Here is a 230,686-nt window from a genome sequence, read left to right on the forward strand (position 1 = left end):
TGCCCGATTGTGTGCGACAAGGGCTTCGCCGGGGCCGGGATCGAGGCCGCTGCGGCGAAGCTGGGCCATCCGCTCATCCGTCCGGTGCGCGGGGACGAGCCCGAACCCGGGGTGGAGGTGTTCCCGTCCTGGCTGCGGCAGCGGATCGAGGCCGTCATCTGGACGTTGAAGAACCAACTCGGTCTGGAACGCCACGCCGCGCGCACCAGCGAGGGGCTGTGGGCCAGGGTGTGCCAGCGTATCTGCGCGCTCAACGCCGCGATCTGGCACAACTGGCTGGTGGGTGCCCCGGTCAAGCGGTCATTGATCGCTTACGACCACTGACCAGGACACCAAACCCCCATCAACGATCTAGTCCGACCACCCATTCACCGACCAATAAAATCGGCGAGGTGAGCTATAGGAATGTCAATGGTTCGGGCACGGCGGCCGATCCGCCGCCCGGCGGGCCGCTCGATCTGCAGCAGTTGAGGACCTTCCTGGCGGTACACCGGTCGGGGTCCTTCACCGCCGCCGCGCAGTTGCTGCGTCTGTCGCAGCCCACGGTCACCACCCAGATCCGTTCCCTGGAGCGGCGGCTCGGACACCCCCTCTTCGAGAGGCTGCCCCGAGGGGTGGCCCCGACCGCCGAGGCCAACGACCTGGCCGCGCGCGTGGCCGGGCCCCTGGACGCGCTGGAGGTGGTCGCCGGGCGCGACGGCGGCGGCGCGTCCGCGTCGCCCGCGCCGCTGCGCGTGGCGGGCCCCGCCGAGGCGCTGCACGCGCTGGTGCTGCCCGCGCTCGCGCCCCTGGTGGAGGGCGGCCTGCGGCTGCGCGTGCGCACCGGCCCGGCCGAGGACCTGCTGGAGGAGCTGCGCCGGGACCGGCACGACCTGGTGGTCTCCGCGGTGCGACCGCGGGGGCGGACCCTGGTCGCCGAACCCCTCGCCGACGAGGAGTTCGTGCTGGTGGCGTCGCCGGCGTGGGCGGACCGGATCGGCCGCGACCGGCTCCTGCGCCAGGGCGCCTCCGCGCTGTGCGCGGTCCCGCTGGTGGCCCACGACGACGAGCTGTCGGTCCTGCGCCGCTACTGGCGGCAGGTGTTCGGGGTGCGGCTGACGTGTGCACCCGCGGTCACCGCGCCCGACCTGCGCGGGGTGGTGTCGGCCGTCACGGCGGGGGCGGGGGTGACGGTGCTGCCGCGCCACCTGTGCCGGGAGACGCTGGCCGAGGGGCGCCTGGTGGAGCTCCTGGCCCCGGAGGAGCCGCCGGTCACCACGCTGTACCTGGTACGGCGCCCGGGGGTGGCGGACAACCCGTGCCTGGAGGAGGTGCACCGGCGCCTGGTGGCGGCCGCCCGCGCCTGTTGAGGGGGCGCCCGGGGGCTCGGTGCCGCCGGGGTCGGATACGTCAGCGCCCCGAACCCCCGCCGCGGTGGTGTAGTCCTAACCCGGTGAAGGGCGGACGGCGGCGTCCGCTCCGGGGAGGACGGCGATGGAACGCGTACAGGCACCGGGAAGCGGCACGGAACCGGCGGGCGGCGGGGCCTCCGGGGTCCCCGGCCGCTCCCCCGCGGTGACCGTCCTGGTCACGCTGGCCGCCGCGGGGTTCGCCGTGTTCGCCCTGCTGCGGGTCCTGGGCCTGGAACGGGGCTGGCCCCTGGTGCCCGCGCTGGCCTTCGCGCCCTACGTGCTGGCCGCCGCGCCCCTGGCGGCGGTGGTGGCCGGACTGCTGCGGCGCTGGGGGTCCATGGCGGTCCTGACCGCGGTGACGTTGGCGCTGGCCGCCGTGGTCGTGCCCCGCGCGGTGCCGTTCGGCGTGACCTCGGCGGGCGGTCCGGTCGTGCGGATCATGACCCTGAACATGCTCGGCGGCGGCGCCGACGCGGCGCGGGTGGTGTCGCTGGTGCGCGACCGGGAGGTGGACGTGCTCGCCCTCCAGGAGGTCACCCCCGACCTGGTGCGCGAGCTGTCCGCCGCCGGGCTGGACGGCCTGCTGCCGCACGCCGTCGACCGCTCCGACCCCCGGGGCGTGCACGGAAGCACCGTCCACTCGGCCTTCCCGCTCACCGACACCGGCGGCGGGGAGGCGGGACACAACACGTTCGCGATGCCGACCGCCGTCGTGCGGCTGCCCGAGGACGGCGACGGGGACGGGGAGGACGACGTGCTGGAGGTGACGTCGGTGCACGTCCCGCCGCCGCTGTCCCCCGCCTACACCGCCTCCTGGCGCGGGGAGCTGGAGGGCCTGGCCGAGGCGGGCGACCCGGACACGATGCGGGTCCTGGCCGGGGACTTCAACGCCACGCTCGACCACGCGGCGCTGCGCGAGGTCCTGGACGCGGGGTACCTGAGCTCGGCCGCGGTCCTGGGCGAGGGGCTGGAGCCCACGTGGCCGGTGGGGCGGGCGGTGCCGGGCCTGGCCATCGACCACGTGCTGGTGCACCCCCGGATGGGCGTCGACGGCCTGGAGGTCGTGGAGGTGACCGGCACCGACCACAGGGCGGTGCTGGTCGAGGTGTCCCTGCCCTCGCCCCGGTAGGCGTTCCGGCGTTCCGGCGTTCCGGCGTTCCGGCGAGGACGGTGCAGGAATATCTGGCCCGTCCTCGCCCTCACACCGGTGGCACCGTCTACCGTCACTCCATGAGCGAGTTGACCGAACCGATCACGGGAACGCCCCTCCAGGTGGTCCTGCCCGACGAGTCCGCGCAGATGTCCCCGAGAACCCTCGTCGAACTGGGGGTTCGCGCCGAGGAGCTGGGCGTGGACGCGGTGTGGCTGCCCGACCACCTGCTGCCGCCCGCGCCGTACGGCCGCACCTTCGGCGGCGTGTACGAGCCGCTGGTGGCCCTGGCCCACCTGGCTGCCCTGACCCGGCGAATCCGGCTGGGCACGTCGGTGCTGGTGGCGCCGATGCGCGACCCGTTCGTGCTGGCGAAGCAGGTGGCGACCCTGGACGCCCTGTCCGAGGGGCGCTTCGTCCTGGGCGTGGGGACCGGCTGGTCGCGAGAGGAGTTCGAGGCCGTGGGGTCGGACTTCGCCACGCGCGGCGCCCGGACCGACGAGACGCTGCGGCTGCTACGGCACCTGTTCGAGGGCGAGGGTCCGTTCGAGGGGCGCTTCCACTCCTACGAACGCGGGGTGTTCGCGCCCCGTCCGGCGCGGCGCGTACCCGTGATGGTGGGCGGCACGTCCGACCGGGCGCTGCGGCGGGCCGCCGAGTGGGCCGACGTGTGGCAGGGCGTGGGACTGGACACGGCGGGGTTCGTGGAGGCCCGGAACCGGCTGCGGGAGCTGACCCCGCGGCCGGTGCGCGCGGGAATGCGGATCGCCTGGTCCGGTGGCGAGGAGGAGTTCGAACGCGCCGTCGGGCTGTTCCGGGAGCTGACCGCCGCCGGAGCGGACGCGGTGGCGGTGTGGTTCGGCGACGCGGAGGGCTTCGGCGAGCGGATGGAGCGGTTCGCGGCGGCACTGCGCTGACAGAGGGCGCCGCGCCGACCGGCGGTGCCGGTCCGGTGCGGCGTTCCTACTCCTGCCCGCCGAAGAGCCCGCGGCCTCCGTACTTCTTGTGGATGGCCTGCTTGGACACGCCGAGCACCCCGGCGATCTCGGCCCAGGTGGAGCCGCGGTTGCGGGCGCGGCGGACGAGGACGGCCTCGACCCGCTCCATCTCCCTGCGCAGTTGGACGGTGGCGTCCAGGCCCACCAGCGGGTCGTCGGCTCCGGTGGTGCGGGCGAGGGCGGTCAGCTGTTCGGCGTCCATGGGTCAACTGTAATTGACATGCCCGTGGTGGCGCACCCGTCTCCAGGCGCGTCCTCGTCGGACGGGCGGAAGACGGCCGGTCGCCGTGCCGGATCCGGCCGGCCCCCGCTCCCGGCGGTCCGGCAGGGGTACCGCCGCCGACGCCCCGGCGGTCGCGGATGGCACCCTGGAGTGCCTGGCGAGAAGCGGACGAGGGAGTGACGTGGGCGGCTACGACGAGGCGACCGTGCTGTTCGACCTGGACGGCGTGCTGGTGGACTCCACGGCGAGCATCCGCGCGGGGCTGACCGCGTGGGCCGTGGAACGCGGCCTGGACGTCGGCGCGGTGCTCGAACACCACCACGGGCGGACCGACGTGGATCTGGCCCGCCTCTTCGCCCCGCACCTGGACCCGTTGGCCGAGGCGCCGCGGATCGAGGACCACGAGGCCGCCGCCGGGGACGGCGTCCGGGGCGTGCCCGGCGCACGCGAACTCCTGACCGAACTCGACGCGCACGGACGCCCATGGGCGATCGTCACGTCCGGGAGCGACCGGATCGCGCGTTCGCGGATCGCGACGGCGGGGCTGCCCCTCCCCCGCGTGCTGGTGACCGCCGACCAGGTGGCCCGGGGCAAGCCCCACCCGGCCCCGTACCTGCTGGGCGCCGAACGCATGGGGGTCTCCCCCGGGCGGTGCGTGGTGGTGGAGGACTCCGTGAGCGGCGTCCGCTCCGGCCTGGACGCGGGCATGCCCGTGGTGGCCGTGGCCTCCACGACCGCCCCCGGGGACCTCGCGCACGCGACCACCGTGGTGGCGGACCTCGAAGCCGTGGCCGCGCTGCTGTTCCCGTAATCCCCCGCCCCGGACCGACCCCGCCCGCGCCGCGGGCGAGCGCTCCGGAGGGCCGGACCCCCGCTCCCCCGGAACCGCTCGGGGCGGGGCCCGGCGACCGCGTCCGGCAGCGCCGGAACGCCTGACGACGAACGGAGCACCCTTGAACGAGGGCATCACCATCGACCGGGCCCGCGCCGAGGACGTGGCGGCGATCGTCGCCATGCTCGCCGACGACGAACTGGGCGCCCGGCGCGAGGATCCCGGGAACCTGGCCCCCTATCTGGCGGCCTTCGAGGTGATCGACGCCGACCCGCACCAGTTCCTGGCGGTGGCCCGCCGCGGGGGCCGGGTGGTGGGAACCCTCCAGCTGACGTTCCTGCCGGGCCTGTCCCACCGGGGCGCGACCCGCGCCCAGGTGGAGGCGGTGCGGGTGCACTCGGACGTGCGCGGCGGCGGCCTGGGCACCGACCTGCTGGCCTGGGCCGAGGAGGAGGCCCGCCGCCGGGGAGCCGCCATGCTCCAGCTGACCTCGGACGCCTCGCGGGAGGACGCCCACCGCTTCTACGAGCGGTTGGGGTACACCGCCTCCCACGTCGGCTTCAAGAAGCGGCTCGGCTGACCGTTACGGAAGCCTGGCCGCATCCACATGAGACGGACAGCATGGGTCTTGGCCGGCACGGGTCGCTGATCGCATCGGGGGCACCAGCGGTTCCTCTCCCTCCGTCCGTCCGGGGGCGTGGCCGTACCTCACCCACCAGCGGAGTCCCACGCTCCTGCGCTCGATAAGGCGCGGTATTCGCTGTGGGGTCGGACCATGTCCGATAGCGGGCTTCCGCTTCCCTCTCCCCGCCAGTTCCACTGCGAGCACACCCAGTCCAGGCATCGGGTGCTCGCCCTCGTCCCAGACGACAACGGCACCGCATACCTCCAGGCGGTTCTGAGGTGCGCAGACGGGAAACTGGCCCGCCGCGCCGCTCCGCTCATGCCCTGAACGCCGCCCTCGGCAAAGGCCCTGGAAGTTCCGTGCACGGCACGTGTGAGGACGTCGCCGCCGAACTCCCCCGCGCGCCCGCCGCTTCGTTGCGCCAAACCGTGTTGGCCTCGGGGACGCCCCTGCGATGTGTCGCCCGAAACCGTGACCTGGAGCAGCCGGACTTCGGCCTTGAGCGGACACCGGTGTGCGGCTACGGCGTCCGGCGGGCCAGGTGGAGCCGCGTGACGTAGGGGACGCGCACGTTCCCGTCGGGGAAGTGCGCGGCGACGAGCTCGGTGAGGGCGGCCCGGGTGCGCTCCTCGCCGATGTTGCGGACCACGGCGGCCATCCTGCTGGAGGACAGCGCGCTCCCGACGAAGCCAGCGGTGTCGAGCTCGCGCGTCCAGGCGGTGGTGAACTCGGTGGCGTTGGAAAGGCCCTCCCGGGCTTCCATCTCGGCGACGGTGTCGTAGGCGCGGTAGTCGCGCCGGTAGTGGTCGCCGTACTCCTCCATCAGGCTCTCGTGGGCGTCGACGAACGCACTGGCCGTCCAGTCGCGGTCGTTGTTGAGGACCGCGACGGTGCCGCCGGGCAGGAGCAGGCGCGCGGCCTCGGCATAGAAGGCCGACCGGTCGAATCAGTGGACGGCCTGTGCGGCCAGCACGAGGGAGGCCGACGCGTCGGGGAAGGGGACCTCCTCGGCACGGCCGTCCACGTACTCGGCCCCGTCGGGTTCCCCGGTGGCGGTGGCCCGCATGGAACGCCCCGGCTCGACGCCGACCACACGAGGATCCGGGCCGAAGACGTGGCGCAGGGCGCGGGTGGAGATGCCCGTCCCCGCGCCGACGTCGAGCAGGAGCCAGGGCTCGGGCCAGGAACTCCGCTCACCGGCGAGGACGTGGGCGCGCAACCGGTCGAGCAGGGAACGGGGGTATCCCGGCCGGAAACGGCGATAACCCTCGCTGAGCTGGTCGAACGCCTGGGTCCTGTCGGTCATCGCGTCCCCCTTCTACCGTGCCCTGGTCCCGGGGTCTCGGGGACACCTACCCAACCACGTGGCTCGGGACCGCGTCAGGCCTCCTACGGCACGCGTTCGGCCCGGGCGGCCCGATACGCGGACGGGCTCGCGCCCGTGTGGTTCTTGAACGCGGAACTGAACGCGAACGCGCTCCCGTAGCCCACCCGGGCGGCCACGGCCTCCAGGCCCAGCCCCGGGCTGGCGGTGAGCAGGTCGCAGGCCACCGTCAGCCGCCAGGTGCGCAGGTAGGTCATCGGAGGGGTACCAACGGCCCGCTGGAAGCGCGCGGCCAGGGTCGCGCGGGAGACCGCGCACTCCCCCGCCAGGGACTCCAGCGTCCAGGGGTCGGCGACGCGCTCGTGGACCAGCTCCAGCGCCCGCGCGACGACGGGGTCGCTGCGGGCGGTGAGCCAGTTGGGCGCGCTGTCGGGGTTGTCCTCCAGCCAGGCGCGCACCGCCATCACCAGCAGGCAGTCCAGGAGCCGGTCGTTGAGGCTGGTCTGGGCGACGTGGCCGGTGGTGATCTCGCGTGCGAGCAGTTCCACCAGCGCGGGGTCGACCCGACCCTCGGAGAGCACCGCCAGCGACGGCAGCGCGGCCAGGGCGAGGCGGCCGACCTCGCTGTCGTCCAGGTAGGCGCCCACGACCATGGTGTCGGTGCCGTCGGGGTCGTTCCCCCAGGTGCCGACGCCGTGGCTCATGGACACGTGGACCTCCGCGCCGTCGCGGGCCACGCACCGCGCACCCGGCAGAGCGGTGACGGTGGGCTCCCGGCCCGGGCTGTCGGCGATCACGTAGGGCTCCGGGCCGCGCACGAGCACCAGGTCGCCGGGACCGGCCTCGGCCTCCTCTCCGCTCGCCGCCACCCAGGCGCGCCCGGAGGTGACCACGACCAGGGTGAGCGCGGCCTCGTCGCGGATGTCGATGCCCCAGGGCGGGCTCATGACGGTGCGCAGGGTGAAGGCGCCGCGCGCGCGTGGTCCGTCCAGGAGGTGCACGAGGGGGTCCACGGCCTCACCCTAGTGACGCGGACGGGGGCTCAGGGCTCTGCCGCCGAACGCGCGGGCTCCTCCGAGGAGGCCGCGTCCGAGGGCAGCGGGGACCGCGCCGGATTCAGACGGACGCTTATGCACACCAGCGTTCTGGCTATGTTCCGTCCAGCCCCCGGCTGGTGGACTGGGGGACATGACCACACAACACGTCCTCGTCACCGGCGGCACCGGCATGACCGGCCGCCGCGTCACCCGCCTGCTGCGCGAGCACGGCGCCGACGTCCGGGTCGGCTCCCGCTCCGGCCGGCCCCGCTTCGACTGGCACGAACCCGCCACATGGGACGCCGTCCTGGAGGGGGTCGCCTCCGTCTACCTGTGCTACCACCCCGACCTGGCCTTTCCCGGGGCCGACGAGGCCGTCGCCGCGTTCGCCTCCCGTGCCGCCCGGAGCGGTGTCCGGCGCGCGGTGCTGCTGTCGGGCCGAGGCGAGGAGGGGGCCGAGCGCGCGGAGCACGCCGTGCGCGGTGTGTTCCCCGACCTGACCGTGCTGCGCTGCTCGGTCTTCGCGCAGGACTTCTCCGAGAGCTTCCTGCTCGGGCCGGTCCTGGAGGGCACTGTGGCCCTGCCGGTGCCGGACGTGCCCGAGCCGTTCGTGGATCTCGACGACGTCGCGGAGATCGCGGCCCGGGCGCTGACGGAGGACGGGCACGCCGGTGAGCTGTACGAGCTGACCGGGCCCCGGGCACTGACGTTCACCGAGGCCACCCGTCTGATCGGTGGGGCCGCCGGGTACCCCGTCGTCTGCCGCCGGGTCCCGCCGGAGGAGTTCGTCGCCGGGGCGGTCGCCGCGGGGCTGCCCGAGGAGGTGGCCCGGGGGCTGACCGAGCTGTTCGGCGAGATCCTGGACGGCCGCAACGCCGAACCCGCCGACGGGGTGGAGAAGGCGCTGGGCCGCCCGGCCTCGGACTTCGCCGAGTACGTCCGCCGGGCCGGGGCCGCCGGGGCCTGGAGCCGCCCGGCGTGAGGGCTCCTGCACGGGGGCGCCCGGCACAGAGGGGAGCAGCGCACCGGAGTCCGGCACGAGGGCGCTGAGCGCGGGGGCGTCGGCGCGGGGCGCCCTCCCGAGTCTTGTCCGCGTTGTGAGCCCACCACCAGAGCGGCCACTCTCCGTTACCACCGGCCGAACCGGAGACCGGCGTCAACGCAGGTCAGGGCACCTTCCGGGCACAGGCGGGCCGACCATCCCCGCCACGTCCCTCACAGGGAGCCACCGGTCCTCGCGAGCACCCGGACACACGAACACCCTCAGTGAAAGGAAATGCGGGGCCATGCCACCGAAAGTGACCAAATGTCAGGTAAACCTTAAGTTTCCCCCTCGTGGGTTGGCCGTTACGCGCCTCGGGCGTGAAGGTTCCTGTGACCCGCTACACAGGACCTGGAGGAGAAGGCCATGCCGAGCCCCGGACGCGCCGCCGCCCCCGGGCAGAGTGCCGACAAGGCACCGCCCAGGCGCAAGAAGCCCATCTACCGTCACCTGTACTTCTGGGTGCTCGTCGGTATCGCGCTCGGCATCGCCGTCGGTCTGCTCTTCCCGACCTGGGCCGCGGACATGCGCTGGCTGGCCGACCTGTTCATCAAGCTCGTCAAGGTCGTCATCGCCCCGACCATCTTCTGCACCGTCGTCGTGGGCATCGCCGGTCTGGGCAACCTGGCCAAGGCGGGCGGGCTGGCCCTGCGCACCCTGGTGTACTTCACCGCGCTGACCGTGATCGCCCTGGCCATCGGCCTGGTCACCGTCAACGTCATGCGTCCGGGCGTGGGCCTGAACGTGTCCTTCGACGAGGCCGACGCCGCGGACACCATCGCCGAGGCCGAGGCGGGCGGAACCGGTTTCTCCGGCTTCATCCTCCACATGATCCCCGACTCGTTCTTCTCCGCGTTCGTGGAGGGCGAGCTGATCCAGGTCCTGGTCCTGGCCATCCTGGTCGCCTGCGCCCTGACCATGCTCGGCAGGCGCGGCGAGCCCGCCGTCCGCGCCCTGGACACGATGTCGCACATCATGTTCGGCGTCATCAAGATCGTCATGTACGCGGCGCCCGTCGGCGCCTTCGGCGGCATGGCCTTCACCATCGGCGAGTACGGCGGCCAGGTGCTCAGCAGCCTCGCCTACTTCATGCTCAGCTTCTACGTCACCTGTGTCCTGTTCATCGTCGTCGTCCTGGGCCTCGTCAGCCGCCTGGCCGGGTTCAGCCTGTTCCGCCTGGTGCGCCTGATCCGCGACGAGCTCCTCATCGTGCTGGGCACCTCCTCCAGCGAGTCGGTGCTGCCGCGCATGATGACCAAGCTGGAGGCCGCGGGCGCCAAGAAGTCCGTGGTGGGCCTGACCATCCCGACCGGGTACTCCTTCAACCTGGACGGTACCGCCATCTACATGACCATGGGCGCCATCTTCATCGCCCAGGCCACCGGTTCGGACATCTCCGTCTGGACCCAGGTCGGACTGCTGCTGTTCATGCTGCTCTCCAGCAAGGGCGCGGCGGGCGTCAGCGGTGCCGGTCTGGTGACCCTGGCCGCCTCGCTGGCCGCGTTCGGCGACGTGATCCCGCTGGCGGGCATCGCGCTCATCGTCGGCATCGACCGCTTCATGTCCGAGGGCCGCGCCCTGACCAACCTCATCGGCAACGCGGTGGGCACCCTGGTCATCGCCCGCTGGACCGGCGGCCTGGACCGCGAGCGCCTCGCCCACACGCTGAGGAACCCGGACAGCATCGACATGGACGCCCTCATGAGCTACGACAAGCCCGCCGAGGGTTCCGGCGGGGCCGCGGAGGCCTCCGGCACAACCGGGGGCGACGGCTCGGAGGCCGAGGAGGCCAGGACGGCCGGCTCCGACACGGCCGCCGGGGAGTCGCGGACCGCCGACGTCTCCGGTGGGGAGGGCGAGGACCGGCACGCCCCCGTGGGCGCACCGCGCGGCTGACCCCGCGCCGCGATATCCGAGCGCGGTCAGCGGCTCGCCGCGGTCGGCGGACGGTCCACCCGGCCGACCGCGGGCCGGACACGCCCAGCCCGTCCCCCGGCCCGTGCCCGGTGTCCGTACGCCTCCCGTCCCTCGTGCGGGCACCGGTTCCCACCGCCCCGGGCGGGCCTCCGGGTCCGTCCGGGGCGGCCCGCGTCCGGGGCCGGTCACTCCTTCGCCGGTCCGCGCCGCAGGTAGCGCACCCAGTTCGCCGCGACACCGCCGACCAGGGCCGGGCACGCCGCGAGGACGAGCGAGGACAGGATCCACTCCCGGGAGCCGTCGGGGCCGTAGACGCGGTTGGCGGCCCCGGCGTCCACGGCCGGGATCCGCACGCCCTCCTCGCAGGTGTCGCGCCCGGCCGCGTGCAGGTAGACCCCGCGCGGCTCCCCTCCCCCCGCACCGGTGAAGGTGCCGTTGCAGGTGCACGACTCGTGCCCCGGGTGCTGGACGCAGGTGATGCTCGTCGCGGTGAACACGCCCGGTACTCCCTCGCCGCGCGCCGCGCGCAGTCCCTGCTCCAGCCCGGCGAACCCCACGTAGGCCACCAGGGCGGCGAGGACCACCAGCACGGCGGAGAACCCTGGTGACGGGCGCCCGGCCCCGCGGGCCGTGCCCGGGTCGACCCCGGCAGCGGCGCCCGCGGGACCCTCGGCGCCGCCCCGGGTTCCGGTGTCCCCCATCGCGCTCACACCCTCCTCCGCTCGTGGTCACGGGCCCCTCCGGGCCCCTCGTCCGCGAGGTCGGAGCCCGTACCGCGCGGCACCCTGAAGGCCAGCATCGCGGCGACGGCGCACAGGGCGGCGCCCGTCAGCCACACCGGCCCGTAGCTTCCGCCCGCGTCGCGGACGAAGCCGCCGAAGACCGCCATGGCCCCCGCGCCGCCCTGGTGGACGGCGTTGACCCACCCGAAGACGATGGCCCCGTCGGCGCCGAAGAGCCGGCGGCACAGCAGGATGGTCGGGGGCACCGTCGCGACGTCGAGCAGGCCGAACACCATGACGAAGGCCGCCATCGCCGCTCCGGCGTCCGGCCCCAGCAGCACGGGCAGCGCGGCCAGGAGCACGCCCCGACCCGCGTAGCAGGCGACCAGGAGCAGGCGCGGGTCCACCCGGTCGGTGAGCCATCCGGACAGGACCGTCCCCGCCAGGGAGAAGACGCCGATCGCCGACACCAGCGCCGCCGCGACCGTGACGGCCATCCCCTGGTCCTGGGCGGCGGGTACGAAATGGGTCCACATGATGCCGTTGGTGGTCGCGCCGCACACCGCGAACGCTCCGCCCAGGAGCCAGAACCGGCGGCTGCGCACCGAGGAGGACAGGACCCGCACGGTCCGGCGCGCCGCGCCCCGGTCCGCCCGGGGCCTGTCCACGAAGACCGGGGAACCGTAGGGGCGCTGCCCCAGGTCGGCCGGGTGGTTCCGCAGCACCAGGGCGACGAGGACGATCATGACGCCCGCCGTCAGCACCAGGGTCACGATGGCCGGACGCCATCCCCGGTGGTCCACGATCCAGGCCAGCGCGGGGAGGAACACCAGCTGGCCGAAGGCGCTGGCCCCGGTCAGGGCGCCGATGACCAGCCCACGGCGTCGGACGAACCAGTTGTCGGCCACCGTGGCGGCGAACGTCATCGCCAGTGACCCCGTGCCCGCGCCGACGAGCAGCCCCCAGTAGAGGGTCAGCTGCCAGGCGGTGGTCATGACGAGGGTCAGTCCGGCCCCCGCCACGACGGCGCCCAGGGCCGTCAGGGCGACCCCGCGGACACCGAACCGGTCCATCAGCGCCGCGGCGAAGGGGGCGATCAGGCCGTAGACGAGCATGTTGACCGAGGCCGCCGCACCGATCGCCCCGCGGGACCACCCGTACTCGGCGTGCAGGGGATCGGTCAGGACTCCGGGCATCGCGGCGAAGGCCGCCGCGGCGACGATGGTCAGGCACGCGACGAGGGCGACCAGCCAGGCGCGGTGGAACGGCGTGCGTGCGGGCTCTTGCGCGGAAGCGGTGTTCTCGGCCATGGCCTCAGGCTCCTGCGCGGGCACCTCCCCCGACAGTGTCCCGAAAGCCAACATGCGCAAGAATCAGGCCATGAGGATTTTCTCGCGGCCCGGCCGCCACCGCGTGGCCGTCCTCGTCCGGCACGGCCTGCTGCCCATCGAGGCGGGCATCGTCCACCGCCTGTTCGGCCAGGCCCGGAGCGCCGACGGGGAGCTGCTCTACGAGGTCGTCACCTGCGCGCTGGAACCGGGGGAGATCAGCACCGACACCGACTTCACGATCAACGTGGCCCACGGACCGGAGGCCCTCGACGAGGCGGACACGGTGATCCTGCCCGCCGCCGACGAGGACTACGGCGAACGCCCGCACGCCCCCCTCGCACCGGCTCTGGCCGCGGCCGTCGCGCGCATCCCGCCGAACGCGCGCGTGGCCTCGATCTGCACCGGCGCGTTCGTGCTCGCCGCGGCCGGGCTCCTGGACGGGTGCCGCGTGACCACCCACTGGAAGTCCGCGGGCTACTTCCGCGCCATGTACCCCGGCATCGACCTGGACCCGGACGTGCTGTACACCGACAACGGGCGTGTACTGACAGCTGCCGGGGTCGCCTCGGGCATCGACCTGGGCCTGCACATGATCCGGCTCGACCACGGCACCGCCGTGGCCAACGAGGTGGCGCGCAGCACCGTCGTCCCGCCCCACCGCGACGGCGGCCAGGCCCAGTACATCCGCCGTCCCGTGCCCGCGCCGGAGCGTGCCGCGACGGGTCGGGCGCGCGCCTGGGCCCTGGAACACCTGCACCTCCAGCCGGGTCTGCGGGAGATGGCCCTCCAGGAGGCCGTGAGCGTGCGTACCCTCACCCGCCGTTTCCGCGACGAGGTGGGGCTCTCGCCCGGTCAGTGGGTCGCCCAGCAGCGCCTGGACCGGGCCCGGCAGCTGTTGGAGGAGTCGGACCTGCCGGTGGACAGGGTCGCGCACGAGGCGGGTTTCGGCACGGCGGCGTCGCTGCGCCAGCACATGCACGCCGAACTGGGCGTGTCCCCCAGCGCCTACCGGCGCACCTTCCGGGGCACACCGGACTCGGCCTGAACCCGTTCGGGGCCCGGAGCCCCTGGCCGGGGACACGGGCGGCGAACCTCCACAACGGGGAGGCGCCCCGCGGGGCTCGCCGGTACGGCACACGGAACCGGGTCCGGGCCTTTCCCGGTGGGGTGGTCGGTGCGGCGTACGGCCCGGAGCGGGACGCGGGCGCGCACGAGCGGGCCACGGGCGCGGAACCCCCGTGGCTGCGCGGTTCGCGGCGTGAGGAGGCTCCGAACGGGTAACGGGGGACCGTGGGTACTCGCCCACGCCCGCCCCTCACCCCGGAAGGCCCCCGTGAAGCTCTACGCCGAGTACCCCGTGCGCGCGTTCCTCCAGTTCGCCTCCGACCTGCTCGCCGCCGCCTGGGTGTACGCGTGGGTCAGCGCGGCGCTGGCGCTGCACGAGACCCTCATGGCCCTCAGCCGCCCCGGCGAACTCATGGTGAGCACGGGCGAGGGCTTCAGCGAGCACATGAACGCCGCCGCCGAGCAGGCCCGGCAGGTGCCCCTGGCCGGGGAGGCCCTGGCCACCCCGTTCACCAGCATGAGCGAGACCGGCGAGTCCCTCACCGCCGCCGGGACCTCCTTCCAGGAGACGGTGGCCTCGCTCGCGCTGACGCTGCCGCTGCTGACCGCCGCGCTCCCGCTGCTGCTGCTCGCCGCCACCTGGCTGCCCCTGCGCGCCCGGTGGGTGCGCCACGCCAGCGCCGCCAGGCGGTTGCGCGGGCTCGCGCCCGAGGCCCGGTCCCGGCTGCTGGCCCTGCGCGCCCTGACCTCGGCGTCCCCTTCCCGGCTGGCCGGTACGCACGAGGACCCGGCGGGCGCCTGGCGCTCCGGTGACCGGGGAACCGTGGAGGCGCTGGCCGCCCTGGAGCTGCGCCGTCTGGGCCTGCGCCGGATCTGAAGCCCACAGCACCCCGCACCCCGCACCCCGCACCCCGCACCCCGCACCCCGCACCCCGCACCCCGCACCCCGCACCCCGCACCGACGAGGGTCGCCCCGGTCGCGTGGCGGCGGGCCCGCACCGAGCCCTGCCGGGGGGCGGGGTCGGACGCGCGGCCCGGAGATGGCCCCATCCGGCCACGCCGGACCGCGCGAACGTCGTCGCCGCTTCCTAGGCTGGAGGGCCACACACCCGACCCCCCGGAGCATGCATGCACCTGTCAGCGCTGTTGGACTTCGACGCCGTCCCCCGGGACACCGACGACGCCGTGTCCGTCCTGGTCGACATCACCGCCCCCGAACGCGAGGAGGACACCGAACGCCCGCCCGCGACCCTCCAGGTCGTGCTGGATCGCAGCGGGTCCATGGGCGGAGGACGCCTGGACGGCGCGGTGCGCGCGCTGCTCTCCCTGGTGGAGCGGCTCGCGCCCTCCGACAACTTCGGACTCGTGTCCTTCAACGACCAGGCCCGGGTCGAGGTGCCCTGCGGGCCGCTGGAGGACAAGGTGCGGGTGCGCCGCCTGATCTCCGGGCTGCACGCGTCGGGCGGCACCGACCTGTCCAGCGGGCTGCTGCGCGGCGTGCAGGAGGCCCGCCGCGCCGGAGCCGGCCGGGGCGGCACGCTGCTGCTGATCTCCGACGGGCACGCCAACCAGGGCGTCACCGACCACGACCTGCTCCGGCAGGTGGCGGCCGACGCCTACGCCCACGGGGTCACCACCACGACCCTGGGGTACGGCCTGGGCTACGACGAGGAGCTGCTGGGCGCGGTGGCCGACGGCGGCGCGGGCAGCGCCCTGTTCGCCGAGGACCCCGACACCGCGGGCGGCCTGATTGCCCGGGAGGCCGAGTACCTGCTGGCCAAGACGGCCCAGGCCGTGTCGCTGCGGGTTCCGTCCGGCCCGCTCCTGCGCTCCGTCTCCGTGGTGGGCGAGATGCCCTCCCACCGGCTCGCGGACGGATCGGTGGTGGTCGAGCTGGGCGACTTCCACTCCGGGGAGCGGCGCCGTCTGCTGCTGCGCATGGAGGTCCGCGGGCTGTCCGCGCCGGGCACCGTCGCCGCGCTGGAGGTCGCCTACGCCGACCCGGCCACGCTGGACACCTGCACCGTGTCCCTGTCCGTCGAACTCGACGTGGTCGCGCGGGACGCGGCCGACGAACGGGTGCCCCGGCCCGAGGTGCGCGCCGAGGAGGTCCTGCAACGGGCGCAGACCGCCAAGAGGAGGGCCAGCGAGGCCATGCGCCGGGGCGACCGCTTCGGCGCCGCGGGTCTGCTGGAGGAGGCGCGGACGGACCTGGCCGGCCACGTGCCGGCGGCGCCCGCCGGGGCGGGTGCGGCGGCTCCGCCGCCGGAGGTGCTCGCGCAGATGGAGGAACTGCGGCGGATGGCGGGGATGACCCGGACCGGCGACGCCTCCCGGGTCTCCAAGTCGCTGTACGCGAGCCAGGCGGGTTACTCGCGCAAGAGCGGCCGTCAGCGTCCGGGGGCCGCGCAGGGCGGCGGGGAGCGGACCGGACGGGACGGGGACCGGGCGGAGCAGGACCGGACCGGCGGCAGCGGGAGCCGGGACGGTGGCTCTGGTCCCGATCAGGGCTCCGGCCCCGAGGTCGGGGGCGGCGGCCCCGGCCGGGGCTCCGGTCGCGGTCGCCGCGGTCGCCTCATCCGGGGCCAGCAGACCGACGGCGGACGACCCACCCCCGACGAAGGCGCTCCTCCCCCGCGGGAGTCCTGAGGCGGACCCGCCCGGGTTCCGGGCGCGGCCGGGGAAGCAGCCAGGGTCGGCACACCAGGAAGATCAACGCGATCTCCACCGGCGCACCGGCGTAGTACATGAGCTGGGCTCCGGCATGGGCCTGTTCGGCGGGCACCCCCGGAGGCGGCACCGCGTAGAGGGACTTGGCCAGGACGTTGTGCGCGGCGACGGCCGCGACCAGGGCGGCGGCCCGCCACGGCGGAGGGAGCCGGTGCGGCGCGGGGTCGGGTCCGCCCAGCACCGCGAAGGTGAACAGGCATCCGGCGGCCAGCACGTGCGCGTGTACCAGGGCGTGCAGGAGCGGGTCGGTGTGCGTCGCGGCGTACAGGCCGGTGCGGTACAGCGCCCACAGGCCTCCGACGCTGAGCAGGCCCGCGACGACCGGATGGGTCACGAACGCGGCGGGCGCCGACCGCAGGACCCGGGAGAGGGTGCGCGCGGCGTCCAGCGGCAGGGTCCGCAAGGCCAGAGTGGCCGGTGCCGCCAGGACCAGCAGGAGCGGGCCCAGCATGCCCAGCAGGACGTGCCCCGCCATGTGGGCGGCGAAGTCGTGGTGGGCCCGCTCGGCCAGGGGGCCCACCAGGGCCGCCCCCACGGCCGCGCACCCCGCCGCCCAGGCCAGGACGCGGATCCAGGGCCAGGCCCCGCCCCGGCGGCTCGGCAGGAGCGCCGCGACCGCGTAGACCGCCAGGGCCGCGCACACCAGCGCCAGGACGGCCCACGCGCCGGGAGCGAGGAGGCCGGGGACCGCGGTGGCGGGTTCGTGCCCGCGGTGGTCCACGGGTCAGGCCCGCCCGGGATCGGCGCCCGACGCCCCGCGTGTCCGCCTCCGGGACAGGGTCCACAGCGCGACGCCCGCGACCAGCAGTGTCCCGGCGAGGATGTTCCAGGTCAGGTCGTAGGGCACCAGGTTCACGCCGTAGCGGATCTGGTGCAGGCCCATGAGTTTGTGCTGGACCAGCCCGTCGTAGAGCTGGAAGGACCCCGCCCCGGTCAGCCAGCCCGCCGTGAAGGCCAGCCCCCGGAAGCGGCGTTCCCGGCGCAGGGAGGCCACCATGAGCAGGGAGGCCACCGTGGCGAACCAGCTGAAGGCGTGGAACAGCCCGTCCGACACCAGGCCGACGCCGGTGGTCGAGAGGTCGTAGAAGTGGTGCCAGTGCAGCAGCTGGTGGAAGACCACCTCGTCCACGAACGCCACCGTGCCCAGCCCGAGCAGGACGCCCGCGGCCGTGTTGCGGCCGTGCGCCGTCGGCGGTCGCGCCCCCGCGTGCGCGGATGCCGTCATGGACGCCTCCCTGGGTGTCTTGGCCTCTTCCCGGGGGTTCCCGAGGGCCCCTGTTCCCGAGGGCCGGTGCGCCGCCGTCGCGAAGGCGGTGTCACCGACCGTGCGGGCTCGCCGTGCCCCCGACCGACCGGACGTACCCCGCGCCCGGGACGGGTCGACCCGCGAGGGCACGGCCCGCCACGCGGACGCCCCGAAGAGGCGCTGCCTCCTCCGGGGCGTCCGGGTGCTGTCACTCGGGGTTCGGCCCGCGGCGCGGTCAGCGCTCGGCGTCGGCCAGGGCGGTGCGCACCGCGCCCGGGAGCTTCTGCTCCAGGAAGCGGGCCATGTCCTCCTCCTGCTGGAGGATGGCGGTCAGCTTGAGGGCGATCTGCTCCTCGCCGAGCGCGCGGGCGCCCTCGATCAGCGCCCGGTAGGAGGCGATCTCGAAGTGCTCGGCGGCGTAGTCGGAGAGGGCGTTCTTGACCATGGTGTCGCCCGCGGGCTTGTTGGCCATGCCCTGCACGGAACCCATCATTCCGGCCAGGGCGCTCTTGACCTTGGACACGCTGCCGCCCAGGGACTCGATACATCCCTTGACCGTCTCGGCCTGCTGACGGGTCTCCTCGATGTGCCGCGTGATGCGGGCGTGGACCTCGGGGTCCTTCTCCGCGTCCTTGGCGTGCCTCTCCAGCGTCTCCTCGAGGGACTTCTCCATCGAGTAGGCGTCGTTGAGCCAGGCGATGAGCTGCTCGCGGCTGTTCACACCGTTCCCCTTCGTTCGTCGTGTCGCTCGACCCTGGGCCCGCGACTACCCCTGGGGTCCGGCGACAAACGTCAGGGCACCTGGTAGGAGGAGTCGCGCACGTCGGTGACCGCCATGTGGCCGGGGGCGTGGCCGATGGCGAACTCCGGGGCGGAGGCCGTCACGGCCGCCTGCGGGGTGACCCCGCACGCCCAGAAGACCGGGATCTCACCGGGGCGCACCTCGACCGCGTCACCGTAGTCGGGCCTGTCCAGGTCCTCGATGCCCAGCGCGGCGGGGTCGCCCACGTGCACCGGGGCGCCGTGGACCGCCGGGTAGCGCGAGGTGATGCGCACCGCGTCGGCCACCCGGTCGGCGGGGATGGGCCGCATGGACACCACCAGCGGACCGCTGAACCGGCCCGCGGGGCGGCACGGCCGGTTGGTGGCGTACATGGCCACGTTGGTGCCCGCCTCGATGTGGCGCACCGGCACACCGGCCTCCAGGAGGGGCGTCTCGAAGGTGAAGCTGCACCCGATGAGGAAGGCCACCAGGTCGTCGCGCCACAGGTCGGTGACCTCGGTGCGCTCCTCGACCAGCTTCCCGTCGCGGTAGACCCGGTAGGCGGGCAGGTCCGTGCGCAGGTCGCCGTCGAAGACGGAGGCGTCCACCCGTCCCGGCTCGGTGACGTCCAGGACCGGGCAGGACTTGGGGTTGCGCTGGGCGAACAGCAGGAAGTCGAAGGCCGCCTCGCGGGGCAGCGCGATGAGGTTGGCCTGCGCGTAGCCCGCGCTGTAGCCGGAGGTGGGGACCCGCAGGCCGTCGCGGAACAGCGCGCGGGCCTGGGACGGGGAGAGGTCGGCCGGAGAGGTCATTCGGTTCTGCCTTTCGTTCCGGGTGGGACGGACGGGCGGTGTTCCCGCGGCTGCCGGACCGCCCGGGAACGCCGTTGTCCCCGGGCGGCGTTCCCGCACCGCACGCGGTGTTCCCGCGCCGCGCGGAACGCTGTGCGCCGTGCGGGGGCTCCCGCGCGGCGCCGCGGCCCGTTCCCCGGTACGGAACCGGGTCCGCGGTCGTGTCCGGACCCCGCCGGAACGGCGGGGCCCGGCCGGTCAGAGGGTGAAGCGCAGGCGGGTGCCGGGGCGTGCCTGGGCAGCCCTGGGCAGGTCCGCCGAACACACGACGGCCACCACCGGGTAGCCGCCGGTCACGGGGTGGTCGGCCAGGAACAGCACGGGCTCCCCGCCCGGCGGGATCTGGAGCGACCCCGCGACCATGCCCTCGCTGGGCAGCTCGCCGGAGCGGGCGCGTTCCAGGACGGGCCCGGACAGGCGGGCGCCGACCCTGTCGCTGCGCGGAGTGACCTCGTAGGCGGACGACAGCAGCGTGCGGACGGCCTCCTCGGTGAACCAGTCCTCGCGCGGGCCCAGAACCACCCGCAGGACCTCCTCGGGTCCGCCGACGGGCGGCACGGGGGCGTGGTCCGCGTTCGGGAAGTCCGCGGGCGCGGGGCCGACCGGCAGCAGCGCTCCGGGCACGGGCAGGTCGGGGCCCAGCCCGGCCAGGACGTCGGTGCTGCGCGAACCCAGGACCGGCGGGACGTCCACCCCGCCGCGTACGCCCAGGTAGGAGCGGAGTCCGCGGTCGGGCACGCCCATGGTCAGCTCCGCGCCGTCGGACAGGTGCAGCACCGTGTTGGCGGCGGCGCCCCGCCCGTCCACCCGCAGCGGGGTTTCGGCCCCGGTGACGGCGACGGTCACCGGCCCGCGGGCCCGCACGCGCAGCCCGCCCAGGGTGGCCTCCAGGGCGGCGGCCCCCGCGGGGTTGGCGAGCAGGCGGTTGGCCAGGGCGTAGGAGTGGGCGTCGGCGGCGCCGGAGCGGCCCACGCCCAGGTCGGCGTGGCCGAAGCGGCCCGCGTCCTGGACCGTGGTCATGGGTCCGGTGGCCACGACCTCCAGGGCCGAACGCCCCCTGGCGGCGGTCGGGGTGCGCGCCGCGGTCCCCTCGCCCCGTTCCGACGCTGTTCCCCGACCCGCCACCGCGTTCCTTCCCCGTTCCCGTCCCTGGTCGCGTTCCCGCCCCTGTTCGCGGTCGGGTCCCGTCCGGGTGGGCCCGACACGCGTACTCATGAGGCCTCCGCGTCGGTGAAGCGCACGCGCACCCCCGGCCGCAGCAGGCCGGGCGGGTCGCGGTCCAGGTCCCAGATCGGGGCCTCGGTGCGGCCCAGCAGCTGCCATCCGCCGGGCGAGCTGCGCGGGTACACCCCCGCGAACTCCCCCGCCAGGGCCACCGAACCGGCGGGCACGCGGGTGCGCGCCTCACCGCGCCGGGGCACGTTCAGGCGCGGGTCGTCGCCGACCATGTAGCCGAACCCGGGGGCGAAGCCGCAGAACGCGACCGTCCAGGTGGCGTTCGTGTGCGCCTCGACCACCCCGCGCCTGGTCAGGCCGGTCAGCCCGGCGACGTCGTCGAGGTCCTCGCCGTCGTAGAACACCGGGATGGTGACGGTGTCCCCGGAGTCCGGTCCGGTCCCGGGGGCCAGCGGCAGTCCGGTGACCGCGGCGGCGACCCCGTCGGGGTCGGTGCCGGGTTCGATCCGCAGCAGCAGCGTGCGGGCGGCCGGAACCACGTCGGTGACCCCGGGAATCGGCCGCGCCCGGAGCGCGGCGCGCAGCGCGATCACCTCGGCGAGGTCGGCGACCTCCACGAGCACACCGCTGTCCGCGCACGTCAGGACACGCACGGCGCCTCCTCGGCGAGGGTCGGGAGCCCCCTCCTCCCGGCAGGGGTCACGCGGCCTCCCCGGTGAACGGCGCGAGGGTGACGCCCTCGGCGCGCAGCCGGTCGGCCACGGCCCGGGCGATGTCCACCGCGCCGGGGCTGTCGCCGTGCACGCACAGGGAGTCGGCCTCGATGACGATCCGGGTGCCGTCCACGGCCTCGACCGGCTCGCCGTGGGCGATGCGCAGGCAGCGCTCGGCGATGGCGGCCGGGTCGTGCAAGACGGCGCCGGGCTCGCGGCGCGAGACCAGCGTGCCCTCCGGGGTGTAGGCGCGGTCGGCGAAGGCCTCGCGGTGCGTGGGCAGCCCGGCCTCCTCGGCCAAGCGCAGGAACTGCGATCCGGGCAGGCCCAGCACGGGCATGGCGGGGTCGAACTCGCGCACCGCGGCGACCACGGCGGCGGCCTGCTTCTCGTGGTGCACGATCGTGTTGTAGAGGGCGCCGTGCGGTTTGACGTAGCGGATCCGGTCCCCGGCCAGGCGGGTGAACGCCGACAGGGCCCCCATCTGGTAGACCACCTCGTCGGTCAGCTCGGCGGGCGGCACGTCGAGGAAGCGGCGGCCGAACCCGGCGAGGTCGCGGTAGCCCACGTGCGCGCCGACGGCCACTCCCCCGGCGGCGGCGTCGAGCGTGGTGCGCCGCAGCACGGACGGGTCACCGGCGTGGAAGCCGCAGGCGACGTTGGCGCTGGTCACGATGGACAGCAGTGCCTTGTCGTCGCCGAGTTCCCAGCGGCCGAAGCTCTCGCCGAGGTCGGAGTTGAGGTCGATGCGCAACGTCGGTGCTCCTCGTTCTTTCGTGTTGCCCCTTGCGGGGTTCCCCTACCCCGCCCGGGTGGCGGTCCGGGCGGGGCGGGGGTGGGGGACGGTGGAAGGGCGCGCCCGGCGGGTTACTGCCAGAGGTCGGCGATGCCGCCCAGGGAGCCGATGGCCATGTACACGGTGAGCGCCCAGGCGGCGACGCCGATGACGATCAGCCAGCGCGGGTAGCGGTACCCGCCCAGCAGGTCGCCGGAGCGGCGGGCCGCGACCCACAGCAGGATGCCGAGGCCCACCGGCAGGATCACGCCGTTGAGGGCTCCGGCCAGGATCAGCAGCGTGTTCGGGGCCTGCCCGGACAGCAGCAGGATCGCCAGCGAGACACCGATGAAGACGGTGACCAGGAGGCCCCGGCGCTTCTCCAGCCACGGGTGGAAGGTCGTGACGAAGGAGATCGAGGTGTAGGAGGCGCCGATGACGGAGCTGACCGCCGCGGCCCACAGGATGACGCCGAACAGGCGCACACCGGCCTCGCCCGCGGCCTGGCGGAAGGCCTCGGCGGAGGGGTTGGCGGACGCCAGGATGTCGGCGCCGCCCGCGACGACGCCGAGGATGGCCAGGAACAGCACCACGCGCATGACGCCGGTGACGATGATGCCGGTCACGGAGGTCTGCGTGATGGCGCGGACGTTCTCGCGTCCGCCCTGACCCGTCTCGACGAGGCGGTGCACGCCCGCGTAGGTGATGTAGCCGCCGACGGTGCCGCCGATGATGGTGACGGTGGCCAGGAAGACGTCCGCGCCGAACCGCTCGGGCAGGACGGCCTGGCGCAGGGCCTCGCCGACCGGGGGCTGGGACACGAAGGCCACGTAGACGGTCAGCGCGATCATGGCCACGCCCAGCACGACCAGGACGCGGTCCAGGGCCACGCCCAGCCTCTTGACGGCCAGGATGACCACGGCCAGGACCGCGGACAGGACGGCGCCGAGCCGGGTGTCGAACCCGACCATGGCGTTCAGGCCCAGGCCGGTGCCCGCGAGGTTGCCGACGTTGAAGATCAGGCCGCCGAAGACGATGAGCGCGGCCAGCAGGTAGCCCGCGCCGGGGACGACCTTGTTGGCCAGGTCCTGGGCACGGGTGTTGGCGACGCCGATGACGCGCCAGATGTTCAGCTGGACCGCGATGTCGACCAGGATCGAGATGAGGATGGCGACCGCGAAGGTCGCGCCCAGCTCAGCGGTGAACGTGGTGGTCTGGGTGATGAAGCCGGGGCCGATGGCGCTGGTGGCCATGAGGAACATCGCACCCAGCAGGCTGCTGCTGATCGCGATCCGCCCGACACGGGGGCGCACCTTCGTGGGTGCGGGGGGTGTGTCACCCATGGGTCACTCCAAGGGGTCCGATGTGGGTCGGTGACGCGATAACCGACCGCGCCATCGTTGGATTGTTGAACGATACTTCAATCCAACGAGACGGGTAAAGATCCGGCATGTAAAAAACCCAGGTCACCTGGGTTGCAGAAGTATCTCTTCGCCCCACCCTGCCCAGGAGCGTCATCGGAGGAACCTCCAGAATGCGCGTCCGCGAGCCCGTGGACGAAGCCGCGCCGGGCCGTGCGCGTCCTCGCCCGAGAACCCCGAGGACCCCAAGGCCCCCGAGGACCCACGGAAGCCGCGCGAAAGGCTCAGCCGCCCGAAAGGCCCCGCGGAAACCGCGCGGAAGCCGCACAGGAATGCGCACTCCTGCCCGGAACTCACTGGACGCGTGGAGGGCTCACCCGCGAGCCGCGCGGGGGCCGGTCAGTGGCGGTGGAGCCGCGCGGTGGCGGGGTGGAGCGGACGCGCCGTGCACGCGAAGCGGTGCGGCGGGAAACCCGTGTGGGAACCCGTTCGGGGACCGCACCACGGTCCACCGGTCCGATGAACCGACTTCTGCGGGCTCCCCGCTCTCCCGGGAGTGCTCCGCGTCGGTGACAATGAAGTAACAGACGCCAGTCCCCTTAAGGAGCACCTGTGACGGCCACGGACGCCCGCACCGACCGGACCAGCGGCCGCACGCGCCTCCTCCCCCCGCTGCCCACGCAGGCCGAGCGGGTCGCGGAACTGCTCCGCGAGTCCCTCATCGACGGCGTGTACCCGCCGGGACAGCGCCTGTCGGAGGAGCGGCTGTGCGAGGAGCTCGGAGTATCCCGCAACACCCTGCGCGAGGCGTTCCGGCTGCTGGTGCGCGAGCGGTTGCTGGTGCACCAGATGCACCGGGGAGTGTTCGTCGGCCTGCCGACCAGTGAGGACGTCCGAGACCTGTTCAAGGCGCGCCGCTCCCTGGAGCTCCCCGCGCTGCGGGGCGCGGTGGCCCCGGACGAGGAGGCGGTCCGGCTGGTCGGGGCGGCCGTGGACGAGGGCGAGGCCGCGCGCGGACGCGAGGACTGGTGGCGGATGGGGACGGCGAACATGCGTTTCCACCAGGCCGTGGCCGGTCTGGCCGGGAGTGCGCGGGTGAACGAGTTCATGAGCCAGGTGCTGGCCGAGACCCGGCTGGTGTTCCACGTGATGGACGCGCCCCGGGAGTTCCACGCTCCGTACCTGGACTGGAACCGCAGGATCCACACCCTGCTGGCCTCCGGGGACGCGTCCGGGGCGGCGGACGAGCTGACGACCTACCTGGAGACCTCCGAGAACCAGCTGGTCACCGCGTTCACCGCCATGGAACAGCAGCGGAACTGACTGCGGGGCGCGCGCCGGGACGGGTCGGGCGGCGGCACAGGCCAGGAGTCGGCACAGGCCAGGGGTCGGGGACGGGTCAGGAGGCGCCGTCCGCCTGGACGGACGTGACCGTGAGCTGGTCGCCGGGCACGTCCGGATCGGCGCAGCCGCGGCCCTGCGCCGCGACGAAGACCGACCCCGTGTTCCGGGGAGGGTAGACGCGCAGTCCCCGGGTGTCGGTGGGGTCGCACTCGTCCTCGTCGTAGTCGGCGGCCCGGGTGAATCCCACGGTGGCCGAGGCGGTGTCTCCCGGTCGGAGGGTCACGGCGGGACCCTGTTCGCCCTCGCGCGCCGCGGCGGCACCGACCTGGTCGCCGTCCTCCTCGGCGACGTAGGAGACGCCGGGGTAGCCCTCGATCACGCACGGGACGTCTGCGGTGTTGGTGAACTCCAGGGGCCGGTAGACCGTCCCGGCCGCTCCCTCGGCCCGCCCGAGAGCGACTTCCAGGTCGCCCGAGCCGCAGACGTTCGCGCTGTCCTCCTCGGCCGTCCCGGTCGCCGCCGGCTCCGGTGCGGAGGTGGGGACCGCCGGGGCGCTCGGGGAGGCGTCGCCCCGGGGTGACGCGGTGCTGGTGGGTTCGGTGGCCGCCCCGCCGCCGCTCGCGCCGCACCCCGCCAGAGCGAGTGTCACGGCGGCTCCCGCCGCGAGCGTGGTGACCGGGTACGCGCGTCCTCGTTGTCCGACCATGGGGCCCGCCCTACCCGGACGGGAGGAACCGACACACGGGTTTCGGGCTTCGGGTTCGGCGAACGCGGAGGACCACAGAACGTCCGGTTCCGTGGTCCCCGTACCCTTCGCGGCGGGTGTTCGGTGTCGGGTTCGGTGCGGTCGCGCCGCATGTGCGACGCGTCTACCCCCTCCTTCCCCTCAGCCGGACGGACCGCGCTCCCGAACAGCGGGAACACCCCTCGCCGACCCTCTGCCGGGGGTGAAAGGCCCGCGCCGGAGGGCCGATCTACCTTGAGGACATGACGAAATACGCGTGGATGTACCGCCTCGGCCTCACTCCCTGGGAGCGCTACGGCGCCGCGGGCGGGGCGGCGCAGCTCGGCGCCCTGCTCGACCGCGAGACGCGGGAGCGTTCGACCGGTCCCGGGCGGGCGCTGGACATCGGCTGCGGTCGCGGTCAGTTCACCCCCGAACTGGCCCGGCGCGGCTGGGAGGCGGTGGGCGTCGACATCGTGCCGGAGGCCGTCGAGGCCGCCCGCCGCAAGGGCCCGGCGGAGGTCGCCTACGTCGTCGGCGACGTGACCGGCCTCGAATCCTCCGGCCTGGGCGCCTTCGACCTCTTCCTCGACATCGGCTGCTTCCAGGGTCTGGACACCGACCAGCGGGCCGCGGAGGGGCGGGGGGTGACGGCCCTGGCCGCGCCGGGGGCCACCCTGCTGATGCTCGCCTTCGGCCCGTCCCGGTACCGGCGGCTCGTCGAGGGCGTCGCGCAGGCGCAGATCGAGGCCGCGTTCCCGGGATGGGAGCTCCTCACGGCCGAGGACGCGCGGACCAGCGGCCTGGGGTGGCCGATGAACCGGACCTCACCGCGGTGGTACCGCTTCCGCCGCACGACCGGCTGACGCGGACCCCGGCGACCGGGCCCCGACCCGACCGGCGCGGTGCGCCCGCCGCCCCGGTTCCGGTGGGGGAAACCCCGATGGCGCGGATCCCCGAATGCCATGATGGACACCTCATGGAACTGAACGGACGCCCCGTCAGCACCGGGGAACTCGCGGGCCTGGCCCTGTACGGCTACGGCCACTTCACCACCATGCTCGTCAACGACCTGCGTGTCCGCGGCCTCAATCTGCACATGGACCGCCTGAGCCGCGACTGCCGCACCCTCTTCGGCGTCGAACTCGACATCCCCCGGGTCCGCGAACTCGCGCGGCGCTCCGCGCGTGCCCACCTCTCCCCCTCGGTGGTCCGCGTGACCGTCTTCGACCCCCACATGGACCTGGGCCACCCCTCCGCACGCCAGCTCCCGCAGATCCTCGTCAGCACCCGTCCCGCCCCGACGGACGCCTCCCCTCCCCCGGTCCGCCTGGGCACGCGCCGCTTCACCCGCGACACCCCGCAGATCAAGAGCACCGGCCTGTTCGGAGCGATCCGCCAGCGCCGCGCCGCCCAGTTGGACGGCTACGACGACGCGCTGTTCATGGGCGTGGACGGCCGCGTCTCGGAGGGCCCCACCTGGAACATCGGCTTCCTGGACGGCGGGGGCCTGGTCTGGCCTCAGGCCCCGTGCCTGCCGGGGGTGACCACGGCGCTGATCAGCCGGGCCGCCGAGAACCTCGGCATCCCGGTGACCACCCGGCCGATCGCCTCGGCGGCCAGCACCCGCACGGCGGGCGCGTTCATCACCAACGCCACCACGGGCGTGCGGCAGGTGGCCGCCATCGACGGCGTCCACCTGCCGCAGGCCGCGCTGGTGCGCAAGTTCGCCGCCGCCTACGCGGAACTGCCGGGAGACCCCCTGTAGGGACCTCCGGAGCGCACACGCTCCGCCGTGCCGCGCGCGCTCGGCGAGCGCGCACGACGAGGCCGGGTCCGGGGGAGTACGAGGCCGACGCCGCGCTAGGCGCGATCGGCGCGATCGGCGGGTTCGTGCTCCTCCGCGCGCCCGGGGGCACGGCCCGCGCGGCCGGGCCACCACACACGGGGCCCGACGTCCAGGGACAGCGCGGGCACCAGCACGGTCCGCACGAGCAGCGCGTCCACCAGCACGCCGAAGGCCACCAGGAACGCCAGCTGGAGCAGGAACAGCAGCGGGATCACCGCCAGCGCCGCGAAGGTCACGGCCAGCACCACCCCGGCGGAGGTGATCACCCCGCCGGTGACGGTGAGCGCGCGCAGCACGCCCTCGCGGTGCCCGTGCAGCAGCGTCTCCTCACGCGCCCGGGACATGAGGAAGATGCTGTAGTCGATCCCCAGCGCCACCAGGAACACGAACGCGAACAGCGGCACCACCGGGTCCGCGCCGGGCAGGCCGAGCACGTGGTCGAACAGCAGCGTTCCCACGCCCAGCGCCGCGGCGAAGGACAGGACGTTCACGGCCATCAGCAGCAGCGGCGCCACCAGGGAGCGCAGCAGCGGGATGAGCACGAGGAAGACCACCACGAGCACCAGCGGCACCACGACCACGAAGTCGCGCTGGGCGGTGTCCAGGGTGTCCAGGTCGGTGGCGCTCACCCCGCCGACCAGGGCGTCGGCGCCCTCGACGGAGCCCAGTTCGGCGCGCAGGTCGCGCACCGCGTCCACCGCCTCGGCCGACTCGGGGCCGACGGTGAGGACCACCTCGACCAGCACCCGGCCGTCCTCCACCAGGGGCGGCAGGTCGGCGCCGGGCGGACCGGGCTCGGTCACCGGCGCGGCCGCGTCCACGACGGGCAGGCGTTCGGCGGCCTGGACCACCTCGTCCAGGTGGTCGGCGTCGGCGACCACCAGGGCGGGGGCCGCGCTGGCGTCGGAGCCGAAGCCCCGGTCGAGCGCCTCCTGGGCCTCGACCGCCTCCACCTCGGTGCGGAAGACCTCGGCCTGGCCGGTGCCCCCGGCGTCGAACTGGGGCGCGAACACGGCCGCGGCGGCCAGGACGGCGGTGGTGACGATCCAGTACAGGCGCGGCCTGCGCGAGACGGTGGTCGCCAGGCGGCCCCAGAACCGGTGGCTGGCCACGACCTCGTCCAGGGTTCCGTCCGTACGGCCGCCGCTGTGCGGCGCCACGGGCCAGAAGGCGGCGCGTCCGCACAGGGCGAGCACGGCGGGCAGGAAGGTCATCGCCGAGAGCAGGGCCGCGACGACGCCGATGGCCACCACGGGACCGAGGCTGCGGGTGGAGGCCAGGTCGGCGGCGAGCAGGCAGAGCAGGCCGAGGATGACGGTTCCGCCGGAGGCCAGGACGGGCCCGGTCACGCCGCGCACGGCGGCCATGACGGCTTCGGGCACGCGGTCGCGGACGGCCAGTTCCTCGCGGTAGCGGGCCACGAGCAGCAGCGCGTAGTCGGTGCAGGCGCCCACGACCAGGATGAACAGGATGCCCTGGCTCTGCCCGTTGAGGCTGACCAGGCCGGTGTCGGCGGCCAGGTAGACCAGCGCTCCGGACAGGCCGAGCGCGAGGAGGCAGGCGAGGATGACCAGCACCGGCAGCAGCGGTGAGCGGTAGACGGCCACGAGGATGATCAGCACCGCGGTGATGGCCACGATCAGCAGCGTGGAGTCGATGCCGCCGAAGGCCGCGGCGAGGTCGGCCGCGAAACCGGCGGGGCCGGTGACCTGGACCTGGAGCCCTGACACGGGGTCGTCGGCCAGCACCGCGCGCAGGTCCTCGACCGCGTCGCCGGTGTCGGCGGCCGGGTCGAGCGGCACCACGAACTGGGCGACGGAGGGGTCCTCGGTCCCGGGGAAGGGGCCGACGACGGTTCCGGAGACCCAGGGCTCGCCGCCCACGCGCTCGGCGACCGCGGCGACGTCTGCGAGTTCGCCCTCTCCGAGCGCCTCGCCCCCGCCGTCCCCGGCGTCCTCGCGCGAGTACACGACGACGGCCGGGACCGCCTCCTCGCGGTCGAACTCCTCGGCGATCTCACTGACCTCGGTGGACTCGGCGCCCACCGGCAGGAACGCGCCCGGGTCGTTGGTCTGCACCTCGCCGAGCCTGCCCAGGAACATGCCCAGGGGCCCGGCGCCCGCCAACCACACCAGGGCGACCAGCAGGGCCGCTCCGATCCACCAGCGCGACCGCCTGGCAGGTGGTCTGCCGTTGTCCTTGTCCACGTTCGGGATCCCTCTCACACCGACAGCTTGCTCGAAATTAAAGCATCTCGCTTTTCAAGTTACTTGCGGGCATGACCCTACCCCAGCCCGCTCCCGCCATGCGTCCGCCCCCGTCCGGCGGCTATGTGTCCCCCGTCACCGTTTCTCCGGTGGCGCGGCCGGGCGCGCTTCCATCCGGACGCGCTTCTGGTCGGGCGCCCCTTGGAAGCCCCCGGTGGCGCGCTCCCAGGCGGGCTCCTGCGGACAGGGCACCCCTCGGCGGCGGTACGGGCGCGAACGCCGTCGGCCCCGGTCCGCGCGGACCGGGGCCGGGAACCGGGCGTCATCGGCGCGCGTGCGCCTCCCGCGGAGCCGTCCGCTCCGAAGCCGCCCGTTCCCGAGCCGCCTGTTCCGCGGCCGCGACGATGTTGCTGGCCATGGCACCGAACACGAACCCGTGGAAGGGGGTGACGGCCTTCCAGTACAGGTGCCCCAGCAGACCGCGCGGGTGGAAGAGCGCGCGCTGGTGGTAGACCGTGCGTCCGCGCACGCGGGCCACGCCCAGTTCGAGCCAGGCCGGTCCGGGCAGGCGCATCTCCGCCCGCAGCCGCAGCAGCCGGCCGGGGACGACCTCCTCCACCCGCCAGAAGTCCAGGGAGTCGCCCACCCGCAGCCGCTCCGGGTCGCGCCGCCCCCTGCGCAGGCCCACCCCGCCCACGGCCAGGTCGATCCAGCCGCGCGCGGCCCAGGCCAGGGGCCAGGAGTACCAGCCGTGTTCGCCGCCGATCCCCTCGACGACCCTCCACACCGCCTCCGTTCCGGCGTCGACGTACCGCGCGCGCACGTCGGTGTAGAGGCTGCCGCCCGCCCAGGCGGGGTCGCTCGGCAGGGGGTCGGACGGGGCGCTCGGCCAGGCGGCCGAGGACCAGCGGGTGTCCACGCGCGACTCGTCGACGCGGCGCAGGGCCAGCTCCACGGCCCGGTCGAAGCCGATCCGCTCGTGGTCGTCCAGCAGTTCGGACAGGTCGTCCTCGCCGACCACCGCGTCGTGGCGCAGCGACTCCACCAGCGGCCGGGCGATCGCGGGCGGTACCGGCGTGACCAGGCCGACCCACAGGCTGGACAGGCCCGGCGAGAGCACGGGGACGGGGATGATCAGCCTCCGGGCGATCCCCGCCGCCCCGGCGAAGCGCTGGATCATCTGGGCGTAGGAGAGCACCTCCGGGCCGCCGATGTCGAAGGTCCGGTTGGTCCCCTCCGGGAGTTCGGCGCACCCCACCAGCAGCCGCAGCACGTCGCGCACCGCGATCGGCTGGACGCGGCTGCGCACCCACCGGGGCGTGGTCATCACCGGCAGGCGCTCGGTGAGGTGGCGCAGCATCTCGAAGGAGGCCGAGCCGGAGCCGAGGATCACCGCGGCGCGCAGCACGGCGGTGGGCACGCCGGACTCCAGCAGGATCCGGCCGACCTCCTCGCGCGAGGCCATGTGCGCCGACAGGCCGTCCCCGTGCGGCGCGAGTCCGCCCAGGTAGACCAGGCGGGCCGTGCCCGCCTCCCGCGCCGCGCGGGCGACGTTACGGGCGGCCCGGGCGTCGGTGCCCGCGAAGTCGCGCCCGCCCGCCATCGAGTGGACCAGGTAGTAGGCGGTGTCGGTACCCGCGAACGCCTCGGCCAGACCCTCGCCGCTCACCACGTCGCCCCGGACCACCTCCACGCGGTCGCGCCAGGGCTGGTCGCGCAGCTTGTCCGGGGTGCGCGCCAGACAGCGGACGCGGTACCCGGCCGCGAGCAGCTCGGGCACCAGACGTCCGCCGATGTAGCCGGTGGCCCCGGTGACCAGGACGGACGGCCTCATCCGGTCGCACCGGCCACGCCGTGGCGGCGCTCGCGCCGCCGCGCGCGCCTGCGGCGGTACGGGTTGTCCTCGGGCAGGCCGCCGCTGACCCGGCCGTACATGCCGAAGGTCATCACCATGATCCCGACGACGAAGCTGAAGATGACGTTGGGCATGGAGAAGGCCAGGATGTTGGGCCCCGCGCCCATCAGGTAGAGGTTCACGAGTCCGCTGGCCACGAAGCCCACCCCCACCACCGTGCAGACGGTGGAGGCGAACGAGCCGCCCAGGACGGAGGCGCCCAGCAGCAGTGAGCCGATCGCGACGGACAGGAAGCTCAGCGCGCCGTTGGTGGACAGGCCCGCGACGACCTCCCCCTGGGTGTCGAAGAGCGGGAGCCTGACCACCAGCCCCGCGATGCCGAAGCCCATGAGTACGAGTCCGGTGAGTCCGGCGCCGGCACGGTGGACCACGCTGAGACGGCGGTCGGCCGGACGCCTGGTGTCCAGATCCATGGTGCTGCCCCTTCCGGTGTTCTCCCAGCTAGAGTTCTACGCGTGTGGTGCGCGACACAAGACGCACCGCTTTCGCAACGCTTGGGGCGCCATGGCCGACGCACTGACCCCGGGGGCGACCGCGCGTCTGCTCGGGGTCTCGCCCTCCACGCTGCGCAGCTGGGACCGGCGCTACGGCGTGGGGCCGCGCGAGCGCAGTCCGGGCGGGCACCGCCGCTACTCGCCCGCCGACGTGGCGCGCCTGCGCGAGCTGTGCCGCCTGGTCGGTGAGGGCCTGTCGCCCGCCTCGGCGGCGGAGTGCGTGCTGGTCCCGGCTCGCGGGGGTCCGGTGTCCGCTCCCGCCCCGCCGCGCGTTCCCCGGCAGCGGGGCGCGGAGGTGTCCCGGGAGGGCGGAGGCGCCGAAGGGGAGGAACCGGGGACCGGGCAGGAGGGCCCGCAGGTCTTCCGGAAGGGCTCGGGAGCCAGCGGGGAGGACGCGGGCAGCGCCCAACCGGACACGAAAGCTCCCAGGAGGGGCGCGCGGCCCCGCTGGCGCCCCGGCGGGGACACCCTGCCGCTGGGTCCGGCCGGGCCCACCCTCCAGGGGATCGCCCGCGCCGCCATGCGCATGGACGCCGAACTCGTGGAGCGCCTGCTGGAGGAGGCCCTGGACGAGTACGGCGTGGTGGCGGCCTGGGAGGACCTGGCGATGCCGCTGCTGTACGGGATGGGCCGCAAGTGGGAGGACACCCGGCGCTACGTGGAGGTGGAGCACCTTCTGTCGTGGTGCGTGTCCTCGGCGCTGCGCCGCGTGGCCGCCCCCGGGGACTCGGACCCGGCGGGCCGCCCCACGGTCCTGGCCTGCGGCCCCGGCCAGATGCACAGTCTCCCGATGGAGGCGCTGGCCGCCGCGCTGCGCGAACGGGGAGTGCCGCGCCGGGTGCTGGGGCCGTGCACGCCCGTGGTGGCGACGGTGCGGGCGGTGCGCCGCACGGGTCCGCGCGCGGTGGTCCTGTGGTCCCACGCCGGAGACGCCGACGACGTCGCGGCGCTGCGGGCGGCGGTGCGCGCGGCGGCGGAGTCGGCGCAGGCCACGGCCGTGTACACGGCCGGGCCGGGCTGGCGGTCGCTGGGCGCGGCGCCGGGACTGGCCGCCGGGCACCTGGGCTCGCTCACCGACGCCGTGCGGGCCCTGGCCCCCGGCTGAGGCTCCTCGCACCGACCCCGCGCAGCGCGTACCACGCCTGGTCCAGGCTGGTCAGCGACATGGCCGCGACCGGTGTGCTCAGGCCCATCGCCAGTTCCCGGGGCAGGCGCGAGCCACCGTCGAGGAAGGCCAGGACGTCCCCGAGGCGGTTGGCCGCGAACAGCCCGGCGAAGAACTCCGCTCCCCGCACCCGCCCCGTGTCCAGGGCCCGCAGCATGACCGCGTCCATCGCCAGGTGGCGGCGCCGGTAGGGCACCGGCGGTACCGGGGTCCGCCCCTGGGCCAGCGCCCGCGCCACGGCGTCCGTCTGGCGCCGCACACCGCTGAACGTGTACCCGGTCGAGGGCCGGGTGGCGCCGCCCGCCGTCCCCACCCGGAACACGCGCCGCCCCGCGCGGGGTCGGAACCGCGCGTCGGTCATCGGGATGACGCCCTGCTCGGCCGCGGTCACCTCCACGTCCCCCAGCCCGAGCAGGCCGCAGTAGTCCTTGAGCGCGCGCTCGTACTCGGGGGTCGTGAGCGCCTCGCGCCCGAACTCGGTGTACTCCACCAGCGCCTCGCGCGGCGACAGCGGCAGCACGTAGCCGAAGGCCACGCCGTTGGCCGGCTGGGGAGGGCGCAGGTCCATGAGCACGGCCGAGGCGGGGTCGAAGGCGTCGTCGGGCGTGCGCACGAACCAGCCGCGGAAGTGCTGGAGCAGGTGCGTGCGCCCGCGCGGGGCGGGCCGGGGCGGACGCGAGTCGAACACCCAGGAAGCGGTCAGCTCCCGCTCCCCTCCCCCCGGTCCTCCGGGGCAGGTGCCCCGCACCACGGCGTGCTCGGCGCCGTCGACGACCTCGGTGACCAGTACCGGAAGCTGGTCCACGTGTTCGCCGGCCGAGGCGCGCACGTGGGCGTCCACGTCGGCCGACCGCAGCATCTTGTACACGTAGGGCGCCGCCGGGGAGTCGTGGACGGCCCCGTCCGGCCCCACCACGGACAGGTCCCTCCAGCGGGCGGCCAGCAGGTGGTCCCACGGCCCGCCGTCGGGCTCCCAGAAGCACCAGGTGCGGGGCGAAGGGGTGTGCGGCCCGGGGGGCGGTTCCACCAGGGCGACCCGCAGCGGTCGGCCACGTCGGTCATTGACCCCGCGAAGCTGGTGGGTCAGGGTGAGCCCAGCGGCTCCCCCTCCGATGATCGCCACGTCGTAGTCGGCCATGCCCCCAGCATGCACGGGAAGGGCCGCGCCCGCACGCGAACACCCCCGGGAGGAGAACGTGGACACCACGACGCACGCCATGAAGGACGGCGCGGTCACCGACGAGTTCGACCACGCCGCCGGAGCCTACGACCGGCTCGTGGCCGCCAACCCCGGCTACCACGCGCACCTGCGGGTCTCCGCCAGGCGGCTGGGCCTGCCCTGGGACGGCACGGGGCTGCGCCTGCTCGACCTCGGGTGCGGCACGGGCGCCTCCACCGCCGCCCTGCTGCGCGCCCTGCCCCGGGCCCGGATCGCGGCCGTGGACGCCTCGCCCGGAATGCTGGAGGCGGCCCGCGCCAAGCGGTGGCCGGAGTCCGTCTCCTTCCACCGGGCCAGGGCCGAGGACCTGACCCCCGAGTGGGCCCGGAGGCATGTGGGGGGTCCGGTGGACGCGGTGTTCGGCGCCTACCTCATCCGCAACTGCCCCGACCCCGACGCCCTGCTCGCGTCCGTGCGCGCGCTGCTCAAACCCGGCGGCCGCGTCGTCCTGCACGAGTACTCCGTGGCCGACTCGGTGTCGGCGCAGGCGGTGTGGTCGGCGGTGTGCTGGGGGGTGGTGATTCCGGCGGGCAAGGCGCTGACCGGCCGGGCGGACCTGTTCCGCTACCTGTGGCGCAGCGTTCTGGAGTTCGACGGCCGGGACGCGCTGCTGGAGCGGATGCGCCGCGCGGGCCTGGAGTCGGTGGCCAGCGCGCCGCTGTCGGGCTGGCAGTACGGGGTCACGCACACGTTCGTGGGACGGCGCCCGAACGGCGCCCCGGTCCACACTCCGGGGGGCCGCGTTGACGAGCGCTGACGGCGGAGGGCGCCCCGGGGCGCGCCTCGCCTCCGACGGGTCCGGCCGTCCCCCCGGCGCCCGCGACCCCCTGGCCGAGGCCGTCCCGCCCGCCCCGCCGACCGGTCCCGCGACCGGCGGGAGACCCCGCGTCGTCGTGGTCGGCGGCGGCATCGCCGGGCTGGCGGCGGCCTGCGCGCTGGCCGAGCGGGACGTGGACGTGACGGTGCTGGAGCGCGAATCCTCACTCGGGGGGCGGCTGCGCGGCTGGGCCACGACGCTCTCCGACGGTTCGCCCGCGACCATGACCCGCGGGTTCCACGCGTTCTTCCGGCAGTACTACAACCTGCGCGCCCTGCTGCGCCGCGGCGACCCCGGGCTCGGCGCGCTGGTACCGCTCACGGACTACCCGCTGGTGCACCGGGACGGGCCGCGCGACCGCTTCTCGGGGCTGCCCGCGACCCCGCCGTGGAACGCGGCCGTCCTGGCGGCGACCAGCCCGAGCTTCCCGGCGCGCGACATGGCGCGGGTCAACCTGCCCGCGGCCCTGCAACTGCTCGACGTGGACGTGCCCGGCGTGTACGAGCGGCTCGACCACCTCAGCGCCCGCGACCTGCTGGACGCGGTGCGCTTCCCGCCCACGGCACGGCACCTGGCCTTCGAGGTGTTCACCCGCAGCTTCTTCGCCGACCCCGGCGTGCTGTCGGCAGCCGAACTCGCGCTGATGTTCCACGTGTACTTCCTCGGCTCGTCCGAGGGTCTGGTGTTCGACGTGCCGGGCTCGCCGTTCCCGCAGGCGCTGTGGGACCCCCTGGAGCGCTACCTGGCCAAGCGCGGGGTCCGGCTGCGGACCGGTGTGCGGGTCGGGGAGGTGGGCCGGGCGCGAGAGGGCGGGGAGACGGAGAGGCGGTTCACGCTGCGCGGGCGCACGGCCGGGGGCGAGGTCTTCGAGGAGGGCGCGGACGCCGTGGTGCTCGCCGCCGACCCCGCCGGAACCCGCGACCTGGTGGCGGCCTCGCCGGAACTGGGCGCACCGGAACCGGGCGGAGCGGACTGGCGCGACCGGATGGCCCGGGTCCGCACGGCTCCCCCGTTCCTGGTGTCGCGCTACTGGCTGGACCGGCCCGTGCGCCCGCACCGGCCCGCCTTCCTGGGCACGGCGGGCTACCCCACCCTGGACAACATCAGCGTGCTGGAACGGTACGAGGACGAGGCCCGCGAGTGGACCCGGCGCACCGGCGGTTCGGTGGTGGAGCTGCACGCCTACGCGCTGGAGGAGGGGTGCGGTCCCGAGCACGAGCGGCACCGGCTCTGGGAACAGGCCGGGGCCGTCTATCCGGAGCTGCGCCGGGCCCGCGCGGTGGACGCCCGGCACGAGCTGCGCGCGGACTGTCCGCTGTTCGCCCCCGGCAGCCACCGGGACCGGTGCGGGGTGACCACGCCCGACCCGTTCGTGACGGTGGCGGGTGACCACGTGCGCACCGACCTGCCCGTGGCCCTCATGGAACGCGCCGCCACCAGCGGCCTGCTCGCGGCCAACGCCCTGCTGTCGCGGTGGGGGCGGCCGGGGCACACGGTGTGGACCGTGCCCCGGCGGGGGCGGTCGGCGCCGTTGCGGACGCTCGCCCGGTGGTCGAGGAGGTCCTAACGGCCCTGGTGGTTCCGGCGGGTCAGCCGGGCCAGCGGCCCGTGCTCCTGAGCAGGTACCGGCGCTCCGCGTAGTCCAGGTCGTCCTTCCACAGGCGCCGGGCGGCCATCCTCATCACGGGGCGCACGACCGGCCCCGCCAGTTTGCGGGCCAGCAGGAAGCCGATCCGCTCCGAGCTGGCCACGGTCGCCTCGATGACCGCCGTGCGCGGCACGCCCTTGTCGTCCACGCCCAGCGGGGTGGCGTGCGTCTCCACCACACTGCCCAGGCCCTCCCCCTCGATGATGCGCATGACCACCGTGCGCGGGTCCGGGCAGCGGAACTCCGCGCGCACCGGCACCCCCCACCGGCCCGCCACCCGGAACCCCACGTCCACCACCATGCGGTCCGGGTCGGGGTCGGCTCCCTTGGGCACCTCGGTCACCTTCAGCCCCACAAACGAGTAGGGGTGGAACCACGAACCGTGCCAGGGGTCCAGCCGGTTGGCCACCACGTCCTCGGGTTCGCACCGCCCCGCCAGGCTCTCCACCGCCACCAGGCTCCCGGGCAGCGCGGGGCGCTCGGGGACCACCGGCTCGTCCAGGGGCTCCTCACCGCCCTCCCGGTCCAGGCGCACCCACACCAGGACGCCGTCGTCGTGCACCGGGTAGGGGTCCCACCCCGGGAAGCCGCCGCCGTCCAGCGACAACCCGTGCCACCGGCACACCAGGCGCCCGGAGTCCACCGCGCCCCGGCACAGCGGCGCGCCCAGGTGCGGGCAGGCGCCCGGCCCCGCGTGCGCGGTCCCGTCCGGGGTGCGCCAGGCCACCAGCTCGGTCCCGGCCACGACGCGCCCGAACGGCCGGTCCGCGCGGACCTCGCTGCTCGCGGCCAGCACGAACCAGTTCCCCGAGGGCCGGGCGAGCGCGCGTTTGAGCGCCGACCCGATGACGGAGGGCGAGCCCTCCCGCCAGGTCGGCTCCTGCTTCTTCCACGTGGTGGCGGGCATGCGGCGCAGGGGAAGCCGCCGCGGTCGCGGGTCGGGCAGTGTCACGGGGTCCTCCAGGTACGTCGGTCGAGGGGTCGGGGACGGACCGCGCCTCCTCAGCCGGTCCGCGGGCGCGGCACCCGGCCGCGCAGGGAGCGCGCGATCAGAGACCGCGCGAGCGCGGGTACGGCGGCGGCCGCCTTACGGGTGTCCGAGACGCGGTGCCGGACGCTCCACACGTCGTAGTCGGCCGCACGCACCTCGTCCAGGATCGCGCGGTAGAGCCGGAAGGCGGTGGCGACACACGGGCGCGCCACGGGGGAGAGCATCGCGATGCCCGGTTCGGCGCGCCGGTAGAAGCCCTGGTTGACCTCCACCAGGTCGGCGAGGGCCTCCCGCACGCGCGGGTGCTGCTCCCGGGCCCGCGCGCACTGCTCCAGCAGCTCGCGGTCCACGCCGTGCGCGGCCAGCGCCTCCTCCGGCAGGTAGACGCGACCGCGCCGCAGGTCCTCGGCCACGTCCCGCAGGAAGTTGGTCAGCTGGAAGGCCTCGCCCAGCGCGGCGGCGTGCGGGGCCGCCTCCTCGCGCGGCGCCACCGTGCCCAGGACCGGCAGCACCTGGAGGCCGATCACCGCGGCCGAGCCGTGCATGTACTCGCGCAGGTGCTCCAGGTCGCGGTAGCCGGTCACGGTCAGGTCCATGCGCATGGAGGCCATGAACGCGGTGAAGTAGGCGTGCGGCAGCGCGTACCTGTGGACCGTGTGCGCCAGGGCGGACAGCACCGGCGCCGCCTCGGGGTCCCGGGCGGGTTCCCCGTCCAGGACCCGGGCCAGGTCGGCGTCGATGACGTCCAGGCGGGCGGTCTGGTCCGCCACCGTGGTGCCCGGCGGCGGCTCGTCGACGATGTCGTCCACCCACCGCGCGAAGCCGTACAGGGCGTGCACCCCGGGCCGGTGCTCGGGCGGCAGCACCCGTGTGGCCGTGTAGTAGGTGCGCCCGTGGCGGGCGTGCAGGGCCCGGCACCTGAGGTAGGCCTCCCGCAGCGGCCCGTCGGTGATCCCGGCCGCGTCGAGTTCGGCGGCTCCCCCGTTCATCCGGCCCCTCCGGTTCTGCGGACCACCTCGGCCGCGGCGAGCTTTCCCGAGATCAGCACGGTCGGCACGCCGACCCCGGGTGTGGTCCCGCATCCGGCCAGGACGGCGTTGGAGGTGCCGGGGACGGTGTTGCGCGGACGGAACGGCCCCGTCTGGGCGAAGGTGTGCGACAGCGAGAAGGGTGTGCCGTGCGCGAGCCCCTGCCGCGCCCAGTCCGCCGGGGTGACCAGGTGCTCGGCCCGCACGGAGGCGTCCAGCCCCTCCAGCCCGCGCTCCTCCAGGGTCCCGACCAGGCGGTCCCGGTAGCGCGGGCCCTCGCGGTCCCAGTCGATGCGGCCCGCCGCCAGGTTGGGCGCGGGGGCGAGCACGTACAGCAGGTGGCGCCCCTCCGGGGCCAGCGACGGGTCGGTCAGGGTGGGCTGGGTGACCAGCAGGGAGGGGTCGCTCATGGTGCGGCCCTCACGGATGATCTCGGTGAACGTGCGCCGCCACGCGGCGCCGAAGGAGATGGTGTGGTGGCCCAGCCGCTCCCAGGTGCGGTCGGTGCCCAGGTGCAGCACGACCGCCGAGGGCGAGTAGCGCGCGGCCACGGGGCGCCGGGGCGTGTGGCCGAGCAGCCGGTGGGCGGCGGGCAGGTCCGCGGTGAGCACCACCTGGTCGCAGGCCAGGCGCTCCCCGTCCGCGGTGACGACGGCGCTGACGCGGTCGCCCGCGCGTTCCAGGCGCGCGACCTCCTGGCCGTAGCGGACGGCTCCCCCGGCCTTGGTGACCGCGCCCGCCAGGGCGTCGCCCAGGGCGCGCATCCCTCCCCTGGGGAAGTACACCCCGGCGACGGTGTCCATGTAGGCGATGACGGCGTAGGCGGCCAGGGCGCTCTCCGGCGCCACCCCCGCGTACAGCGACTGGAAGGAGAAGATCCGGCGCAGCCGCTCGTCGCGCACGTGGCGGCCCACGGCCGGGGCCAGCCTGCCGAAGCCGCCCATCGCGGCCAGCCGGAACAGGTCGGGGCGGACCAGGTCCAGCGGGGACCGGAACCGGGCGTCGATGAACGAGCGCATCTCCACCCGGTACAGCCGGGTGAGCCAGTCGCGCAGCCGCAGGTAGCCGTCGGCCTCGCGCTGCCCGGCCACCCGGGCGACCTCGGCGGCCATCGCCTCGCGCTCGGTGTGCACGTCGATCACCGAGCCGTCGGCGAAGAAGGCGCGGTAGGCGGGGCTGAGGGGCACCAGGTCCAGCCGGTCGGCCACGGTCTCGCCGACCGCCCCCAGGGCCTCGTCCAGGAGTTCGGGCATGGTGAGCACCGTGGGGCCGGTGTCGATCTGGAAGCCGTCCAGGTCGAGCCGCCCCGCGCGACCGCCCGGGTGCGCCTCGCGCTCGACCACGACGACCTCGCGCCCCGCGCCCAGCAGGTGCAGGGCGCAGGCCAGACCGGACAGGCCGGCGCCCACGACGACCACGGGACCGCGTCCGCGCGGCCCGGGTCCGGGCCGGTGCGGAGCCGACGGCTCGGGGATCTCCTCAGGCACGGTGGTGCTCCTCTCCGGTGTTGTGGATGCCTTCCCCGCCTGGCCGGTCACACACGGTCACGCGCGATCCGGGAGGCCAGGCCGCCCAGCCCCTCCAGCACGTGGGCCGGCGCGTCGAGCCCCTCCAGGTGCGCCCGGCCCCGTTCGGCGAGCTCACGGCACCTGGCTCCGACCAGGTCGCGTGCGCCGAGGCGGTCCAGCGTGTCGGCCGCCTCCGCGGGGTCCACGTCCTCGCCGGGCAGACCGATCCGGTCGAGCAGCCGCAGCGCGGCGTCGTCCCCGCGCTCGCGGGCCAGGCGGGTGCCGGTCACGAGCAGCAGCGTGCACTTGCCCTCGCGGATGTCCTCGCCCACGGGTTTGCCGGTCCGGGAGCTGTCCCCGTAGACGCCGAGCAGGTCGTCCCTGAGCTGGAAGGCGATGCCCACGTCCCGGCCGTAGCCGCGCAGGGCCCCCACCGCCGCCGGGTCGGCCCCGGCCATCGCCGCGCCCAGGTGCAGGGGGCGTTCGACGCTGTAGGAGGCCGTCTTGAGCAGGTCCACGCGCAGGGCGGCCTCCTCCGAGCGCTCCCGGCGCGCCTGGGCGCGCACGTCGAGGAACTGCCCGGCCATGATCTCGGTGCGAAGGTCCCGCCACACGGCCCGCGCCCGGACGGGCTCGGGCACGCCCGGCAGGGCCTCGTTGAGCATGTCGTCGGCCCAGACCAGGGCCAGGTCGCCCACGAGGACCGCCAGCGCCTCCCCGTAGCGGCGCGAGTCGCCGACATGGCCGTCCCGCTCGTGTTCTAGGGCGTGCGCGGCGTGCACCGAGGGGCGGCCCCGGCGGGTCGGCGAGCCGTCCATGACGTCGTCGTGGACGAGCGCGCAGGTCTGGACGAGTTCGACCGCGGCGCAGGCCTGGCGGGCGGCGCGGGCCGTCTCCCCCGAGGGGACGCCTCCGCCCGCGAGCCACCCCCACCAGGCGAGCAGGGGCCGCATCCGTTTGCCGCCGTCCAGGGTGAAGCGGACGGTCGTGCCGGCCAGGTCCCGGCCGAACTCTCCGTCGAGGTCCTCCGAGTCGCGGAGCCTGCGCTCCAGGTAGTCCTTGAGGGACGCCTCCAGGGCGGAGCGCTCGTCGGCGTCTTCGGCGTCCGGCGGGCGCGGGTGCCTGTGGGTGTTCAGGATGGGATTGACGGTGTCCTCCCCGGGTAGCATCCGAACAATGCGACTCGGTTTCCATGAATCTTGGCAACCGAAATACTTCCCCCTCTGCGAGGGTCAAACCCTTCGCCGGTGGAGAGGTGCGCCTCCCGGAGAGGGTTCGCGTGTCCCGGTGGCGCTTAGAATTCCAGGAACGGCCGGAGCCACCGGCCACGAGTGCGAGAGAGGAACCATGGACACCGCGTCGGCCGCATCCTCTCCCCCCGACTTCGAGGGGTCCGCGGCCGCGGATCCCGAGGTCAGGTCGCGGGCCGAACTCTACGACGCGTTGCAGACCGACGGGCAGCGACTCGCCGTACGGCTCATCCGCATGCTGCACCGGATGGCGGAGCGCTCGGGGATGAACCCGACCGACTTCCAGTGCTACACGCTGCTGCGCGTGGGCGGTTCCATGACACCGGGCGAGATCGCCGACAGCCTGTGCCTGTCCACCGGTTCGGTGACCGGGGTGATCGACCGGCTGGAGGCGCACGGCCTGGCCGAGCGCACCCGCCACCCCGAGGACCGGCGCAAGGTCGCCGTCCGGCTGACCGGCGCCGCCGCGCGCGTGGGCCCCGCCACCGCGCCCGGGATGCGCGAGGCGATGACGGCCGCGCACGCGGACTACTCGCTGGAGGAGCTGTCCACGATCACGGACTGGCTGGACCGGGTCGGCACGGCTCTGGACCGGCTGTCCGCGAAGACGGAGCCGTGAGGCCGAAGGGGCGGCGGTCGCGGCCGTGAGCATGGCACCCGCAGGGGACGAGCGGAACGAGGGTGACCTCTCCTACCCCGATACGTGCGGACATATGCAGTCATGTGTCCAGACAGGGCCCATGGCACCGCAAGGGATATTTCGCCGCTCGTAGGACAACACTCCACGATTGTGCGGTTGCTTCACGAAAAGGCTTCTGGCACCTACCATCCCACGGGACATGTCCGTGGGCCGGTGCCCTCACCGGTCCGTCATCCCCCGACCAGGGAAAGCGACCCTCCGGGGCTGGGAAGGAGCCAGCATCTCATCCCTACGCGAGTACATCCGAGAACACACCAACCCCACGGTCTTCGGGGTTTCCGGGGTCGTGATCCTCGCCTTCGTCGTCGTCGGCATCGTGGCCACCGAGCCGATGCTCGACGCGGCCACCGCCACGCGCGACTGGATAGGTGAGAAGCTCGGCTGGGTCTACGTCCTGTCCACCACCTTCTTCCTGGTGATGGCGGTCTTCCTCATGCTGAGCCGGTTCGGGAAGATCCGCCTGGGCCCGGCCGACTCCAGGCCCGAGTTCGGGACGCTGGCCTGGTTCGCCATGCTGTTCACCACCGGCATGGGCATCGGCCTGGTGTTCTGGGGGGTGTCGGAGCCCATCCACCACCTGACCTCGCCGCGCTCGGCCGAGTTCGTCACCCCCGAGGGCGAGCCACCCATGCCCGAGGCGGCGAGCGAGGCGCTGGCCCTGAGCTACTTCCACTGGAGCTTCCACCCCTGGGCCATCTACATCGCGCTCGGCCTGTCGCTGGGCTACTTCGCCTTCCGCAAGGGCCTGCCCCTGCGCCCCGCCTCCGCGCTCTACCCCCTCCTGGGCGACCGGGCCTTCGGCTGGCCCGGGAACGTCGTGGACATCCTCGCCATCTTCGGCACGATCTTCGGCCTGGCCACCTCGCTGGGCCTGGGCACCCTCCAGATCAACGGCGGGCTCAACCACGTCTTCGGCATCCCCTCCAACGCCACCGTGCAGTCGGTCATCATCATCCTCATCACCGCGATCGCGCTGGCCAGCGTGCTCTCGGGCATCGACAAGGGCATCCGCCGCCTGTCGATGATCAACCTGTGGCTGGCCTTCCTGCTGCTGGTGACCGTCTTCGCCCTGGGCCCCAAGCTGTGGATCGCCAGCATCATGACCACCGGCACGGGCGAGTACCTGAGCAACATCGTCGAGTGGAGCCTGGCCTTCCCGAGCCCGCTCATCGACGAGACGGCGGCGGCCTGGACCACCGCGTGGCCCATCTTCTACTGGGGCTGGTGGATCTCCTGGGCCCCGTTCGTGGGCATCTTCCTGGCCCGTATCTCCTACGGCCGCACCATCCGCGAGTTCGTCATCGGGGCGCTGTTCGCCCCCGTCGCCGTGTCCATCCTGTGGTTCGGGGTGTTCGGCGGCTCCGGCCTGTACTACGAACTGTTCGGGAACGCCGGACTGAGCGCGCTGAGCGAGGAGGACCGGTCCTTCCGCCTCGTGGAGCTGCTGCCCGGAGGGCCGCTCATCGGCGGCATCATCTCCGTCCTGCTGATCATCGTGGTGGCGGTCTTCTTCATCACCTCCTCCGACTCCGGCTCCCTGGTGGTGGACACGCTAGCCAGCGGCGGGAGCCTCAAGCCGGTCAAGGCCCAGCGCGCCTTCTGGGCGATCAGCGAGGGCGCGGTCACCCTGATCCTGCTGGTACTGGGCGGGGAGAACGCCCTGTCGGCACTCCAGGCCGCGTCGGTGGTCACCGGGCTGCCCTTCGCGATCATCCTGCTGCTCATGCTCTGGGGCCTGATCAAGGGACTGTCGGAGGAACCCAGGCCCGGAGGCCCCAGGGAGCAGCGCGCCGAGGACCGCCCCCGGTCCGGCCGCTCCCCGGAGAAGCAGGCGAGCGACTAGTCTCCCGTCAGTACGAGGAAAGGAGGCCGCCGTGGCGTCGAGGAGGTTCCACAACCCCTTCCACGGTGTGGTGGACATGATCACCGAGATGAACCGCATCTCCGACAGCATGTCCTCGATGGAGACCGGCAACGCCGGTGAACGCGAGCGCGGGCACGCCGACGCGTGGAGCCCGCCCACCGACATCCTCGCCCGGGGCAACGACCTGATCGTCCGCTGCGAGGTCCCCGGGGTCCAGGAGCAGGACGTGGCCGTGAGCCTGAACAACGGCATCCTCACCATCAGCGGCGAGCGCCGCCGGGACGGGGACGATGTCGTCTACTACTCCTCCGAGCGGTTCATGGGCACGTTCCGCCGGGAGATCAGCCTCCCGGAGGCCGTGGACGAGGAGGACATCGAGGCCAGCTACGGCGAGGGGCTGCTGGAGGTGGTGGTGCACGGCGCCGCCAACGCCCGCGGGCCCCGGCGCATCGCCATCCGCAAGCGGACACCGAAGAGGTCCTAGACACCGCCGACGGGGCGGGTCCGGCACGGCCGGGCCCGCCCCGTCGGCGTGCGAGGACCTGATGCGGCGCGGGGCACCCGGACGCCGGGAACCGGACGGCCCCGCGATCCGACCCGTAGGGGGAACGGCCGCGAGAACGCGGCTCGTACCCCCGGAGGGAACATGGACCGCATCCGCACCAGCCGTACCGCATGGGCCGCCTCACTGCTCTGCCTCGGCCTCACCCTCACCGCCTGCGGCGGGGCGCAGGAGCAGGACGCCGCCCCGGCGGAGGAGGCCGCCGACAGCGCGGCGACCGCCGCCGACGCCTTCTCCGTGACCGACCCCTGGATCAAGGCCGTCACCGCCGAGGAGGGGATGACCGGCGTCTTCGGTGTGCTGGCCAACGGCTCCGACGAGGAGATCACCGTCGTCTCGGCCGACTACGACGCGGCCGGAATGGTCGAGCTGCACGAGGTCGTCTCCGAGGGGACCGACGCCACCATGCGCGAGAAGGAGGGCGGGTTCCCCATCCCCGCCGGAGGCAGCGCCACCCTGGAGCCCGGCGGCGACCACATCATGCTCATGGAACTGACCGAGGACCTCCAGCCGGGAGCCGAGGCGACCGTCACCGTGGAGTTCTCCGACGGCTCCACCACCGAGTTCACCGCCGCGGTCAAGGACTACGCCGGGGCCAACGAGGAGTACGAGGGCGGCCACGGCGAGGGGCACGGCGACGGGGGGCACGGCTCCGAGGGAGAGGACGGCGGGGCGCACGGGGACGAAGGGCACGGGGACCACTGATGGGCGGTGAGTCCCGGCTCAGCCGCAGAGGGCTGCTCCTGGGCGGTGCGGCGGCCGGTGTCGGCGCGGCCGGGGGCGCGCTCGCCCACCGGTGGGCCGCGGAACCGGCGGCGGCCCCCCAGGCGTCCCCGCTCAACGGCACGCTGACCGTGCCGTTCCACGGCGTGCGGCAGGCGGGCGTGGAGACCCCGCCGCAGACGCACGGCACCTTCCTCGCGCTGGACCTGGAACCGGGGACGGACGCGGACGGGGTCGGCCGGCTCCTGCGGCTGCTCAGCGACGACGCGGCCCGCCTGTCCCGGGGCGAGCCCGCCCTGGCCGACACCGAGCCCGAACTCGCCCTGGTCCCGGCCCGGCTCACCACCACGTTCGGGTTCGGGCGGGGTCTGGTGGAGCGGGTGGACCCCGACGCGGTACCGGAGTGGCTCGGGCCCCTGCCCGAGTTCGGGCACGACCGGCTCGACCCGGCCTGGGGCGAGGCGGACCTGCTGCTCCAGGTGTGCGCGGACGACCCCGTGACCGTCTCCCACGCGGTGCGGATGATGCTCAAGGACGCGCGGGCCTTCGCGCGGGTGCGGTGGACGCAGAGCGGGTTCCGCCGGGCCCACGGTTCCCAACCCGAGGGCACCAGCATGCGCAACCTGATGGGGCAGGTGGACGGGACCGTCAACCCGGCGCCGGGAACCGGGGACTTCGACCGGCTGGTCTGGGGCGGGAACCCACCGCGGTGGCTCAGGGGAGGCACGAGCCTGGTGCTGCGCCGCATCGCCACCCACCTGGACACCTGGGACGAGCTGGACCGGCCAGCCCGCGAGGCGGTCATCGGCCGCCGCCTGGACAACGGCGCGCCGCTGACCGGTACCGAGGAACACGACGAGGCGGACCTGGAGGCCACGGACGCCTCCGGGCTGACCGTCATCGCGGACTTCGCGCACATCAGGCGGGCCCGCACCGACGACCCGGACCAGCGGATCTTCCGACGCGCCTACAACTACGACGAGCGCGGCTCGGGCGGCGAGGAGGCGGGGCTGCTGTTCGCCTCCTTCCAGGCCGACCCTCTGCGCCAGTTCGTGCCCATCCAGCGGCGCCTGGACGAGCTGGACCTGCTCAACGAGTGGGTGACCGCCGTGGGCTCGGCGGTGTTCGCCGTCCCGCCGGGCTGCGAGGAGGGAGGGTACGTGGGGCAGGCCCTGCTGGAGGGGTGAGCCGCCCCGGGCCGCGGAGAGCGGGATCCGCTGGAGGAAGCCGCCGATGCGGCGGGGAGCGGGAAACCCCGGCCCCGGAGACCGGATCCGGCCTCCGGGGCCACGTGGGGGGCGCCTCCGCTCGGACGACCGCTCGGCCCACCCCCCTGGGCGGGGACCCGGAACGGGTGCGACGATGAACCCATGACGGAGCGGCCACCCCTGCGCGCGGCCCGCGCCGGGGTGTTCGCCTCGGTGTGCTCCGCCGTGTCCGTGGGCGGCCACGCGCTGTCCTCCGAGCACGCCGTCCCACTGGGCGGACTGCTCGTCGGCGCCGCCCTGGTCTACGCCTCCGCCTGGGCCGCGACCGGCCGCGAGCGCGGACTCGGCGCGATCGCCGGATGGATGGCGTGGGGCCAGCTGGCCCTGCACCTGGTCTTCTCCACGGCACAGGCGGCGGGCGCCCACGGCGCCCACGCGGCCGACCCCGCCGCCGTCGAGGCCGCCTCGGGCGGCGCCCGGATGCTCGTCGCCCACCTCGTGGCGGGCGCCGTGTGCGCCTGGTGGCTGCGCCAGGGCGAGGCGGCGCTCTTCGCCTACCTGCGCCTGGCCGCCGCCGCGCTGCTGCCCGTCCTGGTGCTCGCGGTCCCGCGGCTGGTACCCGAACGGGTGCCCTCGGCCCCGCTCCCCGAGCGCCGGACGCCCGCCCCGGCCGCGCCCTACCTCCGACACAGCCTGGTTCTGCGGGGACCGCCCGCGGCGTAGTAGGCCGTGTTCGACCGCACCGCCGACCGCCGCGCGGCGGTCGGCGCCCGCGAACACGCCCGGGCCGCTGACCCGGCCCCTGCCCGCACCCGCACCGCCAGCGCGCCTTCCACCCCGACGGCGGGCTCCGTGGGGACCGGCTCCGAGCCGTCCTCGCGCCGCGCCGTGCCCACGGAGGGAACGGCCGCGCGGTCCCGACTCCGCCCGGGCGGGCGCGGGTGCCCGGGTCAGCGCCCTCACGCCGCGTCCTCCGCACCGCCGCGCCCACGCGCGCACGTCCGGGGAGACGCGTCCGGTCCCCGCGTGCCCAGGACCGGTCCCCCCGTCGGGGACCGGCCGCGCACGCTCCCGTCACCGCGCGCACCACCGCCCGAGGCCACCGGCCGCCGGGCCGCTGGTGCACGCCGGAACCCGGAGCACCGATGCCCACCGACACCGTCTTCCAGGAGCAGCGCCCGGCACGGGCGCGCCGTTCCCACCCCGACCGCCTGTCGTGCCGTCCGCGGCGCGACCACCGCACCGACCCGCCGCCCCCCGCGGCGGTCGAAGCGGACGAGCCCGCTCACGAGGACGGGCCCGCCTCCGCGAAGGGCCCCGCTCTCCCGCAGGGGCACGCCCGTCCGGAGGAACCCGGCCTTCCAGAGGAACCGGTCCGTCCGGAAGGACCCGCCCTCGCGGAGGGACCGGTCCGGTCGGAGGAGCCCCCGCACTCGGAGGAACGCGCGCATGAGCGGGACGGCGAACTCGACCGGCTGGCGCTCGCCGCCCGTGAGGGCTCGGCCGCCGCGCTCGACGCGTTCGTCCGGCGCACCCGTTCCGACGTCGCCCGCTACATCGCCCGCAGGGTCCACCCCGACCGCGTCGAGGAGCTGAGCCAGGAGACCTACCTGCGGGCCCTGCGCGGCCTGCCGCGGTTCGCCGGACGCGCCCCGGCGCGGACCTGGCTGCTGGCCATCGCCCGCAACACCGTCGCCGACCGCTACCGCCACGACGCGGCCCGCCCCGACTGCGTGCACCACGCCGACTGGGACCTGCTGCCCGCCCGGGCCGTCCGGTTCGACGAGCACGTGGCCCTGCTGTGCCTGCTGGACGGCCTCGCGGCCGAACGGCGGCAGGCGTTCGTCCTCACCCAGGTGGAGGGCCTGTCCTACGCCGAGGCCGCCCGGCTGGCCGACGTGCCCGTGGGCACGATCCGCTCGCGGGTGGCCCGGGCCCGCGGCGACCTGGTGCGCGGGCTCACCGCCTGAGGGCGGAACGCGACGGCCCCGGGTCGCTCCGCCCGCGCGGAGCGGCCCGGGGCCGCCTACGTCACATCAGAAGACCCGGTCGGCCGCGTAGGGGCCGATCACGGCCAGCGCGCGCGGCCGCGACAGCAGATCGGCGGCCACCTCGGCCACCTCCGCGCCGGTCACTGCGTCGAACAGCGCCAGGCTCTCGTCGATCGAGTAGTGCCCGGGCCGGTTCAGCTCGTGCGAGAGCAGCCGCCCCATCCGCGCGTTGGTGCCCTCGCTGCCCAGCACCAGCGAGCCCTGGATCTGGCCCTTGGCCCGGGTCAGCTCCTCCTCGGTGATGCCCGAGGCGGCCACCTTCGCCAGCTCCTCGCGGCACACCCCGATGACCTCGTCGGCCTTGTCCGGCAGGCAGCCCGCGTAGATCTGGAAGCTGCCGGTGTCGGCGTAGTCGGCGTTGTAGGCGTGCACCGCGTAGGCCAGGCCGCGCTTCTCGCGCACCTCCTGGAACAGGCGCGAGGACATCCCGCCGCCCAGGGCGGCGCTGAGCAGCCGCAGCGCGTGCCACCGCGGGTCGGTGCGGCAGAGCCCCTCCGACCCCAGGATGATGTGCGCCTGCTCGGTCTCGCGCGACTGCACCACCGTGCCGCCGTAGGTGGCGACCGGCGAGCCGCCGATGCGGGGACGCGCGGGGCGGGCGTCCCCGGCGGCGGCCGAGTGCTCGGCGAACAGCGCGCGGACCTGCTCCACCACCCGGTCGTGGTCCAGGCTGCCCGCCGCGGTCACGATCAGCTCGCCGGGCACGTAGGCGTCGCGGTACTGCTCGGCGATGCGGTCGCGGGAGAGCGCCTCGATGGTGTCGGTGGTGCCCAGGATCGGTCGGCCCAGCGGCGAGTCGCCGAAGAAGTGCGCCGCGAAGACGTCGTCCACCAGGTCGGCGGGCTCGTCCTCGTACATGGCGATCTCCTCCAGGATCACGCCTCGCTCGGTCTCCACCTCGCCCTCGTCGAGCACCGAGTTGGCCACCATGTCACCGATGACGTCGACGGCCAGCGGCAGGTCGCGGTCGAGCACCTTCGCGTAGTAGCAGGTGTGCTCCTTGGTGGTGTAGGCGTTGTGGTCGGCGCCCACACCGTCCAGCAGCGCGGAGATCTCCAGCGCCGAACGCTCCTTGGTCCCCTTGAACAGCAGGTGCTCCAGGAAGTGCGCCGAGCCCGCGTGCGCGGAGTCCTCGTCGCGGGAACCCGTGGTCGCCGAGATCCCGAACGCGGCGGAGCGCACGCCCGGCACGGCCTCGGTGACCACGCGCAGGCCGCCGGGGAGCACCGTGCGGCGCACCAGTCCGGTACCGCCGTCCGGCTCCAGCAGCGTCACGGTCGTGTCCGGGTCCTGCTCGGCGGCGATGGGGACAGAGCTCATGGATCCTTCTTCTTCGTCGGGACGTCGGTGGCCGGTCCACCCGGCGGTTCCGGCCGAGGATACGCGCCGGGGCGGCCGCACCCAAGGTGCGACCGCCCCGGCGTCGGTCAGGATCAGGTGTTCTCCGAACGCCCGCCCGAGCTGCGGCGGCGGCGACGGCGCGGGGCGTCCCCGCCGTTCTTGTCGCCGCCGTCCTCCTCGGCCGGGGAGTCCTCGTCCTCAGCGGCGGAAGCCGCGGGGGCGGCCTGGGCCGACTCGGCCTCCACGACCTCGACCGGGACCAGCGACAGCTTGCCGCGGTCGTCGATCTCGCGGATCTCGACCTGGATCTTCTCGCCGATGCTGATCACGTCGTCGAGGTTCTCGATCCGCTTGCCGCCGTGCAGCTTGCGGATCTGCGAGATGTGCAGCAGGCCGTCCTTGCCGGGCAGCAGCGACACGAACGCGCCGAACGTGGTCGTCTTGACGACGGTGCCCAGGTAGCGGTCGCCGACCTCGGGCATCGTCGGGTTGGCGATCTGGTTGATCGTGTCCCGCGCGGCCTCGGCCGAGGGGCCGTCGGTGGCGCCGATGTAGATCGTGCCGTCGTCCTCGATGGTGATCTCGGCGCCGGTGTCGTCCTGGATCGAGTTGATCATCTTGCCCTTGGGGCCGATGACCTCGCCGATCTTCTCCACCGGGACCTTGACGGTGAGGATGCGCGGAGCGTTCGGGCTCATCTCGGCCGGACGCTCGATGGCCTCCTGCATGACGTCGAGGATGGCCAGGCGGGCGCCGCGGGCCTGCTGGAGCGCGAGCGCCAGCTGCTCGGCGGGGATGCCGTCGAGCTTGGTGTCCAGCTGCAGGGCCGTGATGAGCTCGCGGGTACCGGCGACCTTGAAGTCCATGTCGCCGAACGCGTCCTCGGCGCCCAGGATGTCGGTGAGGGTGACGAACTCGTCGCCCTCGCTGATCAGGCCCATGGCGATGCCCGACACCATCTCCTTGAGGGGCACACCGGCCGCCATCAGGGACATGGTGGAGGCGCAGACCGAACCCATCGAGGTGGAGCCGTTGGAGCCCAGGGCCTCCGACACCTGACGGATGGCGTAGGGGAACTCCTCGCGGGCGGGCAGGACCGGGAGCAGGGCGCGCTCGGCGAGGGCGCCGTGCCCGATCTCGCGCCGCTTGGGCGAGCCCACCCGACCGGTCTCACCGGTGGAGTAGGGCGGGAAGTTGTAGTTGTGCATGTAGCGCTTGGTCTTGTCCGGGTTGAGCGTGTCAACCGTCTGCTCCATGCGCAGCATGTTGAGCGTGGTGACACCCATGATCTGGGTCTCGCCGCGCTCGAAGAGGGCCGAGCCGTGCACCCGCGGCAGGACGCCGACCTCGGCGCTCAGCTGGCGGATGTCCTTGGGGCCGCGGCCGTCGATGCGGATCCCGTCGCGCAGCACGCGCTCGCGCATGAGCTGCTTGCTCAGGGAGCGGAAGGCGGCGCCGATCTCCTTCTCGCGGCCCTCGAAGTCCTCGGCGAGCTTCTCGGCGGCCGAGGCCTTGACGCGGTCCAGCTCGGCCTCGCGGTCCTGCTTGTCCGCGATGGTCAGCGCCTTGGACAGCTCCTCGCGGACGGCGCCCTCGACGGCGGCGTACACGTCGTCCTCGTAGTCGAGGAAGATCGGGAACTCGCCCTGCTCGCGGCTGGTCTGGTCGGCGACGGCCTGCTGGGCCTTGCACAGGACCTTGATGAAGGGCTTGGCGGCCTCCAGGCCCTCGGCGACGGTCTGCTCGTTGGGGCCGACGGCCCCCTCGGCGACCAGCTTGAGGGTGCGGACCGTGGACTCGGCCTCCACCATCATGATGGCGACGTCGCCGTCGGCCAGGACGCGACCGGCGACCACCATGTCGAAGGTGGCGTTCTCCAGCTCGGCGTGGGTCGGGAAGCCCACCCACTGGCCGTCGATGAGGGCGACGCGCACGCCGCCGATCGGGCCGGAGAAGGGCAGCCCGGCGATCTGGGTGGACATCGAGGCCGCGTTGATGGCGACGACGTCGTACAGGTGCTCGGGGTGCAGGGCCAGGACCGTCTCGACGATCTGGATCTCGTTGCGCAGGCCCTTCCTGAACGACGGGCGCAGCGGCCGGTCGATCAGGCGGCAGGTGAGGATGGCGTCCTCGGAGGGACGGCCCTCACGCCGGAAGAAGGAGCCGGGGATGCGGCCCGCGGCGTACATGCGCTCCTCGACGTCCACCGTCAGGGGGAAGAAGTCGAGGTTCTCCTTGGGGCGCTTCGAGGCGGTGGTGGCGGACAGGACGACGGTCTCGTCGTCCAGGTACACCGTGGCCGATCCGGCGGCCTGGCGGGCCAGGCGACCGGTCTCGAAGCGGATGGTGCGGGTGCCGAAGGAGCCGTTGTCGATGACGGCTTCGGCCGAGTACACGCCCTCCATGGGCGACCTCCTACTACACGTGTTCGCGTTCGTGGCGCCCGGCACGCGAGGCGTGCCGGCGCTCGTTGTTCGTCTTCCCGCGTCCGTGCCCCGGAGTTGATGACGGCCGGTCATCGATCGAAGCCCACGGCATGCCCTGAGGGGAATGTCCGGGGACCACTACCGAGGACCGGCCCCGACTCTGCGCCGGGGTGGGGAGCGGGTGGTTCTCACTGTGGAACCGGGGTGGACGGCGGTGCATGACCACCGTCGTGTCACACCTTACTAACAAAGCGGGAGCGGCCGAAGCCACTCCCGCCGACAACCTAGCGGCGCAGACCCAGACGCTCGATGAGCGAGCGGTAACGGGTGATGTCCTGCTTGGCGATGTACTTGAGCAGACGGCGGCGGCGACCGACCATCAGCAGCAGACCGCGGCGGCTGTGGTGGTCGTGCTTGTGGTCCTTGAGGTGCTCGGTCAGCTCGGTGATGCGGTGCGTGAGCAGCGCGACCTGGACCTCGGGGGAACCGGTGTCACCCTCGCCGGTGGCGTACTCGGCGATGATCTTCTCTTTGGTGGCGGTGTCGATCGACACGTCGCTCCTTCACTGGAAAGTCGGTACGCGGTGTGGAACCCGGTGCGCGACCGGGAACAGACGCGGTGACCGCGCGTACGAACAGTCACCGTCGCGTGTGGTGCGCGGCCCGCCGCCGACGGCGTGGGTGCGCCGCGCTCCCCCGGCGACGGTACGCGCGGAGGCGACCGGCCGTGGGCACACGTGGACAACGACCACCCTACCGCAGAGCACGAGGTGGCGGACCGTGGCCGGGCACGGGTGGGGTCTCCCCCGCTCCGCGCCCTCCCTACCCGGCGCGCAGGACCTCGCGGCAGCGGTCGACGTCCCGGCGCATGGCGACGATCAGCTCGTCGATGCTGTCGAAGCGCTCCTGACCGCGGATGTGCACCGTGAAGTCCACCGTCATGCGCAGCCCGTACAGGTCCAGGTCGTCGCGGTCCAGGGCGTAGGCCTCCACGGTGCGCTCGGCGCCGTCGAACGTGGGGTTGCTGCCCACGGAGATGGCGGCGGGCCAGCGCGACTCCTGCCCGGGGGCGGGCTCGGAGCGGTGGAGCCAGCCCGCGTAGACGCCGTCGCCGGGGACGGCGGTGTCGGGGAGCAGGTCCATGTTGGCGGTGGGGAAGCCCAGCAGCTCGCGGCCGCGCGCGGCGCCGTGCACGACCTCGCCCCCGACCCGGTGCGGGCGGCCCAGCAGCTCGGCGGCCCCGGCCACGTCGCCCTCGGCGAGCAGCCCCCGCACGCGCGTGGAGGTGATGGTGTCGCCGTCCGCGACCAGGGCGACCCCGTCGGCGGTGAAGCCGTACTCGGCGCCCAGCGCAGCCAGCGCGGCGACGTCGCCCGAGGCGCGGTGGCCGAAGCGGAAGTCCTCGCCCACGACCACGGCCGCGGCGTGCAGGCGGTCGACCAGGACGCGCTGGACGAACTCCTCCGGGGTCAGGGAGGACAGGTCCTTGGTGAAGGGCAGGACGCACACGGCGTCGGCGCCGTACTCAGTCAGCAGCTCCACCCGCCGTTCCAGGGGGGTGAGCACCGGCGGGGTGGTGCCGCGCAGCACCGTCTGCGGGTGGGGGTCGAAGGTCACCACGGTGACCGGGAGGCCGAGTTCGCGTCCGTGCCCGACCGCGGTCTCCAGGATGGCCTGGTGGCCACGGTGCACTCCGTCGAACACGCCGACCGCCACCACCGAGCGCCCCCACCCGGAGGGAACGCCCTCCAGCCCGTCCCATCGCCGCACGTCCGGCTCCCCTGCTCGTCGCTGCTCGTGGTCCGCGCGGAGCCCGTGGCGCCCAGCGCGCCCGGAACCCGCACGAACCAAGGGTGCCACGTCCGCGGGTCCCCCACCGACACAAGGGGTGTGTGGCCCAGCACACGCCGGGCCACAGCTCCAGCGGATACCGAGGGTCAGCGCCCGCCCGAGTAGTGGTAGGCGTCGGCCCGCCCTCGAATGTCGTAGACGACGATGACGCCCTTGTCGTCGTCTATGCCGAATCGAATCCTGTAAGTGGCACGGCGGGCGACCCAGTCCTGACCGTAGGGGGGATTGAGTCGTTTCCCCACTTTGCGGGGGTTCTCCCTGAGGTCTCCCCGAATCAGCTCCCATGCCGCCGTGGCCACCTTGTCAGGCAACGTCTCGGACAGGGCACGGCGCGCGGTACGGGTCAGGACGACTTCGTACCGGTCACTCACGTTTCCGTCTCCCGGCGCGCACGTTCTCGCATGAGCTCGGCCATCTCGTCACCGGTGACCACGTCCCCCCGTTCGTACTCCTCCTTCGCCCGGGCCAGACTCGCCTGCTCCTCCGGACTGTCCAGAAGGGCGAAGGTCTCCGTCATCGACTCGTAGTCGTCCACGGAGATCACCACGGCACTGGGCCTGCCGTTGCGGGTGATGGTGACGGCGTCGTGTGTTCTCTCCACCTCATCGACGATCTTGGACAGGTTGTTTCTGGCCTCGGCCAGCGGAAGCGTCGTCATGGCGTGAATTCTAGCCAACCGCGTCGCGGGTTGTACATCATTCACGCCAGTCCGCTCTCTTCGTGTGGCGGTCCCGGGAAGTCCCGTCGTCCGGGAGGAACTGGAGGACGCCGGGCTCCGCCGCGACTGAGACCCTGGCGCGCGCCCGGCCGTTCCGCCCGCGGCGGAGCCGGGTTGGCACACGTGCGCGGGGCGGTTACCGTGCACCGATGGCGATGATCGACACGGGTGCGACCCGACTGGCGTACGACGAGGCCGGTTCCGGTCCCGCGATCGTTTTCGTGCACGCCGGTGTGGCCGACCGGCGCATGTGGGACCACCAGTTCACCGAGTTCGCGAAGACCCACCGGGTGGTCCGCTACGACTGGCGCGGCCACGGCGGCTCCGCCGACCACGAGGGCCCCGTCGACCACCACGAGGATCTGATGGCCCTCATGAACGCCCTGGAGATCGACCGGGCGACCCTGGTCGGCGCCTCCTTCGGGGGCGCCTACTGCGTGGACGCGGCGCTGGCCGCCCCGGAGCGGGTGGAGGCACTGGCCCTGGTCTGTCCGGGGATGTCAGGGCACGAGTGGCCGGAGGTCTTCGTGCGCGAGGCGCGCAAGATGGTGCTGGGCGCCGTCCCCCACGAACGCCTGGAGGTGTACCGGGCGGGACGCGCCGACCCCGATCCCGGGGACGTGGCGGCGATGGCCGAGGCCCAGGCCCGGTTCATGGTGCTGGGCCCCGGGCGGGTGCCCGAGGACCTGCCGCCGGAGGCCTGGGACCTGGTGCTGCTCATGCTGCGCGAGATGTTCGCCCGCGAGTGGTCCGGGCCGGTCGCCACCACCCGCTGGCCGGAGCGGCCAGCCAGCGACCGCCTGGGCGAGATCGCCGTGCCGACGCTGGTGGTGAAGGGGATGTCGGAGATCGCCCAGGTACGGGAGGTCGCGGACCTGTACGCCGGTGGCGTGCCCGGGGCGCGGCTGCTGGAGATGCCCGACACCGGCCACCTGCCCTCCGTGGAGCGCCCCGGCGAGCTGACCGCGGCCCTCGCCCGGTTCCTGGGGACCGCCTGAAGGGGCGGGTCCGCGCGGGGTCAGGCGGGTTCGAAGACCACCACGGGCTTCATGTGGTCGCGACGGTTCTCCCCCAGGGCGATGACGCGGCCGTCCTGGGCGAAGAGGCCGACCGGGCCGCTTCCGGACCCGTCCGGCTCGATCCGGTTGCCGTGCCGGATCCGCTGCTCCTCGTCCCCGCTCAGGGCGCGCGCCGGGAAGGCCGCGGCCACGGCCTCGGCCAGCGGGACCTGTGTGAACTCCTCGGCCAGCTCGTCCAGCGTGCGCGCCCGGGACAGGTCGTAGGGGCCCACCCTGGTACGCCGCAGCGCCGTCAGGTGCCCGCCCACGCCCAGGTCGGCGCCCATGTCACGGGCCAGCGCACGGATGTAGGTGCCGCTGGAGCAGGTGACGGAGGCGTCCACGTCCACGAACTCCCCGTCGGCGTCAAGGACCCGGCGCACGTCGGTGACCGTGAACTCCGCGACGGTGACCGTGCGGGCCTTGAGGGCCACCTCCTTGCCCTCGCGCGCCGACTTGTAGGCGCGCTTGCCGTCCACCTTGATCGCGCTGACCTGGGGTGGAACCTGCTGGATCTGCCCGGTGAGCCTGCCGACGGCGGCGCGCACGGCCTCCTCGCCGACCCCGGAGGCGTCCGCGCGCACGAGGGGCTCGCCCTCGGCGTCGTCGGTGTTGGTCGTCAGGCCGAGGCGGATCGTCGCCTCGTAGACCTTCTCCGTCAGGGTCAGGTGGCCCAGGAGCTTGGTGCCCTTCTCGATGCCCAGTACCAGGACCCCGGTGGCCATCGGGTCCAGGGTCCCCGCGTGGCCGACCCTGCGGGTGCGCGCGAGCCCGCGCGTCCTGGCGACCACGTCGTGCGAGGTCCAGTCGGCGGGCTTGTCGACGACCACGACGCCGCTCTCGGCCATGGTGCTCCCTCGGGGTGAAGGGCGGCGGCGCGGTCCGCGCCGCCGCCGGGGGTGTTACTCGTCCTCGTCGCGCTCGTCCTCGCGGGGCGCCCGGTAGGGGTCGGCCTCGCCCGCGGGCTTGGCGCCGCTGGCCCTCTCGGCCAGCTCCGCGTCCGACTGGCGCGCCTTGAGCAGGAGTTCCTCGATGTGCTGGGCGTTCTCCTGCACCTCGTCGACGACGAAGGCCAGGCTCGGCGTGTGCCGGATACCGGTCTGGCGTCCCACCTCGCTGCGGATCACGCCCTTGGCGCTCTCCAGGGCGGCGGCGGAGGCGGCCTTCTCGTCCGGGGTGCCGAACACCGTGTAGTACACCGTGGCGTCCCGCAGGTCGGCGGTGATGCGCGCGTCGGTCACGGTGACGAATCCCAGGCGCGGGTCCTTGATGCGCCGGTCCAGCATCTCGGCGACGATGCGCTGGATGCGGTCGGCGATCTTGCGCGCGCGTGCGGCGTCAACCATCGTCAGTCTTCCTCTTCGTTGAAGAGCCGCTGTCTGGCGGAGAGCAGCTCCAGTTCGGGACGGCCCGCGACGAAGCTCTCGCAGGAGTCCATCAGCTCCCGGGCGTGCGCCGCCGTCGGCGCGACCACCGCGACACCGATCTTGGCCCGGCGGTACAGGTCCTGGTCTCCCGCCTCGGAGACCGAGACCGAGAACTTGCGGCGCAGCTCGGAGACGACGGGTCGGACCAGCGAACGCTTCTGTTTGAGCGAGTGGACGTCACCGAGAAGGACGTCCAGGGTCAGCGCCCCAACGTACAAGTGATCACCTGTGGTGTGTGGAGTTGTCCGCCGCTGTCGGCGGCGTGAAACACGGGGCCCCGGCCGCACGGCCGGGGCCCCGTCTGGTCATGCTCCGCGAGGATCAGTCGCGGGGCTTCTCCTGCATCTCGTACGTCTCGATGACGTCCTCGACACGCAGGTCGTTGTAGCCGACGCCGATACCGCACTCGAAGCCCTCGCGGACCTCGGTTGCGTCGTCCTTGAACCGACGCAGGGACTCCACGTTGAGGTTCTCGGAGATGACGACCCCGTCGCGGATGAGCCGCGCCTTGGAGTTGCGGCGGATCAGGCCGCTGCGGACGATCGAACCGGCGATGTTGCCGATCCGCGGCACCTTGAAGACCTCGCGGATCTCCGCGCTGCCGAGCTGGACCTCTTCGTAGATCGGCTTGAGCAGACCCTTGACCGCGGCCTCGACCTCGTCGATGGCCTGGTAGATCACCGAGTAGTACCGGATGTCCACGCCCATGCGGTCGGCCAGCTCGCTGTTCTTGCCCTCGGGCCGAACGTTGAAGCCGACGATGATCGCCTCGGCGGAGGCCGCCAGGTTGATGTCGTTCTGCGTGATCGCACCGACACCGCGCCCGATGACCCGGATGCTCACCTCGTCGCCACCGGCGTCGATCTTGAGCAGGGACTCCTCCAGCGCCTCGACGGAACCGGACATGTCACCCTTGATGAGGAGGAGCAGCTCGGAGCGCTCGCCCTCCTTCAGGGCGTTCTGCCAGTTGTCGAGGGTGACCCGGCGGGCCGAACGCGCCTGCTGGGCGAAGCGCTCGCGCGCCTCGCGCTGCTGGGCGATCTGCCGCGCCACCCGGTCGTCCTTGACGACCAGGAAGTTGTCACCGGCGCTGGGAACGTTGGTCAGACCCAGCACCTGCACCGGACGGGACGGCTCGGCGCTCTGCACGTTCTGGCCGTGCTCGTCGAGCATGGCGCGGACGCGGCCGAAGGCGTCACCGCAGACGATCGAGTCACCGACGTTGAGCGTGCCGCGCTGGACCAGCACCGTGGCCATGGAACCGCGACCGCGGTCCAGGTAGGCCTCGATGGCCAGACCCTGCGCGTCCATCTCCGGGTTGGCCTGGAGATCGAGCGCCGCGTCGGAGGTCAGCACGATCGACTCGAGCAGGGCGTCGATGTTGTCGCCCTTGAGCGCGGAGATGTCCACGAACTGGACGTCGCCGCCGTACTCCTCGGCCACCAGGCCGTACTCGGTGAGCTGCGCGCGGACCCGCTGCGGGTCGGCGCCCTCGACGTCGATCTTGTTGACCGCGACCACGATCGGCACCTCGGCCGCCTTGGCGTGGTCGATGGCCTCCGCCGTCTGCGGCTTGACGCCGTCGTCGGCGGCCACGACCAGCACCGCGATGTCGGTGACCTTGGCACCGCGGGCACGCATGGCGGTGAACGCCTCGTGACCCGGGGTGTCGATGAAGGTGATCTTGCGCTCTTCGCCGTCCACCTCGGTGGCGACCTGGTAGGCACCGATGTGCTGGGTGATACCGCCGGCCTCGCCGCTGACGACGTTGGTCTTGCGGATGGTGTCCAGCAGTCGGGTCTTACCGTGGTCGACGTGACCCATGACGGTGACCACCGGCGGACGCGGACGCAGGTCCTCCGCGGTGCCCTCGTCCTCACCGAACTCGATGGAGAAGGACTCCAGCAGCTCGCGGTCCTCGTCCTCCGGGCTGACGACCTCGATCCTGTACTTGAGCTCCTCGCCCAGCAGCATCAGGGTCTCGTCCGGAAGGGACTGGGTCGCGGTGACCATCTCACCCAGGTGCATCATCACCTGGACGAGCGACGCCGGGTTGACGTCGATCTTGTCGCCGAAGTCCGACAGCGAGGCGCCGCGGGACAGGCGGATGGTCTGGTCGTTGCCGCTCGGGATCTTGACGCCGCCGAACGACGGGGCCTGGAAGTCGTGGAACTCCTGGCGCCGCTGCTTCTTGGACTTGCGGGCACGCCCGGGACGGCCGCCGGGGCGTCCGAACGCACCGGCCGTACCGCCGCCGCGGCCGCGGCCACCGCCGCCGGGACGGCCACCGAAGCCACCCGGACGACCGCCGCCGCCACCACCGACACCGCCGGGACGCGGACCGGAACCCGCGGGGGCTCCCCCGCGACCACGGCCACCGCCGCCGCCGGGACGGCCGCCGCCACCGCCGCGACCGCCACCCGCGGGTGCGGCCGGACGGGACGAGGGCATGTTCATCGGGCTGGGGCGCGGACCGCCGGGCCGGGGACCGGGACGCGGGGGACCCGCGGCACCGCCCGGACGCGGAGCGCCCGCCGCACCGCCGGGACGCGGGGCGCGCTGTTCGCCGCCGCCCTGCGGGCCGGGACGCGGACCCGGACGGGGACCGCCCGGACGCGGAGCGCCCGCCGCGCCACCGGGACGCGGGGCGGCCGGCTTGGAGCCCATGCCGGAGGCGTTGGACGCGAACGGGTTGTTGCCCGGACGGGGACCGGACGGGCGCGGGCCGGGACGGGGCCCGCCGCGCTCGGAACGGTCGCCGCGCTCGGGGCGCTCACCACGCTCGGGACGGTCACCGCCGCGCTGGGCGCGGTCGGGACGACCACCCTCGGGACGGCCGCCTTCGGGGCGACCGCCCTCGGAACGGCCGCCGGGGCCCGCCGGGGCACCGGGCTTGGGGGCGCCGCCGGGGCGGGCGCCAGCCTCGCCGCGGGGAGCCTTGGGGCCGGGCTTGGGCGCGTTCGCACGCGGAGCGGCCTCGCTCTGCGGGCTCGACTTGGGCGCGGGGCTCGGCCTGGGGCCGGGCTTGGGGGCCGGACCCGGCTTCGGGGCGGCACCGTTGTCCGCGGCGGGACGCGGGCCGGGCTTGGGAGCCGAACCCTTGCGACCGCCGTCGGAACCGTTGTTGAAAGCTTCCTGGAGGCGTCGTACGACGGGGGCCTCTATGGTCGAGGACGCCGAACGGACGAATTCACCCATCTCGTTGAGCTTGGCCAGAACGGCCTTGCTCTCTACACCGAACTCCTTGGCGAGTTCATATACCCGGACCTTCGCCACTACTCTCCTTCAGCTTCGGTCCGGGACATGGGCTTGTGCCGGACCGTCGTTAGCTCGAGTTACTCATCGCTGCGTACTCATCAGGCGCTCATCGCAATCTCGACCTGCTTCCTCATCGCTACACAACAATGGGCCAGCTTCTGCGTGCCGACACAGCACTGGACGCCGACCTCGGTCCGTACAACCCAGAAGTCGGTCCAGACATTCCAACCCTATCGGGAACGTTGACCCGATCCGCCACGCGGGGCGGCGTCGATCAGGGCCGCCACGGGTGAGACGTCCCACCCGTCGGCGCCCGCTCCCCTCCGGTAGGCGCGTGACCAGGCCCTGCGCCGTTCGGCGAGCTCGAAGCACCGCCGATCGCGGTGCAGGTAGGCGCCGCGCCCCGGAAGACGACCCCGGGTGTCGGGCGTGATGACCGTGCCCTCGGCCACCAGCCGCACGAGGTCGGACTGGACTGCCCGCGACCGACACCCCACGCAGGTACGCACGGGGCGGTCGGGACCGTCATGGGCCACCCTATCGCGTCGAGGCATGAGCGCGACCCGATCAGCCCGTCGCGGCGGTGTCGTCGCCCTCGGCGGCGCCCTCCCGTTCCGGCTCGCCGGCGGGCTCGGCGTCGGAGCGGATGTCGATGCGCCAGCCGGTCAGACGTGCGGCCAGACGGGCGTTCTGGCCCTCCTTGCCGATCGCGAGGGACTGCTGGTAGTCGGGCACGATCACGCGGGCGACGCGGGAGGCCATGTCGAGGATTTCCACGGAGTTGACCCGCGCCGGGGACAGGGCGTTGGCGACGAACACGGCCGGGTCCTCGGAGTAGTCGACGATGTCGATCTTCTCCCCGTGGAGTTCGGCCATGACGTTGCGGACGCGGCTGCCGAGCGGGCCGATGCAGGCGCCCTTGGCGTTGACCCCGCCGCGGTTGGAGTGGACGGCCATCTTGGTGCGGTGGCCCGCCTCCCGGGCGATCGCCGCGATCTCCACGGTGCCGTCGGCGATCTCGGGGACCTCCAGCTCGAAGAGCTTGCGCACCAGGTTGGGGTGCGTGCGCGAGAGGGTGACCGAGGGGCCGCGGTGGCCCTTGCGGACCTGCACGACGTAGGCGCGCAGGCGCTCGCCGTGGGTGTAGGTCTCGGTGGGCACCTGCTCCTGCGGGGGCAGGACCGCCTCGATCTTGCCGAGGTCCACCAGCACGTTGCGGGGGTCCTTGCCCTGCTGGATGATGCCGGAGACGATGTCGTGCTCGCGCCCGGCGAACTCGCCCAGGGTCAGCTCGTCCTCGGCGTCGCGCAGACGCTGGAGGATGACCTGCTTGGCGGTGGAGGTCGCGATGCGACCGAACCCGGTGGGGGTGCCGTCGAACTCGCCGACGGACTCGCCGTCCTCGTCGGTCTCGGCCACCCACACGGTCACGTGGCCGGTGGAGCGGTTGAGCTCGACGCGGGCCCGCTTCTCCGGGCCCTCCTCGCGGTGGTAGGCGATCAGAAGCGCGTCCTCGATGGCCTTGGCCACGAGTTCGACGGAGATGTCCTTCTCGCGTTCCAGGCTGCGCAGAACGCTCATGTCAATGTCCACGGGGCTCCCCCTCTAGTCCGCCGCGTCGGTGTCGGCATCGTGGCGGAATTCCACCTGGACCCTGCCCTTGCCGAGTTCGGCGTGGGTGAAGGTACGGGGCTGGCCCTCGACGTCCAGGGTGACCCCGTCGTCGTCGGCGCCGGTGACGCGCCCGGTGACCTTGCCGCCCTCGGTGAGGGAGGCGATCACCAGGCGGCCTCGGGAACGGCGCCAGTGCCTCGGCTGGGTCAGCGGGCGGTCCACCCCGGGCGAGGTGACCTCCAGCACGTAGGGCTGCGCGCCCATGACGTCGGAGGAGTCCAGCAGGGTGTTCACCTCCTGGCTGACCTCGCCGACCGTGTCCAGGTCGACCCCGTTGTCGGAGTCCACGACCACCCGCAGCACCCGTCGCTTTCCGGCCGGTGTGAGTTCGACGGCCTCCAGGTCCAGTCCGGCCTCGGCCAGTACCGGCTCCAGCAGCTCGGCGATGCGCTCCTCGCGCGCCTGCGCTCCCATGTGGTCCTGCTCCTCCAACGGCGAAGATCCCGCCCGCGCGGCCTTCGGGCCGGTGTACGGGGCGGTCCAGCTCTGTACGTAGTCTTCGACTTCAGCGACCCGCCCCCTGGTGCGGGGACGCGGGCCGACCGCGCGTCGCGTGCGACGGCGGTTGTGCTGCAAGGGTATCCACACCCGGAACCCCTCCAGGTCGCCGTCGGTGGCCGGGGCGCGTCGGCGCGTGGCCTCCGGGGCGCGGCCACGCGGCGGCGTCCCCCGCGCGGTACGGGACGTGGAAGGATGGGGGCCGGGGGGCCGCCGCGGGCGGTCCCCGCCGCACGGGAGGGAGAGCGCGTGGGGATCGGCTGTGTCAGCCGTCGCACGGTGCTGGGCGCGACGGCCGCTGTGGGCGCCGTGGGCCTGGCCGGGTGCGGCGGTACCGAGTGGTACCCCTCCGACGTGACCCCGGACGTGTACGTACTGCGCGCGGTGGTCCGGGAGAAGGAGCGGATGATCGCGCGCTACGAGGCCGCGGTCGCCGAGGGGACGGGGCCGGTCGAACTGCTGGAGCGGTTCCTGGAACACCACCTGTCCCACCTGGACGCGCTGCTGGAGTCCCTGCCCGAGGACGCCCCCTCCCCCTCCGCTGAGCCGTCCGGCGGCCCCTCCTCCCCCGAGGAGGCCCCCGTCGCGGAGGCGGCGCCGGGGACGGCGGCGCTGCACGTGCTGGAGGCCGCGGCGACCGGCGCCCGGCTGGACCAGGCGGGCGCCGTCACCGACTCCGCGCTGGCGCAGCTGATCAGCGCGATCGGCGCGTGCGAGGCGGGGCACGCCCACCTGCTGGCCCAGGAGTAGGGGCGGCGCACACCCCCAGACGGAAGGCAGGTAGCAAGGTGAGCGAGAGTCCCGCGTCCGCCGGCGAGGAGCCGGACGCCGGTCCCCAGGCGCTGGCAGAGGCGCTGCGCGCCGAACACGCGGCCGTGTACGGGTACGAGTTCATCGGCGGGGCCGCCGAGGACGAGGGCCGCCGCGACCGCGCGGGAAGCAGCGCCCACGAGCACAAGGCGCTGCGGGACGCGCTGCACGCGGCGGCGGTGGAGCGGGGCGTGGACCCGCCGCCCGCGCTGGCCTCCTACCCGGTCGCCGACGAGTACGGCGACGAGGCCGTCGACGCCTACGCCGCGGGGCTGGAGCAGGCTGCCGCGCGCGCCCACCTGTGGCTGACCGCCTCGCGGGACACCGACCTGCGGGTGACCGGCGCCCGGGCGCTGCAGGAGACGACCGTGCGCCTGCTGGAGTGGGGCGGGGCGCTGGACGCCCTGCCCGGTTTCGACGAGGCCGGTTAGCCCGGCGGCCGGGGCCGGTGGTGTCGGCGGGCGGCCCGGGGAGCGCCCGCGACAGGCCGCGGGCGGGAGGGGGTGGGGTCCGCGAGGAGATCGCGGACCCCACCCCCTCCCGTCACCCGCTACGCGCGGCAGGCGGCGACGGTGCGGTCCACGATCTCGGCCAGGGCGACCTCCTCGCGGTCGCCGGTGGCGCGGTCGCGCAGCTCCACCAGGCCGTCCTTGAGGCCGCGGCCGACGATGACGCCGGTGGGGATGCCCAGGAGTTCGGCGTCGGTGAACTTGACGCCGGGCGAGACGCCCTTGCGGTCGTCCACGAGGACGCGCAGGCCCCTGGCCTCCAGCTCCCGGGCGATCCGCAGCGCCTCCTCGATCTGCTCTCCCTTACCGGTGCCGACCACGTGCACGTCGGCGGGCGCCACCTCGCGCGGCCAGACGACGCCCTTGTCGTCGTGGGACTGCTCGACGACCGCGGCGACGGCGCGCGAGACGCCGATGCCGTAGGAGCCCATGGTGATCCGCCGGGGCTTGCCGTCGGGGCCCAGGGCGTCCACCTGGAAGGCGTCGGTGTACTTGCGGCCCAGCTGGAAGATGTGGCCGATCTCGATGCCGCGCGCGGTGTACAGGGTCCCCCTGCCGTCGGGCGAGGGGTCGCCGTCGCGCACCTCGGCGACGTCGATGGTGCCGTCGGGGACGAAGTCGCGGCCCGCGACCAGGCCGACGACGTGGTGGTCGGCCTCGTCAGCGCCGGTCACCCAGGAGGTGCCGGTGACCACCCGGGGGTCGACCAGGTAGCGGACCTTGTTGTCCAGCAGCGCGCGGGGGCCGATGTAGCCCTTGACCAGGAAGGGGTTGGCCGCGAAGTCGGCCTCCTCCAGCAGGGCGACCTCGGCGGGCTCCAGCGCCGCCTCCAGGCGCTTGAAGTCCACCTCGCGGTCGCCGGGCAGGCCGACGGCCAGCAGCTCCCACTCCTTCGCGCCGGGCGCGCGGGTCTTGACCAGGACGTTCTTGAGGGTGTCGGCCTCGCTGAAGTCGCGGCCCAGCCCGGCGCCGTTGAGGAAGTCCACCAGGGTCTGGATGGTGGCGGTGTCCGGGGTGTGGTGGACCGCGGCCTCGGGCAGCCCCTCGACCGGCAGCGCCTCGGGGGCCGGGACGGCCACGGCCTCGACGTTGGCGGCGTAGTCGGACTCCGTGCTGCGCACGAAGGTGTCCTCACCGGTCGGGGCGACGGCCAGGAACTCCTCCGAGGCCGATCCGCCCATGGCGCCCGACGTGGCCGACACGATCACGTACTCCAGGCCCAGCCGGTCGAAGACGCGGATGTAGGCGGCGCGGTGGTCGGCGTAGGACGCGCGCAGGCCCTCGTCGTCGATGTCGAAGGAGTAGGAGTCCTTCATGTGGAACTCGCGGCCGCGCAGCACGCCCGCGCGGGGACGCGCCTCGTCGCGGAACTTCTCCTGGATCTGGTACAGCGTGACCGGGAAGTCCTTGTAGGAGGAGTACTCCCCCTTGACCAGGAGTGTGAACAGCTCCTCGTGGGTGGGGCCGAGCAGGTAGTCGGCGCCCTTGCGGTCCTTGAGGCGGAACAGGGTGTCGCCGTACTCCTCCCAGCGCCCGGTGGCCTCGTAGTACTCGCGGGGCAGCAGCGCGGGCAGGAGCACCTCCTGGGCGCCGATGGCGTCCATCTCCTCGCGCACGATCCGGGCGACGTTCTCCAGGACGATCTTGCCCAGGGGCAGCCAGGTGTAGACGCCGGGTGCGGCCCGGCGCACGAACCCGCCGCGGACGAGCAGCTTGTGGCTCGGCACCTCGGCGTCCGCCGGGTCCTCACGCAGGGTGCGCAGGAACAGGGTCGACATCCGCAGTAGCACGGCCACTCCTCGTGGGATAAGCAAAGGAATCTGCAATGCCAAGAAAGACCTTGGCGGCTCAAAAAAACTTGGGTTCCCCAGGCTAGCGCGATCACGGACACGCTCGCTCGGGCCTGTGCGTAGTCTTGGGTCCGACGAACGGAGGCGGACGTGGGCAGACGCGGCGCGCGGAGGGAAGCGGCGCCCGGCGGGGACGGCGAGGACGCCGTGAACGACGGGAACCCGGGCACGGAGCTGCTCGCCGACGCCGACCGGCCCGACTCGTGGTTCCTGGTCGTGGACGGTACGCCCCAGTCCCACGTGGACCTGGCCGACCCCTCCTACCTGGACTTCTCCTACATGCGCCGCATCGCGCACGCGGCCGACCTCGTGGCGCCGCCGGAGGAGGCCGTGGACGCCCTGCACCTGGGCGCGGGCGCGCTGACGCTGGCCCGCTACGTGGCGCACACCCGCCCCGGCTCCCGGCAGCGCGCGGTGGACGTGGACGCGCCCCTGGTCGAGATGGTGCGCAGGCGGCTGCCCTGGGACCGCAGGGCGCAGCTGCGCGTGGGCGTCGGCGACGCCCGGGAGTGGATCGCCGCCCGGCACACCGACAGCGCGGACCTGGTGATCAGCGACGTGTTCTCGGGCGCGCGCACCCCGGCCCGGCTGACGTCGGCGGAGTTCTACGCCGAGCTGGCGCGCGTCCTGCGGCCGACCGGGATGCTGGTGGTCAACATCGGCGACGGCGGGGGCCTGGCCCACACCCGGGGCCAGGTGGCGACCGCGCGCACGGCGCTGCCGCACACCGCGCTGTCGGCCGAGCCTGGCGTGCTGCGCGGGCGGCGGTTCGGCAACCTGGTCCTGACGGCCTCGCACAGCCCGCTGCCCGTGGAGGAGCTGGGCCGCCGGGCGCACCGGGACCCGGAGATGGCCCGCCTTCTGGAGGGCGGGGAGCTGGACCGCTTCGTCTCGGGCCGGTCCCCCGTGCGCGACGCCGACGCCGTCGACTCCCCGGCTCCGCCGGACGGCGTCTTCTAGCCCGGCGGTGGTCTACTCCCCGGGGAGTAGACCACCGCCGGAAAACCCTCCCCCGGGGTGACGGCCTCCCCGGGGGATCCCCCGTACTGTCGGGGTTGTGGCAGCACTACTCCTCCGCCCCGCGCGCACCGACGTCTGGCTCGCGTTCGGCCTGCTCGCCGCCTCCATGGGCAGCACGGCGCTGGTCAGCGCGCTCCAGCGGGAGGCGGGGGCGGTCAACCCCTGGCCGTGGGGCCACGCGCTGATCCTGGTGGCCTGCCTGGCCGTCCTGTGGCGCACCGCCTACCCGTGCGTGGCCGGGCTGGTGTCGGTCGTCGCCTCCACCGTGTACTACCCCCTGGGCTTCCCCGACGGCATGGTCATGCTGTGCACCGCCGTCATGCTCTACACCCTGGTGCGCTGGGGGTACCGCGTGTTCGGCTGGACGCTGGGCGTGGGCCAGTTCGTGGCCGTCAACGGCTACGAGTTCCTCATGACGGGGACCTTCCGGCCCGAGGCGATCGGCATCGTCGGCTGGGTGCTCGTCCTGCTGTGCACGGGCGAGGTCGTGCGCTGGCGGCAGGAGTACCTGCGGGCCGACCACGAGCGCGAGGCCGAGTCCCTGCGCAGCCGGGAGGAGGAGCTGCTGCGCCGGGCCTCCGAGGAGCGCGTCCGGCTGGCCCGGGACGTGCACGACACGGTGGCGCACAACATCTCCCTCATCAACGTGCAGGCGGGCACCGCCCTGTACCTGATGGAGACCGAGCCGCAGCGGGCCGCGGAGGCGCTGGCCACCATCAAGCGGACCAGCAAGGACACCCTGGTCGAGCTGCGCGGCATGCTCGGCGTGCTGCGCGCCGTGGACGAGGCCGCGCCGAGGTCGCCGGTCCCCGGGCTGGACCGCCTGGAGGAGCTGGCCGAAGGCACCCGCCGAGCGGGGATCGACGTGGTCGTGGAGGTCAGCGGTGTGCCCGGGCACCTGCCCGTGAGCACCGAGTCGGCCGCCTACCGCACGGTCCAGGAGGCGCTGACGAACGTGGTCCGCCACTCCGGGGCCTCCTCGGCGCGGGTGGGCATCGAGCACCGCGCGTCCTCGCTGGTCGTGGAGGTCACCGACGACGGCGCCGGGACCGTCGGGCCGCCGGCGGCGGGCAACGGCATCACCGGGATGCGCGAACGCGCCGCCCTGGTGGGCGGCACGGTGGACGCGGGCCCCCTGCGGGAGGGAGGATTCCGGGTGCGCGCCCGGCTCCCGCTCGACGGCGCCGGACCGGACCGCGGGACACCGGCCGTCCCCTCCCCCGACACCGACGAAACGAGGCCCCGTTGATCCGGGTACTGCTCGCCGACGACCAGGCGCTGGTACGCGCGGGGTTCCGCGCCCTGCTGGACAGCGCCCCCGACATCGAGGTGGTCGCCGAGGCCGCCGACGGCGAGGCGGCCGTCCGGCTGGCCCGCGCCGAACGCCCGGACGTGGTCCTCATGGACATCCGCATGCCCGGTGTGGACGGCCTGGCCGCCGCCGGGCGCATCCTGGCCGATCCCGCCCTGGAGGCGACGCGGGTCGTCATCCTCACCACGTTCGACCTGGACGAGTACATCTTCGAGGCGCTGCGCGCGGGCGCCAGCGGGTTCCTGGTCAAGGACACCGAGCCCGGGGACCTGCTGCGGGCGGTGCGGGTGGTGCACGGCGGCGAGGCGCTGCTGTCGCCGGGCATCACCCGGCGGCTGATCGCCGACTACGCGCGCCGGCCGCCGAGCGCGCCCGACCCGTCGGTCCGGCTGAACGGGCTCACCGAGCGCGAACGCGAGGTGGTCGCCCTGGTCGGCGGCGGCCTGTCCAACGAGGAGATCGCCGCCCACCTCGTGCTCAGCCCGGCCACCGCCAAGACCCACGTGAGCCGGGCCATGGTCAAGCTGGGGGTGCGCGACCGCGCCCAGCTGGTCGTCATCGCCTACGAGACCGCCCTGGTCACCCCGAAGTGGAGCCGGTGAGGACGGACCGCGTGCGCCCGGGAGCGTTCCCGGGGCCGCCCCGGGGCCGCCTCGGGGTCGTCCCCTACGCCCGCGGGAGTACCTCCGCCGCCGCCCCTACCCTCGGAGGGGGCGGCGAGGAGCCCTCGCCGGGACGATGTGCCCGCCCTCGCCCCAGTCGGATGCTTGACCGCGTTCCCACCGCCGAACGCGAGGCCCGACGATGTTCGAAGACCCCCTCCTGCTGGCGCGGCTCCAGTTCGCGCTGACCGCCGCCACCCACTACATGTTCGTGGCCCTGACCCTCGGGCTGGCCCCCTACCTCCTCGCCACCCAGCTGGTCGCCACCCTGCGCGGCGATCGCTCCCGGATGACCGCCGTGCGGTTCTGGGGCGGCCTGTACCTGGTCAACTACGGGATGGGCGTCCTGTCCGGGCTGGTGATGGAACTCCAGCTCGCGCTGAACTGGAGCGGCCTGCACGGGATGTTCGGCTACACCTTCGCCGCTCCGCTGGCGCTGGAGACGATGACCGCGTTCTTCGTCGAGTCCACGTTCCTGGGTTTGTGGATCTTCGGGTGGGACCGCATGGGCCGGTGGGCTCACCTTGCCTGCTTCGCCGTGGTCACCGCGACGGCGTACGCATCGGCGTGGTGGGCGCTGGTCTCCAACGGCTTCCTGCGCAACCCCGTGGGCTTCGAGATGGTCGACGGGGTGGCGCACCTGACCGACCCCGTCGCGCTGATGACCAACCCGGCGGCCGTGCTGGCCTTCGGTCACATCGTCACCGGGTCCCTGCTGGTCGGCGCCCTGGTCATCGCCGCGACCAGCGCCTACCACCTCGTCCGTCGCGACGACGCGCACGGCGTCTTCCGGCGCGGTATCCGCCACGCGACGCTGGTCCTGTGCGTCGTGCCGGTACCCGTGGCGGCCTTCGGCGGGGTGCAGTTCGGGCTGTTCGGCCAGGACCCGCCCACAAGCGGGCTGACCTACACCGCCGAGGAGATCGCGGCGATCGAGGCGGCGCACCCGGGCGGTCCCCTCCTGGATGCGGCCAACACGACCGGCGACCTGGTGATGATGACGTCGTGGGCGCTGATGTTCCTCCTGGGCCCCCTCATGCTGCTGGCCTGGCCCCTCGGCGGTCTCGACCGCTGGAGGTGGTTCCTCGCCCCGCTGGTGGTGACGCCGTTCCTGCCCTACCTGGCCAGCGTCGGCGGCTGGGTGTTCCGGGAGACCAACCGCCAGCCGTGGACGGTCGTGCACCACCTGACCACGGCCGACGCGGTGACCCCCCTGTCCCCGGTCGCGGCCGCGGCCTCCTTCGGTTTCTTCACCGCCGCCTTCGCGGCCCTGGCCGCCGTCACCTACTGGCTCCTGGTGCGCTACGCGCGGCGCGGCCCCGAGGGCGGGCCGCTGGCGGAGCGGCGCACGCAGCCGCCCGAGGACCCCGCGGAGCCCGGTGGGTCCGCCGTCCCCGTCCACACGTACTGAGCCCGGAAGGCCGCAAGCCATGGACCTCCTCTCCTCCGCACTCCTCGCCCTGCTCGTCGTGGGCTACCTCGTCCTGGCCGGTGCCGACATCGGCCTGGGCATGCTGATGCCGCGCCTGGCGCGCGGTCCCGAGCAGCGCCGCCGCGTGGTCGCCGCGATCGCCCCCTACTTCCTGGCCTCGGAGGTGTGGCTGGTCGCCGCGGTCGGGGTCCTGGCGGGCCTGTTCCCCGCCCTGGAGCACCACGCGGTCGCCGAACTGTGGTCCGTGCTCGCCGTCCTGCTGGCCGGATGGCTGGTCCGCGACGCGGGGCTGTGGCTGCGCGCCCGCGTGGACGGCGACCGCTGGCGGCTGGTCTGCGACTGCGCGCTCGTCGGGGGCAGTTGGGCCCTGGCCGCCGCGTGGGGCCTGGTGGTGGCGGGTCTGCTCGCGGGCGGCCTCGCCGCGAGCGCGTTCACGCCGCTCTGCGCGGTCGCCGTCACGGCGCTGTTCGCGTTGCGCGGCGCGGCCTTCGGGGCCGAGCGGCTGGTCGGCCCCGCCGACTCCGAGAGCGCGGACGTGGCCGCCCGGGACACGCGCCCGCTCGCGCGTCTGGCCCTGGGGGCGGCGGCGCTGGCGACGGTGGCGGCCGTGCTGCCCGGCGGCCCGGACCTGTCCCCCGGGCCCGCCGCGGCGCTGACCGCGGTGCTGCTGGCGGCCCTGGTGGCGACGAGCGGCCTGGTGGGGCCGATGCTGTCGCGGCACACGTCGGCGGTGGCGATCGCCGTCCCCGGTCTGCTCCTGGCACTGGCGGCACCGGAGCTGCCCTCGGCGCCGATCCCCGCCACGACCGCGGTGTTCGTGTGGGCGACCCTCGTTCCCGTAATTCCGGTCATGTTCGTCGGCCAGGTTTGGCTCTACCGAATGACACGCCGTCCGGCGGTCGCACCGACCTTCTTCGCCTGATCCCGGTCGGCCCTCCGTACAGGTCAGTGCGCCCCGCAGGAGCCGCGGGGCGCGCCCGGGCCCGGCGGCGCCGGAACCCGCCCCGGTTGGCGGCGGCGGCGAACGGGCACGGTCTCCTGCGGGAAACGCGCCCGTGACGCCCCCTCCCACCGGGGAGGCTCCGGCGTGATCGCGCACGGGTGCTGTCGAGCCCCTTGGAGGGACTGTGACTCACCGGATGACCACGACCCCCGACCTGCGTGGGTGCAGCTGCGGTTCGGGCTGCGGCTGCGGCTGTCAGAGCGGCGGCTCCTGCAACTGCGGCGGAGGCTGCGGCTAGCGGGTCCCCGCGTCCACAAGGATCCGTCTCCCCTTCCGGCGGGCCGCCCCTCCCCCGGGCGGCCCGCCGCCCCTCCCCCCTCTTTTCCCGCCCCGCCTCCGCGTGTCGCGACAAGGGGCAATGCTGGGTATACGCTGTGTTACCACGTGAGCCCGCGTATCCACGTGGTGGGGGAGATCAGCGATGTCGCCGTTCACCAGACCAGCGTCGGGGAGGGGTCACCCCTCCGAGCACGCGAGAGTGCTCCAGTGCGTTCTGGGCATCCGGGAGCGCTCGGCGCGTGCGGTCCCCTGGGAGCCGGACACGGTCGGCATCCCGGCCTCGGGCCGCTCCAGCGCCCTGGCCCGGATCAACGACGTCGCCTTCTACGCGAACGCGCGCGAGGAGGTGTCCGCCCTGGCCGGGATCTGCGTGGACCTGCTGCACCTGCACGCCCCCGACGACGGGGACGGGGGCGGGGACCGCTGCCGGGGGTGCCGCCTGGCCTGGCCGTGCCCCACCTTCGCCGAACTCTGCCGCCTGCTCGCCTAGGGGCGGAGCGCGGGCGGCCGTCGGGAGAACGGACGCCGTCCGCCGGAGTCGGGGCGCGATCCGACTTCGACGGACGACCGTCCTCGCCCGCCGTCCGCTGACGCCCCGCGGTCGAGCCGCCGGGCGCCCTCACCGGGGCGGGCACCTCCAGAGACTAATACTGAAACGCGTTCTACCGCAAGACCCGGGTTCACGGATTCCACCGCGGGAACCGGGGCAGACAGGCCTCCATGCTCGGGAGGAACAGGATCTACTCGTCGCCGGACGGAGAGGCCGGGGAAGCGTCGGGACAGCACGCGGCGGACGTCCGGCGAAGGAGGCGCGGACGCACCGGAGCGGGGAAACCGGACCCCGCGCGCGACGCGGGGGACGGAGGAGACCGCCCCGCCTACGCGGGGCCGCCAGGCCCAGGGGCGGGGGACAGCCCCTGGGACCGGCCTTGGGGCGGCAGGGCGCAGCGGCCCGTGGACTCTTCGGGAGTGGGGGGAGCCTCCCTGCGGCCGCTGCCGGGGCGCGCCTTGCTCCACAGACGTTAACGAGGAACCGGTAACACGAACACCCTCCATCAGATAACCGGAACGTCTCGATTCGCACTGGTGGGCACGCCGCCCTCATCCGTGACCTGCGCCGATGCTCGTTCTTCACCGGCGCTTCACCTCTGGAGCCCCCGGGTCCCCACCGGTCACACAAGCAACAAAACCCTTGCCAGTCGACGCCCGAAAAGACGGCCGGTCACAAAACCGGGAGCCGGCAATCCCTCACCGGTAAAAGGTTGCACGGGGTTGCAGTCCCCCACCGGAACAAGGAAAACGAAGGCCCCGAGCGTTCGCCCGGGGCCCGGAGTCAACTTATTCGCGTGGCCAGCAGATATGCGGAGGGAGTATCCGCGTCGACAATGTCGGTCACCCTCCACGCCTGCCCGCCGACGCTGAACACGTCGCCCACCCGGACGTCGATCATGGGTGTGGGCCGCCACTCCTTCGGTCCGCCGATCTTGGCGACCGGGTGGCCGTCCTCATCCACCCAGAAACTGCCCCCGCCCACCGGACCGCCCGCGAATCGGTCGTTCCGTCCATAACTGATCTTCTCCTGCGCACCGACCTCGTGGACCACGGTGAATTTCGTCCCAACCGTCTCGGGTTCCGTTGAAAACGCAGCCATGTTAACCCGGACGGAGCAATTGGCGGTGCCGTTTTCGGGCTTGTGGGGCGTTTCGAGCAGAGTAGCTGACAAAAGTAATGCGCGGGCCGGGACTTTGGTCCCGACCCGCGCATCCGTCTGCGGGGAATGGTCAGCTCCCGCTGCCCCGGCCGCCCTTGAGCCTGCCCACCAGGGTCTCGAACGCGGAGCTGAACGGGTGGTCGTGCACCATGTACGTCCACGTCATCGACGGACGCTTGACGCCCACCGAGCTCACGTCCAGCTCGCCGTCCACGACCTCCAGCTCCTCGAAGCTCTCGGCCGCCCGGGCCCGCGCGTCGTCCAGGAAGCCCTTGAACACCGGCACGGCGTCGCGGTTGAACTCGTCCAGCGGGTCGCGACGGCCCAGGAAGCGCAGGTGGATGCCCTCCCGCAGCTCCGACAGGAAGGCGTTGTGGTCGGTCCAGCCCCGGTCCAGGTGGTAGAGGGTGATGAGGCGGGCCGCCCGGGCGACCTTCTCCTCGTTCGACTCCTCCGCCCCGGCGTCGGCGCCGTTCCCGGTGCCCTCGGCGTCCCCGGCGTTCTCCTCCGCCCCGGCGCCCTCCCCGGCCCCGGATCCCTTCCCGGCCAGCTCCTCCAGCAGCTCCTCGTGCCGCTTCTTGCGGTCCGCCCTGATCTGCCGGTCGCCCTGGTCCCCGGTCAGCACCATCTCCCGGTGCTCCAGGACCACGTCGCGCTGCACGTCGATCAGCTGGTTGTACCGCCAGGTGTTGCGGTGCACCTCCAGCAGCTGCCCCTCGGCCACGCGCTGCGCGTGGTCGATCATGGCCAGCCAGCCCTGGTCGGTGATCTCACCCTCGGAGGTGGTCTGGTAGCCCGTGGTCTCGGGGGCGTGGTTGACCACCAGGTCGTCGTCCATGCTGACGAAGAAGATGGAGTCGCCCGGGTCGCCCTGGCGCCCCGCGCGGCCGCGCAGCTGACCGTCCAGACGGCTGCTGGGGTAGCGGCCGAAGCCCATCACGTACAGGCCACCGGTCTCCACCACCCGCTCGCGGTCGGCCATGTCGCTGCCGCCCAGCCGGATGTCGGTGCCGCGCCCGGCCATCTGGGTGGAGACCGTGATGGCGCCGTGGGTGCCCGCCTCCGCGATGATGGCGGCCTCGTCGGCGTCGTTCTTGGCGTTGAGGACCACGCACTCCAGCCCGGCATCGCGCAGACGCCCGGCCAACAGCTCGGACTCGGCCACGTCCTGGGTGCCGATGAGGATCGGCCGCCCGGACTTGTGGACCTCCTCCACCTTGGCGATGAGGGCGTCCTCCTTCTCCTCGCGCGTGGCGTACAGGCGCGAGCCGTGGTCCTCGCGGACGTTGGGCTTGTTGGAGGGGATGACCGCGACCTCCAGCTCGTAGAACTCGCGGAGCTGTTCGGCGACGGCCATCGCGGTACCGGTCATACCGGCGCGCGTGGGGTAGCGCAGGACGAGCGACTGCACGGTGATGGAGTCCAGCACCTCGCCGGTCTCGCTGAGCGCCACCTTCTCCTTGGCCTCGACCGCGGCCTGGAGGCCGTCCGGCCAGCGCTGGAGCAGGGCGATGCGCCCGCGCGACTCGTTGATGAGGCGGACCTCGCCGTCGCGCACCACGTAGTGGACGTCGCGCTGGAGCAGCACGTGCGCGTGCAGGGCCAGGTTGACCTGCGGCAGGACGGAGGTGTCGTCCTCGGAGTACAGGTCGACCCCGTCCAGCGCCTTCTCCACCGCGTCGATCCCGGCGTCGGTGAGCTGGACGTTGCGCCCCTCGCCGTCGATCTCGTAGTGCAGGCGCGGCTTGAGCCCGCGCACGACGTCGGCCATCTCCACGTCGGCGTTCACGCTCTCCGCGGCCCCGGCCAGGACCAGCGGGACGCGGGCCTCGTCGACGAGCACCGAGTCGGCCTCGTCGATGATCGCCACGTGCGGCGGCGGCACGACCCGGTCGGCGATGTCGGTGACCATGCGGTCGCGCAGGACGTCGAAGCCCAGCTCGCTGACGGCCGCGTAGGTCACCTCGCAGGAGTAGGCGGCGCGCCGCTCCTGGGGGGTGGAGTCCTCGGTGATCCAGCCCACGGTGACGCCGAGCATGTCGTAGAGGGGGCGCATCCACTCGGCGTCGCGCCGGGCCAGGTAGTCGTTGACGCTGAGCAGGTGCACGCGCCGGCCGCGCAGGGCGAACCCCGCGGCGGCGAGGGCGCCCGCCAGCGTCTTGCCCTCGCCCGTGGCCATCTCGGCGACGTGGCCGTCGAGCAGGGCCATGACACCGAGGAGCTGCACGTCGAAGGGCCGCTCGTCGAGTGAGCGCCGGGCGGCCTCGCGGCCGACCGCGCACAGCGACACGAGGTCGTCGCGCTCGTAGGGGAGTTCGGCGTTGCCGAGTTCGATGGCCTTCTCCGTCAGCTCGGTGTCGCTGAGCTCACGCAGACCATCCTCCTCGGCCTCGATCGCCGACAGGAGCTTGGTATAGGGCCGCAGATCCACCGCACCGGGCTTGCCCAGGAAGCGGCGAACGCCTTCCGCCATTCGTCCGAACACCACCACAGGGTAACGCCGGACACAACCGTTGGAAGAACCCCGGGCGCCCACATGTGCGGACGGTTGCGTCGAAACCGCCCCTCCGGTCCGCCACGGGGCGCCCGACGGCTCAGGCGAACTGGCGCTGGTCGCGCTGGCGGGCCTCCACCGCCATGGCGTGCTTGACCAGGGTCACCAGGACCCGGACGACGGAGTTGCGGTCGCGGGCGTCGCAGTGCACGACGGGCACGTCCGGGGTCAGGTCCAGGGCGTCGCGCAGTTCGTCGGCGCTGTGGGGGTTCTCGGGGTCGAACTCGTTGACCGCGACGACGAAGGGCAGCCGGTACTGGCGCTCGAAGTAGTCCAGCGCCTGGAAGGTGTCCTCCAGGCGGCGGGTGTCGGCCAGGATCACGGCGCCCAGCGCGCCCCGGACCAGGTCGTCCCACATGAACCAGAAGCGCTGCTGGCCCGGGGTCCCGAACAGGAAGAGGGTCAGGTCGGTGTCCAGCGAGATGCGGCCGAAGTCCATCGCGACCGTGGTGCTCGTCTTGTCCGGGGTGTGGGAGAGGTCGTCCACGCCCGCGCTGGCGGCGGTGACCGCGGCCTCGGTGCGCACCGGCGGGATCTCCGAGACGGCACCGACGAACGTGGTCTTGCCGACCCCGAACCCCCCGGCGACGATGATCTTGGTGGACAACGCGGTGGAGGCGTGGACGTTGTTCGTGCTGTTGACTGGATCGATCACAGTTAGTCCTAGCGGGAGTGCCGGGCCAGCGGGGCGGACGGCGCGCACGGTCCGGTCCTCGGGGTACGCGACCCGCCGGGGTCGGTACCGACATGGGAGGCACCGTTCCTGGAACCTAACACCGGATGGTCGGTGGGGAAGGCGTTTTGGCTCAGTGGTGCGGCACGCCACACCGGTCGGCTCGTGGGGTCCGCGGCTCCCGGGCAGAGGAGGAGTCGCGGGAGTGGGGTGGCCGTCGCATGGCGGTGCGTCCTCCGCCCGAAACCGACCGTGAACAGGTAAGCACACACCTGTACCCCGGAAGGTCGACTTTACGACATTGTGAGCGGTCATTTTCGGCCGCTTTCGGCCGCGCCGATCCCTGTCCGGCGGCATCCGCGGAGTCTACGGTGGAGGCAGGGCCCCGCACCGGCAAGTGCGGTCGCGGAGAAGACTCCTGGCACGAGGACGCGACCATCCGCGGGAGCCCCGGCGGCGCCCCGGGCACAGGGCCACCCACCGACGTCTCGCTCTTCGACGTCGGTCCGGTCGACACTCCGGTCCGGCGCGTCAGCGCCCCACCGGCCCACAACCGTCCACGTGGGCCGGTGGTGGCCGGACCGCGGCCGGCGGTCCGTCCGTCCCGCCACCCTCCCGACCGGGTTCCCCGTAGACTGGGCCAGCCCTCCCCCGCCCGTCGAGCGAACCCGCGCGTACCCACGCGCGCCGCGGCGCGGACGGGGCCAGCAAGCCGAGACGAAACTGTGAGCCGAGAACCCCACATGTCCGATCAGCGCGTCGTCCGACCCACTCCCATCAGCGGTTTCCCCGAGTGGTCCCCTCAGGTCCGGGCCGTGGAGCAGCGCTGGCTGGACCATATCCGCGCCGGGTTCGAGTCCTTCGGCTTCGCGTCGGTGGAGACGCCGTCCGTGGAGAACCTCGACGTGCTGATGGCCAAGGGCGAGACCTCCCAGGAGGTCTACACCCTGCACCGCCTCCAGGCCGACGCCAAGGACGACTCCGACGCCAGGCTCGGGCTGCACTTCGACCTCACCGTGCCCTTCGCCCGGTACGTCGCCCAGCACTTCAACGAGCTGGCCTTCCCCTTCAAGCGCTACCAGATGCAGCGCGTGTGGCGGGGCGAGCGCCCCCAGGAGGGGCGCTTCCGCGAGTTCACCCAGTGCGACATCGACGTCATCAACGTCGACTCCGTCCCGCTGCACTTCGACGCCGAGCTGCCGCGCATCGTGCACCGGGTGCTCAGCGGGCTGGACCTGCCCGCATGGACGCTCAACGTCAACAACCGCAAGGTCCTCCAGGGCTTCTACGAGGGCCTGGGCATCAAGGACCCGATCGCGGTCATCCGCGCCGTGGACAAGCTGCACAAGATCGGCGACGACGGCGTGCGCGGGATCCTGCTGGCCGACGGCCTGACCGACGAGCAGGCCGACGCCTGCCTCGCGCTGGCCCGCGTCCGGGGCGCCGGGTCCGGCGTCGCCGAGCGGGTCCGCGGGCTCGGGGTCTCCTCCGAGCTGCTCGACGAGGGGCTGGAGGAGCTCTCCTTCGTGCTGGAGGACCTGGCCGACCTGCCCGAGGGCAGCGTCGTGGCCGACCTGTCCATCGCCCGCGGCCTGGACTACTACACGGGCACGGTCTACGAGGCCTCCTTCGACGACGACCCCGGCTACGGGAGCATCTGCGCGGGCGGGCGCTACGACGACCTGGCCGGGCAGTTCATCCGCAGGCGGCTGCCGGGCGTGGGCATCTCCATCGGCCTCACCCGCATCTTCGCCAAGCTCGTCGCCGAGGGCCGGATCGAGGAGGGACGCGCCTGCCCCACCGACGTGATGGTCGTGGTGCCCGGCGCCGAGCGCCGCAGGGAGGCCCTGCTCACCGGGGAGCTGCTGCGCGGGCGCGGGTTCAACACCGAGGTGTTCCACTCCACCGCCAAGGTCGGCAAGCAGATCCAGTACGCCGCCAAGAAGGGCATCCCCTTCGTGTGGTTCCCGCCGTTCGGCGAGGACGGCGGCCACGAGGTCAAGGACATGGGGTCGGGGGAGCAGGGTCCGGCCGACCCCGCCACCTGGGCCCCGAAGGGCCCGGAAAGCGCGGAGTAACCGCTCCATAGCACCTTCCCGTCCGGCGTGGGCGGTTTCTGTCCGCTCATGCCGGAACCGGCCATTCGGAGGACAACCGGGGGCGGCGGGTGCGACACTGGGAACGGCGTTCCCCGTGCCGCCCCCGCAGCGGCGGCGCGGCCTTCCGGGGCCTGCGGTGGATGCTTGCTCAGCCCCTGGGGGTTGTCGTTCAAGCGCCGGCGGGGTTCTGGAGGTGCCGGAGGTGGGACTGCGAGGAACGAGCCGTCTCACCGGAGGTGCCGTTGTGCTTGCTTCAACCCGATTCCTGCCTTCGGGGCGCCTGAACACGGGAAGGCTGCGGCCGCAGGCCGTCCGTTGAGGGTGGTGGAGGATGACGGGCGGGAGAAGCGGAGCGGAGCCCCAAAGAAGCACTGCCCAGTAATCGAGGCCATGTCCCCTCCCCGCCACAACCTGCCCCTGTCCGCCGGCGAGTTCATCAGCTTCGTCGGACGCGAGCGCGACATCGTCGACCTGGGCCGCCTCCTGGGCACCGCCCGGATGGTCACGCTGACCGGTACCGGCGGTATCGGCAAGACGCGCCTGGCCCTGCACCTGGCCGAACGCGTCATGCGCCGGTTCCCCGACGGCGTGCGCTTCGTCGACCTGAGCGAGGCCTCCACCCACGACCAGGCGCTGCGCGCGGTCGCGGGCAGCCTCCAGGCGGTGCAGGACGACTCGCGCACCATGACGGACGCCGTCATCACCTCGCTGCGCACCCGCAACCTGCTGCTGCTCCTGGACACCTGCGAGCACGCCGTGGGGCCGATGGCGCAGCTGTGCCAGGCCGTGCTGCGCGACTGCCCCCGGGTGCGCATCCTGGTGACCAGCCGCCAGCCCCTGCACGTTCCCGAGGAGAACATCTGGCGGGTGCCGCCGCTGTCCCTGCCCGCGCGGCCCACCCCCACCGACCCCTACGCGGCCGACCCCGCGCCCATCCCCCGGCGCGACACCCAGCGCTACGAGTCGGTGCGCCTGTTCGTCACCCGCGCGCACGCCGCGCGCGCCGGGTTCGAGATGACCAGGGAGAACTCCGGTTACATCGCGGAGATCTGCCGGATGCTGGACGGTATGCCGCTGGCGATCGAGCTGGCCGCCGCACGGGTGCGGGTGCTGTCGGTGCAGCAGATCCTGCGCCGCCTGGACGACCGCTTCCAGCTGTTGACCAGCGACGGGTCGGAGGACCTGCCGCCGCGCCAGCGGACGCTGCGCGCGGTCCTGGAGTGGAGCCACGAACTGCTCACCGAGCCGGAGCGGCTCCTGCTGCACCGGTTGTCGGTGTTCTCCACCTGGTACCTGGAGGCCGCGGAGGACGTCTGCTCGGGCGAGGGGGTCGATCCCTCCGACATCCTGCCGCTGCACTTCTCCCTGCTGGACAAGTCGCTGGTGGTGATGGACGCCGAGGTCGACGGCACCACCCACTACCGGCTGACCGAGACGGTGCGCGCCTACGCCGCCGAGCACCTGGCCGACAGCGGCGGCGAGGACAACCGGTGGGAACGCTACCTGCGCTTCTGCGTCGCCCGTCTGGAGGAGTGGGCCAAGAGCTGCTGCGCGCCGATGCCGTGGGGGGAGCGCCTGGGGCACCTGCGGCTGCTCGACCACCACCGGGAGAACCACGCCCGCGTGGTGGACTGGGCGCTCTCGCGCGGACGCGTGGACGAGGCCCTGCGGGTGTGCGTGGCGCTGCGCTCCTACTGGATCGTGCGCGACCTGGCCGCCGAGGGCAGCCGCCTCCTGGAGCGGGCGCTGTCCACCGACTCCGACGCGCAGTCCCCGCACCTGCGGGCGCGCGCCCTGGCCCTGCACGCCGAGCTGCGGCTGGACCTGGACGCGGCGCCGCGCGTGTCCACCCTGGCCCTGTGCGCCCTGGAGTCGGCGCGGGCCTGCCGTGAGGCGGGAGCCGCCGCCTCCGCGCTGGCCACCCTGGCGGCGCTGTGCCTGCGCACCGGAACCCTGGACGAGGGCCAGGAGCACGCCGAGCGGGCCGGGGTGTGGGCCTCCCAGGTCAGCGACCCCATCACCGAGGCGGCCACGCTGGACGTGCTGGCCCAGCTGGCCCGCCGCCGCGGCGAGGCCGAACGGGCCACGGCCCTGCTGGAGCACAGCGTCGCGGTGGCCGACAACCTCGGCGACCGCTGGAGCGCGGCCCGCGCCCTGCACGGGCTGGGCTCGATCGCCGCCGAGCGCGGCGACTTCACGCGGGCGCGGGAGCTGTTCTCCGACGCCCTGTCGGTCTTCGGCGAGCTGGAGGCCGCCCCGGCCACCGCGCACTGCGCCCGGGAACTGGGCCGCCTGTACCTGGCCGAGGGCGAGACGCTGCTCGCCCGGGAGCCCCTGGCGACGTGCCTGCGGGTGAGCTTCACCTCCGGCCGCAGGCTCGCGGTGGCCCGGGCCCTGGAGGCGCTGGCGGAGCTGGCCCTGGCCGAGGAGGAGGCCGAGCGGGCCGCCGCCCTGGTGGGGGTGGCCGCCGACCTGAGGGCGGCGCTGGACCGCCCCTCGGCCGAGACGCTGCGGCTGCGGTCGGCGGCGGAGCGGCGCGTGGGCGCCACGCGCACCGCCGAGGCGTGGAACGCGTGGCGTCCCCTGCCGCTGGAGCAGGTGCTCGACCGCGCGCTGGCCTTCCCCCGGCCGCAGTCCTCGGGGCCCTCGGGCCCGGATTCGCTGACCCCCCGGGAGAGGGAGGTGGCCGAACTGGCCGAACAGGGCCTGTCCAACCGCGAGATCGCCGAGCGGCTGACCATCAGCCACGCGACGGCGGCCCGCCACATCGCGAACATCTTCAGAAAACTCTCGATTTCCTCCAGGACGCAGTTGACCGGCTGGGCCGTCCCGGGTGACGGTGGCTGACACGGCCCCGGTCGACGGGACGCACTTGCACAGTGCGCGTGCACCCGCTAAGACAGGAACTCCGGGTACCAGAGCCCACACCAACGACGTCCGCCCCTGCCGACCTTCCCCCCAACCCTGGTGAGAACCTCCCCCGACAGCTCCTACATGTGAAGGCCATGGCACCTTTGACCGCGCCCGCGCGGCACAACCTCCCCCGTCCGGGCACCGGATTCGTGGGCCGTGAGCGGGACCTGAGCGACCTGCTCCGTCTGCTCGGCTCCAGCCGCTCCGTCACGCTGAGCGGAACCGACGGCTTGGGCAAGACGCGTCTGGCGATACGCGTGGCCGAGCAGTCCACCGCCTGGTTCCCCGACGGCGTGTGGATGGTCGGCATGGCGGACGCGCGCACGACCCTGGAGGTGTACGCGCGGGTGGCCGCCGCGGTGGGCGTGGTGGAGGAGCCGGGGCAGCCGCTGTCGGTCACGGTGACCGAGGCACTGTGCGAACGCCACCTGCTGCTGGTGCTGGACGCGTGCGAGCACGCCGTCGAGCAGGTGGCGGAGGTCGGCGAGGCCCTGCTGGCCTCGTGCCCGTCCGTGTCGATCCTGCTCACCAGCGAGACCCCCGTCCGTCTGTCGGGCGGCACCGTGTGGCGGATGACGCCGATGGCGCTGCCGCTGCCCGCGCGCAAGGGGCCCCAGCCCGACCCCGCCGGCGCGGAGGCGGTGCGTCTGTTCATGGACCGCGCCCGCGCCCGCGACCCGCGCTTCTCGCTCTCGCGCGAGGAGATGGAGACCGTGACGGAGCTGTGCGACCTGGCGGGCGGCATCCCCCTGGGGATCGAGGCGCTGGGCGCGAGCGCGCCCGGGGTGGGGCCCGCCGTGCTGGTGGAGGGGCTGCGCGAGCACCTGTCCTCCCCCGAGGTCCAGCCCGGCCCGGGGCAGGCGGTCCCGCGCAGCGAGATGCTGCCGGTGGTGCTGGACTTCGTGTACCGCGGGCTGCCCGAGGCCGAGCGGGTGCTGCTGCGCCGCCTGTCGGTGTTCCGGGGCTGGAACCTGGAGCTGGCCGAGCAGGTGTGCGCCGACGAGGCGCTGCCCGAAGCGGACATCCTCGACCTCGTGACGTCCCTGCTGAACCGCTCCCTGATCACCGTGACCGGCGAGTTCGAGGGTCGGGTGCGCTACCGGCTGCCCGAGGCCGTGCAGCGGTTCGCGCACTCCCGGCTGGTCGCGGCGGGCGAGGCGGAACTGTTCCAGGAGAGGCTCCTGGACCGGATGCTGCGCCTGGCCGAGGACCTGGGCCAGAAGCTGGAGTCGAGCCGGGTCATGCCCTGGAGCGAGCGCGACTCCGGGCGCCAGCGCGTGATCGCCGAGTACGACACGCTGCGCTCCCTGCTGCGCTGGGCGCTGGAGCACGGCGCCGCCGAACCGGGCCTGCGGCTGTGCGTCAGCCTGACCGCGCACTGGGTGAGCCACCAGAGCTACTCCGAGGGAGCGCACTGGATGGACCGCCTGTTGGAGCTGGAGGACGCGGCCAAGGCTCCCTCGCGCGCGCGTGCGCTGGTGGGCCGGGCCCAGCTGGCGCGGGTGCGGCGCGACCACGGGCTGGCGGTCTCGCTGGGCGAGGAGGGCCTGCGGCTGTGCCGCGAGGCCGGGGACGACGTGTTCGTCCGCGTCGCGCTCAACCTGCTCGCCCTGGTCGAGGTGCGCGACCGCGTGTCGGACCAGGCCGCGGTGCGGGTGGAGGAGGCTCTGCGGCTGTGCCGTGAGTCGGGCGACCTGTGGGGCGAGGCGATCGCCCTGGGCACCCGGGCGGCCCTGGTCGCCCAGCAGGGCGACCATCCCACGGCCGACCACCACTACAACGCCGCGCTGACGCTGCTGCGCGGGATCGACCACCGGTGGGGCGTGGGCGTCACCCTCATGGGCCAGGCCTACGCGGCGGAGGCCAGCGGCGACCTGTTGACGGCGGACCGCTGCTACCGGGAGGCGCTGGACACCCAGCGGCTGATCGGGGCGGCGGCCGAGGAGGCGCGCTGCCTGGCCGGGATCGGCCGGGTCGCGCACGCCCAGGGGTCCACGGGACAGGCCTACGACTACCTGAGCGAGGGGCTGCTGCTGAGCCACTCGACGGGCCAGCGCGCGGACGCGGCGCGCGCCCTGACCGCGATCGCCCGGGTGGCGTTCGGGGCGGGGCTGCGCGAGGGCTCCTGCCGCCTGGCGGGTGCGGCGATGAGCGTGCGCGAGCGGCTGGGGCTGTCCACGCACGAGGCGCCGTGGCCGTTCACCGACGTGGAGAAGGTCCGGCGGCGCCGCCGCCAACTGGTGGGCTGGTGGGAGCAGGGCCGGACTCTGGCCCTGGCGAACGCGGTCCGCGAGGGAGAGCAGCTGGCGGAGGAGGCGCGGCGCCCGCCGTCGCGCCGCTCCGCGCCGCCCAGCCGTCCCGCGCGCGGGCGCCAGGAACGGGGAGGGCCCGCCCCGGACCCGGAGTCGGTGACCCCCGAGGAGCGGCTCACCCCGCGGGAGCTGGAGGTGGCCCTCCTGGTGAGCCGGGGCAGGAGCAACCCGGAGATCGCCCGGGAACTGTTCATCACCCCCTCGACGGCGGCGCGGCACGTGGCCAACATCAACCGCAAGATGGGCTTCCACTCGCGTACGCAGATCACCTCGTGGGTACGCCACCACCGGACCTCGGACTAAGCCGCCCGATCTGCCCTGTTAAGCCCGGCTCGCCACCGGGAGAACCAGCTTCCGCACCGAATCTACATATGCATGTGCATAGCAATATGCATGTGCATCTGGCTGTGAACGCGCTAGGCTTCAAGCCATGGGACACCACGTTCGTGGCACTGCGGTGGCACGGTCGCTGAGGTCCCGGAAACGGCCGTCGAACACCGGTGTGACACCGGTTTCCGGCGGACGTCAGTCCCGGAGGGGTCTCCGGGGCCGGTGGGAGGCCGCGTCGGCACGGGTTGCGTCCTGGGGAGGGACGCCGCATCCGCCGACCGGTGCGTCGCCGCCGGGTTCGCCACGTGGAGGGGGCGTGACGAGCCCGGGCGGCGGTACCGCCGCCGGATGGGCGAACTGGGGGTACGTATGGGGGTAGGGCTGTCTTCAGGAACCGGACGACCGGGGCGCCACCTGCCGCGCCGGGACGACCCGATCGGATCCCTGACCGGGGGCCTGTGCGAGCGGCTCCGGCTGCGGTCCGCCCGGGGGGGATCGATCCGCGGGGTCGGGCACCGCGTGGACGCCCTGTCGTTCGCCGCCAAGGTGGAGCAGGCCGCCGCGGGGCTCAGCCGCCGGGGCATGTGCTTCGGTGACGTGGTGGGGGTGCTCGCGCCGGTCTCGCCGGACCGGTTCCTGGCCACCTACACGGTGATGGCCGTGGGCGGACGCGCGCTGCCCCTGTCGACCGCGTCCGACCTGGACACCCAGTGCGCGGTGCTCACCGAGACCGACACCCGCCTGCTGCTGGTCAGCGCCGACATGGCGCAGACGGCGCTGGAGCTGGCGGAGCGCTCGCGGGTGCGGCAGGTGATCGCGTTCGGACAGGCGCTGGGGACCACGCCCTTCGAGGAGCTGTTGCAGCCCAGTCCCGACGGCAACGGGTACAGCCCGGCGCGCGGTCTGTTCGACAACGGCATCCTGGGCTACGAGGACACCAGCGGGGGGCTCCTGACCACGCTGCACCCGCACAACGACCTCATGGGACGCTTCTCGGAGCTGCGGGACCTTCTGGAGCTGACCGCCGACGACGTGGTCGCGGTGGACGAGCGCGGTGACGAGGCCACGCGGGTGGCCCTGGTGGCGCTGGCGCTGTGGACCGGGGCCTGCGTGCTGACGGGGGCGGACTGCCCTCCGCCGGAGGGACGCCAGGTGACGGTGCGCTGCGCGCCCGAGCCGGAGCGGATCGGCTACCCGCCGATCGGCGGGGCGTACTGACCCGGACGTGCTCGGGAGAGGCGGATCCGCTGGTGCGGCGGGGGCCAACGGTAAGGCCGTGAATCCGGGCGTCAGCTGAGGCTGGCGGTGCGGACAGCGGCCGCGGGGGCGCCGCGCGGCGGGTGGGGAGACCGCGCCGCAGGCGTCCGCCGTGGGCCGCGCTGGGTGGTGGGGGGAAGGACCGCACGGCGGGAAACCGGCGCCGGGCCACCGGCGGGGCGGCCGGGCCCGTGGGCACCGGCTGCGTACGGCGGGGGGCCGCGGTCGGCGGGAAGCCGCCGTGGGCGGTACGGAGGAGCGGTAGGGGGTCGGTCGGGGGCGGCGCCCGGGCCGGAGAACGTCACCGGCGCGACGCGGCGTTCCGGCCCACGGTGCTCTTGTACTTACGGCCGCTTTCGGTGCACGGGACCCGCTGTGGACGCGTGACGCGGGGGTCGTGGCCCGCCGTGACGGCGGACGGGGCGGTCCGTGGACCCTTTCCGGTCACCGCCTCAGTCGTCGACCGCCAGCCCCGCCTCCGGCCGCTCCCCCTCGACCTCGGCCGTCTCCCCCGCGTGGTCGTCGATCTCGAACCAGGCCACGTGCGTGGCGTCGCTCCAGTACTCGCCGCTGCGGGTGGCGCAGCTGTCCACGATGAGCTTGCCGCGGCCGAAGTCGTCGCCGTCCTCCCGCGTGTGCTCGCTCTCGCCGTCGCGCGCCCCCTGGTCGGCGATCGCGACGCGCAGGCGCCCGTCGTCGGAGCGGATGAACAGCGTCATGACGCCGCCGCTCTGCCCGGAGCGCGAGTGGAGCAGGGCGTTGGTGGCCAGTTCGCTGACGGCCAGCTCGGCGTCGTCCAGGGAGCCCTCGGAGTGGCCCATGCGGGTGAGGAACTCGCGCACGCGGGAGCGGATGGAGCGCACCGCGGTCAGGTTCCCGGCGCAGCTCCACACCGTGTGGTCGGTGACCCCGCCGGTGAGGTCGCCCGTTTCGATGGTCGGTGCGGTCGGAGCCGTGCCCTCCGGCACCTCCGCGGGCACGTATTCCCGGAGTTGCCTCGCCTCAGCCATCCGGTCACTCCAATCACCCGCGACGGACGCGCGGGTTGCGCCGCCTGCACTCACCTTAGACAAGGGTGTGCTGGCTCCAGAACAGCACACCCGTGTTCTCCCTGTCGGGGATTGGCCACAAAACCCTGTCACGTGTCATCCCCGATATGGACAAAGGAAACAGTCCCGACTCCAGCGACACTCATGTGAGGTGCAACACGTTGGCAATACACGGCGCGACGGGGCCGTTCGGCTGACAGCACGGTTAACAGGAACGATAATCGTTACCATCTCCGGGTCGCCGCGGCCCGCCCCGTCACGGGCGGGCCGCCGCCGTGCGCCCGGCACGCACCCACGTTCCGAAGGGCTCACATGAAGATCGCGTTCGCTGGCAAGGGCGGCAGCGGCAAGACCACCCTCTCCGCGCTGTTCACCCGCTACCTGGCCGCCCAGGGCGTGCCCGTGGTGGCCGTCGACGCCGACATCAACCAGAACCTGGGCGCCGCGCTGGGGGCGTCCGAGGACGACCTGGCCGCGCTTGCGCCCCTGGGCGCGCACCTGGACGAGATCAAGGAGCTGCTGCGCGGGGACAACCCGCGCATCTCCTCGGCACGGGAGATGATCAAGACCACACCGCCGGGCCGCGGGTCGCGCCTGCTGACGGTGACCGGGGACAACCCGCTGCACGCCCGCTTCGGGGCGCCGGTCCGGGGCGCCACGCTCATGGTCACCGGCCCGTTCGCCGAGTCGGACCTGGGCGTGTCCTGCTACCACTCCAAGGTGGGCGCGGCCGAGATGTACCTCAACCACCTGGTGGACGGGCCCGGGGAGTACGTGGTCGTGGACATGACCGCGGGCGCCGACTCCTTCGCCTCGGGGATGTTCACCCGCTTCGACATGACCTTCCTGGTCGCCGAGCCCACCGTGCGCGGCGTGGGCGTGTACCGGCAGTACGCCGGGTACGCCCGCGACCACGAGGTCGCCATCCGGGTGATCGGCAACAAGGTGCAGGACGAGGCGGACGTGGAGTTCCTGCGCGAGCACGTGGGCGACGCTCTGGCGGGGTGGATGACGCACTCGGGGTTCGTGCGCTCGATGGAGAAGGGCCGCCACCCGGAGCTGGCGGACCTGGAGGAGGACAACGTCAAGACCCTGGCCCTGATGCGGGACATGGCCGACGCCGCGCCCAAGGACTGGGAGCGCTTCACCCGGCAGTCGGCCGAGTTCCACCTGCGCAACGCGCGCGCCTGGGGCAACGAGGCCAAGGGCGCGGACCTGGCCGCCCAGCTGGACCCCGGATTCCTCATGGGCCCGGCGGCGCTCACCGGCTGAACACGCGGAGCGGGTCACGGGGCCGGATCGGCCACGCGCCCGCGCACGCGCGGCGAGGTCAGGGCCAGCAGGACGCCCAGGCCCAGGAGGGAGGTGGTGAACAGGACGGCGCCCATCGGCACGGCGGTGCTCTCGTCCAGTCCCACCAGCGGCGCCACCGCCGCGCCGAGCAGCGGGGGCAGCGCGCCCAGCACGGCGCTGGCGCTGCCCGCCCGCCGCTCCTGGCCGCGCATGGCCAGGGCGAAGGAGCTGGTGAGGATCATCCCCATGCACGTCATGTAGACGAAGATCGGCGCCACGAGGGTCACCAGCGGACCGTGCGCCAGCGTCGCCACGAGCAGCACCCCGGTCGCCGCCACCGCGGCGGAGACCGCGCACACCAGGAGGACCCGCTCGCCGAAGCGCGCGCTGAACCGGCCCACCGCCCAGCTCCCGGCGATGATGGCCGCGCCGTTGATCCCGAACAGCACGCCGAAGACCTGCGGCGACACCCCGTACAGGTCCTGGTAGACGAACGGCGTCCCGGCGACGTAGGCGAAGCTGCCGCCGTGCACGAGGCCGACCACCAGCGCGTAGCCGAGGAAGGCGCGGTCCCGCAGCAGCTCCCCCACCGTCCGCAGGGTGCCGCCCACCGTGCCGGGGGTGCGCCGCTCCACCGGCAGGGTCTCCTCCAGCCGCAGCGCCACGACCACGACGATCACCGCGCCCAGCAGCGCCAGGGCCAGGAAGACGGCCTCCCAGCCCGCGAAGGACGGCCACAGGATGGCGCCGCCCGCGATCGGCGCCATCAGGGGCGCGACCGCGTTGATCACCATCAGCAGGGCGAAGAACCTGGTCAGTTCGGTGCCGTCGAACACGTCGCGCACGACCGCGCGCGAGAGCACGACCCCGGCCGAGGCGGTGAACCCCTGGAGGAAGCGGGCCAGCACCAGCACGGCGATGTTCGGGGCCAGGGCGCACAGCAGCGACGCCAGGACGAACAGGACCAGGCAGGTGAGGAGCGGGCCGCGGCGCCCACGGGCGTCGCTGATCGGGCCGACCACCACCTGGCCCACGGCGAGGCCGACCAGGCAGGTGGTCAAGCTCAGCTGCACGTGGGAGGCTCCGGCCCCCAGGTCCGCGGCGATGTCGGGGAAGGCCGGCAGGTACATGTCGATGTTGAGGGGGCCCAGGACGGCGAGCAGGCCGAGGAGGAGGGCCAGGCCCAGGCGTGCGCGGCCGGTCGGGTTGTGCTGCATGGCGCTCTCTCGTGGGTGGCAGAGGGCGCGGGGCGCCACGGACCTGGGACCAGGCTAACCGGCCGCGGTTCCCCCGTCGGCGGCGCGGGGGCGGATCTGACACGGGTCCGTCAGAACCCCGTCGGCCGCTCCAGGCACGGTGCGCTCAGAACAGCACCGACATGACCTCGCCGACCTGGCGGAAGCCCACCCTCTGGTAGGCGGCGCGGGCCGGGGTGTTGAAGTCGTTGACGTAGAGGGTGACGCGGGGCGCGATCTCGGCGAGCGCGTACTCGACCACGGCGGCCATCCCCGCCGTGGAGTGGCCCTGGCCGCGCAGGTCCGGGTGCACCCACACGCCCTGGACCTGGCAGGCGTGCCGGGTGACCGCGCCGATCTCGGCCTTGAACACCACGCGCCCGTCCTCGATGCGGGCGAAGGCCCGGCCGGTGCGCACCAGTTCGGCCACCCGGGCCCGGTAGAGCGCGCCGCCGTCGCCGGAGTCCGGCGGGACGCCGACCTCCTCGGTGAACATGGCCACGCAGGCGGGCACGAGGGTGTTGAGTTCGGACAGCTGGACCCGGCGCACCAGGGGGTCGGCGGGCACCGAGGGCGGGCCGCTGATCTCCAGGACGGGCTGGCTGGCCCGGATGACGCGGGCGGGCCCCCACGCCGGGGTGACCTGCTGCCAGAAGTCGCTGACCGCCTCGACGGGCCCGACGATCGAGGAGCAGCGGCGGCCCCTCCACCGGGCGTGGTCGGCGAAGCTGCGGATCGCGGCCGGTCCGGCGTTGACGGGGACGAGGTTGGCCCCCGAGTAGCACAGGGCGGTCAGGCGACCCCTCTCCGTGTGCCCCCACACCTCGGCGCCGCCGGAGAGGCCGGTGGCCATCAGGCGGGAGGCGACGAAGACGTTGCCGACGGGGTCGGCGTCCAGGAGCGCGCGAACGGCCTCCCGGTCGCGTTCTCCGAGGATCCGTACCGGCGAGGTCCGCAGCATCGCATCTCCCCCATCTTCCCAGTGCCCTCCTGCGAGCGCCGGGGGACGACCAACCAAGCCTTTTCGCGCCGGTTCCAGCCTATTCGACCCGTTACTCCCGCGTCTCGGACTCCACGATCGCGCCCACGTGGTGCCCGGGTACCGGCGCGGGGCGCTCCACCATCGTCCCAGGTGCGTTCTGGGCGGTACGCGGCTGGGGTTCGGGACGTCCCTCACAGGTGACGTCGGGCCCCTCTCCCCCGGCGCGCGCGGGCAGCTCCCCGTCCCGGAGGTAGGCGGTGACGATCTCGTCCACGCATTCGTTGCCGGTGAGGGAGACGCCGTGGGTGTGGCCGCCCTCCTCGGTCACCAGGACGGAGGCGGGCAGGCGCTCGCGCAGGGCGAAGGCGCCCTCGACCGGGGTGGCGCCGTCCTCGGTGGCGTGTACCAGGAGCACGTCGCCCTCGTAGGCGGGGTGTTCGCCAGGGCCGTCGCCGACCTGGAACCAGTCGCCGGATCCGGCGCTCCAGGACGCGCACGGAGCGTTGTACCAGGTGTTGTTCCAACTCATGAAGGGCGCCTCGGCGTGGGACTTCTCGGCGTCGGCACTCCAGGTGGACCAGTCCCGGGGCCAGTGGGAGTCGGTGCACTGGACGGCGAGGTAGCCGCCGTAACCGCGGTCGGACCCGGCGTTCTCGCCGTAGGCCTCGTACAGGGCGAGCAGGGGTGCGCCGTCGGACTCGGTGATCCGGGCCGAGAGCGCGTCGGCGACCGAGGTCCAGTAGGCGCTGCTGTAGGCGACCACCATGGCCGTGCCCTCCAGCTCGGTGGGGCCGACGGTGCCCTCGGCGGGTTCGTCCGCCAGTTCCGAGCGCAGTGCGTAGTAGGCCTCGGCGACCTGTTCCCCGGTCGTACCGAGCCCGTAGACGTCGTCGTGGCGGGCGGTCCAGGCGAAGAATTCGTTCGCCGCGCGGTCCAGCGCGCGGTTCTGGGCGAGGTTGCTCTCGTACCAGGGCTTGTCGGGGTCGACCACGCTGTCCAGGACCAGGGAGCGGACGCGGTCGGGGTAGAGCGCGGAGTAGACGGTGCCCAGGTAGCTGCCGTAGGAGTAGCCGAGGTAGTCGATCCGCTCCCGGCCCAGGGCGGCCCGGATGGCGTCCATGTCGTGGGCGGTGTCCACGGTGCGGGTGTGGTCGAGCAGGGGGCCGGTGTTGTCCGCGCAGGCCTCGGCGTAGGCCCGGGCGTCGGCGCGCAGTGCCTCCTCGGCGGCGGCGTCGGCGGGCACGGCGTCGGGGCGCACAGGGGTGAAGTGGTCGGGGTCGCAGGTGATGGACGGGGTGGAGGCGCCCACGCCGCGCGGGTCGAAGGAGACGACGTCGTGGGTCTCGCGCAGTTCCGCGGGCATGCGCCAGTGGGTGTAGGAGGCCCACTGGCGCCCGGCGCTGCCGGGCCCCCCGGGGTTGACCAGCAGGGTGTGGCGGGCCTCGCCGCTGGCGGGGACCCGCGAGAGTGCGAGTTCGACGGTGTCGTCCCGGCCGCTGAGCCGCTCCCCGTCGGCGGTGCGGGCGAGGGGGACGGTGAGGGTGGCGCACTCCAGGTTCTCGTCCGCGACGGGCTGGATGTCCTCGCAGGGCGCCCAGTCGAGGCCGCCCTGATCGATGCGGGTGGTCTGGCCGGCCTGAGCGGGGACCGCCGCGACCAGGGAGGCCAGGACCGCCACAGCCGAGACGCCGGCCCGGGTTCGTGCTCGCACTCGTCCGCTCCCTCACAGAGATGGTTACTATATGAATTTTTATCACTTCGGAGAGTGACCAACGGATGCGACACGAAACCCGGGGTGACACACCCCGGTAACATGTGCCCTGCCTCAATCAGACGTGGACAGACGGGGACGAAGCGCAATGCGGCTGGATCGTGTCGATGAGCGGATCATCGCGATACTCGGCGCGGACGCGCGGATGAGCTTCGCCGAGATCGGCCAGCGGGTCGGGCTGAGCCCCTCCGCGGTCAAGCGCCGCGTGGACCGGCTGGTGGAGTCCGGCGCGGTGCGCGGGTTCACCGTGGTGGTGGAGCCCCAGGCCGTGGGGTGGACCACCGAGGCCTTCATCGAGCTGTACTGCCGGGCCCGCACGTCGCCGGGCGAGATCCGGACGGGGCTCGCGGGCTACGCCGAGATCACCTCCGCGTGCACGGTCACCGGTGAGGCGGACGCCATCGTGCAGGTCCGCGCCCGTGACACCCACCACCTGGAGGAGGTCATCGAGCGGCTGGGCGCCGAGCCGTTCGTGGTGCGGACCAAGAGCACGCTCGTGCTCTCGCGCCTGGTGGACCAGCCCATCCTCGCCGGGACGGCCGACCTGCCCTGAGGCGCCTCCCCACGGCGGGATCGCGGGAAGGCGCCCGAACAGGGAGGAGCTGCGCGGAGCGTCCGTTGAGGGTGGTGGCCCGCCTCCGCCCGGAGCGCCCCCGGCGGGCGGTGGTGGGCGACGGGTGGGCGGAGCCCCGAAGAAAGAGGTACGGCCTCAGTCCTCGGGGAGGGCGACCGGCGCGAGCTCGTCGAACAGGTCGCCGGGGCCCGGGTTGGACGGGTCGGTCCCGCCGCCGAGGTGGTGGACCACGCCCCACACGGCGTTGAGCGCGGTCTGCACGGCGCCCTCGGCCCAACCCGCCGTCCAGGACACGTCGTCCCCGGCCAGGAACAGGCCGCGGTGGCGCTCCTCCAGGCCGTCCTGGCGGAAGTGCGTGAACAGACGGCGCTGGTAGCGGTAGTGGCCCGGCAGGTTGGCCTTGAACGCGCCCATGAAGTAGGGCTCGTCCTCCCACGACACCGTCACCGGGTCGCCGGTGATGTGCGAGCGGATGTCCACGCCCGGGTAGATCTTGGACAGCGACGAGAGCATGACCTCCAGGCGCTCGTTGGCCGACAGCGGCAGCCACTTGAGCGAGTCGTCGCACCAGGTGTAGGACATGCAGATCGCCGCCGGGCCGTCCGGGTCGGACCCCTCCAGCAGGTAGGTGCCCCGGGTCATGCGGTCGGTGAGCGTCATGCTCATGACGTCGCGTCCGGTCTCGGGGTCCCTGTCCCGCCAGAACGCGCGGTCCACCGGCACGAACAGCTTCGAGGACTCCATGTAGTGGGTGCGCTCGATCGCCGTCCAGTGGTCGATGGGCAGCAGGTCCTCGTCGCAGTCGATCTTGGACAGCATCATCCAGCTCTGCGCGGTGAACACGGCCGCCGCGTAGGTGCGGGTGGAGCCCGAGGCGTCGGTGACCGTGATGTTGCCCGCCGGGGAGCCCTTGGCCGCGGTGCGGCGCAGGGCGGTGACGGCCGGACGCGGGCCGCCCTCGTGCAGCGAGGCCAGGGTGGTGCCCTGCGCCCAGTGCACGAGCTTGTCCGGGGCGTCCTCCCACAGGCGCAGCGGCAGCTGCTCCACACCGCCCACGATGCCCATGTGGTCGTCGTCGGCGCCGGTGTAGGTGACGCGCAGGATCTCCAGGATGGAGTTGGGGAAGTCGGTGTCCCAGCCGCCGGTCCCGAAGCCCACCTGGCCGAAGATCTCACGGTGGCGGAAGGAGGCGAAGGCCGGGGAGTCGCACAGGAAGCCGTAGAAGGTCTGGTTGTCGAGCCGGGCGACCAGCTCGTTCCAGATCTCCTTCTGGGTGGCCACGTCGCGTTCGCGGATGGCCTTCTGCATGCGGGTGTGCTGGACGCTGTCCAGGGTCGCGTCCCAGGCGCGGGCCACCTCGCGGTAGACCTCGGGCAGGTCGTCGAGGGAGGTGGCGTAGTGGGACCGCCCCTTGAGGTCGACCACGGTGCTGGGGGTGGCCGGGGAGAGCGGGTTGGGGAACGGCGTCGTCTCCAGGCCCGCGCGGTCCACGTAGTGCCAGAAGGCGGTGGAGGAGGGCGGGAAGCGCATGGCGCCCATCTCGGCGACCACGTCGTCGGGGCAGCCCGCGAGCTTCTCGGTGCGCAGCCGCCCGCCGATGCGGTCGGCCTCGTACACGACCGGCTTGAGCCCCATCTTCATCAGCTCGTAGGCGGTGACGATCCCCGACAGCCCGCCGCCGATGACGGCGACCTCGGTGCCGTGGCGCTCCGCCGGGACCTGCCCGAGTCCGGCGGGGTGGTCCAGGTAGGCGTCGTAGGCGAACGGGAAGTCCGGCCCGCACATGTTCAGCGGCGTGTTGTCCTGCGCGGGTGCGGCACCGGCGGCCGTGGGCACGGCAGACGTCATTCTCCAACCCCTCCTTCGTGGGTGCGGTCCGGCGGGGAAGCCGGTGGGTGTCCGTGCGCGGTGGCACGGGAGGTGACGGGTGGGTCAACGGTTCGGGTGGGTTCGGGGGCGCGGGCGGGTCCGCCCCGGCGCGGGCGTGCGGGGCGAGCGGCGCGGCGCCACCCGCCTCGGGCGCGGGTCACACGGTGAGTGTCCGGTACAGGGCCGGACGGCGGTCGTCCAGGTAGGACTGCTCGCGGCGGGCGCGGGCGAGGGCGTCCGGGTCGACGTCGCCGACCAGGAACTCCTCGCCGGGACCGGCCCGCAGCGTCTCGGAGCCGTCGGGTGCGACCAGGGTGCTCAGCCCCGCGTAGCGCAGGTCGCCCTCGGCGTCGCAGCGGTTCACGTACGCCAGGTGGATCTGGTTCTCCAGGGCGCGCACCGGCACGATCCGCTCGGCCACCTCGGTGAAGGGCAGCATGAGCGCGGTGGGGACGAGGAGGAGTTCGGTGTCGGCGAGGGCGTGGGCGCGCACGGCCTCGGGGAACTCGACGTCGTAGCAGACCAGCAGGCCGACGCGGATCCCGTCGAGGTCGGCCTGGACCACCGGCTCCGCGCCCGGGGAGAACGCCCCGCGGTCCAGGTCGCCGAACAGGTGGGTCTTGCGGTAGGTCCGGCGGTCGCCGTTGGGGTCCACGAGCTGGACGGCGTTGTACACGGCGCCGTCGGCGCGCTCGGGGAAACCGTGGACGATGGCGACGCCGGTGTCGGCGGCGATGGCGGTGACCGCCTGGCTGAGGGGCCCGTCGTGGGGTTCGGCCAGCCGGGCCAGGAGGTCGGGGTCCAGGTTGTAGCCGGTCAGGGACATCTCGGGCCCCACCAGCAGGCGGGCTCCGGCGTCGGCGGCGGCTCTGGCACGGTCGGCGAGCCGGTCGAGGGCGGCGGCGGGGTCCGCGCCGGGTCCGGTGCCCTGGTCAAGGGCCACGCGCAGGGGTCCGCGTGTCACTGCCTCCCACCTCGCTTTTCTCCGTCGTCTCGGGGTCGCGTCCACTCTAGGTGGACGAACGCGCCGAAACAGTGCACCCATCCAGAGGTTTCCCGCGTCTTTCCCGTGAGATGCCGCTGTTTCTTGCGTCCGAGGGCGAATTGGCGCGGCATGTGGTGCGCCGCACTCTCCCCGGGAACACGCGAGGGGCCGGGGGGGATCCCCCCGGCCCCGCACACGCGGTTCCCGACCGGTCCGGCTAGGAACGGACCTCGCTGACCTCGGGATCGGTCTCCAGGGCGGAGCGGCGCATGCTGTAGGCGAAGTAGACCGCCACGCCGACCGCGAGCCAGACCAGGAAGGCCACCCACACGCTCATCGACATGCTGAACATGAGGTAGGCGCAGGCCAGCACTCCCAGGACCGGCGTGACCGGCGCCCCCGGCACGCGGAAGGCGCGCGGCAGGTCGGGCCTGCTGCGCCGCAGCACCAGGACGGCCACGTTGACCAGGGCGAAGGCGAAGAGGGTGCCGATGGCGGTGGCGTCGGCGAGCGGCCCGAGCGGAACCAGGGCGGCGAGCACCGCGATGAGCACGGAGGTGATGAGGGTGTTCGTGCGCGGGGTGCCCTTGGCGTCGAGGGTGGAGAAGGCCTTGGGGATGAGCCCGTCGCGCGACATGGCGTAGAGGATGCGGGTCTGGCTGTAGAGCACGACCAGGACCACGCTGGCCAGGGCCAGGACCGCACCGGCGGCGAAGATGACCGCCCACACGGGGGTGCCGGTGACCGCGGTCAGGATGCCCGCCAGGGAGGTCTCGCCGTCGACGAAGCCGGTCCAGTCGAGCGCGCCGACCGCCGCGAAGGCGACCAGGCAGTACAGCGCGGTGACCAGGATCATCGCGAACATGATCGCCCGGGGCAGGTCGCGCTGCGGGTTCTTGGCCTCCTCGCTCGCGGTGGAGACCGAGTCGAAGCCGATGTAGGAGAAGAACAGGGTGGCGCCCGCGGCGCTGACACCGGCCATGCCCATCGGCATGAACGGGGCGAAGTTGCCGTCCTGGACGGCGGTGATCGCGATGGCCACGAACATCACCAGGATGGCGACCTTGACGGCGACCATGACGGCGTTGACGCGGCTGCTCTCGCGGACCCCGGCGAGCAGGGCGAACATGGACAGCAGGACCACGACGGCGGCCGGCAGGTTGATCACGCCGCCCTCCAGGGGACCGGCGAGCACCGCGCCCGGCAGGGACAGGCCGGTGGTGAGCTGGAGGAGCTCGTTGATGTACTCGCCCCAGCCGACGCCGACCGCGGCGACCGACACCCCGTAGGTGAGCATGAGGCACCAGCCGCACACCCAGGCCATGAACTCGCCGATGGTGGCGTAGCTGTAGGAGTAGGCGGAGCCGGAGGCGGGGATCATCCCGGCCATCTCGGCATAGGCGAGCGCGGAGAACAGCGCGGTGATCCCGGCGAGCACGAACGAGACGATGACGGCCGGTCCGGCGACGGGGACGGCCTCGCCCAGCACGACGAAGATGCCGGTGCCCAGGGTGGCGCCGATGCCGATCATGGACAGCTGCCAGAAGCCCATGTGCCGCTGGAGGCCGCTGCCCTCGGAGTCCTGGGTCTCGGCGACGAGCCTCTCGATCGGCTTGCGCCTGGTGAGGCGCTGCCTCAGCGCGGGCACACCGCCCGGGCCTGCGGCCCCGCGGGTGCCCGCCGGGCTCTTCTGGTCCACCACGTGTTTACTCCTCGTTCATGTACGTGGGCACACCGCTCCCCCGGGGGAGGTACGGCGGGGGGTGGGGGTCCGGCCGCCGCGCGTCCGGGCGGCCCGAAGCCCTCAGCAACGGTAGCCGCGTTATCTACGTAACATGACCCACATTCGTTGCGTCTGTCCGCTTGAAGCGGCGGGTTCGTGCGTGGCCGCGCAAGGAAACGCAGGGCCCTGTGATCGATGCCATACAAAATCACCCTGGGTGACCACCGCCACTTCGGACAGCGAACAGGCTGGTCAGGGGCGCGCGACGGAGCCACGGACATGGCGGAGGGCCGGAACGCGTCCGTGCGCGGACGCGTCCCGGCCCTCCTGGCCGCCTCTCGGTTCGGTGCTCGGGATCGTGCGTGGCCGCGGCGGGCGCACGGGCCGCGCGACCGGTCGGGCTACTCCGCCGCCGCGGGTACGACCACGGCGTCCGGCCCCGGGTAGACCAGGGTCTCGTGGCCGTCGGGGAAGCGCACCACGTAGGGCGGGCTGCCGTCTGAGCCGCGGACCTCGGTGATCTCCCCCGCCTGGTCCCCCACTCCCGTGACTCTTCCCCTGATGTGGATCCGGTCCCCCACACTCGCATGCACCGGCAGGCCCTCCCGTTTCTCGCGTGCTCGTCCTCGCGTCACCGCCGACCGGCGGAACGGGATGTTCCTTTCCCGCCCCCACCTGCGCAAACAACGTTCCTTTACCGCAGGAAGCGGGACAGGGAGGGCACGGGGTGACGTTCCCGACGGCCCCCTGTCAGGAAGCTCCGCCGTCCGGGGCCTGGGGCTCCCGGGGCCGGGCCGCCTCCGACAGGGCGGCCTCCAGCGCGCGCCAGTCGGCCCGGTTCGCCATCCACCGCCGCACCGGGACCGGGGTACGGGTGCCGTCCGCGGCCACGTGCACGAGTCGGCCCTGCTCGACGGCGAAGAGCTCACCCCGTTCGGCTTTGACTCCCTTGGCGAGCGGGCCGAACCTCGCGGGACCGGAGACGGACGACCATCCGGCCCCGATCTCGGGATCGAACCAGAAGTAGGTCCTGGTCAGCTGCACGGCCCCCGCGAAGGTGATGACCACGCCGACGGGCAGGCCCATGGTGAGATCCCCCAACCCCAGCAGCCACACACCGAGAACGAGGTTGAGCAGGCCGAGTGCGAGGAGGAGGACTCCGACGACCGGGGTGAGACGCACCTTGATCCGTGAGGGGGACACGAGGGCTCCTGGGGGGTCGTTCCAGCTGCTGACGGTCCCATCATGGCCGCCGGGCACGCGGAGCACAACGGAGAGCGACCGCTCCGTGGCGCTGCCGCGGAGCGCGCACCGCACACGCGAACGGCCGCGCCGGCCCCGGAAGGGTCGGCGCGGCCGTCGGAGGCGGCGGGAGGGGCTCAGCCTGCCACGGAGACCGTGGGCGCGCCCGACTCGGCGCCGGACTCGCCCATCTCCTCGGCGATGCGCATGGCCTCCTCGATGAGGGTCTCCACGATCTTGGACTCGGGCACGGTCTTGATGACCTCGCCCTTGACGAAGATCTGGCCCTTGCCGTTGCCGGAGGCCACGCCCAGGTCGGCGTCGCGGGCCTCGCCGGGGCCGTTGACGACGCAGCCCATGACGGCCACGCGCAGCGGCACCTCCATGCCCTCCAGACCCGCGGTGACCTCCTCGGCGAGCGTGTACACGTCCACCTGGGCCCGGCCGCAGCTGGGGCAGGAGACGATCTCCAGGCCGCGCTCGCGCAGCCCGAGCGACTCCAGGATCTGGTTGCCGACCTTGACCTCCTCCGCGGGGGGCGCGGACAGGGACACGCGGATGGTGTCGCCGATGCCCTCCGAGAGCAGAGCGCCGAAGGCCACGGCGGACTTGATGGTGCCCTGGAAGGCGGGACCGGCCTCGGTCACGCCCAAGTGCAGCGGGTAGTCGCAGGCCGCGGCGAGCTGGCGGTAGGCGTTGACCATGACCACGGGGTCGTTGTGCTTGACCGAGATCTTGATGTCGCGGAAGCCGTGCTCCTCGAACAGCGAGCACTCCCACAGAGCCGACTCGACCAGGGCCTCCGGCGTGGCCTTGCCGTACTTCTGGAGCAGGCGCTTGTCCAGCGAACCGGCGTTGACGCCGATGCGGATCGGCGTCCCGGCCTCACCGGCCGCCTTGGCGATCTCGGCGACCTTGTCGTCGAACTTCTTGATGTTGCCCGGGTTGACGCGCACGGCGGCGCATCCGGCGTCGATCGCCTGGAACACGTACTTGGGCTGGAAGTGGATGTCGGCGATCACCGGGATCTGCGACTTCCTGGCGATGATCGGCAGGGCGTCGGCGTCGTCGTTGGTGGGCACGGCCACGCGGACGATCTGGCAGCCCGCGGCGGTCAGCTCCGCGATCTGCTGGAGGGTCGCGTTGATGTCGGAGGTACGGGTGGTCGTCATCGACTGCACGGACACCGGGGCGTCCCCGCCGACGGGGACGTTTCCGACCATGATCTGCCGCGTCTTGCGGCGGGTCGCCAGCGGGCGCGGCGGTGCGGCGGGAATACCGAGATCGACGGTCACGCTTGATTCACCTCGTCTGCCGCCGGGGAGGGGGCGGCACTTGATTCGTCCGTTTCGGGAATGGGTGTCCGGCGCAGCGCGCGGGTCCGCGTCCGGGGATCACCGTGTCCGGCGGCCTTGGCTACGCCGTCGTTCCCGGATCGCGCCCCCAGGTTACCCGTACCCGGGGGCGTGCCCGGCACGGAAGGCGGAGCAGGCGGACCAGGGTGAACGCCCGGCGCCGCGGGGGTGTCCGCCGACCGTCGCGCGGTCACCGCGGCGGTGGACGGGAAAGACCCCGGCACACGCCCGGCTCACCGGAGCGGCCGGACGCGGCCCCATCCCGGCGGCCGGAGGGCCGCCGGGGCGGGGGTCAGCCGAAGAGTCTGACCGGGTTGAACAGGTCGGCCACGAGCAGGACCACGCTGAACACCAGGAAGCAGGCCACGACCACGTAGGCCACCGGTGTCAGCATCGCCACGTCCACCGGGGCGGGTTCGGGTCTGCGGAACAGCTTGGCCCAGCCGCGCTTGATCCACTCCCAGATGGCGCCGGCCATGTGCCCGCCGTCCAGCGGCAGGATGGGCACCAGGTTGAAGGCGAACAGGAAGAGGTTCACCCCGGCCAGGATCTGGATCATGATCGCGGCGGTGTCGGCCACGGGGAGTCCCTGGGCCATGATCTCGCCGCCGATGCGGGAGATGCCGACGATGCCCACCGGGGAGTCCTGGGTGCGCTGCTCGCCCAGGAAGGCCGCGGCGAACACGTCGGGCACCTTGCTGGGCAGGGCGATGAGGGCCTCGCCGACGCCGATCATCATGTTGCCCATCTCGGCGGCGGACTCGGCGAGGGTGAGCGGGGCGCGCTCGGTGGCGAAGACGATGCCGAGGAAGCCCACGACCTCGGTCTCGTAGACGCGGTAGCCCTGCTCGTCGTAGACCGGCTCGCCGTCGGCGTCGGTCTCGTAGACGAACTCGCCCTCGGCGTCGCGGGCCGGGAGCTCGTTCTCGACGATGTCGACGTTCAGCGGCAGCCGCTCGCCGTCGCGCTCGACCACGATCTCCGTGTCGCCCATGGACTCGCGGATCTGCCGGTTGGCGGTGCTCCAGTCCGGGGTGGACTCGCCGCCGACGGAGACGATGACGTCGCCGGGCAGCATCCCGGCCTCGGCCGCGGGCGTGGGCGGGGCGTCCTCGCAGTCGGTGACGGAGCTGCCCGCGGGGACCACGCACTCGCTGACCGTGGCGATCTGGGTGGTGCTCTGCGGCACCCCGATGCCCATGAACAGCACGGCGAGCAGGATCGCGGCCAGGATGACGTTCATGCCCGGACCGGCGAACATCACGATGAGGCGCTTCCAGGGCGCCCGCTGGTAGAACTGCCGGTCCTGGTCCTCGGGGGACAGCTCGACGTAGGACGCCTCACGGGCGTCCTCGGCCATGGCCCGCCACCGCGAGAGTTTGCGGGAGCTGCCGTCGGCGCTCTGACGCGAGGGCGGGAGCATGCCGACCATGCGCACGAACCCGCCCAGCGGGACCGCCTTGATGCCGTACTCGGTCTCGCCCCGGCGGACGGACCACAGGGTCTTGCCGAAGCCCACCATGAACTCGGTGCACTTGATCCCGAACATCTTGGCCGTGGACATGTGTCCCAGCTCGTGCCAGGCGATCGAGAACAGCAGGCCGAAGACGAACAGGACGATCCCGACCACGGTCATCAGGGCGACCATGCATCTCTCCTCAGGGCGGTGTCAGGCCTGGCGCGCGAGCAGCTCGCGCGCACGCGTGCGGGCCCAGGTGTCAGCGGCGTACACGTCGTCCAGGCTCAGATGTCCTCTGTGGGAGGACGCTCCCCCGGCACGTTCTGTTCGCTGGTGCTCCGAGACTACCCGGGAGACGGTGTCCATGATGGCCGGGAACGCGAGGTTTCCCCGGAGGAAGGCGTCGACCGCCTCCTCGTTGGCCGCGTTGTAGACCGCGGGCGCGGTCCCGCCCGCGCTACCGACCTCGCACGCCAGGCGGACGGCGGGGAAGGCCTCGTGGTCCAGGGGCTCGAAGGTCCAGGTGTGGGCGCGGGTCCAGTCCATGCCGGGCGCGGCGTCGGGTACGCGGTCGGGCGCGCCGAGCCCGTAGGCGATGGGGATCATCATGCTGGGCGGGCTGGCCTTGGCGATCGTGGAGCCGTCCACGTACTCGACCATGGAGTGGACGACCGACTGCGGGTGGACGACCACGTCGATCCGGTCGAAGGGCACGTCGAAGAGCAGGTTGGCCTCGATGACCTCCAGCCCCTTGTTGACCAGGGTGGCGGAGTTGACGGTGATGACCGGGCCCATGCTCCACGTGGGGTGGTTGAGGGCGTCGGCGGGGGTGACCGAGGCCAGTTCGTCGCGGCCCCGGCCGCGGAAGGGGCCCCCGCTGGCGGTGACGACCAGGCGGCGCACCTCGTCGCGGCGGGCGTGGACGTGGCCCTGCGCGGGGCTGGCGAGTTCGCCCTCGGGCAGGTGGGGGAAGCACTGGGCGATGGCGAAGTGCTCGGAGTCGACCGGGACGATCTGGCCGGGCCTGGCGAGTCCGCGCACGAGCGGTCCGCCGATGATGAGGGACTCCTTGTTGGCCAGCGCGAGGGTGCGCCCGGCGCGCAGCGCGGCGAGGGTGGACTCCAGGCCCAAAGCGCCGGTGATGCCGTTGAGGACGACGTCGCACTCGCTCCCGGCCAGCTCGGCGACCCCCTCGGGCCCGGCCAGGACGGTGGCGCGGCTGCCGTGCCCGGCGAGGGCGCGCGCGAGTTCGCCCGCGCGGTCGGGGTCGGCGACGGCGACCAGCGGGACGTCGAGCTCGGCCGCCTGCTTGGCGAGCAGGTCCACGCGCCCGCCGCCCGCGGCCAGGCCCACCACGCGGAAGCGTCGGGGGTTGCGCTGGACGATGTCGATGGCCTGGGTCCCGATCGAGCCGGTGGAACCGAGGATCACTGCTGTTCGCTGTTCTTCTCGCACGCTCCCCATTGTTCCGCAATCCGCGGGGCGGGGCGCGGGGCCTGTGGACAGGCGCCGGGGCCGGGGCGGAACGTGGTCCGGGGCCCGCCGGAGGGGGCCGGGGAAGCCGGTCCGGGTGACGCGCACGCGGGGGAAGGCCCTCGCCGCGCGGAAGACGGGCCGCCCTCCGACAGGGCGCGGGACGCCCACCGGCGGGGCGGGGCCCGTGGCGCCGGCCACGGGAACCGACGGGATCGTGCGTCACCGGGTCTTTACAACCGGTGCCCGGTGACCTAACTTAACCCGTGAGTAAGTTACCCCCCAGTTAGAACGGTCCGTCAGACAGCGCGTCCAGGCGACGCGAGCACAGCCCGGTGGGACCACCGGGCAGGACGACCCCCGTGAGGCGCTCCCCCCGGGCGCCTCCGCCGGGCCCCCGGGTCCCGGCCTCCCCCGATGGCGAGACGGCGCGACGACCCATCGGTCACCCCCACCCCGCCAGTCCCCCTGAGGTTCTCCCGTCATGCGCCCTGCCAGAACCCCCTTCCTCCCCGCGCTCTCCGAGGACGGACCACCCCGGACCGGCTCCGGGCTCCGCGCCGCCGCGCGGCTCCTCCCCCGCCTACTGTCCGTCGCCCTGGCGGCCGTGCTCGCCGCCGCGGTCCTCTCCCCCGCCCCGGCCTCGGCCGCGGTCGGCGCCAGCATCGGCTACGAGACCATCGTCAGCCACGACGGCACCGAGCTCAGGGCCAAGGTCATCACCCCCACCGGGGTCGAGGGCCCGCACCCGCTGCTGGTCATGCCCTCCGCCTGGGGCACGCCCCACCTCCTCTACGTGGGCGCCGCCGCCAGGCTGGCCCACGAGTCCGGCTACCAGGTCGTGGCCTACACCTCGCGCGGCTTCTGGGACTCGGGCGGCGGGATCGGGGTGGCCGGTCCCGAGGACCGCGCCGACGCCAGCGCCGTCATCGACTGGGCGCTGGAGAACACCGACGCCGACCCCGAGCGCATCGGCATGGCCGGGATCTCCTACGGGGGCGGCATCAGCCTGCTGACCGCCGCCGAGGACGACCGGATCCGCGCCGTGGCCTCGCTGAGCGGCTGGGCCGACCTGGCCGTCTCCCTGTACCCCAACGAGACCGTGGACACGCAGTCGGCCGAGCTGCTCCTGCTGGCGGGCAACCTCACCGGCACCCCCGGCGAGGAGCTGGCCGGGATCGAGGCCGCCTACCGGCGCGGCGACATCCAGCCCGCCCTGGACGTGGCCCCGGACCGGTCGGCGGCCACCAAGGTGGACGCCATCAACGCCAACGGCACGGCCGTGATGATGGCGCACGCCTGGAACGACGGCATCTTCCCCGTGGGCCACATCACCGACTTCTACGAGGAGCTGGAGGTGCCCAAACGGCTCATGATCACCCCGGGCGACCACGCCACGCAGGAGCTGTTCGGCGCGGCCGGGCTGCCCAACGAGGTGTGGGAGGCCCTGGGCGACTGGTTCGACCACCACCTGCGCGGCCAGGCCAACGAGGTGGACGCCGAGGGGCCCGTGCACGTCAGGCCCAACAACGGGCGCGGCGGCTGGACCACGCACCCCGACTGGCCGTCGGTCACCGCGAGCACGGACCGGTACTACCTGGCCGAGCCGAGCACCGACTGGTTCCGCTGGCAGAGCAGCGGCGCCATGGAGCCCGAGCCCTCCACCGGCTGGGACTACCGCTTCCGCACGGGGATCGCCACCCCGGCCGAGAGCGGCACGGTGATGGTCTCCGGCGCCCTCCAGCAGTTCTTCGACATACCGACCGGGGTGCTGCTGCCGACGGTGGACCGCTACCGGGCCGCCGTGTGGACCAGTCCCGCCTACCCCGAGGGGGCGCGGGTGGCGGGGACGCCGGAGGTCTCCCTCACGTTCACGCCGACCGCTCCGGAGCAGTCCGTGTACGTGTACCTGTACGCGATCGACGGGCGCGGAACGGGTTCCCTGCTGTCGCACGCGCCCTACACCCTGCGCGGGGTCACTCCCGGTGAACCGGTGACGGTGGACACGGAGCTGGCGCCGGTGGTCTGGGACGTGCCCGCGGGGCACCGCCTGGCCGTGGTGGTGGACAGCATGGACGCGCGCTACCAGGACGAGAGCGACATCGGGGACCGGGTGAGCGTGACCTCCCCAGAGGAAGCCCCCGCCCAGGTCACGGTCCCGCTGGCCTGATCGGTCCCGAGGGGTCTCCCGCGGCGGCGGGCCGGGCGCCCTCCGGCCGTCTCCGGCACATCCCCGTGCCGGAGGCGGCCCCTTCTTCCCCTACCGCGCACGACACAAACACAAAGTAGCCACTTGGCTACCGAAAGTGTGCGAGGATGCTCGTCATGACCTCGTCCACCGCACACAGGATCCTCGCCCCCCTCGCCGCCGCGGCGGTCGCCGCCGGGGGTCTCTTCCTCGCCGAGCAGCTCCCGGCGCCCGCGTCCGCCGTCACCCAGGCCATCCACTCCCCCGCGGTTCCCGCGCAGGAGGACCGCGAGGCCCTGTCGCACGTGGCGGGGCTCTCCCACCAGAGCGCCGCCGTGACCGGAGACCAGCACCAGGCCGTGCTGGACTACTGGACCGAGGAGCGCATGGCCGCCGCCAAACCCATCACCGGCATGCTGGAGGACGTCCTCCCGCCCGCCGGGGACGGGTCGGCGCCGGAGGGGGGAGTGGAGCACCAGGCCGCGCCGCGCCCCGACAGCCGGGGCGAGCGCTGGACCTCGGGCGGGCTGGTCACCAGGACCACCGGCAAGGTCTACCTGACCATGGACGGGCGCGACTTCACGTGCTCGGCGTCGGTGGTGGACGCGGCGAACCGGAGCACCGTGGTCACCGCCGGGCACTGCGCCAAGGACGGCCGGGGCTCGTGGGCCCGCAACTGGACCTTCGTGCCCGGCCACGCGGACGGGGAGAGCCCCTACGGGCGGTTCACCGCCAGCGACCTTCTGGTGGCGCCGGAGTGGTCGCGCCAGGCCGACGACAGCTACGACTTCGCCATGGTGGTGCTCAACCCCGACGGGGGCACCACCGTCCAGGAGCGGGTGGGCTCCCAGCGGATCGAGTTCGGCACCTGGACCGAGGACAAGGTGCGCGAGGGGGTCCAGGTGTACACGTTCGGGTACCCGTCGGCGGCCCCGTACGAGGGCAGGCACCTGCACTACTGCTCGGGCCGCACCGAGCCCGACACCGGCGGCACCACGGCCAACGGGGTGCGCTGCTCCATGACGCAGGGCTCCAGCGGAGGCCCCTGGTTCGCCGGTTTCGACACCGGTACCGGCCGGGGCACGATCACCTCGGTGGTCAGCTTCAAGTACGCCGACGACCGCAGCGTCCAGTACGGCCCCCGGCTCGGCCAGGAGGCACGCGAGCTGTACGAGCAGGCCGCCCAGCTGTAGTACCCGCCGGACGAGCGGTGTCCCCCGGCCCCCGTGGCACGGGGGTCACCGCTCGTTCCGCGTCCGGGGCGGCCCCCGGCGGTCCTACAGGTCGATTCCGGTCAGGACCAGGACCCGCTCGTAGGACAGGTCGGTCATGGCGGCGCGCACGCCCTCCTTGCCCACACCCGACCCCTTGACGCCGCCGTAGGGCATCTGGTCGGCCCGGAACGTGGGCACGTCGCCGATGACCACGCCGCCGACCTCCAGCTCGCGGTGGGCGCGGAACGCGGTGGGCAGGTCGCGGGTGAACACGCCCGCCTGGAGCCCGAAGTCGCTGTCGTTGACCGCGGCGAAGGCGGCGTCGGTGTCGGCCGCGCGCTGGAGGACCAGCACCGGGCCGAAGACCTCCTGGCGCACCACCCGGGAGTCGTCCGGGGCCTCGGCGAGCACGGTCGGCGCCACGGTCACGCCGTCGCGCGTGCCGCCGGTGAGGAGCTTGGCCCCGGCGGTGACGGCCTCGTCGATCCAGGAGGCCACGCGCTCGGCCGCGGCCTCGTCCACCAGCGGGCCCACGTCGGTGGCCGGGTCGGCGGGGTCGCCCACGCCGAGGGCCTCCACCCGCTCCACCAGGCGTGGGACGAACTCGTCGTACACGGCGTCCTCGACGATGACGCGCTGCACGCCGATGCACACCTGTCCGGCCTGGTTGTTGCCGAACAGGGCCACCCGCTGGGCCGCCCAGTCCAGGTCGGCGTCGGCGAGCACCACGGCGGCGGCGTTGCCGCCCAGTTCCAGGGTGACGTGCTTGTGCGGGGCCAGGCGGGGCAGCTGCCAGCCGAAGGGGCCGCCGGTGAAGGAGATGACGGGCAGGCGTTCGTCGGTGATGAGGGGGGCGGCGAGCTCGTTGGGCATCGGCAGCACCGACACCATGCCGCCGGGCAGGTCCGTCTCGGCGATGATCTCGCCCAGGATCAGGGCGGTCATCGGGGTGGCGGGAGCGGGCTTGAGGATGATCGGCGCGCCGACGGCGATGGCCGGGGCGACCTTGTGGGCGACGAGGTTGAGGGGGAAGTTGAACGGCGAGATGCCCAGGACCGGGCCCTTGGGGACGCGGCGTACCAGGGCCATGCGGCCGGTGCCGCCCGGGTCGGTGTCCAGGCGCTGGAGCTCACCGCTGTCGCGGCGGGCCTCCTCGGCCGCCCAGCGGAACACGGACACGGCGCGTCCGGCCTCGGCGCGGGCCCACTTGATCGGCTTGCCGCTCTCGGCGGTGATGGTGCGGGCGATCTCCTCGGCGCGCTCGCCGATGCGCCGGGAGACGTGGTCGAGGGCGTCGGCCCGCACGTGGGCGGGCAGGGCGGCGGCCTCGGCGGCGACCGCGTGCGCGGTGGCCACCGCCTCCTCGATCTGCTCGGCGGTGGGCACGGAGACGGTACCCGCGTCCTCGCCGGTGTAGGGGTTGACGACGGTGATCTCGGTGTCGCCGGTCGCGGCGGTGCCGGCCAGCCAGAACGGACGCGTAGACATGCCCGTGACGCTAGTGCCCCCTTCTCCCGGTGTGCCTTGTCCACTGTTGCCAACCCGAACGCGGGAGTTGGCCACCGTGGCGCAAGAACGACGCGCACACGGATCCGCGCTCCGAACAGGGGCGACAGCGGGGGGTGTACACCGGGGTGACGGGCGGTATCGTCTGAGGATCAGACAGCCTGACCGGGGATCTTTGGTCGGCCGACTGGCGCCGGCGACCTCCTTCGTCCACAGTGGTGAGGAGGGCTCTGCCAGCGCGTTCGGCCGGACCCTCGGGTCCGCCACCGCCGACGGGATCCCGGGAGTGCCCATTGCCGCTTGTCTACCGCACGCTCGTCGCGGTCCCGGAGCACGACGGCGACCTGGTCGCCGTCACCTCGACGGTCCTGTCGCGGTGGCTGAGCAAGCGCGGCAACTCGGGCGCGCGCGTGGACTTCTCCGCCTCGGGGCGCCATGAGCTGAGCAACCGCTCCCGCGCCCTGGTCGTACGGCACGACAACCCCGACGAGGGCCTGTCCTTCCTGCGGCTGACCACCGAGTCCGACAAGACGGACGGCGTGTGGCGGACGGTCGCCACCGCTGTCGTGGACCCGGCGCTGTCCCCGTGGCGGTACGTGTGGATCGACATGACCGTCACCCCCTCCTCTCCGGCGGGTGAGGGCTCCGAGCATCCCCGGCTGGACGTCATGCCGCCCGAGGCCGCACGCATGCTCCTGGAGGCGGTGCACGGCCACGACGGCGGCCACCCGCTGCCGCCCACGCCCCGGATCGTGCGCGGGCGCGACGACGACCTCGTGGACACGCTCGTGGCGACGATCCGCGACCCCCTGCGGCGCATGGCGGTGGTGGCCACCGGTTCGCCCCGCGACGTGACCGTCGCCGACTGGCGCGGGGCCATGGCCGGGGCGCTGTCGCGCTGCACCGGCATGTGCTCGGGGTACGTGCTCGACGACGCCGCCCTGGAGCGCGTCGGAGCGCTCCTGCCGCCGGGCCTGGACGTCCCGCCCGGCGGGGTGCGCACCTTCTTACCGGGGGTGGACCCGCACGACGAGGCGGACTCCGCCCGCCACCCCCGGATGAGCCCGGCCACGCTGGACACCGCGCGCGACGGCGAGCGCATCCGCAACTGGGTGGGCGCCGCCCTCTCACGGCGGGTGCGCGACAACGCGCTGGAGGTGGGCCTGCCTGACCCGCTCCAGGCCGTGGACGCGCTGCTGGAGGAGGAGACCGACGACCTGCGGCGGTCCGACCCCGGCACGGCACGGCCTCGGGTGAGCGTGCCCGCGGCCCGGGGCGCGGCCGTCGTGCACCAGGCGGCGCAGGGCGGGGCGGTCCCGACCGGAACCGCCTCGGCGCTGGAGCGCGAGGCCCTGGAACAGCAGACCCAGCGGCTGCGGGAGGAGGTCACCCGGCTCGGCGCGCGGGTCAGTGAGCTGGCCGAGGAGCGCCACGGACTCCTGGCCGAGACCGCCGACCTGAGCGAGGAGCTCGACACCGCGCGCGAACAGGCGCGCGCCGCCCGCTACGAGGCCCGCTGGCTGCGCGAACAGGCGCGCGAGGCCGGGCTGTTCCGGCTGGCCGCGGCACCCGCGCCGAGCGATCCGCAGCGGCGGCCCCCGGTCAGCGTGCGCGAACTGCTGGAGCGGATCACCGACGACTCGGTCCTGCCGCACCTGTACTTCACCATCGAGGACGCCACGGTCTACGAGCTGTCCGACAGCCGCAAGGAGTCCCTGTGGGTCACCCGCGCGTGGGAGGCGCTGCTGGCCCTGAACGACTACGCGCGCTACCAGTTCGACAACCCCGGCACCGGGCTGGGCTTCCACTCCTACCTGCGCGAGACCCCCGACGGGTACCAGGTGATCCCCATCAAGCGGTTGGCCTCGCAGGAGTCGGACCACGTGCGCAACCGGGGCAAGCTCAACGACAAGCGCCTGTTCCGGGTGCCCGAGGAGGTGGAGCCGAGCGGGCGGCTGCCCATGTACGCGCACATCAAGCTCGACATCGAGTACGGGATCTGTCCGCGGCTGTACTTCTACCCCCACCTGGGGCCGGGCACCACGAACCGCGTGTACATCGGCTACCTGGGCCGCCACCTGCCCGTGCAGCAGTCGAACTGAACCCGACCGGGCGGGCGGACCGGAGCCGGACACGCGCCGCGAGGGGTCTATCCCCCGGTGAGGCGCAGGATCTCGTCGACGACGCGCGCGAGCGGCCTGGTGGCGTCGACGACCGTACCGTCCCGGGGAACGTCCTCCTTCGTCCGGTGCAGGCGCACGATGAGGTCCCGTTCGGCCTGCCTGGCGCCCCACTCCCCCTCCGGTCTCCCGTCGAGCCGACGGCACAGCGTCCCCGGGTCGATCTCCAGGACGAAAACGCCGTCGAACAGGTCGACGAACTCCGGGAAGTTCCTGGAACCGCCGCAGAAGAACGTCACCGCGCTGCCCCGGTCGGCCACCAGGGACCTGACCCTGTCGACGTGCCAGAGATGGTGCTCGTGCCTCATGCCCTCCGTCGGCTCGCCGGTTCGCGGGTCGCCCTGGTAGGCCAGTTCGAGGTCGCCGTCCACGGCGTGGTATCCGCGCCGCCGCAGTTCCGCGCAGACCGAGGTCTTGCCGGTGCCGGAGACGCCCTCGACCAGATAGTTGCGCACGCCCATCACCGGAGCGTACAAGAACGCGTGCGACGTGACGCGGGGGCGGGGGATCCCGCGGCGCGCGTACCCTGGGGGCCGTGACGGAAGCGAGTACGCGGGCCATGGCGGCCCTGCCCGAGGAGCGGTGGCGCGAGCGCGCCGAGCGGCACCGCGACCGCGTGGACGCGCTGGTCGGGGACCACCTGCGGCGCCGTCGGGAGGGCGTGCGCCACCCGGTGGAGGACTTCCTGTTCACCTACTACAACCTCAAGCCCGCGCAGCTGCGGCGCTGGCACCCGGGCGCGGGGACGGTGCTGCTGGGCGAGGGCGCCCGCGCCCGCCTGGGCGAGCGGTTCTACACCGCGCTGCCCGGGGGCGCGGTGGGCCTGGACACCGCGGCGTTCCTGGCGGCGCGGCCGGTGCTGGACTTCGTGGAGCGGCTGCTGTCGTCGGTCGCCGGGCGCCCCGCCCACCTGGGCTGCTTCGGGCTGCACGAGTGGGCGATGGTGTACCGGGCCGGAGAGGTGCGCCACGGACAGGTGCCGCTGCGGCTGGGCCGGGAGGGCACCGACCGGGTCGTGGAGGCGCACCGGATCCAGTGCTCGCACTTCGACGCGTTCCGGTTCTTCACCGACGCCGCGCGCCCGCTCAACACGCTCCGGCCCAGCCGGGAGCGGCAGGACGAACTGGACCAGCCGGGGTGCCTGCACGCCAACATGGACCTGTACAAGTGGGCGTACAAGCTGACCCCGGCGGTGCCCTCGGAGCTGGTGGTGGACTGCTTCGAACTCTCGCGGGAGATCCGGACGCTGGACATGCGCGCCTCCCCCTACGACCTGGCGGCGTGGGGGTACGCGCCGGTGCGGATCGAGACCGCCGAGGGCAAGGCGGAGTACATGGAGGCGCAGCGGGGGTTCGCCGAGCGCGGCGCGGTGCTGCGCGGGCGGCTGCTGGAGGTGTGCCGGACCCTGCGCGCGGCCTGAAGTCCGCGGTCGGCCATACGCCCGGCCGGCGCGGAGGCGGCCGCCGACCGGCCACCGGTCACGGGGGCGCCGGGTCATCCGTCCTGTGGCGGGGGGCCGAGGCCGCAGGAGGGGGCTCCCCCGGGGAGCGGGATGCGGTGGCGGTTGGCGGCCACCCAGCGGTAGGCGGCCCGGTTGAGCGCGCGCAGCAGCGGAAGGCGCGCCAGGCGGCCCAGCGGCCGGGTGAGCGGGCGCCCGTGCAGCAGGAGTTCGGCGACGGCGTCGCCGCCCGAGAAGCGGCGTCCGTCCGCGTACACGAACCAGGCGCTGGCGTCGGTCTGCTCCGGTGTCAGCCCCGCGGAGTCCAGGTCGAAGTCCTGCCAGGCCACGAAGCGGCTGCGGGCGCGCAGCCGGTCGCGGGCGAAGACCACCGAGCGCTTGCAGAACCCGCAGTCGCGGTCGTACAGGAACGCCCCGGTGCCGGGGACGGTGTCCAGCGAAGGCCTCATGCCGTCATCGTGCCCGCGCGGGGGCGTCCTCTCCCGGTTCCGGCGGAAGTTCTCGCCGCCCGCCGCGCACGGGACACGCCCGTCTGGGGCTTCGCGCCCCTGCGTGAGCGACCGCACAGCCGCCCGCGTGTGCGGCGCCCCGCTGCGCCCCACCCCCTTCAGGGAGCGTCGGTGTCGCGTGCGGCTCGGGCCCGCGCGGTCCGTTCCGCGCGCCGCACACCCAGGAACAGCAGCACCAGGCCCGCGCCCATCGGCGCCAGCATCGCGGTCGCCTGGAGGAGGCACCACGCCTGAGAAGGGGCCACGGTGGTCCGTCACGGCGGGCGGCCGTCCGGATCCCGGACGGCCGCCCCCGCCGGTCGGCTCAACCGGTGCCGTGCACGATGCGCTCGGCCATCTCCTCCCTGGGCTGGATCTCGCCCGAGAGGATCTGCTCGGCGTAGTGGCAGGCCACCCTGTGGGTGCCGCCCTCGGCGGCGTTCCCGACCGGGCGCAGTTCGGGCCGCTCGGTGTCGCACCGCTCCTTCTGCCGCCACGGGCAGCGGGTGTGGAAGCGGCAGCCCTCGGGCGGGTTGGCGGGTGAGGGCAGGTCTCCCGCCAGCAGGATGCGCTCGCGGCTGTCCTCCACCTCCGGGTCGGGGACCGGCACCGCCGACATGAGGGAGCGCGTGTACGGGTGCATCGGCGTCTCGTACAGGTCGTCGCTGGAGGCCTCCTCCACCAGGCCACCCAGGTACATCACCCCGACCACGTCGCTGACGTGGCGGACCACGGCCAGGTCGTGCGCGATGACCAGGTAGGTCAGCCCCAGTTCCTCCTGGAGGCTCTCCAACAGGTTGAGCACCTGGGCCTGGATCGACACGTCCAGCGCCGACACCGGCTCGTCGCAGATGATGAGGTCGGGCTCCAGCACCAGCGCGCGGGCGATGCCGATGCGCTGGCGCTGGCCGCCGGAGAACTCGTGCGGGTAGCGGGTGAGCGCCTTGGCCGACAGGCCCACCCTCTCCAGGGCGTCGACCACGCGCCTGCGCTGGTCCTCGAGGACCAGGGCGCGGCGCTCCCTGCCGCCGGAGGGCCCCTCCCCCGACGCGGGGCCGCCGATCCCGTGGGTCTGCAAGCCCTCCAGCAGGATGGAACCGATGTTCTGCCGGGGGTTGAGGCTGCCCAGCGGGTCCTGGAACACCATCTGGAGGTTCTTGCGCTGGCGGCGCATCGACTCCTCGTCCAGAGCGGCCAGGTCCTGCCCGCCGAAGAGCACCTCGCCCTCGGTGACGTCCACCAGGCGCAGCACCGCGCGGCCCAGGGTGGTCTTGCCGCAGCCGGACTCGCCCACCAGGCCGTAGGTCTGGCCGCTCTCGATCTCCAGGCTGACGCCGTCGACCGCGCGCACGTGGCCGACGGTGCGGTCGAAGAACACCCCCCTCCTGATGGGGAAGTGCACCTTGAGGTCGTTGATCCGCAGCAGGCTCATCCCCGCTCCTCCTCGTCGTCGCCGTCCGGACCGTCCGGGCCGTCCAGCGTGGGCCGGTCGGTCACGTCCGCGTCCCGGATCGGGTTCACGCACCGGTGCACGTGTGCGGCCGCCGGGCCCTCCCCGGATCGGCCGCCCTCCTCCACGCCCGCCGCGGCGCCCACCGCCACGAGCTCCGGCGGCCCCTGGAGGCACTCCATCGTGTAGTGGTCGCAGCGGGGCGCGAACGCGCACCCCTGCGCCCAGGCGATGTTGTCGTTGACCGACCCCCGGATGGGGGTGAGCCGTTCGCCGCGCGGGGCGTCCAGCCGGGGGATGGAGCCCAGCAGTCCGACCGTGTAGGGGTGGGTGGGGTCGGCGAACAGCGGCGCGCGCGGCGCCGTCTCCACCGCCCGTCCCGCGTACAGGACGTTGATGTCGTCGCACAGCCCGGCGACCACGCCCAGGTCGTGCGTGATCATCAGCAGGGCGGTGCCCTCCTCGGTGACCAGGTCCCGGAGCAGCTCCAGGATCTGCGCCTGGATGGTGACGTCCAGGGCGGTGGTGGGCTCGTCGGCGATCATCACGCGGGGGCGGCAGGCCACCGCCATGGCGATGAGCGCGCGCTGGCGCATGCCGCCCGACAGCTGGTGCGGGTACTCGCGCAGCCGCCGCCCGGGGTCGGGGATGCCCACCCGGTCCAGCAGGTCGGCGGCCTCCTTCTCGGCGGCCGAACCGCGCATCCCCCGGTGGCGGCGCAGGATCTCGGTGACCTGGCGGCCGATGGGCACCACGGGGTTGAGGGAGCTGAGCGGGTCCTGGAAGATCATCGCCAGCTGGGAGCCGCGCAGGTCGCGCATCCGTCTCTGCGGCAGCTTCAACAGGTCGACGGGGCCGTCGGGCAGCCGCATGACGGCGCTGCCGCCGACCCGCACCCCCCGGTCGGGGAGCAGACCCATGAGGGCGAGCGAGGTGACGCTCTTGCCGCAGCCGGACTCGCCGACCAGGCCGGTCACCCGGCCCTCCTCCAGGGTGAAGGACACCCCGTCCACGGCCCGCACCTCGTCGGAGCCGCGTCCGCCGAACACCACGGACAGCTCGTCCACCGCCAGCAGCGGCGTGCTGGAACTCATGTCACTTCCTCAGCTTGGGGTCGAGCGCCTCCCGCATCGCCTCACCCAGCAGGGTGAAGCCCAGGGCGGTGACGATGATGGCCAGCGCCGGGTAGACGGCCAGCTGCGGCGCGCTGGACAGGAACCGCTGGGCGTCGGCGAGCATGGTCCCCCATTCGGGGAAGGCCGGGTCCGGGTTGCCCAGACCCAGGTAGGACAGGGCCGCCGCGTCGATGATGGCGGTGGCCAGGGTGAGCGTGGACTGCACGATCACCGGGCCGAGCGAGTTCGGCAGGATGTGCACGAGGGCGATCTTGTGTTTGCGCACGCCCAGCGCGCGGGCGGCCAGCACGTAGTCGCGGTTGCCCTGGGAGAGCATCGCGCCGCGCAGGAGGCGGGCGAAGATGGGGATCTGCGCCACGCCGACCGCGAACATGACCGTGGTCAGGCTGGGGCCGACCAGGGCGGCGATGGTGACCGCGAGCAGCAGGGTGGGCAGCGCCAGCATCATGTCGATGACGCGCATGACGGCGTTGTCCACCTGGCGCCCCCAGCGGCCGCCGAGGACCGCGGCGGCCCCGGCCGCGCCGCCGAGCAGCGCGCCGACGCCGAGGCCGACCAGGGTGGCGACCACGCCGACCAGGAGGGTCTGCCGGGCGCCGATCACCATGCGGGAGAACTGGTCGCGGCCGAGGTTGTCCAGGCCCAGCCAGTTCTCGGCGCGCGGGCCGACGAACACGTTGCGGTTGGGGAAGACCTCGTCGCCCCAGCTCTGCGAGACGGGGTCGTAGGGCGCGATGAGCGGCGAGAACAGCGCCACGACGAGGAACACCACGACGATCACGGCGCCGGTGATGGCCATGGGGCTGCGGCGCATGCGCTCGAAGGCGGTGCGCCAGATGCCCGCGCCGTGTTCGCCCTCCTCGCGCTGGCCCATGAGTTCGGCCAGCCGGTCCACCCTGGCCGCCTTGCGTCCCAGGAGGGGCGTGCGCTGGGCCGCGGTGCCCTCGGGCTCCGGGGCGCCCGCGGGTTCGGACGGGTTGTGGGGGCTCGGTGTCGTCGGCATCACTGGGCCCGCACTCTCGGGTCGAGGAGGCTGTAGGAGATGTCCACCAACAGGTTGATGAACACGTACATGGTCGCGATGAGCAGGATGAACCCGGTCAGGACCGGGTAGTCGCGCCCCTGCGTGGCCGCGTAGACGAACGAGCCGATGCCGGGGAAGGCGAAGACGCTCTCGGTGAGCACCGCCCCGGCGAACAGGCTTCCGGTGAGCAGTCCGACGGAGGTGACCACGGGGAGCATGGCGTTGCGCATCACGTGGCGGGTGCGCACGGTGTTGCGGTGCAGCCCCTTGGCGTTGGCGGTGCGCACGTAGTCCTCGCCGACCACCTCCAGCACGCTGGCGCGGGTCATCCGGACGATCACGGCGAGCGGGATCGAGGCCAGCGCGATCCCGGGCAGCACGAGGTGGAGCAGGGCGTCCCACACCACGTCGAGTTCCCCGGTCCGCAGGCCGTCGAGGACGACGAATCCGCTGAGGTCGGTGCGGATCAGGCCCGGGGAGAGCCGGAAGGCGGAGGGGAACATCCCGAGCCGCTCGGCGAAGACCACCTTCAGGATGAAGGCGAGGAAGAACACCGGCGTGCAGATGCCCAGGAGGGACCCGCCCACGGCCGCGAAGTCCAGCACGGAGCCGCGCCTGCGCGCGGCGAGGTAGCCGAGGGGGACGCCGATGACGACCGCGATCAGCATCGCGGTGACTGACAGTTCGAACGTGGCCGGGAAGCGGGTGAGGAACTCCTCGGTGACCGGCCGTCCGGTGGAGAGCGAGGTCCCGAGGTCGCCCTGGAGGATACGGCGCAGGAAGGCCAGGTACTGAACCGTGATCGGTTCGTCCAGGCCGAGGGAACGGCGCAGCGCGGCGCGCTGTTCGGCCGTCGCGTCGTCGGGGAGGAGGGCGTACTCCGGTCCGCCCGGCAGCCGTTGCAGCCAGACGAACAGCAGGATCGACAGGCCGCCCAGTGTCGGGATCAGCTGGAGGAGACGCCTGACGATGAATCGCAGCACCTTCGCCGCCTTTCGCCAGTGGTGGGAACGATGGACGCGAAGCGTCCCCCGCCGGGTCGCGGCGGGAGTTCGAGCGGGTGGTTGGGACAGGGGCCCGGGCGGCGCGCGTGCGGCGCGCCCCGCCGGGCGGTGCCGCGGCGCGGGGCACGCGGTCCCGGTCGGGCCGGGGACCGCGGGCCCCGGGCAGTGGGCGGGCCCGACCGGTGGCCGGTCGGGCCCTTCCCCTCCCCGCGGAGGAGGGGCACTACTTCCAGGAGGCCTCGGCGAACTGCTCCTGGGTCAGCGGGCTGACGTTGGGCGGGTTGACGTTCGCGGAGAAGGCGATGGACGGCGGGGAGCTGGAGATGGGCAGTCCCGGCAGGATGTCCATGATCTGGTTGTTCAGGTCCTGGTAGGCGGTGACGCGCTCCTCCTGGTCCGGGTTGGTGCTCGCCTCCTCCATGGCCTCGAACAGGTCCTCGTCACGGAAGCCGAACTCGCTGTTGTACTGGGAGAACCAGGTGCCGATGAAGTTGTAGGCGTCGTTGTAGTCGCCGGTCCAGCCGAGCAGGTACAGCGGGCACTCACCGGAGTTGGTGCGCGGCACGTACTCGGTCCACTCGTAGGTGACCGGCTCCACGGTGACGCCGACCGCCTCCAGGTCCGCGGCGATGACGTCGAAGATGTCGCGCGGCGCGGGCATGTAGGGGCGGGTGACGTCGGTCGGGTAGCAGAACTCCAGGGTCAGGTCCTCCTGCCCGGCGTCCGCCAGCATCTCCCTGGCCAGTTCGGGGTCGTACTCGTAGGTCTGCACGTCCGGGGACCAGCCGTCGAGGGTGTCGGGGTGGAACTGGCTCGCGACCTCGCCGCCCTCGGGCAGGATCGTGTCGACGATGCGCTGGCGGTCCACGGCGTGGGCGAGGGCCTGGCGCACCTCCAGGTCGGCGAGCGCCTCGCTGGCCTCCTGCTGGTAGGCCATGTACAGGACGTTGAACACGCCGCGGGTGGGCACCTGGAACCCGGCCTCGGACAGGGGGGCGACGTCGGCGGGGGCGACCAGGTCGTAGCCGTGGATGTCACCCGCCTCCAGGGCCTGGCGGCGGGCGGTCTCGTCGGGGATCGCGCGCAGGATCATCGTCTCGAAGCCCGCGGCCTCGCCCCAGTAGTCGTCGAAGCGCTGGAGGGTCACCTCGGCCTGGTCGTGGTCCCACTCCTGGACGGTGAAGGGCCCGGTGCCCGCGACGGTTCCGGCCGTCTGGGTGTACTCGGGGAGGGTGAAGTTGCCCTCCTCGCCGGTGATCTCGGCGTCGGCGATGGCCTCCAGCGTGCTGGGGCTCATGATGCCGAACGAGGCGAGGCTGAAGCCGCCGGGGAAGATCGAGGAGTACTCGTCGATCGTGATGACCGCGGTCAGCTCGTCGGTGGCCTCGCAGGAGACGTACCGGGACTCGGCGAGGTCCTCGCTCTCGTTCTCCGCGAAGCCGCCGAAGATCGACTGCCAGTAATAGGAGTTGTTCGAGCTCTGGAAACCGCCGGTGAGGTTGTACCAGCGGTCGAAGTTGGCGCAGACCGCCTCGGCGTTGAACTCGTCGCCGTCGTGGAACAGGACTCCGTCGCGCAGGTGGAAGGTCCAGACGGTGCCGTCCTCGGACTGCTCCCAGTCCTCGGCGAGTCCGCCGACGATTTCGGTCCCACCCGATTCGTGTTCGAGAAGGGTTTCGAATACCTGCCTGCTGTAACGGAAGGTCTCACCGTCACTGGTGAGGAAGGGGTCGAGGGTTTTGATGTCGCCCGCGGAGGCGAAGACGAAGGGTTCCGACGCGTCGGTCCCCCCGCCCTCGCGGTTACTCTCGGCGCACGCCGTGGCCACCAGCGTGAGCGCGGCCGCGGAGGCCAGGAGGGCCAGCGGCTTTCGGAAGGGCTTCCTGAACATGGTCCACCTCAGTGCGGGGCCCGGCAGGCCCTGGAACGATTGAGTGGACCCTAGACCGCTCCGAGAGCGACTGTGAAGATAGACAGCTGGGTATTAATACAACCGTTTCCCATCTGTGCCGTGATCCATGAGCGCATTTTCGGATACGAGTTGTCGAACAGATGAACGCACTATCACGTGATACTTCACGGCAACACCCCCGTAACCCCGGGAAAAGAATTTTTCCCGCCATCTGATATCGGATGATCGGATGAAAGGGTGTGTTTTCCGGGACCGCGAACCCGCCCCGGAGCCCGGACACCGGTGTCGGTGGAGGCACCGGGCGGGCCTATGATCTGCCAATGACCACACCGCTTGACGACGCGGCGCTGACCGCGTTCCTCGAGGGCCAGGAGGCCTCCTGGCTGGCCGAACAGCTGATGCTGGTGGCCGACGAGGATCCCATCACCAGGATCCGGCTGACCGCCGCGGCCGGATCCGAGAGTGCCGTGGACGAGGCACGGGCCGCCGTCCTCGCCATCGTCGCGGACCACGTCCCGCAGGAGGCCGCCCAGTCCCCCGACGACGGCGACGCCCTGCACCGGGCGCTGGACCTGCTGGACGACCTGGCCGACTACGGTTTCGAGGATGAGTCGGCCGACATCGCGGACGAGGCCAGGGAGATCTACCTGGGCCGCCACGGGGAGGACGACAGCGACCACCTGGCGCGGCTGCACGCGGCCGCCGACGGCGAGGACGACGAGGAGTAGCGCGGGAGGGGGCCGACGGTGCGCCGTCGGCTCCCTCCCCCCTCGGGCACGCGCGCGACGAGGGCCCGGGCTCCGGCCGCCCCGCCCTCGGGGGCGGTGCGCCGCAGGACGTCGCCGCCGCGCCGCACCGGGGCGGCGCTCCCCTCAGTCCCCGACGACCGGCGCCTTCGCCGGACGCAGGAGCGGCCCCACGTACTCCAGGGCCTGCCCGACGAGGGACTCCACGTCGTCCCTGACGTCGAGTTCGAGGCCGGGCTCGTCCTCCTTCAGCCGTTCGAGGGTGTTGAGCTGCGACTCCAGGAGCGCGGGCGGCATGAAGTGGTCCTGGCGGGCCTCGATCCGCCGCCAGATCACCTCGGCGGAGCCGTGCATGTGCAGGAAGCGCACCCCCGGGGCGGCCTGGCGCAGGACGTCGCGGTAGCTGTGCCTGAGCGCCGAGCAGGCCATGACCGTGGACTGGCCGGCGGCCTCGTGCTCGGCGATCCACCGGGCCAGCTCGTGCAGCCACGGCCAGCGGTCCTCGTCGGTCAGCGGGACGCCCGCCGCCATCTTGTCGATGTTGGCCCGGGGGTGGAAGTCGTCGGCCTCGGCGAAGGGCAGGCCCAGCTGCTTGGCCACACGTTCGGCGACAGTGGTCTTGCCGCTGCCCGAGACCCCCATGAAGACAAAGTGCATGGTTTCTCCGTGTCGTGGTGCCCCTGCGTGGCCGCAAGTGTCACCGTTAATAGTGATATCAATCAATCCGGCTAGGCTTCAGCGTGACCCACGGCCGCATGCGGCCAACCGGACGGCCCCGGAGCACGAGGAGAACGATGGCCACGGACCACCGCACACTGCACAACCGCGTGCTGGCGGTGCTCGGACCCGCCATCGCCGCAGGCGAGTACCGGACCGGCCACACCTTCACCCTCCAGGGTCTGGAGCAGGACTTCGGCGTCTCCCGGACGGTCGCGCGCGAGGCCGTGCGCGTCCTGGAGTCCATGCGGCTGGTGGTCAGCCGCCCCCGCACCGGCATCCGCGTGCGTCCGCGCCGGGACTGGAGCGTCTTCGACCCCCAGCTCATCCGCTGGCGCCTGGCCGGGCCCGGCCGGATGGAGCAGCTGCGCTCGCTCAACGAACTGCGCGCCGCGCTGGAACCGGGCGCCGCGGCCCTGGCCGCCGAGCGCGGCGACGCCGAGGAGCGGGCCCAGCTGGTCGTGGTCGCCGACCAGATGGTCCGCACCGGGCGCGCCGGTGACCTGGAGACCTTCCTGGAGTTGGACGTCACGTTCCACCGCCGCATCCTGGAGCTGTCCGGCAACGAGATGTTCGTCGGCCTGTCCCAGGTGGTGGCGGAGGTCCTGGTCGGACGCACCTCCTACCACCTGATGCCGCGCAACCCGCGCCCGGAGGCGCTGCGGCTGCACAAGGCCGTGGCCCAGGCGATCCGGGACGGCCTCCCCGACGTGGCGGAGGCCGCGATGCGCTCCATCGTCACCGAGGTGTCCGTCGCGCTGGAGGGCGACCGGAGGGCGGAACCCGCGTCCTGAGCGGACGACCGGGTTCCGCCCGCGCGGTCACAGCACCAGGCTGAGTCCGAAGGCGAGCCCGAAGCCGATGAAGCCGATCAGGGTCTCCATGACCGTCCAGGTCTTGAGCGTCGTCTTGACGTCCATACCCAGGAAACGGCCGACCAGCCAGAACCCGGAGTCGTTGACGTGCGACAGGGCGGTGGCGCCGGAGGCGATCGCGATGACGATCAGGGCCAGGTCGATCGAGGAGAGTCCCGAGGTGGCCGCCACGGCCGGGGCGATCAGACCCGCCGCCGTGGTGATGGCGACGGTGGCCGAGCCCTGAGCGACGCGCAGCGCGAGCGCGATGACGAAGGCGGCGACGATCACCGGCAGGCCGGTGGACTCCAGGCTGTCGGCGAGGGCGTCGCCGATGCCGCTGGTGCGCAGCACTCCGCCGAACATGCCGCCCGCGCCGGTGATGAGGATGATGGCGCAGACCGGGCCGAGCGCGCCGCCGACGATCTCCTCCACCCGCTGGCGGGTGAAGCGGCCCGGGCTGAGCACGACCATCGCGAAGAGCACGGTGATGAGCAGCGCGATCGGGGTCTGCCCGAGCAGCTGGAGGATCTGCGCCCACGTGGCCTCGGCGGACACCGCGCCCGTGGAGACGAGCGTGGTCATACCGGTGTTGGCGAAGATCAGCAGCATCGGCAGCAGGAGGACGGCCAGCACGGTCACCAGGCGCGGCGGGTTCTCGTGCTTGACGGTGCCGTCGGACATGATGTCCTCGGGAACCGCCAGCTCCCACTTCCTCCCGGCCCACAGGCCGAACAGGTAGCTGGCCAGGTACCAGGTGGGGATGGCCAGGATGGTGCCGATCAGCAGCACCAGGCCCATGTCCGCCTCGATCTCCACTGCCGCGGTGACCGGGCCGGGGTGCGGGGGCACGAAGGCGTGCATGACCGCGAAGGCTCCCGCGGTGGGCAGCGCGTACATGAGCACGGATCCGCCGACGCGGCGGGCCACGCTGAAGACGATCGGCAGCATGACGATGAGGCCGACGTCGAAGAAGATCGGGAAGCCGAAGAGCAGGGAGGCGACGCCGAGTGCGAGCGGCGCGCGCTTCTCACCGAAGAGCCTGATCAGCGCCCCGGCCAGGACGGCCGCGCCTCCGGTGATCTCCAGCAGGCGGCCGATCATCACGCCGAGCCCGACGAGCAGGGCGACGTTGGCGAGGGTGCTCCCGAAGCCGTCCAGGAGGGTGGGCACCACCCCGGAGACGGGGATGCCGGTGGCCAGGGCAGTCAGGACGCTGACCAGGATGAGCGCCACGAACGCGTGCAGCTTGAGGCGGATGATCAGGAACAGCAGGAGGGCGATGGCTCCCGCAGCGATCCCGAGAAGGGGGCCCGTCCCGTAGACGGGTTCGAAGTTCTCCACGACGGAGCCTTCCGTGGGTGTGCGGTGGTGCTGAGCTGTACGGGAGTACGGCTCCGACCTGCTCTGGGGGCAGGCTCCGAGAATGGTAATACCATTTGTGAGGTTATGTGAACATCCGCGTTCCGTTCTGTTACGCCCGCGAGACCTGCGTCACCGAAAACCCGACCCACCAGCAGCTTCCGGGGCAAAGGTGACATGCGACACACCGGTGCGTTCGGTCGTCACTCCGTGAGCCCGGCGGCCACCGCCAGCCCCACCTCCCTGGACGTGAGGTAGGGCGAGGCGTCGTGCGCCTTCGGCCCGTTGTCCACCGGCAGGTCCGCCACGCCGCCGAACAGCGGGTCGAGCTCCTTGACCAGGGCGACCACGTCGCGCCGGTCGGCCACGTTGGTCCACATGCGCACCGCCGGCGGACGGGTGCCGCGGCCCTTCTCTGGAGAGGGCAGGAGGCGGTCGAAGATCAGCCCCGCGATCCCGAGGGGGGACCCGATCGTCACGAGGTCGAGGAACGGAGCGGAGGCGGAGGCCGGATCGTCGGAGGGGGCCCGGGAGGCGGCGCACAGGGCCTCGTAGGCGACCACGCTGCCGAGCGAGTGCGCGACGACGAGGCGGGTGTCGGGGCCGATCCCGGCGAGGACCCGCCGCTGGGCCGCCGCCCTCACCGCGGGGTCGGTGAGGTAGGCGCGGACCTGCTTGAGGTCGGCGATCATGGCGCGGTCGGCGAGCCCGGCGAAGACGGGGTGGCGGGACAGCGACACCAGGGCGCGCTGTACCCAGGAGGGGGCGCCGAACCGGACCGGTGCCCCCGGTCCGGGCACCGAGGGGTCGGTCCGGGCGGCCTCCTCCCACAGTGCGCGCAACAGGTCCTGTTCCAGGCCCTCCTCGACGTCGGAGGCGTCGTAGGGCGGGAGTCCGACCGCGCGGTGCCCGGCGGGCCGGAAGAGGTCGCCGTAGAAGGCCATGGCGACGTCGTCCGGAGCGAGGCGGGCCCCGGCCAGGGCCGCGCCGTCGGTGAGCGCGGGGCGCCACTGGGAGAGCAGGGTCTCGGCGCCCTTGAACTGCTGGGCGATGCCGTGGACGCAGAGGATCCTGGCCACGCGGCCTCCTTGGAGCGGTGGGGGGTTCAGGGGCGGGTGAGTGAGTCCGTGTTGAGGCGGAGGGCGACGAGGCCGGAGTCGGTGGCGGCGTAGAGGTTCCCGTCCGGGGTGACCGAGAGGTCGTGGACCAGACTGCCCACACCGATCTCCCCGACCATGGTCCCGGCCGCGTGGTTCCAGGCGCGGATCACACCTTGGAGGTCGGAGACGACGAGCGGGACACCGGCGACCCGGGCGATGCGGATCGTCCGGACCCCGTCGACGAGGTCGGGTACCGGCAGTGCGGTACGCGACCAGTTCCGTGTGTTCCAGGCGAGGAGGGGGCCCTTGTCGCCGCCCCCGACGAGCAGTCCTCCGGCCCCGATGTCGGCGATGTCCACCGCGCACAGCCGTGTCCCGGCGTCGCCGAACGGCCCGGCGACCGGTTCGCGGGTCCTCAGGTCCCACACCCGGACCGTGCCGTCGGCCGACGCGCTGGCGAGCAGGTGCCGGTCACCGATACGCACGGTACGGATGTTGCGCACGATCGCGGTGTGCCCTTCCAGCGGTTCCCCGACACGCGTGCGCTCGGCCAGGTCCCACACGTGGAGGCGGGCGTCCTTGCCCGTGGTGACCACGACGGTCCGACCGTCCAGGTCGTGTACCGCGAACTCCGTCAACGGCGCCAGGTCCTGCTCGTGGAAGGAGGCGACCGCCTCCCCGGCGGCCGTGTCGACCAACTCCATCCACCGCCATCTCTGCACGAGGTGGGTGGTGTCCGAGACCCGGCACAGACGTGAGCCGCGCTCCTGGCTGGTGAGCAGGGGATGGGCCAGGTGCCCGGTGTCCGCGTCGTGGGCGCGCAACGTCCCGTCCGCCCCCATCGTGCGCACCCTCCCCTGGGCACCGTCGACGGACACCCCCCGCAGCTGGTGGTCGAGGCCGGAGAAGGCTTCTCCCACCGGGCTGGTCGTGGCCACGTCCCACAGGCGGGCCTGCGCGTTCTGGACGGACAGGAACCCGAGCCCCGTGGCGGTCTCCGTGAAGACGCCCTTGATCGGCCCGTTCTCACTGGACAGCAGGGGCCTTCCCAGCCGCTCTCCCGCGAGCAGGTCCCCCAGGTGAAGTGCTCCGTCCGTGTCCATTACCGCCGTGTGGCCGTCGTTGGTGACCTGGGTGCCGAAGTTCACCAGCCGGACACCCCATCCCTCCAGGGGACGGCCGACCGGCTGCCAGTGTTCGACGGAGTAACAGCACAGGTCGTTGGCCCCGCTCGTGGTCAGGGCCACGGGAGTCCCCTGGACGAACCCGATACCGGCCGTGCCCCTGTCCAGTGCCTCGTCCCACGCCTCACGTCCGACCACGCGTTCCGGGAGGGTGCCGGGCCGCCCCTCCCAGGACCAGAGGTAGAGGTAGTTCTGCGTCGTCTGGACGAGAAGGCGCAGCACCCCCGCGTCCACCCGGGCCCGCATCTCGTAGATGCCGCCGATCTGCCCGGTGAGGGGGCTGACGACGTCCGCGCCCGTGCCCAGGTCCCACAGGCGGATGGTCCCGTCCTCGCTCCCGCTGACCACCAGGGAGCGGCCGTTCAGTCGCACCGTCTGGAGACAGGTGACCGCGTTGGTGTGTCCGGTGAGGTGTCGGACGCACTCGCGTCCCCGGAGGGGATGCCAGACCCGCAGACTCGTGTCGTCCCCTCCGGTGACCGCGACCAGGTCGCCGTCCACCGAGGTCATCGCCACCGCCCGGATGGCGCCGTGGTGGCTCTCCAGCGGCCGGGCGATCCCCCGGAGCTCCTCCAGGTCCCAGACGCACAGCATGCCCTCGGCCCCGCCGGTCGCCGCGTAGGGCCGTCCCGTGTGCACCGCGGCGGTGACGGCGTTGATGGTCTCGACGTGCCCGGTCTCGGGCTGGTCCGCGGCCAGGTCCCACACCCGCGCGGTCCGGTCATCGCTGACGGTGACGGCGAAGACGTCATCCGACTGCGAGGTCAGAACCGCCTGGTTCAGCGCCTGGGTGTGCCCCCGCAGGGGGTGGCCCTGCTGGCGCATGGTCTCCAGGTCCCACACCCGCGCGTCCTCCCACCCGCTGGTCAGGACCACCCTCCGTTCACCGAACTCGCCCGCGTCGATGGACCTGACACCCGCACGGACAGGCATGACATGGGGGTGCACGGAAGTGGGCTCGCCGATCTGCTGCCGGTTCAGCGGGTTCCAGCGGTTGAGCATCCCCTCCTTGTCACCGCTCAGGACCACGGGACCGTCGGGGGTGTCCGTGAGGAGGAGCGTCGACACCTCCGCCGTGTGCGCGACGAACGCGTCACCGAGCACTTGCGCACCCGGATCGTCGAGCAGCGCGGTCAGATCCCAGACGTAGGCCCTGCGATCGGCCCCGCCCGTGACTCCCAGCAGCCGGTCCCCCACGGGGGCGAGGGCCGCGGCGTTGACCGAGCTGCGGTGTGCCGCCAGCGGCCCTCCCAGGGGACTCCGGGTGTCCAGGTCCCAGAGCCGGGCGGTCCCATCCTGACTCGACGTCAGCGCGAAGGTCCTGCCCCGGAAGGTCGCCATGGCCACGTCCGTGACGAGGTTGGTGTGGGCCTCCCACTGCTCACCGAGGACCCGGCTGGTGGACAGGTCCACGATCCGCAGACGTCCGTCGATGCCTCCGACCAGGGCGACGGAGTACTCATCCAACTCCCCCAGGGTGAGGCAGGTGGGCCTGACGGGCAGCGCCAGAGGGTCGCCCAACTGGCTCTGGGTGCTCAGGTCCCAGATCCGCACCGTCCTGTCGCCGCTGCCGGTGACCGCGACGCGGTGTCCGTCCAGCGCCGTCGTGGCCACGCACACGACCTCCTTCGTGTGCCCCACCAGCTGCCGGTGCGCGCCGCTGGTGGACCACCACGCCCACCGCGTGGTCCACGTGGAAGGCAGGCCCGACTTGTCGATCCGCTCCGCGAGCGCGTCGGCGCCGCAGCGCCGGGCCGACAGCTGGAGGTCGGAGGTCCGGTCCTTGAGCGGGTACCTCTCCGACAGCCGGTGGGCGACCTGTTCGTAGGCCGTGCGGGCCGCCTGCGCCTCCTCACCCGAGACCCTGCCCAGCACCCGCATCAGGGGGAGCTGACCGGCCGCCAGCAGGAACACCGGGTCGGCCACCAGAGCGTCGAGGTGCCCGGTGTCGGAGGCGTGCGTGGCCAGGTGCGCGCGGACGTAGGCGGAGGCGGAGAACCAGTCCGGCCCCTGGCCGTCCAGGCGGCCCGGCACGGTGCCCAGCAGCGCTGCCACGATCCGCTCCTGCGCGCGGGTGGCGTCCCCGCGGCCGTTGTAGGAGGCGCGCAGGTGGTCGGCGAGCGCCTGGTGGTAGAGGCGGTACACCGACCGCTCCCCCTCCACCACCTCGGCGACGTAGTCGCTGGCGAAGCGCAGGACCTCGCTGATGTCGGCGTCGGAGCACTCCGCGTCCGACAGGCCGGCGGCCATCGCCGCCCACGTGCTCCCCCGGGGAAGCCCCTGGCCCTCGGCGAAGGCCAGCGGGGTGAGCAGGCGCCGCACCCGGTCCTCCTCCTCACCGAAGCGCGCCAGGTAGTCGTCGAAGGCCTCGCCGACCCCGCTGGGCAGGGTCCTCTGCCAGCCGGACACCGAGGTGTCGATGGGGGTCGGCTCCTTGCGCAGGCTGCGGGCGGTGAGCCGGGCGACCAGGAAGACCCCCGCCGCGCGGCCCGCCACTCCCCTGGCCACCCGGTCGGCCAGCTCGGGCCTGTCCCGGTAGGGGGTGCGCGTGTCGGCCTCGTCGGAGGCGAGCAGCACCTGGCGCACGTAGCCGCGGATGTCGGCCTCGGTGTCGGCGGGATGGGTGTCCAGGTCGATGACGGTCATCACCGACTCCAGCGCCCTGACCAGCTCGCGGCGGGTGCCGACCAGGAGCCGCACCCCGGGGATCTCCGCCATGGGCCGCAGCAGCTCGCGGGCGATCCGGCGCGGCTCACCGCGGCCCACGAAGTCGGCCGTGCTGCCCGAGCCCGCCTCGTCGAGGGCGTCGACGACGATGACGAGGGGCCGTTCGCTGACCCGTGCGCGTTGGGCCAGCTCCTGGAGGAGCCCGGCCGCCGAGGGGGTCCGCGCCCGGGAACCGAGCGCCGCGAAGACGCGCTCGACGATCTCCTCCAGCCGCTTGTGCCGGGCGTGGACCGCGGCGGTCACCGTGCCCACGGGAACGAGGGTGTCGTCGGAGGACTCCGCGAGCCCCAGCCGCTCGCGGTACTCGCGGTCGGACACGGTGACGACCCGGCCCAGCACCGCCGACTTGCCGCAGCCGGGCTTGCCGGTCACGATGCGGCCCCGACCGTCGCCCTCCGGCGACGTCATCCAGGAGGCCAGGTCGCGCAGGACCCACTCCCGGCCGCTGAAGTAGCGGCCCTGCTCGGACTCGAACTCCACGCCGCGCGAGCGCGGGCCGTAGTGCTCGGCCAGTTCGGCCGCCTGGCGCTGGAAGTCGAGGTCGGTGCCCTCCGAGGGCAGGTCGGCGCGGTAGGAGTCGTTGGGCAGGAAGGGGTCCAGGCCGGTGCCCGCGCCCTTGGCCAGCTCGGCGCGCTGGAGGACGCCGTTCTCGGCGAAGTGGTCGTTGACGTGCTGGACGACGGAGGCCAGGTCGAGGTAGGGCTGGCGCTGGCCCGCCCGCTCGGTGGCCGTCTCCACGGCCTCGCGCAGCGCGGGCGCGAAGGCCCCGTCCTGGGCGAGGTCCTTGGCGCGCGCGGAGGACAGGAAGCACACCGAGGTGGACACGTCGCCGCCGGTGAGGCGGTAGGCGAGGGTGTTGAGCGCGATCCCGGCCGCGTCGGAGGCGCCTGCCCCGGCCGCGCAGGTGTCCAGGATCAGCAGCAGCCTGCGCAGCCGCCCCTCGCACAGGATCCGGACCAGGTCCTCGGTGGCCAGGGCGGTCGAGGCGGGGGTGTCCTCGCGCGTGTCCCAGCAGCACAGGTAGTGCCGGTCCCGGTCGGGCGCGTATCCGTGGCCCGCGAAGTACAGGACGACGACGTCCTCCTCGCCCAGTTCGACATCGGCGACCCAGCGGCGGATCTTCTCGCGGATGTCGTTGGCGCTCCCGTAGTCGCCGATCCCCTCCAGAACGGATTCGTAGCCGAAGCCGGTGAACAGGTTCCGGACGGCGAGAACATCTTCTCCGACCCCGGTCAGCTGCTCCTCTCTGGACAGGTGCTGGTACCTGGAAACACCGACGGCAAGGAAGAAACGACGACCGGTTCCGCTCGGCAAGGGGGCGACCTCTCGGTTTTCTTCAGGGGGTTTTATGCACTTGTCGAAGGCCCGAAAAAGCGCGCCAGACGCTGTCTGATCCATTATGCCCGTGGGAGCTCCGGGGCCCCACCCCTGTGGAAAAGCGCAAACACCCACATAGGACTCACCAATCACGTGGGAGCCCACGGGGGGAACTTCCCCCGGCCGATCACTCCTTGAGCATTGACAGCACCCTGTCAAGATGACAGCATGCTGTCATGATCGAAGACACCAGGCAGACCGTCCACCTCGCCGTGTACGACCAGCTGGCGGACTGGGAGATCGGGCACACCACCGCGACCATCCGGGGCGGCGACTGGCAGCGCGACCCCGGGCGCTACGACGTGGTGACCGTCGGCCTCACCGGCGCGCCCGTCACGACCGCGGGCGGGCTGACCATCCTGCCGGACATCACCCTGCCCCAGCTCAAGCCCTCCTCCAGCGCGATGCTGATCCTGCCGGGGGCCGACGGCTGGGACCTGGACCCCGAGGCCTTCTCGCCGTTCGCCTCGGCGGCCGGGATCTGGCTCGACGCCGGTGTGCCGGTGGCGGCCATCTGCGGCGCCACGGCCGGGCTCGCCCGTGAGGGGCTCCTGGACTACCGCGACCACACCAGCGCCGCGCCCGAGTACCTGCTGGCCACCGGCTACGCCGGGATGCGCCGCTACCGCTCCGCGCTCGCGGTCTCCGACGGCGGCCTCATCACGGCCGGGCCCACCGCGCCTCTGGAGTTCGCCCGGGAGGTCTTCGCGGCCCTGGACCTGTACACGCCCCGCGTCCTCGACGCGTGGTACCGGCTGCACGCCGAGCACGACCCCGGCGCCTACCACGTGCTGCTGGAGGGGGCCTGAGCATGGCCCCTGCCGAGGACAGACACTCCGACCTGCTCACCGGAACGGCGCTCACCGTCTTCCGCCTCAACGGGCAGTTCCTGTCGGTGGCCGAGGAGCTGGCCCGCACCGCCGGACTGACCGCCGCGCGCTGGCAGGTGCTCGGCGCGGTGACCCGCGACCCCCTGCCGGTGTCGGCGGTCGCGCGCCGCTTCGGCACCACGCGGCAGAGCGTGCAGCGCATCGCCGACCTGCTGGTGGAGCAGGGGCTGGCCGAGTACCGGCCGAACCCGGCGCACAGCCGCGCCAAGCTGCTCGCCGCCACCGGGGAGGGCCTGGACGCCCTGCGCCGGATCAGCCCCGACCACGACCGGGTGGCCAAGGCCCTGGTCACCGAGCTGGGCGAGGAGGACAGCGCTCGTGTCCTGGAGGCGCTGCGCCAGCTCTCACGTGCCCTGGACCGGATCGGGAGCGACTGAGCGGCGGGCAGTATCGTCGGGCGGACACCCCGTCCACCCCGGGTCCGCTCCCCGCCCGAGGGCACGCGTCCCACCAGGAGGAAGACGCCATGATCGACCTGCGTTCCGACACCGTCACCCGACCCACCCCGGCCATGCGCAGGGCCATGGCCGAGGCCGAGGTGGGCGACGACGTGTGGGGCGAGGATCCGACCGTGCGGGAACTGGAGGAGGAGACCGCCGGGCTGCTGGGCCGGGAGGCCGCGCTGTACGTGCCGTCCGGGCACATGGCCAACCAGCTGGGGCTGTACGTGTCCACCCGCAGCGGCGAGGAGGTGTGGGCGCACGAGAACCACCACCTCATCGGCGACGAGCAGGGCGCGACCGCGGTGCTGGCCCGGGCCCTGCCGCGCCTGTACTCGGACGGGCTCTGCCCCACCGACGCGGTGCTGGAGTCGTGGATCGCCGGCCGGGGAGACGTCCACCGGGCCGAGCCCGCCCTGGTGTGGCTGGAGAACACCTTCACCGGCCGCGTCGTGCCGCTGGCCGAACAGCGCCGGGTCACCGGGTTCGCGCACCGGCACGGGCTGCGCGCGCACCTGGACGGGGCGCGGCTGTGGAACGCGGCCGCCGCCCTGGACGCCGCTCCCGCCGAGGTCGCGGACGGGTTCGACACGGTGTCGGTGTGCTTCTCCAAGGGCCTGGGCGCCCCGGTGGGCTCGGCGCTGGTCGGGGACGCCGACACGGTGCGCAGGGCCCGGCGCGGGCGCAAGCTGCTGGGCGCGGGGATGCGCCAGGCCGGGATCATCGCCGCCGGGGCCCTGTACGCGCTGCGCCACCACCGCGAGCGGGTGGCCGAGGACCACGAGCGCGCCGCGGAGCTGGCCCGGCTGATCTCCGAGCGGGCCGGGCTGGCCGTGCGGGCGCAGACCAACATGGTGCTGGTGCCCACCCCGGCCGGACAGGGCGCGCGCTACGCCGAGGCCTTCGCCCGCCACGGGGTCGCGGGACTGGGCATCGGCGACGCCGTGCGCCTGGTGGTGCACCTGGAGACCACCGACCGCGACGTCGAGGAGGCCGCCCGGGGCGTGGCAGAGGCCGCCGCCGAGCTGTGACCCCGGCTGCCGGGCGCGGCGGTCGGCCGACCTAGACTGTGCCGATCGCCTGACCGCCCGACTGCCGCGGGCGTGCCACGCGTCACAACGCGTAGTAGCATTTCGCGTATGACATTGTCGTACTAGAGAGTGGTAGCACCGCAATGCCGGGAAGAATCCAGTCGATCGAACGCGCGGCAGCCATTCTCCGGATCCTGGCCACCGGCGCCCGCGGGCTCAGCCTGGCGGAGATCTCCCGGTCCCTGGAGCTGCCCAAGGGCACCGTGCTCGGCATCCTGCGCACCCTCCAGCACGTGGGCTTCGTCGAGCAGGACCCCGAGTCGGGCCGTTACCGCCTGGGCGGGGGCATGCTCAGCCTGGGCACCCGCTACCTGGACGGCAACGAGCTGCGCACCCGCGCCCTGAACTGGGCGGACAGCCTGGCCTCGCGCAGCGGTGAGAGCGTGCGGATCGGCACGCTGCACAAGCACCAGGTGCTCGTGGTCCACCACGTGTTCCGTCCCGACGCCTCCCAGCAGACCCTGGACGTGGGCACCCTGCTGCCGCTGCACGCCACCGCCATCGGCAAGGTCATCATGGCCTTCGACCCCCTGGCAGCCCCCGAGGAGGACCCGGCCGTGGTCGAGAGCGGCGGGGCCCCGGCCCTGACCTCCTTCACCCGGCACACCGTCACCTCCCCCGCCGCGCTGGAGCGCCAGCTCGACCAGGTGCGCGACGACGGCTGGGCGTGGGAGGCCGAGGAACTCGTGGACGGCGAGGTCTCCATCGCCGCCCCCATCCGCGACCGGCGCGGCACGACCGTCGGCGCCATCGGGGTGCGCGGCGCTGTCGAGCGCCTGCGCGGCGAGGGGGGCAGGCCCGACATGGAGCAGGTCTCCTACGTGCGCGACGCGGCGCGGGCCATCTCCCGGGAGCTCGGCGTCACCCCCTACTGAGGTCTCACCGCAGTTCTCCCACCGCCCGCGGAAGGCCTCCCGCGCGGCGGCTTCCGACGTTCGCCCGAGCCTGGCAGCGTTGCCGTCGAGAGGACGTGACGCACGCGACACGATTGCGTCACACGGCCTTGACATGGGAAGGAAAGACGGATGAAACTAACGGCTACTCATACGTCAATGTCGTACAACGTGCGGGTTTAATCCGAAACCGTGTGCGTCCGGCCCCGTCCCGAGCCCCACCCTGAAGGCGAGCACCCGATGAGTCAGCAGTATGTCGCCGCGATCGACCAGGGCACCACGTCGAGCCGCTGCATCCTCTTCGACCGCGACGGACGTATCGTCTCGGTCGACCAACGCGAACACAGGCAGATCTTCCCCAAGCCGGGCTGGGTCGAACACGACGCGACGGAGATCTGGACCAACGTCGAGGCGGTCATCAGGGGAGCCCTGGACAAGAACGACATCACACCCGACCAGATCGCGGCCGTCGGCATCACCAACCAGCGCGAGACCACCCTGGTCTGGGACCGCGAGACGGGCGAGCCGGTCCACAACGCCATCGTCTGGCAGGACACCCGCACCGACGACCTGGTCCGCGAACTGGGCGGTGAGGAGGGCCAGGACCGCTTCCGCGACCGGTGCGGCCTGCCGCTGGCCACCTACTTCTCCGGCCCCAAGATGCGCTGGCTGCTGGACAACGTCGACGGCCTGCGCGAACGCGCCGAGCGCGGCGAGGTCCTGTTCGGCACCATGGACACCTGGATCATCTGGAAGCTGACCGGCCGCCACGTCACCGACGTGACCAACGCCAGCCGCACCATGCTGATGAACCTGTCCACCCTCCAGTGGGACCCCGAGATCCTGGAGGCCATCGGCATTCCCGAGGGCGTCCTGCCCGAGATCCGCTCGTCGTCGGAGGTCTACGGCGAGGCCAGGGGCTACCTGGCCGGAACCCCCGTCGCCTCCTCCCTCGGCGACCAGCACGCCGCCCTGTTCGGCCAGACCTGCTTCGACCCGGGCGACGTCAAGGGCACCTACGGCACCGGTACCTTCCTGGTGATGAACACCGGCACCGAGCCGGTGACCTCCGAGAACGGCCTGCTCACCACGCTGGGATACAAGCTCGGCGACGAACCGGCCGTGTACGCCCTGGAGGGCTCCATCGCGGTGACCGGCTCCCTCGTGCAGTGGCTGCGCGACAACCTGGGCCTGATCTCCACCGCGCCCGAGATCGAGACGCTGGCGCGCACCGTGGAGGACAACGGCGGCTGCTACATCGTGCCGGCCTTCTCCGGCCTGTTCGCCCCGCACTGGCGCAGCGACGCGCGCGGCGTCATGGCGGGCCTGACCGGCTACGTCAACAAGGGCCACATCGCCCGCGCCGTCCTGGAGGCCACCGCGTGGCAGACCCGCGAGGTCGTCGACGCGATGAACGCCGACGCGCCCACGGAGCTGACCACGCTCAAGGTGGACGGCGGCATGACCGCCGACAACCTGCTCATGCAGATCCTGTCCGACGTGCTCGACACCGAGGTCGTGCGTCCGATGGTCGCCGAGACCACCTGCCTGGGCGCCGCCTACGCCGCGGGGCTGGCGGTGGGCTACTGGCCCGACGTCGAGACGCTGCGCGCCAACTGGCACAAGGCCGCCGAGTGGACTCCGAAGATGGAGCCCGCCGTGCGCGAGCGCGAGTACCGCAACTGGAACAAGGCCGTGCGCCGCACCCTGGACTGGGTCGAGCACGAGGACGCCCAGTAGCGCGGGGGCGGCGTCACCCCACCGAACGACCGGTTCCCAGGGGCCCCGGCTGCCACCTTCGGCTCCCGGGAACCGGCCCGCGGGGCGCCGTACGCGCTCCGCTCCATCCCATTCCTGTGACGGGTGCGTCCTATTAAACCCCCGCCTCCGGCCCGGCGCCGGTCGGCGGGGGCGAGGCCCCCGTGACCCGGCTCCCCTGACGGGGCGGAGGTCCCCATGGTCTATCTGGCAGAGTTCGTCGGTACGGCGATCCTGATCCTGCTCGGCGGCGGTGTCGTCGCCGGTGTCTCGCTCGCGCGCTCCAAGGCCCTCAACGGCGGCTGGATCGTCGTCACCTTCGGCTGGGGCATGGCGGTCGCGATGGCCGTCTACGTCGTCGGCGCCACCAGCGGCGCCCACATCAACCCCGCCGTCACGCTGGGCCTGGCCAGCATCGGCGACTTCCCGTGGTCCCAGGTGCCCGGGTACATGCTGGCCCAGCTGGCGGGCGCGTTCACCGGCGCCGTCCTGGTCTACCTGGTGTACCTGCCGCACTGGAAGGTCACCGACGACCCGGACGCGAAGCTGGGGGTGTTCAGCACCGCCCCGGCCGTGCGCAACCTCGTCGCCAACTTCGTCACCGAGGTCATCGGCACCGCGATGCTGCTCCTGGGCGTGCTGGGCATCGGCGCGAACTCCGGCTTCGTCTCCGTCGAGGGCGCGGCCGACCTGAGCGGCCTGTTCACCAACGGTCTCGCTCCGCTGCTGATCGGCCTGCTGGTGCTGGCGATCGGCCTGTCCCTGGGCGGCCCGACGGGATACGCCATCAACCCGGCCCGCGACCTGGGGCCGCGCATCGCGCACGCGGTGCTGCCGATCCCCGGCAAGGGCCCCTCCGACTGGGGGTACGCCTGGGTTCCGGTGGTCGGCCCCCTGGTGGGCGGCGTGATCGGCGCGTGGATCTGGAAGCTCACCGGGTTCGGCGCCTGAGCTCCGCCGGTCGGGGGCGGTGTGACCGCCGCCCCCGACCGGCCCCGCCACGATCGCCCGGGGCTCCCCAGGCCCCGCCCTCCGAGCCCGCGCGGCGGGTCCGGACCCCGTGAAGCCCCGGGGTGTCGCGCGCACGCGTGACCCCCGGGGCTTCGCCGTGCGCGCCCTCCGGGCGGGCCGACCGTGTGCTTGGCCGACAAGGTGCGACAATGCCGCATCTCCTGAACCCCATGTGTTGACCCGGTTCCCCTGGGCAACACGAGTCAAGCTCGCCTTCGCCCTGCACCACCCCTGGAGCTGTTTTCTCGGCCGGATTACCCCCTCTTCTTCACCAGCGTTCGGCATTGTCGTATTATGAAGGCGATACATCGCCTGAAACGTGGAGACTGTTCAGGTGCACGCGAGGCCCCCTCCATCCCTCCGAGGAGCACAGCCATGACCGTCAGCGCCAGCCAGAACCGCATCGCCTCGTCGCGCTCGCGCACACGCGACGAACTCACCCGGGGGACCTTCGACCTCCTGGTCGTCGGCGGCGGGATCCTCGGGACCTCCGTCGCCTGGACAGCCACCCAGGCGGGCCTGCGCGTGGCCATGGTCGACTCCGGCGACTTCGCCGGAGCCACCTCCAGCGCCTCCTCCAAGCTGGTGCACGGCGGACTGCGCTACCTCCAGAGCGGCCAGGTGCGCCTGGTCGCCGAGAACCACCGCGAGCGCCGGTCCCTGGCCTCGGAGGTGGCACCGCACCTGGTCAACCACATGCCGTTCCTGGTCCCGATCTACTCCGGCGGCCCGCACGGGGCCGCGAAGATGGGCGCCGGGGTGTTCCTGTACTCGGCCCTGTCGGCCTTCGGCGACGGCATGGGCCGCCTGCTCTCCCCCGCCCAGGCGCGGCGGCTCGCACCGGGCCTGCGCACCGACGGCCTGCGGTCGGTGGCCGCCTACAGCGACCACCAGATGAACGACAGCCGGATGGCCGTCATGAGCGTGCGCGCCGCCGTGGACGCGGGCGCGGTGGTGCTCAACCACGCCGAGGTCGTGGGGCTGCGCACCACCCGGGGCCGGGTCACCGGCGCCGACCTGCGCGACCGCGTCGACGGCGGGGAGTTCGGCATCGACGCGCGGCTGGTCCTCAACGCGACCGGCCCGTGGGTGGACCGGCTGCGGAGCATGGAGGACCCCTCCGCGGCGCCCAGCGTCCGCCTGTCCAAGGGCGCGCACCTGGTGCTGCGGACCCCCGAGCCCTGGCGCGCCGCGCTGACCATCCCCGTGGACAAGTACCGGGTGTCGTTCGCGATCCCGTGGGAGGGCAGACTGCTGCTGGGCACCACCGACGAGGAGTACACCGGGGACCCGGCCGACGTGTCGGTCGTGCCCGCCGACGTGGAACAGATCCTGGGCGAGGCCGCGCTGGGCATCGACGCGCCCTACCTGGACGCCTCCCACGTCGACTACTCCTTCGCGGGGCTGCGGGTGCTGCCCGGCGGACCCGGCGGCACCAGCTCGGCCAAGCGCGAGACCGTGGTCACCCAGGGACGGGGCGGGATGCTCTCGGTGGCGGGCGGCAAGTGGACGACCTACCGCCACATCGGCCGCGCCGTCCTCAAGGAGCTGCGCAGGGTCAGCGCCGTGCCGCTGGCGGAGGACATGGCCGACCCCCTGCGCACGGTGCCGCTGCCCGGACTGGCCAGCCCGGACGCGGTGGCCCAGCGGCTGATCACCGACCGCGCGCCCGGCGCCCCTCTGGACCCGCTGGTCGCCCGCCACCTGGCGTCGCACTACGGGAGCCTGGCCATGGACATCGCGGCGATGGTGCGCGAGGAGCCGCGGCTGGGCGAGCGCATCCACCCCGACGGCCCCGACATCTGGGCGCAGGTGGTCTTCGCCCGCGACCGCGAGTGGGCGGTGAACGCGGACGACGTGCTGCGCCGCCGCACCACGGTGACCGTGCGGGGGCTGGACACCCCCGAGGTGCGTCAGCGCACCGAGGCCCTGCTGGAGGGGTGAACCCCTCCCCGGCGGGGGCCGGACACGCGAACGCCCCGGAAGGCGGTGCCTTCCGGGGCGTTACGCGAGGTTATCGCGTGCTGGTTAGAGCGCGACGACGTTCTCGGCCTGCGGGCCACGCGTGCCCTGGACGACCTCGAACTCCACGCGCTGGTTCTCCTCCAGGTTACGGAAGCCCGTGCCCTGGATCGCGCTGTAGTGAACGAAGGCGTCGGGGCCGCCGCCGTCGGGGGAGATGAAGCCGAAGCCCTTCTCGCCGTTGAACCACTTCACAGTTCCCTGAGCCATGTTCTCTCCTTCAGCTCGGTGTACACGGACGCAGACTCACGTCCGCGAATTGCCGCGAGCCGGACTTCCTTGAAGAAACCGCCCGCCGGTCACAAACTCCGCGGGCAAGACACCAACTGCGAAATTCAACGACTAACAATCACTTCGAACGTACCACAGACGGGTCGGCCAGCGAAGGATTCCGATGTGGCAACCCGCACGGCCCGCCGGGGAATACCGGCGGACCCTCCAGGGTACACGTGTGCCGCGTGGGAACGCACGCCGGGATGTCACACCCCGTTCAGGCGGGCGTCGCCGACACGTCGTCGGCGCACCTCAGGACGGGTCCGCGCGTACCCGCGTCCGGCTCAGCCCGCGGCCGCCGGGGCGCGCGGCCCGCCGGGCGGCGGAGCGGCCGGGAGGCGTCCGCCGACGCCCTCCGGGGCGGGCCCGCAGGCGCCCGGAACCGGACCCCGCGAGAGACTCCGAGGCCGTGCGGACACCCGTGGAACACCACCGGCGATCCGGGTTCGCGCGTCGAATCGCGGCTCCGGGCGGCCGATGACGGGAGCATGCGAGGAGGGCCGGAAAACACCGAGGCGCCCGCGGGGGGTGGACGGGCGCCGGGATGGGGGGAAGCGGGCGGCTCAGCCCTGGTCGATCCCCACGAAGTGGCCCTCCTCGGCCTCGATCAGCGGAGCGGAGTCCTCGTCGGGCGCCGTCGGCAGGACGACGTCCTCGGGGGGGTTGGCCGCCAGTTCGGCGTCGACCTCGGCCCAGGTGCGGTGCAGCTGCGGCACGCAGGACAGCAGGTGACGGCTGTAGGGGTGCAGCGGGTTGTCGAAGACCCTGGCCGTCGGACCCATCTCGGCGATCGCGCCCTTGCGCAGGATCACCGACTTGTCGCTGACGTAGTTGCCCAGCGACAGGTCGTGGGTGACGAACAGGATGCCCAGGCCGCGCTCCTTGAGGTCGGCGAGCAGGTTGAGCACGTCGATGCGCGTGGAGGCGTCGAGCATGCTGATGATCTCGTCGGCGACCAGCAGCTTGATGTCCAGCAGCAGCGCCCGCGCGATCAGCAGGCGCTGCAACTGGCCGCCGCTGAGCTGGTGCGGGTACTTGTTGAGGACGTTGCCCGGGTCCAGGCGCACCGTGGCGATCGCGTCCAGCACCTTGTCCCGCCACTCCGTCTCCGAGGTCTTCGGGAAGTAGGAGGTGCGGACCATCTCGAAGACGCGGTCGGCCTTGAAGATGGGGTTGAAGCAGCTGAACGGGTCCTGGAAGACCCCCTGCACGCGGCGGTAGTACTCCTTGCGCGCGGCGTGGCCCTTGATGGTGGTGATGTCGGTGCCCTCGAAGGTGATGCTCCCCGAGGTCGGCTTGAACAGGCCCAGCACCATCTTGCCGAGGGTGCTCTTGCCGCTGCCGCTCTCACCGATCAGCGAGACGACCTCGCCCGCCTCCACCGTGAGGCTCACGTCGCGGACGGCGCGCAGGCGGTCACCGCCGAACGCGCCCACCTTGTACACCTTGTGCACGTGGCTGAGTTCCAGCACGGTCTACCTCACCCCGTCTTCCAGCAGGCGGCCCAGTGGCCGGGTTCGATCTCCACCAGCGGCGGCTTTTCGGAGCACTTGGAGAACGCCATCGGGCAGCGGTCCTTGAACCGGCAGCCGGTGGGCGGGTTGAGCAGACCCGGCGGGGTGCCGGGGATGCCCGCCAGACGGCCCCCCTGCACGGTGGAGGTGGAGCCGACCTCGGGCAGCGCCCCGATGAGCATCTGGGTGTAGGGGTGCTTGGGCTCGTTGATGATGGTGCCCGCGGCCGCCTTCTCCACGATGTGGCCCGCGTACATCACCATGATCGTGTCCGCCATCTGGTACACGAGCGAGATGTCGTGGGTCACGAAGACCATGCTCTTGATGTAGCCCCGGTCGCGGAACTCCACCATCGACTCCGCGACGGAGCGCTGGGTGGACACGTCCAGGGCCGAGGTGACCTCGTCGGCGATCAGCAGCGACGGGTTGAGCAGGGTCGAGATGACCATGACGACGCGCTGCTTCATGCCGCCGGACAGCTCGATCGGGAACCGGTTGAGCACGTCGGTGTCCAGGCCGACCAGCTCCAGGCGGCGGTGGAGCTCCTCGGTGACGTCGGCGGGCCGCACGCCGCGGGCGCGCAGCAGCTCGTTGATCATCCTCCCGATCTTGCGGGTCGGGTTGAGCGCGCTCATCGCGTACTGCGGGATGAGCGAGATCTCGTGGTACCGCAGGGGCACCATCGCGCGGTCGTCGGCGATGGGCACGTCCTTGCCGTCCAGCTCGATCGTGCCGCCGACGTGGCGCATCCGCGAGTCCAGGCGGATCAGGCTCTTGCCCAGGGTGGTCTTGCCGCAGCCGGACTCCCCGGCCAGGCCCATGATCTCCCCGTCGGCGAGGTCGAACGTGACGCCGTCGAGGGCGTGGACGTCCCCGCGCAGGGTCTGGTAGTAGACCTTCAGGTCCTTGACGCGCAGGGTCATCACAGCTCCCGCAGCTTGGGGTTGAAGACCTCGTCCAACCCGACGTTGAGGATGTACAGCGAGCCCACGATCACGGTGATTCCGAGACCCGGCGGGATGAACCACCACCACATGCCGAGGGTGAGCGCGCTCCAGGCGACGGCGCTCTCCAGCATCAGGCCGAGGGACACGCCGTTGGAGGGGCCGAGGCCGATGAAGTCCAGGCCGGCCGCGGTGAGGACCGCGCCGCCGAACTGCAGGATGAAGGCCATCACCAGGTACGAGCTCATGTTGGGCGCGATCTCGGTGGTGATGATCTTCCAGGTGCGCCGACCGCTCAGCCGGGCCAGGTCCACGTAGTCGCGGGTGGCCAGGGACAGCGCCTGCGAACGGACCGCGCGGGCCGCCCACGGCCAGGCGGTCAGACCGATGAACAGGCCCTGCACGAACAGGCCGCGCGCGTCCAGGTAGGCGATCGCGACGATGAGCACGACCATCGCGGGCAGCACCAGGACCACGTTCGTGATCATGTTGAGGATCTCGTCGACGATCCCGCCCTTGTACCCGGCGACGAAGCCGACCGCCGTGCCGATGACGAAGGCGACGCCGCCGCCGAACAGGCCGATGATGAACGTGGCGCGCACGCCGTGCACGAACTGGGCCCAGATGTCCTGGCCGAACGTGGTGGTGCCCAGCCAGTACTCGCCGTTGGGCGCCTGCATCTGCGGGCCGACGTACTCGTTGGGGCTGTCGCTGACGAAGAAGGGGCCGATGATCCCGAGCAGCAGGAAGGCCAGGACGATACCCGAGCCGATGAGCAGCTTGGGGTTGCGCCGGGCGAAGTACAGGGCCTCGGAGCCCTTGCGCCCGGCAGGTTCGGGGGCGTCCGCCTTCTCGGCGGTGCCCGGAGCTCCGGCGACGTTCGTCATGAGGAGCCTCCCGTCATCTGGACCCGGGTGCGCGGGTCGATCAGCACGTAGACGATGTCGATGATGAAGTTGGCGATCAGCACGCCGACGACCACGAACAGGAAGACGCCCTGGAGCAGGAAGAAGTCGCGGCTCTCCAGGGAGTCCAGGATGAGCTTGCCGAGGCCGGGGTAGTTGAACACGATCTCGGTGAGCAGGGAGCCCGCGATGATCGTGCCCAGCTGGACGGCCAGACCCGTGATCTGCGGCAGCATGGCGTTGCGGAACGCGTAGCGCCGGACCAGCTTGCGCGGCGCGCCGAGGGCCTGGAGGTAGTTGGAGTAGTCCGCGTCCAGCTCGTAGATGATCATGTTGCGCATGCCGATCGCCCAGCCGCCGAGCGCCACCAGGAACATGGACAGGAACGGCAGGAACCAGTGGGTGATCAGGTTGGAGATGAACAGCCAGCTGAACTCGGGGCGCAGGGAGAAGCTGTAGCCGCCCGAGGCCGGGAAGATCCCGGCGACGATGCCCAGGCTCCAGGCCAGCAGCAGGGCCAGCCACATGTACGGCGTGGCGGTGAGGATGTACCCGACCGGCAGGACCGTGTTGTCCAGGGCCTTGCTGCGGGCGGCGAAGGCGCCGAAGCGGTTGCCGATGATCCAGCTGAGCAGGATCGCGGGGAGCAGCAGTCCCAGGGTGAAGGGGACCGCCCTCATGATGACGTCGGTGACCGGCTCGGGGTAGAGCATCACGCTGATGCCCAGGTCCCCCCGGAACAGACCGGCCCAGAAACTCAGGTACTGCTCGTGCAGCGGCTTGTCCAGGCCGAAGACCTCCTCGTAGTAGGCGGTCATGGTGGCCAGGGCCTCGGGGTCGCCCGCCGAGGCCCGGGAGAGCATGCTGCGGATGGGGTCGCCGGGCATGAAGCGCGGAATCATCCAGTTGATGGTGACCGCGACGATGAACGTAAGCAGGTAGACGAAGAGCTTACGACCGATATAGCGCCACACACGTTCCTCCAGGTGATGGCGGCGGACAGTCGAGTGGCCCCGGAGGGGGCGCGGCGCGGACCCTGTGGGGGGTGTTCCGTGCCGCGCCCGCTCTCCCGGGGCGTCCCCCGGCCGGGCTCTTTCGCGCCGTGCCTCGGCCGGGGGCGGGGAGTGGTCAGCGGGGTGGATGGGGGGAGGTCGCTCCCCCGCCCCTACTCGACCGGTTCGATCGAGGCGAGGGTCTCGATCCCGCCGAGCTCGTACCAGCCCTCCCACATCACCGCGGGGCTGTTGGGCGTACCCTCGGCCTCACTGGGCCAGTTGGTCCAGGCGGAGTTGTTGGCCTGCGACCACTGGCCGTTGTACCAGAGCGGGATGGTCGGCAGCTCGGCCAGGAAGTGCTCCTGGAGCTGCGAGGTGACCTCGGCCGCGGCCTCGACGTCGTCGGCGGGGACCCGGGCGAGCTCCTCGGTGAGGGCCCACGCCTCGTCGCTCTCGTAGCGGTGGAAGTTCACCGTGGTCTGCTGCTCCTGGACGGGCAGCTGGTAGAGGTAGTCGTAGTAGGTCCACGGCGAGTTGCTCAGCTGCCGGGCGTTGTTGATGACCAGGTCGAACTCGCCCGCGTTGCGGTTGTCGTCGAGCAGGCCCGCGTCGGGGAACTCGGCGGTGATGTTGATGCCGACGTCCTGGGCGTTCTGCTCGATGATGCGGGCGGCCTCCATCCAGTCGGTCCAGCCGGAGGGGACCGCGAGGGTCAGCGCGATGGGCTCGCCGTCGGGGGTCTCGACGAAGCCGTCGCCGTCCTCGTCCATGTAGCCGGCCTCTTCGAGGATGGCCACGGCCTCGTCCGCGTCGAAGGTGAAGCCCTCGCGCTCGACCAGCTCGTGGTCGATGTAGGCGTCCCACTCGGGCAGCAGACCCGTGGGGTTGGCCGCCTGGACCAGGTTGGCGTACGGGCCCTCGACGATCTGGGTGATGTTGATCGAGTGGGCCAGGGCCTGGCGGAACGCCGTGTCGTTGAGCGGCTCACGGGTGTGGTTCGGGATGAGCCACGCCGTGTTGGCGCTCTTCATGTACGGGGGACCGTCGTAGAAGCTGCTGATGGTCTCGTTGCTGTTGAGGACCTGGTCGATGCCGGGCAGGAAATTGTTGGAGAGGTCGACCTCGCCCTGGTTCAGCATGCCCATCGTGACCTCGTTGGAGGCGTTGACGATGTCGACGATGTAGCGGGCGTCCATCGTCATGTCGAGGGCCTCGATGGCCCACCACTCGTCGTTGCGCTCCCAGACCATGCGGTCGTCGGTGTGCGACTCGTAGACGTAGGGGCCGGTGCCGACCGGGTTCTCGTTGGGGCTGTCGGCGACCTGGCTCTCCTCCATGCCGGCCCAGATGTGGTCCGGGACGATGGGGTTGGAGTAGGCCCAGTTCATCCACTCCTGCGGACGGCTCTCCGAGAAGGTGACGGTGACCGTGCGCTCGTCGGTGGCCTCGACGCTCTCGATGTAGTCCCAGACGTTGCTGTAGGGGACTCCGGGGACCTGGCCGAGTTCCAGCGTGGTGACCACGTCCTGGGCGACGAAGGGCTCGCCGTCGTTCCACGTGACGCCCTCGCGCAGGGTGATCACGTGCTCGGTCTCCGAGGTCCACTCGTCGCTCTCGGCGAGCCAGTGGACGTACTCTCCCGCGTCCGCGTCGTAGTGGAAGAGCGACTCGTAGACCAGGCCGTTGGTGCCGACCGCGAACTGGCCCCGCATCATCGGGTTCCAGCTGGTCGGCGCCTCCCAGGCCGTACCCGTGGTGTACAGGGTCTCGTTCCTGGGGTACTGACCCGAACCGCCGTCGCTGTTCCCGCCGCCACCCGAGCAGGCGCTGACCGCGAGGGCCAGGGCCGCGAGTGCCGCCGGAAGCCGCAGCATTCTCATCTCGACTCCTCCTTGTCACCCGGCCGGCCTATGGGGGGAGGCCCCTCCGAGAGACCGGAAGGGTTGGGAGCGCTCCCAGTGGTGAGCGCGCGAGACCGTTGCTGAACCGGGTAAGTGACGTTAACAACAACACGTCCGCAGGAAGGGCGTCAATGCCCGACACTTCGCTGTTATTCGCTTGTAACAGCACAGATGCGGGTATGTCAGTAAGTTCGGCGGCGCTGAACCGGTTCCGCACGGGCGTTCTCGCTCCCTTGGGGGCCTGTCGGCGTGGGGCGTTACGCGCCGCAGCCTTCCACAGCTCGTGAGGAGGTGGTAGCACCCTCACGGTCACCTTTTGGACACCGGAGCCGCAGAGACCACCAAGGCAACACACGCCCCTGTTTTCACATCGTTAACAACCGCCACGGTGCACGCCGCGAACCCCCGGCGCCCGTGCCACGCGGGGCTTGCGGACCCTCACGCGGTGTACGCGTCGGACAGGGCGCACGGCCCGCCGGACCACGCGCCCGGGAGCCGCGGGCCGCGTCCCGAGCGCGGGCGGCCGGCGGGGAGCGCCGGATCACGCGCCCAGGGGGCCGGTGCTGCCCCGCGGAAGCAGCTCTCCGCGTGAGGTCTCGCTGTTGGCCACCGGCTTGCCCTCGATCGTCCTGGCCAGCATCAGCGCGGCCTGGCGGCCGTAGGACACGATGTCGCGCACTATGGCGGTCAGCGAGGGGCGGACCAGGCGGCACAGCACCGAGTCGTCCCAGGCCACGATGGACAGCTGCGAGGGCACGTCCACGCCCATCTCGTGGGCCACCCCCAGCCCGGCCACGGCCATGAGGTCGTTGTCGTAGATCAGGGCGGTCGGCCGGTCGGTGGCGGCCAGCAGCTTGCGCGTGGTCCTGGTGCCCCCCTCGCCCGTGTAGTCGGCGTGCACCCAGCGGGCCTCGCTGAGCCCGGCCTGGGCCGCGGCGTCCAGGAAGGCCTGGGTGCGCACGCGGGTGTGCACGAACTTCTCCGGGCCCGCCACCTGGACGATGCGCCGGTGGCCGAGGGCGGCCAGGTAGTGGACGACCTCGCGCATGGCGGTGGCGTCGTCGGTGTACAGGTACGGCAGGGAGCCCACGCCCTCGGGCCCGCCGAGGACGACGGCGGGCAGCGGGAGCTCCTCGACGACCTGGACGCGCGGGTCGCCCACGCGCAGGTCCACCATGATCACGCCGTCCACCCGGCGTTCGGACGACCAGCGCCGGTAGGCCGCGATCTCGGCGCCCATGTCCTCGGTGACCTGTAACAACAGGTCGACCCCCGAGGTGGCCAGCTCGGTCTCGATCCCCGAGACCAGCTGCATGAAGAAGGGTTCCAGACCGAGGGAGTGGGCGGGCCGGTCGACCACCAGGCCGACCGCCCCGATCCGGCCGCCGGGGGCGAGTGCGCGCGCCGGGCTGCTGGGCGCCCAGCCGAGGTCGCTGGCGATCGCCAGGATGCGTCTTCGGGTCTCCTCCGAGACCCCCGGACGCCCGTTGAGCGCGTAGGACACGGCCCCCTTGGACACCCCCGCGGCCTTGGCGATGTCCATGATGGTCGGACGCCGCATCAAACCCCCCATTCGTCCCCCTGATCACACAACGCTGAACCGGTTAAGCAGACGGTTCGGGATTGTACTGCATGACCTTGGCATCCAACCCGACAAATGGGTACTTAACTCACGAAAGCCCTCAAACTCCCTGGCACCGGGGGCACCAGTAGAGGGTGCGTCCGGCCAGTTCCGCGGAGGCGACCGGCGAGGAGCACACCCGGCAGGGTTCGCCGGTCCGGTAGCACACGTAGAGGCTGTCGGGCCGGGGCACGGGACGCGCGTCCGGATCGGGACGGTGCTCGGGCAGGGTGGTGATGATGTAGCCGTCCCGCACGCCGTCGCGGAGCAGGCCCGACAGGTCGTCCCACAGCCGCGACCACTGGTCGGCCGTGAGGTCGCGGCCCGGGGTCATCGGGTCCAGCCCCGCCCGGAACAGCGACTCCGCGCGGTAGATGTTGCCGATGCCCGCCACGACGTCCTGGCGCATGAGGAGCGCGGCGATGCTGGTCCGGGAGCGGCTGACCACGCGCCAGGCCCGCTCGGGGTCTGCGTCGTCGCGCAGGGGGTCGGGGCCCAGCCTGTCCTGGACGGCGCGCTTGTCGTCCTCGGTGACGACCTCGCAGGCCGAGGGGCCGCGCAGGTCGGCCCAGCCGGAGGAGTTGACCAGCCGGGCGCGCACCGCCCCGACGGGTTCGGGCGCCACGACGAAGCCCTCGGCGTCGCGCAGCAGCTCCCGGCGGGCGCCTCCCGCGGCCCGGGGCGCGCCCAGGTGGCGTTCGCCGTCGGCGTCGCCGAAGGACCAGGCGCCGTACAGGCCCAGGTGGACCCGCAGCCACTCCCCCGAGTCGAACCCGAGGAAGAGGTGCTTGCCGTGGGCCTCGCTCTCGGTGAGGACCCGGCCGTCGATCCGGGCGGCGCCGTCGGCGAAGCGCCCCTGCGGGCTGCTGGCGCGTACCGCGCCGCCGCCGAAGGTCTTGTCGAAGTGCGCTGCCAGGCGGTGCAGCGTGTGGCCCTCGGGCACCGGTCCTCTCCTCCTCCGTCCGTCCGGGGCCGCGGCGTGAACACCGCTTTCCGGACATCCGGCTCCAGGGTAGTGCGCCCGGCCCGTCCGCCGGTCCGGTCGGCGTCCGGCGCCGGTGGGGCCGCCCGGCCGTGCGCGCGGGCGGGGCCGCCCTGCGGATCAGTGGGCGGTGAGGATCTCCTCCACCAGGGCGCGCGGGTCGGCCAGGCAGCGCCAGGCGGGCACCACGACAACGGGGTCCCCCGTGGCGCGGTTGAGCGTCTCCCCCCGGGCGAGCAGCCAGCGCAGGGAGCGGCCGTCGGGCTCCCGGTCGAGCAGGAGCAGCAGGCGGCGGGAGCCGAACCGGACCGCCATGTCGGCGGTCCAGCCCTCGCCCGTCTGCTGGAGGGTCACCTCCGTCCCCACCCCGCGCAGCTCCCTGACCAGCGCGGAGGCCGCCGCGTCGGTCCGTCCCGCGTGGCCCCCGGCCGCCGACGCCTCCAGCTCGCCCAGCGGGCCGTCGTCGCCCGACCAGTACCCGCGGTCACCCACCACCACGAGCCGCTGGCGGGTACGGGTGAGCACCGACGACCACAGGTGGCCCATCCGGCGCACACGCCGCTCGGCGACGGCGGGCGCCCCGGAGGCCAGCATCGGCGTCAGGACGGTCACGTCCGCCGGATCGTGGTCGTCCGCCAACAGATCCGGTCCGCCCACCCGCACCTCGTGGCGCAGGGCCCGCTTGCACAGCAGGCGGCGCACCAGGGCCACCTGGGGCTGGGTCGGCGCGACCACCGCGACCACCCGGCCCCGGGGCAGGTGCTCGTCGAGCTCGTCCACCACCACCGCCACCCGGTAGGCCTCGTCCCGGTTGACGAAGGACGCCCCGGGTGCGGCCTCGCAGACCCCGGCGACGTCGCGCCACTCGAACGCGGGGCCGCCCGAGGGGTCGGGGAGGGTGCGCACCGCGAGCCTGCCCCCGTAGCAGTGCCGCGACGCGGCCCCGGCGAGCTGGGGCGGCGCCCCGTCGTGCTCGTCCAGCCACCGCATGGGCGGCGCCGCCCGGTACAGGGCGCGCATCGCCGAACCGCCGCCGTAGCGCAGGCCCCGGTCGTCCAACTGGCCCGCGACCAGGCCCGCGGCGGCCAGCGCGCGGCGCTCCTCGTCCGGTTCCAGCACGCTCACCGGCCCCGGGTGCGCGGGGTCGCCGAACACCACGGCGCGGTTGGCGCGGTAGAGCACCGGCAGCAGTTCGGCCAGCCGGGTGCGCTCGGCCCCGACCACGACGACCAGGTCGAACAGGCCCGCCCAGGGTTGCAGCGCCCGGACCTGGTCGGTGCGGCACACCCACGCGGGCAGGGTGTCGAACAGCGCGCCCGGGCCCGGCCAGCCGTGGCCGCGGTGCCAGTTGAGGCTCTCCAGGCGGTGCTCGATGGCGGCGCGGCCCCGCCACAGCCGGGGGTCGCCGACCGCGCGCAGGCAGGCGGAACTGGACCTGCGGTGCCGGGCGAGGGCGTCGGCCAGGTCGGCGGTGAGCGCGTTCAGCGGCGCGCAGCGGGTCCGCCGGTCCACGGCCGCGCGCCACTCGCCCTCCAGACGGGCGACCGCGCGCAGGCGGGCGAGGCTGTCGGGGTCGGTGTCCACGCCCAGTTCGCGGCGGACGGCGCCGCGGTGCGCCAGCCCGGCCAGGCCCCCGGCTGCCGCGCGCTCGGCCCGGTGCAGCCAGTACTCGGGGCCGCCCCGCTCCGGGGTGAAGAGGGAGTCGGGGTCCCACCCCTGGGCGACGACCCGGCCGCGTTCCTCGGCCAGGCGGGCGAGCGCGTGGCCGCCGGAGGCCATGGTGTCCATGGCCCGCCACGCCTCGCGGACCGCCGTCCAGTCCGCGGCCAGGTCCGCCCAGTGGACGGTGGGGTCCTCCCCGCCGGAACCGGCGGGGGCCGCGGGCAGGCTCCGGGAGTGCTCGGTGAGGAGCCGGGTGAGCAGCACGGCCTCGGCCGTGCGCCGTCCGTCCCCGCCCACGCGCACGACGGGGTGCCCGGGGGAGGCGTCCGCGCGCAGGCGCACCGCGGCGACGTCGGCCTCGGTGCGACCGCACACCAGGACGCGCTGGCCGTTGCTGACGGCGGTGCGCACGAGGGCGTCGACCAGGTCGTGCACGCCGCTTCCGGGCGGGGCCGCGGCCACGGTGAGCTGCTCGCGCATGGCCGCGCACAGGACCGCGTACTGGGACTGGTCGAGGGCGGTCGCCGAGATCGGGACGGGGGGCTCGGCGGTGTCCCCGCCGGAGTCGGCGCAACCGCGTCGGTTCGCGGCGCGGGAGCAGCGGAAGAGCCGTCCGGACGCCGCCGGGCCGGAGGCCGCGGCCGCCCGGGAGGGCTGTCCGAGCAGGGCCTCCAGGGCGGTCCCGCTGACGTCCTCGGGGTCGAGGCCGTCGCGGCCGGAGGGGTCGAGGTCGGCCAGGACGCCCTCGACGCCGACGGGTTCGCGCTCGTCGGCGTCGTGGCCTCCCCCGGGCCCGGCCCGGAAGAGCACGGCGACGTTGTGGGCGCCCTCCATCCAGGTGCGCGGGGCGCCGCGGGTGCCCAGGGGTGCGATGTCGTCCACCCGCTCGATCTCCAGGCCGGCGAGCAGGAGGCGGACCCTGGCGGCGAGGTCGGCGACGGCCGCGGGGCGCCGCAGGGGATCGGGCGCCCCGGAGCGCAGCCGGGTCCGGAGTTCGAACAGGTCCTCGGGGTCGGTGAGGCCGAGGCGTTCCAGGAGCGCGGGGTTGACGTCGGGCGGGCCGACCGCGCGGACCAGGGTGTCCCGGGACCCGGCGGGGGTGTCCGCGGTCTCGTCCGCGATGCGCACGTCGACGGTGAGCAGGGGCAGGGCCACCCGGTCCCCGCCCTCCCCCAGGACCACGAGCGGGTAGCCGTAGCGCGCGGACTGGCCGAGGTCGTGGGCCGCGCGCAGGACGCGGACGGACTCCGGGCGCAGCGCAAGCGTCTCCCCGACCCCGCTGAAGAGCACCTCGGGGCCCGGGGGCAGGCACGCGCAGCTGTCGGAGCCCAGGTCGCCGACCGGGACGACGTGGGTGTGCACCGCCTCGCGGCGCAGGCAGGCGCGCAGGTAGGCCAGCAGGGAGCGCACCTCGGAACGGTCGATCGGGGGCTTCCAGCGCAGCGAGGCCGTGCCGACGCCCGACCGGCCGCCGAGCGCCCCGGGGAGGGGGCCGGTGACTCCCGGCGGCGCCCCCGGCACGCCCGCGTGCCCGACCTCGTCCTCGTCGTCCCGCAGTGACCTCAACGTCTCCCCCACACGGCTGTGTCATCGGCCGACTACCCACCGACAGCAAGCCATTGTGGTGGATGGACCGGTTCCGGACCCCGCGAACACCGGAACCCGTCACCACTTTCACTCCGGGTGACGGCTCCGGGTGACGGCGCCCGGGGCCCGGAGGACGGTCAGCCGGCGGTGCCGTGGACGCGCAGGGCGATCCACAGCTCGGTGCGGTAGTCGGGGTCGTCCAGGTCGCCGGGCAGCAGGTCGCGGATGCGCCGCATGCGGTAGCGCAGCGTGTGCCGGTGGATCCCCAGGGCCTCCGACGCCGCGTCCCACCGGCCCGAGGCCGCGAGGTAGGCGCGCAGCGAGGCCAGCAGTTCGGCCGAGGTGCGCTGGCGCAGCAGCGGGGCGAGCAGGTCCCCGGCCATGCGGGCGCCGGCGGGGGTGTCGGCCAGCCCGAGCAGTCCGCCGGGCAGGTCGCCGACGCGGAGCAGGCCCCCGCCCGCGTCGCGCGCGGCGGCCAGCGCGCGTTCGGCCTGGGACAGCGCCGCGGACAGTTCCGCGTAGGGGGAGGGGTCGCTCACCCCGACCGGTCCCTCCAGGACCTCGGCGAGCACTCCCGTTCCGGTGTCGGCGGGGGCCAGCAGCAGGACGCGGCCGTCGTGCTCGGTGACCAGTACGCCCTCGGGCGGCTGTGCGGGCCCGATCCCGTCGGCGGCCGCCACGAGGACGGGTTCAGCGGGAAGGACCCCGCGCAGCCGCTCCGCCCCCGGGTGCAGGGGGTCCAGCGCCCCGGTGAGCAGCGCCGCGAGCACCCCCTCGCGCACCCGGGCCGCGGCGTCGTGCGCGGTGCGCTCCAGTTCGAGGGAGAGCAGCGACACCGCCGCGTTGACCAGCGTGCGCTCGTCCGAGCCGAGGCGCCCGCCGGTGCCCACGGCCAGGAACCCGCGGACCCGGCGGCCGGTGGCCAGGGGCTGCACGGAGACGTGTTCGCCGCCCGAGGTGAGGGAGACGCTGGCGCGCACGCCCGCCTCGCGCAGCCGGTCCAGCTCCTCGGCGAGTCCGGCGGCGCGGGGGGAGGCCCCGGCGGGAGCGGCGTGCCGGGCGGCGCCGTCGGCGGACAGCAGCAGCACCCAGGCGCCGAGTTCGCGGGCCAATCGGTCCACGATCGCCGCCTCCCCGGTGAGCGCGGCGCGGGTGAGGTCGCGCTGGGCGGCGAAGGCCCGGCTCAGCCCCTCGTACTCCTCCTTGGCCAGGAGCCGGGACACCTCCTTGCCGATCGCGATGAAGGGGGTCTCCCTGGCCACCTCCAGCAGGGTGAGGCCGAACTCGGCGGCGGCCTCGCGGAGCGGCTCGGGGGTGCGCTCCAGGACCACGCCGACCGCGAAGCCCAGCGCGGTGACGCGGCGCTCGGCCAGGCGGCGCGTGTAGTCGCGCAGGTCGGGGACGCCGGTGGCCCAGCGCACGCCGGTGGTGAGCAGGAGTTCGCCGCCCGCCAGGTAGGGCGTGGGGTCCTCCAGCTCGCTGACCGCGACCCACTCCACCCGCCGGTCCAGGTTCTCCTGGCCGGTGAGCAGGTTCAGGCGCAGGCGGGGCGTGCGCATCAGGGCCCCCAGGGTCGGTGGCATCGGCTTCCCCTCCACTTCGGCCGCCGGTCGAGGCGGTTCGGCGCGGTCGGCGGGACCGGACGCGGGCCGTCCTCCCCCCGCTCCAGCGGACCCGCTTCGTGCGAACCCTGACGCGCTGGCGCAAGGCTCAGCCCTGATTATCCACCTTGTCCATGTGGGGGTGGTTCCGCGCACCCTAGTGTCGTCCCAGGTCGGGGAGCCCACCCCCGGCCCCTCTCCGCTCCCGTCCACCGCAGAAGGAGGCAGCCGCATGGCAGCGACCGAGGTCGCCCAGTCCCGCCGGATCGTCACCGAGATCCCCGGCCCCAAGTCCCGCGCGATCCAGGAGCGCCGCCGTTCGGCCGTCGCCCAGGGCGTGGGCAGCGTCCTGCCGGTCTACGTCGAGCGCGCGGGCGGCGGCATCGTCGAGGACGTCGACGGCAACGCGCTGATCGACTTCGGCTCCGGCATCGCCGTGACCAACGTCGGCAACGCCGACCCGCGCGTGGTGGAGCGCGCCGCCGAGCAGCTCGGCCGGTTCACGCACACCTGCTTCATGGTCAACCCGTACGAGGCGTACGTGGACGTGTGCGAGGCGCTCAACCGGATCACGCCGGGCGACCACGAGAAGCGCTCGATCCTGCTCAACTCGGGCGCCGAGGCGGTCGAGAACGCGGTGAAGATCGCCCGCAGCGCGACCGGCCGCCAGGCGGTCGTGGTGTTCGACCACGCCTACCACGGCCGCACCAACCTCACCATGGGGCTGACCGCCAAGAACATGCCCTACAAGCAGGGCTTCGGGCCGTTCGCCGGTGAGATCCACCGGATGCCGATGGCCTACCCGTACCGCTGGCCGACGGGCCCGGACAACTGCGGCCCCGAGGCGGCGGCCATGGTGATCGAGCAGATCACCAAGCAGATCGGCGCCCAGAACGTGGCGGCCGTGGTGATCGAGCCGATCCAGGGCGAGGGCGGCTTCATCGAGCCCGCCCCCGGCTTCCTGCCCGCGGTGGTGGAGTTCTGCCGCGCCAACGGCATCGTGTTCGTCGCCGACGAGGTGCAGACCGGCTTCGCCCGCACCGGCCACATGTTCGCCAGCGAGCACGAGGGCGTGGTCCCGGACCTGATCACGACCGCCAAGGGCATCGCGGGCGGCCTGCCGCTGGCCGCGGTGACCGGCCGCGCCGAGCTGATGGACGCCGTGCACGGCGGCGGCCTGGGCGGCACCTACGGCGGCAACCCGGCCGCGTGCGCCGCCGCGCTGGCCGCCCTGTCGGCGATCGAGTCCGACGGCCTGGTGGAGCGCGCACGTGAGATCGGCGAGCTGATGCTGGGCCGCCTGCGCGAGCTGGCCGCCAAGTACGAGGTCATCGGCGACGTGCGCGGACGCGGCGCGATGATCGCGATCGAGCTGGTCCAGGACGCCGACCGCACGCCCGCCCCCGAGGCGCTGGCCAAGGTCCTGTCCTACTGCCACTCCCGCGGCCTGGTCCTGCTGAGCGCGGGCACCTACGGCAACGTGATCCGCATGCTGCCGCCGCTGGTGATCGGCGACGAGCTGCTGCACGAGGGCCTGGACATCCTGGAGGAGGCCTTCGCCCAGCTGTAGTCCCCCGTGCGGCGGAGGCGGCGGGCGGCGCGGGAAGCGCTGCCCGCCGCCTCCGCCGCCCCGGGCCCCGCTCCGTGGCCCGGGGCGGCGCGGTCGCGTCAGTGCGTCCGCCGTGATCCCGCACGCGACACCGTCGGCGCGCCTCCCGCTCCGGCCCCGTCAGTGCGTCCAGGCCACGTCCCGCGGCAGCGGGTGGTCCTCGGCGCGCATCTCCTCCAGCAGTGCGAGGAAACCCGCCGCGACCGGCCCCGGCCTGCGGTCCCGGCGCGTGAGCACGCTCAGCCCGCGGTCCACGACCGGGTCGGTCAGGGGCACGCGCACGTGGTCGGCGAAGCTCATCAGCACTCCGACCAGGGCCGGGAGCGCGGTGACGCCGATCCCCGCGGACACCAGGCCGCCGATGGTCGAGACGCTGCCCGCCCGCACGATCCGTTCGGGCACCACGCCCGCGCGCTCGAAGGCGGCGTCCGCGCCCGCGCGGACGCTGGAGTCGCCGCCGGTGGCCAGGAAGGCCTCCCCCGCCAGATCGGCCCAGGTCAGCACGGACCGCTCCGCGAAGGGGTGCCCCATCGGCACGACCGCGAAGTAGCGGTCCCGCAGGAGCGGCCGCGACACCAGCTCCCCTGGCACCCGGCCCGCGGCCACCAGCGCCAGGTCGCACTCCCCCGCCTGGAGCCGTTCCACGGCCGCCTCCGACATCCCGTCCAGGACGTGGACGTCGGCCTCGGGCGTGCGCGACCTGAGCCGGGAGATCACCGAGGGCAGCAGGGCGGCCGCCACCGAGGGCAGCGTCGCCACCGCGACGGTGCCGCGCTCGCCGCGCAGGAAGCGCTCCAGCCCGTTCATCTCCGAGCGGTGCGCCTCCAGCAGGCGTTCGGCCACGGCCAGCAGCTCGGCCCCCTCCGGGGTGCACTCCACCCTGCGGGTGGTCCGCTCCAGGAGGCGGACCCCCAGGGTGCGCTCCAGCCCGAGCACCGTCCTGCTCAGCGAGGGCTGCGCGACGCGCAGTTCACGGGAGGCGCGCGTGAAACTCCCGTACCTGGCCACCGCGGCGTAGGCGGACAACTGCCTCAGGCTCAGATCCATGCCTCCAGAGCATAGATCCAGAGGAAACTGATGTTGGACACGGGGAGAACCCCGCGAAACCATGTCGGCATGTGTCCCCCGTCACTTCCCCCCGTGAGGGTGTCCGAGGAGCGTGCCAGATGCTGACCGCCATGGGTTTCGCCACGATCGCCGTGGTGCTCCTGCTGCTGTTGTCCAACCGGGTGGGCGCGGTGGTCGCGCTCGTCGGCGTCCCGGTGGCTTCCGCCTTCGCACTGGGCTTCGGCCCCGGCGAGGTGGCCTCCTTCGTCGGCGAGGGCATCGGCGGCGTGGCCTCCACGACCGCGATGTTCGTGTTCGCCATCCTCTACTTCGGGGTGATGCGTGACGCGGGGCTGTTCGCGCCGATCATCCGCCGCGTGCTCGGGTTCGCCGGGAACACTCCGGTGACCGTGGCGGTCGCGACGGTGGTGCTCGCGATGGTCGCCCACCTGGACGGCGCGGGCGCCACCACCTTCCTCATCACCATCCCGGCGATGCTCCCGCTCTACGACGCCCTGGGCATGCGCAGGGTGGTCCTGGCCGCGCTGGTCGGACTCGGCGCGGGGATCATGAACATGGTCCCGTGGGGCGGGCCCACCGCCCGGGCCGCCACCGTCCTCGGCGTTCCGGCCAACGAACTGTGGGCCCCGCTGATCCCGGCCCAACTGGCGGGCATGGCCGCCTGCGTCGCCGTCGCCTGGTACCTCGGCCACCGCGAGCGCGTGCGGCTGGCGGCGGCCGACCCCCTGCCTTCCCCGATGCCCGTCGGGAGCGGCCGCCCGGGCGGGGCCGCCGGAGAGGGCGGGACCGAGCCGCTCGCCGCGGGCGGGCAGGAGCCCGACGCCGACCTGCTGCGCCCACGCCTGTACTGGGTGAACGCCGCGCTGACCGTCGCCGCCGTCCTCGCCCTGGTCTTCGGGCTGCTCTCCCCCGAACTCGTCTTCATGCTGGCCCTGGTCGTGGCGCTCGTCGTCAACTACCCGGGGATGAAGGCCCAGACCGACCGCGTCAACGCCCACGCCTCCGGGGCGATCCTCATGGCCAGCACCCTGCTCGCCGCGGGCGTGTTCCTGGGCGTCATGGACAACAGCGGCATGATCGAGGCGATGGGGCAGGCCATGACCGGCGCCATGCCCGGTTTCCTCGGTCCCGGGATGGCCGCGATCGTCGGTGTCCTGGGCGTTCCCATGAGCCTGCTCTTCGGCCCCGACGCCTACTACTTCGCCGTCATGCCGGTGCTGACCGCCGTGGGCGAGGGCTTCGGCGTCGCCGCCGCCGACATCGCCCAGGCCTCGATCATCGGCCAGGAGACCGTCGGCTTCCCGATCAGCCCGCTGACCGGCTCCTTCTACCTGCTGGTCGGCCTGGCCGGGGTGCCCATCGGCTCCCACATCCGCTTCCTGCTGCCGTGGGCCTGGTTGGTCAGCCTGGTCGTCCTCGCGGTCGCCCTCGCCAGCGGGGTCGTCCCGCTCTGGGTCGGCTGACCGCCCGTCCACACCGTTCGAAGGAGTCAGTGTGCCCAGCAGAGCCCGGATCGGGTGCGGCGCCGGTTTCGCCGGCGACCGCCTCCAACCCGCCGTCGACCTCGTGGAGGGAGGCGACCTCGACACCCTGGTACTGGAGTGCCTGGGAGAGCGCACCGTGTCCCTGGCCTCGCTCCGGGAGGCCAGCGGGTCGGGCCCCGGCTACGACCCGACCCTGCGGCGGCGCCTGGAACTCCTGCTCGAACCGCTGCACCGGCACGGCACCCGCCTGGTCACCAACGCCGGGGCGGCCGCCCCCGTGGCGGCGGCGCGCATGGCCCGCGCCACAGCCCGGGAGCTGGGGCTGCCGACCCTGGTCGCCGCGGTCTCCGGGGACGACGTGCTCCACCTGCTGGACCCGTCCGCGCCCTGCTGGGAGGACGGGCTGCCGCTGGAGGCGCACGGCGAGATCGTCTCCGCCAACGCCTACGTCGGCGCCGACTCCCTGACGCCCGCGCTGGAGGGCGGAGCCGACGTGGTGATCGCGGGCCGGGCGGCCGACCCCTCTCTGTTCCTCGCGCCCCTGGCCCACCGCCTGGGCTGGGACCCCGGCGACGCGGACGCGATGGCCGCCGGGACCCTGGTGGGCCACCTGCTGGAGTGCGCGGGCCAGGTCAGCGGCGGCTACTTCGCCGACCCGGGCCGCAAGGAGGTCCCCGGCCTGGCCCGCCTCGGCTACCCCCTGGCCGAGGTGGAGCGGGACGGTTCGGCGGTGGTCACCAAACTGCCGGGGACCGGCGGCCGGGTGGACCGGCTCACGGTCACCGAACAGCTCACCTACGAGGTCACCGACCCCCGGGCCTACGTCACGCCGGACTCGGTGCTCGACATGACCGGGGTGCGGCTGGCCGAGAGCGGACCGAACCGGGTGCTGGTCACCGGGGCCCGTGGGCTGCCCCGGCCCGGAGAGCTGAAGGTCAGCGTCGGGTACCGGGCGGGTTTCCGGGGCGAGGGCGAGATCTCCTACGCCGGTCCGGGCGCGCTGGCGCGGGCCCGGCTGGCAGGCGAGGTGGTGCGCGAGCGCCTGGGCGGGAAGGTCTCCCGGCTGCGCGCCGACGTCGTGGGCGTGGACGCGCTGCACGGCTCCGGCGGGGGCGGCCGGGACGAGCCCTTCGAGTGCCGGCTACGGGTGGCCGCCCTCGGCTCCGGCCGCGCGGACGCCGAGGCGGTCGCCGAAGAGGTGGGCGCCCTCTACACGTCGGGGCCCGCCGGAGGGGGCGGTCTCAGGACCTCCGTCCACGAGGTCGTGGGCGTGCTGTCGACCACCGTCGACCGGGAGGCCGTGCGCACCCGGGTCGACTTCTTCGGAGAGGGGGAGCGGTGAGCACCGTGCTCCGCGACGTCGCCCACGCCCGGGCCGGGGACAAGGGCAACCTCAACACGATCGCCGTCATCGCCTACGAACCGGAGTGGTACCCGGTGCTGTGCGCCGAGCTGACGCCCGACCGGGTCGCCCGCGCGCTGGGCGGGCGCGTGCGCGGGCCGGTCACCGTCCACCGGATGGACAACGTGTGCGCGCTGGTCCTGGTGTGCCCGCGCGCGGGAGAGGACACCGTGACCACGTCGCTGTACCTGGACGCCCACGGCAAGAGCCTGGCCTCGGTCCTGCTGGGGTTGGAGCTGGAGGGGGCGCCCGGGGCGCGCTGACCGCGGGCGCCGGATCAGCGCTCGTCGCGGACCGAGTCCAGCGACAGCAGCGCCACGTGCAGGGACAGGCAGGTCTCCACCGAGTCCAGATCCGCGTCCAGGACGTGGGCGACCCGCCGCAGCCGGTCGTAGAACGCCGGGCGGGACAGGTGCGCCCGCCCGGCGGCGAGCGCCTTGTTGCGGCCCGCGCCCAGGTAGTGGCGGAGCATGTCGGTCAGGTCGCCGCCGTGCCGCGCGTCGTGGTCCAGCAGCGGCCCCAGCTCGCGCTCGACGTAGGTCTGGAGCCGCTCGTCGTCGCGGAACAGGTGGAGCAGGCCGCGCAGGTGCAGGTCGGGCAGCCGGTAGAAGGGGCGCTGGTCGTTCTGGCGGATGGCCACGTCGCCGACCTGGCGCGCCTCCAGGAAGGAGCGCCGCACCTCCCGGACGCCGTCCGCGGAGGAGCCCACGGCCAGCACGGCGCCGCCGCCCACGGCGGTGCGGATGCGGTCGGCGAGCAGGTGCAGGGTCGGGTCCAGGCGCTGGCGGCCCGGCAGCGCGAGCAGGATGCCCACGCGCAGGTCGTCGAGCGAGCCCACCAGGGCGGGCAGTCGCAGCTCGCGGCAGGCGCGCGCGGCGCCCTCGGCGGTGTCGGACAGGCGCGCCTGGGCGGCCAGCCCGGTCCCGCTCTCGCGCAGGCGCAGCACGAGCCCCACCAGTTCGCGGCCGTTGAGCGGCACGCCCACGGCGCGGGCCCGAACCAGCGCCTCCTCCGGGTCGGAGTAGGCCCGGTCGATGATGCCCGCGATGATCGTGCGGTGCGTCTGCCGCTCCAGGCTCTCCTGGTGGCGCTCCAGCAGCCTGACCAGCGCGAGGGTGGTGGCGGCGCGTTCGATGAGCATGCTCTGGCGCGGGGTGGGGTTGGCCCCGACGACGAGGATCAGACGCCCCCAGTCCTGGCCGCGCGCCCCGACCGTGGTGACCAGCCAGCCGTTGGCGGGCGTGTGGACGGTGCGCGAGCCCGAGCGCGCCGCGCGCGAGCGGCTCTCCCAGGAGGTGAGCAGGGTTTCGGGCTCCTCGCCGTTGAGGTCGCAGGCCAGCACCTGGTGGGTGAGGTTCTCCAGGACCACGGGGCAGCCGGAGAGCTGGGCGACCTCGTGCAGGATGCGTCCGGTGTCGGCGCCCTCCACGGAGAGCTGGGTGAAGACCGAGTGCAGCTTCTCCGACTCGCGCAGCTCCTCCAGCTGTTCGTTGACCACCCGGACGTGCACGGCCTCGGTGATCTCCACGAAGCGGGCGTCGCGGTCGAGCAGGACCACCGGCACGCCCGCCTCGCGCGCGGCGTCGAGGAAGGCGGGCGGGAGCTCGGCGTGGTACTTGCGTCCCAGTTCGACCGCGATGCCGCTGACCCCGGCCGCGGCGAGGTCGTCGATGTAGCGGCGCAGCGCCTCGGGATCGTCGGGCATGGCGATGCCGGTGCTGAGGACCAGCTCGCCGCCGCGGAGCAGGTGGGCGAGGTCGGTGACCTCGGCGATGTGCACCCAGCGCACGGCCACGTCCAGCCGGTCCGGGCACGCCACGACCCGGGGGCGGGCGCGCTGGAGGGCGGGCAGCTGGAGGACCTCGGCAAGGGTGGGAAGCACGGCTTCCATCCTAGGAGGCGGGCACGGGACGCAGTGTCAGACATCCGGCCGCCGGCCTTACACGGTGTATCGCGCCGCCGGCGCCCGGCCCGGGGACGGAGGCCGGGCACGGAGGGACGTACGCGTCGTCGGCCCGGCCGACATCTTGTCACCATGCTGGTCCTGGCCAAGTCCGGTGCTCGGGGCGAGACTGGGGGCATGTCGGAACTTCTCTCACGCCACCGCGCGGTCATGCCCTCCTGGCTTCCCCTGTACTACGAGTCCCCGCTGGAGATCACCGGCGGCAAGGGCGCCCGTGTCACGGACGCCGACGGCAACACCTACCTGGACTTCTTCACCGGCATCGTGACCAACATGCTCGGCTACGACGTGGCGGAGGTGCGCGAGGCCGTCGAGCGCCAGATCGCCAGGGGGGTCGTGCACACCTCCACCCTCTACCTCATCCGCAGCCAGGTGGAGCTGGCGGAGAAGATCGCCCGCCTGTCGGGCATCCCGGACGCGAAGGTGTTCTTCACCAACTCCGGCACCGAGGCCAACGAGACCGCCCTGCTGCTGGCCACGTACGCGCGCGGCAGCGACGAGGTGCTGGCGATGCGCGGCAGCTACCACGGGCGCTCGTTCGGCACGGTGGCCGTGACCGGCAACCGGGCGTGGAAGAACTCCTCCCTGTCACCGCTGAACGTGCACTACCTGCACGGCACCGACCACGCGGCCCCGGCCTTCCGGGGGATGACCGACCGGGAGTACGTCGAGGCGTGCGTGGCCGACCTGCGCGACGTGCTGGACACCACGGCGCCGAACGTGGCGTGCCTGATCGCCGAGCCCGTGCAGGGCGTGGGCGGGTTCGCGATGCCGCCGGACGGCCTGTACGCCGCCTACAAGGAGGTGCTGGACGAGCACGGCATCCTGTTCGTGTCCGACGAGGTGCAGACCGGCTGGGGGCGCACGGGCACGAGCTTCTTCGGCATCGGCAACCACGGGGTGGTCCCGGACGCCATGACCTTCGCCAAGGGGCTGGGCAACGGGTTCGCCGTGGGCGGTGTGGTGGCGCGCGGCGACCTGATGGACCGGCTGGGCGCGCTGGGCGTGGCCACGTTCGGCGGCAACCCGGTGTCGATGGCGGCGGCGGGGGCGACCCTGGACTACGTGCTGGAGCACGACCTCCAGGGCAACGCGCGGCGGCAGGGCGCGCTGATCCTGGAGGGGCTCAGAGCGCTGACCTCGCTGCCGAGCGTGCGCGACGTGCGCGGCAAGGGGCTGATGTTCGCCGTGGAGATGATGGACCCCGCCACCGGCGCGCCGTCCTCACCCCTGGCCGGGCGCGTGCTGGAGGCCACCCGTGAGCGCGGCCTGCTGGTGGGCAAGGGCGGCATGCACGGCAACGTGCTGCGGATGGCGCCGCCGATGACGCTGTCGCAGGAGGAGGCGGTGGAGGGCCGCGACGTGCTGCTGGACGCGGTGCGCACGGTGGACGCCGGGGCCTGAGGGAGGGCCGACCGGGCCCGGGGGTCGCCGCGCACGGCCGCGGAGGCGGACAGCACGCATGGCCGCGGAGGCGGGCAGCGCGACGCTGGCGGCCCCCGGGGACCCCCTGTATCAAGCAAACCGCGCCGGGGCGCGGCGCACCAGCCCCGACCGCACGCCTGTGGACAAGGAAGAGAGCGGCAGCATGAGCAAGCACGTCACCCACTGGATCGGCGGGTCCGCCCACGAGGGGCCGGCCCGGCGTACGGGGGACATCTACGACCCGGCGTCCGGACGGGTCACCGGCGCGGTCGACCTCGCCGGACGGCAGGAGGTCGACGCGGCGGTGACGGCCGCGCGGGAGGCCTTCCCGGGGTGGCGCGACACCCCGCTGTCCCGGCGGGTGCAGGTCCTGTTCCGCTTCCGCGAGCTGCTCAGCACCAGCGCCGACCGGTTGGCGGAGCTGATCAGCGCCGAGCACGGCAAGGTCCTCTCCGACGCCCGGGGCGAGGTGGCCCGCGGCCTGGAGGTGGTCGACTTCGCCTGCGGCATCCCGCACCTGCTCAAGGGCGGCTACTCCGAGAACGTGTCCACGGGCGTGGACGCCTACTCGATCCTCCAGCCTCTCGGCGTGGTCGCCGGGATCACGCCGTTCAACTTCCCGGCGATGGTGCCGATGTGGATGTTCCCGGTGGCCCTGGCCTGCGGCAACGCGTTCGTGCTCAAGCCCAGCGAGAAGGACCCCTCCGCATCGGTGCTGCTGGCCGGGCTGTGGGCCGAGGCGGGGCTGCCCGAGGGCGTGTTCAACGTGGTGCACGGCGACAAGGAGGCGGTGGACGCCCTCCTGGAGCACCCGGACGTGGCGGCGGTCAGCTTCGTGGGCTCCACCCCGATCGCGCGGTACGTCTACCGGACCGCCGCCGAGCACGGCAAGCGCGTGCAGGCCCTGGGCGGGGCCAAGAACCACATGGTGGTGCTGCCCGACGCCGACCTGGACCTGGCCGCGGACGCGGCGGTCTCGGCCGGGTTCGGCTCGGCGGGCGAGCGGTGCATGGCCATCTCCGCGGTGGCCGTGGTGGACTCGGTGGCCGACGAGCTGGTGGAGCGGATCCGCGAGCGGGTGGCGCGCCTGCGCGTGGGCCCCGGCGACGACGAGCGCAGCGAGATGGGGCCGCTGGTCACCAGGGAGCACCGCGACAGGGTGGCCTCCTACCTGGAGTCGGGGGTGCGCGAGGGCGCGACCCTGGCGGTCGACGGCCGTGCGCACCCGGTGTCGGGCGGGAGCCCGGACGGGTTCTGGCTGGGACCGTCGCTGCTGGACCACGTCGGCCCCGAGATGTCGTGCTACCGGGACGAGATCTTCGGCCCGGTGCTGAGCGTGGTGCGCGTGGGCGGCTACGACGAGGCGGTCAAGCTCGTCAACGCCAGCCCCTACGGCAACGGCACGGCGGTCTTCACCAACGACGGGGGCGCCGCCCGGCGGTTCCAGAACGAGGTCGAGGTCGGCATGGTGGGGATCAACGTCCCCATCCCGGTGCCGATGGCCTACTACTCCTTCGGCGGCTGGAAGCAGTCCCTGTTCGGCGACTCACACGCGCACGGCACGGAGGGTGTCCACTTCTACACCCGCACCAAGGCGGTCACCGCCCGGTGGGTCGACCCGGGCCAGCGGCCCGAAGGAGGCGTCGACCTGGGGTTCCCTACCAACGGTTGACTCGGTTTCCGCGAAAATACCGGATGGATCTGCCTCACTGTCGGTCGGCGGTGAACGACACAGAGTATCGTTGTCACCAGACGCCCCTCACGGGGCGTGGTCGGCGCCGGCAGCCGACGCACGAACCATCCGGGAAGGGCGCGCTCATTTCCCCTCCTCCCCAATGGAAGCGGGCGCGCCAACGGAAGCGCTCCGGGTCCGCCTCTCCCCCTGGACCCGGAGCGCGACCGTCTGCGCACCGCTAGCGCACCGCGAACAGCCGCTCCTCGGCGGCCACCCGGGGCTCCGCGCCGACGAGGTCGGCGCACTCCTCACAACCGAACACCGCACTCCCGTCCGGGAGCTCACCGAGCACCCGGCGGGGCCGGGGCCACTTGGTGTGGCAGACGACGCAGGCATCCCCCATGCACTGCGCCCAGCTCAGCGAGTCCGGATCGTAGACCTCGACGTCGATCGTGGGCCGCGTATCTGGTTCGCACATCATGCTCGTTCCGCGCAATGTCCTTGCTCCCCCCGTGGTTTAGGACAGTCTGGCGGGCCGATAGTTACCGGCTCTTTATTGAATCAGAAGCTTTGGGCACCTGGAATGGTTCGGACCGATCTACATCACACCATGCACGGGAATCATAACCCTAAGTGATGATGCCTGGGAAGACCCTGTCTTGCCGGATGGTATTCATCTGTTTTGTCCGGTTAGCTGTGGGGCGGTAGTGATCCGGGACCTCAGTCCTCGGCCCGCACAGAGACCGAAAAACGGCGCAGGGAGAGTGCCGGATTGAGCTCCCGCACCTCCTGCACCCGGGAGGCCGAAACCCCGGCCGAGGCGACCGCGAAGGTCTGCTCACCCAGCGCCGCGAGCGGTGTCCCCATGGGATCGACCACCATGCTGTTGCCCGCGCCCGCGGGCGCCGCCTGCCCGGAGGCGGCCACGTACACGGTGTTCTCGATGGCGCGCGCCCGGGCCAGGGTCCGCCAGTGCTCCTCCTTCAGCGGGCCGGGAACCCACTGCGCGGCCAGCAGCACCACGTGCGCACCGGCCTCGGCGATACGCCGCGTCACCTCGGGAAAGCGCAGGTCGTAGCAGGTCTGCAGACCGAACACCACGCCGTCCACGGTGAAGGTCTCGGGCTCCTCGATCGGGCCGGGGCGCAACACGTCCGACTCCCGGGCCCCGAAGGCGTCGTACAGGTGGATCTTGCGGTAGTGCGCGACCCGCTCACCCCGCGGCGACAGCGCCACCAGCGTGTTGGTGAAGTGGGTGGCGTCGGCGCCGCCCTCGGCCTCGCCGACTCCCAGCACCAGGTGAACGCCCTCCCGCCGGGCGGTGTCGGCCGCCTCGGAGACGAAGGGGCCGTCCAGGGGCTCGGCCGCCGCCACGTAGCGCTGGTCGACGCGGCCCGCGGTGAACATCGTGTACTCGGGGAACAGGACCACCTCGGCCCCGTCCGCCGCGGCGCGGGCGGTCAGCTCCGCCACCGAGCGCTGGTTGCGCGCCTTGTCCTGACCGGGGGCGAACTGGGCGACCGCGACCTGCACCATCGAACCTCTCCTCGTCGGCGTGGGGCGCCCGGGGCGCCGTGCACCGAGTGTACGGCCACTCCCGCGGCCATCCCCTTGCCAGAAGGCTAAACAAGCGTTTAATGTATTGAACATGAGTTCAACCGACCGTCCGGACCGGCCCGACGGGGAGTCCGACCTCACGGCGCGCGCCAGGATCCGCGACGCGGCGATCGCGTGCTTCGGCCAGCGCGGGTTCGGCGTGAGCGTGCGGGCGATCGCCGAACAGGCCGGGGTCTCCCCCGGGCTGGTGATCCACCACTTCGGCTCCAAGGACAAGCTCCGGCGGGCCTGCGACGACCACGTCACCGCGGCCGTCAACGAGGTCAAGACGGACACGGTCACCAGCCACGACGGGCAGACCTTCCTCCACCAGCTCGCGACGATGGAGCAGTACGCCCCGCTCCTGGCCTACGTCGTCCGCTCCATGCAGGCCGGGGGCCCGCTCGCGGCCGCGCTCTTCGAGCGCATGGTGGCCGACATCGAGGTCTACCTCGCCGCGGGCGAGGCCGAGGGCACCATCCGCCCGAGCCGGGACCCGGCCCGGCGCGCCCGCTACCTGGCCGCCAACTCCCTCGGATCGCTGCTGCTGTTCCTCACGCTGGGGCGCTTCGAGGAGGAGGTCGACTTCGCCCGGGTCGCGCGCGAGTGGTCGCGGGAGTACATGCTCCCGACCCTGGAGCTGTACACCGAGGGTCTGCTCACCGAGCGCACGATCCTCGACGCCTACCTCGCGTACGTCGGCGATCCGCCCGAGGAACCCCGCTGACCGCCCCGAACCCCCGTCCCCGACCCCCACCACGCACGGAGGGAACGACGACCATGACACCAACCGCCATCGAGGTCCGCGGCGTCGACAAGCGCTTCGGCCGCTTCCAGGCCCTGGACAAGCTGGACCTGACCGTCCGCACGGGCCAGGTCGCGGGCTTCCTCGGACCCAACGGCTCCGGGAAGTCCACCACCATCCGCGTCCTGCTCGGCCTGCTCAGGGCCGACGCCGGAACGGTCAGCCTGCTCGGCGGCGACCCCTGGCGGGACGCCGTCGCCCTGCACCGGCGCCTGGCCTACGTGCCCGGCGACGTCACCCTGTGGCCCAACCTGACCGGAGGGCAGGCGATCGACCTGCTCGGGCGGCTGCGCGGCGGACTCGACCCCGCGCGCCGCCGGGAGCTGCTGGCCCGCTTCGAACTGGACCCGACCAAGAAGGCGCGCGCCTACTCCAAGGGCAACCGGCAGAAGGTCGCCCTGGTCGCCGCCCTGGCCTCCGACGCCGAGCTGCTCATCCTCGACGAGCCCACCTCCGGCCTGGACCCGCTCATGGAGGCCGTGTTCACCGAGTGCGTACTGGAGGCCAAGGCCCGGGGCCGCACCGTGCTGCTCTCCAGCCACATCCTCTCCGAGGTGGAGAAGCTGTGCGACACCGTCACCATCATCCGCAGGGGGCGCGCGGTGGAGTCGGGCACCCTGGACGACCTGCGCCACCTGACCCGCTCCGCCGTGCGCGCCACCGTCACCGGGGACGCGCGGGCCCTGGAGGGCGCCGAAGGGGTGCACAACCTGCGGCTCGACGGCGACACCGTCGCCTTTGACGTGGACAACACCCGCATGGGCGCCGTCATGGGCACGCTCACCGGCCTCGGGATCCTCTCCCTAGTGAGCAACCCGCCCTCGCTGGAGGAGCTGTTCCTGCGCCACTACGGCGACGAGCTGGCCGCGCGCGGAGCCGACCGGAACGGGGGGACGGCGGTATGAACGCGTTCACCGGCACCGGCGCCCTCATCCGGTTCGTCCTGCGCCGCGACCGCCTCCGGCTGACCGTCTGGACCCTGGCCCTGGTCGGCACCGTCGTCGCGACCGTTCCCACGCTCGACGACATGTTCTCCACCGACGCCCAGCGCCAGGCCCGGGCGGCTCTCATGGAGACCCCGACCGGCGTCGTCTTCGGCGGCCCCGGATACGGGCTGGACGACTACCAGCTCGGCCCGATGGTGGTAAACGAGCTGACCATGAGCGTGCTCATCGCTCTGGCGGTCATGAGCGCCCTGCACGTGGTCCGGCACACCCGCGCCGAGGAGGAGAGCGGACGCGCCGAACTGCTGCGCGCCAGCGTCCTGGGCACGAGCGCCCAGATGACCGCCGCGCTGGTGACCATCTCGGTCGTCAACCTGCTCATCGGCGGCCTGACCGCGCTGGCCATGACGGGCAACGGCCTGGCGGTCGCCGACTCCGCGGCCTACGGGCTGGGGCTGGCCCTGGCGGGGGTCTCCTTCGGCGCCGTCGCCGCCGTGTGCGCGCAGGCCACCGAGCACGGGCGCGCCGCCGCGGGCCTGGCCTTCCTGGTCACCGGCGTGCTGTTCCTGTCCCGGGTCGTCGGCGACATGGCCGAGGAGGGCGGCAACGCGCTGTCCTGGCTGTCGCCGTTCGCCTGGGTCCAGCAGACACGCGTGTTCGACGACCTGCGCTGGTGGCCGCTGGCGCTGTACGCGGTCCTCGTGGCGGTGCTCTTCGCGCTGGCCTACGCCCTGGCGGACCGGCGCGACCTCGGCGCCGGCCTGGTCCCCTCCCGGCCCGGTCCGGCCGGTGCGGGCGGGCTGCTCAACGGCGTGTTCGCCCTGCACCTGCACCAGCAGCGCGGGGCGATCCTCGCCTGGACGGCCGCGGTCTTCCTCTTCGCCCTCGCGTTCGGCTCGCTGGCCACGGAGGTGGAGGGGATGCTGGAGGAGAACCCCGACCTGCTGGCCGTCCTCGGCGACTCCGCCGACGACGTCACCGGGGGCTTCCTCGGCACCATGAGCGGTTACGTGCTGATGGCCGCGTCGGCCTACGCCGTCATGTCCGTGCTGCGGGCGCGGGGCGAGGAGACCTCCGGGCACGCCGAGCTGACCCTGTCCGCGGCCGTCGGCAGGGTGCGCTGGTTCGGCGGCGCCCTGCTGGTCAGCGTGCTGTCCTCGGCGGTGATCGTGGTGGCGGGCGGCGTCGGCATGGGCCTGAGCGCGTCCGCGGCTCTGGAGGACCCCTCCTGGACGTGGACGATGACCGAGGCCGCCCTGGCCCAGCTGCCGGTGGCCCTGCTGTTCGCCGCTCTGACCGCGCTGCTGGTGGGAACGGCCCCGCGCCTGACCCCGCTGGTGTGGGCGTGGCTGGGCTACAGCCTCCTCGTCTCGCTGCTCGGACCGATGCTGGGCCTGGACGACCGGCTGCTGGACCTGAGCGCGTTCGGGCTGCTGCCCCAACTGCCCGCCGACGAGTTCGACGCCGTCCCGGTGGCCGTCGCGCTGGGGGCGGCGCTCGCGGCCAACGCGGTCGCCCTGGCGGGCTTTCGCCGCCGGGACCTGGCCGGCGTCTGACGGAGACGCGGTCCGGGGCACCGCCGAGCCGGGGACCGGTTGGGCGGCGCCCGGGCCGCGTCGGGGGCGGACCGCGCTCAGGGCAGGAAGGACAGCCCCCAGGCGGGCGCGAACACCACGACCAGGAAGCGCGCGGTGCGGGTGACGAAGGTGATCAGGGCGAACAGCACGACGTTCATCCGCACCACCCCGGCCAGCACCGACACCACCACGAACGGCGGCACGCTGGCGAGGGAGCTCACCGCCACCAGGCCCGCGCCCCAGGCGGGCCGCTCCTCGGCCCTGCGCCGCCAGCCCTCGGCCCGTGCGGCCCACTTGCCCGGTGTGGCGCTCCTGCGGCGGATCCACGGCGCGGAGAGCGTCCCGCGCCCGGCGTAGTAGTAGGGCAGCTTGCCCAGGGTCTGCCCGAGCCCGGCGGCCACCGCCATGGCGACCAGGGCGCCGTCGTCCATCGCGATGACGGCGCCCACCAGGTAGACCTCGATGTTGAGGACCGGGACGAGCCCGGAGACGAGGGCGACCACGAAGGCCAGCGCCGTCTCGATCACCCCGTGCTCCCGGGCGCCGTGGGCGGGCCGGTCAGTTCTCGGCCGCCGCGAGCTGCCCGCACGCGCCGTCGATCTCCTGTCCGCGGGTGTCGCGGACGGTCACCGCCACCCCGTGCGACTCCAGCCGCCGCACGAACTCGCGCTCGTCCTCGGGGCGCGAGGCCGTCCACTTGGACCCCGGGGTGGGGTTGAGCGGGATGAGGTTGACATGCACGAGGTGGCCCTTGAGGAGCTTGCCCAGCAGGTCGGCCCGCCAGGCCTGGTCGTTGATGTCCTTGATCAGCGCGTACTCGATGGAGACCCGGCGGCCCGTGGTGCCCGCGTAGCGCCAGGCGGCGTCCAGGACCTCGTCGACCTTCCAGCGGGTGTTGATGGGCACCAGCTCGTCGCGCAGCTCGTCGTCGGGGGCGTGCAGGGAGATCGCGAGGCGGACCTGCATCCTCTCGTCGATGAGCTTGTTGATCGCGGGCACCAGGCCGACCGTGGACACGGTGACCCCGCGCTGGGAGATGCCCAGGCCGTTGGGGACGGGGTCGGTGATGCGGCGCACCGACTGGAGCACGCGCTTGTAGTTGGCCATGGGTTCGCCCATGCCCATGAACACGATGTTGCTGATGCGGCCCGGGCCGCCGGCGACCTCGCCGTTGGCCAGGTCGCGGGCGCTGGCGACCACCTGGTCGATGATCTCCCCGGTGGAGAGGTTGCGGGTCAGGCCCGCCTGGCCGGTGGCGCAGAACGGGCAGTTCATGCCGCACCCGGCCTGGGAGGAGATGCACAGGGTGACGCGGTCCGGGTAGCGCATGAGCACCGACTCGAACAGCACCCCGTCGAACGCCTTCCACAGGGTCTTGCGGGTCATGCCGTTGTCGCAGGTGATGTGGCGCACGGGCGTGAGCAGGGTGGGCAGCAGCGCCTCGCCGAGCCGCTCCCGGGAGGAGGCGGGCAGGTCGGTCATGGCCGAGGTGTCCGACACCAGGGAGCCGAAGTAGTGCTGGGCGAGCTGCTTGGCCCGGAAGGGCTTCTCCCCCAGCTCACGGACGACCTCGGCCCGCTCGTCGGGGCTGAGGTCGGCCAGGTGCCGGGGAGGTTTGGCACGACGGGGTGCGACAAAGGTGAGCTCGGCGGGCATACACAGTCCGTAGGAAGTGGAGTCGGTGGTCTGGCGCCCGGGCGCGGACGGCGGCGGGAACGTGTCGTTATACGACTTATACGCCGCCGCGGTGCAGCTCCGCCTGTCAGGGCACTACCGTCGATTCTACGCACTGCGCGGACGGTCCTGACGGGTCCGTCCGGCTACGACGACCGGGGATCGGTGTGTGGGAGGGCCGGTGACAGGGATCGACGTCCTGCTCGACGAGATCAGCCCGTACCAGAGCCGACGCGTCGTCGTCGAGTGTGACTCCCACACCACGGCCGCCTACCTGCTGGACGCGCGCGGGCGCATCCGCGTGCCGGTGTGGCTGGCCAACCACGAGATCGCGCCGCGCACGAGCGAGTCCGGCGGGCTGTACGAGGGCCGGGCCCCGCTCATGCCCGAGGCCTACACCAAGCACCCGCAGGGCCGCCCCCGCTTCGACCCCGACCGCCTGCGCGCCGTGTGGTTCGAGGAGGGCGACGGGGTCGCCCTGGTGGACGAGGAGGGGCTGCTGGCCGTCATCCCGGGCTGGGCGGAGGCCGACAGCGGGCTGCCGGGGTACGCGCGCGAGGCGATCGGCCGCAGCGCCTACGCCTGGGAGCTGGACTCGGTGCGCGGGCAGCTGTGGCCGCGCGTGGTGCACGCCGAGGCCTACTGGGACTGGCGGCGCGCCTCGGGCGCCTGGCGCAGCGTGCAGCGCACGGTGCTCAGCCACCTCAACCGCAACGTGGGCGAGCCCGGGCACTACTGGGACGTCTCCGACGGCCACCCGCCGCTGCTGCGCGTGTCGGAGCGCCCGCCCACCGCGGACCGCCCGTACACGGTGCTGTCCACGGTCGGGATGTGCGGTCAGCGCATGCCTACCCTGGACCGCTACATGGCCAACACCTCCCAGCACGCCCGGGTGGAGCTGGCGCTGGCCACGACGCTGCCCGCGCACCACGCCGCCCGCGTCTTCCGGTGGATCGGCGCCTTCCCCTGGCGGGCGGTCACCTGGTTCGGCACCGGCCACACCGTCAAGTGGCTGGACAACCCCGAGGACCGGGCCATGCGCGGCGGCGCGGGAGCCGTGCTGCTCCTTGAGGACCCCTCGGCCCTGGTCACCCGTCCCGAGCACCGGCCGCCGGACACCGCCGGGCTGTCCTTCCAGGGCGACCCCGTGCGCTGGCTGTGGATCGTGCCGATCACGCGCCCCGAGCACCTGTTCGCCAAGGAGCACGACAGCGCCACCCTGGTGGAGAAGCTGGCCGCCGAGGGCCGCAGCTGGGTGCTGGGTTAGCCGGGGTCCCGGGCGCCGCGCGAAAACCCGTTGACACCCCCGCGGCCGGAACGGGATCGTCGCTGCCGTTCGACGAGCGGGGACGGGGGCGGGGGGCCATGGCGCGCACCGGCGGCGCGGGCGCGGGACTGACCGCCCCGCTGGGGCACCCGGCCTTTCGCGGGCTGGTCGCGGGCCGGACCCTGATGGCCCTGGGCAACGGCATGGCGTCGGTGGCGCTGGCCTTCGCCGTGCTGGACGTGACCGGCTCGCTGACGGGCGTGGGGCTGGTGGTGGGCGCGCGCTCGGTGGCGAACGTGGCGCTGCTCCTGCTCGGCGGCGTCATCGCCGACCGGCTGCCGCGCGCGCTGGTGCTCCAGGGCGGGTGCGCCCTGGCCGCGCTCTCCCAGGCGGCCTTGGGCGCGCTCCTGTTGACGGGCACCGCCTCGCTGCCGCTGATGATCGCGCTGAGCCTGGTCAACGGCGCCGCCGCGGCGGTGAACCTGCCCGCCTCCGCGGCCCTGACGCCGCAGACCGTGCCCCGGGAGCTGCTGCGCCAGGCCAACGCGGCGATGGGCGTGGGCGTCCAGGGCGGGATGTTCCTGGGGATGTCGGCGGGCGGCGTCGTGGTGGGCCTGCTCGGCGCGGGCTGGGCGATCACGGCGGACGCGGCGCTGTTCGCCTGCGCCGGGACGGCCTTCCTCTCCGTGCGGGCGGCCCGGGCGGACGGGCCGGTGGACACCGGGGACGCGAACGTGCTGCGCGACCTGCGGGAGGGGTGGAGCGAGTTCGTGTCGCGGCCCTGGGTCTGGATCATCGTGCTCCAGTTCATGGTCGTCAACGCGGGCTGGTCGGCGGCCACGGCCGTGCTGGGTCCGGGCATCGCCGACGAGACCTTCGGCCGGACCGCGTGGGGCCTGCTCATGGCGGCCAACAGCGTCGGGCTGCTGGCGGGCGGCGTGCTGGCGGCCCGCTGGCAGCCGCGGCGGGCGCTGTTCTACGGCACGGCCCTGATGACGGCGCACGCCGTGCCCTTCCTGGCCCTGACCGGGCCCTCGCCGCTGCCGGTGCTGTTCGCCGCGATGTTCCTGGCGGGCGTGGCGGTACAGCAGTTCGACGTGGCCTGGGAGGTCGCCGTCCAGGAGAACGTGCCGAAGGAGAAGCTGTCGCGGGTGTACTCCTACGACGCGCTGGGCTCGTTCGTGGCGATGCCCCTCGGGCAGGTCGCGATCGGCCCGTTCGCCGAGCGCTTCGGCCCGGCCCCGGCCCTGGTGCTGGTGGCCTCGCTGACGCTGCTGGCCACCCTGGCCGCGGTCTCCTCGCGCAGCGTGCGCACCCTGACCCGCTCCTAGGGCCGTCCGGCGGGCGCCCCGCTAGCTGGCGACGCCGCGCCGGTCCCGGGCCTGGGCCAGCACGCGGTGGAGGCGCGCCACCTCCTCGTCGCTGAAGCGCTCCACGAAGCGCAGCAGGGTGGCGCCGGGGTCGGGCCCGGTGTTGAGGACCTCGTCCATCATCCGCGCGGTGTACTCGGCGTGCGACTCGCGCGGCCAGTACGTCCAGGCGCGGCCGGTCTTCTCCCGGTCCAGCAGCCCCTTGGTGAAGAGGATGTTGGCCACCGTCATGACGGTCGTGTAGGCCACGTCGCGGTCGTAGACCATGTTCTCGCGGACCTGGCGCACGGACATCGGCTCCTCGGACCGCCACAGCGCGTCCATGATGGCCGCCTCCAGTTCACCCAGACCCCTCATGGCCTCCCCGCCCGTCGCGTCCTCGATTCCGAGGATCGTAGACACGAGGGGGCCTCCCGCGTGGGAGAACTCCGGAGAGCACACAGATCCGTACATCCTCGGCACCGGTCACCGGCGTTTCACCGGCGAACGCGCGTCCGCGCACGAGGGAAAGAGCGTTCGCGGCCGGGCCCGGGCCCCTCCCGCCCGCTGGGAAGACCGGCGGAGGGAGCCCGGCCGTCCTGCCCGGCCGCTCGCACCCCCTCCGACGGAGGCCCGCCCCGGCCGGTTCCCCGAGGAGCACCGTGTTACACGCCACATCCGGCGTGGCCGGACGCGGCCAACAACTTCACATCGTGAAACCCCTGCAAAACCCCGCAAACCGGGCGCCCTCGCGACTCTGGGCTTTGTTACTCACACGTAGTGGCAGTGTCGATGTGAAAGATTGTTACCTATCTCCTAGTTTCCACAAGGTCAGCGTTCCCCGCGCGGAGGCCGGTACAAGTAGCCTTGTACCCGACGAGTGCTGGCCAGGCCAGATGCTTCTCCGTATGCGCGGAACAGCTCCCGCGTTCGTTTCTTGAGCCCGCCTTGCCAGCAGCCACCCGTCTTCCTACACATTCACAAGCGAGCTGCGGAAGTGGGCGATCTCCGCCGTGTCGTCTGAGGCGTCTCAACCCCTGACAGATTTCGGTCCCAACGAGTGGTTGGTCGAGGAGCTTTATCAGAAGTACTTGAACGACCCGAACTCCGTTGACAAGGCCTGGTGGAACTTCTTCGCGGACTACAAGCCCGCGGAGACTGCTGGCGCGAAGGGCGGGAGCGGCGCGAAGGCGCAGGGCGAGAAGGCCCCCGCGGCCTCCGCCCCCAAGAAGAAGCCGACCGCCCCCGCGGCCCCGGCTCCGTCCGCCAAGCCGAAGAGCAAGGACGACAAGGAGGGCAAGGACGAGGCCCTCCAGGTCAAGCAGGAGCGCCTGCGCGGCGCACCCGCGCGGACCGCGACCAACATGGAGTCGAGCCTGGGCCTGCCCACCGCCACCAGCGTGCGCGCGGTGCCGGTCAAGCTGCTCTTCGACAACCGCATCGTCATCAACAACCACCTCCGGCGCGGCCGTGGCGGGAAGGTCTCCTTCACCCACCTCATCGGTTACGCCATGGTCAAGGCCCTCAAGGCCCTGCCGGAGATGAACCACTCCTACGTGGAGGTGGACGGCAAGCCCGGTGTCGCCAAGCCCGAGCACGTGAACTTCGGCCTGGCGATCGACCTCCAGAAGCCCGACGGCTCCCGGCAGCTGGTCGTGCCCTCCATCAAGAAGTCCGACGAGATGGACTTCACGGAGTTCTGGAGCGGCTACGAGGACCTGGTCCGCAAGGCCCGCAGCAACAAGCTGGGCGTGCCGGACTTCCAGGGCACCACCATCAGCCTCACCAACCCCGGCGGCATCGGCACCGTGCACTCGGTCCCGCGCCTGATGCCGGGCCAGGGCACCATCCTGGGCGTGGGCGCGATGGAGTACCCGGCCGAGTTCCAGGGCGCCTCCTCCGACACCCTGGCCGAGCTGGGCATCAGCAAGGTCATGACGCTGACCTCCACCTACGACCACCGCATCATCCAGGGTGCGCAGTCCGGTGAGTTCCTGCGCCGGATCCACCAGCTGCTGCTGGGCGAGGACGGTTTCTACGACGAGATCTTCAACTCGCTGCGCATCCCCTACGAGCCGGTGCGCTGGGTGCAGGACATCCACGTCAACAAGGCCACCCAGCTCGACAAGACCACCCGGGTCCAGGAGCTGATCCACGCCTACCGCGTGCGCGGCCACCTGATGGCCGACACCAACCCGCTCGACCACGAGCAGCGCAAGCACCCCGACCTGGACGTGCTCGAACACGGCCTCACCCTGTGGGACCTGGACCGCGAGTTCCCCACCGGGGGCTTCGGCGGCAAGCAGGTCATGAAGCTGCGCGACGTGCTGGGCGTGCTGCGCGACACCTACTGCCGCACGGTGGGTATCGAGTACATGCACATCCAGAGCCCGGAGGAGCGGGAGTGGATCCAGGCGCACGTCGAGCGCGAGCACGAGAAGCTCGACCGCGACGAGCAGTTGCACATCCTGCACCGGCTCAACAGCGCCGAGGCCTTCGAGACCTTCCTCCAGACCAAGTACGTGGGCCAGAAGCGCTTCTCCCTGGAGGGCGGCGAGTCGCTGATCCCGCTGCTGGACGGCGTGATCTCCAAGGCCGCCAAGGCCGAGCTGGACGAGGCCGTCATCGGCATGGCCCACCGCGGCCGCCTGAACGTGCTGGCCAACATCTGCGGCAAGTCCTACGCGCAGATCTTCGGTGAGTTCGAGGGCAACCTCGACCCGCGCAGCGCGCACGGCTCGGGCGACGTCAAGTACCACCTGGGCACCGAGGGCACCTTCGAGACCCACGACGGCCAGAAGATCCGCATCTCGCTGGCCGCCAACCCGTCCCACCTGGAGACGGTCGACCCGGTCGCCGAGGGCATCGTCCGCGCCAAGCAGGACGTGCTCAACAAGGGCCCGCAGGGCTTCACCGTCCTGCCGATCCTCATCCACGGCGACGCCGCGTTCGCCGGGCAGGGCGTGGTCGCCGAGACGCTGAACCTGTCGCAGCTGCGCGGCTACCGGACCGGCGGCACGGTGCACGTCATCGTGAACAACCAGGTGGGCTTCACCACCTCGCCGTCCGACAGCCGCTCCAGCGTCTACGCCACGGACGTGGCGCGGATGGTGCAGGCGCCGATCTTCCACGTCAACGGGGACGACCCCGAGGCCGTGGTCCGGGTCGCGCACCTGGCCTTCGCCTACCGCCAGGCGTTCAACAAGGACGTCGTCATCGACCTGGTCTGCTACCGGCGCCGCGGCCACAACGAGGGCGACAACCCCGCCTTCACCCAGCCGCTGATGTACGACGTCATCGACGCCAAGCGCTCCACCCGCAAGCTGTTCACCGAGGCCCTCATCGGCCGCGGCGACATCACGGTGGAGGAGGCGGAGTCGGCGCTGCGCGACTACCAGTCGGAGCTGGAGCGGGCCTTCACCGAGACCCGCGAGGTCGAGAAGAAGCCGATCGAGCCCGGTGCCGTGGTCAAGCCCGAGGTGTTCACCGAGGGCCGCCTGGAGCACTCCGCCGTCGAGACGGCGATCAGCACCGAGACGGTCAAGCGGGTCATCGACACCCAGGTGTCGCTGCCCGAGGGCTTCACGCCGCACCCGCGGCTGGCCCCCCAGCTCTCGCGCCGCGCGACGATGGTCGAGACCGACGCGATCGACTGGGCCACCGGTGAGCTGCTGGCCTTCGGGTCGCTGCTGCTGGACGGCCACCCCGTCCGCCTCGTCGGCCAGGACAGCCGCCGCGGCACCTTCGGCCAGCGCCACGCCACGCTGATGGACCGCGAGACCGGCGAGACCCACACGCCGCTCAAGCAGTTCGACGACGGCATCACCCGGTTCCACGTGCACGACTCCCTGCTGAGCGAGTACGCGGCCCTGGGCTTCGAGTACGGCTACTCGCTGACCCGTCCCGACGCCCTGGTGATGTGGGAGGCGCAGTTCGGCGACTTCGTCAACGGCGCGCAGACCATCATCGACGAGTACATCAGCGCGGGCGAGCAGAAGTGGGGACAGCGCTCCAGCGTGACCCTGCTGCTGCCGCACGGCTACGAGGGCCAGGGGCCGGACCACTCCTCCGCCCGCATCGAGCGGTTCCTGCAGCAGTGCGCGCAGGAGAACATGACGGTGGCCCATCCCAGCACCCCGGCGAGCTACTTCCACCTGCTGCGTTGGCAGGCCAAGTCGCCGCTGGAGCGCCCGCTGGTGGTGTTCACGCCCAAGTCGCTGCTGCGTCTGAAGGCCGCCACCTCGGCCGCCGCGGACTTCACCTCGGGCCACTTCGAGCCGCTGATCAAGGACGACTCGATCGCGCCGGACAAGGTGCGGCGCGTGGTGCTGTGCTCGGGCAAGATCTACTACGACCTGGACGCGGCGCGCCGCAAGAGCGGTGACAAGCACACCGCGATCATCCGGGCGGAGCGGCTCTACCCGCTGCCGATCGAGGAGATCCGCGAGCAGCTCAAGGCCTACCCCAACGCGGGCGAGGTCCTGTGGGTGCAGGAGGAGCCGGCGAACATGGGCCCGTGGCCCTTCGTCGCGCTGGTCTTCTCCGAGCAGCTCGACCGCCCGTTCACCCGGATCTCGCGTCCGGCCTCCTCCGCGCCCGCGGCCGGTTCGGCCAAGCGCCACGAGGCCGAGCAGCGGGCACTGGTGGACACGGTCTTCCCGCCCGCGGACTAACGGGCGGGCCTGCGAGCACGTAGAAGGAAGAGCGTGTACTACACCGATCGCGGAATCGAGGAGTTGGAGAACCGCCGCGGCGGCGAGGAGGTCAGCTTCGCCTGGCTCGCCGAGCAGCTGCGGGCGTTCACCGACATGAACCCCGAGTTCGAGACCCCGGTCGACCGGCTGGCCACGTGGCTGGCGCGGCTGGACGACGAGGACGACGAGTAGGGACCGCGTGAGGGGCCCGGGTCAGCGCGACCCGGGCCCCTTCGCGTGCCCGGGGTACCGCCCGCGGCGGCCTCGGGGTTTGCCCGGAGGTCTCCCTGAAACACCCCGCGAATCCGCGACATATCTTGAGTTCGCCGCAGACGCGACATATCGTGAGACCACGGAGCGAGCGAAAGGGGCCGAGCACGATGGCACGTTGGACCATCGACAGGCCGATGACCCAGACCCTGGACGGCATCGTCGCGTTGCGGGTCCGGATCATCGGAGGCCACGTCAACATTCTTCCCACCGACGACCCGGTCACCTTCGAGGTCACCGACATCGTCGGTGAACCCCTCCTGGTCACACAGGAGGCGGGCATCCTCACCATCCACTACGAGGACCTCACCGGCCAGGGGTTCCTGGACCGGCTGCGTCCGGTCCAGCTCAACAGCTACAAGAGCGTGCAGCACCGCAGGGCCACCGTGAACCTGCGACTGCCCAAGGACTGCCCGGTCGAGGTCACCACGGCCAGCGCGCCGATCGTCGCCGCCGGGCTCAGCGCCCGCAGCCAGCTGCGGACCGCGACCGGGGAGATCACCCTGGACGACGTCTCCGGCGAGACCGAGATCAACACCGTCTCGGGGAGCACCGCCGTGCGCGACCCCCACGGCAGCCTCAAGTTCAACAGCGTGAGCGGCCAGCTGGCGGTGGCGGGCGGACGTCTGTCCGCGCTGAGCGCCAAGACCGTCTCCGGTCAGCTGCTGGCAGACACCGACGTCGCCCCGGCGGGGCGGGTCCGGCTCACCTCGGTCTCGGGCGAGATCGCCCTGCGGGTGCCCTCCGAGACCTCGGCGACCGTGGAGCTGCGCACCGCGGCGGCGCCCGCCAAGTCCGACTTCGGGCTGGACCGGCGCAGCGCCCCGGCCAGGACGATCCTGAGCGGGAGGATCGGCAGCGGCGTCGACCCCGCCTCCATCACCACCAACTCCGCGTCCGGTCGGACGGCGCTGCTGCGGCGCGCGCCCGAGGCACCGGCCGCGATCCCCGAGGGGGCCTGAATGAGCACCATCTTCGGCCACGGCAGACTACGGCTGTACCTGCTCAAGCTGCTGGACGAGAACCCGCGGCACGGCTACGAGATCATCAGCCTGCTCCGCGACCGCTTCCTCGGCGTGTACTCGCCCTCTCCCGGCACGATCTACCCCCGGCTGGCCCGGCTGGAGGAGGAGGGGCTGGTCACCCACACCGAGGAGGGCGGACGCAAGGTCTACAGCCTCACCGACAAGGGCCGCGAGGAGCTGCGCGAGCGCGAGAACGACCTGAACGACCTGGAGCGGGAGATCACCGACTCGGTGCGCGACATCGCCCGCGCGGTCAAGCAGGACGTGCGCGCGACGATCAGCTCGCTGCGCGACGAGCTCAAGTTCGCCTCCGGGGGCGCGCGCCGCTCCGGAACCGAGGCCCCGGGCGGACCCACCGGGGCCGCTGGGGCCGCTGGGACCGCAGATTCCACCGGGACCGCCGACTCCACCGCCTCGGAGGAGGCCGGTCGGAGCGAGGAGGGGACGGACGCGTCCGGGAAGGAGTCCGGCGAGCGCCACGAGCAGTCCGGTCCGGGCTGCGAGGACGGCTCGCGGTGGTCCCGCGAGTGGGAGCGCTTCACGCAGGGCTTCGGAGCGTTCGGCGCCGCCTGGGGCGGCAGGCGCGATTCCGAGCGCCCGTCGCAGGGCCCGGAGTTCGAGCGCGCGCTGCACGACTTCGGCGACCGCGTGCGCGACGTGGTCCGCGAGGCGGGACACGTCGGAGAGGCCGCCGCCACCGACCTGCGGCGCATCCTGGACGACACGGTCGAGGTGATCCGCCGGGACATGCGGCACTGGGGCCCGCCCGCCGACCGGGCGGAGGGAACCGGGGACGGGGCCGACGGGACCGCTCCCGCCGGGGAGGGAACCGCCGCCCCCGGGACGGGGAAGGAGGAGCCCGCCGCCACGGAGCGGCCCGGACCCGCCGAGGACAGGCCCGCCACGGAGGAGCCCACCGCCACGGAGGGACCCGCCGCCACCACCGAGCGGCCCGGGCCCGCCGAGGACAGGCCCGCTCCGGAGGGCGGAACGCGTCCGAGGCCGTCCGCCGATCCCTGGAGCGAGGCGGTCGACGACCCCGGCGACGGCAGGTAGACCGGCACGGCGAGGGGCCCGGAGGGCGGCGCGGGGGCGCGCCCTCCGGGCCCCGTCGTGTCCGGGTCCCTAGGCGCGGACGACGCCGTCCTCACGGGCCTGGGCGGCGACCGCGGCGGCGACCGCCGGGGCCACCCTCTCGTCGAAGGGGCTGGGGATGATGTAGTCGGCGGACAGCTTGTCGCCCACCAGGTCGGCCAGCGCGGTGGCGGCGGCCAGCTTCATGTTCTCGGTGATGTCCGTGGCCCCCGCGTCGAAGGCGCCCCGGAACACGCCCGGGAAGGCCAGGACGTTGTTGATCTGGTTGGGGAAGTCGCTGCGCCCGGTGGCGACCACGCTCGCGTGCCTGCGGGCGACGTCCGGGTGCACCTCCGGGTTGGGGTTGGCCATCGCGAAGATGATCGCGTCGTCGGCCATGGTGGCGACCACGGACTCGGGAACCTCGCCCGCGGACAGGCCGATGAACACGTCGGCCCCCTCCAGCGCGCTCTCGATGGACCCGCGCAGCCCCGCCCGGTTGCTGATGGAGGCCAGCTCCCGCTTGACGGGGGTCAGGCCCTCGCGGCCTTCGTAGATCATGCCCTTGGAGTCGGCCACGGCGATGTCGCCGATCCCGCCGTCCACGAGCATCTTGGTGACGGCCACGCCCGCGGCGCCCGCGCCGGAGACCACGGCGCGCAGGTCGGCCAGGGTGCGCCCGGTGAACCGGGCGGCGTTGCGCAGCGCGGCCACGGTGACGATGGCGGTGCCGTGCTGGTCGTCGTGGAAGACCGGGATGTCCAGGCGCTCGCGCAGCTGCCGCTCGATCTCGAAGCAGCGGGGCGCGGAGATGTCCTCCAGGTTGATCCCGCCGAAGGAGGGCGCCATGCGCACGACGGTCTCGACGATCTCGTCGACCCCGGTGCAGCCCAGCGCGATCGGCACGGAGTCGACGTCGGCGAACTGCTTGAACAGCAGCGACTTGCCCTCCATGACCGGCAGGGAGGCCTCGGCGCCGATGTCGCCCAGGCCCAGGACAGCGGTGCCGTCGGTGACGACGGCGACCAGGTTGCTCTTCCAGGTGTAGGTGTCGACGAGTTCGGGGGACTCGGCGATGGCGTCGCAGACGCGGGCGACGCCGGGGGTGTAGGCGAGGGAGAGTCCCTCCTGGTCGCGGACGTCCACGGACGAGGTCACGTGGAGCTTGCCGCCGCGGTGCATGGCGAAGGCGGGATCGTCGTCACGACGCGGGTTCTGGGAACGCGAAACAGTGGTCACGGCTGAAAACCCCTCAGGTCTTGCGTGTTCCACCCACCGTCGGCCATGACGGGGGCGGACCTGGCGGTGGTGCGGACCGCGCGCGAAGACGTGACGATTGCTAGGGGGCCCTCCTCGGCGCCGGTCGGCCATGACCGGTGGTATCGCCGGGGAGAGTCGTTCTTCGCCGGACTCCTATACGAGTTGCTGCGCGGCCGCCTCTCACGGGGATGACCCGTTACGCAATCCTCTCACAACGGTGACCACAGGAACATCGCGGGTGTGCACGATGGGACGGCACCGGCTTCTGAGTGTTAAAAGAAGATTGTCCTAAATGTCGTTCCGGCTCGGGCAGGCGGGTCACGAACCCGCCCCCGCCAGGCGTTACGCGCCCCCGAAGGAGACCCCGCGATGGCTCTGCACAAGTCCCTGCCCACGCCGTTCGCCCTCGGCGCCCTGTCCCTCGCCGGCGTCCTGGCGCTGACCGCCTGCGGCGGCGGGGACGGCGGAGGCGGAGGCGCGGAGGAGTCGGCCGCCCCCGAGGCGCCCTCCGTCGAGGTCGACGAGGAGCTCGCCGCGCTCGTGCCCGCCGACGTCGCCGAGGCCGGGACCGTCACGATCGGCGTCGAGGCCTCCTACCCGCCCGGCGAGTACCTGGACGCCGACGGCGAGACCGTCCTCGGCTTCAACGTGGACCTCGTCAACGCCGCCCTGGCCAAGCTCGGCCTGGAGGCGACGTGGGAGCCCACCGCCTTCGACTCCATCATCATCGGCGTGGACACGGGCACCTACGACCTGGGCTCCTCCTCCTTCACGGTCACCGAGGAGCGCATGGAGCAGGTCAACATGATCAGCTACTTCTCCTCGGGCACCCAGTGGTTCGCCCAGGCGGGCAACCCCCAGGACGTGGACCCCGACAACGCCTGCGGCATGCGGATCGCGGTGCAGTCCAACACCACGCACGACACCGACATCGAGGAGCGCAGCGCGGCCTGCGTCGACGCCGGTGAAGAGGCCATCACCATCCAGAAGTTCGAGAGCCAGCCGCTGGCCACCGAGACGGTCGTCTCCGGCGTCAACGACGCCTCGCTCGCCGACATGCCGACCTCGGCCTACGCGCTGGAGCAGACCGGCGAGGGCGTCCTGGAGTTCATCGGCGAGCAGTACAACGCCGCTCCCTACGGCATCCTCACCAACAAGGAGGACACGGAGCTGGCCGAGGCCGTGGCCGCCGCCTTCAACGCGCTCATCGAGGACGGAACCTACGCCGAGGTCCTGGGCGAGTGGGGCGTGGACGCCGGCGGCATGGAGTCCGCCGAGGTGAACCCCGACCTCGCCGAGTAAGCAGGCCGACCGACACCCACTGAGCGAAAGACCGACCCTTGTCCTCACCGACCGAACCGACGGACGGCCCGGTGTCGAAGACCTCGACACCGGGCCGTCCGGCCGACCACGTCACCGCCGTTCCCGTGCGCTACCCCGAGCGGTGGGTCGCCGCCGGGGTCATCCTCGTCCTCGCGGCCATGTTCGTGCACATGCTGTTCACGAACGATGCCTTCAACTGGCCGTTCATGTTCGACCACATGTTCTCCGAGCCGGTCGTGCGCGGCGTGTGGATCACCCTCAGCGCCACCGTGCTGTCGATGGTCATCGGCGTCGTCCTGGGCATCGTCCTGGCGGTGATGCGACTGTCGGGCAACCCCGTCCTGGTGTCCGTCTCCTGGCTGTACACCTGGTTCTTCCGGGGCGTGCCCCGCCTGGTGCTGGCGGTGCTCTTCGGCAACATCGCAATCCTGTACCAGACCATCGAGTTCGGCCTGCCCTTCGACAACTACTGGATGCCGTGGCTGGGCCTGGAGGGCGACGCCCGCTTCTTCGAGATCGACACCCGCACCGTGCTGAGCGGCTACACCGCCGGCCTGCTGGCGCTGTCGCTGTCCGAGGGCGCCTACATGGCCGAGATCATCCGCGCGGGGCTCCAGTCGGTCAACAAGGGCCAGACCGAGGCCGCGCAGGCGCTGGGCATGGGCAAGGGCCGGGTCCTGCGCCGGATCACCCTGCCGCAGGCGATGCGGGTGGTCGTACCGCCCACGGGCAACGAGACCATCGCCATGCTCAAGGACACGGCGCTGCTGGCCTACGTGCCGGTGACCATCGAGCTGTTCTACCAGCTCCAGGCCATCGGCTCCCGGACCTACCAGATCTTCCCGATGCTGGTCGCCGCGTGCCTGTGGTACCTCGCCATCACCAGCGTCCTGATGGTGGGCCAGTACTTCCTCGAACGCAGGTTCAACCCCGGCCAGTACGGCAGTATCCGCGACCGCATCGTCGGAGGGGCGCACAGGTGAGCGACAAGACGAAGGACCCGGGCGTCGTGGAGACCGCCGAGGGCGCCACGCTGCCCGCCGACGCGCTCGTCGTGGCGGAGAACGTGCGCAAGAACTTCGGCCGTCTGGAGGTGCTCAAGGGCATCGACCTCCAGGTCGGGCGCGGCGAGGTCATGTGCGTGATCGGCCCGTCCGGGTCGGGCAAGTCCACCTTCCTGCGCTGCATCAACCACCTGGAGAAGCTCACCGCCGGACGGCTGTGGGTCAACGGCGAGCTGATGGGCTACCGGCAAAAGCGCGGCAAGCTCTACGAGCTGCGCGACAACGAGATCGCCGCCCAGCGCAGCGACATCGGCATGGTCTTCCAGCGCTTCAACCTGTTCCCGCACCTGAGCGTCCTGGGCAACATCACCGAGGCGCCCGTGCAGGTCAAGCGGGTCCCCCGGAGCCAGGCCAACGCCAAGGCCATGGAGCTGCTGGAGCGTGTGGGCCTGCCCGACAAGGCCGACGCCTACCCCGACCAGCTCTCCGGCGGCCAGCAGCAGCGCGTGGCCATCGCCCGCGCGCTGGCCATGGAACCGTCGCTGATGCTGTTCGACGAGCCCACCAGCGCCCTGGACCCGGAGCTGGTCGGCGAGGTCCTGGACGTCATGCGCGACCTGGCCCGGGGCGGGATGACCATGGTGGTCGTCACCCACGAGATGGGGTTCGCCCGCGAGGTCGGCGACTCCCTGGTCTTCATGGACGACGGCCTGGTCGTGGAGTCGGGCACGCCCGCCGAGGTGCTCTCCAACCCGCGCCACGAGCGCACCCGGGCGTTCCTGTCCAAGGTGCTCTGAGCGCTCCGCGAGGGCCGCCGCGTCCCCGCCCCGGGCGCGGCGGCCGGTACCGGCCGGGGAAACACCCCCGGATCCCTTGACCGCGCGGCGGCGCGTCGCCAGAGTCGTGGTGTACGCGCCCCGCTCGGGAGAGGCACATGGACGCTCGCACGGACCACACACGCAGGCGCTGGGACCGCATGGCCGCCTACTGCGAGCACAGCGAGCGCTTCCAGAGCCCCGCCATGCGCCGCACCCGCGAGATCCTGTGCGCCGGGGCGCGCGGCGAGACGCTGGAGGTGGCGGTCGGGACGGGCCGCAACCTCGCCCACTACCCGCCGCAGGTGCGCCTCACCGCCGTCGACGTCAGCCCGCGCATGCTCGACCGCGCCCGCGACAGGGCCGAGGAGCTGGGCAGGGCCGTGCGCTTCGTGGAGGGCGACGCCCAGGAGCTGGACTTCCCCGACCAGGCCTTCGACACCGTCCTGTGCACGCTGGCGATGTGCGCCGTCCCCGACCAGCGGCGCGCCCTGGCGGAGATGTACCGCGTGCTGACGCCGGGCGGCAGGCTCCTGATGGCCGACCACATCGAGTACGCCCGCCTGCCAGGGCGGCTGGTGGAGCGGCGCCGGGAGAACCCGCGCCGCCTGCCCCGGGAGGTCGCCGTCGAGGCCGGGTTCGAGGTCGTCCACCACGACCGGCTGTTCCTCGGACTGGTGGAGCGGGTGGTCGCCCACCGGCCCTGAGCGGTCCCGGAGCGCGGGGGCGCCCCGCCGCAGCGCATACCCTGGAGGCGACCGTGTCCCCGCCGCGCGCCCGAGGTGGTCCGATGATCCGTCCCGCACGTCCCGACGACGTTCCCGTCATCCACGCCCTGGTGCGCGAACTCGCCGAGTACGAGAAGGAGCCGGACGCGGTCGTCGCCACCGAACAGGACCTGCGCACCGCCCTCTTCGGACCGGAAGCGGCGGTGTTCGCGCACGTCGCCCAGGAGGACGGGGACGGCCCGGTCGTCGGGTTCGCGCTGTGGTTTCGCAACTACTCCACCTGGACCGGCAGGCACGGCGTGTACCTGGAGGACCTGTACGTGCGCCCCCAGGCGCGCGGTCGGGGACACGGCCTGGCCCTGCTGCGGACCCTGGCCCGGATCTGCGTCGAGCGCGGCTACACCCGGCTGGAGTGGTCGGTGCTGGACTGGAACGAGCCCTCGATACGGTTCTACGAGTCGCTGGGCTCGCGCCCCATGGACGGGTGGACGGTCCGCCGCCTGGATGGCGGCGCGCTGGACGCACTGGGCTCCGAGGAGCCCTGAGACCAGCCGTCCGTCCGGCCTTTCGCCCCGGATCGTGTGGACACGATCCGTCCTCCCTGCGTCAGTGGCAGGGTAAACCAGATACATTGCTCTCAAGCGGCAACCCCGCCCCCCGAAGGAGGGACGTGACCGAAGAAACCGCTGTGCCCACGGCCGACGCCATCGGCGTCCGGGACGCTGTCACCGTCAACATGCCCGCGGACAGCGCCTACTTGTCCGTTCTGCGGACGGCGACGGCGGGTCTGGCCGCGCGACTGGACTTCACCCTCGACGAGATCGAGGACCTGAGGATCGGTGTCGACGAGGCCTGCGCCATGCTCCTCTCCCAGGCGCTGCCGGGCACGGAACTGACCACGGAATTCGAACTCACCCCCGACGGGATGCGCATCTCCGTCTCGGTGCTCACCGCGGACGGGCGCCTTCCCGCCCGCGACACCTTCGCCTGGACCGTCCTGTCCGCCCTCGCGGGAGAGGTCGACGCGGGCGTCGGACCGGACGACCGTGTCCACATCGTCCTGTACAAACGCCGCGGCACACTGGAGTCGGCGTGAGCGAGAGGGGGCCCGCTCTGACAGCGAAGACCGAGCACGCGGTGCCCGACAGGGCCCGCGCGAGAGAGTTGTTCGAGCGCCTCGGCGAACTCGAGGCGGACTCCGAGGAGCGCCGGAGGATCCGCGACGAGCTGGTGGAGCTCCACCTGCCCTTGGTGGAGTACCTGGCCCGCCGCTTCCGCAACCGCGGCGAGTGGCTGGACGACCTCACCCAGGTGGCCACGATCGGGCTGATCAAGTCCATCGACCGGTTCGACCTGGAGCGCGGGGTGGAGTTCTCCACCTACGCCACCCCCACCATCGTCGGTGAGATCAAGCGGCACTTCCGCGACAAGGGCTGGGCGGTGCGGGTTCCCCGCCGCCTCCAGGAGCTGAAGCTCTCGCTCACCAAGGCGGTCAGCGACCTGTCGCAGCGGGAGGGGCGCTCCCCCACCGTCGCCGAGCTCGCGGCGCACCTGCAGATGACCGAGGAGGAGGTGCTGGAGGGCCTGGAGTCCGCCAACGCCTACTCGACGGTGTCGCTGGACGCGCCCGACAGCGGGGACGAGGACGCGCCCGCGGTGGCCGACTCACTGGGCATCGTGGACGAGTCCCTGGAGGGCGTGGAGTACCGGGAGTCGCTCAAGCCGCTCCTGGAGCAGCTCCCGCCGCGGGAGAAGCGCATCCTGCTGCTGCGCTTCTTCGGCAACATGACGCAGTCGCAGATCGCCCAGGAGCTGGGGATCTCGCAGATGCACGTGTCCCGTCTGCTGGCCCGCACCCTGGCGCAGCTGCGCCAGGCGCTGACCACCGACGACTGACACCCGAGCGGTCGCCGCGGGCGGCCGCGGCGCTACTTCCCCCGCTCGTCGGGGAAGAGCGCCGCGGTCGTCGGCGGCGAGAGCACGGCGGCGGAGGCGCACACCGCCACGACCGCGAGCACCGCGGCGAGCGCGTACTGCTCGCTGGTGAACATGTAGTAGGCCACCACGGCCAGGAAGAGCTGGGTGACGAACACCGGCGTGCGCGCCCAGTCCCGCAGCTGCCAGAGCCCGCGTGCGACGAAGACCAGCAGCGCGCCCGCGCCCAGTCCCAGGGCGGTCAGGGGGATCGCGCTGGTCAGGTCGCTGGCCTGACCGGTGATCGCGGTGAAGAGGCTGTAGACCCCGCTGGCCGCGGCGGCCAGCCCGATCAGGGCCTCCAGGGCGGCGGCGATGACGATGGTGACGGGACGCGAAGACACCTGACGAGCCTATACGCGCTCCGGGGGTCCCTCCCCTCGGCCCCGGCTTCGCACGCGCGGCGCCGCACCGTGGTCCGCGACGACGTGCCGCCCAGTGCCGCCCCGGTAGGAGGAGCGCCGCGCGTGGCGTCTCCTGAGGGTGGCGGCCGCCCCGGCGCGGAGCGCCCCGGCAGGCGGCGGGCGGGCCGAAGCGGAGCGGAGGCCCCGGGAGATACGCCCTAGACTGGCGTGGTGCGCGCCCTTCTCATCATGAACCCCCAGGCCACCACGACCACGTCACGCACGCGTGAGGTGATCATGGGCGCCCTGGCGTCGGAGCTGGACGTCACCGTGTCCGAGACCGAGTACCGCGACCACGCGGGCGAGCTGGCCCGCGAGGCGGCCGGGAACGGGTACGAGCTGGTGCTGAGCCTGGGCGGCGACGGCACCGTCAACGAGGTGGTCAACGGCCTCCTGACCACCCCCGAGGGGCTCAGGCGCCCCCGCTACGCGGTGATCCCCGGCGGCAGCGCCAACGTCTTCATCCGCGCCCTGGGCGTGCCCGGCGACCCGGTGGAGGCCACCGGCGTCGTACTGGAGGCGGTCCGCGAGGGCCGCGAGCGCGAGATCAACCTCGGCCGGATCACCAGCGACCAGGACGACCGCTACTTCACTTTCTGTGCTGGTTTCGGCTGGGACGCCGACGTGGTCCAGCAGGTGGAGAACGAGCGCGCCAACGGGCGCAGGGCCACTCCCGCGCTGTACGCGGAAGTGGCGGTAAAGCTGTTCTTCCAGGGGGATATCCGCGATCCGTCACTAAGCGTGGTCAGCCGCGGAAGGTCCCTTGTGGGGGCGTATTTCGCGCTCGTCACCAACACCACGCCCTGGACCTACGCGGGGGCGCTGCCGCTTCAGCCGACCCCGTCCTCGCGTTTCGATCTGGGCCTGGACGCTTTCGCGCTGACCCACTCCTCGCACGCGCTCACGGGGTGGATCCTTTCCCAAATGTTCTTCCCCAAAGGCCTTCCCGCACGTGGGGACGGCTACGTGACGTGGCATGACCAGGACTCTCTCCAGATCACGTCATCCCACCCCAGGGCCTTCCAAATCGACGGCGAATACCTGGGAGACCGCGAACAGGTCAACTTCCACTCTGTACCGAAGGCATTACGAATCGTCTGTTAATTGCGCCGAAAGACGCCATTCCGAGCCACTGTGACGCACCCGACACGCCGAACAGGACCTTTGGCCTCGGCAGCTCTTGCATGGGCCGAACGATCCTGTCACGCTCAAGTTATCGCCGCGAGTTACAGGCGAGTTAATTGGGGCGCTTCCCACATGGCCGTGGGATGAAACCTGGACGGCCCTCGGCCCGAACACCCCTTCCGATGGAACCCATCCATCGGGCGCCCTTCGCCCGTTACGGACGCGCACAAGATCGTGAAAAGCTTCACAAGCCCCCGATCGCCTCACCGTGAGGAGTGGACCGCATGGACTGGCGCCATGACGCAGCCTGCCGTGACGAAGACCCCGAACTCTTCTTCCCCATCGGGAACTTCGGCCCCGCACTGATCCAGATCGAAGAGGCCAAGGCGGTCTGCAACCGCTGCCCGGTCAGCTCCGCCTGTCTGCGCTGGGCCCTGGAGAGCGGCCAGGACGGCGGCGTCTGGGGCGGTACCAGCGAGGACGAGCGCCGCGCGCTCAAGAAGCGCCGCGGCAGCGCCTACCGCACCATGGTCCGCAGCTGAGGCCCCGCGCACGGTAGGGCCCCGAGGGTTCCCGGAAGACCCCGAGAAGTCCCGGGAGACCCGAGGAGCTCCGGAAGACCCCGAGGAGTCCCCGCGCGGCGCGGCGGGGACGGCGCCCGGGGCCGTCGCGGGCCGGTGCTTCCGCCGACCCCTCGGAGCGGGCCCGCGCGTGGTCCGCGCGAGCCCCGCCTCAGGGCAGCTCCCCCTCCTCGTGCTCCAGCGGCAGGCTGATCGCCACCTCGGTCCCGCCGCTCTCCTTGGGCTTGATCGCCAGGGTTCCCCCCAGCTCGCCCACGATGAGGGTCCGCACGATCTGCAGGCCCAGGCTCGTGGTGCCCTCCAGGTCGAAGTCCTCGGGCAGCCCCCCGCCGTCGTCGGAGACGGCCAGCTCCAGGCTGCTCGGCCCCGGGTAGCCCGGCTGCGCGTCGAACCGGCGCACCCGCACCTCGATCCGCCCCGGCCCCTGTCCCAGGCCGTGCTCCACGGCGTTCTGCACCAGCTCGGCCAGGACCATCGACAGCGGTGTCGCCACCAGCGCGTTCAGCAGGCCGAAACCGCCGATCCGGCGCGGCACCACCGCGGTGCCCGTGGAGGAGACCTCCGCCGCCATCTGGATCACCCGGTCGGCGATGTCGTCGAAGTCCACCACCTCGTCGGGGGTGTGCGAGAGCATCTCGTGCACGATCGCGATGGACCCGACCCGGCCCACCGCCTCGTCCAGCGCCGCCCGCGCCTCGGGCACGTCCAGGCGCCGCGCCTGGAGGCGCAGCAGGGCGGCGACCGTCTGGAGGTTGTTCTTCACCCGGTGGTGGATCTCCCGGATGGTGGCGTCCTTGGTCATCAGCTCGCGCTCGCGGCGGCGCAGCTCGGTGACGTCGCGCACCATCACCAGGGCGCCGATGCGCACCCCGTCGATGACCAGGGGGATGGCGCGCAGCTGCACGGTGACCCCGCGCGCGTCCACCTCGGCCTCCTGCGGCGCCCGGCCGCTCGCCGTGTAGGTCAGCGCCTCGTCGCGCGCCTCGCCCGGGGCCGCCAGCTCCAGCGTGGTGCGGTCCAGGCGCGCCCCCACCAGGTCGGCGGTCAGGCCGAGCCTGCGGTAGGCCGACAGGGCGTTGGGGCTGGCGTAGACCACCTCGCCGTTCTGGTCCAGGCGCAGCAGCCCGTCGCCGACCCTGGGCGAGCGCACCATCAGGGGCCCCTGGTCGCTGAACGGGAACGCGCCCTCGGCGATCATCTGGGCCAGGTCGCCCGCGCTCTGCAGGTAGGTCAGCTCCAGGCGGCTGGGCGTGCGCGCCGAGCTGAGGTTGGTGCTGCGTTGGATGACCCCGATGAGGTTGCCCTGGCGGCGCACCGGAATGGTCTCCTCGCGCACCGGGACGCCGCCCGACCAGTCCGGGTCGCCGTCGCGGCAGATGCGCCCCTCCTCCCAGGCGCGGTCGATCAGGGCCCTGCGCCCGATCACGCGCGGCGCCGAACGGGACGTGACATCGGTCATGTCGTCGCGCAGGACGGTCTCGACCAGGTCGTCCTGGAAGGCGGTGGGCCCGGTGGTGGGACGCATCTGGGCGATGGCCACCCAGCCGTCGTCCTCGCGCAGACGCACCCACAGCACGAGATCGGCGAAGGACAGGTCCGCCAGGAGCTGCCAGTCCGAGACCAGGGAGTGGAACCACTCCAGGTCGGCCTGCTTGAGTGACGTGTGTCGCCAGATGAGATCACTGAGGTGAGGCACTCACAAATCATCCCATGAAGGCGTGCATACTCAAGAGGTACGCACTCGACCAGTGGTCCACACCAATCGGCGGCTGCCACCCCCGCCGTGCCGACCACACCGGGAGGGTTGTGCGGCAAGCGCGGGACTCGGCGAAGGAGACTGATGACTGGTCAGCGCACACTGGACGGCAACCCCCGGGTGCCGAAGTACTACCAGGTGAAGAAGCAGCTCCTGGAACTGATCGAGGCGATGCCCGCGGGCAACCCGGTCCCCCCGGAGCGCGCCCTGGCGACCCAGTTCGGCACCTCGCGGACCACCGTGCGCCAGGCGCTCACCGAGATGGTGGTCGAGGGCCGTCTGCTGCGCATCCAGGGCAAGGGCACCTTCGTGGCCAAGCCGAAGGTGGCACAGGTCCTGCAACTGACCAGCTACACCCAGGAGATGCGCGCGCACGGTCTGCACCCCGCCACGCGCATCCTGGACGTGAGCTACATCAACGCCGACGACCAGCTCGCCGAGCTGCTGGCCATCCGCTCCGGCGGGCGCGTGCTGCGCATCGAGCGGCTGCGGCTGGCCAACGGCGAGCCGATGGCCGTGGAGACGGCCCACCTGGCCGCGCGACGCTTTCCGGGCCTGCGTCGGCAGCTGGACCGCTACGCGTCGCTCTACGAGGCTCTGGCGAGCGCGTACGACGTCTCCCTGGCCGAGGCGGAGGCCTCGATCGAGACCGTCCTGGCCACGCCCAACGAGGCGCGGCTGCTGGGCGTGGACGTGGGCCTGCCGCTGGTGCTGCACTGCCAGCACAGCTTCGACGGCGACGGGCACCCGGTGGAGTGGGTGCGCTCGCTCTACCGGGGCGACCGGTACAAGTTCGTCACGCGCCTGCGCCCGCCCCGGGACTGACCCCCGTGCGGGCGGGCGCCGGAGCAGGACGGCCGGCACGCCCGCCCCGGGACCGTCCGGCCGTGACACGGTCCGCGCCCGGCCGCCGCCGGGGCCGGGCCGGTGCTCCCCGCCGGACGGATCCCGCGGGTCAGAGCCGGGAGAGCACCGTGGCCAGCGCGTCCACCACGCGGGGGTCGTACTCGCTGTCGGTGTCCATGCGCAGGCGCTCCAGGACCGCCGTGCGGCGCTCGGCGTCGCCGTTGTCGCCGACGAGGTCGTCGAAGGCGTTGGCCACCTTGATGATCCGGCTGCCCAGCGGCGGGACCCCCTCGTCGCCGTCCCCGGCGAGGGGCTCGCACTGGCGGCGGACCGTCTCGGCCACGTTGTCCAGGACGCCGGTCTCCCGGATGATCGCCGAACCCAGCTCGGCGATGCGCCGCTGCTCCCTGGGCGAGGCGAGCACGGTGGCGCCGCCCGCGATGGGCTCGCGCAGGGACAGCTGACCGATGTCGTGCATCAGGGCGGCGTACTCCAGCTCCAGCAGCTCGGCCTCGGCCAGGCCCAGTTCGCAGGCGATCCCGTGCGCCAGCTGGCTGACCCGGCGCGAGTGCCCGTTCTCCACGTAGCCGCCCACCTCGGTGACCCGCGACAGCGCCCGGACCGTCTCCAGGTAGGTGCGGCGCACCTCCGCGTGGCGGCGGAAGGCCACCTGCGACACCAGCAGCGGGGCGATGAACACCAGCAGCCCGCCCAGACCGGTCACCGTGCAGGCCAGCGCGATCAGCACGCCGCTGGAGCCGATCGCGGCACCGGTGGCGAACTGGGCGCGCAGCTCGTCGCGGACCGCGACGGAGGGACTGGTGCGCAGGCGCTCGGCCCGCAGCACCGCCGCCAGCAGGGAGTCCGCCGCCCAGACGAGCATGACCAGCGCCGCCATCAGCAGCGTGGCCTTCACCGACGGGCCCGACAGGTGGAGCTGGTCGGCCAGCGGCCGGAAGGCGATCGCCAGCGCCGCCGCGACGAACACCCTGCGGGCCACGTCCTCCACCCGGGGGCTGCGGCCCACGGCGATGTGCGGCAGCTCGCCCAGCGCCACCCCCAGGGCGACCACCGCCACCACCTGCCAGGCGGAGTGGTGCAGCGGCCCGGAGCCCAGCGACAGCAGGAACGCGTAGCTGATCGCGCCGGCCGAGGCGATGGGGGCCACCTCCCGGTGGCCCGGCAGAGTGATCCGCGCCAGCTCACCGGCCGCGACGACCAGGCAGAACGCCAGCGCCACGTGCGGTTCCACGACCCCGGTCGAGGCCGTCCACACCAGCGCGGCCAGGGCGCCCGAGCCCACCGAGCCGACCAGCGCCGCGCGCACCGGCCGGGAGGTCCGCCAGACCGGCCCGCGCGGGCGCTGGTGGTTGAGGGCGCCGCCCTCGGGACCGCTCAGCACGGGCCCGGACGACCGGGCCCCGTCCGACTGTCTCTGCGTCATCATCGTTCACGCCCGCCCGTCACTGCCTCGGCGGAGGCCGTGGCGTCCGCGGAGGCGGCCTCGTCGGCCGCCGCCCCTGCGGAGGACGGCTCCCCGGCGGCGCTCTCCTCGGCGGACGCGTCGGCGGGCACCTCCCCCGGTCCCCCGGCTCGGCCGGACTCCTCCACGGAGCGTTCGGCCGCCTCCGACCCGTAGCAGCCGCCCGGAGGCTCGGCGATGTCGGGTGTCTCCCAGCCCTCGCGTTCGACGGCGCGCACGAGCGCCTCGACCATCCTGGGGTCGAACTGGGTCCCGGCGCAGGCCCGCAGCTCGGCGACGGCGTCCTCCACCGACCACGCCCTGCGGTAGGAGCGCGTGGAGGTGAGGCAGTCGAAGACGTCGGCGACGCTGATGATGCGCGCGGACTCGGGGATCTCCATCCCGACCAGGCCCATGGGGTACCCGCGCCCGTCCAGGCGCTCGTGGTGGTGCCGGATCCCGGCCAGCGCCTCGTCCAGGAAGCTGATCTCCCGCACGATCTCGTAGCCGCGCGTGGGGTGCAGCTTGATGGCCGCGTACTCGTCGTCGGTGAGCTTGCCGGTCTTCTGCAGCACCTTGGTGGGCACTCCGAGCTTGCCGATGTCGTGCAGCATCCCGGCGTAGCGGATCTTCTGCACCCGGTCGGCGGGCATGCCCAGTTCGCGGGCGATCATGGCGGCGCCCTCGGCCACGCGCATGCAGTGGCCCCGGGTGTAGTAGTCCTTGGTCTCCACCGCCTGGCACAGGGTGGCCAGGGTGGCCTCGTGCGCGCGCGCCTCGTCCAGCTGCTGGGCGAAGGTCCAGCGCGCGATGAACAGCGGGAGCAGCACCAGCAGCGGTGCGATGAGGCCGACCCCGCCCCAGACGGCGGCGATGGCCAGGCCGAGCATCTGGTAGCCCATGGAGGACAGCTCGACCCCCACCAGCGGACGCCAGTCGAACCGGCCACGCGAGCCGCCGGGGCGCACGACGCCCAGGGTCCACATCAGGACGGCCACGAGCACCGAGTTGACCAGGGAGTGGGTCAGGACGGCGGCGACGTAGGGGAGGACGATGGCCGGGAAGTCCTCCCGGCCGGGTTCTCCCACCGTTCCGCCGAGCAGAAGGTAGACGTGTCCGGCCGCGTAGGCCGCCAGTGCGAACTGTGCTCCGTTGAACGCCCTCTTGACGAGGTTCTGCCTGCGGATGGCGAAGCAGGAGGCGAAACCGACCACCGCCGCCCCGACCGGTCCGACCAGGACGACGGCGGCCAGGGAGACCGCCGAACTCGGCGAGATCCCCGCCTTGACGCCCGTCAGGACCGCCGTACTGATCGACTCCGCGACCACGAAGAGAATCGCGATCAGGACCAGTGTGTGCAGATCCAGGCCCGAGTAGGGACCGATGAGCATGATGGTGACAGCACTGACAACGATGATTCCGACGTAGACACGCGCGCCCCCAGGAAGAGCCCGCACCCCCGTTCACCCCCCGCCGATGACGACCGGACTGTCATGGTTTCACCGGTTCTGTTCTACCACCAAGACCATCCACTGAAGGCGGTTACCACCCAAAGAACACCCATCACCGCGTGGAGCATGCCGACGAACACCGTTGTCCCCTCTCCCCCGACGCGCGCGCACCACCGTTATCCCCGGGCACGCCGCGTAAATTACCCCATTCGTTGGATATGGCGTCCAGTTTAACGGGCAACGACAGCGCCCCGATTACCCCCAACCCGAACTACCGCCACCACACCCCCTCCCGCTGGCGCCAAGTTCCGGAATATGGAATTACGAATTCAATTAGTAGTGCACTTCGATTACTCTGCGTAACCATACCCCCGGGCGTGGGAGCGCGCGAAGATCCACCGCCTGGGCGCTTGCCCCGCCACCCGCCGACCAGAACCATCAGGCACGACTACCCCAGGTAGTCATACGGAACAAACCCCGGAGCCGGGCAGAAAAAACATTCCGAGTGGGTCACGACCCGGAACGGCCCGGGCGTGCCGGGCGTGTCGGTGAAGGAGCCGGGAACACGGCAGAGAAGCACCTGACCAAAAACCCGACAGGCACGGGGAATACGGCACGACATTCCCGCAAAAGTGCATAAAAGCCACACATCACTTCAGAGATCGCTAATAACGGAACAGGTCACAAAATCCAACAAAAAGGTGGCGGAAGCTGGAATTCCAGCTTCCGCCACCAGGTGTGCCAGGTTTCGTCCGATACCGGGCCCGGTCGTGCCCGGGCTCCCTCAGGAGGGCGCGGTGCCCGGGCTTTCCAGGCGCGCCTCCCGGGCCAACTGCTCCGTGCGCGCCCGGGCCAGGCGGTTGAGCACCTTGTCCCTCAGGTCCATCGGCACCGGATCACAGCCGCAGTGCTTGGCCACGAGCTTCTTCACCGCCTCCTCGAGCCCGTACTCGTCGAGGCAGGGCCCGCACCCGTCCAGGTGCTCGCGCACCTGTTCGTAGTTGCCCTCCTCCAACTCGCCGTCGATGTAGGTGTAGAGCTTGGCGAGCACCTCGCTGCACGGGGTGTCGCTGTGTTCGCCGTGGCCGCCGCTCATTGCCGGTCTCCTCGATCCGAGACGTCCTGTCCCCGTCCGCGCGGGGACGTCCCCGAGGCGACCGCGCCGGCCTCGGCCGCCGCCCGCGCCGGCAGGAACCCCCGCTCCACCGCGTACTCCTCCAGCATCGACCTGAGCTGGCGGCGCCCGCGGTGCAGCCGGGACATGACCGTCCCGATGGGCGTCCCCATGATCTCGGCGACCTCCTTGTACGCGAAGCCCTCGACGTCTGCGAGGTACACCGCGATCCGGAAGTCCTCGGGCAGCTCCTGGAGCGCCCGTTTGACGTCGGTGTCGGGGAGGTGTTCGAGCGCCTCGGCCTCAGCTGACTTCAGGCCCGCCGCGGTGTGCGACGCGGCCTGCGCCAGCTGCCAGTCCTCGACGTCCTCGGTCCCCGCCTGCTTCGGTTCGCGCTGCTTCTTGCGGTAGGAGTTGATGAAGGTGTTGGTGAGGATGCGGTAGAGCCACGCCTTGAGGTTCGTTCCCTGTCTGAACTGGTGGAACGAACCGAACGCCTTGGCGAAGGTCTCCTGTACGAGATCCTCCGCGTCGGCGGGGTTACGGGTCATCCGCAGCGCCGCGGAGTAGAGCTGGTCGAGGAAGGGAAGCACGTCCCTCTCGAAGCGCTCTTCCCGTTCCTCGGCTGTCTCCTGCTCCTGGCCCTGTTCCAAGCCCGTCGGCCTCCTCGCGCTGGTCCCGGTTGGGGCGTCCATACCCCAACGATACGGTCCCATGGCACGGACCCGCGCATCGGCGCCGCGTGGCGCCGACACCGTCTCCTCGCGCTCCAGGCACGTCCCGGCTGTCGGCATGGTCTGTCGGCCCTCCCCCGCATACTCGCGTGTGGCGCGCCCGGACGCTGCTGCTCCGGGCGCGGTGTAGGGGAGAACAACGCTTCGCCCGAGCTGATTCCGCGCCGCGGAGGGACGAAGGTCCCTCCTTGGGCGAACTTTGTCGTTTACCTCCGTCACCGGAGGTGAGGCATGGCAGAGTGCGGGTAGGACATCTGGAGGATGGGAGAGGAGTGCACGTGCGACCGTCCCCGACCCCGGCCTCCGACCGCCCCCGTCCCACGGCGGCCCAGTTCGCCACCCCCGACCGCCTGTCGGACTACTGGCGGTTCTACTGGGCGGTCGCCGAGGCGCAGGTCGCCCGGTGGCTCCCCGACACCCCCTCCCTGCTGCTCGACCTCTCCGGCGCGGACTACCAGGGCGCCCCGCGCGCCGTGGCCGCCGGACACGACGTGGTCACCCTGCTGCCGTCGGTGGACGTGGCGGTGCGCCGCCCGCTGACCCTGGTGAACGGGCGCGCGGTGGTGCCCCGGCCCGCCCGGCGCGGACGGCTGCGCCACGTGGTGGGCGACTCCGCCTTCCTGCGCAGCTTCGCCCCGGGCTCCTTCGACGGGGTCATCGCCGACAACCGGGTACTGTCCCGGCACCTGGCCACCGAGGAGGCGCTGGCCCAGGTCAGCCGGGTGCTGCGCCCGGGGGGCCGCGCCCTGCTGTGCGTGGACTCGGTGGTGCTGGGCATGGCGATGCTGGCCGAGCAGGACCGCTGGCCCGAGCTGAGCCACGCGCCCAACGCGGACGTGCTCTTGGTGCCCTGGCCGGACGGCTCCATCACGCGGTGCTTCACGGCCGAGCAGCTCACCGAGGCGGTCGCCGAAGCCGGTCTGGAACTGGAGTGGGTCAAGCCCCGCACGGTGCTGTCCGCCTCCACGGTGGAGATGATGCTGGCGCGCGACCCGAGGTCGATGGGACGCCTGGTGGAGATGGAACTGCGCGCCACGGAGTCCGACGACTACGTGGGCGTGCACCTGGTGGCGAGCGCGCGCAAGCCCGGCTAGGGCGGGGACGCCGCCGCCCCCGCCCCATCCCTCACCGGTGCTGCGCGGTCTCCTGGTCCGCCAGGGGCAGGTAGACCCGCTTACCCTGTTCGGCGAACTCCGCGGACTTGTCGGCCATGCCCTTCTCGATGGCGGCCACCGTCTCCAGCCCGTGCTCCTCGGCGTACCTGCGCACGTCCTGCGTGATCTTCATGGAGCAGAACTTCGGCCCGCACATGGAGCAGAAGTGCGCGGTCTTGGCGGGTTCGGCGGGCAGGGTCTGGTCGTGGAAGGACTGCGCGGTCTCGGGGTCCAGGGCCAGGTGGAACTGGTCCTGCCAACGGAACTCGAACCGCGCCTTGGACAGCTCGTCGTCCCACTCCTGCGCCCGGGGGTGCCCCTTGGCCAGGTCGGCGGCGTGCGCGGCGAGCTTGTAGGTGATCACACCGGTCTTGACGTCGTCCCGGTCGGGCAGCCCCAGGTGCTCCTTGGGGGTGACGTAGCACAGCATCGCCGTACCGAGCCAGCCGATCTGGGCGGCGCCGATCGCGGAGGTGATGTGGTCGTAGCCGGGCGCGACGTCGGTGGCCAGGGGGCCGAGCGTGTAGAACGGCGCCTCGCCGCACAGCTCCTCCTCCAGGCGCACGTTCTCCGCGATCTTGTGCATCGGCACGTGCCCGGGCCCCTCGATCATCACCTGCACGTCGTGCGCGCGGGCGATGTGGGTGAGTTCTCCCAGGGTCCGCAGCTCGGCGAACTGGGCCTCGTCGTTGGCGTCGGCGATCGACCCCGGCCGCAGCCCGTCGCCGAGGGAGAAGGTGACGTCGTACTCCCGGAGGATCTCGCACAGCTCCTCGTAGTGGGTGTACAGGAAGCTCTCCCTGTGGTGGGCCAGGCACCAGGCCGCCATGATGGAGCCGCCGCGCGAGACGATGCCGGTGACCCGGCGGGCGGTGAGCGGCACGTAGCGCAGCAGCACGCCCGCGTGGACGGTCATGTAGTCCACGCCCTGCTCGCACTGCTCGATGACGGTGTCGCGGTAGACCTCCCAGCTCAGCGCCGCCGGATCGCCGTTGACCTTCTCCAGGGCCTGGTAGATGGGTACGGTCCCGATCGGGACGGGCGAGTTGCGCAGGATGCGCTCGCGGGTCTCGTGGATGCGCTTGCCGGTGGACAGGTCCATGACGGTGTCGGCCCCCCATCGGGTGGCCCACACCATCTTCTCCACCTCCTCGGGAACGGAGGAGGTGACGGCGGAGTTGCCGATGTTGGCGTTGATCTTGACCAGGAAGTTCTTGCCGATGATCATCGGCTCGGACTCGGGGTGGCACCGGTTGGCGGGGATGACCGCCCGGCCCACGGCCACCTCCTGGCGGACGAACTCTGGGTCCACGCCCTCCCGGGCGGCCACGAACCGCATCTCGGGGGTGATGGTCCCGGCCTTGGCGTGGGCCAGCTGGGTGGTCGCGCCGCCGGACGGGGCGGACGTGTGGGCCCACTCCCCGCGGGTGGGGGCCAGGCCCCGGTGGACGTCGATGTGCGCGGTGTCGTCGGTGTACGGACCCGAGGTGTCGTACAGGTCGAAGTGGCTGCCGTTGCTGAGTTCCACCCGGCGCTGCGGGACGCGGAGGGTGTGCCCCTCGGGGGTGGCGACCTCCCGGTAGACCTTGCGTGATCCCATGATGGGACCGGTGGTCACCCGGTGGTCGGCGGTGGAACTGACGTCGCGGCCGTCGAGAGCCGTCATGGCATGCCTCCCTACGTCGGAATTACCCGAACAGGTTCTGCGGTCGGCGACACCGTTGAGTCGCCCTCTCAGCCCGCCATGGCGCGAGCTCCCGCGTTGCGTATGAAGATGTGGGGACGCATGGGGCGCCCCGGGCACGCGGGACCGGGGCGTGCCCGGTCCGTGTGGCCCCGGACACTCTATCCGTCGGCCGAGCGGGGCTGTCCACCGTCCCGGGGATAGAAAAGTGTCTCCCGCACGCCACCCCCGACAGCGCGGTCGGCTCGGGGCCGTGCCGCGCTCCCCTGGGTCAGAAGAGCGTCTGCGGCTCGTCTCCCCCGGTGTCGGAGAGCGGTTCGAGCAGGTCGGGACGGTTGTTCTTGATGCTGTTGACGTCGGTGGAGACCTCGTCCACCGCGAAGCGCTCGGCGGGGGTGTCCTGGAGCAGGTGGGCCAGCTCGTCGGCCCCGGTCGCCGGGTCCAGCCAGGCCGCCCAGTCCTCGGGGGGCACGACGACGGGCATGCGCTCGTGGATGTGGGCGAGTTCGGGGGCGGCCTCGGTGGTGACGACGGCGCAGCTCCACACCCACGCGGCGGGGTCGTCCTCGGCCACCTCCGGGTCGCGCCAGCGCTCGAAGATCCCCGCCAGGGCCAGGGGCCGGTCGTCGGGGTAGTGGATGGAGTAGGGCTTCTTGTCCGCCTTGGCCTTGCGCTTCTTGTGGTGGGGGTCGGTGACCGGCGAGGTGCTGGCCTGCACGGTCCCGTCCCTGCCGATCAGCTGCCACTCGTAGTAGGCGTCGGCGGGCAGCAGGCAGCGGCGGCGCCGGAAGGCCGTGCGGAAGGCGGGCTTGTCGGCGATGGTCTCGCTGCGGGCGTTGATCATCCGGTAGCCGATGTTGCGGTCCTTGGCCCAGGAGGGCACCAGTCCCCAGCGCAGGGTGTGCAGGGAGCGGGGCCCCGGCTCACCCCGGTCCTCACCCTGCGGGGGCGGTCCGAGCACCGCGTACACGGGCCTGCCGGGTGAGATGTTGTAGTCCGGGTCCAGCTCCTCCAGCGGCGGCCACGCCCGGGGATCGGTCTCCTCGGGAAGGGCCTGTTCGGGCAGGCCGAAGGCGAGCTGCAACTGGTGCACGTTCCGGGACTGGGCATAACGACCGCACATGGGTGTGATCCTACGGTCGAAACGGCTCGTTCTCCCCCGGAACACCCGTATCCGCCGGTGTTTCCCGCCCCGGGGCACCGGGCGCGGCTCGGGCGGCCCGCCGGTTCCGCCGGACCTCAGCTCGGCGCCGGCGCGACGGGCTCCCCCTCCGCGCGTCCGGGGCCCCGCTCCGCTCCCCCGTCCGCGTCCCGGCCCCGCCGGGCCCGGACCAGGCCGACCAGCACGACCAGGCCGCCGAGCGGGGTCAGCGTCCACGGCGCCCACGAGGAGAGGGCGCGCAGCAGCACCGAGCGCACGCGGGCCTGCTCGGCCTGGGCCGCGACCTGCTGCTCGGCCAGGACCAGCTGCGCGTACAGCAGGGGCGCCTCACCGCTGTCGTTCTGCGGGCGCAGGGTCTCCGCGCGGGTCTCGTGGGCGTTGACCACGATCCCGCTGACCGGTTCCACCCAGAACGTCCGGCTGACCTCCAGCCAGCGGGTGGCGGTGACCGTGCCCGTGGCCCCGGGGCGGAACAGGGAGGCGGGCACGGGGCGGGCCGAGTCGGGCATCTGGGTGGACTCGATCCACTGGCTGTACCGGCGCACCGGTACCCCCGCCACCTCCTCCCACTCCTGGAACTCCAACATCGGCGCGGACCGCACCTCGGCGTCGTAGAAGGGGTACTCGCCCTCCCCGTCCCCGGGCGGCCAGAAGTACACCAGCCCCGCCTGCCGGACCGCCCGGTCGCCGTCGACGTGCTCACCGCAGCAGTTGACCGCCCGGCCGGTCTCCCGGTCGACGATGACGCGGCGGCTCCAGTGGTCGATCATCCGGTCGGGCACGGAGGTGTCCACGGACATCTCCCACGCCGACCAGTCGCCGCCGTGCGCGGAGGCGTCCACCCGGGTGACCCGGCTGAGCTCGGCCGACTCCACCCACGACCACGTGGAGGTGTCCAGGTAACCGGCGTCCTCGTCCAGCATGCGGATGTCTAACTCGGCCTCGGCGGGCAGCAGGGCCATCCGCTCGTACACGTAGAGCGGGAGCAGGGCGGCCAGGGTGAGCAGGAAGGCGCCCACGGCCACCAGCAGGGTGCCGCGGGGCAGGGAGCGCCCCGGTCGGCGCTCGGGGCCGACCTGGCTGGGGGCGGCCTCCCCGACGCCGAGCGCGCTCATGTCCGGGCCTCCTCGGGGTCGTTCTCCCACCGGTCGTCGTCCGAGGGGCCCCCGTCGTGGGGAGCGCCGTCGGCCTCATCGCTCACAGGAGTGGCCGGGGTGCCGGTAGCGCCGTGAGACCCACTGGCCCCGACAGCATCAGTCCTGTATTCCTCAGGAGTCGCATGGGGACCAGCCGCACCGTTAGCCCCACCGGCCTCGGCACCATCAGACCCGTATCCCTCACCCGAAGCACCGTTGACCCCGGCACTATCAGACCCATGTCCCTCAGGAACCGCATGGGCCTTAGAGGCACCATTGGCCTCGCTGTTTCCCTCGGTGTCAGCAGCCTCGGGTCCTCGTTCCTCACGAACCCCACCAGTACCGCTGGCCTCCACAACCGCAGTCCCCTGCCTCTCGGGGACCTCATGGGCCCCAGCAGCCTTGCCCGTCCCGTCAACGACGGCACCACTGGCCACATCGGTCGTATCGGCCACACCGGCCGCACCACCGGACGGAGCGGACCCGTTCGCCCCGCCACCGGCGTTCGCAGCGGCCGCTCGGACACGGACCGACGGCGGATCGGCGTCGGCGTCCTCACCGTCGCCCGGCTGGCCCAGGGCCAGTACGAGCCGGGCCAACGCGGGCAGGCACAGCAGTTGTGAGACCCAGCCGCGCAGCGCTCCCCCGAACACCTCGGTCACCTCGTGGAAGGGCATGTACAGCGCCAGGTAGGTACCCGCGCCCATGGCCAGCCCGGCCAGCGCCAACGACACCGCCACCGGCCAGGGCCCCGCCAGAAGCGGCAGCGTCCGCCCGCCCATGGAGGGCCGTCCCGGCTTGGCGTGCCGCAGCCTCCGGGGCGCCCGGCGCCCCAGCCACCACATGCACACCAGGATCACCGCGACCAGGGCGGCACCGACCGCACCGGCCACCCACACCCCGTAGACCAGTCCCAGCGGCAGCACGACCCGCCGCCCCAGCCATCCGGGCCCGGCGTCGGGCAGGGCGCGGGCGCCCCGCGGGGCCGCGGCCCCGGCCGCCGCGCCCCCGGGCAGCAGACGCCTGGGCCACAGGGCGGCGACCACCAGCACCGCGGCCAGCGCGGCGCCCACGGCCAGGGCCCGGTGGTAGGCGGTGTCGGGCGCGTAGGTCAGGGTGACGGTGCCCGCGCTGCCCGCGGGCAGCACCCAGGCCTGCTTCCAGCCCTCCAGCCGGATCGGCTCCAGTGCGGCGTCAGCCCCCTCCAGGCGGGCCCGCCAGCCCTCGTTGAAGTTCTCGTTGACCACCAGCAGGCTGTCCTCGGCGACGTCCACGTCGAAGCGGCGCTCGCCCGGGCCCCAGGCGTGCACCCGCTCCACCTCGGCCATGGCGACCTCGGGGCGGTCCGAGACGGGGTCGGCGGACTCCACCAGCGCCGAGCGCACCTCGTAGCGGTTGCCCGGATCGACCACGATCCGGTTCTCGCCCCCGACCAGGTCCAGGTCGGTACAGCTCTCGTAGCGCAGCGGGCGGCCGGTGAGCTGGTCGGCGAGGGTGCCCCGGCTGATCCGCGTCTCCACCCGCTGGTCGTTGACCCGCAGCGTGGGGCCCAGGCCGCACGCGGTGGAGGCGTCGCCCTCGGGCAGCGGCTCCACCGGCTCCACCCCGGGCAGGGTGACGGTGCCGATCTCCAGGGCCTGCCCCTCGGGGCGTTCGAAGGTCACCCGCAGCGACTCCGCGGTGAACTCGGCGAAGTCCACCCGGCCGCTGCCGTCCAGCCACCCCTCGCGCACGGTACCGCCGCCCTCGACGGTCACCCGGATCGGCCGCAGCACGCTGTCGGCGCGCGGGAACTCCACCTCCAGGTGCCCGATCTCGGTGGGCGCGCCCAGCTCGATGTCGAGCCAGGGGTTCTTCTCCTCCGGGTCCGGGTACCAGACGGTGCTCTCGTCGTCGTCCAGCGCGCCCCGGCCCATCGCGGCGGGGTGCTGTACGGCCGTGGAGGAGGCCGTCACGTGCGGGTGGGGGCTGGCCCGGTTGGCGGCGTTCTCCGCCTCGCGGGGGTCGGTGAGCACGACCTCGCCCGAGACCGTGTGCGGGGCGGAGGCCGACTCCGCCGACAGCTCGAACGTGCGGTCCAGGCGGCGCGCGTCCTCGCCCCGCACCTGGAGGTCGGGGTTGCACACCCACACGTGCGAGCCCTCCATGCAGCCGGGCGCGGTACCGGTGGAGCCGGTGAACAGCAGCGTTCCGGCGTCGGCGGGGCCGGGGACCCGCAGCGTGCGGGCCGGTTCCAGGCCGGGCACGGAGATCGAGGCGACACCCACCCGGGTACCGAACCGGTACTCCGGCTCCCAGGCCAGCTCGTCCACGCGCACGCGCAGTGTGGCGGTCGCGCCGGGCGGGGCCGCCAGCTCCTGGGGCTCCTCGGTCTCGGCGACGGGCACCTGCGCCTCGCCGCCGTCGGTGACGAGGGTGACCCGGGAGGGCGGCGGCTCGCCGGGCAGGTGCTCGAAGGCGACGCTGAGCCCGTTCAGGTCCTGGGGCTCCTCGAACTCGACCTCGATCCACTCCCCCAGTGCGCCGGTGAAGGCGCTGGACCGCCAGGAGGTGGTGAGGTCGTCGTCGAGCGCGGCGTGCGGGGCGTGCCCCGGGTCGCGGTCGGCGGCGCGCGCCCCCGCTCCGCTCTCCGCGGAGGAGGCGCGCACCGAGGCGATCCCGACGTCCTCGGCGTGGGCGACGTGGTCCTCCCACGCCGGGTCGAGGACGTCGGGGGCGGGGACGTCGCGTTCGAGCTCCTGGTCCTCGGTGAGGGTGGCCGACACGTTGCGGCGCACGTTGGAGTAGACCACCTCGCGACGGCGGGCGGTGTCGGTGACGATCGTGTCCCGGGCGGCGACCTCCCCGGCTCCGGGGTCGTCCCCGAGCAGGATCGGGCGGTCGTCGTCGACCACCCCCTGTTCGGCCAGGTGGAGCACGGACTCCGGGCCGCCGGTGACCCGCAGCACCTCGTCGGCGGGCACGGTGCCGACGGTGGGCGCGGCGTCCTCCACCTCGTAGACGCTCAGCGCCCGGTAGGGCTGGTCGAACCATTGGGAGGCGGACTGGTGGTCCAGCGAGCCGATGACCGGGCCGAACTCGGCGGCCCGGGTGATACCCGGCGAGTCGGCCAGGGCCTGGTGGACGCGGGCGGGCCAGCCGCCGTTGTTGCCGGTGCGCTGGAGGTCGTTGCGCACGAGGAGGTGGGTGACGCCCATGCGCGCGAAGGTGTCGGCGAGCCCTGCGGAGCCGCGTCCCGAGGAGACGCGCTGGTCGATCTCGTGGGTGACGCGGGAGACGCCCGCCGAGCCCCACGGGATGATCTGGTGGTTGGTCCAGGCCCCCTCGAACAGCGGTTGCAGGGGTTCGTCCATGGGGCGGCCCCACTCGTACTCTCCGCGCGCCGAACCGGGAAGGGCCATGGTCATACCGCGCTCGCCGGCGCGCGCCTCCAGCCAGTCGGTGGCCTCGTACCAGTAGTCGGGGATCTGCGCGAAGCCGCCTGCGGGGGCGATCCCCACGGTGCCGACGGGCACGAGGGTGGCCGCGAGGACGGCGGCGGTGGCGCCCGCGACGGTGCGGCGCACGCGTCCGGGCACGGGCGTGCCCCCGCGGTCGGCCAGGTCCCGGGCCACCACCACGGGCAGGTGGGCCAGGCCCAGCACCAGGGGCAGGCGCACGAGCGCGTCGAACTTGTGCACGTTGCGGAACGGGGAGAGGAGGCCGTCGAACAGCTCGCGCATGGTTGCCGCGAAGGGGCCCGTGAGGTCGCCGGTGAAGCCCGCGACGATGACCGCGGTGCCGGTGAGGAGGCTGGCGATGAGGAAGAGCCGTTCGGGGGTGCGCCGGTTGACCAGCCCGGCCAGGCCCAGTCCCGCCACCAGCGCGGTGACCGCGATCAGCCAGGGGGTGGTGGACAGCTCCGCCCCCGAGGGCAGCGCGGTGTTGCCCTGGTCGGGCAGGAAGCCCATCCAGTTGGAGGTGCCGCGCAGCGCGTTGAGCAGCGAGGTGACGCCGGTGGTGACGGCGGCGTCCTCGGTGTAGGGCATGAACGAGAACACGTACCGCGCCATGAGGAGCAGCGGCGCGACGTACCAGAACGAGGCCAGGACCAGCGCGACCGTCCACCAGGCCATCAGGCGCCACTTGCGCGGACCGTTCGCCCGGGTGAGCAGGTAGAGCCCCGGCACGACCAGGACGGCCAGTTCGGAGGCGGCGTTGGTGCCGCCGCACAGCAGGAAGGCCAGGCCCGACAGCAGGGCCATGCGGGCGGGCGAGCGGCCGTGCCGGGCCCCGAGCACGAGGGGCAGCAGGATCCACGGCATGAGCAGCATGGGCTGCAACTCGGCGGAGTTGTACGACAGCAGCGTCAGCACGCGGGGGGCCAGCGCGTAGGCGACCCCGGCCAGGATGCGGGTGTTGACGGTGCCGATGCCCAGCGCCCCGGCGACCTTGTACACGCCGGTGAACGCGGCGACGAGCAGGACGGCCATCCACAGGCGCTGGATGAGCCAGTCGGGCATGCCGAGCAGGTCGAACAGCAGGTGGAAGGGACCGTTGGGGAAGAAGTACCCGTAGGCCTGGTTCTGGATCTGGCCGAAGTAGGAGGCGTCCCACAGGTGCAGGGCGCGCTCCATGAACCCCAGGGGGTCGGCCGTCAGGTCGAGCTTGGTGTCGCTGACGATCCTGCCGGGGTCGATGCTGGCGGCCAGCGCTCCCAGGAGCAGGCACACCGTGAGGACCTTCAGCCGGGCCAGGAGGCGGGGATCGGCACCGCCGGGGCCGGTGGAAGGTGGTGTGCGGGAATCCTCCGGTTCGCGCCTGGCGGTGGATTCCGTCGGTGTCACGTCTTCGCTTTCCTGCCTGCTGCCGTGTTCCGGGCGTCGGGGGCGCCCGGGTCGTCGGAGGTGAGGGGGTCGGGGACGGGGGCGTCCGGTGCGGGGGCGGTGCCGGGAGTGGGGACGGGGGCGTCGGTGGCGGGGGCGTCCGGTTCCGCGGCGCCGGGCAGGCCCAGCTCCCTCGCGACGAGCCGGGTCATCCGCGCGCCGCTGGCCTCCCACGTGAACCGGGACGCCCACGCGCGGCAGGCGCGGCGGACGGCTTCGGCCCGGCGGGGGTCGGACAGCTCCTCCAGGGCGCGCGCGACCACGTCGGCGAGTTCCTCGCCCTCGCGTACGAGCCACCCGGTCTCGCCGTCGCGGACCGAGTCGCGGAGTCCGTCCACATCGTAGGCCACGGTGGGCACGCCGAGGCGGGCCGCCTCGATGACGGTCAGGCCCCAGCCCTCGAACTCGGAGGCGGTGACGTGGAGGTGGCACGAGGCCAGGACGCTGTTCTTGTCCTCCTCGGGCAGGAAGCCGTGCAGGCGCACGCGGTCGCCCGTGCCGTCACGGGCGACCTGCTCCGCCAGGGGTTCGCCCTCGGGGCCGCGGCCGATGATGTGCACCTTCAGGTCGGGGTGCTCCTCACGCAGCGCGCGGGCGAGGTCGACCACCCGCGAGACCCGCTTCTGGACGACCAGGCGGCCCAGGCTGACCACGGCCGGGTGGCCCATGTCGGCGGGGGCGGGCGCGTCGTCGAGGGGCTTCTGGGGCCCGGGGAGTCCGCCGTTGTGGATGATCTCGATCGGCGCGCGCCAGCCCAGCTTCTCGCGCATGGCCCGGCGGGAGGACTCCGAGACGGTGACGGTGGTGCAGCGGCGGTAGACGCGCGAGGCCACGACCGACTCCAGCGTGCGGCCCAGCCAGGCGACGGGCGCCGGGAAGTAGGCGTTGAACTGGAGGTCGTGGACGTGGTGGACGACGCTGACCACCCGCGTGCTGCGGCGCAGGACGAGGCGGCACAGGAAGGGGACGCCGTTCATGCAGTCGAAGGCGAGCTGGTACTCGCGGCGCCACAGGGCCAGCCACGCCATGACGCGCGGGTAGACGGTGAACCTGCCGCCCATGCGGCGGATGACGATCCCGTCCCTGGTCTCCACGCGCGCCTGGTGGGGCTCGCGGCTGGTGAGGAAGGTGACGATGGCCCCGCGTTCGGCCAGGTGGCGGCTGATCCGCCAGGAGTACTCCTCGGCTCCCCCCGCGGTGGACTGCCAGGGGTCGCGCCAGTTGACCATGACCAGGCGGACCCCGTCCAGGCGCGGCCCGAGGTCGGCGGGGACGTCCGGACCAGCGGGTGTGCCCGTGCCGGTCGGGACCTGGACGGGGACGACGGCGGCCGGGGCCTCGGTGACCGCGGGCAGGCCCGGTTCCGTCTCCTGACGGATCCGGTGGACCTTCTGGAAGACCACACGCTCTCCTTCCGCGCGGTGTCCGGCCGGACCGCGTGCCGCTACCTCGCGCGTGCGGGTGAACACGCACGGCGACCCCCTGGGGGAAGGGTGGAGCGCACGCCGAACGGGCCCGTGGGCCGGACGTCGGTGGTGGTAGGCGGCCGGGGGAGGGCACCCGGGGCCGCGGGAGTCGGGGAGTGGGGCGCCCCGCCGGGGGCGGAGCGCCCGCGAACCTCCGCCGTACGGCCGCCCTAGCGGTCGCCGTAGTTGTAGAGGGTTTCGTTCACCGGTTCCGCGGTGGCGGTCGAGTCCGTGGCGAGGCTGGTGGCCACGAAGGTGGCACCTCCCGCCAGGGCCGCGCCGATGACGCAGGCGGCGATTACCTTGATCACTTGGGGATCTCCTTCCGCGCGCCCGATCCCGCGCTGGGTCCGGAGCGCTGGAAAACGAGACTAGAACCTGATCTAGCCATAGACCAGATGATTGCCCCAACTGTAACTAACCCGCCGGTAACTTCCAACCCCGGAATGCCAGCTTTGTCAGCCTTTACATGCTGGTCCTGCACCCGAAGAAGCACCATGTCGGAGCCCTCCACCACCACGGACAGGCCCTCCACACCTGACCAGAACTGGTTATCGGCTGGCGCGGACACCGCCACGTACCGCACCCCCAGCCCGCCCAGCGCTGCGGCGTCCAACCGCTCGGGCAGGCCCGTCGCCGGGTCGGGCCCGAGCACCCCGGCGACCCGCCGCGCCCGCGCGTCCTCCCCGGTCACGACCACCTCTCCCCCGTCCGGGGTGCCCACGACCAGGTCGTCGTTCCACAGGGTGCGCCGGTCGAAGAGCTTGGTCGCCGGGTCCAGGACGACCGTGGCCCGCCCCGACCAGTCGGGGCCGCGGTAGGCGCTCCAGGGCAGCACCAGCACCGCCCCGGGCCGGTCGTCGGCGGCCACCGCCTCCTGCGCCGCCAGCCACTCCCCGGGGTAGTGCACCGGGGCCAACCGGCCACTCGCGCCCCACAGCAGCCCCGGCAGCACCACCACCGGCAGCAGCGCCACGAACACCGCGAGCCCCGTCCGCAGCGCAGCACCCTGCCGTCCGGCCAGCCACCACACACACGCGCCGAGGCCGAGCGCCTGGACCAGGGACAGCGGGGCCACGTAGAGCTGGCCGTCGCGCAGCGGCCCGAATCCCGGCCAGGCGGAGATCAGCCAGACCAGCAGCGCACGCCCCGGCCCGGTGGCACCCAGCAGGGCGATCAGCAGGCCCAGGGCGGCGGCCACCGAAAGACCGGGGCCGAACGCCGGCCGCTCCCGGCGCAGCAACCACACCCAGCCCGTCAACGCCAGCAGACACAGCAGCAGGCGGGCCGCGGCCGTCACCGGCTCGCCGTAGCCCGCCGGAACCGCACCGGAGTTCCACACCCCGCCCAGGAGCAGCAGGGAGCCGAGGACCCCGAACGGGGTGTCCGAACGGGCCGCGAACGCCGCCACCCCGGCCGGGTCCGTACCCGCCCCGCTGACCAGGGACGGAAGCAGCCAGGGCAGGGAGACCACCACCAGCGCCAGCACGAACAGCACCGCCCGCCCCCACCAGCGCGGCGCGCGCGGACGGGCGGTGAGGGCGACGGGACCGGCGGTGAGGGCGGTCAGCACCACCGACGAGAACCCGCCGACCGCGGCGGGCACCAGAGCGCGCACCAGCCCGGCGAGCCCCGAACCCGGCCGCACCCTCGCCAGACGGACGGCCGCCCCCACCACCCACGGCAGCCCTGCGTAGCCCAGCAGCATCGCCCACTGGCCCAACAGCAGCCGCTCGGCCACGAACGGGTTCCACACGTAGGCCGTCCCGGCGGCGGCCGACGCCACCAGGACCCCGGCGCCGCCGCGGGGCAGCACCCGCAGCACCAGGCGCGCGGCACCGGCCCCGCCCACGGCGAACACCGCCAGCAGCGCCAGCGACTGCACCGCGTCCCCGGGCAGAAGCGCGGACAGCGCCGCCACCACGGCGTCACTGGGAATCGCGCGGGGGAACCCGTCCGCACCCCGCAGCACCGTGCCCAGCGACAGGTCGGGCACGAACACCATGTCGTAGCGCAGCACGTATCCGGGCCCCAGCGCGGGACCGAGCGCCAGCACACCGGCCAGCAGTCCCACGGCCCACGGCAGCAGACGGGGCAGCAGCCGGACGCCCCCTTCTCCTCTGGCGCCCCTTCCGCGACGAACGCCCCTTCCTCCCGGGGCTCCCCGCACTCGCCGGACCATCAGCCCTGTGAACGACACCGTCGACCTCCGCCCCTGGAAAGCAACCCCTCGGCCCGCCGTCAGCCCCGCGCGAGCAGAACGCTGTCGGAGTAGCCGCCCTCCACGTAGTCGCGGTAGGAGCGGACCACGAGTTCGTAGGGACCCGACACCGTCACCGACCAGCGCGGCTCCTCCCCCACCGGGCCCAGCGTGCGCCATCCCCGCCCGTCCCCGGGGCCGAGCCCGTCGCGGCGCTCGCAGTCCGGACCGGGCGTGACGGGCTCGGGTTCCGGCACGGACGGCGTGGGGGCCGGAGTGGGTGTGGGGGTGGGCCGCGGACCGGGGTCCGCGTCGGGCACGGGGTCGGACGGCCCGCCGCTGGGGACGGGCGATTCGACGGGTTCCTCCGAGGCGTGGTCGCCCTCCAGGGACGCGTACGGGTCGCCGTCCACGGGCGTCCGCCGGTCGTCGGCCGGGAACACGCCCCGGCCGTGGTCGGCCATCGGCCCGGACCGGCCCCCGAACGCGGGCGCCCGCCGGTCGTCGGCGGCCCCGCAGTCCAGCGCGCGCACCCACACCTCGTAGTGGGAGGCCTCCTCGACCTCCTCCCACTCCACGGCCGCCCCGCCGTCGACGACGCGCAGCCAGGACGGCCCCGGCGGCGGATCGTCGTCCCACACCCACGGGAGGGGCTCGGACTCCATCCCCTCGTCCCGGCCCTTGAACGAGCGCACCACGAACTCGTAGCGGGCTCCGCTGAAGAGCGCCCCCACCAGCACGGAACGGCTGTCCCCGTCGGCGCGCACGTCCACGGGGAGCACGACGGCCTCGTCCGGGTCCGGTCCCACGCGCCGCTGCACCACCCGGTAGCCGGTCGCGCCGGGCACGGTCTCCCAACTGAGCACGAGGCCGTCCTCGGACTCCTCCGCCACGGGCTCGGGCGCGGTCGTGGGCCCCACCGCCGGTTCCGGCAGCGGCCGCCGGTAGGTCGGTCCGACCCCCAGCGGTTCGGCGAGCGCGTCGGCGAAGGCCGCCGCGATCCTCAGTTCGCCGCGCGCGTTGGGGTGCGCCTCGTCCCAGTTGTCGCTGGCCGGGGCGTACCCGTCGGCGACCCGCGCGACCACCACGGGCGATTCGCTGGAGGTGAGCTGCGCGGCGAGGTCGACCAGACCCATGTTGAACCGGTCGATCTCGGCGTTGGCCCGCGGGTCCTCCACCGGCGGGAGCTCCCCGAGGACGAACCGGGTCTGCCCCCGCACGACGCGCACCGTGGACACCGTCTCGCCCACCCCCTCCAGCGCGCTGTCGGCGTCCTCGCCCGCCAGGATGTCCTCGGTACCGGCCAGGAGGAGCAGGTAGTGCGGCCGGTACTCGGCGGCCACCCGCGCGGCCCCGGTGGACAGGTCCTGCGCGGTGGTGCCCCAGCGGGCGGCGTGGTCGGTGTCGAAGTCGGGGTCGGCGTAGTCCTGGTTGCCGAACTCGCGGTCCGCCAACCCGTACACGCCGTCGTAGGGGCCGACGAAGTCCACCTCCACCCCGGCCTCTCGCAGATGGGACCACAGGCGATAGCGCCAGGTGTAGTCGCCGCTGCTGCCCTGGGAGAGCGAGTCGCCGACGACCATGACGCGCAGTTCGCCGTCCGGCGGGCCCGGCACGGTGACGGGCTCCTCGGCGCGCCCACCCTCCGCGGCGCCTCCCCCGGAGCCGCTCTGGATCAGCAGCAGGGTGACCGCCATCGCCGAGAGCATGACGCCGAGCAGCCCCAAGGGCCCGGGTTCGAAACGGGAGTGGCTGTCCCAGCGGGGCCGGAGCAACGGGAGGCGGAGCCATCGGGGCCACCGATCCAGGAGCAACCCCAGACGCGGCGCTCGCGGGCGGTCCCGCCCCGGTTCGGCGGACCGGGACCGGCGCAGTCCGGGCCAGCGGAACCGAAACCTGCCGAAGCGGTCGGCCACGCGCGACCACCACACGGAGCGTTCGTCGGATCCGCGCACCGCTCCCCCTGCGTTCCCAGAACGGGTTCTACCCCCAGCAGGGGGTTCGTCAGACAAGACTAGAACTGGTTATATATAATTCGTCAACTCGCTGCGGCCGAGCGGAACCGCCTACACCGACGTTAGCGGCCGCCCCCGCCCTCTCGACTCCGCGCCCCGACGGAAAGCAGGACCCCCCGTGACCGGACTCCTGGTAGCCCTGCTGTCCGCGGTGGTCTACACCGTCGGCCTGACCGTGGAACAGCGCGCCCTGCACGGCGCGGAGTCGATCTCGATCAACCGCCCCCTCCACCTGGCCCGGGTCCTGCTCACCAACCCCCGCTGGGTGCTCGGCTGCCTCTTCGCCGCCGTGGGCAGCGTCGGCCTGATCGTCTCGCTCGGCCTGGCGCCCGTGTCCGTGGCCCAGCCCGCCTTCGCCGCCGGGGTCGCGTGCGGCATCCTCGTCATCACCCTCGTCCTGGGCGAGCGCGTCACACGGGGCGAGTACGTGGCCCTCGGCATCATGCCGGTCGCGCTCGGCCTGCTCAGCCTCTCCACCGCCGAGGGCGCCGAGACCGGCACCACCGCCGACGCACCGCTGCTCATCACCGTCAGCCTGCTCACCGTGGCGGTGTGCCTGGTCGTCGTAGGCCTGGCCGGCGGCCGCGGCCGCTACGTGTCCGCCGCCGCCCTGGGCGCGGCCGCGGGCTTCGCCCAGGGCAGCGCGGGCCTCCAGGGCAAGGGGTTGGGCGGCCTGCTGGCCGACCACGGCCTGTGGGACGCGATCGTCCCCGCGCTGCTGTCGCCCTACCCCTACCTGTACGCGGTGGGCTGGGCGGTGGGCATCGTCCTCTTCCAGACCTCGCTCCAGCGCTCGCGCGCCTCCATCACCGCCCCGGTGTCCAACGTCGTGGGCAACGTGTTCATGGTCGTCATGGGCACGATCCTGTTCGGCGAGCGGCTGCCCGACGACCCCGTCATGCTGGCCCTGCGCGTGGGCGGATTCGCCCTCACCCTCGTCGTGGTCGTCCTGGTCCGCGGCAACGTGGCGGCCGCCGAGGCGGACACGAGCCGCAAACGCGCCCACGCGTAGACCGCACACGGGCGCGCGGAGGAGGCGCACGTGCGCGGGGACGGCGTGCCGCCCCGGCGCAGACGGGGGAGCGGCGTGCGGACCCCGCGGAGGCCGGGGAGGAGGCGGGACACTCCTGCGCGTCTCCCCCGCCACCACGGACCCGCCGCTACGGGACCGCCGCGGCGACCCCGGTCAGACGGCCACCGACACGGCCTCGCGCAGGCCCGGGGCGGCGACGTCGGCCCACGCCCGCACCACGCTGTCGGGCTGGCCGGTCTCCCCCTCGGCCAGGATCAGGCCGGGCTCGGCCACCCAGGCGCCCAGGTCGGCCAGCAGGATACGCAGGTCCTCCTCGATGCCCCGGCTGTTGCGCAGGTCCTCCACGACCGCCAGCGGAACCGCGACCGTGTGGCCCAGTCCCAGCTCGGGCAGGCGGTCGAGGAAGACCTTCAGCAGCCCGGTGTAGGTGCCGTGCGCCTGCGGGGAGGCCACGAGCAGGACGTCGCTCTCGCGCACCTTCGCCAGCGCGGCCTCGACCGCGGCGGAGGACTCCGAGAGCAGTTCGGCGCCGAGTTCGGCGATGTCGATGACGTCGGGGCGGGAGTCGACACCCGCGCGGGCGGCGACCTCGGAGGCCGCGCGCAGGGCGGCGTCGCGGACGGAGGAACGGATCTGGGGGGCGGCGACGAGCACGGTGAAGCGGGTCATGCGAGAACTCCTGGGTTCGAACAGAGCGAGCCGGGATCGGAGGAGACACCAGCCGGGGAGGACGGCGGGGCGGTTGACACCGGAAGGAGGGGTGACGAACGTCCTTGGACTCTCGCGGTTCCTCGCCTCCGACACGGCGGGAGCGGACCACGCTGTCCGAAAACCGCCCGTGTCGGGCCTGGCAGGTCTGCTTCGGCGACCGCGGGGCGGTCCCCACAGAACCCAGGGGAAGAGATGAGCGTCCGGTGTCTGCGACAGGGCACGTGCGACGGGGCACGAAAGGCGCGGGGCGAAACCCCGCAGGGCGCTAGCTACGACAGAGCGCGCTCGCCTGCTGTCTCAGATCGACATGCAGGCGCTGGACAAGCAGCTCACCGGCGGACATGTCTCCATCATGAAGCGCCCCGGCCGTTATCGTCAATGCGTGCGCGCACCACGGTGGGCGGTCCACCCCTCGGACAGCCGTCCCAGGAAGCGGGATCACCCAGCTCCGCAGGCGATACGGAAGCCCGCGGTGACGGCTCCGAAGGCCTGTGTAATGTGCGACACACACCGACGAGACGAGCACGAGGAACCCCTCACATGGCCCACACCCCCGTCACACTCACCAACGCGCGCGTCGTCACCCCCGACGGGGTCCACGAAGGATGGTTGAGGATCGAGAACGGCCGCGTGGCCGCGCTGGGTTCGGACGGACCCGTTCCCGACGGCCGCGACCTCGGCGGCGCCTGGGTCGTCCCCGGCATGGTGGACACCCACGTCCACGGCGGCGCCGGGCACGCGTTCACCGAGACCGACCCCGAGGGCGTCCGTGAGACGATCGCGTTCAACCGCTCCCGGGGCGTGACCGCGCTGGTGGGCGGCCTCGTGGCGGCCACCCCGGAGGACACCCTGCGCCAGGTGGCGGCGCTGGCCGAACTGTGCGACGCGGGCGAGCTGGCGGGTATCTACCTGGAGGGCCCCTTCATCTCCCGGGCCAGATGCGGGGCGCACGACCCCGACCTGCTCCGCGACCCCGACACCGCCGAGTTCGACCGCTGGCTCAAGGCCGGGCGGGGGCACGTGCGCATGGTCACGGTGGCCCCGGAGCTGCCCGGAGCACTGGACCTGATCGGCGCGGCGGCCTCCTCCGGCGTCGTGGCGGCGGTGGGGCACACCGAGGCCACCTACGAGCAGACGCTGGCGGCCTTCGACGCGGGTGCGTCGGTGGCCACCCACCTGTACAACGCGATGCGTCCGCTGGGCCACCGCGACCCGGGGCCGATCGCCGCCGCACTGGGCGACGAGCGCGTGACGGTCGAGCTGATCCTGGACAACGTGCACGTCCACCCGGGCGCGGCCGGGCTGGTCTTCGACGCCGCGGGCGCGGACAGGGTGTCCCTGGTGACGGACGCGATGTCGGCGACGGGCCTGGGCGACGGCGAGTACACGCTGGGCGACCTGCGGGTGCGGGTGAGCGGCGGCGAGGCGCGCCTGGCGGAGAGCGGCACGATCGCCTCCAGCACGATCGTCCTGCCCCAGGCGGTGCGCAACGCCGTGCGGGGCCTGGGCGTCGACGTGCCCGAGGCCGTGCGGTCGGCGTCGTCGGTTCCGGCCGCGGCGCTGGGGCTGGACGGGGTGGGCCGGATCGAGGTCGGAGGGCGCGCCGACCTCGTCGTGCTCGACGACGACCTCGAAGTCCGCGAGGTGGTGTACGAGGGCGCCTGGGTGGAGTAACGGCGTGTCGTAACCGCGTTACGGACTAGTAATATAACCCTGGGTGACAATGGCGGCAGGGCATCGAGGAGAGCCACCACGCTCGACACGAAAGGATCTGCGCCATGGCCAAGTCGAGACAGACGAGGGACGAGCAGCCGACCCGTGTGCCCTCCGAGGAGCACGAGCACCTCGGCAAACTCGCCGCGGAACTGTCCCGTTACGACGTACGGGCGGACGTGGTCGACGAACAGTCGTCGCCCTGCCTGCGTGTGCGCAACCCGTCATCCGCGTGTGCGGTTGAGGACGTGATCTGTGAGCGCCGAGAGCACGACTACGCGTTCATCGCCTCGTTCGGGGTCTACCTCGGCAGCAGTGGGAGCCTCGGCGTCACGGCCCACAAGGTCGCCTGGCTCGTGGGAGCCACCGAGGCGTGACGGCCGCGCGGGACGGGTGCGGTGCGACCGGCACCGCACCCGTCCGCGTACCGGCCTGGCTCTTCCATGGAGCTTTACGACGTAGATTCCTGGAGGCCGGGCCGGGAGCCCGCACCCCGGCACCCTAGAGTCGTGCCGTCCCCACCCCCTCGACGGAAGGCGAGCCCGTGGACTACGTCAAGCTGGGCCGGACCGGACTCGACGTCTCCCGCGTCACCCTCGGCTGCATGAGTTACGGAGACCCCGCCAGGGGCACCCACGACTGGACCCTGGACGAGGAGGCCAGCAGACCCTTCATCCGCCAGGCGGTCGAGGCGGGCGTCAACTTCTTCGACACCGCCAACACCTACTCGGACGGCAGCAGCGAGGAGATCGTCGGCCGCGCCCTGGCCGAGTACGCCGACCGCGACGAGATCGTGCTGGCCACCAAGGTGTTCGGCCGCACCCGCCCGGGCCCCAACGGCGGCGGGCTCTCGCGCAAGGCGATCCTCACCGAGATCGACCACAGCCTGCGGCGCCTGGGCACCGACTACGTGGACCTGTACCAGATCCACCGCTGGGACCCCGCCACGCCGATCGAGGAGACCGTCGAGGCCCTGCACGACGTGGTCAGGGCTGGCAAGGCGCGCTACGTGGGCGCCTCCTCGATGCACGCCTGGCAGTTCGCCAAGGCGCTGAGGGTCGCCGACGTCAACGGCTGGACCAGGTTCGCCACCATGCAGAACCACTACAACCTGCTCTACCGCGAGGAGGAGCGGGAGATGCTGCCCCTGTGCGCGGACGAGGGCATCGGGGTCATCCCGTGGAGCCCTCTGGCGCGCGGCCGGCTCACCCGCGCGTGGGAGGAGGAGACGGCGCGCAGCCGCGGTGACGCGTTCGGCTCACGGCTGTACGCGGAGGCCGACCGGTCGATCGCGGACGCCGTCGGCGCGGTCGCCCGGAGGCGCGGGGTTCCCCGTGCGCAGATCGCCCTGGCCTGGGTGTCGCGGAATCCCGCGGTGACCTCGCCGATCATCGGCGCCACCAGGCCGCACCACCTGGACGACGCGATCGCGTCGCTGTCGCTGGAGCTGACCGACGACGAGGTGGCGGAACTGGAGCGCCACTACACGCCGCGCCCGGTCTCCGGTTTCTGACACCGCCCGGCGCGGGGCCGCCCGCGGCCCCGCGCCCACGGCACGCGCCGAGGACGCCCGAGCCGTCCCGGAACCCGCGGAGGCATCCGGTCAGCCGCGCGCGGTGACGCGGATCTTGGACTGGCCGTGCGGGCGCTTCTCCCAGTCCTCCATGAACCGGGCCGACAGCCCGTGCTTCTCCGCGAGGGTGATCAGCGTTTCGGTCCGGTAGTAGAAGTCCTCCCGCAGCACCTGGTGCTCGACTCCCTCGGTTCGGTCGTAGGTGAAGTCGAAGAACCCGCCCGGCGCCAGGACCCGCTCGACGTTGGCCAGGCACTCGTCGATCACCTCGATGGGCGAGTGCGAGAACACGCTGTGCGCGTGGACGACGTCGAAGTAGCCCTCCGGCAGGAAGGAGAAGGTCAGGTCCCGCGTGATGGTCAGGTGCGGCAGCTTCTCCTGCAACCCGCGCTCGGCCAGCACGCCCTTGGCGGCGATGAGGATGTCCGGGGAGATGTCGATCCCGTAGTAGCCGCCCGGGTCGAGGTAGTCGATCAGCCGCCACCCGGCGCGCAGGTTCCCGCAGCCGATGTCGAGCATCCTGTGCTCCGGTCTGAGACCGTGTTCGACCAGGTAGTCGAACTGCATCTGCCCCAGCGCCAGCCAGCGCTCCTGGCTCTGGCTGCCCACCGCCGACCTGGGGTCGCGGGCGGCGTCGGAGGCCATCACCGCCCGGTAGTAGTCCACGTGGTCGCGGTGGGTCAGGCGCAGCCGCAGGTCACGGGCGGAGCGGCGCACGTACGGCACCACCTTGCCGGGGTTGCGCAGCGCGTAGCGCACCTTGTGCACCAGGGAGGATCGGTTGGCGTTGAGGGAGGCGGCTGTCTTCTTCGGCATCGGAAGGCTTTCGGTCGAAGGCTCTCGCTCACCCGCGGATACGGGGTCGGGGGGTCAAAGAGGATAACGCTTTCGTCGCGGCCCCGGTTCACCGCCTCGAATCCGACCGTACCCGGAAAGTCACCGGGAGTGCGGTACCTCCGCCCTCCCGGAGCGCCTTCCGCCGGGGTCGCGTCGGGCCGCCGCGAGCCGCACGGCACCCCGGAGGAGCCCGATGGCCAGGAGCGCGCCGAGGACCGCGCCGACCGCGAACCCGGCCCAGTCGGCGGCGCCCTCCGCCCCGTCCGCCAGCCGCAGGACCGACCAGGTCCCCGCGACCACCGCGATCAGCAGGCAGGCGCCGATGGTCAGTGCGCCCCTCCAGCCCAGGAAGTAGCGACGGCGGCCGGGCGCGGGCGGGGAGGCCAGTTCGGCCGCGGGTCCGGAGGTGGCCGACCCGGGGCGTTTGAAGTAGGCCAGGACCGACCAGTGGCCGCACGGCTCCCAGCCCTCGGGGGCCAGGCGCTGGACGAGGCGCTCGCGGTCGCCCGGGCCGGGGCTGAGCTCCTGGCGGTACTCCCAGGTCTGCGGCCGCTCGGGGGCGCGACGGCTGACGAAGCGGCCGAGCCGGTCCACCCGCTCCACCTCCCAGCCCTGGGCGCCCATCGCGGCCAGCCGGGCGGGGCCCTCGAAGGCGTCGGCCGACCAGACCAGCACGTCCGGCTCCGCGGCGGCCTCGTCCCGCGCGCCGGTCGGGGGCGCCAAGGCGTCGGCGAACTCCTCGGCCGGGCCGAACTCCTCCTCCGGGTCGGCTCCGCTCTCGGCCGTGTGCGCGGCCAGGTCCTCCAGCAGGACGCGTGACCTGTCCGCGTCCACACCGCGTTCGCCCAGCAGCTCCGCGAGCCGGGTGAGGTAGTCGCTCATCGGATTCCCCCCTCTTCGAGTACCGAGCGCACCGAGGCGTCGAACTCCATCCAGGCCGCGCCCTGTTCGCTCAGGACGGCGCGGCCCTCGTCGGTCAGTACGTAGTAGCGGCGGCCCGGGCCCTTCTCGGCCGTCCGGTACTCGGCGTCCACGAGCCCGGCCTCCTCCAGCCGGTTGAGCACGGGGTAGAGCGTGCCGCCCCGGATCCTGCCGAAACCGGACTCGTCCAGCCGCCTGGCGATCGCGTACCCGTAGCTCTCACCCCCGGTCAGGCTGGCCAGGACCAGGAGGTCCAGCACTCCCTTGAGCCAGCTCGCGCGGCGGTCCATGCGCGACTCCCCCTTCATTCGTGTTCGCTACCTAGACCCTAGAGCTACCTAGGTAGGATCGCAACCTATCTAGCCGTACCGACCCCAGACACGAAGAACGCCCCTGACCCGCCACGAACAGGCAGGCCAGAGGCCGAACACGAAAGCGGACCGCGACGAGGAGCCTTCCCGACACAGCCTGCGTCGAAGGCGAAAAACCGCCCCGGCCACAGCCGTGCCGCCGGGAGCCACTCCACCGACCAGCACAACCCGAGCCACAGGGGTGCACCTCGGGGAATTCTCGCAAAACCCCGGGCCACAAGGCGAAGCCTCGCGGGACCAGGAACAGCTCCACCGACCAGAGCCGCAGGGGGTACCTCAGAAAATTCGGGGACCCCCGAGAAACATCGCGGACAGCCCCGCCCCACAAAGACGAAGCCCCATGTCGTCAGGAACGACCCCACCGGCCCCGCCGACCAGCGCGGCCCCGACCACAGGGGGGTACCTCGGGGGGTTCGGGGGGTCTCCCCCCGGAAAACACGAAGGACGACCCGGCGAGGCGGCCGAAGGCCGCCGAGCAGGGTCGTCCTGAGTCATGTGGAGGTGGCGGGAATCGAACCCGCGTCCTTCAGCACCGAGCCAGGGCTTCTCCGGGTGCAGTCCGCGCTGTCGTTCTACTCGGCCTCAGCGCTTGCACGGACACATCGCTGACAGGCCCAGCCACGAAGATGTCCCGCTCAGGCCCCGTGGCCTGATCTGAGCGGTAAGTCATCTAGCTGATGCCGGGATCTGGGCCGATGACGAGCCCAGGCCGACAGAGACGCTATCGCTTAGGCAGCGAGAGCGAACTCAGTGCGCTTAGAATTGGCACTTGTGTTTACGCGAATGCAGGATTAACGAGGTCACAAACGCAACCCTCGACCCGCTTCCCCTGGAACGACTACCGAAGTCGAAACCGATCACCCCCTGTGGAATTGTCACGGCCTCCCCGCCAGGCGGGGCGGCCGACATGCGAGCGGCGAACGCTCGCGCGTCCGTCACTCTACCTGTTGAACAGTACAGGGGCCAAGCTGATTCCCGGTAGCGGAGGGGAATCCGCGGCCGCCGGGCCCGGACGGGGAGAAACCCCCGCGGGCGCGGACGCAAGAGGTGGTCGACGCGGCCCGCGGGGGCGGTCGGCAGGGTCGGGCCGACCTTGGGAAACGACAGGATCTCCCCCGAGATGAGGTCCTGCCCCTCGCTGGTCCGCTACCCCCTGTCGCGGCCCAGTCATAGGGGAAGACGCGGGCGGACCCCCGGGAGGTTGCCCGAGGGTCCGCTCTTTGCCGGGTTCTGCCCTGTCCAGAAGGAACGGTGACCGGAGCCGCCGCCGACCGGTCGGCCCTACCAGCCGGTCTCCTCCGTGCCCGTCAGGTCGGCCTGGTTGGTCGGCCCCGTCGGTCCGCTCTGCGTCGGATCCGTCTGCTCCGAGGGCAGGCCCACGCCCTCGGTGGTCGTGGGACCGCCGGGCACCTGCTCGCCGGTGGTCGGCCCGGCGGGGGCCTCCTCGGGCACCCCGTTGGCCATTCCGTTGAGGAAGGAGCCCGCGGCGTTCACCGCGTGCTGCGACACCAGGGTCGTCGCCGGGTCGGCCTCGGCCAGGACGGCGAAGGCCACGTCGTCCTTGTAGCCGACGAACCAGTGCAGCGAGGTGTCGCCCTGCTCCACGCGGGCCGCCTGCCCGTAGACCTCTCCCCCGGTGGCGAGCAGCTCGGGCATGCGGTTGGTCACCGCGTCGCGCAGCCCGGTGCGGACCACCTCCAGGTGGGCGTCGTCCAGGGTGGCGGCCCCGATCGGGTCCGGGCCCTCCTCCGGCACCAGGGCCGGCGCGTTCCACGTGCCGTCCGCGACCGCGGCGGCGACCAGGGCCATGGACAGCGGGCTGACCCGCACGCCGTGCTCGCCGATCATGGCCGCGGCCATGTTCTCCTCGCCGTCCTCCACGGCCACCGAACCCGAGGAGGCCGGGACGGGCAGCTGCCAATCGGCGCCGATGCCCACCCGTCCGGCGGTCTCGGCGATCGCCTCCGGCCCCACCTCGGCGCCCAGGCCCGCGAAGCCGACGTTGCAGCTGAAGGTGATGTTGCGGGCCAGGGTGGCCTGGTCGAGCAGGGCGCCGCCGCCCGGGTTGACGAAGGTGCGTCCGCCGATCTCCGCGGAGTAGCCGCAGGGCACCTCGCTCTCGGGGGTGGCCGCGCCCGACTCCAGGGCGGCCAGGGCGGTGACCATGCCGAAGGTGCTGCCCGGCAGGTAGGAGCCGGTGAAGGCGTTGTCGTCCGCGGTGCTGCCCGAGGCGCTGGCAGCGGCCAGGACCTCGCCGCTTCCGGTGTCGACCGCCACCAGGTAGCCGTTGCCCGGCACCGTCGCCAGCGCGTTCTCGGCGGCCCGCTGCACGTCCAGGTCCAGGGTGGTGTCGATGGCCCCGCTGAGCGAGCCCTCCCACGCCTGCAGGACGTCGGTGACCTGTCCGTCCTGGTCCAGGGAGACCACCTGGGTGGTGCCCGAACCGGCCAGCTCGTGCTGGAAGATGTTCTGGAGCCCGTTCAGGCCGACGGTGTCGCCCGCCTGGTAGGAGCCGGGCACGCGGGAGGAGACCCGGTGCTCGGCGGTCCCGGCGACCTCGCCCAGCAGGAACGGCGACACCGAGGGCGTCAGGTTGACCTGGACCTCCTGGGTGTCCACCCCGGAGATCCGCGAGGCCTCGCTCAGCAGCGTCTCGTCCACGCTGGAGCCGCGCATGAGCACCAGCGGCTGGAACTGCTCGGGCGGTGCGGAGCGCACCCGGTTCAGGAGCGGGTCGGGGTCCTCGTCGAGGAGTTCGGCGAGCTGGGTGACCCCGGCCTCCTTGTCCTCCATGTCCGCGGGGTAGACGCCGAAGGCCGTCACGCTGTCCGCGGTGACCAGCGGCTCGCCCTCGCGGTCGAAGATCTGGCCGCGCTCCTGGCTCTCGTAGCTGACCGCGAGGCGCTCCTCCTCGCTCAGGTCGGGGTGCAGCACGCTCGTGGACCAGGAGATGCGCCAGCCGTCGGGGCCCCACTCCAGGGGCATGCGCCCGGTGTAGTTCCAGGTCGGGTCGCCGATGCCGAGGTCGGCGTTGACGCCGAACTCGGCCTGCGCCGAATCGCCCTCGCGGGAGATGGGTCCGAGCTGGAACCGCAGGGAGGCCAGGTCGAGCTGCTCGCGCATGTCCGTGAGGGCCGCGGACACCTGTGCGGGGTCTCCGTCGGTGTAGGCGGCGGCGGTCTCGTGGTCACCGTCCTGCCAGGCGAGCAGGAAGGACCTGACCGCGACCTCGGGACTGGGGTGCGGTGTGCACGCGGCCAGGGCTGCGGCGAGGAGCAGGCCGCTGCCGGCGGCCGTGAACCGGCCGAGGGGACGGGGGGACACCGTGTGTGTTCCTTTCGGGTGCCTCATCGACGGCGGCGCAGGGCGCGTTCCATGTCGCGCTTCGCCTCGCGCTCGGCGATGTCGTGGCGCTTGTCGTACTCACGCTTACCGCGGGCCAGAGCGATCTCCACCTTGGCGCGCCCGTCACTGAAGTACAGGGACAGCGGGACGAGCGTGAAGCCGGGTTCCCGGGTCTTGCCGATCAGCCGGGAGATCTGCTCGCGGTGCAGGAGTAGCTTACGCGATCGTCGGGCGGCGTGGTTGGTCCAGGTTCCCTGGGAGTACTCGGGGATGTGGACGTTCTCCAGCCACACCTCGCCGTCGTTGATGTGCGCGAAGCCGTCCACGAGGGAGGCACGGCCCTGCCGCAGCGACTTGACCTCGGTACCGGTGAGGACGAGGCCCGCCTCGTAGGTCTCGTCGATGTGGTAGTCGTGCCGGGCCCGGCGGTTCTGCGCGATGAGCTTGCGCCCGGTCTCCCGTGCCACAGGTGTGTCCCTTCATACGTCCGGGGGGCACGAGGCCCCCCGGTGTCGAATCCTCCCCGCCCCAGGCGGCCGCGTCAGATCTTGAGGTAGCGGCGCAGGGTGAGGAACGAGGTGATGGTGCACAGCAGGATGCCGAGGATCATCGAGACGCCGATGACGTACATCAGCGAACCCGCGCCCAGGGCCACGTCGAACTGGAACCAGTCCTCGATCTGCGTGAGCAGGGTGTAGCGGGTCGCCACGATGAAGCCGGAGGCGATCAGACCGCCGATGAGGCCGGCGACCGCGCCCTCCAGCAGGAACGGCAGCTGGATGTAGAAGTTCGACGCGCCGACCAGACGCATGATGCCGGTCTCCCGGCGGCGGCTGTAGGCCGACAGCCGGATGGTGTTGCCGATCAGCAGCGCGGCGGCGGCCAGCTGGACACCCGCGAGCACGAGGGCGGCCGCGCGCAGACCGTCCAGCAGCCCGAAGAACTGCTCCAGCACGAGCTGGTCGTCGGAGATGCTGTCGACGCCCGGGGCGCCCTCCACCGCGGAGCGCACGGTCTGGTACTGGGAGGGGTCGGTGAGCTGCACCCGGTAGTTGTCCGGGATGTCACCCTCCTGCGCGGCGTTGGCCAGCGCCTCGTTGGAGGAGCCGAGCCGCTCCTGGAAGTCCTGCCAGGCCTCGGCCGCGGTGAGGTAGGTGTAGTCCTGCACCTGGGCCAGGCCTTCGAGGGTCTGCTCCAGGGCCTGGCGGTCCTCGTCGGTGGCCGGGCCGTTCTCCTGGCAGGCCGTGGTGGGCGAGATCTCGGTGCACATGTAGATGGTGAGCGTGATCCGCTCGTCCCAGTAACTGCGCATCTCGGAGACCTGCTGGTTGACCAGTAGACCGGCGCCGAAAAGAGTCAGTGAGATGGCCACCGTCGTGATGACCGCGATGGTCATCGTCAGGTTTCGGCGAAGGCCGATCCACGTCTCGGAGAGAACGAATTGTGCTCGCATGATCTGTTAAAGGTCCATCCTTCGGGGCTTCGCCGCGCCGGTCCTCGCAGCGGGAGGTCAGTACGCCTGGCCGTAGACGCCGCGCGTCTGGTCGCGCACTACCAAGCCCTCTTCAAGCTCGATCACGCGCTTGCGCATCGAGTCGACGATGGCGGCGTCGTGGGTCGCCATGACGACGGTGGTGCCCGTGCGGTTGATTCGGTCCAGCACCTTCATGATGCCGATGGAGGTCGCGGGGTCGATGTTGCCCGTGGGCTCGTCGGCCAGCAGGATCTGGGGGCGGTTGACGAACGCGCGGGCGATGGCCACGCGCTGCTGCTCACCGCCGGAGAGTTCGTTGGGCATCCGTCCGGCCTTGCCCTCCAGGCCGACGAGTTCGACGACCTCGGGGACGACCTTGCGGATGAAGCGGCGGGGCTTGCCGATGACCTCCAGCGCGAAGGCGACGTTCTCGAAGACGTTCTTGTTCGGCAGCAGGCGGAAATCCTGGAAGACGCAGCCGATACGGCGGCGCAGGTGGGGGACCTTCCAGTTGGACAGGCGCGCCAGGTCCTTGCCGGCGACGTGCACACGTCCCTTGTCGGGCTTCTCCTCCTTGAGGACCAAGCGGAGGAAGGTCGACTTGCCGGAGCCGGACGGACCGACCAGGAAGACGAACTCGCCCTTGTCTACGTCAATGGAAACGCCGTCGAGCGCGGGGCGCTTCTGGGTCGGGTAGACCTTGGTGACGTTATCGAAGTGGATCACAGGCGCATCACAAGGTTCTCGAAGGTATGGGCACCCGCAGTGGAGGGCACTCCGCGCGGGATCGTACCGGCCACATGGCCAACCGACAGTGTAGAGGGGGGAGCGGCCCGGATTGTCCCGGTCGCCTCACACCCGAAGATCAGTGCACCATCGGACAACAGCCTCGAGCATATCGGAGGCGTCAACCGATGATAACGTTCACATATAGCAGTTTCGGTAAAACTGCGGAGACGTGATCATCACCATTGGGACACAATGGCCACATGTGTCCCACCTGCTCACCCGGGGTACCGCCGTCACGACCGGGCGTGTCCGCAGCCCCCGCCTGGACCGGCCCGGCCGTGGAGGGCCCCGGCGCCCGCGGGCGCCGGGGCCCGTGTCCGGCTCGCCGCCGCGTCCCCGGGAGGGGCGGCGGCGCGGTGACCGCACCGCGGCGCGCACGGGCGGAGGGAGTCCTCCCCCGGGGCGGGGCCGCCGGGGAGGGTGCCGCTAGGCGTCCTCGGAGCGCTCCCGGCTGCGCATCCAGCGGATCTCGGCGTCGATGAACTCGTCGATGTCACCGTCCAGCACACCCGAGGTGTTGCCGGTCTCGGCGCCGGTGCGCACGTCCTTGACGCTCTGGTAGGGGTGCAGGACGTAGTTGCGCATCTGGGTGCCCCAGCTGCTCACCGAGTCGCCGCGGATCTCGTCCAGCGCCGCCTGCTCCTCCTCGCGCTTGCGCGCCAGCAGCTTGGCCTGGAGCATCGACATGGCCGTGGCCTTGTTCTGCAGCTGCGACCGCTCGTTCTGGCAGGACACCACGATGCCGGTCGGCAGGTGGGTGATGCGCACCGCCGAGTCGGTGGTGTTGACGCCCTGGCCGCCGGGGCCGCTGGAGCGGTACACGTCCACCCGCAGGTCGCCGTCATCGATCTCGATGTGGTCGCTCTGCTCCACCACCGGGACGACGTCCACGCCCGCGAACGAGGTCTGACGCCGGTTCTGGTTGTCGAACGGCGAGATGCGCACCAGGCGGTGCGTGCCGTGCTCGCCGCGCAGGGTGCCGTAGGCGAACGGGGTCTTGACGGCGAAGGAGGTGGACTTGATGCCCGCCTCCTCGGCGTAGGAGGTCTCGTAGACGTCCGTGGGGTAGCCGTGCCGCTCGGCCCAGCGCAGGTACATGCGCTGGAGCATCTGCGCCCAGTCCGCGGCGTCCACGCCGCCCGCCTGGGAGTTGATCGTGACGATGGCCTCGCGCTCGTCGTGCGGCCCGTTGAGGAGGGTGCGCACCTCCAGCTCGCCGATCTCCTTGCGCAGCTGGTCGAGCTCGCGGTCGGCCTCGACCCTGGTGTCGGCGTCGTCCTCGGCCTCGGCCAGCTCGTAGAGCACGCCGAGGTCGTCGAGCCGCTGGCCGATGCCGTTGATCTTGTTGACCATGGACTCCAGGCTGGAGAGCTGGCGCGTCACCTTCTGCGCGTTGTCCTGGTCGGCCCACAGCTCGGGGTCCGCGGACTGCTCGCGCAGTTCGGCGATCTGCGTGTGCATGGCCTCCAGGTCCAACACGGCGCTGACGCTCGCCAGGGTCGCCGCGAGGTCCTTGATCTTCTCTGCTGGGTCCAGTTCTGCCACGGACCCCAGTGTAGGCCCCAAACAGGGGACGGGCTCCCCGCGCGCACCTGCGCGGGGAGCCCGTCGGGGTCGGACGGGGGCTGGGCCGGGTGGGCCGCCCCTGCCGGGCGCTAGCCCACCAGGCCGCGGAAGGACCGCAGCGCCACGGACAGCGTGGCCAGGTCGAAGCGCTCGTTCTCCTGGATCTCCGACAGCGTGATCCCGGCGCGCTGCACCCGGTCGCCGTTCTGGTCGATCCACGCGGCGATCAACTCGGAGGGCTCCTGCGCCGGACCGCTCTCCAGCACCCGCGCGGTCAGGTCGGCGTGCGCCGCGTACAGGTCGTCGCGCAGCGAGGAGCGCGCCGTCGTCACCCACCGGTCGTCGCGCGGCAGGTCGATGACGCGCTCGCGCCACCAGCTGATGTTGAGCCGGTCGGCCAGCTCGAAGTAGAGCTCGGCGACCTTCTCCACCGGGCGACCGGTGCGCTGGGCGATCTCCACCAGGTCCAGCGTGGAGTAGGCGGGCACCATCACGGCCACCCGCTCGGCCAGCTCGGTCGGCACGCCCATCGACGTGTAGCGGTCGCGGCGCTCGACGAAGGCCTCGCGGTCGCGTCCCCGCAGCAGATCGACCAGCTGCGGCAGCACCTCGCCCACGCCGTCGGCGAAGTAGCCGATCTCGCTGCTGATGTCGAAGGGGAAGGTGCGGTTGCGCAGCAGCCACCGGGCGGAGCGCTCGGCGAGCTTGCGCGCCTCCAGCAGCAGGACGAGCTGGCTGTCCATCGAGATCTCGTGGTCCAGCTCCTCCAGCCTGCTCCAGAACCGGCGCAGCCCCAGCACGTCCTGCACCACCAGGTAGGCGCGGGCGATGTCGGCGGAGCTGGAGCCCAGTTCCTCGTTGAGCCGGAACGCGAAGGTCAGACCGGAGCGGTTGACCATCTGGTTGACGACCTGGTTGACGATGATCTCCCGGCGCAGCGGGTGGGAGCGCACGCCCTCGGCGAAGCGCTCCGACCGCAGGGGCGTCGGGAAGTACGCCGTCAGGGTGTCGGTCAGGTAGGGGTCCTCGGCCAGGTCGGACAGCTCGAGCTGGTCCTTGAGGCTGATCTTGGTGTACGACAGCAGCGTGGCGAACTCCGGGCTGGTCAGGCCCCTGCCCGCCGCGCGCCGCTCCGCGATCGTCTTGTCGGAGGGCAGGTCCTCCTGCTTGCGCTTGAGCACCCTGGTGCGCTCCAGGTGGCGCATGTAGCGGCCGTGGACGTGCAGCATCTGGCCGTCCTGCTTGCGAGCGGCGGCCAGCACGGTGTTCTGCGCGTCGTTGTTGTCCAGGACCAGCTCGGCGACCTCGTCGGTCATGTCGATGAACAGCTGGTCGCGGTCGGCCTTGTCCAGCTTGCCCGACCGCACCTCGCGGTCGAGCATGATCTTGATGTTGACCTCGTGGTCGGAGGTGTCCACACCGGCGGAGTTGTCGATGAAGTCGGTGTTGATCCGACCGCCCGCGCGGGCGAACTCGATCCGCGCGTCCTGGGTCAGGCCCAGGTTGCCGCCCTCGCCGACCACCTTGACGCGCAGCTCGGCGGCGTCCACGCGCAGCTGGTCGTTGGCCTTGTCGCCCGCGTCGGCGTGCGTCTCGGTGCTGGCCTTGACGTAGGTGCCGATGCCGCCGTTCCACAGCAGGTCGACGGGCGAGGTGAGCACGCACCGGATCAGCTCGTCCGGTGTGAGGCTGTGCACCCCCTCCTCGATGCCCAGGGCCTCGCGCACCTGCGGCGTGATCGGCACGGACTTGGCCGTGCGCGGGTGCACACCGCCGCCCTCGGAGATGAGCTTGGCGTCGTAGTCCTCCCACGTGCTGCGGGGCAGGTCGAAGACGCGCTTGCGCTCCACCCAGGAGGTGTACGGGTCGGGGTCGGGGTCCAGGAAGACGTGGCGGTGGTCGAAGGCCGCGATCAGCCGGATCTGCTGGGAGAGCAGCATGCCGTTGCCGAACACGTCGCCGGACATGTCGCCGATGCCGACGACGGTGAACGGCTCCTCCTGCACGTTCACGCCCATCTCGCGGAAGTGGAACCGGACCGACTCCCAGGCGCCGCGCGCGGTGATGCCCATGGCCTTGTGGTCGTAGCCGACCGAGCCGCCGGAGGCGAAGGCGTCGCCGAGCCAGAAGCCGCGCTCGGTGGAGATGGCGTTGGCGGTGTCGGAGAAGGTGGCGGTGCCCTTGTCGGCGGCGACCACGAGGTAGGAGTCGTCTCCGTCGTGCAGGACGGTGCGCTCGGGGTGCACGATCTCGCCGTCCACGAGGTTGTCGGTGACGTCGAGCAGGCCGCTGATGAACTGCTTGTAGCAGGCCACGACCTCGGCCATCACCTCGTCGCGGGTGCCGTTGTGGGGCAGCCGCTTGCACACGAAGCCGCCCTTGGCGCCGCTGGGGACGATGACGGAGTTCTTGACCATCTGGGCCTTGACCAGGCCCAGGATCTCGGTGCGGAAGTCCTCGAAGCGGTCCGACCAGCGCAGCCCGCCGCGCGCGACCGCGCCGAAGCGCAGGTGCACGCCCTCCACGCGCGGGGAGTAGACGTACATCTCGAACCGGGGCCGCGGGTGGGGCAGGTCCGGGATCTCCTGCGGGTCGAGCTTGAGCACCAGGTAGGGGTGGCCCTGGTAGTGGTTGGTGCGCAGGGTGGCGCGGATGGCCGCCAGGAACGAGCGCAGGATGCGGTCGTGGTCCAGGCTGGCCACGGCCTCCAGTTCGCCCTCGACCTTGCCGACGAGGACGTCGGCGCGCTCGTCGCGGCCCTCGCCGGGCTGGTCGGGGTCGAAGCGGGTCTCGAACAGCTCGACCAGCAGGTTGGCGATCCCGACGTTGGCCACCAGCACGTCGGCCAGGTACTCGGGGGTGAACGTGGAGCCGGTCTGGCGCAGGTACTTGGCGTAGGCGCGCAGCACGGTGAGCTGGCGCCAGTCGAGGCCGGCCCGCACCACCAGGGCGTTGAAGCGGTCGCTCTCACCCAGGTCGCGCCAGGAGGCGTCGAAGGCCTCCTCGAACAGGCACTTGAGGCGCTCGGGAGCCAGGTCGGACTCGGGGATCGGGCCGAGGCCGAAGTCGTAGATCCACACCCGGCCCACGTCCCGGACGGTGACGTCGTAGGGCCACTCGTCGACGACCTCCACGCCCAGGTTCTCCAGGACGGGCAGGACGCGCGAGAGCGAGATGGGCTCGCCGATCCGGTAGAGGCGGAACCGCCAGCAGCCGGGGTCGGCGTCCTCGCGCTGGTACAGGACCGCGGAGAACTCGCCGTGGCGCCGCCCGGGGTCGGTGCGGGCGAGGAGCTTCTCCAGCTCGCGGATGTCGCCCGCCGCCGTGGCGGGGCTGTTGTCGACCTTGTAGGCCTCGGTGAGGCCGCCCGAGTAGCGCTCCTTGAACTCGGTGGCGCGCACGGGGCCGAAGGCCGCGGCGAGGGCGTCGTCGAAGTCCAGGTCCCAGGAGCGGGCCGCCTCGCGGACCTTCTCCTCCAGGGCGACCTGGTCGATGTCGGCGAGGGTGCGCCCGTGCTGGGCGCGGGCCACCAGGTACAGGCGGGCCAGCGGGGCGGCTCCGATGAGCACGTTGTGGTCCATCGTGGCGCCGTGGAAGGCCTCGGCGAGGACCTCCTGAATGTCCAGGCGCACCCGGGTGCTGTACTGGTCGCGCGGCATGTACACGAAGCAGGACATGTACCGGCCGCCGTAGGGGTCGCGGCGCATGAACAGCTTGGTGCCGCGCCGGTCGCGCAGGCGCAGGACGCCGCGGACGATGTTGTACAGCTCGCCCACGGGGATCTGGAGGAGTTCCTCGCGGGGGAAGGTCTCCAGCAGTTCGATGAGGTCCTTGCCGTCGTAGCTGTCGGCCTCGAACCCGGCCAGGGCCAGCACTTCGGCCTGCTTGCGGCGCATGATGGGGATCTGGGCGATGCTGGTGGTGCTGGCCTGGGAGGTGAACAGGCCGAGGAACCGGCGCTCGCCGACGATGTTGCCCTGGGCGTCGAACTTCTTGACGCCGATGTAGTCCAGGTACTTGGGGCGGTGGACCGTGGCGCGCGAGTTGGCCTTGGTCAGGACCAGGACGTAGGGCTCGCGGGCCTTGCCGCGGATCTCGGGGGGCAGGGCGGCGAAGCTGGTGGAGGCGGGCGAGTCCATGCGCAGGACGCCCAGGCCCGATCCGGGCTCGGGGCGCAGGGAGTCGTCGCCGTTCTCGTCGGTGACCAGGGTGTACTCGCGGTAGCCCATGAAGGTGAAGTGGCGGCCCGCGATCCAGCGCAGGAAGTCGACGCTCTCGCCGACCTCGCGCGGGTCCACTCCCCCGGCCACGAGCCGGTCGGGGTAGGCCGCCAGCTCGTCGGCGATCCGGATGGCCCGGTCGCTCATCTTGCCGGCGTCCTCGTCCACGTAGCGCACGTCGGCCAGGACGGACTCGACGCGGGCGGTGATCTCGCGCAGGCGCTCGGGGTCGGGCTGCGGGTCGATCTCGATGTGCATCCAGGACTCGTCGATCGGCAGCAGGCCCTCGCCGTCGGCCTCCGGCTCCACCCGGACCAGGCGGCCCTCCAGGTCGCGGCCGACGGTCATCTGGGGGTGGATGATCAGCCGGACCCCGGCGCCGAGGTCGCTGAGGGCCATGGTGACGGAGGAGACGAGGAAGGGGGCGTTGTCGGTGACGATCTCCACGACGCCGGTCTGCTGGTCCCAGCCGTCGCGCTCGGCGTCGGGGGTGTAGACGCGGACCTTGGCCCGTCCGGCGGCGCGCCGGGCACCGAAGGAGCGGTGGGCCTCGGCCGCGCCGCAGATCTGCTCGGGGGAACGGCCGCTGATCTCCTCGGGGTCCGTGTGCCGGTAGTACACGGGGAGGAAGCGGCGGACGGCGTCGGCCTCCTCGGGGCTGATGCGCGCCCCGGGGGACCACTTGGCGGCCGCCTCACTGAGCAGCTTCTGGAGCTGGACGTCGGATTGCCCGGACATAGGGATCTCTCACTCCTTTGTGAGCAACGTCGCACGAGTGTCGGCAGAACGACCGGTCATATGACCTGTGAACTTCTGGGCCACTGCGTGATTCGGTGTGAACTCCCTGGGCCGCAAGGAGCCCACGACCGTGGTGGTTCGGATTGGGGTCGCGGGGCGCCGGACCTCGTTGTCCCCGCCCCGCCCGGTGCCAAGGCTACTGGCTTTCGGGCCCGGGGGCAGGACCAACACCGTTACAGGGCGGTTGCGGAGTGTTAGAAACAGATTGCGGTGATCGGTTACTGCGTACACGGGCCACCACCTACCCCCGAACAGGGGGGACATGTCGTTACCGAGCCGTTGCCTGGTGGACCGCGGTCATCACGGCCCGGGGGTCGGTCAGGTCGGGCAGGACGACGACCGCTCCGGCCTCGCGCAGCTGGCCCTCGGTGGTCGAGCCGTTGAGCACCGCGACCGGGGTCGCGCCGCCGATCACGGCGGCGCGCACGTCCGGGGCGGAGTCGGTGATGAAGACCGTCTCCTCCTCGGAGTAGACCCGGCCGCCCTCGCCCGAGGCGTGCAGGCGGATGGACTGGATGAGGCTGGACTTGGGGTAGTTGACCGAGCCGTAGCCGCCGATGGCCAGGTTGAGGTAGGTGTCCAGCCCGAAGGCGACCAGTTTGGCCGTGGCGTTGGCGCGGGTGCTGCCGCTGACCACGGTCTGGACGGTGTCGGGCATGGAGGCCACCGCCGCCAGCGAGGCCGCGGCGCCGGGCATGACCCGGCCCTTGGAGAGCAGCTCGTCCGAGCGGTTGCCGAAGGACTCCTCCAGGGCGTCGAGGAACTCGCCCAGGGATCCGGTGTCGGGTTCGACGTCGACGTAGTTGCGGGCGCAGAACTCGAAGAACATCTCCGAGTCGGTCCGGCCCGCCGACGAGGTCAGGTAGACGAGGGGCTCACCGGTGACCTTCTCGAAGGCCTCGGCGTAGGCCGCCCTCGTCACCCGTCCCACGTCGAGGAGGGTGAGGTCGATGTTCCATAGCACCAGGCGGCTGATGGCGAACTCCTCGGGGCGCGACGGGGTGGGCCCCTCCATCTTGCCGTATGGGCGCACAAGGGCGGAAACCTCCGTCCGGGTCCGGCCGGGAGGCGGGAGGGCGGTCGCGCCGGCTCGGCCCGTGGGCTGGGCCTCACGTCCCCGCCGGCTGAGGTGGGCACGCCTTCGCGCCCCGACCCCGCCAACGGGCCACCGGCCGTCGGCCTACGGCCGCGTGGTCGAGGTCTCCTCGACGAGGTAGCGCAGCTCCTGGACCGCGAACCACATCAGTTCGTGGTCCTCCACCGCGCCCGAACCGGGGTCCTGGACGGCAGCCGCCACGTCCGCGACGGCGTCGGCGTCGTCCACGTGCGCCGACGCCAGCTTCTTGAGCGGAACGGCCCCGGTGACCCTCACCCGTACCACGCCCCGCCCCGCGCGGCCCGCGCGCTCGACGACCTGGTCGGGCATGTCCGCGGCCAGCACCACCCGTCGCCGGGGAGCGCCGGAGTCGGCCGCCAGCAGCGCCAGCGACTCCCCGGCGGCGGCGTACATGGCCTCGTACTCCGCCTCCTCCACGTCCTCGTCCGGGCCGGGGTCGGCCGCGAACGCGGTCAGCGGCACGCCCTCCAGGCGCCCCTCCTCCAGCAGGCGAGCCAGGGCGGGGATGGTGCTGGGCAGGAAGACGTACATGCGAGCGGCTCTCCAGGACGTGGGACGAACACACCAAGTGTGCCAAACCCCGGGCTCAGGCCGCCCGCTCCCCGGGCACGGGGGGCGCGCCGTCGCCGTCCGGCGCCAGGAAGCGCTCCAGCTCCAGCCGCGTGGTGTCCACGTCGGTGTGCAGGATGCCGGTCATCCCGAGTTCCTCGGCCGTGCGGACGTTGTGCTCCAGGTCGTCGATGAACACGCAGTCCTCGGGACGCAGGCCGATCCGCTCGCAGGTGTGCAGGTAGATGCGGTGCTCGGGCTTGCG

General features: G+C 72.7%; 189 protein-coding genes, 1 other RNA gene, 2 pseudogenes and 1 riboswitch (1 of these 193 cut by a window edge). Of the genes and pseudogenes, 82 read left to right on the plus strand and 110 right to left on the minus strand.

Features of this window, described 5'->3' with window-relative positions; translation table 11 throughout:
- From G011_RS32040 to G011_RS0107490, 4 genes and pseudogenes are all read left to right on the plus strand, one after another.
- Positions 1-324 (plus strand): annotated as a pseudogene (locus G011_RS32040) (hypothetical protein); the annotation flags it as partial.
- Positions 325-392: 68 nt separating this feature from the next.
- Complete coding sequence (locus tag G011_RS0107480; RefSeq protein WP_255342114.1) at positions 393-1,349, plus strand: LysR family transcriptional regulator; 957 nt, start codon at positions 393-395, stop codon at positions 1,347-1,349.
- Positions 1,350-1,473: 124 nt separating this feature from the next.
- The gene (locus G011_RS0107485) at positions 1,474-2,520 is read left to right on the plus strand and encodes an endonuclease/exonuclease/phosphatase family protein (protein WP_019607931.1); all 1,047 of its coding nucleotides are present in this window, start codon (positions 1,474-1,476) and stop codon (positions 2,518-2,520) included.
- A gap of 101 nt (positions 2,521-2,621) precedes the next feature.
- Entirely contained in the window at positions 2,622-3,458 is an 837-nt protein-coding gene (locus G011_RS0107490; RefSeq protein ID WP_026338112.1) for a TIGR03619 family F420-dependent LLM class oxidoreductase, read from the plus strand.
- 46 nt (positions 3,459-3,504) lie between these two features.
- Here the strand turns inward: G011_RS0107490 and G011_RS0107495 are convergent, their stop codons facing one another.
- The gene (locus G011_RS0107495) at positions 3,505-3,741 is read right to left on the minus strand and encodes a hypothetical protein (RefSeq protein ID WP_013154547.1); all 237 of its coding nucleotides are present in this window, start codon (positions 3,739-3,741) and stop codon (positions 3,505-3,507) included.
- Between the two features lie 202 nt (positions 3,742-3,943).
- Here G011_RS0107495 and G011_RS0107500 point away from each other — a divergent pair, with 202 nt between their 5' ends.
- Positions 3,944-4,573, plus strand: coding sequence for an HAD-IA family hydrolase (locus G011_RS0107500; protein WP_019607933.1), 630 nt, complete (start codon positions 3,944-3,946; stop codon positions 4,571-4,573).
- 142 nt (positions 4,574-4,715) lie between these two features.
- Complete coding sequence (locus tag G011_RS0107505) at positions 4,716-5,174, plus strand: GNAT family N-acetyltransferase (RefSeq protein WP_019607934.1); 459 nt, start codon at positions 4,716-4,718, stop codon at positions 5,172-5,174.
- A 565-nt stretch (positions 5,175-5,739) separates the two neighbouring features.
- Here the strand turns inward: G011_RS0107505 and G011_RS29620 are convergent.
- Both G011_RS29620 and G011_RS0107515 read right to left on the minus strand, forming a co-directional pair.
- Positions 5,740-6,525 (minus strand): annotated as a pseudogene (locus G011_RS29620) (class I SAM-dependent methyltransferase).
- An 83-nt stretch (positions 6,526-6,608) separates the two neighbouring features.
- On the minus strand, positions 6,609-7,556 hold the full coding sequence (locus tag G011_RS0107515) for an AraC family transcriptional regulator (RefSeq protein WP_019607937.1): 948 nt from the start codon (positions 7,554-7,556) through the stop codon (positions 6,609-6,611).
- Positions 7,557-7,731: 175 nt separating this feature from the next.
- Here G011_RS0107515 and G011_RS0107520 point away from each other — a divergent pair, with 175 nt between their 5' ends.
- Positions 7,732-8,562 (plus strand): NAD-dependent epimerase/dehydratase family protein, encoded by an 831-nt coding sequence (locus G011_RS0107520; RefSeq protein ID WP_019607938.1) that lies wholly within the window; start codon positions 7,732-7,734, stop codon positions 8,560-8,562.
- Between the two features lie 426 nt (positions 8,563-8,988).
- Positions 8,989-10,518 (plus strand): C4-dicarboxylate transporter DctA, encoded by a 1,530-nt coding sequence (gene dctA, locus G011_RS0107525; protein ID WP_019607939.1) that lies wholly within the window; start codon positions 8,989-8,991, stop codon positions 10,516-10,518.
- A gap of 206 nt (positions 10,519-10,724) precedes the next feature.
- Here dctA and G011_RS0107530 read toward each other — a convergent pair whose 3' ends face one another.
- Together G011_RS0107530 and G011_RS0107535 are read right to left on the minus strand one after the other, a co-directional pair.
- Positions 10,725-11,240: a hypothetical protein gene (locus G011_RS0107530; RefSeq protein WP_019607940.1), complete on the minus strand. Its 516-nt coding sequence runs from the start codon at positions 11,238-11,240 to the stop codon at positions 10,725-10,727.
- A 5-nt stretch (positions 11,241-11,245) separates the two neighbouring features.
- Positions 11,246-12,571: an MFS transporter gene (locus tag G011_RS0107535; protein ID WP_019607941.1), complete on the minus strand. Its 1,326-nt coding sequence runs from the start codon at positions 12,569-12,571 to the stop codon at positions 11,246-11,248.
- A 70-nt stretch (positions 12,572-12,641) separates the two neighbouring features.
- On the opposite strand from G011_RS0107535, the gene G011_RS0107540 reads away from it, so the two are divergent.
- The 3 genes from G011_RS0107540 to G011_RS0107555 all read left to right on the plus strand — a co-directional run bounded on the left by G011_RS0107540 (position 12,642) and on the right by G011_RS0107555 (position 16,306).
- Positions 12,642-13,637: a GlxA family transcriptional regulator gene (locus G011_RS0107540; protein ID WP_026338113.1), complete on the plus strand. Its 996-nt coding sequence runs from the start codon at positions 12,642-12,644 to the stop codon at positions 13,635-13,637.
- Between the two features lie 288 nt (positions 13,638-13,925).
- Positions 13,926-14,534: a hypothetical protein gene (locus tag G011_RS0107550; RefSeq protein WP_019607944.1), complete on the plus strand. Its 609-nt coding sequence runs from the start codon at positions 13,926-13,928 to the stop codon at positions 14,532-14,534.
- A gap of 251 nt (positions 14,535-14,785) precedes the next feature.
- On the plus strand, positions 14,786-16,306 hold the full coding sequence (locus G011_RS0107555; RefSeq protein WP_019607945.1) for a VWA domain-containing protein: 1,521 nt from the start codon (positions 14,786-14,788) through the stop codon (positions 16,304-16,306).
- Here G011_RS0107555 and G011_RS0107560 read toward each other — a convergent pair.
- From G011_RS0107560 to G011_RS0107595, 8 genes are all read right to left on the minus strand, one after another.
- A complete protein-coding gene (locus G011_RS0107560; protein WP_019607946.1) occupies positions 16,233-17,108 on the minus strand; it encodes a cytochrome c oxidase assembly protein in 876 nt (291 codons plus the stop codon). The two genes, G011_RS0107555 and G011_RS0107560, sit on opposite strands and share 74 nt — an antisense overlap.
- Positions 17,109-17,111: 3 nt before the next feature.
- Positions 17,112-17,612 (minus strand): DUF2243 domain-containing protein, encoded by a 501-nt coding sequence (locus tag G011_RS0107565; protein WP_019607947.1) that lies wholly within the window; start codon positions 17,610-17,612, stop codon positions 17,112-17,114.
- 256 nt (positions 17,613-17,868) lie between these two features.
- Positions 17,869-18,354, minus strand: a complete 486-nt coding sequence (locus G011_RS0107570) for a ferritin-like domain-containing protein (RefSeq protein ID WP_019607948.1) — start codon at positions 18,352-18,354, stop codon at positions 17,869-17,871.
- Between the two features lie 71 nt (positions 18,355-18,425).
- Complete coding sequence (locus G011_RS0107575; RefSeq protein WP_019607949.1) at positions 18,426-19,208, minus strand: putative hydro-lyase; 783 nt, start codon at positions 19,206-19,208, stop codon at positions 18,426-18,428.
- Positions 19,209-19,445: 237 nt separating this feature from the next.
- On the minus strand, positions 19,446-20,372 hold the full coding sequence (locus tag G011_RS0107580) for a biotin-dependent carboxyltransferase family protein (RefSeq protein WP_019607950.1): 927 nt from the start codon (positions 20,370-20,372) through the stop codon (positions 19,446-19,448).
- An 86-nt stretch (positions 20,373-20,458) separates the two neighbouring features.
- On the minus strand, positions 20,459-21,076 hold the full coding sequence (locus G011_RS0107585) for an allophanate hydrolase subunit 1 (RefSeq protein WP_019607951.1): 618 nt from the start codon (positions 21,074-21,076) through the stop codon (positions 20,459-20,461).
- A 46-nt stretch (positions 21,077-21,122) separates the two neighbouring features.
- The gene (locus tag G011_RS0107590) at positions 21,123-21,890 is read right to left on the minus strand and encodes a LamB/YcsF family protein (protein WP_013154566.1); all 768 of its coding nucleotides are present in this window, start codon (positions 21,888-21,890) and stop codon (positions 21,123-21,125) included.
- A gap of 113 nt (positions 21,891-22,003) precedes the next feature.
- Positions 22,004-23,254, minus strand: coding sequence for an NRAMP family divalent metal transporter (locus tag G011_RS0107595; protein WP_019607952.1), 1,251 nt, complete (start codon positions 23,252-23,254; stop codon positions 22,004-22,006).
- Between the two features lie 630 nt (positions 23,255-23,884).
- Here G011_RS0107595 and G011_RS0107600 point away from each other — a divergent pair.
- A complete protein-coding gene (locus tag G011_RS0107600) occupies positions 23,885-24,595 on the plus strand; it encodes a GntR family transcriptional regulator (protein ID WP_019607953.1) in 711 nt (236 codons plus the stop codon).
- 76 nt (positions 24,596-24,671) lie between these two features.
- Here G011_RS0107600 and G011_RS0107605 read toward each other — a convergent pair whose 3' ends face one another.
- Positions 24,672-25,265 (minus strand): DUF4232 domain-containing protein, encoded by a 594-nt coding sequence (locus G011_RS0107605; RefSeq protein WP_019607954.1) that lies wholly within the window; start codon positions 25,263-25,265, stop codon positions 24,672-24,674.
- A 356-nt stretch (positions 25,266-25,621) separates the two neighbouring features.
- Here G011_RS0107605 and G011_RS0107610 point away from each other — a divergent pair, with 356 nt between their 5' ends.
- Together G011_RS0107610 and G011_RS0107615 are read left to right on the plus strand one after the other, a co-directional pair.
- Positions 25,622-26,206: a bifunctional 2-polyprenyl-6-hydroxyphenol methylase/3-demethylubiquinol 3-O-methyltransferase UbiG gene (locus G011_RS0107610; protein ID WP_019607955.1), complete on the plus strand. Its 585-nt coding sequence runs from the start codon at positions 25,622-25,624 to the stop codon at positions 26,204-26,206.
- A 113-nt stretch (positions 26,207-26,319) separates the two neighbouring features.
- On the plus strand, positions 26,320-27,108 hold the full coding sequence (locus G011_RS0107615) for an aminotransferase class IV family protein (RefSeq protein ID WP_019607956.1): 789 nt from the start codon (positions 26,320-26,322) through the stop codon (positions 27,106-27,108).
- Positions 27,109-27,203: 95 nt separating this feature from the next.
- On the opposite strand, the gene G011_RS0107620 is transcribed toward G011_RS0107615, so the two are convergent.
- From G011_RS0107620 to G011_RS0107630, 3 genes are all read right to left on the minus strand, one after another.
- Positions 27,204-29,396, minus strand: coding sequence for an MMPL family transporter (locus tag G011_RS0107620; RefSeq protein WP_019607957.1), 2,193 nt, complete (start codon positions 29,394-29,396; stop codon positions 27,204-27,206).
- A gap of 322 nt (positions 29,397-29,718) precedes the next feature.
- Positions 29,719-31,230, minus strand: a complete 1,512-nt coding sequence (locus G011_RS0107625) for an SDR family oxidoreductase (RefSeq protein WP_019607958.1) — start codon at positions 31,228-31,230, stop codon at positions 29,719-29,721.
- Complete coding sequence (locus G011_RS0107630; protein WP_019607959.1) at positions 31,227-31,724, minus strand: DUF4383 domain-containing protein; 498 nt, start codon at positions 31,722-31,724, stop codon at positions 31,227-31,229. The genes G011_RS0107625 and G011_RS0107630 overlap by 4 nt, the downstream gene beginning before the upstream one ends.
- 91 nt (positions 31,725-31,815) lie before the next feature.
- Here G011_RS0107630 and G011_RS0107635 point away from each other — a divergent pair, with 91 nt between their 5' ends.
- A complete protein-coding gene (locus tag G011_RS0107635) occupies positions 31,816-32,910 on the plus strand; it encodes a MerR family transcriptional regulator (RefSeq protein ID WP_019607960.1) in 1,095 nt (364 codons plus the stop codon).
- Here the strand turns inward: G011_RS0107635 and G011_RS0107640 are convergent.
- Positions 32,876-34,108 carry a lycopene cyclase family protein gene (locus G011_RS0107640; protein WP_019607961.1) on the minus strand — a complete coding sequence of 411 codons (1,233 nt, stop codon included), beginning with the start codon at positions 34,106-34,108 and terminating at the stop codon, positions 32,876-32,878. The genes G011_RS0107635 and G011_RS0107640 overlap by 35 nt on opposite strands.
- A 58-nt stretch (positions 34,109-34,166) precedes the next feature.
- Here G011_RS0107640 and G011_RS0107645 point away from each other — a divergent pair, with 58 nt between their 5' ends.
- Both G011_RS0107645 and G011_RS0107650 read left to right on the plus strand, forming a co-directional pair.
- Positions 34,167-34,946, plus strand: a complete 780-nt coding sequence (locus tag G011_RS0107645; protein WP_019607962.1) for a class I SAM-dependent methyltransferase — start codon at positions 34,167-34,169, stop codon at positions 34,944-34,946.
- Positions 34,933-36,573 (plus strand): FAD-dependent oxidoreductase, encoded by a 1,641-nt coding sequence (locus tag G011_RS0107650; protein WP_019607963.1) that lies wholly within the window; start codon positions 34,933-34,935, stop codon positions 36,571-36,573. Before G011_RS0107645 ends, G011_RS0107650 begins: the two co-directional genes overlap by 14 nt.
- A 22-nt stretch (positions 36,574-36,595) precedes the next feature.
- On the opposite strand, the gene G011_RS0107655 is transcribed toward G011_RS0107650, so the two are convergent.
- From G011_RS0107655 to G011_RS0107670, 4 genes are all read right to left on the minus strand, one after another.
- A complete protein-coding gene (locus tag G011_RS0107655; protein ID WP_019607964.1) occupies positions 36,596-37,606 on the minus strand; it encodes a DUF5914 domain-containing protein in 1,011 nt (336 codons plus the stop codon).
- Positions 37,607-37,656: 50 nt separating this feature from the next.
- Positions 37,657-38,634: a phytoene/squalene synthase family protein gene (locus G011_RS0107660; RefSeq protein ID WP_019607965.1), complete on the minus strand. Its 978-nt coding sequence runs from the start codon at positions 38,632-38,634 to the stop codon at positions 37,657-37,659.
- Positions 38,631-40,091 carry a phytoene desaturase family protein gene (gene crtI / locus G011_RS0107665; RefSeq protein ID WP_036552411.1) on the minus strand — a complete coding sequence of 487 codons (1,461 nt, stop codon included), beginning with the start codon at positions 40,089-40,091 and terminating at the stop codon, positions 38,631-38,633. The genes G011_RS0107660 and crtI overlap by 4 nt, the downstream gene beginning before the upstream one ends.
- A gap of 116 nt (positions 40,092-40,207) precedes the next feature.
- Complete coding sequence (locus G011_RS0107670; RefSeq protein ID WP_019607967.1) at positions 40,208-41,350, minus strand: polyprenyl synthetase family protein; 1,143 nt, start codon at positions 41,348-41,350, stop codon at positions 40,208-40,210.
- Between the two features lie 178 nt (positions 41,351-41,528).
- On the opposite strand from G011_RS0107670, the gene G011_RS0107675 reads away from it, so the two are divergent.
- The 7 genes from G011_RS0107675 (at position 41,529) to G011_RS0107705 (ending at position 48,458) form a co-directional block, all read left to right on the plus strand.
- A complete protein-coding gene (locus tag G011_RS0107675) occupies positions 41,529-42,050 on the plus strand; it encodes a MarR family winged helix-turn-helix transcriptional regulator (protein WP_019607968.1) in 522 nt (173 codons plus the stop codon).
- 367 nt (positions 42,051-42,417) lie between these two features.
- Positions 42,418-43,974 (plus strand): BCCT family transporter, encoded by a 1,557-nt coding sequence (locus G011_RS0107680; protein ID WP_019607969.1) that lies wholly within the window; start codon positions 42,418-42,420, stop codon positions 43,972-43,974.
- Positions 43,975-44,005: 31 nt separating this feature from the next.
- Complete coding sequence (locus tag G011_RS0107685) at positions 44,006-44,479, plus strand: Hsp20/alpha crystallin family protein (RefSeq protein ID WP_019607970.1); 474 nt, start codon at positions 44,006-44,008, stop codon at positions 44,477-44,479.
- Between the two features lie 162 nt (positions 44,480-44,641).
- The gene (locus G011_RS0107690; RefSeq protein ID WP_019607971.1) at positions 44,642-45,262 is read left to right on the plus strand and encodes a copper chaperone PCu(A)C; all 621 of its coding nucleotides are present in this window, start codon (positions 44,642-44,644) and stop codon (positions 45,260-45,262) included.
- Positions 45,262-46,467, plus strand: a complete 1,206-nt coding sequence (locus tag G011_RS0107695; protein ID WP_019607972.1) for a Dyp-type peroxidase — start codon at positions 45,262-45,264, stop codon at positions 46,465-46,467. Before G011_RS0107690 ends, G011_RS0107695 begins: the two co-directional genes overlap by 1 nt.
- Before the next feature lie 183 nt (positions 46,468-46,650).
- A complete protein-coding gene (locus tag G011_RS0107700) occupies positions 46,651-47,211 on the plus strand; it encodes a hypothetical protein (RefSeq protein WP_013154588.1) in 561 nt (186 codons plus the stop codon).
- A 422-nt stretch (positions 47,212-47,633) separates the two neighbouring features.
- A complete protein-coding gene (locus G011_RS0107705) occupies positions 47,634-48,458 on the plus strand; it encodes a sigma-70 family RNA polymerase sigma factor (RefSeq protein WP_019607973.1) in 825 nt (274 codons plus the stop codon).
- 66 nt (positions 48,459-48,524) lie between these two features.
- On the opposite strand, the gene G011_RS0107710 is transcribed toward G011_RS0107705, so the two are convergent.
- The 6 genes from G011_RS0107710 to G011_RS0107735 all read right to left on the minus strand — a co-directional run bounded on the left by G011_RS0107710 (position 48,525) and on the right by G011_RS0107735 (position 54,815).
- Positions 48,525-49,859, minus strand: a complete 1,335-nt coding sequence (locus tag G011_RS0107710) for a pitrilysin family protein (RefSeq protein WP_019607974.1) — start codon at positions 49,857-49,859, stop codon at positions 48,525-48,527.
- A 113-nt stretch (positions 49,860-49,972) separates the two neighbouring features.
- Positions 49,973-52,285: a polyribonucleotide nucleotidyltransferase gene (locus G011_RS0107715; RefSeq protein ID WP_019607975.1), complete on the minus strand. Its 2,313-nt coding sequence runs from the start codon at positions 52,283-52,285 to the stop codon at positions 49,973-49,975.
- Positions 52,286-52,590: 305 nt separating this feature from the next.
- Positions 52,591-52,860 carry a 30S ribosomal protein S15 gene (gene rpsO, locus G011_RS0107720; protein ID WP_019607976.1) on the minus strand — a complete coding sequence of 90 codons (270 nt, stop codon included), beginning with the start codon at positions 52,858-52,860 and terminating at the stop codon, positions 52,591-52,593.
- Between the two features lie 268 nt (positions 52,861-53,128).
- Complete coding sequence (locus G011_RS0107725; protein ID WP_013154593.1) at positions 53,129-54,076, minus strand: bifunctional riboflavin kinase/FAD synthetase; 948 nt, start codon at positions 54,074-54,076, stop codon at positions 53,129-53,131.
- Positions 54,077-54,243: 167 nt separating this feature from the next.
- Positions 54,244-54,528, minus strand: a complete 285-nt coding sequence (locus tag G011_RS0107730; RefSeq protein WP_019607977.1) for a type II toxin-antitoxin system RelE/ParE family toxin — start codon at positions 54,526-54,528, stop codon at positions 54,244-54,246.
- Complete coding sequence (locus G011_RS0107735) at positions 54,525-54,815, minus strand: type II toxin-antitoxin system Phd/YefM family antitoxin (RefSeq protein ID WP_019607978.1); 291 nt, start codon at positions 54,813-54,815, stop codon at positions 54,525-54,527. The genes G011_RS0107730 and G011_RS0107735 overlap by 4 nt, the downstream gene beginning before the upstream one ends.
- 209 nt (positions 54,816-55,024) lie before the next feature.
- On the opposite strand from G011_RS0107735, the gene G011_RS0107740 reads away from it, so the two are divergent.
- On the plus strand, positions 55,025-55,873 hold the full coding sequence (locus tag G011_RS0107740; RefSeq protein WP_019607979.1) for an alpha/beta fold hydrolase: 849 nt from the start codon (positions 55,025-55,027) through the stop codon (positions 55,871-55,873).
- Between the two features lie 20 nt (positions 55,874-55,893).
- Here the strand turns inward: G011_RS0107740 and truB are convergent, their stop codons facing one another.
- From truB to rimP, 7 genes are all read right to left on the minus strand, one after another.
- Positions 55,894-56,781 (minus strand): tRNA pseudouridine(55) synthase TruB, encoded by an 888-nt coding sequence (gene truB / locus G011_RS0107745; RefSeq protein ID WP_019607980.1) that lies wholly within the window; start codon positions 56,779-56,781, stop codon positions 55,894-55,896.
- Positions 56,782-56,835: 54 nt separating this feature from the next.
- Entirely contained in the window at positions 56,836-57,279 is a 444-nt protein-coding gene (gene rbfA, locus G011_RS0107750) for a 30S ribosome-binding factor RbfA (RefSeq protein ID WP_013154598.1), read from the minus strand.
- 2 nt (positions 57,280-57,281) lie between these two features.
- Entirely contained in the window at positions 57,282-57,578 is a 297-nt protein-coding gene (locus G011_RS0107755; protein ID WP_013154599.1) for a DUF503 domain-containing protein, read from the minus strand.
- Positions 57,579-57,681: 103 nt separating this feature from the next.
- The gene (gene infB, locus G011_RS30545; protein ID WP_026338115.1) at positions 57,682-60,636 is read right to left on the minus strand and encodes a translation initiation factor IF-2; all 2,955 of its coding nucleotides are present in this window, start codon (positions 60,634-60,636) and stop codon (positions 57,682-57,684) included.
- Between the two features lie 212 nt (positions 60,637-60,848).
- A complete protein-coding gene (locus G011_RS31020) occupies positions 60,849-61,172 on the minus strand; it encodes a YlxR family protein (RefSeq protein WP_081461755.1) in 324 nt (107 codons plus the stop codon).
- A gap of 13 nt (positions 61,173-61,185) precedes the next feature.
- Positions 61,186-62,199 (minus strand): transcription termination factor NusA, encoded by a 1,014-nt coding sequence (gene nusA, locus G011_RS0107765; RefSeq protein ID WP_013154601.1) that lies wholly within the window; start codon positions 62,197-62,199, stop codon positions 61,186-61,188.
- A gap of 24 nt (positions 62,200-62,223) precedes the next feature.
- Positions 62,224-62,706, minus strand: coding sequence for a ribosome maturation factor RimP (gene rimP / locus G011_RS0107770; RefSeq protein WP_017566203.1), 483 nt, complete (start codon positions 62,704-62,706; stop codon positions 62,224-62,226).
- A gap of 333 nt (positions 62,707-63,039) precedes the next feature.
- Here rimP and G011_RS0107775 point away from each other — a divergent pair, with 333 nt between their 5' ends.
- Both G011_RS0107775 and G011_RS0107780 read left to right on the plus strand, forming a co-directional pair.
- On the plus strand, positions 63,040-63,540 hold the full coding sequence (locus tag G011_RS0107775) for a hypothetical protein (RefSeq protein WP_019607982.1): 501 nt from the start codon (positions 63,040-63,042) through the stop codon (positions 63,538-63,540).
- A gap of 38 nt (positions 63,541-63,578) precedes the next feature.
- Entirely contained in the window at positions 63,579-64,031 is a 453-nt protein-coding gene (locus G011_RS0107780; RefSeq protein ID WP_019607983.1) for a ferritin-like domain-containing protein, read from the plus strand.
- A 119-nt stretch (positions 64,032-64,150) separates the two neighbouring features.
- On the opposite strand, the gene G011_RS0107785 is transcribed toward G011_RS0107780, so the two are convergent.
- A complete protein-coding gene (locus G011_RS0107785) occupies positions 64,151-65,887 on the minus strand; it encodes a proline--tRNA ligase (protein WP_019607984.1) in 1,737 nt (578 codons plus the stop codon).
- A gap of 162 nt (positions 65,888-66,049) precedes the next feature.
- Here G011_RS0107785 and G011_RS0107790 point away from each other — a divergent pair, with 162 nt between their 5' ends.
- From G011_RS0107790 to G011_RS0107815, 6 genes are all read left to right on the plus strand, one after another.
- Entirely contained in the window at positions 66,050-66,919 is an 870-nt protein-coding gene (locus G011_RS0107790) for a fused MFS/spermidine synthase (RefSeq protein ID WP_019607985.1), read from the plus strand.
- Between the two features lie 97 nt (positions 66,920-67,016).
- Complete coding sequence (locus G011_RS0107795; protein ID WP_019607986.1) at positions 67,017-68,228, plus strand: sensor histidine kinase; 1,212 nt, start codon at positions 67,017-67,019, stop codon at positions 68,226-68,228.
- Positions 68,225-68,893 (plus strand): response regulator transcription factor, encoded by a 669-nt coding sequence (locus G011_RS0107800; RefSeq protein WP_013154608.1) that lies wholly within the window; start codon positions 68,225-68,227, stop codon positions 68,891-68,893. Before G011_RS0107795 ends, G011_RS0107800 begins: the two co-directional genes overlap by 4 nt.
- A 202-nt stretch (positions 68,894-69,095) precedes the next feature.
- On the plus strand, positions 69,096-70,364 hold the full coding sequence (locus G011_RS0107805) for a cytochrome ubiquinol oxidase subunit I (protein WP_019607987.1): 1,269 nt from the start codon (positions 69,096-69,098) through the stop codon (positions 70,362-70,364).
- A gap of 19 nt (positions 70,365-70,383) precedes the next feature.
- The gene (locus G011_RS0107810; RefSeq protein WP_019607988.1) at positions 70,384-71,307 is read left to right on the plus strand and encodes a cytochrome d ubiquinol oxidase subunit II; all 924 of its coding nucleotides are present in this window, start codon (positions 70,384-70,386) and stop codon (positions 71,305-71,307) included.
- 502 nt (positions 71,308-71,809) lie between these two features.
- Entirely contained in the window at positions 71,810-72,157 is a 348-nt protein-coding gene (locus tag G011_RS0107815; RefSeq protein WP_026338116.1) for a hypothetical protein, read from the plus strand.
- A gap of 843 nt (positions 72,158-73,000) precedes the next feature.
- On the opposite strand, the gene G011_RS0107820 is transcribed toward G011_RS0107815, so the two are convergent.
- The 3 genes from G011_RS0107820 to G011_RS0107830 all read right to left on the minus strand — a co-directional run bounded on the left by G011_RS0107820 (position 73,001) and on the right by G011_RS0107830 (position 76,587).
- Positions 73,001-73,270: a DUF6406 domain-containing protein gene (locus G011_RS0107820; protein ID WP_019607990.1), complete on the minus strand. Its 270-nt coding sequence runs from the start codon at positions 73,268-73,270 to the stop codon at positions 73,001-73,003.
- 178 nt (positions 73,271-73,448) lie between these two features.
- A complete protein-coding gene (gene secA2 / locus G011_RS0107825) occupies positions 73,449-75,851 on the minus strand; it encodes an accessory Sec system translocase SecA2 (RefSeq protein WP_019607991.1) in 2,403 nt (800 codons plus the stop codon).
- 121 nt (positions 75,852-75,972) lie between these two features.
- Positions 75,973-76,587, minus strand: a complete 615-nt coding sequence (locus G011_RS0107830) for an ATP/GTP-binding protein (RefSeq protein WP_019607992.1) — start codon at positions 76,585-76,587, stop codon at positions 75,973-75,975.
- A gap of 761 nt (positions 76,588-77,348) precedes the next feature.
- Here G011_RS0107830 and hisS point away from each other — a divergent pair.
- The 4 genes from hisS (at position 77,349) to G011_RS0107850 (ending at position 85,477) form a co-directional block, all read left to right on the plus strand.
- Complete coding sequence (gene hisS / locus G011_RS0107835) at positions 77,349-78,683, plus strand: histidine--tRNA ligase (protein WP_019607993.1); 1,335 nt, start codon at positions 77,349-77,351, stop codon at positions 78,681-78,683.
- A 411-nt stretch (positions 78,684-79,094) separates the two neighbouring features.
- Positions 79,095-81,551 carry a LuxR C-terminal-related transcriptional regulator gene (locus G011_RS0107840; protein WP_019607994.1) on the plus strand — a complete coding sequence of 819 codons (2,457 nt, stop codon included), beginning with the start codon at positions 79,095-79,097 and terminating at the stop codon, positions 81,549-81,551.
- 167 nt (positions 81,552-81,718) lie between these two features.
- On the plus strand, positions 81,719-84,232 hold the full coding sequence (locus tag G011_RS0107845) for a LuxR C-terminal-related transcriptional regulator (protein ID WP_019607995.1): 2,514 nt from the start codon (positions 81,719-81,721) through the stop codon (positions 84,230-84,232).
- 396 nt (positions 84,233-84,628) lie between these two features.
- On the plus strand, positions 84,629-85,477 hold the full coding sequence (locus G011_RS0107850) for an AMP-binding protein (protein ID WP_036552415.1): 849 nt from the start codon (positions 84,629-84,631) through the stop codon (positions 85,475-85,477).
- Between the two features lie 491 nt (positions 85,478-85,968).
- Here G011_RS0107850 and G011_RS0107855 read toward each other — a convergent pair whose 3' ends face one another.
- Positions 85,969-86,526, minus strand: a complete 558-nt coding sequence (locus G011_RS0107855) for an ATP-binding protein (RefSeq protein WP_026338118.1) — start codon at positions 86,524-86,526, stop codon at positions 85,969-85,971.
- Between the two features lie 351 nt (positions 86,527-86,877).
- On the opposite strand from G011_RS0107855, the gene G011_RS0107860 reads away from it, so the two are divergent.
- Complete coding sequence (locus G011_RS0107860; protein WP_019607998.1) at positions 86,878-87,837, plus strand: AAA family ATPase; 960 nt, start codon at positions 86,878-86,880, stop codon at positions 87,835-87,837.
- 14 nt (positions 87,838-87,851) lie between these two features.
- On the opposite strand, the gene G011_RS0107865 is transcribed toward G011_RS0107860, so the two are convergent.
- From G011_RS0107865 to G011_RS0107875, 3 genes are all read right to left on the minus strand, one after another.
- Positions 87,852-89,075 carry a multidrug effflux MFS transporter gene (locus G011_RS0107865; protein ID WP_019607999.1) on the minus strand — a complete coding sequence of 408 codons (1,224 nt, stop codon included), beginning with the start codon at positions 89,073-89,075 and terminating at the stop codon, positions 87,852-87,854.
- 145 nt (positions 89,076-89,220) lie between these two features.
- On the minus strand, positions 89,221-90,054 hold the full coding sequence (locus tag G011_RS0107870; RefSeq protein ID WP_019608000.1) for a GNAT family N-acetyltransferase: 834 nt from the start codon (positions 90,052-90,054) through the stop codon (positions 89,221-89,223).
- 91 nt (positions 90,055-90,145) lie between these two features.
- On the minus strand, positions 90,146-91,786 hold the full coding sequence (locus G011_RS0107875) for an alpha/beta hydrolase (protein ID WP_026338119.1): 1,641 nt from the start codon (positions 91,784-91,786) through the stop codon (positions 90,146-90,148).
- 148 nt (positions 91,787-91,934) lie between these two features.
- On the opposite strand from G011_RS0107875, the gene G011_RS0107880 reads away from it, so the two are divergent.
- A complete protein-coding gene (locus tag G011_RS0107880) occupies positions 91,935-92,399 on the plus strand; it encodes an Lrp/AsnC family transcriptional regulator (protein ID WP_013154624.1) in 465 nt (154 codons plus the stop codon).
- A 156-nt stretch (positions 92,400-92,555) separates the two neighbouring features.
- Here the strand turns inward: G011_RS0107880 and G011_RS0107885 are convergent, their stop codons facing one another.
- From G011_RS0107885 to dxr, 8 genes are all read right to left on the minus strand, one after another.
- Entirely contained in the window at positions 92,556-94,268 is a 1,713-nt protein-coding gene (locus tag G011_RS0107885) for an NAD(P)/FAD-dependent oxidoreductase (RefSeq protein ID WP_026338120.1), read from the minus strand.
- Between the two features lie 178 nt (positions 94,269-94,446).
- On the minus strand, positions 94,447-95,253 hold the full coding sequence (locus G011_RS0107890; protein ID WP_019608003.1) for a carbon-nitrogen hydrolase family protein: 807 nt from the start codon (positions 95,251-95,253) through the stop codon (positions 94,447-94,449).
- 238 nt (positions 95,254-95,491) lie between these two features.
- The gene (locus tag G011_RS0107895) at positions 95,492-96,976 is read right to left on the minus strand and encodes an amino acid permease (protein ID WP_019608004.1); all 1,485 of its coding nucleotides are present in this window, start codon (positions 96,974-96,976) and stop codon (positions 95,492-95,494) included.
- Between the two features lie 422 nt (positions 96,977-97,398).
- Positions 97,399-97,590 (minus strand): DUF1918 domain-containing protein, encoded by a 192-nt coding sequence (locus G011_RS0107900; protein WP_026338121.1) that lies wholly within the window; start codon positions 97,588-97,590, stop codon positions 97,399-97,401.
- 157 nt (positions 97,591-97,747) lie between these two features.
- Positions 97,748-98,200 carry a hypothetical protein gene (locus G011_RS0107905; RefSeq protein WP_019608006.1) on the minus strand — a complete coding sequence of 151 codons (453 nt, stop codon included), beginning with the start codon at positions 98,198-98,200 and terminating at the stop codon, positions 97,748-97,750.
- 176 nt (positions 98,201-98,376) lie between these two features.
- Entirely contained in the window at positions 98,377-99,534 is a 1,158-nt protein-coding gene (ispG, locus tag G011_RS0107910) for a flavodoxin-dependent (E)-4-hydroxy-3-methylbut-2-enyl-diphosphate synthase (protein ID WP_013154630.1), read from the minus strand.
- A gap of 352 nt (positions 99,535-99,886) precedes the next feature.
- Positions 99,887-101,242, minus strand: coding sequence for an RIP metalloprotease (locus G011_RS0107915; RefSeq protein WP_019608007.1), 1,356 nt, complete (start codon positions 101,240-101,242; stop codon positions 99,887-99,889).
- 21 nt (positions 101,243-101,263) lie between these two features.
- Complete coding sequence (gene dxr, locus G011_RS0107920; RefSeq protein ID WP_019608008.1) at positions 101,264-102,484, minus strand: 1-deoxy-D-xylulose-5-phosphate reductoisomerase; 1,221 nt, start codon at positions 102,482-102,484, stop codon at positions 101,264-101,266.
- A 526-nt stretch (positions 102,485-103,010) separates the two neighbouring features.
- On the opposite strand from dxr, the gene G011_RS0107925 reads away from it, so the two are divergent.
- Both G011_RS0107925 and G011_RS0107930 read left to right on the plus strand, forming a co-directional pair.
- Positions 103,011-104,696: a CocE/NonD family hydrolase gene (locus G011_RS0107925; RefSeq protein WP_019608009.1), complete on the plus strand. Its 1,686-nt coding sequence runs from the start codon at positions 103,011-103,013 to the stop codon at positions 104,694-104,696.
- A 155-nt stretch (positions 104,697-104,851) separates the two neighbouring features.
- Complete coding sequence (locus tag G011_RS0107930) at positions 104,852-105,907, plus strand: serine protease (protein WP_019608010.1); 1,056 nt, start codon at positions 104,852-104,854, stop codon at positions 105,905-105,907.
- Positions 105,908-105,991: 84 nt separating this feature from the next.
- Here G011_RS0107930 and G011_RS0107935 read toward each other — a convergent pair whose 3' ends face one another.
- Complete coding sequence (locus G011_RS0107935; RefSeq protein ID WP_019608011.1) at positions 105,992-107,416, minus strand: aldehyde dehydrogenase family protein; 1,425 nt, start codon at positions 107,414-107,416, stop codon at positions 105,992-105,994.
- A 311-nt stretch (positions 107,417-107,727) separates the two neighbouring features.
- Here G011_RS0107935 and G011_RS0107940 point away from each other — a divergent pair, with 311 nt between their 5' ends.
- Entirely contained in the window at positions 107,728-109,536 is a 1,809-nt protein-coding gene (locus G011_RS0107940; protein WP_019608012.1) for a hypothetical protein, read from the plus strand.
- A gap of 47 nt (positions 109,537-109,583) precedes the next feature.
- Here the strand turns inward: G011_RS0107940 and G011_RS0107945 are convergent, their stop codons facing one another.
- Complete coding sequence (locus tag G011_RS0107945; protein WP_019608013.1) at positions 109,584-110,075, minus strand: AAA family ATPase; 492 nt, start codon at positions 110,073-110,075, stop codon at positions 109,584-109,586.
- Positions 110,076-110,173: 98 nt separating this feature from the next.
- On the opposite strand from G011_RS0107945, the gene G011_RS0107950 reads away from it, so the two are divergent.
- The gene (locus tag G011_RS0107950; RefSeq protein ID WP_019608014.1) at positions 110,174-111,034 is read left to right on the plus strand and encodes a hypothetical protein; all 861 of its coding nucleotides are present in this window, start codon (positions 110,174-110,176) and stop codon (positions 111,032-111,034) included.
- A 74-nt stretch (positions 111,035-111,108) separates the two neighbouring features.
- Here the strand turns inward: G011_RS0107950 and G011_RS0107955 are convergent, their stop codons facing one another.
- The 7 genes from G011_RS0107955 to G011_RS0107985 all read right to left on the minus strand — a co-directional run bounded on the left by G011_RS0107955 (position 111,109) and on the right by G011_RS0107985 (position 118,066).
- The gene (locus G011_RS0107955) at positions 111,109-111,522 is read right to left on the minus strand and encodes a thiol-disulfide oxidoreductase DCC family protein (protein WP_019608015.1); all 414 of its coding nucleotides are present in this window, start codon (positions 111,520-111,522) and stop codon (positions 111,109-111,111) included.
- 158 nt (positions 111,523-111,680) lie between these two features.
- On the minus strand, positions 111,681-111,827 hold the full coding sequence (locus G011_RS31660) for a hypothetical protein (protein ID WP_155979737.1): 147 nt from the start codon (positions 111,825-111,827) through the stop codon (positions 111,681-111,683).
- 59 nt (positions 111,828-111,886) lie between these two features.
- Positions 111,887-112,993 (minus strand): ABC transporter ATP-binding protein, encoded by a 1,107-nt coding sequence (locus G011_RS0107965; RefSeq protein WP_019608017.1) that lies wholly within the window; start codon positions 112,991-112,993, stop codon positions 111,887-111,889.
- Positions 112,990-114,105 (minus strand): ABC transporter ATP-binding protein, encoded by a 1,116-nt coding sequence (locus G011_RS0107970; RefSeq protein WP_019608018.1) that lies wholly within the window; start codon positions 114,103-114,105, stop codon positions 112,990-112,992. The genes G011_RS0107965 and G011_RS0107970 overlap by 4 nt, the downstream gene beginning before the upstream one ends.
- Position 114,106: 1 nt before the next feature.
- Positions 114,107-115,150 carry an ABC transporter permease gene (locus G011_RS0107975; RefSeq protein ID WP_019608019.1) on the minus strand — a complete coding sequence of 348 codons (1,044 nt, stop codon included), beginning with the start codon at positions 115,148-115,150 and terminating at the stop codon, positions 114,107-114,109.
- Positions 115,150-116,154 (minus strand): ABC transporter permease, encoded by a 1,005-nt coding sequence (locus tag G011_RS0107980; RefSeq protein ID WP_013154643.1) that lies wholly within the window; start codon positions 116,152-116,154, stop codon positions 115,150-115,152. The genes G011_RS0107975 and G011_RS0107980 overlap by 1 nt, the downstream gene beginning before the upstream one ends.
- Before the next feature lie 244 nt (positions 116,155-116,398).
- A complete protein-coding gene (locus tag G011_RS0107985) occupies positions 116,399-118,066 on the minus strand; it encodes an ABC transporter substrate-binding protein (RefSeq protein WP_019608020.1) in 1,668 nt (555 codons plus the stop codon).
- Between the two features lie 341 nt (positions 118,067-118,407).
- On the opposite strand from G011_RS0107985, the gene G011_RS0107990 reads away from it, so the two are divergent.
- Entirely contained in the window at positions 118,408-118,815 is a 408-nt protein-coding gene (locus G011_RS0107990) for a hypothetical protein (protein WP_019608021.1), read from the plus strand.
- A gap of 144 nt (positions 118,816-118,959) precedes the next feature.
- On the opposite strand, the gene G011_RS0107995 is transcribed toward G011_RS0107990, so the two are convergent.
- Complete coding sequence (locus G011_RS0107995) at positions 118,960-119,490, minus strand: gluconokinase (protein ID WP_019608022.1); 531 nt, start codon at positions 119,488-119,490, stop codon at positions 118,960-118,962.
- Between the two features lie 137 nt (positions 119,491-119,627).
- On the opposite strand from G011_RS0107995, the gene G011_RS0108000 reads away from it, so the two are divergent.
- The gene (locus tag G011_RS0108000; protein ID WP_013154647.1) at positions 119,628-120,344 is read left to right on the plus strand and encodes a FadR/GntR family transcriptional regulator; all 717 of its coding nucleotides are present in this window, start codon (positions 119,628-119,630) and stop codon (positions 120,342-120,344) included.
- Between the two features lie 27 nt (positions 120,345-120,371).
- Here G011_RS0108000 and G011_RS0108005 read toward each other — a convergent pair whose 3' ends face one another.
- The 3 genes from G011_RS0108005 to G011_RS0108015 form a co-directional block, all read right to left on the minus strand.
- On the minus strand, positions 120,372-121,748 hold the full coding sequence (locus tag G011_RS0108005) for a GntP family permease (RefSeq protein ID WP_019608023.1): 1,377 nt from the start codon (positions 121,746-121,748) through the stop codon (positions 120,372-120,374).
- A gap of 221 nt (positions 121,749-121,969) precedes the next feature.
- On the minus strand, positions 121,970-122,845 hold the full coding sequence (locus tag G011_RS0108010; protein WP_019608024.1) for a hypothetical protein: 876 nt from the start codon (positions 122,843-122,845) through the stop codon (positions 121,970-121,972).
- Positions 122,846-122,871: 26 nt separating this feature from the next.
- Entirely contained in the window at positions 122,872-128,091 is a 5,220-nt protein-coding gene (locus G011_RS0108015) for a caspase family protein (protein WP_019608025.1), read from the minus strand.
- A 239-nt stretch (positions 128,092-128,330) separates the two neighbouring features.
- Between G011_RS0108015 and G011_RS0108020 the strand changes: the two genes are divergently transcribed.
- The 7 genes from G011_RS0108020 to G011_RS0108055 all read left to right on the plus strand — a co-directional run bounded on the left by G011_RS0108020 (position 128,331) and on the right by G011_RS0108055 (position 136,181).
- A complete protein-coding gene (locus G011_RS0108020) occupies positions 128,331-128,963 on the plus strand; it encodes a DJ-1/PfpI family protein (protein ID WP_019608026.1) in 633 nt (210 codons plus the stop codon).
- Positions 128,964-128,965: 2 nt separating this feature from the next.
- Entirely contained in the window at positions 128,966-129,421 is a 456-nt protein-coding gene (locus G011_RS0108025; protein WP_019608027.1) for a MarR family winged helix-turn-helix transcriptional regulator, read from the plus strand.
- 89 nt (positions 129,422-129,510) lie between these two features.
- Positions 129,511-130,515 (plus strand): low specificity L-threonine aldolase, encoded by a 1,005-nt coding sequence (locus G011_RS0108030; protein ID WP_026338123.1) that lies wholly within the window; start codon positions 129,511-129,513, stop codon positions 130,513-130,515.
- A gap of 143 nt (positions 130,516-130,658) precedes the next feature.
- Positions 130,659-131,450: an IclR family transcriptional regulator gene (locus tag G011_RS0108035; RefSeq protein WP_013154654.1), complete on the plus strand. Its 792-nt coding sequence runs from the start codon at positions 130,659-130,661 to the stop codon at positions 131,448-131,450.
- 258 nt (positions 131,451-131,708) lie between these two features.
- Positions 131,709-133,208, plus strand: a complete 1,500-nt coding sequence (gene glpK, locus G011_RS0108040) for a glycerol kinase GlpK (RefSeq protein ID WP_019608030.1) — start codon at positions 131,709-131,711, stop codon at positions 133,206-133,208.
- A 216-nt stretch (positions 133,209-133,424) separates the two neighbouring features.
- Complete coding sequence (locus G011_RS0108045) at positions 133,425-134,177, plus strand: MIP/aquaporin family protein (protein WP_019608031.1); 753 nt, start codon at positions 133,425-133,427, stop codon at positions 134,175-134,177.
- Between the two features lie 435 nt (positions 134,178-134,612).
- Positions 134,613-136,181 (plus strand): glycerol-3-phosphate dehydrogenase/oxidase, encoded by a 1,569-nt coding sequence (locus G011_RS0108055; RefSeq protein WP_019608032.1) that lies wholly within the window; start codon positions 134,613-134,615, stop codon positions 136,179-136,181.
- Between the two features lie 84 nt (positions 136,182-136,265).
- Here the strand turns inward: G011_RS0108055 and G011_RS0108060 are convergent, their stop codons facing one another.
- The 10 genes from G011_RS0108060 to G011_RS0108105 all read right to left on the minus strand — a co-directional run bounded on the left by G011_RS0108060 (position 136,266) and on the right by G011_RS0108105 (position 150,226).
- Complete coding sequence (locus G011_RS0108060; RefSeq protein WP_013154658.1) at positions 136,266-136,469, minus strand: cold-shock protein; 204 nt, start codon at positions 136,467-136,469, stop codon at positions 136,266-136,268.
- Between the two features lie 626 nt (positions 136,470-137,095).
- Entirely contained in the window at positions 137,096-138,004 is a 909-nt protein-coding gene (locus G011_RS0108065) for an ABC transporter ATP-binding protein (RefSeq protein ID WP_013154659.1), read from the minus strand.
- An 8-nt stretch (positions 138,005-138,012) separates the two neighbouring features.
- On the minus strand, positions 138,013-138,969 hold the full coding sequence (locus G011_RS0108070; protein ID WP_013154660.1) for an ABC transporter ATP-binding protein: 957 nt from the start codon (positions 138,967-138,969) through the stop codon (positions 138,013-138,015).
- Positions 138,969-139,877, minus strand: a complete 909-nt coding sequence (locus G011_RS0108075) for an ABC transporter permease (RefSeq protein ID WP_019608033.1) — start codon at positions 139,875-139,877, stop codon at positions 138,969-138,971. Before G011_RS0108075 ends, G011_RS0108070 begins: the two co-directional genes overlap by 1 nt.
- A complete protein-coding gene (locus tag G011_RS0108080; protein WP_013154662.1) occupies positions 139,874-140,869 on the minus strand; it encodes an ABC transporter permease in 996 nt (331 codons plus the stop codon). Before G011_RS0108080 ends, G011_RS0108075 begins: the two co-directional genes overlap by 4 nt.
- 191 nt (positions 140,870-141,060) lie before the next feature.
- Entirely contained in the window at positions 141,061-142,764 is a 1,704-nt protein-coding gene (locus G011_RS0108085; RefSeq protein WP_019608034.1) for an ABC transporter substrate-binding protein, read from the minus strand.
- Between the two features lie 568 nt (positions 142,765-143,332).
- On the minus strand, positions 143,333-144,352 hold the full coding sequence (locus G011_RS0108090) for a LacI family DNA-binding transcriptional regulator (protein ID WP_019608035.1): 1,020 nt from the start codon (positions 144,350-144,352) through the stop codon (positions 143,333-143,335).
- 121 nt (positions 144,353-144,473) lie between these two features.
- Entirely contained in the window at positions 144,474-145,355 is an 882-nt protein-coding gene (locus tag G011_RS0108095; protein ID WP_013154665.1) for an Fpg/Nei family DNA glycosylase, read from the minus strand.
- A gap of 159 nt (positions 145,356-145,514) precedes the next feature.
- Positions 145,515-148,622, minus strand: a complete 3,108-nt coding sequence (locus G011_RS0108100) for a DEAD/DEAH box helicase (protein ID WP_019608036.1) — start codon at positions 148,620-148,622, stop codon at positions 145,515-145,517.
- Between the two features lie 158 nt (positions 148,623-148,780).
- Complete coding sequence (locus G011_RS0108105) at positions 148,781-150,226, minus strand: PucR family transcriptional regulator (RefSeq protein WP_019608037.1); 1,446 nt, start codon at positions 150,224-150,226, stop codon at positions 148,781-148,783.
- A gap of 250 nt (positions 150,227-150,476) precedes the next feature.
- Between G011_RS0108105 and gabT the strand changes: the two genes are divergently transcribed.
- Complete coding sequence (gabT, locus tag G011_RS0108110) at positions 150,477-151,814, plus strand: 4-aminobutyrate--2-oxoglutarate transaminase (protein WP_019608038.1); 1,338 nt, start codon at positions 150,477-150,479, stop codon at positions 151,812-151,814.
- A 159-nt stretch (positions 151,815-151,973) separates the two neighbouring features.
- On the opposite strand, the gene G011_RS0108115 is transcribed toward gabT, so the two are convergent.
- Entirely contained in the window at positions 151,974-152,900 is a 927-nt protein-coding gene (locus tag G011_RS0108115; RefSeq protein ID WP_019608039.1) for a LysR family transcriptional regulator, read from the minus strand.
- Between the two features lie 119 nt (positions 152,901-153,019).
- Here G011_RS0108115 and G011_RS0108120 point away from each other — a divergent pair, with 119 nt between their 5' ends.
- The 3 genes from G011_RS0108120 to G011_RS0108130 are packed head-to-tail and all read left to right on the plus strand — an operon-like array spanning position 153,020 to position 156,070.
- Positions 153,020-154,384 (plus strand): CitMHS family transporter, encoded by a 1,365-nt coding sequence (locus tag G011_RS0108120; RefSeq protein WP_019608040.1) that lies wholly within the window; start codon positions 153,020-153,022, stop codon positions 154,382-154,384.
- Positions 154,385-154,415: 31 nt separating this feature from the next.
- On the plus strand, positions 154,416-155,747 hold the full coding sequence (locus tag G011_RS0108125) for an acyclic terpene utilization AtuA family protein (protein ID WP_019608041.1): 1,332 nt from the start codon (positions 154,416-154,418) through the stop codon (positions 155,745-155,747).
- Positions 155,744-156,070 (plus strand): hypothetical protein, encoded by a 327-nt coding sequence (locus G011_RS0108130; RefSeq protein WP_019608042.1) that lies wholly within the window; start codon positions 155,744-155,746, stop codon positions 156,068-156,070. The genes G011_RS0108125 and G011_RS0108130 overlap by 4 nt, the downstream gene beginning before the upstream one ends.
- 14 nt (positions 156,071-156,084) lie before the next feature.
- On the opposite strand, the gene G011_RS0108135 is transcribed toward G011_RS0108130, so the two are convergent.
- Complete coding sequence (locus G011_RS0108135) at positions 156,085-157,689, minus strand: PucR family transcriptional regulator (protein ID WP_026338125.1); 1,605 nt, start codon at positions 157,687-157,689, stop codon at positions 156,085-156,087.
- Between the two features lie 198 nt (positions 157,690-157,887).
- Here G011_RS0108135 and G011_RS0108140 point away from each other — a divergent pair, with 198 nt between their 5' ends.
- Together G011_RS0108140 and G011_RS0108145 are read left to right on the plus strand one after the other, a co-directional pair.
- Positions 157,888-159,174, plus strand: a complete 1,287-nt coding sequence (locus tag G011_RS0108140) for an aspartate aminotransferase family protein (protein ID WP_019608044.1) — start codon at positions 157,888-157,890, stop codon at positions 159,172-159,174.
- Positions 159,175-159,358: 184 nt separating this feature from the next.
- Complete coding sequence (locus G011_RS0108145) at positions 159,359-160,867, plus strand: CoA-acylating methylmalonate-semialdehyde dehydrogenase (protein ID WP_019608045.1); 1,509 nt, start codon at positions 159,359-159,361, stop codon at positions 160,865-160,867.
- Positions 160,868-161,108: 241 nt separating this feature from the next.
- On the opposite strand, the gene G011_RS0108150 is transcribed toward G011_RS0108145, so the two are convergent.
- Together G011_RS0108150 and G011_RS0108155 are read right to left on the minus strand one after the other, a co-directional pair.
- On the minus strand, positions 161,109-161,351 hold the full coding sequence (locus tag G011_RS0108150; protein WP_013154676.1) for a hypothetical protein: 243 nt from the start codon (positions 161,349-161,351) through the stop codon (positions 161,109-161,111).
- Between the two features lie 239 nt (positions 161,352-161,590).
- Positions 161,591-162,406, minus strand: a complete 816-nt coding sequence (locus G011_RS0108155) for a carbon-nitrogen hydrolase family protein (protein ID WP_019608046.1) — start codon at positions 162,404-162,406, stop codon at positions 161,591-161,593.
- A gap of 112 nt (positions 162,407-162,518) precedes the next feature.
- Here G011_RS0108155 and G011_RS0108160 point away from each other — a divergent pair, with 112 nt between their 5' ends.
- The 3 genes from G011_RS0108160 to G011_RS0108170 are packed head-to-tail and all read left to right on the plus strand — an operon-like array spanning position 162,519 to position 165,771.
- Positions 162,519-163,193 carry a TetR/AcrR family transcriptional regulator gene (locus G011_RS0108160; RefSeq protein WP_019608047.1) on the plus strand — a complete coding sequence of 225 codons (675 nt, stop codon included), beginning with the start codon at positions 162,519-162,521 and terminating at the stop codon, positions 163,191-163,193.
- 53 nt (positions 163,194-163,246) lie between these two features.
- A complete protein-coding gene (locus tag G011_RS0108165; protein ID WP_019608048.1) occupies positions 163,247-164,176 on the plus strand; it encodes an ABC transporter ATP-binding protein in 930 nt (309 codons plus the stop codon).
- Positions 164,173-165,771, plus strand: a complete 1,599-nt coding sequence (locus G011_RS0108170; protein ID WP_019608049.1) for an ABC transporter permease — start codon at positions 164,173-164,175, stop codon at positions 165,769-165,771. The genes G011_RS0108165 and G011_RS0108170 overlap by 4 nt, the downstream gene beginning before the upstream one ends.
- Positions 165,772-165,848: 77 nt before the next feature.
- On the opposite strand, the gene G011_RS0108175 is transcribed toward G011_RS0108170, so the two are convergent.
- Complete coding sequence (locus G011_RS0108175; RefSeq protein WP_019608050.1) at positions 165,849-166,319, minus strand: hypothetical protein; 471 nt, start codon at positions 166,317-166,319, stop codon at positions 165,849-165,851.
- A gap of 31 nt (positions 166,320-166,350) precedes the next feature.
- Positions 166,351-167,448 carry a 23S rRNA (adenine(2503)-C(2))-methyltransferase RlmN gene (gene rlmN / locus G011_RS0108180; RefSeq protein WP_013154682.1) on the minus strand — a complete coding sequence of 366 codons (1,098 nt, stop codon included), beginning with the start codon at positions 167,446-167,448 and terminating at the stop codon, positions 166,351-166,353.
- 199 nt (positions 167,449-167,647) lie between these two features.
- Between rlmN and G011_RS0108185 the strand changes: the two genes are divergently transcribed.
- Both G011_RS0108185 and G011_RS0108190 read left to right on the plus strand, forming a co-directional pair.
- A complete protein-coding gene (locus G011_RS0108185) occupies positions 167,648-168,733 on the plus strand; it encodes a suppressor of fused domain protein (RefSeq protein ID WP_013154683.1) in 1,086 nt (361 codons plus the stop codon).
- A 98-nt stretch (positions 168,734-168,831) separates the two neighbouring features.
- Positions 168,832-170,064 carry an MFS transporter gene (locus G011_RS0108190; RefSeq protein ID WP_019608051.1) on the plus strand — a complete coding sequence of 411 codons (1,233 nt, stop codon included), beginning with the start codon at positions 168,832-168,834 and terminating at the stop codon, positions 170,062-170,064.
- Positions 170,065-170,085: 21 nt separating this feature from the next.
- Here the strand turns inward: G011_RS0108190 and G011_RS0108195 are convergent, their stop codons facing one another.
- Positions 170,086-170,460, minus strand: a complete 375-nt coding sequence (locus tag G011_RS0108195) for a BlaI/MecI/CopY family transcriptional regulator (RefSeq protein WP_019608052.1) — start codon at positions 170,458-170,460, stop codon at positions 170,086-170,088.
- Positions 170,461-171,095: 635 nt separating this feature from the next.
- Here G011_RS0108195 and G011_RS0108200 point away from each other — a divergent pair.
- The 4 genes from G011_RS0108200 to G011_RS0108215 all read left to right on the plus strand — a co-directional run bounded on the left by G011_RS0108200 (position 171,096) and on the right by G011_RS0108215 (position 177,127).
- Entirely contained in the window at positions 171,096-174,755 is a 3,660-nt protein-coding gene (locus G011_RS0108200) for a multifunctional oxoglutarate decarboxylase/oxoglutarate dehydrogenase thiamine pyrophosphate-binding subunit/dihydrolipoyllysine-residue succinyltransferase subunit (protein WP_036552380.1), read from the plus strand.
- A 33-nt stretch (positions 174,756-174,788) separates the two neighbouring features.
- Entirely contained in the window at positions 174,789-174,968 is a 180-nt protein-coding gene (locus tag G011_RS0108205) for a DUF6104 family protein (RefSeq protein WP_013154687.1), read from the plus strand.
- 188 nt (positions 174,969-175,156) lie between these two features.
- Positions 175,157-176,008 (plus strand): DUF4097 family beta strand repeat-containing protein, encoded by an 852-nt coding sequence (locus G011_RS0108210; protein ID WP_026338128.1) that lies wholly within the window; start codon positions 175,157-175,159, stop codon positions 176,006-176,008.
- Positions 176,009-177,127 (plus strand): PadR family transcriptional regulator, encoded by a 1,119-nt coding sequence (locus tag G011_RS0108215; RefSeq protein WP_019608055.1) that lies wholly within the window; start codon positions 176,009-176,011, stop codon positions 177,125-177,127. It abuts the gene before it with no gap.
- Between the two features lie 69 nt (positions 177,128-177,196).
- Here G011_RS0108215 and G011_RS0108220 read toward each other — a convergent pair whose 3' ends face one another.
- Positions 177,197-178,327 (minus strand): malic enzyme-like NAD(P)-binding protein, encoded by a 1,131-nt coding sequence (locus G011_RS0108220; protein WP_019608056.1) that lies wholly within the window; start codon positions 178,325-178,327, stop codon positions 177,197-177,199.
- Between the two features lie 447 nt (positions 178,328-178,774).
- Between G011_RS0108220 and G011_RS0108225 the strand changes: the two genes are divergently transcribed.
- The 7 genes from G011_RS0108225 to G011_RS0108255 all read left to right on the plus strand — a co-directional run bounded on the left by G011_RS0108225 (position 178,775) and on the right by G011_RS0108255 (position 184,171).
- Positions 178,775-179,707, plus strand: coding sequence for an ABC transporter substrate-binding protein (locus tag G011_RS0108225; RefSeq protein WP_019608057.1), 933 nt, complete (start codon positions 178,775-178,777; stop codon positions 179,705-179,707).
- Positions 179,708-179,745: 38 nt separating this feature from the next.
- Complete coding sequence (locus tag G011_RS0108230) at positions 179,746-180,711, plus strand: amino acid ABC transporter permease (RefSeq protein WP_026338130.1); 966 nt, start codon at positions 179,746-179,748, stop codon at positions 180,709-180,711.
- Complete coding sequence (locus G011_RS0108235) at positions 180,708-181,529, plus strand: amino acid ABC transporter ATP-binding protein (RefSeq protein ID WP_019608059.1); 822 nt, start codon at positions 180,708-180,710, stop codon at positions 181,527-181,529. Before G011_RS0108230 ends, G011_RS0108235 begins: the two co-directional genes overlap by 4 nt.
- Before the next feature lie 137 nt (positions 181,530-181,666).
- Positions 181,667-182,254, plus strand: coding sequence for a class I SAM-dependent methyltransferase (locus G011_RS0108240; protein WP_013154694.1), 588 nt, complete (start codon positions 181,667-181,669; stop codon positions 182,252-182,254).
- A gap of 83 nt (positions 182,255-182,337) precedes the next feature.
- A complete protein-coding gene (locus G011_RS0108245; RefSeq protein ID WP_019608060.1) occupies positions 182,338-182,820 on the plus strand; it encodes a GNAT family N-acetyltransferase in 483 nt (160 codons plus the stop codon).
- A gap of 125 nt (positions 182,821-182,945) precedes the next feature.
- Positions 182,946-183,371, plus strand: coding sequence for an anti-sigma factor (locus tag G011_RS0108250; RefSeq protein ID WP_013154696.1), 426 nt, complete (start codon positions 182,946-182,948; stop codon positions 183,369-183,371).
- A gap of 41 nt (positions 183,372-183,412) precedes the next feature.
- Positions 183,413-184,171 (plus strand): RNA polymerase sigma factor SigF, encoded by a 759-nt coding sequence (locus G011_RS0108255; protein WP_061080583.1) that lies wholly within the window; start codon positions 183,413-183,415, stop codon positions 184,169-184,171.
- A 32-nt stretch (positions 184,172-184,203) separates the two neighbouring features.
- On the opposite strand, the gene G011_RS0108260 is transcribed toward G011_RS0108255, so the two are convergent.
- A complete protein-coding gene (locus G011_RS0108260) occupies positions 184,204-184,593 on the minus strand; it encodes a hypothetical protein (RefSeq protein WP_019608061.1) in 390 nt (129 codons plus the stop codon).
- 231 nt (positions 184,594-184,824) lie between these two features.
- On the opposite strand from G011_RS0108260, the gene G011_RS0108265 reads away from it, so the two are divergent.
- Together G011_RS0108265 and G011_RS0108270 are read left to right on the plus strand one after the other, a co-directional pair.
- Positions 184,825-185,757: a diacylglycerol kinase family protein gene (locus G011_RS0108265; protein ID WP_026338131.1), complete on the plus strand. Its 933-nt coding sequence runs from the start codon at positions 184,825-184,827 to the stop codon at positions 185,755-185,757.
- 305 nt (positions 185,758-186,062) lie between these two features.
- Positions 186,063-186,320, plus strand: a complete 258-nt coding sequence (locus tag G011_RS0108270; protein WP_013154700.1) for a WhiB family transcriptional regulator — start codon at positions 186,063-186,065, stop codon at positions 186,318-186,320.
- A 190-nt stretch (positions 186,321-186,510) separates the two neighbouring features.
- On the opposite strand, the gene G011_RS0108275 is transcribed toward G011_RS0108270, so the two are convergent.
- Positions 186,511-188,055: a sensor histidine kinase gene (locus G011_RS0108275; protein ID WP_019608063.1), complete on the minus strand. Its 1,545-nt coding sequence runs from the start codon at positions 188,053-188,055 to the stop codon at positions 186,511-186,513.
- 144 nt (positions 188,056-188,199) lie between these two features.
- Between G011_RS0108275 and G011_RS0108280 the strand changes: the two genes are divergently transcribed.
- The gene (locus tag G011_RS0108280; RefSeq protein ID WP_013154702.1) at positions 188,200-188,940 is read left to right on the plus strand and encodes a GntR family transcriptional regulator; all 741 of its coding nucleotides are present in this window, start codon (positions 188,200-188,202) and stop codon (positions 188,938-188,940) included.
- 130 nt (positions 188,941-189,070) lie between these two features.
- Here G011_RS0108280 and G011_RS0108285 read toward each other — a convergent pair whose 3' ends face one another.
- The 4 genes from G011_RS0108285 to G011_RS0108300 form a co-directional block, all read right to left on the minus strand.
- Positions 189,071-190,405, minus strand: coding sequence for an HD-GYP domain-containing protein (locus tag G011_RS0108285; RefSeq protein WP_019608064.1), 1,335 nt, complete (start codon positions 190,403-190,405; stop codon positions 189,071-189,073).
- On the minus strand, positions 190,405-191,814 hold the full coding sequence (locus G011_RS0108290) for an HD-GYP domain-containing protein (RefSeq protein WP_019608065.1): 1,410 nt from the start codon (positions 191,812-191,814) through the stop codon (positions 190,405-190,407). Before G011_RS0108290 ends, G011_RS0108285 begins: the two co-directional genes overlap by 1 nt.
- Before the next feature lie 844 nt (positions 191,815-192,658).
- Complete coding sequence (gene rsrA / locus G011_RS0108295) at positions 192,659-192,970, minus strand: mycothiol system anti-sigma-R factor (protein ID WP_019608066.1); 312 nt, start codon at positions 192,968-192,970, stop codon at positions 192,659-192,661.
- Positions 192,967-193,683, minus strand: coding sequence for a sigma-70 family RNA polymerase sigma factor (locus G011_RS0108300; protein WP_049800385.1), 717 nt, complete (start codon positions 193,681-193,683; stop codon positions 192,967-192,969). Before G011_RS0108300 ends, rsrA begins: the two co-directional genes overlap by 4 nt.
- Before the next feature lie 311 nt (positions 193,684-193,994).
- Between G011_RS0108300 and G011_RS0108305 the strand changes: the two genes are divergently transcribed.
- Positions 193,995-194,816, plus strand: coding sequence for a class I SAM-dependent methyltransferase (locus G011_RS0108305; RefSeq protein WP_026338132.1), 822 nt, complete (start codon positions 193,995-193,997; stop codon positions 194,814-194,816).
- Between the two features lie 31 nt (positions 194,817-194,847).
- Here G011_RS0108305 and thiC read toward each other — a convergent pair whose 3' ends face one another.
- The 8 genes from thiC to G011_RS0108345 all read right to left on the minus strand — a co-directional run bounded on the left by thiC (position 194,848) and on the right by G011_RS0108345 (position 209,344).
- A complete protein-coding gene (thiC, locus tag G011_RS0108310) occupies positions 194,848-196,542 on the minus strand; it encodes a phosphomethylpyrimidine synthase ThiC (protein ID WP_019608068.1) in 1,695 nt (564 codons plus the stop codon).
- Positions 196,536-196,647, minus strand: a riboswitch (TPP riboswitch). Its footprint overlaps the gene before it by 7 nt.
- A 184-nt stretch (positions 196,648-196,831) precedes the next feature.
- Positions 196,832-197,683 carry an SOS response-associated peptidase gene (locus G011_RS0108315; protein WP_026338133.1) on the minus strand — a complete coding sequence of 284 codons (852 nt, stop codon included), beginning with the start codon at positions 197,681-197,683 and terminating at the stop codon, positions 196,832-196,834.
- A 116-nt stretch (positions 197,684-197,799) separates the two neighbouring features.
- A complete protein-coding gene (locus G011_RS0108320) occupies positions 197,800-198,837 on the minus strand; it encodes a DUF3068 domain-containing protein (protein ID WP_019608070.1) in 1,038 nt (345 codons plus the stop codon).
- Complete coding sequence (locus G011_RS0108325) at positions 198,834-203,684, minus strand: alpha-(1->3)-arabinofuranosyltransferase (RefSeq protein ID WP_019608071.1); 4,851 nt, start codon at positions 203,682-203,684, stop codon at positions 198,834-198,836. Before G011_RS0108325 ends, G011_RS0108320 begins: the two co-directional genes overlap by 4 nt.
- Positions 203,681-205,126: a glycosyltransferase family 4 protein gene (locus G011_RS0108330; RefSeq protein WP_019608072.1), complete on the minus strand. Its 1,446-nt coding sequence runs from the start codon at positions 205,124-205,126 to the stop codon at positions 203,681-203,683. The genes G011_RS0108325 and G011_RS0108330 overlap by 4 nt, the downstream gene beginning before the upstream one ends.
- A gap of 233 nt (positions 205,127-205,359) precedes the next feature.
- A complete protein-coding gene (locus G011_RS32045; protein WP_013154713.1) occupies positions 205,360-205,500 on the minus strand; it encodes a hypothetical protein in 141 nt (46 codons plus the stop codon).
- Entirely contained in the window at positions 205,497-207,263 is a 1,767-nt protein-coding gene (locus G011_RS0108340; RefSeq protein ID WP_019608073.1) for a hypothetical protein, read from the minus strand. Before G011_RS0108340 ends, G011_RS32045 begins: the two co-directional genes overlap by 4 nt.
- A 167-nt stretch (positions 207,264-207,430) precedes the next feature.
- On the minus strand, positions 207,431-209,344 hold the full coding sequence (locus tag G011_RS0108345) for an SGNH/GDSL hydrolase family protein (protein ID WP_026338135.1): 1,914 nt from the start codon (positions 209,342-209,344) through the stop codon (positions 207,431-207,433).
- A gap of 178 nt (positions 209,345-209,522) precedes the next feature.
- Here G011_RS0108345 and G011_RS0108350 point away from each other — a divergent pair, with 178 nt between their 5' ends.
- The gene (locus G011_RS0108350) at positions 209,523-210,416 is read left to right on the plus strand and encodes a hypothetical protein (RefSeq protein ID WP_019608075.1); all 894 of its coding nucleotides are present in this window, start codon (positions 209,523-209,525) and stop codon (positions 210,414-210,416) included.
- A gap of 174 nt (positions 210,417-210,590) precedes the next feature.
- On the opposite strand, the gene G011_RS0108355 is transcribed toward G011_RS0108350, so the two are convergent.
- On the minus strand, positions 210,591-211,106 hold the full coding sequence (locus tag G011_RS0108355; RefSeq protein ID WP_013154718.1) for an NADPH-dependent FMN reductase: 516 nt from the start codon (positions 211,104-211,106) through the stop codon (positions 210,591-210,593).
- 582 nt (positions 211,107-211,688) lie between these two features.
- Here G011_RS0108355 and nagA point away from each other — a divergent pair.
- The 3 genes from nagA (at position 211,689) to G011_RS0108370 (ending at position 214,374) form a co-directional block, all read left to right on the plus strand.
- Complete coding sequence (gene nagA, locus G011_RS0108360; protein ID WP_019608076.1) at positions 211,689-212,822, plus strand: N-acetylglucosamine-6-phosphate deacetylase; 1,134 nt, start codon at positions 211,689-211,691, stop codon at positions 212,820-212,822.
- Between the two features lie 104 nt (positions 212,823-212,926).
- Entirely contained in the window at positions 212,927-213,238 is a 312-nt protein-coding gene (locus G011_RS0108365) for a hypothetical protein (RefSeq protein ID WP_013154720.1), read from the plus strand.
- Between the two features lie 167 nt (positions 213,239-213,405).
- On the plus strand, positions 213,406-214,374 hold the full coding sequence (locus G011_RS0108370) for an aldo/keto reductase (RefSeq protein ID WP_019608077.1): 969 nt from the start codon (positions 213,406-213,408) through the stop codon (positions 214,372-214,374).
- A gap of 90 nt (positions 214,375-214,464) precedes the next feature.
- On the opposite strand, the gene G011_RS0108375 is transcribed toward G011_RS0108370, so the two are convergent.
- From G011_RS0108375 to G011_RS0108430, 13 genes are all read right to left on the minus strand, one after another.
- A complete protein-coding gene (locus G011_RS0108375) occupies positions 214,465-215,250 on the minus strand; it encodes a class I SAM-dependent methyltransferase (RefSeq protein WP_013154722.1) in 786 nt (261 codons plus the stop codon).
- Positions 215,251-215,370: 120 nt separating this feature from the next.
- Positions 215,371-216,153, minus strand: a complete 783-nt coding sequence (locus G011_RS0108380) for a hypothetical protein (RefSeq protein ID WP_019608078.1) — start codon at positions 216,151-216,153, stop codon at positions 215,371-215,373.
- Entirely contained in the window at positions 216,150-216,482 is a 333-nt protein-coding gene (locus G011_RS0108385; RefSeq protein ID WP_013154724.1) for a PadR family transcriptional regulator, read from the minus strand. The genes G011_RS0108380 and G011_RS0108385 overlap by 4 nt, the downstream gene beginning before the upstream one ends.
- A 574-nt stretch (positions 216,483-217,056) precedes the next feature.
- Positions 217,057-217,428, minus strand: a transfer-messenger RNA (tmRNA) gene (gene ssrA / locus G011_RS30725).
- Between the two features lie 416 nt (positions 217,429-217,844).
- Complete coding sequence (locus G011_RS0108390) at positions 217,845-219,887, minus strand: penicillin-binding transpeptidase domain-containing protein (protein ID WP_019608080.1); 2,043 nt, start codon at positions 219,885-219,887, stop codon at positions 217,845-217,847.
- 23 nt (positions 219,888-219,910) lie between these two features.
- A complete protein-coding gene (gene smpB, locus G011_RS0108395; protein WP_013154726.1) occupies positions 219,911-220,375 on the minus strand; it encodes an SsrA-binding protein SmpB in 465 nt (154 codons plus the stop codon).
- Between the two features lie 74 nt (positions 220,376-220,449).
- On the minus strand, positions 220,450-221,361 hold the full coding sequence (gene ftsX / locus G011_RS0108400) for a permease-like cell division protein FtsX (RefSeq protein WP_026338137.1): 912 nt from the start codon (positions 221,359-221,361) through the stop codon (positions 220,450-220,452).
- A gap of 57 nt (positions 221,362-221,418) precedes the next feature.
- Positions 221,419-222,108 (minus strand): cell division ATP-binding protein FtsE, encoded by a 690-nt coding sequence (ftsE, locus tag G011_RS0108405; protein ID WP_013154728.1) that lies wholly within the window; start codon positions 222,106-222,108, stop codon positions 221,419-221,421.
- Positions 222,109-222,597: 489 nt separating this feature from the next.
- On the minus strand, positions 222,598-223,716 hold the full coding sequence (gene prfB / locus G011_RS0108410) for a peptide chain release factor 2 (RefSeq protein WP_013154729.1): 1,119 nt from the start codon (positions 223,714-223,716) through the stop codon (positions 222,598-222,600).
- A gap of 110 nt (positions 223,717-223,826) precedes the next feature.
- Complete coding sequence (locus tag G011_RS0108415; protein WP_019608082.1) at positions 223,827-228,695, minus strand: NAD-glutamate dehydrogenase; 4,869 nt, start codon at positions 228,693-228,695, stop codon at positions 223,827-223,829.
- Between the two features lie 328 nt (positions 228,696-229,023).
- Complete coding sequence (locus G011_RS0108420; protein ID WP_019608083.1) at positions 229,024-229,770, minus strand: HAD family hydrolase; 747 nt, start codon at positions 229,768-229,770, stop codon at positions 229,024-229,026.
- Between the two features lie 165 nt (positions 229,771-229,935).
- Complete coding sequence (locus tag G011_RS0108425) at positions 229,936-230,403, minus strand: DUF6912 family protein (RefSeq protein WP_019608084.1); 468 nt, start codon at positions 230,401-230,403, stop codon at positions 229,936-229,938.
- Positions 230,404-230,458: 55 nt separating this feature from the next.
- Positions 230,459-230,686, minus strand: partial view of an HAD family phosphatase gene (locus tag G011_RS0108430; protein ID WP_019608085.1) — the final stretch only. 447 nt of this gene lie beyond the right edge of the window; 228 of the gene's 675 nt are visible here — the last part of the coding sequence; its start codon lies off the right edge, out of view; the stop codon is at positions 230,459-230,461.

Origin of the sequence: Nocardiopsis sp. CNS-639 (assembly GCF_000381685.1) — a bacterium.
Classification (GTDB): Bacteria; Actinomycetota; Actinomycetes; order Streptosporangiales; family Streptosporangiaceae; genus Nocardiopsis; species Nocardiopsis dassonvillei.

Excerpts from the sequence above, each read along its gene's own strand:
- G011_RS0107485 (WP_019607931.1), top strand. The coding sequence starts at position 1,474 with ATGGAACGCGTACAGGCACCGGGAAGCGGCACGGAACCGGCGGGCGGC.
- G011_RS0107490 (WP_026338112.1), top strand. The coding sequence starts at position 2,622 with ATGAGCGAGTTGACCGAACCGATCACGGGAACGCCCCTCCAGGTGGTC.
- G011_RS0107495 (WP_013154547.1), bottom strand. The coding sequence starts at position 3,741 with ATGGACGCCGAACAGCTGACCGCCCTCGCCCGCACCACCGGAGCCGAC.
- G011_RS0107520 (WP_019607938.1), top strand. The coding sequence starts at position 7,732 with ATGACCACACAACACGTCCTCGTCACCGGCGGCACCGGCATGACCGGC.
- dctA (WP_019607939.1), top strand. The coding sequence starts at position 8,989 with ATGCCGAGCCCCGGACGCGCCGCCGCCCCCGGGCAGAGTGCCGACAAG.
- G011_RS0107530 (WP_019607940.1), bottom strand. The coding sequence starts at position 11,240 with ATGGGGGACACCGGAACCCGGGGCGGCGCCGAGGGTCCCGCGGGCGCC.
- G011_RS0107535 (WP_019607941.1), bottom strand. The coding sequence starts at position 12,571 with ATGGCCGAGAACACCGCTTCCGCGCAAGAGCCCGCACGCACGCCGTTC.
- G011_RS0107540 (WP_026338113.1), top strand. The coding sequence starts at position 12,642 with ATGAGGATTTTCTCGCGGCCCGGCCGCCACCGCGTGGCCGTCCTCGTC.
- G011_RS0107555 (WP_019607945.1), top strand. The coding sequence starts at position 14,786 with ATGCACCTGTCAGCGCTGTTGGACTTCGACGCCGTCCCCCGGGACACC.
- G011_RS0107565 (WP_019607947.1), bottom strand. The coding sequence starts at position 17,612 with ATGACGGCATCCGCGCACGCGGGGGCGCGACCGCCGACGGCGCACGGC.
- G011_RS0107575 (WP_019607949.1), bottom strand. The coding sequence starts at position 19,208 with ATGACCTCTCCGGCCGACCTCTCCCCGTCCCAGGCCCGCGCGCTGTTC.
- G011_RS0107595 (WP_019607952.1), bottom strand. The coding sequence starts at position 23,254 with ATGGGTGACACACCCCCCGCACCCACGAAGGTGCGCCCCCGTGTCGGG.
- G011_RS0107610 (WP_019607955.1), top strand. The coding sequence starts at position 25,622 with ATGTACCGCCTCGGCCTCACTCCCTGGGAGCGCTACGGCGCCGCGGGC.
- G011_RS0107615 (WP_019607956.1), top strand. The coding sequence starts at position 26,320 with ATGGAACTGAACGGACGCCCCGTCAGCACCGGGGAACTCGCGGGCCTG.
- G011_RS0107625 (WP_019607958.1), bottom strand. The coding sequence starts at position 31,230 with ATGAGGCCGTCCGTCCTGGTCACCGGGGCCACCGGCTACATCGGCGGA.
- G011_RS0107630 (WP_019607959.1), bottom strand. The coding sequence starts at position 31,724 with ATGGATCTGGACACCAGGCGTCCGGCCGACCGCCGTCTCAGCGTGGTC.
- G011_RS0107635 (WP_019607960.1), top strand. The coding sequence starts at position 31,816 with ATGGCCGACGCACTGACCCCGGGGGCGACCGCGCGTCTGCTCGGGGTC.
- G011_RS0107640 (WP_019607961.1), bottom strand. The coding sequence starts at position 34,108 with ATGGCCGACTACGACGTGGCGATCATCGGAGGGGGAGCCGCTGGGCTC.
- G011_RS0107660 (WP_019607965.1), bottom strand. The coding sequence starts at position 38,634 with ATGAACGGGGGAGCCGCCGAACTCGACGCGGCCGGGATCACCGACGGG.
- G011_RS0107670 (WP_019607967.1), bottom strand. The coding sequence starts at position 41,350 with ATGCTACCCGGGGAGGACACCGTCAATCCCATCCTGAACACCCACAGG.
- G011_RS0107675 (WP_019607968.1), top strand. The coding sequence starts at position 41,529 with ATGGACACCGCGTCGGCCGCATCCTCTCCCCCCGACTTCGAGGGGTCC.
- G011_RS0107690 (WP_019607971.1), top strand. The coding sequence starts at position 44,642 with ATGGACCGCATCCGCACCAGCCGTACCGCATGGGCCGCCTCACTGCTC.
- G011_RS0107695 (WP_019607972.1), top strand. The coding sequence starts at position 45,262 with ATGGGCGGTGAGTCCCGGCTCAGCCGCAGAGGGCTGCTCCTGGGCGGT.
- G011_RS0107700 (WP_013154588.1), top strand. The coding sequence starts at position 46,651 with ATGACGGAGCGGCCACCCCTGCGCGCGGCCCGCGCCGGGGTGTTCGCC.
- G011_RS0107705 (WP_019607973.1), top strand. The coding sequence starts at position 47,634 with ATGCCCACCGACACCGTCTTCCAGGAGCAGCGCCCGGCACGGGCGCGC.
- G011_RS0107710 (WP_019607974.1), bottom strand. The coding sequence starts at position 49,859 with ATGAGCTCTGTCCCCATCGCCGCCGAGCAGGACCCGGACACGACCGTG.
- G011_RS0107715 (WP_019607975.1), bottom strand. The coding sequence starts at position 52,285 with ATGGAGGGCGTGTACTCGGCCGAAGCCGTCATCGACAACGGCTCCTTC.
- G011_RS0107735 (WP_019607978.1), bottom strand. The coding sequence starts at position 54,815 with ATGACGACGCTTCCGCTGGCCGAGGCCAGAAACAACCTGTCCAAGATC.
- G011_RS0107740 (WP_019607979.1), top strand. The coding sequence starts at position 55,025 with ATGGCGATGATCGACACGGGTGCGACCCGACTGGCGTACGACGAGGCC.
- truB (WP_019607980.1), bottom strand. The coding sequence starts at position 56,781 with ATGGCCGAGAGCGGCGTCGTGGTCGTCGACAAGCCCGCCGACTGGACC.
- rbfA (WP_013154598.1), bottom strand. The coding sequence starts at position 57,279 with ATGGTTGACGCCGCACGCGCGCGCAAGATCGCCGACCGCATCCAGCGC.
- G011_RS31020 (WP_081461755.1), bottom strand. The coding sequence starts at position 61,172 with ATGCCTCGACGCGATAGGGTGGCCCATGACGGTCCCGACCGCCCCGTG.
- nusA (WP_013154601.1), bottom strand. The coding sequence starts at position 62,199 with ATGAGCGTTCTGCGCAGCCTGGAACGCGAGAAGGACATCTCCGTCGAA.
- rimP (WP_017566203.1), bottom strand. The coding sequence starts at position 62,706 with ATGGGAGCGCAGGCGCGCGAGGAGCGCATCGCCGAGCTGCTGGAGCCG.
- G011_RS0107785 (WP_019607984.1), bottom strand. The coding sequence starts at position 65,887 with ATGTCGACCCTGTTCCTGCGCACCCTGCGTGAGGACCCGGCGGACGCC.
- G011_RS0107805 (WP_019607987.1), top strand. The coding sequence starts at position 69,096 with ATGTTCGAAGACCCCCTCCTGCTGGCGCGGCTCCAGTTCGCGCTGACC.
- G011_RS0107810 (WP_019607988.1), top strand. The coding sequence starts at position 70,384 with ATGGACCTCCTCTCCTCCGCACTCCTCGCCCTGCTCGTCGTGGGCTAC.
- G011_RS0107815 (WP_026338116.1), top strand. The coding sequence starts at position 71,810 with ATGTCGCCGTTCACCAGACCAGCGTCGGGGAGGGGTCACCCCTCCGAG.
- secA2 (WP_019607991.1), bottom strand. The coding sequence starts at position 75,851 with ATGGCGGAAGGCGTTCGCCGCTTCCTGGGCAAGCCCGGTGCGGTGGAT.
- hisS (WP_019607993.1), top strand. The coding sequence starts at position 77,349 with ATGTCCGATCAGCGCGTCGTCCGACCCACTCCCATCAGCGGTTTCCCC.
- G011_RS0107840 (WP_019607994.1), top strand. The coding sequence starts at position 79,095 with ATGTCCCCTCCCCGCCACAACCTGCCCCTGTCCGCCGGCGAGTTCATC.
- G011_RS0107850 (WP_036552415.1), top strand. The coding sequence starts at position 84,629 with ATGGGGGTAGGGCTGTCTTCAGGAACCGGACGACCGGGGCGCCACCTG.
- G011_RS0107855 (WP_026338118.1), bottom strand. The coding sequence starts at position 86,526 with ATGGCTGAGGCGAGGCAACTCCGGGAATACGTGCCCGCGGAGGTGCCG.
- G011_RS0107860 (WP_019607998.1), top strand. The coding sequence starts at position 86,878 with ATGAAGATCGCGTTCGCTGGCAAGGGCGGCAGCGGCAAGACCACCCTC.
- G011_RS0107865 (WP_019607999.1), bottom strand. The coding sequence starts at position 89,075 with ATGCAGCACAACCCGACCGGCCGCGCACGCCTGGGCCTGGCCCTCCTC.
- G011_RS0107870 (WP_019608000.1), bottom strand. The coding sequence starts at position 90,054 with ATGCTGCGGACCTCGCCGGTACGGATCCTCGGAGAACGCGACCGGGAG.
- G011_RS0107880 (WP_013154624.1), top strand. The coding sequence starts at position 91,935 with ATGCGGCTGGATCGTGTCGATGAGCGGATCATCGCGATACTCGGCGCG.
- G011_RS0107885 (WP_026338120.1), bottom strand. The coding sequence starts at position 94,268 with ATGACGTCTGCCGTGCCCACGGCCGCCGGTGCCGCACCCGCGCAGGAC.
- G011_RS0107915 (WP_019608007.1), bottom strand. The coding sequence starts at position 101,242 with ATGGTCGCCCTGATGACCGTGGTCGGGATCGTCCTGTTCGTCTTCGGC.
- G011_RS0107925 (WP_019608009.1), top strand. The coding sequence starts at position 103,011 with ATGCGCCCTGCCAGAACCCCCTTCCTCCCCGCGCTCTCCGAGGACGGA.
- G011_RS0107930 (WP_019608010.1), top strand. The coding sequence starts at position 104,852 with ATGACCTCGTCCACCGCACACAGGATCCTCGCCCCCCTCGCCGCCGCG.
- G011_RS0107935 (WP_019608011.1), bottom strand. The coding sequence starts at position 107,416 with ATGTCTACGCGTCCGTTCTGGCTGGCCGGCACCGCCGCGACCGGCGAC.
- G011_RS0107945 (WP_019608013.1), bottom strand. The coding sequence starts at position 110,075 with ATGGGCGTGCGCAACTATCTGGTCGAGGGCGTCTCCGGCACCGGCAAG.
- G011_RS0107950 (WP_019608014.1), top strand. The coding sequence starts at position 110,174 with ATGGCGGCCCTGCCCGAGGAGCGGTGGCGCGAGCGCGCCGAGCGGCAC.
- G011_RS0107955 (WP_019608015.1), bottom strand. The coding sequence starts at position 111,522 with ATGAGGCCTTCGCTGGACACCGTCCCCGGCACCGGGGCGTTCCTGTAC.
- G011_RS0107965 (WP_019608017.1), bottom strand. The coding sequence starts at position 112,993 with ATGAGCCTGCTGCGGATCAACGACCTCAAGGTGCACTTCCCCATCAGG.
- G011_RS0107970 (WP_019608018.1), bottom strand. The coding sequence starts at position 114,105 with ATGAGTTCCAGCACGCCGCTGCTGGCGGTGGACGAGCTGTCCGTGGTG.
- G011_RS0107975 (WP_019608019.1), bottom strand. The coding sequence starts at position 115,150 with ATGCCGACGACACCGAGCCCCCACAACCCGTCCGAACCCGCGGGCGCC.
- G011_RS0107985 (WP_019608020.1), bottom strand. The coding sequence starts at position 118,066 with ATGTTCAGGAAGCCCTTCCGAAAGCCGCTGGCCCTCCTGGCCTCCGCG.
- G011_RS0107990 (WP_019608021.1), top strand. The coding sequence starts at position 118,408 with ATGACCACACCGCTTGACGACGCGGCGCTGACCGCGTTCCTCGAGGGC.
- G011_RS0107995 (WP_019608022.1), bottom strand. The coding sequence starts at position 119,490 with ATGCACTTTGTCTTCATGGGGGTCTCGGGCAGCGGCAAGACCACTGTC.
- G011_RS0108000 (WP_013154647.1), top strand. The coding sequence starts at position 119,628 with ATGGCCACGGACCACCGCACACTGCACAACCGCGTGCTGGCGGTGCTC.
- G011_RS0108020 (WP_019608026.1), top strand. The coding sequence starts at position 128,331 with ATGATCGAAGACACCAGGCAGACCGTCCACCTCGCCGTGTACGACCAG.
- G011_RS0108025 (WP_019608027.1), top strand. The coding sequence starts at position 128,966 with ATGGCCCCTGCCGAGGACAGACACTCCGACCTGCTCACCGGAACGGCG.
- G011_RS0108030 (WP_026338123.1), top strand. The coding sequence starts at position 129,511 with ATGATCGACCTGCGTTCCGACACCGTCACCCGACCCACCCCGGCCATG.
- G011_RS0108035 (WP_013154654.1), top strand. The coding sequence starts at position 130,659 with ATGCCGGGAAGAATCCAGTCGATCGAACGCGCGGCAGCCATTCTCCGG.
- glpK (WP_019608030.1), top strand. The coding sequence starts at position 131,709 with ATGAGTCAGCAGTATGTCGCCGCGATCGACCAGGGCACCACGTCGAGC.
- G011_RS0108045 (WP_019608031.1), top strand. The coding sequence starts at position 133,425 with ATGGTCTATCTGGCAGAGTTCGTCGGTACGGCGATCCTGATCCTGCTC.
- G011_RS0108055 (WP_019608032.1), top strand. The coding sequence starts at position 134,613 with ATGACCGTCAGCGCCAGCCAGAACCGCATCGCCTCGTCGCGCTCGCGC.
- G011_RS0108060 (WP_013154658.1), bottom strand. The coding sequence starts at position 136,469 with ATGGCTCAGGGAACTGTGAAGTGGTTCAACGGCGAGAAGGGCTTCGGC.
- G011_RS0108070 (WP_013154660.1), bottom strand. The coding sequence starts at position 138,969 with ATGACCCTGCGCGTCAAGGACCTGAAGGTCTACTACCAGACCCTGCGC.
- G011_RS0108075 (WP_019608033.1), bottom strand. The coding sequence starts at position 139,877 with ATGACGAACGTCGCCGGAGCTCCGGGCACCGCCGAGAAGGCGGACGCC.
- G011_RS0108085 (WP_019608034.1), bottom strand. The coding sequence starts at position 142,764 with ATGCTGCGGCTTCCGGCGGCACTCGCGGCCCTGGCCCTCGCGGTCAGC.
- G011_RS0108090 (WP_019608035.1), bottom strand. The coding sequence starts at position 144,352 with ATGCGGCGTCCGACCATCATGGACATCGCCAAGGCCGCGGGGGTGTCC.
- G011_RS0108105 (WP_019608037.1), bottom strand. The coding sequence starts at position 150,226 with ATGCCACCGACCCTGGGGGCCCTGATGCGCACGCCCCGCCTGCGCCTG.
- gabT (WP_019608038.1), top strand. The coding sequence starts at position 150,477 with ATGGCAGCGACCGAGGTCGCCCAGTCCCGCCGGATCGTCACCGAGATC.
- G011_RS0108115 (WP_019608039.1), bottom strand. The coding sequence starts at position 152,900 with ATGGATCTGAGCCTGAGGCAGTTGTCCGCCTACGCCGCGGTGGCCAGG.
- G011_RS0108120 (WP_019608040.1), top strand. The coding sequence starts at position 153,020 with ATGCTGACCGCCATGGGTTTCGCCACGATCGCCGTGGTGCTCCTGCTG.
- G011_RS0108140 (WP_019608044.1), top strand. The coding sequence starts at position 157,888 with ATGTCGGAACTTCTCTCACGCCACCGCGCGGTCATGCCCTCCTGGCTT.
- G011_RS0108145 (WP_019608045.1), top strand. The coding sequence starts at position 159,359 with ATGAGCAAGCACGTCACCCACTGGATCGGCGGGTCCGCCCACGAGGGG.
- G011_RS0108150 (WP_013154676.1), bottom strand. The coding sequence starts at position 161,351 with ATGATGTGCGAACCAGATACGCGGCCCACGATCGACGTCGAGGTCTAC.
- G011_RS0108155 (WP_019608046.1), bottom strand. The coding sequence starts at position 162,406 with ATGGTGCAGGTCGCGGTCGCCCAGTTCGCCCCCGGTCAGGACAAGGCG.
- G011_RS0108160 (WP_019608047.1), top strand. The coding sequence starts at position 162,519 with ATGAGTTCAACCGACCGTCCGGACCGGCCCGACGGGGAGTCCGACCTC.
- G011_RS0108165 (WP_019608048.1), top strand. The coding sequence starts at position 163,247 with ATGACACCAACCGCCATCGAGGTCCGCGGCGTCGACAAGCGCTTCGGC.
- G011_RS0108170 (WP_019608049.1), top strand. The coding sequence starts at position 164,173 with ATGAACGCGTTCACCGGCACCGGCGCCCTCATCCGGTTCGTCCTGCGC.
- rlmN (WP_013154682.1), bottom strand. The coding sequence starts at position 167,448 with ATGCCCGCCGAGCTCACCTTTGTCGCACCCCGTCGTGCCAAACCTCCC.
- G011_RS0108190 (WP_019608051.1), top strand. The coding sequence starts at position 168,832 with ATGGCGCGCACCGGCGGCGCGGGCGCGGGACTGACCGCCCCGCTGGGG.
- G011_RS0108195 (WP_019608052.1), bottom strand. The coding sequence starts at position 170,460 with ATGAGGGGTCTGGGTGAACTGGAGGCGGCCATCATGGACGCGCTGTGG.
- G011_RS0108210 (WP_026338128.1), top strand. The coding sequence starts at position 175,157 with ATGGCACGTTGGACCATCGACAGGCCGATGACCCAGACCCTGGACGGC.
- G011_RS0108215 (WP_019608055.1), top strand. The coding sequence starts at position 176,009 with ATGAGCACCATCTTCGGCCACGGCAGACTACGGCTGTACCTGCTCAAG.
- G011_RS0108220 (WP_019608056.1), bottom strand. The coding sequence starts at position 178,327 with ATGCACCGCGGCGGCAAGCTCCACGTGACCTCGTCCGTGGACGTCCGC.
- G011_RS0108225 (WP_019608057.1), top strand. The coding sequence starts at position 178,775 with ATGGCTCTGCACAAGTCCCTGCCCACGCCGTTCGCCCTCGGCGCCCTG.
- G011_RS0108240 (WP_013154694.1), top strand. The coding sequence starts at position 181,667 with ATGGACGCTCGCACGGACCACACACGCAGGCGCTGGGACCGCATGGCC.
- G011_RS0108245 (WP_019608060.1), top strand. The coding sequence starts at position 182,338 with ATGATCCGTCCCGCACGTCCCGACGACGTTCCCGTCATCCACGCCCTG.
- G011_RS0108270 (WP_013154700.1), top strand. The coding sequence starts at position 186,063 with ATGGACTGGCGCCATGACGCAGCCTGCCGTGACGAAGACCCCGAACTC.
- G011_RS0108280 (WP_013154702.1), top strand. The coding sequence starts at position 188,200 with ATGACTGGTCAGCGCACACTGGACGGCAACCCCCGGGTGCCGAAGTAC.
- G011_RS0108285 (WP_019608064.1), bottom strand. The coding sequence starts at position 190,405 with ATGACGCAGAGACAGTCGGACGGGGCCCGGTCGTCCGGGCCCGTGCTG.
- G011_RS0108290 (WP_019608065.1), bottom strand. The coding sequence starts at position 191,814 with ATGCTCATCGGTCCCTACTCGGGCCTGGATCTGCACACACTGGTCCTG.
- rsrA (WP_019608066.1), bottom strand. The coding sequence starts at position 192,970 with ATGAGCGGCGGCCACGGCGAACACAGCGACACCCCGTGCAGCGAGGTG.
- G011_RS0108300 (WP_049800385.1), bottom strand. The coding sequence starts at position 193,683 with ATGGACGCCCCAACCGGGACCAGCGCGAGGAGGCCGACGGGCTTGGAA.
- thiC (WP_019608068.1), bottom strand. The coding sequence starts at position 196,542 with ATGACGGCTCTCGACGGCCGCGACGTCAGTTCCACCGCCGACCACCGG.
- G011_RS0108315 (WP_026338133.1), bottom strand. The coding sequence starts at position 197,683 with ATGTGCGGTCGTTATGCCCAGTCCCGGAACGTGCACCAGTTGCAGCTC.
- G011_RS0108320 (WP_019608070.1), bottom strand. The coding sequence starts at position 198,837 with ATGAGCGCGCTCGGCGTCGGGGAGGCCGCCCCCAGCCAGGTCGGCCCC.
- G011_RS0108355 (WP_013154718.1), bottom strand. The coding sequence starts at position 211,106 with ATGACCCGCTTCACCGTGCTCGTCGCCGCCCCCCAGATCCGTTCCTCC.
- nagA (WP_019608076.1), top strand. The coding sequence starts at position 211,689 with ATGGCCCACACCCCCGTCACACTCACCAACGCGCGCGTCGTCACCCCC.
- G011_RS0108365 (WP_013154720.1), top strand. The coding sequence starts at position 212,927 with ATGGCCAAGTCGAGACAGACGAGGGACGAGCAGCCGACCCGTGTGCCC.
- G011_RS0108375 (WP_013154722.1), bottom strand. The coding sequence starts at position 215,250 with ATGCCGAAGAAGACAGCCGCCTCCCTCAACGCCAACCGATCCTCCCTG.
- G011_RS0108380 (WP_019608078.1), bottom strand. The coding sequence starts at position 216,153 with ATGAGCGACTACCTCACCCGGCTCGCGGAGCTGCTGGGCGAACGCGGT.
- G011_RS0108385 (WP_013154724.1), bottom strand. The coding sequence starts at position 216,482 with ATGGACCGCCGCGCGAGCTGGCTCAAGGGAGTGCTGGACCTCCTGGTC.
- ftsX (WP_026338137.1), bottom strand. The coding sequence starts at position 221,361 with ATGCGAGCACAATTCGTTCTCTCCGAGACGTGGATCGGCCTTCGCCGA.
- G011_RS0108415 (WP_019608082.1), bottom strand. The coding sequence starts at position 228,695 with ATGTCCGGGCAATCCGACGTCCAGCTCCAGAAGCTGCTCAGTGAGGCG.
- G011_RS0108420 (WP_019608083.1), bottom strand. The coding sequence starts at position 229,770 with ATGGAGGGGCCCACCCCGTCGCGCCCCGAGGAGTTCGCCATCAGCCGC.
- G011_RS0108425 (WP_019608084.1), bottom strand. The coding sequence starts at position 230,403 with ATGTACGTCTTCCTGCCCAGCACCATCCCCGCCCTGGCTCGCCTGCTG.